The 222,118-nt window shown below is 64.9% G+C and carries 219 protein-coding genes, 1 pseudogene and 1 riboswitch (2 of these 221 running past the window's edge); of the genes and pseudogenes, 122 read left to right on the top strand and 98 right to left on the bottom strand.

Annotation, left to right across the window (positions count from 1 at the left end):
- The 3 genes in view from EI171_RS18105 to EI171_RS18115 are tightly spaced (at most 1 nt apart) and all read left to right on the top strand, a layout consistent with a single transcriptional unit that may run on beyond the window.
- Positions 1–941, top strand: partial view of a hypothetical protein gene (locus EI171_RS18105; protein WP_161534324.1) — the 3' portion only. 703 nt of this gene lie to the left of the window's left edge; the window shows 941 of its 1,644 coding nt (coding positions 704–1,644); its start codon lies beyond the left edge, outside the window; it ends in the stop codon at positions 939–941.
- Between the two features lies 1 nt (position 942).
- On the top strand, positions 943–2,196 hold the full coding sequence (locus EI171_RS18110) for a RimK family alpha-L-glutamate ligase (RefSeq protein ID WP_028173277.1): 1,254 nt from the start codon (positions 943–945) through the stop codon (positions 2,194–2,196).
- Positions 2,193–3,692, top strand: coding sequence for an aspartate aminotransferase family protein (locus EI171_RS18115; protein WP_161534325.1), 1,500 nt, complete (start codon positions 2,193–2,195; stop codon positions 3,690–3,692). The genes EI171_RS18110 and EI171_RS18115 overlap by 4 nt, the downstream gene beginning before the upstream one ends.
- A gap of 103 nt (positions 3,693–3,795) precedes the next feature.
- Here EI171_RS18115 and flbT read toward each other — a convergent pair whose 3' ends face one another.
- A complete protein-coding gene (gene flbT, locus EI171_RS18120) occupies positions 3,796–4,236 on the bottom strand; it encodes a flagellar biosynthesis repressor FlbT (RefSeq protein WP_011088588.1) in 441 nt (146 codons plus the stop codon).
- A 321-nt stretch (positions 4,237–4,557) separates the two neighbouring features.
- On the opposite strand from flbT, the gene EI171_RS18125 reads away from it, so the two are divergent.
- The 5 genes from EI171_RS18125 to flaF all read left to right on the top strand — a co-directional run bounded on the left by EI171_RS18125 (position 4,558) and on the right by flaF (position 15,232).
- Entirely contained in the window at positions 4,558–6,831 is a 2,274-nt protein-coding gene (locus tag EI171_RS18125) for a DUF1522 domain-containing protein (protein ID WP_011088587.1), read from the top strand.
- Between the two features lie 357 nt (positions 6,832–7,188).
- A complete protein-coding gene (locus EI171_RS18130) occupies positions 7,189–9,462 on the top strand; it encodes a DUF1522 domain-containing protein (RefSeq protein ID WP_161534326.1) in 2,274 nt (757 codons plus the stop codon).
- Between the two features lie 324 nt (positions 9,463–9,786).
- Complete coding sequence (locus EI171_RS18135; RefSeq protein ID WP_161534327.1) at positions 9,787–12,060, top strand: DUF1522 domain-containing protein; 2,274 nt, start codon at positions 9,787–9,789, stop codon at positions 12,058–12,060.
- Between the two features lie 217 nt (positions 12,061–12,277).
- Positions 12,278–14,569, top strand: a complete 2,292-nt coding sequence (locus EI171_RS18140; protein ID WP_011088584.1) for a DUF1522 domain-containing protein — start codon at positions 12,278–12,280, stop codon at positions 14,567–14,569.
- A gap of 294 nt (positions 14,570–14,863) precedes the next feature.
- Positions 14,864–15,232: a flagellar biosynthesis regulator FlaF gene (gene flaF / locus EI171_RS18145; RefSeq protein ID WP_008554779.1), complete on the top strand. Its 369-nt coding sequence runs from the start codon at positions 14,864–14,866 to the stop codon at positions 15,230–15,232.
- Between the two features lie 205 nt (positions 15,233–15,437).
- Here the strand turns inward: flaF and EI171_RS18150 are convergent, their stop codons facing one another.
- The 4 genes and pseudogenes from EI171_RS18150 to EI171_RS18165 all read right to left on the bottom strand — a co-directional run bounded on the left by EI171_RS18150 (position 15,438) and on the right by EI171_RS18165 (position 17,956).
- Positions 15,438–15,797 carry a hypothetical protein gene (locus EI171_RS18150; protein WP_011088583.1) on the bottom strand — a complete coding sequence of 120 codons (360 nt, stop codon included), beginning with the start codon at positions 15,795–15,797 and terminating at the stop codon, positions 15,438–15,440.
- A 158-nt stretch (positions 15,798–15,955) separates the two neighbouring features.
- Positions 15,956–16,453 (bottom strand): hypothetical protein, encoded by a 498-nt coding sequence (locus EI171_RS18155; protein ID WP_011088582.1) that lies wholly within the window; start codon positions 16,451–16,453, stop codon positions 15,956–15,958.
- 16 nt (positions 16,454–16,469) lie between these two features.
- Positions 16,470–16,832, bottom strand: a pseudogene (flgJ, locus tag EI171_RS18160) (flagellar assembly peptidoglycan hydrolase FlgJ); the annotation flags it as partial.
- Complete coding sequence (locus tag EI171_RS18165; RefSeq protein WP_028173283.1) at positions 16,832–17,956, bottom strand: flagellar basal body P-ring protein FlgI; 1,125 nt, start codon at positions 17,954–17,956, stop codon at positions 16,832–16,834. The gene EI171_RS18165 and the pseudogene flgJ, both read right to left, overlap by 1 nt.
- Before the next feature lie 269 nt (positions 17,957–18,225).
- Here EI171_RS18165 and EI171_RS18170 point away from each other — a divergent pair, with 269 nt between their 5' ends.
- Positions 18,226–18,639: a flagellar assembly protein FliX gene (locus tag EI171_RS18170; RefSeq protein WP_092191940.1), complete on the top strand. Its 414-nt coding sequence runs from the start codon at positions 18,226–18,228 to the stop codon at positions 18,637–18,639.
- 157 nt (positions 18,640–18,796) lie between these two features.
- On the opposite strand, the gene EI171_RS18175 is transcribed toward EI171_RS18170, so the two are convergent.
- A complete protein-coding gene (locus EI171_RS18175; RefSeq protein WP_028173285.1) occupies positions 18,797–19,168 on the bottom strand; it encodes a helix-turn-helix domain-containing protein in 372 nt (123 codons plus the stop codon).
- 149 nt (positions 19,169–19,317) lie between these two features.
- On the opposite strand from EI171_RS18175, the gene EI171_RS18180 reads away from it, so the two are divergent.
- Both EI171_RS18180 and dksA read left to right on the top strand, forming a co-directional pair.
- Complete coding sequence (locus EI171_RS18180) at positions 19,318–19,929, top strand: NAD(P)-dependent oxidoreductase (RefSeq protein WP_161534328.1); 612 nt, start codon at positions 19,318–19,320, stop codon at positions 19,927–19,929.
- A 215-nt stretch (positions 19,930–20,144) separates the two neighbouring features.
- Entirely contained in the window at positions 20,145–20,510 is a 366-nt protein-coding gene (gene dksA, locus EI171_RS18185) for an RNA polymerase-binding protein DksA (RefSeq protein ID WP_008554760.1), read from the top strand.
- A gap of 280 nt (positions 20,511–20,790) precedes the next feature.
- Here dksA and EI171_RS18190 read toward each other — a convergent pair whose 3' ends face one another.
- A complete protein-coding gene (locus EI171_RS18190) occupies positions 20,791–21,189 on the bottom strand; it encodes a helix-turn-helix domain-containing protein (protein ID WP_202633157.1) in 399 nt (132 codons plus the stop codon).
- Positions 21,190–21,285: 96 nt separating this feature from the next.
- Between EI171_RS18190 and EI171_RS18195 the strand changes: the two genes are divergently transcribed.
- Both EI171_RS18195 and EI171_RS18200 read left to right on the top strand, forming a co-directional pair.
- Positions 21,286–22,314, top strand: a complete 1,029-nt coding sequence (locus EI171_RS18195) for an aldehyde reductase (protein WP_161534329.1) — start codon at positions 21,286–21,288, stop codon at positions 22,312–22,314.
- 108 nt (positions 22,315–22,422) lie between these two features.
- Entirely contained in the window at positions 22,423–23,202 is a 780-nt protein-coding gene (locus EI171_RS18200; protein WP_161534330.1) for a 2-keto-4-pentenoate hydratase, read from the top strand.
- Between the two features lie 275 nt (positions 23,203–23,477).
- Here the strand turns inward: EI171_RS18200 and flgH are convergent, their stop codons facing one another.
- Genes flgH through flgF form a run of 4 tightly spaced genes read right to left on the bottom strand, consistent with a single transcriptional unit; the run spans position 23,478 to position 26,965 of the window.
- Entirely contained in the window at positions 23,478–24,242 is a 765-nt protein-coding gene (gene flgH / locus EI171_RS18205; protein ID WP_011088573.1) for a flagellar basal body L-ring protein FlgH, read from the bottom strand.
- A gap of 3 nt (positions 24,243–24,245) precedes the next feature.
- On the bottom strand, positions 24,246–25,388 hold the full coding sequence (gene flgA / locus EI171_RS18210) for a flagellar basal body P-ring formation chaperone FlgA (protein ID WP_028173290.1): 1,143 nt from the start codon (positions 25,386–25,388) through the stop codon (positions 24,246–24,248).
- Positions 25,389–25,398: 10 nt separating this feature from the next.
- Positions 25,399–26,187: a flagellar basal-body rod protein FlgG gene (gene flgG / locus EI171_RS18215; RefSeq protein WP_011088571.1), complete on the bottom strand. Its 789-nt coding sequence runs from the start codon at positions 26,185–26,187 to the stop codon at positions 25,399–25,401.
- A gap of 16 nt (positions 26,188–26,203) precedes the next feature.
- Entirely contained in the window at positions 26,204–26,965 is a 762-nt protein-coding gene (flgF, locus tag EI171_RS18220) for a flagellar basal-body rod protein FlgF (RefSeq protein ID WP_011088570.1), read from the bottom strand.
- Positions 26,966–27,350: 385 nt separating this feature from the next.
- Between flgF and fliL the strand changes: the two genes are divergently transcribed.
- The 5 genes from fliL to EI171_RS18245 all read left to right on the top strand — a co-directional run bounded on the left by fliL (position 27,351) and on the right by EI171_RS18245 (position 31,161).
- Positions 27,351–27,851: a flagellar basal body-associated protein FliL gene (fliL, locus tag EI171_RS18225; protein WP_027548517.1), complete on the top strand. Its 501-nt coding sequence runs from the start codon at positions 27,351–27,353 to the stop codon at positions 27,849–27,851.
- Positions 27,852–27,880: 29 nt separating this feature from the next.
- Complete coding sequence (gene fliM / locus EI171_RS18230) at positions 27,881–29,083, top strand: flagellar motor switch protein FliM (RefSeq protein ID WP_011088568.1); 1,203 nt, start codon at positions 27,881–27,883, stop codon at positions 29,081–29,083.
- A complete protein-coding gene (locus tag EI171_RS18235; RefSeq protein WP_060908203.1) occupies positions 29,080–29,526 on the top strand; it encodes a DUF6468 domain-containing protein in 447 nt (148 codons plus the stop codon). Before fliM ends, EI171_RS18235 begins: the two co-directional genes overlap by 4 nt.
- 10 nt (positions 29,527–29,536) lie before the next feature.
- A complete protein-coding gene (locus EI171_RS18240) occupies positions 29,537–30,298 on the top strand; it encodes a MotE family protein (RefSeq protein ID WP_011088566.1) in 762 nt (253 codons plus the stop codon).
- 662 nt (positions 30,299–30,960) lie between these two features.
- Positions 30,961–31,161, top strand: coding sequence for a hypothetical protein (locus EI171_RS18245; RefSeq protein ID WP_039185590.1), 201 nt, complete (start codon positions 30,961–30,963; stop codon positions 31,159–31,161).
- A gap of 22 nt (positions 31,162–31,183) precedes the next feature.
- Here EI171_RS18245 and EI171_RS18250 read toward each other — a convergent pair whose 3' ends face one another.
- Positions 31,184–36,388 carry a DUF5801 repeats-in-toxin domain-containing protein gene (locus tag EI171_RS18250; RefSeq protein ID WP_161534331.1) on the bottom strand — a complete coding sequence of 1,735 codons (5,205 nt, stop codon included), beginning with the start codon at positions 36,386–36,388 and terminating at the stop codon, positions 31,184–31,186.
- 447 nt (positions 36,389–36,835) lie between these two features.
- Between EI171_RS18250 and EI171_RS18255 the strand changes: the two genes are divergently transcribed.
- From EI171_RS18255 to EI171_RS18265, 3 genes are all read left to right on the top strand, one after another.
- Positions 36,836–37,492, top strand: a complete 657-nt coding sequence (locus EI171_RS18255) for a FecR domain-containing protein (protein ID WP_161534332.1) — start codon at positions 36,836–36,838, stop codon at positions 37,490–37,492.
- 85 nt (positions 37,493–37,577) lie between these two features.
- The gene (locus tag EI171_RS18260; RefSeq protein WP_246740582.1) at positions 37,578–38,408 is read left to right on the top strand and encodes a tetratricopeptide repeat protein; all 831 of its coding nucleotides are present in this window, start codon (positions 37,578–37,580) and stop codon (positions 38,406–38,408) included.
- 301 nt (positions 38,409–38,709) lie between these two features.
- Positions 38,710–42,474, top strand: coding sequence for a tetratricopeptide repeat protein (locus EI171_RS18265; RefSeq protein ID WP_161537030.1), 3,765 nt, complete (start codon positions 38,710–38,712; stop codon positions 42,472–42,474).
- A gap of 54 nt (positions 42,475–42,528) precedes the next feature.
- On the opposite strand, the gene fliP is transcribed toward EI171_RS18265, so the two are convergent.
- Entirely contained in the window at positions 42,529–43,281 is a 753-nt protein-coding gene (gene fliP, locus EI171_RS18270) for a flagellar type III secretion system pore protein FliP (protein WP_161534334.1), read from the bottom strand.
- Positions 43,278–44,258: a flagellar biosynthetic protein FliO gene (locus EI171_RS18275; RefSeq protein ID WP_011088558.1), complete on the bottom strand. Its 981-nt coding sequence runs from the start codon at positions 44,256–44,258 to the stop codon at positions 43,278–43,280. Before EI171_RS18275 ends, fliP begins: the two co-directional genes overlap by 4 nt.
- A 351-nt stretch (positions 44,259–44,609) precedes the next feature.
- Here EI171_RS18275 and flgB point away from each other — a divergent pair, with 351 nt between their 5' ends.
- The 9 genes from flgB (at position 44,610) to atzF (ending at position 53,824) form a co-directional block, all read left to right on the top strand.
- Positions 44,610–45,014, top strand: a complete 405-nt coding sequence (flgB, locus tag EI171_RS18280) for a flagellar basal body rod protein FlgB (RefSeq protein WP_011088557.1) — start codon at positions 44,610–44,612, stop codon at positions 45,012–45,014.
- A 39-nt stretch (positions 45,015–45,053) separates the two neighbouring features.
- Positions 45,054–45,479 carry a flagellar basal body rod protein FlgC gene (gene flgC, locus EI171_RS18285; protein WP_007602149.1) on the top strand — a complete coding sequence of 142 codons (426 nt, stop codon included), beginning with the start codon at positions 45,054–45,056 and terminating at the stop codon, positions 45,477–45,479.
- A 16-nt stretch (positions 45,480–45,495) separates the two neighbouring features.
- Positions 45,496–45,804, top strand: a complete 309-nt coding sequence (gene fliE, locus EI171_RS18290) for a flagellar hook-basal body complex protein FliE (protein ID WP_011088556.1) — start codon at positions 45,496–45,498, stop codon at positions 45,802–45,804.
- 117 nt (positions 45,805–45,921) lie between these two features.
- The gene (fliQ, locus tag EI171_RS18295) at positions 45,922–46,185 is read left to right on the top strand and encodes a flagellar biosynthesis protein FliQ (RefSeq protein WP_011088555.1); all 264 of its coding nucleotides are present in this window, start codon (positions 45,922–45,924) and stop codon (positions 46,183–46,185) included.
- A gap of 17 nt (positions 46,186–46,202) precedes the next feature.
- Positions 46,203–46,973 carry a flagellar biosynthetic protein FliR gene (gene fliR, locus EI171_RS18300; protein WP_011088554.1) on the top strand — a complete coding sequence of 257 codons (771 nt, stop codon included), beginning with the start codon at positions 46,203–46,205 and terminating at the stop codon, positions 46,971–46,973.
- 7 nt (positions 46,974–46,980) lie between these two features.
- Complete coding sequence (gene flhB, locus EI171_RS18305) at positions 46,981–48,060, top strand: flagellar biosynthesis protein FlhB (RefSeq protein WP_011088553.1); 1,080 nt, start codon at positions 46,981–46,983, stop codon at positions 48,058–48,060.
- A gap of 154 nt (positions 48,061–48,214) precedes the next feature.
- Complete coding sequence (cckA, locus tag EI171_RS18310; RefSeq protein ID WP_161534335.1) at positions 48,215–50,800, top strand: cell cycle histidine kinase CckA; 2,586 nt, start codon at positions 48,215–48,217, stop codon at positions 50,798–50,800.
- 467 nt (positions 50,801–51,267) lie between these two features.
- On the top strand, positions 51,268–52,269 hold the full coding sequence (locus tag EI171_RS18315; RefSeq protein WP_161534336.1) for a Tim44 domain-containing protein: 1,002 nt from the start codon (positions 51,268–51,270) through the stop codon (positions 52,267–52,269).
- A 169-nt stretch (positions 52,270–52,438) separates the two neighbouring features.
- A complete protein-coding gene (gene atzF, locus EI171_RS18320) occupies positions 52,439–53,824 on the top strand; it encodes an allophanate hydrolase (RefSeq protein WP_161534337.1) in 1,386 nt (461 codons plus the stop codon).
- 10 nt (positions 53,825–53,834) lie between these two features.
- Here the strand turns inward: atzF and EI171_RS18325 are convergent, their stop codons facing one another.
- From EI171_RS18325 to EI171_RS18340, 4 genes are all read right to left on the bottom strand, one after another.
- Complete coding sequence (locus tag EI171_RS18325; RefSeq protein WP_028173302.1) at positions 53,835–54,560, bottom strand: Crp/Fnr family transcriptional regulator; 726 nt, start codon at positions 54,558–54,560, stop codon at positions 53,835–53,837.
- Between the two features lie 88 nt (positions 54,561–54,648).
- The gene (locus EI171_RS18330) at positions 54,649–55,488 is read right to left on the bottom strand and encodes an ABC transporter ATP-binding protein (RefSeq protein ID WP_161537031.1); all 840 of its coding nucleotides are present in this window, start codon (positions 55,486–55,488) and stop codon (positions 54,649–54,651) included.
- A 20-nt stretch (positions 55,489–55,508) separates the two neighbouring features.
- Positions 55,509–56,213, bottom strand: a complete 705-nt coding sequence (locus EI171_RS18335; protein ID WP_231166537.1) for an ABC transporter permease — start codon at positions 56,211–56,213, stop codon at positions 55,509–55,511.
- A gap of 134 nt (positions 56,214–56,347) precedes the next feature.
- Positions 56,348–57,349, bottom strand: a complete 1,002-nt coding sequence (locus tag EI171_RS18340) for an NrtA/SsuA/CpmA family ABC transporter substrate-binding protein (protein WP_161534339.1) — start codon at positions 57,347–57,349, stop codon at positions 56,348–56,350.
- A 317-nt stretch (positions 57,350–57,666) separates the two neighbouring features.
- On the opposite strand from EI171_RS18340, the gene EI171_RS18345 reads away from it, so the two are divergent.
- Complete coding sequence (locus EI171_RS18345) at positions 57,667–58,341, top strand: hypothetical protein (RefSeq protein ID WP_028173306.1); 675 nt, start codon at positions 57,667–57,669, stop codon at positions 58,339–58,341.
- Between the two features lie 78 nt (positions 58,342–58,419).
- Complete coding sequence (locus EI171_RS18350; protein WP_110116568.1) at positions 58,420–59,127, top strand: glutathione S-transferase; 708 nt, start codon at positions 58,420–58,422, stop codon at positions 59,125–59,127.
- Between the two features lie 304 nt (positions 59,128–59,431).
- Here the strand turns inward: EI171_RS18350 and EI171_RS18355 are convergent, their stop codons facing one another.
- The 3 genes from EI171_RS18355 to EI171_RS18360 form a co-directional block, all read right to left on the bottom strand.
- Positions 59,432–60,106, bottom strand: a complete 675-nt coding sequence (locus tag EI171_RS18355; RefSeq protein ID WP_011088543.1) for an isoprenylcysteine carboxylmethyltransferase family protein — start codon at positions 60,104–60,106, stop codon at positions 59,432–59,434.
- A gap of 116 nt (positions 60,107–60,222) precedes the next feature.
- The gene (locus tag EI171_RS44775) at positions 60,223–60,396 is read right to left on the bottom strand and encodes a hypothetical protein (RefSeq protein WP_165448166.1); all 174 of its coding nucleotides are present in this window, start codon (positions 60,394–60,396) and stop codon (positions 60,223–60,225) included.
- 291 nt (positions 60,397–60,687) lie between these two features.
- The gene (locus EI171_RS18360; protein ID WP_097532186.1) at positions 60,688–61,167 is read right to left on the bottom strand and encodes a hypothetical protein; all 480 of its coding nucleotides are present in this window, start codon (positions 61,165–61,167) and stop codon (positions 60,688–60,690) included.
- Positions 61,168–61,415: 248 nt separating this feature from the next.
- Between EI171_RS18360 and EI171_RS18365 the strand changes: the two genes are divergently transcribed.
- Entirely contained in the window at positions 61,416–63,071 is a 1,656-nt protein-coding gene (locus EI171_RS18365) for a fumarate hydratase (protein WP_060908192.1), read from the top strand.
- Between the two features lie 181 nt (positions 63,072–63,252).
- Here EI171_RS18365 and EI171_RS18370 read toward each other — a convergent pair whose 3' ends face one another.
- The 6 genes from EI171_RS18370 to EI171_RS18395 all read right to left on the bottom strand — a co-directional run bounded on the left by EI171_RS18370 (position 63,253) and on the right by EI171_RS18395 (position 67,613).
- On the bottom strand, positions 63,253–64,173 hold the full coding sequence (locus tag EI171_RS18370) for an SH3 domain-containing protein (RefSeq protein ID WP_161534340.1): 921 nt from the start codon (positions 64,171–64,173) through the stop codon (positions 63,253–63,255).
- Positions 64,174–64,185: 12 nt separating this feature from the next.
- A complete protein-coding gene (locus EI171_RS18375) occupies positions 64,186–64,482 on the bottom strand; it encodes a hypothetical protein (protein WP_161534341.1) in 297 nt (98 codons plus the stop codon).
- Positions 64,483–64,588: 106 nt separating this feature from the next.
- The gene (locus EI171_RS18380) at positions 64,589–65,143 is read right to left on the bottom strand and encodes an inner membrane-spanning protein YciB (RefSeq protein WP_161534342.1); all 555 of its coding nucleotides are present in this window, start codon (positions 65,141–65,143) and stop codon (positions 64,589–64,591) included.
- Positions 65,144–65,155: 12 nt separating this feature from the next.
- On the bottom strand, positions 65,156–65,731 hold the full coding sequence (locus EI171_RS18385) for a hypothetical protein (RefSeq protein ID WP_028173311.1): 576 nt from the start codon (positions 65,729–65,731) through the stop codon (positions 65,156–65,158).
- 76 nt (positions 65,732–65,807) lie between these two features.
- Positions 65,808–66,071 carry a hypothetical protein gene (locus EI171_RS18390; RefSeq protein WP_161534343.1) on the bottom strand — a complete coding sequence of 88 codons (264 nt, stop codon included), beginning with the start codon at positions 66,069–66,071 and terminating at the stop codon, positions 65,808–65,810.
- A gap of 144 nt (positions 66,072–66,215) precedes the next feature.
- Positions 66,216–67,613, bottom strand: coding sequence for a carotenoid oxygenase family protein (locus tag EI171_RS18395; RefSeq protein ID WP_161534344.1), 1,398 nt, complete (start codon positions 67,611–67,613; stop codon positions 66,216–66,218).
- Positions 67,614–67,717: 104 nt separating this feature from the next.
- Here EI171_RS18395 and EI171_RS18400 point away from each other — a divergent pair, with 104 nt between their 5' ends.
- Complete coding sequence (locus EI171_RS18400; RefSeq protein WP_028173314.1) at positions 67,718–68,446, top strand: TetR/AcrR family transcriptional regulator; 729 nt, start codon at positions 67,718–67,720, stop codon at positions 68,444–68,446.
- A 22-nt stretch (positions 68,447–68,468) separates the two neighbouring features.
- Here EI171_RS18400 and EI171_RS18405 read toward each other — a convergent pair whose 3' ends face one another.
- Positions 68,469–69,074 carry a hypothetical protein gene (locus EI171_RS18405; protein ID WP_371740543.1) on the bottom strand — a complete coding sequence of 202 codons (606 nt, stop codon included), beginning with the start codon at positions 69,072–69,074 and terminating at the stop codon, positions 68,469–68,471.
- Between the two features lie 163 nt (positions 69,075–69,237).
- Here EI171_RS18405 and EI171_RS18410 point away from each other — a divergent pair, with 163 nt between their 5' ends.
- Positions 69,238–69,798, top strand: a complete 561-nt coding sequence (locus tag EI171_RS18410) for an SET domain-containing protein (RefSeq protein ID WP_011088531.1) — start codon at positions 69,238–69,240, stop codon at positions 69,796–69,798.
- 132 nt (positions 69,799–69,930) lie between these two features.
- Here the strand turns inward: EI171_RS18410 and EI171_RS18415 are convergent, their stop codons facing one another.
- Together EI171_RS18415 and EI171_RS18420 are read right to left on the bottom strand one after the other, a co-directional pair.
- Positions 69,931–70,329 carry a hypothetical protein gene (locus EI171_RS18415; protein WP_161534345.1) on the bottom strand — a complete coding sequence of 133 codons (399 nt, stop codon included), beginning with the start codon at positions 70,327–70,329 and terminating at the stop codon, positions 69,931–69,933.
- Positions 70,330–70,381: 52 nt separating this feature from the next.
- A complete protein-coding gene (locus tag EI171_RS18420; RefSeq protein ID WP_082757092.1) occupies positions 70,382–70,612 on the bottom strand; it encodes a hypothetical protein in 231 nt (76 codons plus the stop codon).
- A 199-nt stretch (positions 70,613–70,811) separates the two neighbouring features.
- Between EI171_RS18420 and xylB the strand changes: the two genes are divergently transcribed.
- The 6 genes from xylB to EI171_RS18450 all read left to right on the top strand — a co-directional run bounded on the left by xylB (position 70,812) and on the right by EI171_RS18450 (position 77,809).
- The gene (xylB, locus tag EI171_RS18425; protein ID WP_161537033.1) at positions 70,812–72,257 is read left to right on the top strand and encodes a xylulokinase; all 1,446 of its coding nucleotides are present in this window, start codon (positions 70,812–70,814) and stop codon (positions 72,255–72,257) included.
- 126 nt (positions 72,258–72,383) lie between these two features.
- The gene (locus EI171_RS18430; RefSeq protein WP_097532180.1) at positions 72,384–73,907 is read left to right on the top strand and encodes a sugar ABC transporter ATP-binding protein; all 1,524 of its coding nucleotides are present in this window, start codon (positions 72,384–72,386) and stop codon (positions 73,905–73,907) included.
- Complete coding sequence (locus EI171_RS18435) at positions 73,900–74,940, top strand: ABC transporter permease (protein WP_011088527.1); 1,041 nt, start codon at positions 73,900–73,902, stop codon at positions 74,938–74,940. The genes EI171_RS18430 and EI171_RS18435 overlap by 8 nt, the downstream gene beginning before the upstream one ends.
- Positions 74,941–75,061: 121 nt before the next feature.
- Positions 75,062–76,009 (top strand): ABC transporter substrate-binding protein, encoded by a 948-nt coding sequence (locus tag EI171_RS18440; RefSeq protein WP_028173320.1) that lies wholly within the window; start codon positions 75,062–75,064, stop codon positions 76,007–76,009.
- A 241-nt stretch (positions 76,010–76,250) separates the two neighbouring features.
- Positions 76,251–77,072: a helix-turn-helix domain-containing protein gene (locus EI171_RS18445; RefSeq protein WP_028173321.1), complete on the top strand. Its 822-nt coding sequence runs from the start codon at positions 76,251–76,253 to the stop codon at positions 77,070–77,072.
- A 71-nt stretch (positions 77,073–77,143) separates the two neighbouring features.
- Complete coding sequence (locus EI171_RS18450) at positions 77,144–77,809, top strand: DsbA family oxidoreductase (protein WP_110116557.1); 666 nt, start codon at positions 77,144–77,146, stop codon at positions 77,807–77,809.
- Positions 77,810–77,816: 7 nt separating this feature from the next.
- On the opposite strand, the gene EI171_RS18455 is transcribed toward EI171_RS18450, so the two are convergent.
- The 6 genes from EI171_RS18455 to EI171_RS18480 all read right to left on the bottom strand — a co-directional run bounded on the left by EI171_RS18455 (position 77,817) and on the right by EI171_RS18480 (position 83,008).
- Positions 77,817–78,986 carry a GNAT family N-acetyltransferase gene (locus EI171_RS18455; protein ID WP_161534346.1) on the bottom strand — a complete coding sequence of 390 codons (1,170 nt, stop codon included), beginning with the start codon at positions 78,984–78,986 and terminating at the stop codon, positions 77,817–77,819.
- A 163-nt stretch (positions 78,987–79,149) separates the two neighbouring features.
- Positions 79,150–80,589, bottom strand: a complete 1,440-nt coding sequence (gene ccoG / locus EI171_RS18460; protein WP_110116555.1) for a cytochrome c oxidase accessory protein CcoG — start codon at positions 80,587–80,589, stop codon at positions 79,150–79,152.
- Between the two features lie 28 nt (positions 80,590–80,617).
- Positions 80,618–81,007, bottom strand: coding sequence for a DUF302 domain-containing protein (locus EI171_RS18465; protein ID WP_011088521.1), 390 nt, complete (start codon positions 81,005–81,007; stop codon positions 80,618–80,620).
- Positions 81,008–81,049: 42 nt separating this feature from the next.
- A complete protein-coding gene (locus tag EI171_RS18470; protein WP_011088520.1) occupies positions 81,050–81,253 on the bottom strand; it encodes a DUF2892 domain-containing protein in 204 nt (67 codons plus the stop codon).
- 28 nt (positions 81,254–81,281) lie between these two features.
- Positions 81,282–81,725 carry a thioredoxin TrxC gene (trxC, locus tag EI171_RS18475; RefSeq protein ID WP_011088519.1) on the bottom strand — a complete coding sequence of 148 codons (444 nt, stop codon included), beginning with the start codon at positions 81,723–81,725 and terminating at the stop codon, positions 81,282–81,284.
- On the bottom strand, positions 81,722–83,008 hold the full coding sequence (locus tag EI171_RS18480; protein WP_161534347.1) for an NAD(P)/FAD-dependent oxidoreductase: 1,287 nt from the start codon (positions 83,006–83,008) through the stop codon (positions 81,722–81,724). The genes trxC and EI171_RS18480 overlap by 4 nt, the downstream gene beginning before the upstream one ends.
- 117 nt (positions 83,009–83,125) lie before the next feature.
- Between EI171_RS18480 and EI171_RS18485 the strand changes: the two genes are divergently transcribed.
- The 4 genes from EI171_RS18485 (at position 83,126) to EI171_RS18500 (ending at position 88,132) form a co-directional block, all read left to right on the top strand.
- A complete protein-coding gene (locus tag EI171_RS18485) occupies positions 83,126–83,425 on the top strand; it encodes a helix-turn-helix transcriptional regulator (RefSeq protein ID WP_236842090.1) in 300 nt (99 codons plus the stop codon).
- 129 nt (positions 83,426–83,554) lie between these two features.
- On the top strand, positions 83,555–84,544 hold the full coding sequence (locus EI171_RS18490; protein ID WP_038967177.1) for an efflux RND transporter periplasmic adaptor subunit: 990 nt from the start codon (positions 83,555–83,557) through the stop codon (positions 84,542–84,544).
- Positions 84,541–87,765, top strand: a complete 3,225-nt coding sequence (locus tag EI171_RS18495) for an efflux RND transporter permease subunit (RefSeq protein WP_161534348.1) — start codon at positions 84,541–84,543, stop codon at positions 87,763–87,765. Before EI171_RS18490 ends, EI171_RS18495 begins: the two co-directional genes overlap by 4 nt.
- Before the next feature lie 10 nt (positions 87,766–87,775).
- Entirely contained in the window at positions 87,776–88,132 is a 357-nt protein-coding gene (locus EI171_RS18500) for a carboxymuconolactone decarboxylase family protein (protein WP_011088514.1), read from the top strand.
- Positions 88,133–88,224: 92 nt separating this feature from the next.
- Here EI171_RS18500 and EI171_RS18505 read toward each other — a convergent pair whose 3' ends face one another.
- Positions 88,225–88,557 carry a hypothetical protein gene (locus tag EI171_RS18505; RefSeq protein ID WP_161534349.1) on the bottom strand — a complete coding sequence of 111 codons (333 nt, stop codon included), beginning with the start codon at positions 88,555–88,557 and terminating at the stop codon, positions 88,225–88,227.
- A 385-nt stretch (positions 88,558–88,942) separates the two neighbouring features.
- Positions 88,943–89,347 (bottom strand): hypothetical protein, encoded by a 405-nt coding sequence (locus EI171_RS18510; protein ID WP_038967179.1) that lies wholly within the window; start codon positions 89,345–89,347, stop codon positions 88,943–88,945.
- A gap of 153 nt (positions 89,348–89,500) precedes the next feature.
- Here EI171_RS18510 and EI171_RS18515 point away from each other — a divergent pair, with 153 nt between their 5' ends.
- Positions 89,501–89,734 carry a hypothetical protein gene (locus EI171_RS18515; protein WP_028173331.1) on the top strand — a complete coding sequence of 78 codons (234 nt, stop codon included), beginning with the start codon at positions 89,501–89,503 and terminating at the stop codon, positions 89,732–89,734.
- 170 nt (positions 89,735–89,904) lie between these two features.
- A complete protein-coding gene (locus EI171_RS44780) occupies positions 89,905–90,132 on the top strand; it encodes a hypothetical protein (RefSeq protein ID WP_202633159.1) in 228 nt (75 codons plus the stop codon).
- A gap of 57 nt (positions 90,133–90,189) precedes the next feature.
- On the opposite strand, the gene EI171_RS18520 is transcribed toward EI171_RS44780, so the two are convergent.
- Positions 90,190–90,432: a PilZ domain-containing protein gene (locus tag EI171_RS18520; RefSeq protein ID WP_161534350.1), complete on the bottom strand. Its 243-nt coding sequence runs from the start codon at positions 90,430–90,432 to the stop codon at positions 90,190–90,192.
- A 184-nt stretch (positions 90,433–90,616) separates the two neighbouring features.
- Here EI171_RS18520 and EI171_RS18525 point away from each other — a divergent pair, with 184 nt between their 5' ends.
- Positions 90,617–90,910: an HdeA family protein gene (locus EI171_RS18525; protein WP_028173333.1), complete on the top strand. Its 294-nt coding sequence runs from the start codon at positions 90,617–90,619 to the stop codon at positions 90,908–90,910.
- 120 nt (positions 90,911–91,030) lie between these two features.
- On the opposite strand, the gene EI171_RS18530 is transcribed toward EI171_RS18525, so the two are convergent.
- Positions 91,031–91,495 carry a PaaI family thioesterase gene (locus EI171_RS18530; protein ID WP_161534351.1) on the bottom strand — a complete coding sequence of 155 codons (465 nt, stop codon included), beginning with the start codon at positions 91,493–91,495 and terminating at the stop codon, positions 91,031–91,033.
- 355 nt (positions 91,496–91,850) lie between these two features.
- Here EI171_RS18530 and EI171_RS18535 point away from each other — a divergent pair, with 355 nt between their 5' ends.
- Together EI171_RS18535 and EI171_RS18540 are read left to right on the top strand one after the other, a co-directional pair.
- Complete coding sequence (locus EI171_RS18535; protein WP_028173335.1) at positions 91,851–92,150, top strand: hypothetical protein; 300 nt, start codon at positions 91,851–91,853, stop codon at positions 92,148–92,150.
- A 116-nt stretch (positions 92,151–92,266) separates the two neighbouring features.
- Positions 92,267–92,521 carry a hypothetical protein gene (locus tag EI171_RS18540; RefSeq protein WP_038967182.1) on the top strand — a complete coding sequence of 85 codons (255 nt, stop codon included), beginning with the start codon at positions 92,267–92,269 and terminating at the stop codon, positions 92,519–92,521.
- Between the two features lie 9 nt (positions 92,522–92,530).
- On the opposite strand, the gene EI171_RS18545 is transcribed toward EI171_RS18540, so the two are convergent.
- Both EI171_RS18545 and EI171_RS18550 read right to left on the bottom strand, forming a co-directional pair.
- A complete protein-coding gene (locus EI171_RS18545) occupies positions 92,531–92,764 on the bottom strand; it encodes a hypothetical protein (protein ID WP_011088507.1) in 234 nt (77 codons plus the stop codon).
- Between the two features lie 142 nt (positions 92,765–92,906).
- Positions 92,907–93,095 (bottom strand): hypothetical protein, encoded by a 189-nt coding sequence (locus EI171_RS18550; protein ID WP_060908170.1) that lies wholly within the window; start codon positions 93,093–93,095, stop codon positions 92,907–92,909.
- A 520-nt stretch (positions 93,096–93,615) separates the two neighbouring features.
- Between EI171_RS18550 and EI171_RS45740 the strand changes: the two genes are divergently transcribed.
- Together EI171_RS45740 and EI171_RS18560 are read left to right on the top strand one after the other, a co-directional pair.
- Positions 93,616–93,867 (top strand): phage terminase large subunit family protein, encoded by a 252-nt coding sequence (locus EI171_RS45740; protein ID WP_245450422.1) that lies wholly within the window; start codon positions 93,616–93,618, stop codon positions 93,865–93,867.
- A 101-nt stretch (positions 93,868–93,968) separates the two neighbouring features.
- Positions 93,969–94,208, top strand: a complete 240-nt coding sequence (locus EI171_RS18560) for a DUF2798 domain-containing protein (protein ID WP_028173338.1) — start codon at positions 93,969–93,971, stop codon at positions 94,206–94,208.
- A gap of 752 nt (positions 94,209–94,960) precedes the next feature.
- Here the strand turns inward: EI171_RS18560 and EI171_RS44785 are convergent.
- Positions 94,961–95,128, bottom strand: coding sequence for a hypothetical protein (locus EI171_RS44785; protein ID WP_171463785.1), 168 nt, complete (start codon positions 95,126–95,128; stop codon positions 94,961–94,963).
- A 329-nt stretch (positions 95,129–95,457) separates the two neighbouring features.
- Between EI171_RS44785 and istA the strand changes: the two genes are divergently transcribed.
- Entirely contained in the window at positions 95,458–97,215 is a 1,758-nt protein-coding gene (gene istA / locus EI171_RS18565) for an IS21 family transposase (RefSeq protein ID WP_161532270.1), read from the top strand.
- A gap of 4 nt (positions 97,216–97,219) precedes the next feature.
- The gene (istB, locus tag EI171_RS18570) at positions 97,220–97,987 is read left to right on the top strand and encodes an IS21-like element IS1631 family helper ATPase IstB (protein WP_038952109.1); all 768 of its coding nucleotides are present in this window, start codon (positions 97,220–97,222) and stop codon (positions 97,985–97,987) included.
- Here istB and EI171_RS18575 read toward each other — a convergent pair.
- Positions 97,984–98,304, bottom strand: a complete 321-nt coding sequence (locus tag EI171_RS18575) for a hypothetical protein (RefSeq protein ID WP_371740517.1) — start codon at positions 98,302–98,304, stop codon at positions 97,984–97,986. The genes istB and EI171_RS18575 overlap by 4 nt on opposite strands.
- A gap of 118 nt (positions 98,305–98,422) precedes the next feature.
- A complete protein-coding gene (locus tag EI171_RS18580; protein ID WP_074076772.1) occupies positions 98,423–98,620 on the bottom strand; it encodes a hypothetical protein in 198 nt (65 codons plus the stop codon).
- Between the two features lie 951 nt (positions 98,621–99,571).
- Here EI171_RS18580 and EI171_RS18585 point away from each other — a divergent pair.
- From EI171_RS18585 to EI171_RS18595, 3 genes are all read left to right on the top strand, one after another.
- On the top strand, positions 99,572–99,781 hold the full coding sequence (locus tag EI171_RS18585) for a hypothetical protein (RefSeq protein ID WP_011088501.1): 210 nt from the start codon (positions 99,572–99,574) through the stop codon (positions 99,779–99,781).
- A gap of 620 nt (positions 99,782–100,401) precedes the next feature.
- Positions 100,402–101,490 (top strand): recombinase RecA, encoded by a 1,089-nt coding sequence (recA, locus tag EI171_RS18590; RefSeq protein ID WP_011088499.1) that lies wholly within the window; start codon positions 100,402–100,404, stop codon positions 101,488–101,490.
- Between the two features lie 104 nt (positions 101,491–101,594).
- Positions 101,595–102,590, top strand: coding sequence for a hypothetical protein (locus EI171_RS18595; protein WP_171463784.1), 996 nt, complete (start codon positions 101,595–101,597; stop codon positions 102,588–102,590).
- A 115-nt stretch (positions 102,591–102,705) separates the two neighbouring features.
- Here the strand turns inward: EI171_RS18595 and gcvP are convergent, their stop codons facing one another.
- The 3 genes from gcvP to gcvT all read right to left on the bottom strand — a co-directional run bounded on the left by gcvP (position 102,706) and on the right by gcvT (position 107,258).
- On the bottom strand, positions 102,706–105,570 hold the full coding sequence (gene gcvP / locus EI171_RS18600; protein WP_161537034.1) for an aminomethyl-transferring glycine dehydrogenase: 2,865 nt from the start codon (positions 105,568–105,570) through the stop codon (positions 102,706–102,708).
- Positions 105,571–105,732: 162 nt separating this feature from the next.
- The gene (gene gcvH / locus EI171_RS18605) at positions 105,733–106,101 is read right to left on the bottom strand and encodes a glycine cleavage system protein GcvH (RefSeq protein WP_011088496.1); all 369 of its coding nucleotides are present in this window, start codon (positions 106,099–106,101) and stop codon (positions 105,733–105,735) included.
- Between the two features lie 11 nt (positions 106,102–106,112).
- Positions 106,113–107,258: a glycine cleavage system aminomethyltransferase GcvT gene (gcvT, locus tag EI171_RS18610; RefSeq protein WP_161534352.1), complete on the bottom strand. Its 1,146-nt coding sequence runs from the start codon at positions 107,256–107,258 to the stop codon at positions 106,113–106,115.
- Positions 107,259–107,403: 145 nt separating this feature from the next.
- Positions 107,404–107,494, bottom strand: a riboswitch (glycine riboswitch).
- 220 nt (positions 107,495–107,714) lie between these two features.
- Between gcvT and alaS the strand changes: the two genes are divergently transcribed.
- Positions 107,715–110,393 carry an alanine--tRNA ligase gene (gene alaS / locus EI171_RS18615; protein ID WP_161534353.1) on the top strand — a complete coding sequence of 893 codons (2,679 nt, stop codon included), beginning with the start codon at positions 107,715–107,717 and terminating at the stop codon, positions 110,391–110,393.
- Positions 110,394–110,397: 4 nt separating this feature from the next.
- Positions 110,398–111,624 (top strand): cyclic nucleotide-gated ion channel, encoded by a 1,227-nt coding sequence (locus tag EI171_RS18620; protein ID WP_161534354.1) that lies wholly within the window; start codon positions 110,398–110,400, stop codon positions 111,622–111,624.
- Positions 111,625–111,628: 4 nt separating this feature from the next.
- On the opposite strand, the gene EI171_RS18625 is transcribed toward EI171_RS18620, so the two are convergent.
- Together EI171_RS18625 and EI171_RS18630 are read right to left on the bottom strand one after the other, a co-directional pair.
- Positions 111,629–112,129 carry a DUF3455 domain-containing protein gene (locus EI171_RS18625; protein ID WP_161534355.1) on the bottom strand — a complete coding sequence of 167 codons (501 nt, stop codon included), beginning with the start codon at positions 112,127–112,129 and terminating at the stop codon, positions 111,629–111,631.
- A 97-nt stretch (positions 112,130–112,226) separates the two neighbouring features.
- Positions 112,227–113,441 carry an NADP-dependent isocitrate dehydrogenase gene (locus EI171_RS18630; RefSeq protein ID WP_011088491.1) on the bottom strand — a complete coding sequence of 405 codons (1,215 nt, stop codon included), beginning with the start codon at positions 113,439–113,441 and terminating at the stop codon, positions 112,227–112,229.
- 337 nt (positions 113,442–113,778) lie between these two features.
- Between EI171_RS18630 and EI171_RS18635 the strand changes: the two genes are divergently transcribed.
- Together EI171_RS18635 and EI171_RS18640 are read left to right on the top strand one after the other, a co-directional pair.
- Positions 113,779–114,975: a TrmJ/YjtD family RNA methyltransferase gene (locus EI171_RS18635; RefSeq protein ID WP_161534356.1), complete on the top strand. Its 1,197-nt coding sequence runs from the start codon at positions 113,779–113,781 to the stop codon at positions 114,973–114,975.
- Between the two features lie 161 nt (positions 114,976–115,136).
- Positions 115,137–117,647 carry a patatin-like phospholipase family protein gene (locus tag EI171_RS18640; RefSeq protein WP_202633160.1) on the top strand — a complete coding sequence of 837 codons (2,511 nt, stop codon included), beginning with the start codon at positions 115,137–115,139 and terminating at the stop codon, positions 117,645–117,647.
- A gap of 18 nt (positions 117,648–117,665) precedes the next feature.
- Here EI171_RS18640 and EI171_RS18645 read toward each other — a convergent pair whose 3' ends face one another.
- The 4 genes from EI171_RS18645 to mddA all read right to left on the bottom strand — a co-directional run bounded on the left by EI171_RS18645 (position 117,666) and on the right by mddA (position 121,456).
- Positions 117,666–118,586, bottom strand: a complete 921-nt coding sequence (locus EI171_RS18645; protein WP_011088488.1) for a hypothetical protein — start codon at positions 118,584–118,586, stop codon at positions 117,666–117,668.
- 331 nt (positions 118,587–118,917) lie between these two features.
- Positions 118,918–119,670: a PaaI family thioesterase gene (locus tag EI171_RS18650; RefSeq protein WP_161534357.1), complete on the bottom strand. Its 753-nt coding sequence runs from the start codon at positions 119,668–119,670 to the stop codon at positions 118,918–118,920.
- A 32-nt stretch (positions 119,671–119,702) separates the two neighbouring features.
- Entirely contained in the window at positions 119,703–120,680 is a 978-nt protein-coding gene (locus tag EI171_RS18655; protein WP_161534358.1) for an NADPH:quinone oxidoreductase family protein, read from the bottom strand.
- Positions 120,677–121,456 (bottom strand): methanethiol S-methyltransferase, encoded by a 780-nt coding sequence (gene mddA, locus EI171_RS18660; protein ID WP_161534359.1) that lies wholly within the window; start codon positions 121,454–121,456, stop codon positions 120,677–120,679. Before mddA ends, EI171_RS18655 begins: the two co-directional genes overlap by 4 nt.
- A 139-nt stretch (positions 121,457–121,595) precedes the next feature.
- Here mddA and EI171_RS18665 point away from each other — a divergent pair, with 139 nt between their 5' ends.
- Positions 121,596–123,137, top strand: coding sequence for an alpha/beta hydrolase (locus tag EI171_RS18665; protein ID WP_161534360.1), 1,542 nt, complete (start codon positions 121,596–121,598; stop codon positions 123,135–123,137).
- A 106-nt stretch (positions 123,138–123,243) separates the two neighbouring features.
- On the opposite strand, the gene EI171_RS18670 is transcribed toward EI171_RS18665, so the two are convergent.
- Positions 123,244–123,891, bottom strand: coding sequence for a TetR/AcrR family transcriptional regulator (locus EI171_RS18670; RefSeq protein ID WP_011088483.1), 648 nt, complete (start codon positions 123,889–123,891; stop codon positions 123,244–123,246).
- 247 nt (positions 123,892–124,138) lie between these two features.
- Here EI171_RS18670 and EI171_RS18675 point away from each other — a divergent pair, with 247 nt between their 5' ends.
- Genes EI171_RS18675 through EI171_RS18685 form a run of 3 tightly spaced genes read left to right on the top strand, consistent with a single transcriptional unit; the run spans position 124,139 to position 126,777 of the window.
- Entirely contained in the window at positions 124,139–124,681 is a 543-nt protein-coding gene (locus tag EI171_RS18675; RefSeq protein ID WP_011088482.1) for an OsmC family protein, read from the top strand.
- Positions 124,682–124,716: 35 nt separating this feature from the next.
- Positions 124,717–125,850, top strand: coding sequence for an acyl-CoA dehydrogenase family protein (locus EI171_RS18680; protein ID WP_063921632.1), 1,134 nt, complete (start codon positions 124,717–124,719; stop codon positions 125,848–125,850).
- A 48-nt stretch (positions 125,851–125,898) separates the two neighbouring features.
- Complete coding sequence (locus EI171_RS18685; protein ID WP_161534361.1) at positions 125,899–126,777, top strand: sulfurtransferase; 879 nt, start codon at positions 125,899–125,901, stop codon at positions 126,775–126,777.
- Positions 126,778–126,783: 6 nt separating this feature from the next.
- Here the strand turns inward: EI171_RS18685 and EI171_RS18690 are convergent, their stop codons facing one another.
- Complete coding sequence (locus EI171_RS18690; protein ID WP_161534362.1) at positions 126,784–128,712, bottom strand: sigma 54-interacting transcriptional regulator; 1,929 nt, start codon at positions 128,710–128,712, stop codon at positions 126,784–126,786.
- 159 nt (positions 128,713–128,871) lie between these two features.
- Between EI171_RS18690 and EI171_RS18695 the strand changes: the two genes are divergently transcribed.
- From EI171_RS18695 to cynS, 4 genes are all read left to right on the top strand, one after another.
- Positions 128,872–130,251, top strand: coding sequence for a CmpA/NrtA family ABC transporter substrate-binding protein (locus tag EI171_RS18695; RefSeq protein WP_110116536.1), 1,380 nt, complete (start codon positions 128,872–128,874; stop codon positions 130,249–130,251).
- Between the two features lie 163 nt (positions 130,252–130,414).
- Positions 130,415–131,254, top strand: a complete 840-nt coding sequence (gene ntrB / locus EI171_RS18700; RefSeq protein ID WP_097532156.1) for a nitrate ABC transporter permease — start codon at positions 130,415–130,417, stop codon at positions 131,252–131,254.
- A 6-nt stretch (positions 131,255–131,260) separates the two neighbouring features.
- Positions 131,261–132,184, top strand: a complete 924-nt coding sequence (locus tag EI171_RS18705) for an ABC transporter ATP-binding protein (RefSeq protein ID WP_011088476.1) — start codon at positions 131,261–131,263, stop codon at positions 132,182–132,184.
- A gap of 15 nt (positions 132,185–132,199) precedes the next feature.
- Positions 132,200–132,688, top strand: coding sequence for a cyanase (gene cynS, locus EI171_RS18710; RefSeq protein ID WP_011088475.1), 489 nt, complete (start codon positions 132,200–132,202; stop codon positions 132,686–132,688).
- A 116-nt stretch (positions 132,689–132,804) separates the two neighbouring features.
- Here the strand turns inward: cynS and EI171_RS18715 are convergent, their stop codons facing one another.
- Positions 132,805–133,128 carry a DUF1476 domain-containing protein gene (locus EI171_RS18715; protein ID WP_060908152.1) on the bottom strand — a complete coding sequence of 108 codons (324 nt, stop codon included), beginning with the start codon at positions 133,126–133,128 and terminating at the stop codon, positions 132,805–132,807.
- Between the two features lie 309 nt (positions 133,129–133,437).
- Here EI171_RS18715 and purC point away from each other — a divergent pair, with 309 nt between their 5' ends.
- Entirely contained in the window at positions 133,438–134,205 is a 768-nt protein-coding gene (purC, locus tag EI171_RS18720; protein WP_008974302.1) for a phosphoribosylaminoimidazolesuccinocarboxamide synthase, read from the top strand.
- A gap of 13 nt (positions 134,206–134,218) precedes the next feature.
- On the top strand, positions 134,219–134,458 hold the full coding sequence (purS, locus tag EI171_RS18725; protein ID WP_014494125.1) for a phosphoribosylformylglycinamidine synthase subunit PurS: 240 nt from the start codon (positions 134,219–134,221) through the stop codon (positions 134,456–134,458).
- A 151-nt stretch (positions 134,459–134,609) separates the two neighbouring features.
- Here the strand turns inward: purS and EI171_RS18730 are convergent, their stop codons facing one another.
- Positions 134,610–135,626: a magnesium and cobalt transport protein CorA gene (locus tag EI171_RS18730; protein WP_028173365.1), complete on the bottom strand. Its 1,017-nt coding sequence runs from the start codon at positions 135,624–135,626 to the stop codon at positions 134,610–134,612.
- A 167-nt stretch (positions 135,627–135,793) separates the two neighbouring features.
- Here EI171_RS18730 and purQ point away from each other — a divergent pair, with 167 nt between their 5' ends.
- Entirely contained in the window at positions 135,794–136,495 is a 702-nt protein-coding gene (gene purQ, locus EI171_RS18735) for a phosphoribosylformylglycinamidine synthase subunit PurQ (RefSeq protein ID WP_028173366.1), read from the top strand.
- Positions 136,492–137,466: a tripartite tricarboxylate transporter substrate binding protein BugD gene (locus EI171_RS18740; RefSeq protein WP_028173367.1), complete on the top strand. Its 975-nt coding sequence runs from the start codon at positions 136,492–136,494 to the stop codon at positions 137,464–137,466. The genes purQ and EI171_RS18740 overlap by 4 nt, the downstream gene beginning before the upstream one ends.
- A gap of 9 nt (positions 137,467–137,475) precedes the next feature.
- On the opposite strand, the gene EI171_RS18745 is transcribed toward EI171_RS18740, so the two are convergent.
- Positions 137,476–138,441: a DMT family transporter gene (locus EI171_RS18745; protein WP_161534363.1), complete on the bottom strand. Its 966-nt coding sequence runs from the start codon at positions 138,439–138,441 to the stop codon at positions 137,476–137,478.
- Between the two features lie 75 nt (positions 138,442–138,516).
- Entirely contained in the window at positions 138,517–138,996 is a 480-nt protein-coding gene (locus tag EI171_RS18750) for a PaaI family thioesterase (RefSeq protein WP_060908146.1), read from the bottom strand.
- Between the two features lie 183 nt (positions 138,997–139,179).
- On the opposite strand from EI171_RS18750, the gene purL reads away from it, so the two are divergent.
- Complete coding sequence (gene purL, locus EI171_RS18755) at positions 139,180–141,390, top strand: phosphoribosylformylglycinamidine synthase subunit PurL (protein WP_161534364.1); 2,211 nt, start codon at positions 139,180–139,182, stop codon at positions 141,388–141,390.
- A 120-nt stretch (positions 141,391–141,510) separates the two neighbouring features.
- Here the strand turns inward: purL and EI171_RS18760 are convergent, their stop codons facing one another.
- Positions 141,511–142,701, bottom strand: a complete 1,191-nt coding sequence (locus EI171_RS18760) for an acyltransferase (RefSeq protein WP_060908144.1) — start codon at positions 142,699–142,701, stop codon at positions 141,511–141,513.
- Positions 142,702–142,877: 176 nt separating this feature from the next.
- On the opposite strand from EI171_RS18760, the gene EI171_RS18765 reads away from it, so the two are divergent.
- Positions 142,878–143,051 carry a DUF1328 domain-containing protein gene (locus EI171_RS18765; RefSeq protein WP_007612121.1) on the top strand — a complete coding sequence of 58 codons (174 nt, stop codon included), beginning with the start codon at positions 142,878–142,880 and terminating at the stop codon, positions 143,049–143,051.
- Positions 143,052–143,147: 96 nt separating this feature from the next.
- Here the strand turns inward: EI171_RS18765 and EI171_RS18770 are convergent, their stop codons facing one another.
- The gene (locus EI171_RS18770) at positions 143,148–143,507 is read right to left on the bottom strand and encodes a DUF427 domain-containing protein (protein WP_028173372.1); all 360 of its coding nucleotides are present in this window, start codon (positions 143,505–143,507) and stop codon (positions 143,148–143,150) included.
- A gap of 195 nt (positions 143,508–143,702) precedes the next feature.
- Between EI171_RS18770 and EI171_RS18775 the strand changes: the two genes are divergently transcribed.
- Together EI171_RS18775 and EI171_RS18780 are read left to right on the top strand one after the other, a co-directional pair.
- A complete protein-coding gene (locus EI171_RS18775; protein WP_011088461.1) occupies positions 143,703–143,939 on the top strand; it encodes a BolA family protein in 237 nt (78 codons plus the stop codon).
- A gap of 23 nt (positions 143,940–143,962) precedes the next feature.
- Positions 143,963–145,156, top strand: a complete 1,194-nt coding sequence (locus tag EI171_RS18780) for a low temperature requirement protein A (RefSeq protein WP_161534365.1) — start codon at positions 143,963–143,965, stop codon at positions 145,154–145,156.
- 261 nt (positions 145,157–145,417) lie between these two features.
- Here the strand turns inward: EI171_RS18780 and egtD are convergent, their stop codons facing one another.
- Together egtD and egtB are read right to left on the bottom strand one after the other, a co-directional pair.
- On the bottom strand, positions 145,418–146,389 hold the full coding sequence (egtD, locus tag EI171_RS18785; protein ID WP_161534366.1) for an L-histidine N(alpha)-methyltransferase: 972 nt from the start codon (positions 146,387–146,389) through the stop codon (positions 145,418–145,420).
- Positions 146,390–146,439: 50 nt separating this feature from the next.
- Positions 146,440–147,738, bottom strand: coding sequence for an ergothioneine biosynthesis protein EgtB (egtB, locus tag EI171_RS18790; protein WP_161537036.1), 1,299 nt, complete (start codon positions 147,736–147,738; stop codon positions 146,440–146,442).
- A 239-nt stretch (positions 147,739–147,977) separates the two neighbouring features.
- On the opposite strand from egtB, the gene grxD reads away from it, so the two are divergent.
- The 4 genes from grxD (at position 147,978) to EI171_RS18810 (ending at position 151,456) form a co-directional block, all read left to right on the top strand.
- The gene (gene grxD, locus EI171_RS18795) at positions 147,978–148,304 is read left to right on the top strand and encodes a Grx4 family monothiol glutaredoxin (RefSeq protein WP_027548651.1); all 327 of its coding nucleotides are present in this window, start codon (positions 147,978–147,980) and stop codon (positions 148,302–148,304) included.
- A gap of 3 nt (positions 148,305–148,307) precedes the next feature.
- The gene (locus EI171_RS18800) at positions 148,308–148,838 is read left to right on the top strand and encodes an O-acetyl-ADP-ribose deacetylase (protein WP_161534367.1); all 531 of its coding nucleotides are present in this window, start codon (positions 148,308–148,310) and stop codon (positions 148,836–148,838) included.
- Positions 148,839–148,905: 67 nt separating this feature from the next.
- Entirely contained in the window at positions 148,906–150,192 is a 1,287-nt protein-coding gene (locus EI171_RS18805; protein WP_161534368.1) for a serine hydrolase, read from the top strand.
- 1 nt (position 150,193) lies between these two features.
- Positions 150,194–151,456: a serine hydrolase gene (locus EI171_RS18810; RefSeq protein ID WP_161534369.1), complete on the top strand. Its 1,263-nt coding sequence runs from the start codon at positions 150,194–150,196 to the stop codon at positions 151,454–151,456.
- 16 nt (positions 151,457–151,472) lie between these two features.
- Here EI171_RS18810 and EI171_RS18815 read toward each other — a convergent pair whose 3' ends face one another.
- The 6 genes from EI171_RS18815 to murI all read right to left on the bottom strand — a co-directional run bounded on the left by EI171_RS18815 (position 151,473) and on the right by murI (position 156,738).
- Positions 151,473–152,540, bottom strand: coding sequence for a low specificity L-threonine aldolase (locus EI171_RS18815; RefSeq protein ID WP_161534370.1), 1,068 nt, complete (start codon positions 152,538–152,540; stop codon positions 151,473–151,475).
- Positions 152,541–152,882: 342 nt separating this feature from the next.
- A complete protein-coding gene (rpsD, locus tag EI171_RS18820) occupies positions 152,883–153,500 on the bottom strand; it encodes a 30S ribosomal protein S4 (RefSeq protein WP_011088452.1) in 618 nt (205 codons plus the stop codon).
- Between the two features lie 281 nt (positions 153,501–153,781).
- Positions 153,782–154,549, bottom strand: coding sequence for an acyltransferase (locus EI171_RS18825; RefSeq protein WP_097532148.1), 768 nt, complete (start codon positions 154,547–154,549; stop codon positions 153,782–153,784).
- 105 nt (positions 154,550–154,654) lie between these two features.
- Positions 154,655–155,038: a cupin domain-containing protein gene (locus tag EI171_RS18830; protein WP_011088450.1), complete on the bottom strand. Its 384-nt coding sequence runs from the start codon at positions 155,036–155,038 to the stop codon at positions 154,655–154,657.
- 67 nt (positions 155,039–155,105) lie between these two features.
- The gene (locus EI171_RS18835; RefSeq protein WP_161534371.1) at positions 155,106–155,879 is read right to left on the bottom strand and encodes an HpcH/HpaI aldolase/citrate lyase family protein; all 774 of its coding nucleotides are present in this window, start codon (positions 155,877–155,879) and stop codon (positions 155,106–155,108) included.
- Positions 155,880–155,940: 61 nt separating this feature from the next.
- Complete coding sequence (gene murI / locus EI171_RS18840; protein WP_097532147.1) at positions 155,941–156,738, bottom strand: glutamate racemase; 798 nt, start codon at positions 156,736–156,738, stop codon at positions 155,941–155,943.
- 173 nt (positions 156,739–156,911) lie between these two features.
- Here murI and EI171_RS18845 point away from each other — a divergent pair, with 173 nt between their 5' ends.
- Complete coding sequence (locus EI171_RS18845) at positions 156,912–157,463, top strand: cytochrome b (RefSeq protein ID WP_161534372.1); 552 nt, start codon at positions 156,912–156,914, stop codon at positions 157,461–157,463.
- Positions 157,464–157,635: 172 nt separating this feature from the next.
- Positions 157,636–158,277 (top strand): glutathione S-transferase family protein, encoded by a 642-nt coding sequence (locus EI171_RS18850; protein ID WP_161534373.1) that lies wholly within the window; start codon positions 157,636–157,638, stop codon positions 158,275–158,277.
- 7 nt (positions 158,278–158,284) lie between these two features.
- On the opposite strand, the gene EI171_RS18855 is transcribed toward EI171_RS18850, so the two are convergent.
- Both EI171_RS18855 and EI171_RS18860 read right to left on the bottom strand, forming a co-directional pair.
- Positions 158,285–159,091, bottom strand: coding sequence for a Crp/Fnr family transcriptional regulator (locus EI171_RS18855; RefSeq protein WP_028173384.1), 807 nt, complete (start codon positions 159,089–159,091; stop codon positions 158,285–158,287).
- 254 nt (positions 159,092–159,345) lie between these two features.
- Positions 159,346–160,428: a preprotein translocase subunit SecD gene (locus tag EI171_RS18860; protein WP_161534374.1), complete on the bottom strand. Its 1,083-nt coding sequence runs from the start codon at positions 160,426–160,428 to the stop codon at positions 159,346–159,348.
- A gap of 247 nt (positions 160,429–160,675) precedes the next feature.
- On the opposite strand from EI171_RS18860, the gene EI171_RS18865 reads away from it, so the two are divergent.
- From EI171_RS18865 to EI171_RS18880, 4 genes are all read left to right on the top strand, one after another.
- Positions 160,676–162,583 (top strand): acyl-CoA synthetase, encoded by a 1,908-nt coding sequence (locus tag EI171_RS18865; RefSeq protein ID WP_161534375.1) that lies wholly within the window; start codon positions 160,676–160,678, stop codon positions 162,581–162,583.
- Between the two features lie 209 nt (positions 162,584–162,792).
- Positions 162,793–164,595, top strand: coding sequence for a caspase family protein (locus EI171_RS18870; protein ID WP_161534376.1), 1,803 nt, complete (start codon positions 162,793–162,795; stop codon positions 164,593–164,595).
- Positions 164,595–166,448, top strand: a complete 1,854-nt coding sequence (locus EI171_RS18875; RefSeq protein ID WP_371740518.1) for a caspase domain-containing protein — start codon at positions 164,595–164,597, stop codon at positions 166,446–166,448. The genes EI171_RS18870 and EI171_RS18875 overlap by 1 nt, the downstream gene beginning before the upstream one ends.
- A gap of 341 nt (positions 166,449–166,789) precedes the next feature.
- Positions 166,790–168,115, top strand: a complete 1,326-nt coding sequence (locus EI171_RS18880) for an LVIVD repeat-containing protein (RefSeq protein ID WP_161534378.1) — start codon at positions 166,790–166,792, stop codon at positions 168,113–168,115.
- Between the two features lie 5 nt (positions 168,116–168,120).
- Here the strand turns inward: EI171_RS18880 and EI171_RS18885 are convergent, their stop codons facing one another.
- Positions 168,121–169,482 (bottom strand): ABC transporter substrate-binding protein, encoded by a 1,362-nt coding sequence (locus EI171_RS18885; protein ID WP_161534379.1) that lies wholly within the window; start codon positions 169,480–169,482, stop codon positions 168,121–168,123.
- Positions 169,483–169,624: 142 nt separating this feature from the next.
- On the opposite strand from EI171_RS18885, the gene EI171_RS46745 reads away from it, so the two are divergent.
- Entirely contained in the window at positions 169,625–171,538 is a 1,914-nt protein-coding gene (locus tag EI171_RS46745; protein ID WP_371740519.1) for an ATP-binding protein, read from the top strand.
- Between the two features lie 55 nt (positions 171,539–171,593).
- Here EI171_RS46745 and EI171_RS18895 read toward each other — a convergent pair whose 3' ends face one another.
- Positions 171,594–172,766, bottom strand: coding sequence for a M20 aminoacylase family protein (locus tag EI171_RS18895; RefSeq protein ID WP_161534380.1), 1,173 nt, complete (start codon positions 172,764–172,766; stop codon positions 171,594–171,596).
- Positions 172,767–172,895: 129 nt separating this feature from the next.
- Positions 172,896–174,203 (bottom strand): adenylosuccinate lyase, encoded by a 1,308-nt coding sequence (gene purB / locus EI171_RS18900; RefSeq protein ID WP_097532139.1) that lies wholly within the window; start codon positions 174,201–174,203, stop codon positions 172,896–172,898.
- 544 nt (positions 174,204–174,747) lie between these two features.
- Between purB and EI171_RS18905 the strand changes: the two genes are divergently transcribed.
- On the top strand, positions 174,748–175,335 hold the full coding sequence (locus EI171_RS18905) for a TetR family transcriptional regulator (protein ID WP_028173393.1): 588 nt from the start codon (positions 174,748–174,750) through the stop codon (positions 175,333–175,335).
- A 15-nt stretch (positions 175,336–175,350) separates the two neighbouring features.
- Here the strand turns inward: EI171_RS18905 and EI171_RS18910 are convergent, their stop codons facing one another.
- The 3 genes from EI171_RS18910 to EI171_RS18920 all read right to left on the bottom strand — a co-directional run bounded on the left by EI171_RS18910 (position 175,351) and on the right by EI171_RS18920 (position 177,793).
- Positions 175,351–175,656, bottom strand: coding sequence for a hypothetical protein (locus tag EI171_RS18910; RefSeq protein ID WP_038967604.1), 306 nt, complete (start codon positions 175,654–175,656; stop codon positions 175,351–175,353).
- A gap of 105 nt (positions 175,657–175,761) precedes the next feature.
- On the bottom strand, positions 175,762–176,415 hold the full coding sequence (locus tag EI171_RS18915; protein ID WP_161534381.1) for a response regulator transcription factor: 654 nt from the start codon (positions 176,413–176,415) through the stop codon (positions 175,762–175,764).
- A gap of 7 nt (positions 176,416–176,422) precedes the next feature.
- Complete coding sequence (locus EI171_RS18920; protein ID WP_110116513.1) at positions 176,423–177,793, bottom strand: sensor histidine kinase; 1,371 nt, start codon at positions 177,791–177,793, stop codon at positions 176,423–176,425.
- A gap of 199 nt (positions 177,794–177,992) precedes the next feature.
- Here EI171_RS18920 and EI171_RS18925 point away from each other — a divergent pair, with 199 nt between their 5' ends.
- The 5 genes from EI171_RS18925 (at position 177,993) to EI171_RS18945 (ending at position 182,327) form a co-directional block, all read left to right on the top strand.
- The gene (locus EI171_RS18925; RefSeq protein ID WP_011088432.1) at positions 177,993–178,763 is read left to right on the top strand and encodes a MotA/TolQ/ExbB proton channel family protein; all 771 of its coding nucleotides are present in this window, start codon (positions 177,993–177,995) and stop codon (positions 178,761–178,763) included.
- Positions 178,760–179,431, top strand: a complete 672-nt coding sequence (locus tag EI171_RS18930; protein ID WP_011088431.1) for a hypothetical protein — start codon at positions 178,760–178,762, stop codon at positions 179,429–179,431. The genes EI171_RS18925 and EI171_RS18930 overlap by 4 nt, the downstream gene beginning before the upstream one ends.
- Positions 179,424–180,029, top strand: coding sequence for a hypothetical protein (locus EI171_RS18935; protein WP_028173396.1), 606 nt, complete (start codon positions 179,424–179,426; stop codon positions 180,027–180,029). Before EI171_RS18930 ends, EI171_RS18935 begins: the two co-directional genes overlap by 8 nt.
- 117 nt (positions 180,030–180,146) lie before the next feature.
- On the top strand, positions 180,147–180,887 hold the full coding sequence (locus tag EI171_RS18940; RefSeq protein WP_011088429.1) for a metallophosphoesterase: 741 nt from the start codon (positions 180,147–180,149) through the stop codon (positions 180,885–180,887).
- A 6-nt stretch (positions 180,888–180,893) separates the two neighbouring features.
- On the top strand, positions 180,894–182,327 hold the full coding sequence (locus EI171_RS18945) for a bifunctional serine/threonine-protein kinase/universal stress protein (RefSeq protein WP_011088428.1): 1,434 nt from the start codon (positions 180,894–180,896) through the stop codon (positions 182,325–182,327).
- Between the two features lie 26 nt (positions 182,328–182,353).
- Here EI171_RS18945 and EI171_RS18950 read toward each other — a convergent pair whose 3' ends face one another.
- From EI171_RS18950 to rpe, 4 genes are all read right to left on the bottom strand, one after another.
- Complete coding sequence (locus tag EI171_RS18950; protein ID WP_028173398.1) at positions 182,354–182,545, bottom strand: hypothetical protein; 192 nt, start codon at positions 182,543–182,545, stop codon at positions 182,354–182,356.
- A gap of 24 nt (positions 182,546–182,569) precedes the next feature.
- Positions 182,570–182,749, bottom strand: coding sequence for a hypothetical protein (locus EI171_RS18955; RefSeq protein WP_028173399.1), 180 nt, complete (start codon positions 182,747–182,749; stop codon positions 182,570–182,572).
- Positions 182,750–182,754: 5 nt separating this feature from the next.
- Complete coding sequence (locus EI171_RS44790; protein WP_202633161.1) at positions 182,755–182,892, bottom strand: hypothetical protein; 138 nt, start codon at positions 182,890–182,892, stop codon at positions 182,755–182,757.
- 161 nt (positions 182,893–183,053) lie between these two features.
- Positions 183,054–183,755 carry a ribulose-phosphate 3-epimerase gene (gene rpe / locus EI171_RS18960; protein ID WP_161534382.1) on the bottom strand — a complete coding sequence of 234 codons (702 nt, stop codon included), beginning with the start codon at positions 183,753–183,755 and terminating at the stop codon, positions 183,054–183,056.
- Positions 183,756–184,009: 254 nt separating this feature from the next.
- Here rpe and EI171_RS18965 point away from each other — a divergent pair, with 254 nt between their 5' ends.
- Positions 184,010–184,792 carry an EF-hand domain-containing protein gene (locus EI171_RS18965; RefSeq protein WP_161534383.1) on the top strand — a complete coding sequence of 261 codons (783 nt, stop codon included), beginning with the start codon at positions 184,010–184,012 and terminating at the stop codon, positions 184,790–184,792.
- Between the two features lie 155 nt (positions 184,793–184,947).
- Here EI171_RS18965 and EI171_RS18970 read toward each other — a convergent pair whose 3' ends face one another.
- On the bottom strand, positions 184,948–185,946 hold the full coding sequence (locus EI171_RS18970) for a P1 family peptidase (protein ID WP_011088424.1): 999 nt from the start codon (positions 185,944–185,946) through the stop codon (positions 184,948–184,950).
- 59 nt (positions 185,947–186,005) lie between these two features.
- Positions 186,006–188,831 carry a PAS domain S-box protein gene (locus tag EI171_RS18975; protein ID WP_011088423.1) on the bottom strand — a complete coding sequence of 942 codons (2,826 nt, stop codon included), beginning with the start codon at positions 188,829–188,831 and terminating at the stop codon, positions 186,006–186,008.
- Positions 188,832–189,056: 225 nt separating this feature from the next.
- Here EI171_RS18975 and EI171_RS18980 point away from each other — a divergent pair, with 225 nt between their 5' ends.
- Positions 189,057–189,443 carry a response regulator gene (locus EI171_RS18980; protein WP_161534384.1) on the top strand — a complete coding sequence of 129 codons (387 nt, stop codon included), beginning with the start codon at positions 189,057–189,059 and terminating at the stop codon, positions 189,441–189,443.
- A 92-nt stretch (positions 189,444–189,535) separates the two neighbouring features.
- Here the strand turns inward: EI171_RS18980 and EI171_RS18985 are convergent, their stop codons facing one another.
- From EI171_RS18985 to EI171_RS19005, 5 genes are all read right to left on the bottom strand, one after another.
- On the bottom strand, positions 189,536–190,654 hold the full coding sequence (locus EI171_RS18985) for a branched-chain amino acid ABC transporter substrate-binding protein (protein WP_011088421.1): 1,119 nt from the start codon (positions 190,652–190,654) through the stop codon (positions 189,536–189,538).
- A 150-nt stretch (positions 190,655–190,804) separates the two neighbouring features.
- Complete coding sequence (locus EI171_RS18990) at positions 190,805–191,545, bottom strand: ABC transporter ATP-binding protein (RefSeq protein WP_011088420.1); 741 nt, start codon at positions 191,543–191,545, stop codon at positions 190,805–190,807.
- On the bottom strand, positions 191,542–192,375 hold the full coding sequence (locus EI171_RS18995) for an ABC transporter ATP-binding protein (protein WP_011088419.1): 834 nt from the start codon (positions 192,373–192,375) through the stop codon (positions 191,542–191,544). The genes EI171_RS18990 and EI171_RS18995 overlap by 4 nt, the downstream gene beginning before the upstream one ends.
- Positions 192,372–193,649, bottom strand: coding sequence for a high-affinity branched-chain amino acid ABC transporter permease LivM (livM, locus tag EI171_RS19000; protein ID WP_370141135.1), 1,278 nt, complete (start codon positions 193,647–193,649; stop codon positions 192,372–192,374). Before livM ends, EI171_RS18995 begins: the two co-directional genes overlap by 4 nt.
- A 59-nt stretch (positions 193,650–193,708) precedes the next feature.
- Positions 193,709–194,626 (bottom strand): branched-chain amino acid ABC transporter permease, encoded by a 918-nt coding sequence (locus tag EI171_RS19005; RefSeq protein ID WP_011088417.1) that lies wholly within the window; start codon positions 194,624–194,626, stop codon positions 193,709–193,711.
- 277 nt (positions 194,627–194,903) lie between these two features.
- On the opposite strand from EI171_RS19005, the gene EI171_RS19010 reads away from it, so the two are divergent.
- Complete coding sequence (locus EI171_RS19010) at positions 194,904–195,089, top strand: hypothetical protein (protein WP_028173403.1); 186 nt, start codon at positions 194,904–194,906, stop codon at positions 195,087–195,089.
- Between the two features lie 275 nt (positions 195,090–195,364).
- Complete coding sequence (locus EI171_RS19015; protein ID WP_060908117.1) at positions 195,365–195,889, top strand: hypothetical protein; 525 nt, start codon at positions 195,365–195,367, stop codon at positions 195,887–195,889.
- On the opposite strand, the gene EI171_RS19020 is transcribed toward EI171_RS19015, so the two are convergent.
- The 3 genes from EI171_RS19020 to EI171_RS19030 all read right to left on the bottom strand — a co-directional run bounded on the left by EI171_RS19020 (position 195,851) and on the right by EI171_RS19030 (position 198,582).
- Entirely contained in the window at positions 195,851–196,243 is a 393-nt protein-coding gene (locus EI171_RS19020) for a carboxymuconolactone decarboxylase family protein (protein WP_011088415.1), read from the bottom strand. The genes EI171_RS19015 and EI171_RS19020 overlap by 39 nt on opposite strands.
- A gap of 128 nt (positions 196,244–196,371) precedes the next feature.
- Positions 196,372–197,154 (bottom strand): 3-oxoadipate enol-lactonase, encoded by a 783-nt coding sequence (gene pcaD / locus EI171_RS19025; protein ID WP_028173405.1) that lies wholly within the window; start codon positions 197,152–197,154, stop codon positions 196,372–196,374.
- A 72-nt stretch (positions 197,155–197,226) separates the two neighbouring features.
- Positions 197,227–198,582 carry a 3-carboxy-cis,cis-muconate cycloisomerase gene (locus EI171_RS19030; RefSeq protein ID WP_161534385.1) on the bottom strand — a complete coding sequence of 452 codons (1,356 nt, stop codon included), beginning with the start codon at positions 198,580–198,582 and terminating at the stop codon, positions 197,227–197,229.
- Between the two features lie 172 nt (positions 198,583–198,754).
- Between EI171_RS19030 and EI171_RS19035 the strand changes: the two genes are divergently transcribed.
- The 8 genes from EI171_RS19035 (at position 198,755) to EI171_RS19070 (ending at position 205,623) form a co-directional block, all read left to right on the top strand.
- Positions 198,755–199,201 carry a carbon monoxide dehydrogenase subunit G gene (locus EI171_RS19035; protein ID WP_011088412.1) on the top strand — a complete coding sequence of 149 codons (447 nt, stop codon included), beginning with the start codon at positions 198,755–198,757 and terminating at the stop codon, positions 199,199–199,201.
- A gap of 135 nt (positions 199,202–199,336) precedes the next feature.
- Complete coding sequence (locus EI171_RS19040; protein ID WP_027560187.1) at positions 199,337–199,822, top strand: (2Fe-2S)-binding protein; 486 nt, start codon at positions 199,337–199,339, stop codon at positions 199,820–199,822.
- A gap of 36 nt (positions 199,823–199,858) precedes the next feature.
- On the top strand, positions 199,859–200,665 hold the full coding sequence (locus EI171_RS19045; protein WP_028173408.1) for a xanthine dehydrogenase family protein subunit M: 807 nt from the start codon (positions 199,859–199,861) through the stop codon (positions 200,663–200,665).
- 62 nt (positions 200,666–200,727) lie between these two features.
- Positions 200,728–201,636, top strand: a complete 909-nt coding sequence (locus tag EI171_RS19050) for a MoxR family ATPase (protein ID WP_011088409.1) — start codon at positions 200,728–200,730, stop codon at positions 201,634–201,636.
- 144 nt (positions 201,637–201,780) lie between these two features.
- Entirely contained in the window at positions 201,781–202,983 is a 1,203-nt protein-coding gene (locus EI171_RS19055; protein WP_161534386.1) for a VWA domain-containing protein, read from the top strand.
- An 11-nt stretch (positions 202,984–202,994) separates the two neighbouring features.
- On the top strand, positions 202,995–203,318 hold the full coding sequence (locus EI171_RS19060) for an XdhC family protein (RefSeq protein WP_011088407.1): 324 nt from the start codon (positions 202,995–202,997) through the stop codon (positions 203,316–203,318).
- Between the two features lie 2 nt (positions 203,319–203,320).
- Positions 203,321–204,022 (top strand): XdhC family protein, encoded by a 702-nt coding sequence (locus tag EI171_RS19065; RefSeq protein WP_028173410.1) that lies wholly within the window; start codon positions 203,321–203,323, stop codon positions 204,020–204,022.
- Entirely contained in the window at positions 204,019–205,623 is a 1,605-nt protein-coding gene (locus tag EI171_RS19070; RefSeq protein WP_161534387.1) for an NTP transferase domain-containing protein, read from the top strand. Before EI171_RS19065 ends, EI171_RS19070 begins: the two co-directional genes overlap by 4 nt.
- A 160-nt stretch (positions 205,624–205,783) precedes the next feature.
- Here EI171_RS19070 and EI171_RS19075 read toward each other — a convergent pair whose 3' ends face one another.
- Entirely contained in the window at positions 205,784–206,275 is a 492-nt protein-coding gene (locus tag EI171_RS19075; RefSeq protein WP_011088404.1) for an avidin/streptavidin family protein, read from the bottom strand.
- A gap of 186 nt (positions 206,276–206,461) precedes the next feature.
- On the opposite strand from EI171_RS19075, the gene EI171_RS19080 reads away from it, so the two are divergent.
- The 3 genes from EI171_RS19080 to adhP all read left to right on the top strand — a co-directional run bounded on the left by EI171_RS19080 (position 206,462) and on the right by adhP (position 208,552).
- Positions 206,462–206,851 (top strand): DUF4189 domain-containing protein, encoded by a 390-nt coding sequence (locus EI171_RS19080; RefSeq protein WP_011088403.1) that lies wholly within the window; start codon positions 206,462–206,464, stop codon positions 206,849–206,851.
- 121 nt (positions 206,852–206,972) lie between these two features.
- Positions 206,973–207,383, top strand: a complete 411-nt coding sequence (locus EI171_RS19085; RefSeq protein ID WP_161534388.1) for a DUF2000 family protein — start codon at positions 206,973–206,975, stop codon at positions 207,381–207,383.
- Positions 207,384–207,526: 143 nt separating this feature from the next.
- Entirely contained in the window at positions 207,527–208,552 is a 1,026-nt protein-coding gene (adhP, locus tag EI171_RS19090) for an alcohol dehydrogenase AdhP (RefSeq protein WP_011088401.1), read from the top strand.
- 119 nt (positions 208,553–208,671) lie between these two features.
- On the opposite strand, the gene EI171_RS19095 is transcribed toward adhP, so the two are convergent.
- From EI171_RS19095 to EI171_RS19105, 3 genes are read right to left on the bottom strand one after another with little or no spacing between them, the layout of a single operon-like run.
- The gene (locus tag EI171_RS19095) at positions 208,672–209,085 is read right to left on the bottom strand and encodes a GFA family protein (protein ID WP_161534389.1); all 414 of its coding nucleotides are present in this window, start codon (positions 209,083–209,085) and stop codon (positions 208,672–208,674) included.
- A 12-nt stretch (positions 209,086–209,097) separates the two neighbouring features.
- Positions 209,098–209,556: an SRPBCC domain-containing protein gene (locus EI171_RS19100; RefSeq protein WP_060908108.1), complete on the bottom strand. Its 459-nt coding sequence runs from the start codon at positions 209,554–209,556 to the stop codon at positions 209,098–209,100.
- Positions 209,553–209,888, bottom strand: a complete 336-nt coding sequence (locus tag EI171_RS19105; RefSeq protein ID WP_011088398.1) for a helix-turn-helix transcriptional regulator — start codon at positions 209,886–209,888, stop codon at positions 209,553–209,555. The genes EI171_RS19100 and EI171_RS19105 overlap by 4 nt, the downstream gene beginning before the upstream one ends.
- A gap of 108 nt (positions 209,889–209,996) precedes the next feature.
- Here EI171_RS19105 and EI171_RS19110 point away from each other — a divergent pair, with 108 nt between their 5' ends.
- The 10 genes from EI171_RS19110 to EI171_RS19155 all read left to right on the top strand — a co-directional run bounded on the left by EI171_RS19110 (position 209,997) and on the right by EI171_RS19155 (position 219,521).
- A complete protein-coding gene (locus tag EI171_RS19110) occupies positions 209,997–210,677 on the top strand; it encodes a TetR/AcrR family transcriptional regulator (protein ID WP_202633162.1) in 681 nt (226 codons plus the stop codon).
- On the top strand, positions 210,674–211,597 hold the full coding sequence (locus EI171_RS19115; RefSeq protein ID WP_246740583.1) for an HlyD family secretion protein: 924 nt from the start codon (positions 210,674–210,676) through the stop codon (positions 211,595–211,597). Before EI171_RS19110 ends, EI171_RS19115 begins: the two co-directional genes overlap by 4 nt.
- Positions 211,594–212,526 carry an ABC transporter ATP-binding protein gene (locus EI171_RS19120; protein ID WP_161534390.1) on the top strand — a complete coding sequence of 311 codons (933 nt, stop codon included), beginning with the start codon at positions 211,594–211,596 and terminating at the stop codon, positions 212,524–212,526. The genes EI171_RS19115 and EI171_RS19120 overlap by 4 nt, the downstream gene beginning before the upstream one ends.
- Positions 212,523–213,686 carry an ABC transporter permease gene (locus tag EI171_RS19125; protein ID WP_161534391.1) on the top strand — a complete coding sequence of 388 codons (1,164 nt, stop codon included), beginning with the start codon at positions 212,523–212,525 and terminating at the stop codon, positions 213,684–213,686. Before EI171_RS19120 ends, EI171_RS19125 begins: the two co-directional genes overlap by 4 nt.
- Positions 213,687–213,791: 105 nt before the next feature.
- A complete protein-coding gene (locus EI171_RS19130; RefSeq protein WP_011088393.1) occupies positions 213,792–215,099 on the top strand; it encodes an adenylate/guanylate cyclase domain-containing protein in 1,308 nt (435 codons plus the stop codon).
- A gap of 28 nt (positions 215,100–215,127) precedes the next feature.
- A complete protein-coding gene (locus tag EI171_RS19135) occupies positions 215,128–215,412 on the top strand; it encodes a hypothetical protein (protein WP_231166533.1) in 285 nt (94 codons plus the stop codon).
- Positions 215,413–215,542: 130 nt separating this feature from the next.
- Positions 215,543–216,274 (top strand): GntR family transcriptional regulator, encoded by a 732-nt coding sequence (locus tag EI171_RS19140; RefSeq protein WP_011088392.1) that lies wholly within the window; start codon positions 215,543–215,545, stop codon positions 216,272–216,274.
- 50 nt (positions 216,275–216,324) lie between these two features.
- Entirely contained in the window at positions 216,325–217,566 is a 1,242-nt protein-coding gene (locus EI171_RS19145; protein ID WP_161534392.1) for an MFS transporter, read from the top strand.
- Positions 217,567–217,588: 22 nt separating this feature from the next.
- Complete coding sequence (locus EI171_RS19150) at positions 217,589–218,482, top strand: amidohydrolase (RefSeq protein ID WP_161534393.1); 894 nt, start codon at positions 217,589–217,591, stop codon at positions 218,480–218,482.
- Between the two features lie 124 nt (positions 218,483–218,606).
- Positions 218,607–219,521, top strand: a complete 915-nt coding sequence (locus tag EI171_RS19155) for a PhzF family phenazine biosynthesis protein (protein ID WP_161534394.1) — start codon at positions 218,607–218,609, stop codon at positions 219,519–219,521.
- Positions 219,522–219,643: 122 nt separating this feature from the next.
- On the opposite strand, the gene EI171_RS19160 is transcribed toward EI171_RS19155, so the two are convergent.
- Together EI171_RS19160 and EI171_RS19165 are read right to left on the bottom strand one after the other, a co-directional pair.
- Positions 219,644–220,105 (bottom strand): DUF488 family protein, encoded by a 462-nt coding sequence (locus tag EI171_RS19160; RefSeq protein WP_028173427.1) that lies wholly within the window; start codon positions 220,103–220,105, stop codon positions 219,644–219,646.
- 9 nt (positions 220,106–220,114) lie between these two features.
- Positions 220,115–220,951, bottom strand: a complete 837-nt coding sequence (locus EI171_RS19165; protein WP_202633164.1) for a DUF72 domain-containing protein — start codon at positions 220,949–220,951, stop codon at positions 220,115–220,117.
- Positions 220,952–221,057: 106 nt separating this feature from the next.
- On the opposite strand from EI171_RS19165, the gene EI171_RS19170 reads away from it, so the two are divergent.
- From EI171_RS19170 to EI171_RS19180, 3 genes are all read left to right on the top strand, one after another.
- Positions 221,058–221,438: a hypothetical protein gene (locus tag EI171_RS19170; protein ID WP_011088386.1), complete on the top strand. Its 381-nt coding sequence runs from the start codon at positions 221,058–221,060 to the stop codon at positions 221,436–221,438.
- Between the two features lie 88 nt (positions 221,439–221,526).
- Entirely contained in the window at positions 221,527–221,730 is a 204-nt protein-coding gene (locus tag EI171_RS19175) for a hypothetical protein (RefSeq protein ID WP_110116501.1), read from the top strand.
- Between the two features lie 247 nt (positions 221,731–221,977).
- On the top strand, positions 221,978–222,118 hold the beginning of the coding sequence (locus tag EI171_RS19180) for a glycosyltransferase family 2 protein (RefSeq protein ID WP_028175447.1). The gene runs 993 nt beyond the window's last position; only the first 141 of its 1,134 coding nucleotides appear in the window; it begins with the start codon at positions 221,978–221,980; its stop codon lies beyond the right edge, outside the window.

The raw sequence follows: 222,118 nt of genomic DNA on the forward strand, positions 1-222,118 counted from the left end.
AAGGTCGGCGCGTTCTGTTGCAGATCATGGATTCTTCAAAACTCGGCTGGCGCGCGCCGAGCGTGGCCTGCCTCGACGAGATTGCGCGACGCTGGCCCGGCAAGGTCCAAATCGTCGTCGATGCCTGTCAGGCGCGGCTCGGCCGCCGCCGGCTGCGCTCCTATCTCGACCGCGGCTACATGGTGCTGATGACGGGCTCGAAATTCTTCGGCGGCCCCGCCTTCAGCGGCGCGCTGCTGGTGCCGAAAGGCCTGTCGCGCTCGCTCGGCCGGATCGGCGAGATCGCGCCGGGCTTCTTCGATTATGCCGGCCGCAGCGACTGGCCGAAGGCCTGGACGGGGCTGCGCTCGCGCTTCGAGCGCCGGCCGAATTTCGGTCAATGGCTGCGCTGGGAGGCGGCGCTCAGCGAGATCGGCAGCTACTATGCCGTGCCCGGCGCATTCCGCGCCAAGGCGCTGGCCGAGCTCGCGGCCGGCATCGACAGCATGATTGCGCTGTCCCCGTCGCTTCGGGCCGTTCCGGCCGCGATCGGGATGTCCGGGACGGACGACGAGGAATTCGCGCAAGCCACGATCTTTCCGTTCACGCTGCTGCGCGACGGCAAGCCGGTCTCCATCGCCGAGACCGGCGCCGTGCATCGCGCCCTGGCGCGTGACATGAACGGCGACATCGACGGCAGTGCGGCGGATCGGCAGGTTGCCGCGCAACGCTTCCTCGTCGGCCAGCCAGTACGGTTTGACCAGCCGGACGGCAAGCCGCAGGCCGCGCTGCGGCTGTGCGTCGGCGCGCGGCTCGTCACCGAAGCCTGGTCCGCGGACGCCGCGCAAGCGCAACGCAATTTGCAGCATATCCTCGATCGCATCGCCCACGTTGTGGTGAAGATCGAGCTGCTGCTTGACAGTGCCGCGGCTGCGCCGGGAAAGCCTGTGTTCGAGGTCTAAGATGTTGCATCCTGTTTCAGCGCCGAACGGCGCGACGGCGCCGGACTATTCCGACCGCATCGGCTTTGCGCAGTTGACGCGCCGGGCCTTCGAGGGCGGCGATCTGCATCCGTTGCGCGAGCGGCTTCTGGCGCGGATCGCGGAAGGGACGGCGGAGGCGGGCGAAGGCCTGGATCTGTCGTTGATCGCCCAGCTCCTCGGCGAGAAGGAGGCCGGGCTCGTGATCCAGACCGAGGTGCTCGCCTTCCACCAATTGTTTCGTACGCCTTGCGCGGTTGCGAAGCCCCGCCTGCGCGTGCTCGCGCTGGCGGCCGATATCGACATGGGTGGCAACACGCCGATCGAGTTTCTGCTCGAAGGCTCCGATATCGAGTTGTTGACGCTCTACGTGGTCAAAGGCGTCGGCCTGCCGGAGACATTGCCTGATCACGACGTCGCCATCGTGGTCGCATCCGATTCCGAGGAATGCCGGGAGGCGCTCGCCGTCATCGAACGGGCCGCGCCGCACTGGCCGCGGCCGTTGCTCAATCGCCCCGAGCTCATCGGCAATCTCGATCGCGACAAGCTGTACCGGCTGTTGGCGGGCATCCCCCGTCTCGACATTCCCGCGACCGTCCATGTGACGCGCGCGCAATTGTCGGATATTTCGGAAGGGAAGATCGCCTGCAAGGACATCGTGAGCGAACTGCACTTTCCGATGATCGTGCGGCCGCGCGGCACGCATGCCGGTGTCGGGCTCGCGAAGATCGACGATGCTGCGGCGCTCGCGGCCTATCTCTCTGATCGGCAGGAGCAGGACTTCTTCGTCGCGCGCTTCGTCAACTACGCGAGCCCCGACGGGCTTTACCGCAAATACCGTCTTACCATGGTCGACGGCAAACCCTACGCCTGCCACATGGCGATCGCCGACCGCTGGGACATCTGGTATCTCAACGCCTACATGGCGTTCAGTGAAGAGAAGCGAGCTGAAGAAGCCGCCTTCATGCTCGAGTTCGATCATGCATTTGCCGCGCGTCATCGCAACGCGCTCGACGAGATGAGCCGGCGCGTCGGCCTCGACTATTTCATCGTCGATTGCGCCGAGAATCAGGACGGCGAGCTGCTGGTGTTCGAGGCCGACAACACCGCCGTCGTGCACAACATGGATCCGCCGGCCGTGTTTCCATACAAGCCGCCGCAGATGCGCAAGATCTTTGCCGCGTTCACAGCAATGCTGTCGCGGCACGCAGGGGCCGGCGAGGAGAGTGCAGCATGAACGAGATCGTCCGCAAGACGCAAGCCCCCGCCACTGACACCTCGCTCGATCCGCAGGACTGGAGCGCGTTTCGTGCGCTCGCTCATCGCATGCTGGACGAGACGATCGACGGCATCGCCAACATTCGTGCGCGTCCGGTGTGGCAGCCGATCCCCGATGACGCCCGCGCGGCATTCAAGGCCGACGTGCCACGCGAGGCAAGCGATCTCGCCGATGTCTATCGCGAATTCGTCGAGCATGTCGCGCCCTATGCGACCGGCAACGTCCACCCCGGCTTCATGGGCTGGGTGCATGGCGGGGGCACTGCGGTCGGCATGCTCGCGGAAATGCTCGCCGCTGGCCTCAACGCCAATCTCGGCGGCCGCGACCACATGCCCATCGAGGTCGAGCGCCAGATCGTCGACTGGATGCGCCGCCTGTTCGCCTTCCCGGAGAGTGCGAGCGGCATCTTCGTCACGGGCACGTCGATGGCCAATCTGATGGCGGTGCTGGTGGCGCGTACCAGCGCACTCGGCACGCTGGTGCGGCAGTACGGCATCGGCAATGACGGCGCGCTGCTCACCGCCTACACGTCGCGTGCCGCGCATGGCTGTATTTCGCGGGCGATGGACATTGCCGGTCTCGGCACCGATGCGCTGCGCAAGATCGACGTCGATGCCGATCATCGCATCGATGTCGCCGCGCTGCGTGCGCAGATCGCCGTCGATCGCGAGGTTGGCTTCAAGCCGTTCCTCGTCGTCGCCTCCGCAGGCACGGTCGATATCGGCGCGATCGACGACCTCAAGGCCGTCGCGGAGCTGTGCCGCGAGGAAGGAATCTGGTTTCACGTCGACGGCGCGTTCGGTGCGCTCGCGATCCTGGCGCCCGAGCTCGCGCCGCTGCTCGGCGGCATCGAGCTTGCGGATTCCATTGCGCTCGATTTCCACAAATGGGGACAGGTGCCCTACGACGCCGGCTTCCTGCTGGTGCGCGACGGCGAGCAGCACCGGCAGGCCTTTGCGCAGCCGGCGGCCTATCTGAGCCGCGAGGCGAGGGGGCTTGCGGCGGGCACGGTCTGGCCCTGCGATCTCGGCCCCGATCTGTCGCGCGGCTTCCGCGCGCTGAAGACCTGGTTCACGCTGAAGACGTTCGGCACCGACCGGCTGGGCACGGTGATCGCGCGAAGCTGCGCACTGGCAAAATATCTGGAAGCGCGCGTGCTGGCCGAGCCGCGGCTGGAGTTGCTGGCGCCGGTGAACCTCAACATCGTCTGCTTCCGTTACCGCGCCAATGATACGGTCAATCGCGAGATCGTCGCTGATGTCCAGGAAGCCGGCATCGCTGCGCCATCGAGCACCACGCTGGACGGCAAGTTCGCGATCCGCGCCGCGATCGTCAATCACCGCACCGACGAGACGGACATCGATGCGCTGATTGCGGCGGTGCTGGATTTCGGCGCACGGCGGGTTGGCGAGGGAGTGATCGAGGTCGAGGCGCCGCCGCTCGCGGCGCAGTAGCATCGATGCATGGCCGAAACGACAACGGCCCCGGAGGCGATCCGGGGCCGTTGTCGTTGGGCAGCGTTGTCGTTCGCGCGGCTCGGCCGCGTGAACGCCGTGATCAGGCGGCGGTGCTGACGTCGTCCTTGTCCGCTTCCGCCTTGGGATGCGTGGCCTCGTACTGGCCTCGCAGCTTCTCCTCATAGGCGATCAGCTTGCGGGCATCCTTCAGCGCCCGGTAGAGGTCGCCGTTCAGGATGTTGTTGTTGATGGCTTCGATGATCGGCCAGGAACTCGGCACCGCGGTGACGATGTCCCGCACGAGGTTGAAATAGGTGCCGTGCTGGGTCTGCGGATCCGGCGAGATATACATGAGCTGGACGGCCAGATAGACAAGCTTGGCGGGCGTGTTTGCAGTTTCCGGGGTGAGGATGTCGCGCTCGCGCAGGATCGGCACGTTCTCGCCGTCGATCAGGAGGCGGGCGCGCTGGTCCGTATTAGTGATCACCGAGTTGCCGACGATGATGCGTTCGTGCGGTTTGAGCTCGACCTTGAGAGCCATGCCTGTTCTCCATCAACGCTTTCGTAACCGAGCGCTCGTTGCGGCTTATCAGGGCGTGATTCTCGCTCGGAATTAGTTAACGAGCTGTAAATCTCCCGCATCTGCGCGAAAAAACTCAATCTTCCCAACGCCATGTCCGTGCGGCGGCGCGGCGACGTGCGGGGCTTCCCCCGGCCGAATCACGCGGCGTTCGGCAAAAGCACGGGTTTCATTTCATGTTTCGTTAGAGGTCTCGACGCCAGGGTCCGCCGGTCGCTGGGTCAATCTCGATCCAAGCAGACGCGTAACAGTAGCGTCGTTTACCAGAAGGGTAACAGAGTCATGTCAGGCATCGTCCTCTCCGCGTCGGTTCGTCAGAACCTCCTCTCCCTCCAGTCCACCGCCGACCTCCTCGCCACCACGCAGAACCGTCTGTCGACCGGCAAGAGCGTCAACTCGGCCCTGGACAATCCCACCAACTTCTTCACCGCCCAGTCGCTCGACAACCGCGCCAGCGACATCAACAATCTGCTCGATGGCATCGCCAACGGCGTGCAGGTGCTGCAGGCTGCCAACACTGGTATCACCTCGCTGCAGAAGCTGATCGACTCCGCGAAGTCGATCGCCAACCAGGCGCTGCAGACCACGGTCGGCTACTCCACCAAGTCCAACGTCTCCGCCACCATCTCGGGTGCGACCGCGGCCGACCTGCGCGGCACGACGAGCTTCGCCAGCGCGACCGCGAGCAGCAACGTGGTGTTCAGCGGCGCGGCCGGCGGCACCACCGCGGCGAGCGGCACGACGACGCTCGGCGCCACCATCGGCTCCTTTGCAAGCACCGGCGCAACGGCCGGTGACGGCACCACGGCGCTGACCGGCGCCATCACCCTGATCGCCACCAACGGCACGACCGCAACCGGCCTGGCCGGCAACGCCCAGCCTGCCGACGGCGACACGCTGACCGTGAACGGCAAGACCATCACGTTCCGCAGCGGCGCGGCTCCGGCGTCGACCGCCGTTCCGTCCGGTTCGGGCGTCAGCGGCAACCTCGTCACCGATGGCAACGGCAACACCACCGTCTATCTCGCCTCCGCGACGGTCAACGATCTCTTGTCCGCGATCGATCTGGCCAGCGGCGTGAAGACGGTATCCATCAGCTCCGGCGCTGCGACGATCGCCGTGAGCGCCAGCCAGCCAGGTGCTGCGGTCTCGACCGCCGCCGCCGGCGCCGTCACGCTGAAGAGCTCGACGGGTGCGGATCTGAGCGTCACCGGCAAGGCTGACCTGCTCAAGGCTCTCGGCCTGACCACGGCCGTGGGCGGCGGCAACGCCACCGTGAACGTCAACCGGACCACGAGCGCGGCCTCGCTGGGCGCGACCATCGCGGACGGTTCGACGCTGAACGTCGACGGTCACGTCATCACCTTCAAGAACGCGCCGATCCCGGGCTCGACCGGTGCGCCGAGCGTTCCGACCGGTTATGGTGCGAGCGGCAACGTCCTCACCGACGGCAACGGCAACTCGACGGTCTATCTGCAGGCCGGCACGGTCAACGATGTGCTGAAGGCGATCGACCTTGCCACCGGCGTGCAGACCGCGACGATCAACGCCAACGGCACCGCGACGCTTGCGACCGCCACCGGCCAGACCAACTCGTCGATCAACGCCTCGGGCCAGCTCAAGCTTTCGACCGGCGTCAATGCCGACCTGTCGGTCACCGGCACCGGCAACGCGCTGAACGTGCTTGGTCTCGCCGGCAACACCGGCACCTCGACCGCCTTCACCGCGGCGCGCACCTCCGGCGTCGGCGGCATCACCGGCAAGACCTTGACCTTCGCCTCCTTCAACGGCGGCACGGCGGTCAACGTCACCTTCGGCGATGGCACCAACGGCACGGTCAAGACGCTCGATCAGCTCAACACCAAGCTTCAGGCCAACAACCTGACGGCGACGATCGACGCCAACGGCCTGCTGACGGTCTCGACCACCAACGACTACGCGTCCTCGACCATCGGATCGAGCGCCGCGGGTGGTGCGATCGGCGGCACGCTGACCACGTCGCTGACGTTCTCGACGGCTTCCAGCCCCGTCCAGGACACGGTTGCCCAGACCTCGCGTGCCAACCTGGTGTCTCAGTACAACAACATCCTGAACCAGATCGACACCACCTCGCAGGACTCCTCGTTCAACGGCGTCAACCTGTTGAACGGCGACCAGCTCAAGCTGGTGTTCGACGAGACCGGCAAGTCGAACCTGAGCATCACCGGCGTGACCTACAACTCCAAGGGTCTGGGTCTCGCCGCGCTGACCAGCGGTGTCGACTTCATCGACAACGCCGCGACCAACAAGGTGCTGTCGAATCTGAACGCCGCGTCGAGCACGCTGCGCTCGGAAGCCTCGAGCCTCGGCTCGAACCTCTCGGTGGTGCAGGTTCGTCAGGACTTCAACAAGAGCCTGATCAACGTGCTGCAGACCGGTTCGTCCAACCTGACGCTGGCCGACACCAACACGGAAGCGGCCAACAGCCAGGCGCTGTCGACTCGCCAGTCGATCGCGGTCTCCGCGCTGTCGCTGGCCAACCAGTCGCAGCAGAGCGTGCTGCAGCTGCTCCGCTAACAGGCGGCAGACATCGCAAGCAAGATCCGGCGGCGGGGCTTCGGCCCCGCCGCTTTCTTTTGTGCCGGCATCAGACTGCCGCTCGGCTGATGAAGGCGATGCATTCCGGTACAGCGAATTGCTCACTCTGAGTTATGGTTGACAAGTGGCAAACGCTTCATCGGTGTATCAAAAAGCATCATCCGATCATGACGATACGGCGAAGCCAGATGCTGCGTCGATCGCTCATATGGTGAATCCAGGGAAGGACTCCCGCGACACGCTTCATGCTTTGTTAGCCCTGGACGTTCACCTTCCCGGACATCGATTAATCCTAATCGAAGTTTGTTGCGTTGCGTACCAGAAGGGTAACACTCAATGTCCGGTATCGTTCTCTCTTCCTCGGTTCGTCAGAACCTTCTTTCTCTCCAGTCCACCGCCGACCTCCTCGCCACCACGCAGAGCCGTCTGTCGACCGGCAAGAGCGTCAACTCGGCCCTGGACAATCCCACCAACTTCTTCACCGCCCAGTCGCTCGACAACCGCGCCAGCGACATCAACAATTTGCTCGACGGCATCGCCAACGGCGTGCAGGTGCTGCAGGCCGCCAACACCGGCATCACCTCGCTGCAGAAGCTGATCGACAGCGCGAAGTCGATCGCCAACCAGGCGCTGCAGACCACGGTCGGCTACTCCACCAAGTCCAACGTCTCCACCACCATCTCGGGTGCGACCGCCGCTGATCTGCGCGGCACGACGAGCTTCGCCAGCGCGACCGCGAGCAGCAACGTGGTGTATAGCGGCGCGGCCGGCGGCACCACGGCGGCGAGCGGCACCACGACGCTCGGCGCGTCCATCGGCTCCTTTGCAAGCACTGGCGCAACGGCCGGTGACGGCACCACGGCGCTGACCGGCGCCATCACCCTGATCGCCACCAACGGCACGACCGCAACCGGCCTGGCCGGCAACGCCCAGCCTGCCGACGGCGACACGCTGACCGTGAACGGCAAGACCATCACGTTCCGCAGCGGCGCGGCTCCGGCGTCGACCGCCGTTCCGTCCGGTTCGGGCGTCAGCGGCAACCTCGTCACCGACGGCAACGGCAACACCACCGTCTATCTCGCCTCCGCGACGGTCAACGATCTCTTGTCCGCGATCGATCTGGCCAGCGGCGTGAAGACGGTATCCATCAGCTCCGGCGCTGCGACGATCGCCGTGAGCGCCAGCCAGCCAGGTGCTGCGGTCTCGACCGCCGCCGCCGGCGCCGTCACGCTGAAGAGCTCGACGGGTGCGGATCTGAGCGTCACCGGCAAGGCTGACCTGCTCAAGGCTCTCGGCCTGACCACGGCCGTGGGCGGCGGCAACGCCACCGTGAACGTCAACCGGACCACGAGCGCGGCCTCGCTGGGCGCGACCATCGCGGACGGTTCGACGCTGAACGTCGACGGTCACGTCATCACCTTCAAGAACGCGCCGATCCCGGGCTCGACCGGTGCGCCGAGCGTTCCGACCGGTTATGGTGCGAGCGGCAACGTCCTCACCGACGGCAACGGCAACTCGACGGTCTATCTGCAGGCCGGCACGGTCAACGATGTGCTGAAGGCGATCGACCTTGCCACCGGCGTGCAGACCGCGACGATCAACGCCAACGGCACCGCGACGCTTGCGACCGCCACCGGCCAGACCAACTCGTCGATCAACGCCTCGGGCCAGCTCAAGCTTTCGACCGGCGTCAATGCCGACCTGTCGGTCACCGGCACCGGCAACGCGCTGAACGTGCTTGGTCTCGCCGGCAACACCGGCACCTCGACCGCCTTCACCGCGGCGCGCACCTCCGGCGTCGGCGGCATCACCGGCAAGACCTTGACCTTCGCCTCCTTCAACGGCGGCACGGCGGTCAACGTCACCTTCGGCGATGGCACCAACGGCACGGTCAAGACGCTCGATCAGCTCAACACCAAGCTTCAGGCCAACAACCTGACGGCGACGATCGACGCCAACGGCCTGCTGACGGTCTCGACCACCAACGACTACGCGTCCTCGACCATCGGATCGAGCGCCGCGGGTGGTGCGATCGGCGGCACGCTGACCACGGCTCTGACCTTCTCGACGGCTTCCAGCCCCGTTCAGGACTCGGTTGCGCAGACCTCGCGTGCGAGTCTCGTCAACCAGTACAACAACATCCTGAACCAGATCGACTCGACCTCGCAGGACTCCTCGTTCAACGGCGTCAACCTGTTGAACGGCGACCAGCTCAAGCTGGTGTTCGACGAGACCGGCAAGTCGAACCTGAGCATCACCGGCGTGACCTACAACTCCAAGGGTCTGGGCCTCGCCGCGCTGACCGGCGGTGTCGACTTCATCGACAACGCCGCCACCAACAAGGTGCTGACCAACCTGAACGCCGCATCGAGCACGCTGCGCTCGGAAGCCTCGAGCCTTGGTTCGAACCTGACGATTGTGCAGGTTCGTCAGGACTTCAACAAGAACCTGATCAACGTGCTGCAGACCGGCTCGTCCAACCTGACGCTGGCCGACACCAACGTCGAGGCGGCCAACAGCCAGGCGCTGTCGACCCGCCAGTCGATCGCGGTCTCCGCGCTGTCGCTGGCCAACCAGTCGCAGCAGAGCGTGCTCCAGCTGCTCCGCTAACAGGCGGCAGACATCGCAAGCAAGATCCGGCGGCGGGGCTTCGGCCCCGCCGTTTTTTCGTTTATCGCTCGAGGTTTTGAGAGGGCAGGCGACACTCTGAAAAGTAACCAGCGGTTATGGTTAATGGAGCGTAAGCGCAAAGAATTGCCAATGATTTCAGGCTGATTGCCATCTCACTCCGCGCTTCCCACCCGCTTATGGTGAACCGGCGCTTATGCGGGCGATGTTCGTTTCACCCTTTGTTAGCCATGTCGCGGCACGCTGGCCCCGTCACTCGATCCGAAGCGATCGAACGAAGACGCGTAAGCCAGAAGGGTAAGAGTCATGTCAGGTATTGTTCTCTCTGCGTCGGTTCGTCAGAACCTGCTCTCTCTCCAGTCCACCGCCGACCTCCTCGCCACCACACAGAACCGTCTGTCGACCGGCAAGAGCGTCAACTCGGCCCTGGACAATCCCACCAACTTCTTCACCGCCCAGTCGCTCGACAACCGCGCCAGCGACATCAACAACCTGCTCGATAGCATCGCCAACGGCGTGCAGGTGCTGCAGGCCGCCAACACCGGTCTGACTTCGCTGCAGAAGCTGATCGACTCCGCGAAGTCGATTGCCAACCAGGCGCTGCAGACCACGGTCGGCTACTCCACCAAGTCCAACGTCTCCACCACCATCTCGGGTGCGACCGCCGCTGATCTGCGCGGCACGACGAGCTTCGCCAGCGCAACGGCGAGCAGCAACGTGCTGTATAACGGCACGGCCGGCGGCACGACCGCGGCGAGCGGCACTACGACGCTCGGCGCGTCCATCGGCTCCTTTGCAAGCACTGGCGCAACGGCCGGTGACGGCACCACGGCGCTGACCGGCGCCATCACCCTGATCGCCACCAACGGCACGACCGCAACCGGCCTGGCCGGCAACGCCCAGCCTGCCGACGGCGATACGCTGACCGTGAACGGCAAGACCATCACGTTCCGCAGCGGCGCGGCTCCGGCGTCGACCGCCGTTCCGTCCGGTTCGGGCGTCAGCGGCAACCTCGTCACCGATGGCAACGGCAACACCACCGTCTATCTCGCCTCCGCGACGGTCAACGATCTCTTGTCCGCGATCGATCTGGCCAGCGGCGTGAAGACGGTATCCATCAGCTCCGGCGCTGCGACGATCGCCGTGAGCGCCAGCCAGCCAGGTGCTGCGGTCTCGACCGCCGCCGCCGGCGCCGTCACGCTGAAGAGCTCGACGGGTGCGGATCTGAGCGTCACCGGTAAGGCTGACCTGCTCAAGGCTCTCGGCCTGACGACGTCCACAGGTGCTGGAAATGCCACCGTCAACGTCAACCGGACCACGAGCGCGGCCTCGCTGGGCGCGACCATCGCGGACGGCTCGACGCTGAACGTCGACGGTCACGTCATCACCTTCAAGAACGCGCCGATCCCGGGCTCGACCGGTGCGCCGAGCGTTCCGAGCGGTTACGGTGCCACCGGTAACATCCTCACCGACGGCAACGGCAACTCGACGGTCTATCTGCAGGCCGGCACGGTCAACGACGTGCTGAAGGCGATCGACCTTGCCACCGGCGTGCAGACCGCGACGATCAACGCCAATGGCACCGCGACGCTTGCGACCGCCACCGGCCAGTCGAACTCGTCGATCAACACCTCCGGTCAGCTCAAGCTCTCGACCGGTATCAACGCCGACCTGTCCATCACCGGCACCGGCAATGCGTTGAACGTGTTCGGCTTGGCCGGCAACACCGGCAGCGCAACCGCGTTCACCGCGGCACGCACCTCGGGCATCGGCGGCATTGCCGGCAAGACCTTGACCTTCACCTCCTTCAACGGCGGCACGGCGGTCAACGTCACCTTCGGCGACGGCACCAACGGCACGGTCAAGACGCTCGATCAGCTCAACACGAAGCTTCAGGCCAACAACCTGTCTGCAACGATCGACGCCAACGGTTTGCTGACGATCACCGCGTCCAACGACTATGCGTCATCGACGCTCGGTTCGACGTCGGCAGGCGGAGCGATCGGCGGCACGCTCACATCGGCGCTCACGTTCTCGACGGCTTCCAACCCCGTCCAGGATGGCGTTGCGCAGACGGCCCGTGCGAACCTGGTGTCTCAGTACAACAACATCCTGAACCAGATCGACACGACCTCGCAGGACTCCTCGTTCAACGGCGTCAACCTGCTCAATGGTGATCAGCTCAAGCTGGTGTTCGACGAGACCGGCAAGTCGAGCCTGAACATCACCGGCGTGACCTACAACTCCAAGGGTCTGGGCCTTGCTGCGCTGACCGTCGGCGTCGACTTCATCGACAACGCCGCGGCCAACAGGGTGCTGACCAACCTCAACGCCGCGTCGAGCACGCTGCGCTCGGAAGCCTCGAGCCTCGGCTCGAACCTCTCGGTGGTGCAGATCCGTCAGGACTTCAACAAGAACCTGATCAACGTGCTGCAGACCGGCTCGTCCAACCTGACGCTGGCCGACACCAACGTCGAGGCGGCCAACAGCCAGGCGCTGTCGACCCGCCAGTCGATCGCGGTCTCCGCGCTGTCGCTGGCCAACCAGTCGCAGCAGAGCGTGCTCCAGCTGCTCCGCTAGTAAGTAGCGGAAATAACTTGGTAAAATAGAGCGGCGGGGTTTTGTGCCCCGCCGCTTTTTTGCGTCCGGAGGCGGGCAGGGGCGTTCATTCGCCATTAACCCTATCGCTTAAACCGGCGTTAACCATACTTTAAAGGACACCTCCTAAAACTGGACCAAAGCCCGCTTTCGAGACCGCGCGGCCGATTCGTATCCGGTTCAAGAGGAAGACTCGCCAATGTCCAACATCGTTCTCTCGGCGTCAGTTCGCCAGAACCTGTTGTCGCTGCAGTCGACGGCCGACTTGCTGGCCACGACGCAGGAGCGGCTGTCAACCGGCAAGAAGGTCAACACGGCGCTCGACAATCCCACCAACTTCTTCACCGCGCAGGGGTTGGACAACCGGGCGAGCGACATCAGCAACCTGCTCGACGGCATCAACAACGGTGTGCAGGTGCTCCAGGCCGCCAACACCGGCATCACCTCGCTGCAAAAGCTGATCGACAGCGCGAAATCGATCGCCAATCAGGCGCTGCAGACCACGGTCGGTTACTCCACCAAGTCGAACGTCTCCACCACGATTCCCGGTGCGACACCGGCCGATCTGCGCGGAACGACCTCCTACGCGAGCGCAACCGCCAACAGCAACGTGCTGTATACCGGTGCAGCCGGTGGCGTGACCCCGGTGACGGGGACTGCCGCGCTCGGCGCCTCACTGGGTTCGAACGCGGGCTCGGCGGTCGGTTTTGCCGCGACGGCCGCCGACGGCACCACCGTACTGTCAGGTACCGCCACGCTGCTCGGCACCACGGCATCCACCACCTTCGGCGCGCCACCCGCGGACGGCGACACCATCACGGTGAACGGCAAGACCATCACCTTCCGCACCGGTATCCCGCCGACGACGCAGCCGACCGGCTGGGGTCTCGACGCCAGTGGACACATCGCCACCGACGGCAATGGCAACTCGATCGTCTATGAGGGAACCGCGGTTGCGCCCAGGGCGACCGTCAACGACGTCCTCAGCGCGATTGACCTCGCCAGCGGCGTCAAGACCGCAACGATCAGCGCAGGCGCGGCGGCCATCGCTGTCAGCGGTTCGACCGGTCCCATCGGTACGCTTCAGGTGGCATCGTCCATCTCGGGCGGCGGCCAGGTCACGCTGAAGAGCTCGACCGGCGCCGATCTGAGCGTGACCGGCAAGGCTGACTTCCTCAACAAGCTCGGTCTGACGACGGCGACCGGTGCAGGCAATGCGAACGTGACCGCGAACCGGTCGACGACCGCGGGCTCGCTCGGCACCCTGGTCCAGGACGGCTCGACGCTGAACATCGATGGTCACACCATCACCTTCAAGAACGCCCAGACGCCACAGTCGGCGGCCAGCGTGACCTCGGGTGGCGTCAACGGCAACATCGTCACGGACGGCAACGGCAACTCGACCGTCTATATCCAGAGCGCGACGCTCACCGACCTGCTCAACTCGATCGACCTTGCCACCGGCGTCAAGACCGCCAGCATCTTCAACGGCGCGGCGTCGCTGACGACCACTGCGGGCCAGATCCCGTCGTCCGTCAACAGCAGCGGCCAACTTGCGCTCTCCACCGGCATCAACGCCGACTTGTCGATCACCGGCACCGGCAACGCGCTCCACGCGTTCGGCCTCAGCGGCAACACGGGAACGGCGACCGCCTTCACCGCGGCGCGCACCTCCGGTGTTGGCGGTGTCAGCGGCAAGACGCTGACCTTCACTTCCTTCAACGGCGGCACGCCGGTGAACGTCACCTTCGGCGACGGCACCAACGGCACCGTCAAGACGCTCGACCAGCTCAACGCGCAGCTTCAGGCGAACCATTTGACGGCGACGATCGACGCCAATGGCTTGCTGACGGTGACCACCGTCAATGAATATGCTTCCTCGACGCTCGGTTCGACAACTGCGGGCGGCACGGTCGGCGGCACGATCACCGGCATTCTGGCCTTCACCACCGCGCAGCCGCCGGTCCAGGATCCCGTCGCGCAGACGGCGCGCTCGAACCTGGTCAACCAGTTCAACAACATTCTGGCGCAGATCGACACGACGTCGCAGGACTCCTCCTTCAACGGCGTCAACCTGCTCAACGGCGACACGCTGAAGCTCGTCTTCAACGAGACCGGCAGCTCCACGCTCGGCATCAACGGCGTGGTGTTCAACGCGGCAGGTCTCGGCCTCAGCAACCTCGTCAACGGCGTCGACTTCATCGACAACGGCGCCACCAACAAGGTGCTGACCAGCCTGAACGCGGCCTCGAGCACGCTGCGCTCGGAAGGTTCGGCGCTCGGTTCGAACCTCTCGATCGTGCAGGTGCGTCAGGACTTCTCCAAGAACCTGATCAACGTGCTGCAGACCGGCTCATCGAACCTGACGCTCGCCGACACCAATGAGGAAGCGGCCAACAGCCAGGCGCTGTCGACCCGCCAGTCGATCGCGGTCTCCGCGCTGTCGCTCGCCAACCAGTCGCAGCAGAGCGTGCTGCAGCTGCTCCGCTAATTTCGCAGCGCAAGACCGCTACTCGAGATATCGCGGCGGGGCTAACGCTCCGCCGTTCTTTTTACGGAGATCGCTAAGGCAGGATTAGCTGAGATTGATGCCCATCACGCGAAGCAAGTTTACAGCGTGTGTGCGTGCATCTAGCTTTGCGCTGACGAAGAAACTCCGCGACCCGTAATTATCCGGAGTGCTTCCAAGCGCACACGTAAGCAAATCTTAAGCGGTGCTGCCTAGGGTTGGGAAAGAAATCCTTAAGCGCGTTCAACGGGCTAGGTAACCTCCAGGGTGTGATTGATGTCGAATTCCGCTGCCTCGGCTTACGCGCGTGTTGCAACGACCACCGCATCTCCTCGCGACATCGAGGCGCAGACCCTGCTCAAGGCCGCCAACAAGCTCCAGGATGCGGTGAACAACGCCGATCCGCTCAGCGAGCAGACCATGCAGGCGCTGATGTTCAACCGCAAGCTCTGGACGATCTTCCTGAGCGAGGCGATGCGCGACAACAATCCGCAGCCGATTGACGTTCGCCAGAAGATCGCCAACATCAGCGTGTTCGTGCTGAGCCAGACCGCGGCGCTGCAGATGAGCCCGCAGTTCGATCACTTCCGCCCGCTGATCGAGATCAATCGCAATATCGCTGCCGGTCTGTCCGGACGGCCGTGATGGAGGCCCGTCGTGGCCGACATCATGAGCATTTTGTCGACCGCGTATAAGCCGAACGTTCTTTCCAGACGGCTCGTTCCGTTTCGGGAATAGCAAATTCACGCTGACTGACGCGCGCAAGGCCCAGATCAAGAACGTCGTCACTGATCCTGCGACGGACTCGACTTATCTCGAGACCGCGGTTGCCACGCTCGATACCTGAGCGTCAGGCGCTGACATCCGTATTGAGCGGACGCGAGGGTTTGGACTTCAGATCCTCTGCATGGAAATAAGCTCGCCGGCGCAGCATCGCTTCGTCGGGGAACTGATTGACCACGGCGTCGGTCCTGTCGTTGACGACCTGGAAGACGAAGGATGCGGCGGCCTGGTCGAACACCACCTGCCGCGAGATGTTCTCGCTGTTCGGCAAATCATTGCGCACGGGCGCGCTCGTATCGCTCGCGGCGACCGTCTGGCTCACCGGCAAATCGGTTTGCACGGCCTCGTTCGCCGCCGCATTCGACGTCGTTATGATCTGCGCGGGGGCCGGTATCCCCACCGGCCTGATGCTGAAATCTGTACTCATGGCAGCCTCCTGGTTGCCTCGTCCGAGTCAAATCCCAACCCCTCTCAATGCGCAACCATGGAACACCAGGATTGAAGACCCGGTAAGGAAACGTGACTAACCGCGCGACGATATCGCCGCGCGGTTTTTCGTAAAATTGTCGCTTGTTTTCTGCGCGTTCAGAGCGAGCGGCTGACGGTGAGCGGGGTGATGTGGCGCGGGCCCGGAGTGGCGCGGCGTCCCGCGGCCGTATAGGTGTTCGGCACGTTGCGCTTCTGGATCTCGGCATTGACGCCGCGCACGACGCTCTCGGAGACCGCGTGCGCGGTCGCGAGCACGGTGAGATTGACCTGGAGCATCGCGCGGAACGCATCGTGATGCCGATGCAGCGTCGAAAGCAGCTCGGGCGCCGATTTCGCGAGCTGGGCCTGGTTGGCCTTCAACTGGCTGACGGCGCCGACATAGTTTCGCGACAGCTCCTGTTTCCTGCTCTCGAGCATCATCGCTTCGCGGACGTTGCCGGCGCGAACGAGTTCGGTCTCACGCTCGATCAGTCCGAGCAGGGCGCTCATCGCATCCATCAGGTCTTCGGCGAGCTTGCGCGCCTGGGCGTTGCCGGGCGCGGTGTTCGGGCGCTGCGCTTGCATCGGCTGACGTGAGGCGGTGAACTGGTTCATCTCGTTTGACCTTATGCGTGCGGACGGTTTTCGCCTGCTGCATGATGAGAGTGCGGTAGACCTCGGTGGCGACGCCGACGCCGCCGGCCTTGGCGAAGTTCTTGGAATACTGCTCGGTCAGCATCGAGCGCCATACGCCGGTGCCCGTTGTGTCGCCGAACGGGCCTTCGCCCTTCAGGCCCGAGGTCATCTGCGAGAACATGCTGTTGAGGAACATCGCCTCGAAATCAGTGGCGGTCTTCTGCGCCTTGGCCTGCTGCTGCGGCGAGACCTTTTGCAGCGCGGCGGCGAGCTCGAAGTCGGGCCGGCCGTTGCGGCTTTCCACCGAGAAGGCCGAGGAGGCGGCGGCGCGCGGGGTGTTGATCATGCTCGTCTGCATCACATCACCTCGATATCGGCTTCGATCGCGCCGGCGGCCTTGATCGCCTGGAGGATACTGATCATGTCGCGGGGGCCGATGCCGAGGCCGTTGAGGCCGTCGACGAGCTGCTGGAGCGAGACGCCATCCTTGACGAGTGCCAACTTCCTGCCGTCCTCGGTGACGCTGACGCTGCTGCGCGGCGCGACCACGGTCCGCCCTCGGGACAGCGGATTGGGCTGGCTCACCTGCGGGCTTTCGGAGATCGTGACGGTGAGGTTGCCTTGTGCCACCGCGACGGTGGCGACGCGAACGTCGCGGCCCATCACGATGATGCCGCTGCGCTCGTCGATGACAATCTTGGCGGCGAGATCGGGGTCGACCTGGAGCTGCTCGATCTCGGTGAGGAAGGCGACGACGTTGCCCTTGAACTCCGGCGGAATCGAAAGCTGCACCGTCGATGGATCGATCGGCTCGGCGGTCTTGACGCCGAGATAGTCGTTGACAGCCGCCGCGATGCGCTTTGCGGTGGTGAAGTCGGCATTGCGGAGCGCCAGGCGCACGTTCGGCAGCCGGTTGAGCGCGAACTCGATCTCGCGCTCGATGATGGCGCCGTTGGCGATGCGCCCCACGGTCGGAACGCCGCGCACGATCTTCGCCGCTTCGCCCTCGGCCTGGAAGCCGGAGATCGCGAGCGAACCCTGCGCGACCGCATAGACGTTGCCGTCGGCGCCGAGGAGGGGCGTGACGAGCAGGGTGCCGCCCTGGAGGTTCTTGGCATCGCCGAGCGCGGAAACGGTGACGTCCATGCGCGTGCCTTGGGTGGCGAAGGCCGGCAGATTGCCTGTCACCATCACGGCGGCGACGTTGCCGGTGCGGATGGTGGCGCCGCGGATGTTGACGCCCATGCGCTCGAGCATCGCTTGCAGCGACTGCTTGGTGAAGGGGATGTTGTTGAGCGTGTCGCCGGTGCCGTTGAGGCCGACGACGAGGCCGTAGCCGATCAGCTGGTTCTGCCGCACGCCCTCGATATTGGCGAGGTCCTTGATGCGCGAGGTCGCGCTTGCGGACGTGACCGACAGCGCCAGCGCTGACAGCGCGGCGCAGGCCACCCCAACAATCCTCACCCAACGAACGCCTGGCATCCTCTGCTCCCCGAGGCTCCTCAAATCTCGGACCATCCTCGACACTCCCATGACGAGCTGGTCCGACGCTTTCCTTGCGAGTGCTGTGCCAACGCGGGGCAGTGGGGGTAGGTCGCTGAATAGGTTGAATAAATCTGTTTCGACCGGTGTCAGCGGGCGTTGTCCCTGAGGAGCGAAACTGCCGCCCGTCGGCAGATTTTGCCGGGCTGTTTACGCGCCGTTAACCATAAAACAGCGAAGGTGAGGCATCGATCACCCGGATTGCTGCGATGCGCATCTACGGACCGAACGGCACCACGCTTGGAACGCCGGCCAGCCAGGCCAGGCGGACGGGCTCCGGCACCTTCGTCTTGCCCGACACCTCGTCGGCGCAGGAGACGCGAGCGGCTGCGGCGCCGAAAGCAGCGGCCAACATCGATGCCCTGCTCGCGTTGCAAGGCATCGAGGAGGATCCGGTCGAGCGCCGCAAGCGCTCGGTCGCGCGCGGCAAGACCGCGCTCGACGTGCTCGACGATCTCAAGATGGGCCTCTTGTCCGGCAATCTCGACGCGTCCACCGTGATGCGGCTGCGCGACGCTGCGGCGAACCTGAAATCGTCCTCGGGCGATCCCGGTCTCGATTCCGTGCTGTCCGAGATCGAGCTGCGCGTCGAGGTCGAGCTGGCGAAGGCGGGACAGGCGTAGTCGGGCAGGCTGTCGTCGCCCGGCTTGACCGGGCGACCCAGTATTCCAGAGACAGTAGTTTTGAATCGAGACGCCGCGGCGTACTGGATGCCCCGGTCAAGCCGGGGCATGACAGCGAAATTTCGTGTGAGCGCGTCGCGTACGTTTGAGAAAGGGCTTACGCCGCCTCCTCCTCCTTCTGCGCGTCGTAGCGGCGCTGGGCGGCGAGCACGTCCTTCAGATTCTGCTCGGCCCAATCGCGTAACGGATCGACGGCCGCGGCGAGTGTCAGCCCGAGCTGCGTGATCGAATATTCCACCGTCACCGGTACGGTCGCGATGGCGCGGCGCTTGATCAGGCCGTCGCGTTCGAGCGATTTGAGAACCTGGCTCAGCATCTTCTGCGAAATGCCTTCAATCGTGCGACGCAACTGATTGAAGCGCATCGGCTCCTCGCGCAGCAGCAGGAGGATCAGCACCGCCCATTTGTCGCCGACGCGATCGAGAATCTGGCGCGTGGGGCAGTTCGCTGCATAGACGTCGGGCTTCATCTTCGGGTCCTCGATCCATTGAAGTCGCTTGCCGGCTCGCTTGCCGGTTACTCCTGCGTAATCAGGTGAGCACAAAGTGCTCTCTTAACACCAGCTTTCTTTGAGATATCTAGTCGCTGCTAGTTACCACAGAAGCAAAGGAGCCTTCCATGAAAATCGCAGTCGCCGGCGCCTCGGGCCGGGCCGGGTCGGAGATCACCAAGGAACTGTCCCGCCGCGGCCATAGCGTCACGGCCATCGCCCGGAACCCCGAGAAGATCGCGGCCCTGCCGAACGTCACACCCACCAAGGGGGATGTGCTCGACCAGGCGGGTCTCGCCGGGCTGTGGGCCGGGCACGACGTCGCCGTGAGTTCCGTGCACTTCTTGGCCAGCGACGCGCTCAAGCTGATCGGGGCAGCCAAGGACTCCAAGGTCGGCCGCTACCTCGTCGTTGGCGGGGCTGGCAGCCTGGAGGTTGCACCAGGCGTGAAGCTGGTCACAACTCCCGGTTTTCCGGCCCAATACAAGGCCGAGGCGGAGGCTGGCTCCGCCTTTCTCGACCTGCTGCGGCAGGAAAAGGAACTGAACTGGACCTTCATCTCGCCATCGGCGCTGTTCGTCGAGGGCGAGCGCACGGCCAAGTTCCGGCTCGGGACCGATCAGCTTCTCGCAGATGCGAACGGCAAGAGCTGGATCTGCTTCGCCGACTACGCCATTGCGCTTGCCGACGAGGTCGAGCGGCCGGCCCATTTGAGGCAGCGTTTCACGGTCGGATACTAGGCCTTCGGCCGCTCCCGGGCCCTTGCGGATAAACCTTCCTGTGCAAGGGCTTGGGGGCGCCGGCTGGGCGATCAGGGAAATATTGTCTGTCACAGGAGGCCGCTATATAACGCCCCGCTCAACGGACCCCGTTCCGTTTGCGAGTCGTTGCTTAGACAGATAGGCCGCCCTTGGAAAAGTTGAAAAACTACCGACCGACCGAAAAAGAGCCTTTCATGAACGACCGGCAGAAGGAGTACTTCCGGTTGAAGCTCCTTGCCTGGAAGGATGAGATCCTCAAAGAGTCCAAGCTCACCCTGCAAGCCCTGCAGGAGGAGAACGTGAACCACCCCGATCTCGCCGATCGGGCATCGTCCGAAACCGACCGCGCCATCGAACTCCGCGCCCGCGACCGCCAGCGCAAGTTGATCGCCAAGATCGACGCCGCGCTTCAGCGTATCGAGGACAACACCTACGGTTATTGCGAGGACACCGGCGAGCCGATCTCGTTGAAACGGCTCGAGGCCCGGCCCATCGCAACACTCTCGGTGGAAGCGCAGGAGCGCCACGAGAAACGCGAGAAGGTCTATCGCGACGAATAGAGTCAGAGCCGCAGCGATGCGGCTCTTTGTTTTTGGACGCAAGGCGCCATTTCGCGCCGCGGTCAGGATATTGCCCGTCGCTTGCCGTCGCGCTTCAACGCGCGACCGCAATCGCGAAAAATGAATCGCGATCAATGAGCTAGAGTCACATCCTCCGAGCTCACGTGAGTTCGGATGAGAAACAGCCTTCACTTCAGGTGCGGGAGATTTTGCGAGTCGCATCAACGGGATCGACTCGAACGCTGAGACACCGATCCAGCTGCATCAAGCATCGCTGCAATCAGGCCTGGTGCGACGCCACGAGGCGCGCGGCCCCATAAAGCCTGGACCAGCTCAATATTTCCTTAAACGCCGGCAACAGGCCGTAGGCCGCATCCGTCAGCTCGTACTCGACCCTCAAGGGCTTCTCCGCGAAGACGGTTCGCGACACCAGTCCGTCCTGCTCGAGCTCGCGCAGCTGCGTGGTCAGCATGTGCTGGGTGATGCCGCCGATCGATCGCCGTAATGCGCCGAAACGGACCGCGCCGTTCATCAGCGCGAACAGGATCTCCAGCTTCCACTTGCCGCCGAGCGCGTGGATGGCCCGCTTGAAGTCGGCGAGCAGGGCAGGGTCGGGGCTGCAATCGCAGTCGCCGTCGCAGGCACTGGTCAGGTTTTCCATACTGGTCTCGAAATCCATTCTACTTGTTCGCAAGCACATAGTGACCAGATGCCGCCTTGAGCAGGGCCTTGATGGAACCAATTCGCCGGCCCGTGCAACGAGGGGAATTTGGCAATGAGCATTGTTCTGGTCACGGGCGGGTCGGGTTTCGTCGGCATCCACGTCGTCCTGCAACTTCTGGCCGCCGGCCACACGGTGCGGACAACGGTGCGCCGGCCGGAGCGGCAGGCCGACGTGCTGGCCATGCTGCGCGAGGGCGGGGCGGTATCGCCCGAGAGCCTGTCCTTCTTCACCGCCGACCTCGTCCGGGACGAGGGGTGGCGTGAGGCCGTCGCGGGCTGCGACTACGTTCTCCATGTTGCCTCGCCGCTCTCGACCAGTGTTCCCAAGGATGAGGACGAGATGATCATCCCGGCGCGCGACGGCACGCTGCGGGTGCTGCGGGCCGCGCGCGAGGCCGGCGTCAGGCGCGTGGTGATCACCTCGTCGCTGGGTGCGATCGGGTATGGCCACAAGCCGCGGGAAAAACCGTTCGACGAGACCGACTGGACCAATCTCGGAGGTGCCGACGTGCAGGCTTACATCAAATCCAAGACGCTGGCCGAGCGGGCGGCCTGGGATTTCGTGGCGCGCGAAGGCGGCGGGCTCGAGCTCTCGGTCGTGAACCCCGCCGGCATTTTCGGTCCCGTGCTGGGGCCGGATTTCTCCGGCTCGATCGAGATCGTCAAATCGCTGCTCGACGGTGCCATGCCGGCGGTGCCGCGGGTCTATTTCGGCGTGGTCGACGTGCGCGATGTGGCCGACCTTCATCTGCGGGCGATGATCGCGCCTGAGGCGAAAGGCGAGCGCTTCATCGCGGTCTCCGGCGAGGCGATGTCGATCCTCGATATCGCCAGGGTGCTGCGGCGGGAACTCGGACCGAGGGCACGCCGGGTTCCACGGCTCCAGGCGCCGGACTGGCTGGTGCGCCTGGCCGCCAACCGGATTCCGCTGCTGCGTGCGGTCGTGCCGATGCTCGGAAGGGTGCGGCATTCCACCAGCGCCAAGGCTCGGTCGCTGCTCGGCTGGCAGCCGCGCTCCAACGATGAGGCGATCCTCGCGACGGCCGAGAGCCTGATCCGGCTTGGCCTGGTCAGGGCGTGAAGCCGCTGTTTGGCCGACCTTAGGACCGTTCTTTGGGCCGCGCTTGTCAGGCCGCAGCAGGGATGCTGAAGTGCCGCCCTCGAATGCGTAGCGTGGGAGGCGGCGCCGATGGACAACATTCTCGAAGCCGCAAAGGCGATCGCGCTGGCGCGCCGCAACCATGCGCCGCTTGCGGCGCTCGAGTTTCCGCCAGCCGACGAGGCCGAGGGCTACCAGGTCCAGCGTGCGCTGCACGATCTCCTGCTGCCGCATGCCGGGCCGCTCGTCGGCTACAAGATCGGCTGCACCAGCCAGGTGATGCAGGACTATATCGGCATCCCGCATCCCTGCGCCGGCGGCGTGTTCCAGAAGGGCGTGCACGACAGCGGGGTGAAGCTCGCGGCTTCCAAATATGTCCGGGTCGGCGTCGAATGCGAGATCGCGGTGCGGCTGCAGCGTGACCTTGCCGCCGGCGAGGCGCCGTTCACGGCCGAATGGGTCGGCGAGGCCGTCGATGCCTATCATCCCGCGATCGAGATCGTCGACGACCGCTATGTGAAGTGGGAGACGATGGGCGCGCCGACGCTGATCGCCGACGATTTCTTCGCCGCCGGGTGCGTGCTGGGGCCGTCGGTTCCGCGCTCGTCGGTGCCGGACCTGAAGGCGGTCAAAGGCCGCGCCATCGTCAACGGCGAGGAGGTCGGCAACGGCACCGGCGCCGACGTGCTCGGCCACCCCCACAACGCGCTCGCCTGGCTCGCCAACCATCTCGCCGCCGAGGGCAAGGGTCTTCACGCGGGGCAGCTCGTGCTCACCGGCAGCCTGGTGAAGACGCTGTGGCTGAAGGCCGGCGACAAGGTACGGATGGAGCTGGACGGGCTGGGCGTGGTGGAGGCGGAGTTCAAGTGAGGGGCGCAACCGCGCTTCTCCGTCATTGCGAGGAGCTCTTGCGACGAAGCAATCCAGAATCCTTCCGCGGGCGCATTTCTGGATTGCTTCGCTACGCTCGCAATGACGGAGTTTGGGGCAACTGCGTCGCTATCATTGTACGACCGGCCTGGTTGAGCGTGGCGCACCATCGCAAAATACATGCGGCCCTCGCCAGGGGAGCTAGCGAGGGCCGCGTAGTACATCGTCGTTCGCGCCTAGGTTCGCGAACACGATGTGGGAGCTCTTAAAGAGGCTTAGAAGGGCAGCAGCACGTCCATGACCTGCTGGCCGTAGCGCGGCTGCTGCACGTCCATGATCTGGCCGCGGCCGCCATAGGCGATGCGGGCCTGCGCGATCTTGCTGGAGTCGATGGTGTTGTCGCTCTGGATGTCTTCGGGGCGGACGATGCCGGCGACCACGAGCTCGCGGATCTCGTAGTTGACCCGGATCTCCTGCTTGCCTTCGACCACGAGGTTGCCGTTCGGCAGCACCTGCGTGACCACCGCGGCGACGTTGGTCTGCAACGCTTCCTGGCGATTGACCGAACCCTTGCCGTCGGCGGAGGATGTCGAGTCGGTGGTGAGAAGGCGGCCGGGCAGGACCTTGAGCGGCTGCGTGACCGTCTGGCTGCCGATAAAGTCGGTAATTCCCGAATCTTCCTTGGCGGTGCGGCTGCGCTGGGTTTCGTTGGCGATGTTGGCCTTGTCGGTGATGTTCACGGTCACGGTGAGCAGGTCGCCGATCTGGTGGGCGCGCTGGTCCTTGAAGAAGGCGCGGCTGCCGCTGCGCCACAGCGAGTTCGGATTGTAGGAGGCGACTTCCGGCTTCGGCATCGGCATCTGCACCGGCTTGTAACCGGGCTGCGCCGTCGGATTGTCGATCGCGGACAGTTTCGGTTGCTCGCCGATCTGCGACAGGCGGTCGATCGAGGAGCAGCCGCTTGCCAGCGCGCCAATGGCCAGCAGCAGGGCAGAGATCGCGATGCGACGAGGACGGAAAGCCGAACTGAACGGGGACATGACTTACTCTGACTTGGCTGGAGCTTGCGAGACGCGGGCTTGCGGGATCTGGGCTTGTGCGATCTGGGCCGGAGACGTGGGCGCCTGGATCAGGCTTTGGGCGAGCGCTGCGGCCGCAGCCGCAGGGGCAGGCGTTTCGTCACGCTTGAGCGAGGAGGTCTGCTCGACTGCAGGCGCCATCGGCGGCGACTGGCTCGCGCCCTGGACCGTGATCTGGCCGCGGCCGGTGACGACGCCGGTTAGCGTGCGCTTGGATTGCAGGTTGAGCACGCTGACGGTGTCACCCTCGGCGCCGCTCTCGATCGCCTTGCCGCGCGTGGTGAGGTAGAGCCCGGGCACCTGGTAGATGATGGTGACGTTCTGGTCGCGCTGCACGAAGTCGGGCTTGACGATGTCCGCGACGCGGATCGGCGTGCCCGCCCGCATCGGCCGGCGCAGCTGCATGCCGATGGTGCGGTCGCGCGAGGCGGCCTCGCCGGTGACCTCGGCCTTGGGCCGGCGCTCCAGCGTGACGTCGGAGGATTTCAGGAGGTCGGCGCGGTCGATGTCGCGCGTCAGCACGGCCACTTCCACGGTCTCGATCGCGGTGCCGGTGAAGCGCAGCTTGGTCGGCGCCGGATTGTTGTCGTTGTTGATCTCGAAGGCGATGTCGAAACGGCCGCCGCGGGCGTCGTAACGCGTCGCGACCGGCTGGAGCGCGCCGGTGTTGGAGGCGTCCAGCCGCATGTCGGCGACGCCGCGGTCGAAGGTGACGGTGATGTTGGCGGCATCGCCAAGGCCGAAGCGGCGCTCGAGCGCGGAAGCCACCGCGTTTTCGAGGTCCTTGTTGGCGAGGGTGCGGGCGAGGCGGGTGACCTGGACTTCCCTGATGTCGCCGGTCATCACGCCGATCACCTGCTTTGCGCGCAACACCGACAGCACATGCGCGACCGGCAGCGCGCCGGTGGTGCCGAGATCGGGCGAGCGGTAGACCGGGATCAGCGCGGCCGAGCCGGCATTGTCGATGAGATCGCCGACCCGCACCACGTCGGAGGTCACGGTGACGCTCGCGCGCAGCGTCGGCGCCGCGATGACGTCGTCGGCGGCCTGCGCCGGCAGCGCCAGCAGCAGGAGAGCGGAGATCGTGGCGAGGGTGGTGCGGATCATCGTCATTGCCTCAGCGGAACAGCGCCGTGGTCGATTGCATCATCTGGTCGGCGGCGCTGATGACCTTGGCGTTCATCTCGTAGGCGCGCTGCGCGGCGATCAGGTCGCTCATCTCCGAGACGACGTCGACATTGGCCTGCTCCAGGCTGCCCTGCGTGATCTTGCCGTAGCCTTCGGTGTTCGCGGTGCCGTCCTGCGGCGGGCCGGAAGAGGGCGTCTCGGTGAACTGATTGTTGCCGACGGGCTGGAGGCCCGCCTTGTTGATGAAGCGGGTCAGGCCGAGCTGGCCCTGAACGGCCGACGTCGAGGAACCCGGCAGCGTCACCGAGACCTGGCCCTGCTCGTTGACGGTGAGGCCGGAGGCGTTGTTCGGGATGGTGATGGTCGGTTGCACCGGGTTGCCCTGCGCGGTGACGACGCGGCCCTGGTTGTCCATCTGGAAGGTGCCGTCGCGGGTGTACTGGAAGGTGCCGTCCGGCATCAGGATCTTGAAGAAGCCTTCGCCCGAGATCGCGAGGTCGAGGTCGTTACCGGTCTGCGACAGCGTGCCCTGCGTCATGCTGCGCGGCGTGCCGACGGTCTTGACGCCGCCGCCGATGTCGACGCCGACAGGCACGATGGTGCCCTGGTCCGAGGCCTGCGCGCCGACGCGGCGGACGTGCTCGTAGATCAGGTCCTGGAACGCCGCGGTCTGCTTCTTGAAGCCGGTGGTGCGCAGGTTCGCGATGTTGTTGGAGATGACCTGGACGTTGAGTTCCTGGGCCGCCATTCCGGTCGCAGCGGTGTGGAGCGCTTGCATGTCAATGATCCCCTAATCAGGCCGGAACGTCGGCGAGCTTCTCGATCGCCGATTTGTGGAGGTCGCTCTGCTGCTGGAGCAGATTGGCGATGGCGGTGTAGCTGCGCATGACTTCGACCATGCGGCTCATCTCGCCGACCGAGTTGACGTTCGACTTCTCGATGTAGCCCTGTTGCACGGTGGACTTGGTGTCGACCTGCTGGTTGGCCGAGCCGGCGCTGTAGAGGTTGGCGCCCAGCTTGGTGAGCTTGGCCGGATCGTCGAAGGTCACCATGCGGATCTTGCCGCGGATCGAGTCGGTCTTGGCCGTGCCCTCGAGCACCGTGACGGTGCCGTCGGGGGCGATATTGATGTCGTGGTCGGTCGGCTGGAAGGTGATCGGGCCGGCGGTGCCGAGCACGAGGTTGCCGTCGGAGGTGACGAGCTGGCCGGTGCTGCTGAGCGTGAACTTGCCGTCGCGGGTGTAACGCTCGGCGCCATTGGCCTGCACGGCGAAAAAGGCGTTGCCGTTGATCGCCATGTCGAGCGGGTTGTTGGTCGCCTCCATCGGCCCCTGGCCGACGTCGCGGAAGGTGCCGCGGTCCTGCACATAGGAGACCCGGCGGTCGGAACCGACGAAATTGTCCTCACGCGCGTTCGAGTTGAGAAACTCCTCGAACAGCGAATGGTCGGCCTTGAAGCCGTTGGTGTTGGCATTGGCGACGTTGTTGGCGATGACATCCATCTGCCGTTCCAACGTCATCTGCCGTGACAAGCCGATCAGAAGCGCGTTCTGCATCGGAAGATCTCCCCTGAGTGAGATCTGCCTCCTCGCTCTCCCAAGCGCGTTGGCGGACCCCGTGAACGAGACCGTCAGGTTCTCCCAAACCCCCGGGCCTCGGTCCCTTCTCAGCGAAAGCCGTGCCAACGTAGAAAATTGTTAAATATCAATGTCTTGTTGATTTTTCGAGGGTGCGGGAGGGCGGCAGAAAGGTTCTGTTAGCCATGTTTGCCCGGCAGATTTTTCCTAGTGGCGGCCCAATCGAAAGGTTCCGTTAACCATTATTACCGTAGCGTTTGCGTGCAAGAGGAGCGCATTGCGCTGGGGCATTTGTATCGCGTCATTGTCTGCCAGGGGGCTTCGCTCTTTCGATTCCTATAAGAGATGAGCGAGCCGGGCGACCATGGCAGAGAATGAAGCGGAAGGCGGCGCAGCCGCCGAAGGCGCGGAAGCCGCTCCCCCGAAGAACAAGCTCAAGCTCATCATCATGGCCGTCGGCCTGCTCGCCGTCCTCGGCGGCGGCGCGGCGACCTGGTTCTTCTTCTTCCGCCACGGCGACGACGAGCACCATGCCGAGGCGGCGCCCCCGCCGAAGCCGCCGGCCTTCGTCGAGGTGCCCGACATGATGGTCAACCTCGCCGGCGCTCCGGGCGAGCGCGTGCAATATCTGAAGCTGAAGATCGTGCTGGAGCTGAAGGAAGAGAAGCAGATCGAGGCGATCAAGCCGGCGATGCCGCGCGTCACCGACATCTTCCAGACCTATGTGCGCGAGCTGCGCTCCTCCGACCTCAACGGCTCCGCCGGCATCTTCCGCCTCAAGGAAGAGCTGACCAAGCGTGTCAACGCGGCGGTCGCGCCGGTCCAGGTCAGCGCGGTGCTGTTCAAGGAAGTCGTGATCCAGTGACGGCTCAGGGAAGGTAATGGGCTAGCGTCATGGCCGGCAACGAGCAGATGGACCAGGATGCGATTGCCGCCCAATGGGAGGCTTCGCTCGATTCCGAGGATCCCGCGGAGGCCGCGAAGGCCGCTGCCGAAAACGAACTCTCCGAGACCATGGCCCTGCAATGGGCGGCCATGGTCGAGGACGGCAGCCGCGACCTCGGCTCCGGCAAGAACTCCGGCGAGCGGGTGCTGTCGCAGGAGGAGATCGACAACCTCCTCGGCTTCACCGTCGGCGACGTCACGCTCGACGACCATTCCGGCATTCGCGCGATCATCGATTCGGCGATGGTCTCCTACGAGCGTCTGCCGATGCTCGAAATCGTCTTCGACCGCCTGGTGCGGCTGTTGACGACGTCTTTGCGCAATTTCACCTCGGACAACGTCGAAGTCTCGCTCGACCGCATCACCTCGGTGCGCTTCGGCGACTACATGAACTCGATCCCGCTGCCGGCCGTGCTCTCGGTGTTCAAGGCCGAGGAGTGGGACAATTTCGGCATGGCGACGGTCGATTCCAACCTGATCTACTCGATGATCGACGTGCTGCTCGGCGGCCGCCGCGGCACCAGCCAGCTCCGCATCGAGGGCCGGCCCTACACCACGATCGAGACCGAGCTGGTCAAGCGGCTTGTCGAGGTGGTGCTGGCCGACGCCGAGCAGGCGTTCCGGCCGCTGTCGCCGGTGACCTTCACGATCGACCGGCTCGAGACCAACCCGCGCTTCGCCGCGATCAGCCGTCCCGCCAACGCCGCGATCCTGGTGCGCCTGCGCATCGACATGGAAGACCGCGGCGGCAATATCGAGCTCTTGCTGCCTTACGCGACCATCGAACCGATCCGGGGCGTCCTGCTCCAGATGTTCATGGGCGAAAAGTTCGGCCGCGACCCGGTCTGGGAAGGCCATTTCGCCACCGAGATCGGCCAGGCCGAGATCTCCGTCGATGCAGTGCTCTACGAGGCCGACATCCCGCTCAAGCAGCTGATGCGGCTGAAGGTCGGCGACACGCTGCCGCTGGACATGCGCGCGGATGCCAATGTCACCGTGCGCTGCGGCGACGTCACAATCACCGAAGGACGCATGGGCCGGGTCGGCGACCGCGTCGCGATCAGGGTGACGAAACCCCTGCGCAAGCCAAGTACGACACTTGCGATGTTCGAGAAGGTGGACGAGCAGAACAAGATGATGGAGGCCCCATGAACCACTCCCTTGGAATGGCGATCGAGACGCTGGTGGCTATCTTGCTGATGCTCACGATCGGCTACTGCATCCTGCTGAACAAGCGGCTGACGCGGCTGAAGGCGGACGAGCATTCGCTGAAGGCGGTCATCGCCGAGCTGATCACCGCGACCGAGATCGCCGAGCGCGCGATCGGCGGGCTGAAGCTCGCCGTGCGCGACGTCAACGAGAACCTCGGCAGCCAGCTCGCGGCGGCGACCCAGATGTCGGACCAGCTCTACAAGCAGCTGGGCGAAGCCGACAACGTGGTGCGGCGCCTGTCCAAGATCGCGATCGCCGCGCGCCCCGTGACCAGTCCGGAGCCGGTTGCCGTGCCGGTGGCCAAGCCCTCGTCGGCGAAGGCGGTGGCGGCTGCGGCCGAAGCCTTCTCCGAGCGCCGACGATCCAACGGCCTTGCCGCATGAAGTCAGGGGTATGAAGTCCTTTCGTAACATCCGCGTCATACCGGTCGTCCTGGTTGCCGTCGCAGGTCTCGCCACGCTCAAGGTCGCGGGCCTCGTGATCAATGGCGGCTATGTCTTCGACTACCAGCCAAACCAGGCCAAGAAGTCCTGGGCGCAGGAGAATCTGAACTTTCCGACGGGACGGGAAGACCCCGACATCACCGGCTCGACCCATGGCGCGCCGAAGGAGGCGCCGAAGCCGGCCGCGCCCGAGACCAAGGCCGAAGGCACCGTGGTCAAGGTGGAGGAAGCCCAGCCGCAGGTCTCGGCCTCGGAGCGCGCGATCCTGGAGCGGTTGCAGTCGCGCCGCCAGGAGATCGAGGCCCGCCAGCGCGAGATCGACATCCGCGAGAGCCTGTTGAAATCGGCCGAGAAGCGCATCGAGAACAAGGTCGAGGAGATGAAGGCGGTGGAATCCCGCATCTCCGCGACCCAGGCCGAGCAGAAGGCCGCCGAAGCCCAGCGCATGAAGGGCCTCGTCACCATGTATGAGGGCATGAAGCCGAAGGACGCCGCGCGGGTGTTCGACCGCCTCGAGATGGGCGTGCTGATCGAGATCGCCTCGGCCATCGCGCCGCGAAAGATGTCGGACATCCTGGGGCTGATGTCACCGGAGGCCGCCGAGCGGCTGACCGTCGAAATGGCCCGCCGGGCTAATGGCGGCGGCGATCAATCCGCCTCGGCCGGCGACCTGCCCAAGATCGACGGCAAGCCGACGCAAAAGCCGAATTGAGGGCTCGAGAGCCGCGGCGCGTTACGGCAACCTGCGCGCAATCGCGCGGTCGTTCGGCCTGCACGCGGCTAGACGCCTTGCGTGTCTAGCTCGCGAACCGCTGCTGAACCCTGCGACCTGCCGAGCTCAGCGGTTTCTCGACGGGAAGGAGGGTCTCGCAGTGCTGCTTGATCAGCGCAGCCTTCGTCATTCGAGTCACGAGATGAAGGGTGCTGTGGCAGCAGGAGCACTCGTATACCTTCAGTGCATAACCCCGCGCGATTGGAAAGACGGCTACGACCGCTCTTGCCTGGCTACATACAATGCAGTTGGCTTCTTCGCTCATTGATTGCTCCCCCAAAAAGTTGACCAATCGAATTCGCATCGCAATGATCACATCTGATTCAGAGTCGTTGATGGACCGCAACACCCCTGAGGTTGTGCGCGCCTGTTCGGCAACCGAGCACGCAGATCAAACGCGCCGGGGAGTGGGGTGATCGCCGCGAGTTTGACGTCCTTGCCGCACGAGGCACGTCGACTCGCGTTGCGGATGCAGCCGAAGCAAGAGGCATCTTCTGAGGCTGCGATGAGTTGACGCGTACAAATGTGAAGTGGAGTACAGTGGCGCCGCAGAGTTCGTCCTAGGCTCCCGCCATTCGCAATCCGCAGCGCGGGAGGAAGCTATGAACTACTCGTCCGTAGCAGAACGCGCAATCGAAGCCGTCAATCGGCTGCTCATCGCGGCGATGACGTTCGCCTGGACATCCGCGCTAGACCATCAGCATGCATGGCCGCCGCAGGGGGAAGATGGCGACGCTGAAGATGACGCTGGTCTCGAGCGAGAGAACTCCTCCGCGCCGGATTGCGCGGGACCGCAACACTGAAGAGACGGTCGCCTTGTGTGCGTCACACGATCAGATCGTGCAGCACGTGAGCGCCAGTTGTGCCTGCCCCGTGAGCCGGATCAATATGCGACGGGGACAGTTCGTGCATTGACGCCGCCTCGGATTCGTGGGCTTTCCCGGCGTGCTCGTGATGACCGGACGGGTCTGAGGGATCATCCAATTGGACGCCGTGCTCCGGACCCTGGCCATGCGAAGCGCCATCCTTGAAGTCAAAGGAGTCGCCGACCTGGTGCGAACCGGCAGGCGCAGAGCCGTGCGCTGCATGACCGGCAGAGGGCGGATCGACATCCACCGGGCCGTGCTTCGGCGCATCGTGCTGTCCGGCTGCCTCGCTTGGAAGGGAATGACTGGCGCCGCCGTGGGCATGAGCAGCATTGTGGGCGCTGTCTGGAGCCGATGCACCGTGGTCCTCGTTGCCCTTCTCCAGCGTACGCCCGTGCCGGGCGAGCTGTTCGGCCGCATCTTGGAGCGCCGCGAAAGCAATCTCAGGCATGGGGGCACTTCCGGCGATCGAGTCATTGTTTCCGATCGTCGTATCGGTGCTGTCGGGCAGCGTTAGCTGATCGAAGACAAAGCTGGTCGCCGTCGGTGCGGCCTCGTCGTGCAAGATCGTGGACAGCCCGCTCGGTGCGGGCGTTACCGCGTCACTGCTGGTAATCTCTGCAGCGTGCGGCTGCACCCCGTCTGAGCTGGCGAAGCTGGGATGTTCGGTCCATGCAAACTGGTCCGAACTGGCAAAGACGCTGTGGGCCTGGTCGGTTGATCTGTCCGTCGCGTTCCAGTCAGCGAGGAGCGTGCCGTCGCTGAGTGTGGTCTCGGACGAACTGGTCGTCGTCACGGCGGTGGCGTCGCTTTGTGTCGTTGCGCTGAGATCGAGCGGGTCGCTGCCGGCCGCCAGCACGGCTGCCGCCGCCGGCGTCAGGGTGAAATCCGACGCGTCGATGGTCGCAATGCCCTGCAGATGGATTTCGATCAGGCCGGAATCGCCAATGTGCAGGGTCTGGTCGCTCGGATTGACATACACGATCGTTTCATTGGCCGCGCTGTCGTAGAGCCAGGCGATCGTGTGCGCCGGCACGGACGTGCTTGCCGAGCTCAAGGCCAGGAGAACGAAGCCAAGCCCGCCGAGAGCCGTCAAGTCGATCTTGTCGGATCCCGGGTTGAGATCGGTGATGGTGCCGAACTGGCCGGCCTTGGAATCCGCCGCGGACAAATGGACGAAACGGTCGTTCCCGGTGCCGCCGGTCAATTGGTCGGCGCCAAATCCGCCGATGATCGTTTCATTGCCCTTGTTGCCGTTGACCGCATCGATTCCCGCGCCACCGTGCGTCGTGTCATCGCCGTCATTGCCTTTGATCGTGTCGTTGCCGGAGCCGCCATGAAGAATGTCAGCCTGGCCAGTGCCGTTGACGGTATCTTTGCCGGCGCCCGTGGAGATGATCTGGCCCACATCGCCACCGGCCGCGATGGTTTCGCTTCCGTGAGTCACAGGGGCGAAGGGAGGATCGCTCGTCACGGCTGGTCCCGCGGCCAGGTTATCGAAACTGTTGGGGGCGTCGCCGGCGCCATGGGCGGCGATGGTCACGACCTGCGTCGTCCCGTCGATGCTGGTCACGGTGAACGTGTCGGTCGGCGTGTCGCCAACATCGAGCGCCTGCACCACACTATTGTTGTTGTCCAGCGTGTAGGTCCACAGGCCCGCCGCGGTCATCGTGAACATACCGTAGCCGCCGTCGCTCGCCGTTGGCGAGCGCACCGCTGTGAAAGTGTTGGGCAGATTGACGTCGGTGTTGGTGAGCGCACCGGAAGCGGTCGGCGTGCCAGGCGCGCCGCCCGCAGCCTCGATCATGGAGCCGGTCGCGGTCCCGGAGAGAGTGGCCCCATCGTTGGTGCCGTTGACGGCAGTCGTCACCGGCTGTGGGGGATCGCTCAAGGTGACACCACTCGCAACGTTAGTGCTGCCCAGAAGGTCTACTTGCAGGCCGGTCGTTGACGCATCGCCGTCACGGTCGACGGCCGTCACGTCAAACAGCAGATCGGTGCTGGGGATCCTGGATCCCTCGCTGTATGTGATGTTGTTGACGGTAAACGTAGCGTTGCCGGCTACCGCGTGATCGTACGACACCTCTATTCGGTTGAATTCCGATCCAACGTAGAGCGTATAGGTCGAAGTTGCGCCATCAAACGAGTAAGTGTTTACAAGCGCGAGATTCGAAGTCTCTTTCACCACGACGTGGGCGTCACCCGATGGCTTTGGAATGTTTATGCTGAAGTCGTGGATGTCGTTGGTGCCATCAAAGACCTTGAAGACGACGTCCGCAGCTCCGTTTCCTTGCCACTGCGTCAGCGCGAAACTGACGTCCGTTTGCACCGGCGTGAAGGCCAGATTCAAGGTTTCGTGTTGATCCATTTGCAGTCCGGTGTCGCCGACCGCGATGCCGTTGCTCGACGCTTTGACGTCAGCAGGGGCACCATTGAAATCGCCGGTGATGACGAGCAGACCGTCCGGAGCGGTGAGTGACGGCTGGCCACTGCCGGATGCTCCGAAATCGGAGCCGGTCACCGTCGTCTGCTGCAAGAAGCCGACGGTCTCGATGTCAAACGTGTAGGTTCCGTCTGGATTGATCAGCAGCCTAAAGTATGGATCGCTCAGCGTCCCGCTTGTATCGGTGAAGAACGCATCCAGCTCCACGCCGCCGCTCACCGCCTTGGTCGTATAATAGAAGGTGTAGTCATCACCATTCCCGGTCACGTGTACCGACGTGATGCCGCCGCCCAGATCCGTTGTCGCCAGATCGTACCCATTAACAGTGCCATTGTGGACGGCCACGCGCATCGCGCCCTCGCCATCCGCACCGAAGCTCACGTTGTAGGTGCCGTTCGCAACTTGATCGTCCTTGGCGACGATGGTTGCGATGCCAAAACCTCCAATCGTCGGGCCGTCGTCGGTGATGGTCAGCCGGCTGCCGAGATCAAGGCTCGCCGTCTGGAAGTCACCGTCCTTGTCAGTGATTGTCGCCGTCAGGTTCACAATCCCGGCGGTCAGCGAGACGCCTTCCCCGGCGTCGGGGTTGGTACCGAAAGGCTGCGTCACCGCACGGTACTCGGTGAAGGTCACGATTCCTGTCGCGGGATCGAGCGTGATGGTGAACGCCAGCGTGCCGCCGACGGTGCCAACATGGCCTTCAATGGTATTGCCTTTTTGCACCAGCACATCGGCCTGGCCAGTGTGCGAGTCGAGCAGACCCGACGCCATGCCGTTGCCGCCGGTGACAGACAGCGCATAGCCGATCGTCGCACCGTCCGCCCCCTGGATCGACGTGAACGCTGTCGAGAAGTTGCCTGACGTCGTCGTCAGCGTCGCGTCCGGCGTCGCGCCGGCGATGCTGTCGTCCAGCGCCGTAGCTGTCAGATGCGTCTCGCTCAGCGTCAACGACGGAGCCGTCCCCGTCGCCGCAATCGTCGGGCCGTCGTCGGTGATGATCAGCCGGCTGCCGAGATCACGGCTCGCGGTCTGGAAGTTGCCGTCCTTTTCGGTGATCGTCGCCGACAGGGTCACAGTCCCTTCGGTCAGCGAGACGCCTTCCCCGCCGTCCGGGTTGGTGCCGGAAGGCTCCGTCACTGCACGGTACTCGGTGAAGGTCACGATTCCTGTCGCCGGATCGAGCGTGATGGTGAATGCCAGCGCCCCGCCGGTAGTGCCGACATGGCCTTCGATGGTGTTGCCGTTCAGGATCAGCACGTCGGCCTGGCCGGTGTGCGAGTCGATCAGGCCCGATGCCGTGCCGTTGCCACCCGTGATCGAAAGCGCGTAGCTGATCGTCGTACCGTTCGCCCCCTGAACCGATGTGAACGCCGTCGAGAAGTCGCCTGACGTCGTCGTCCGCGCCGCGTCCGGCGCCGAGCCAGCGATGTTGTCGTCAAGGGACGTCGCGGGCAGATGCGTCTCGCTGAGCGTCAGCGAGGGCGCCGTGTCCGTCACCTCAACCAACGGGCCGTGGATGGTGATCGTGACCACCTGCGCGGTGCCGTCGATGCTGGTCACCGTGAAGCTGTCGGTCAGACTGTCGCCTACATGGAGCGCTTGCACCTGACTGTTGGCCTTGTCGAGCGTATAGGTCCACACGCCGGCCGTTGTCATCGTGAAGGTGCCGTACTTGCTCGCGGCCGGCGAGCCGGTCGCCGTAAAGGTATTGGGCGGGTCGTCGGGATCGGTATCAGTGAGCGTTCCGGTCGCGATCAGCGTGCCGGGCGAGGCATTGACCACGCCACCGGCCGCTATCGCTGAGCCGGTCGTCGTACCGGAAATGAGGGCTGCATCTTCGACGCCGTTGAGGGTGATCGGGAAGGGCTGACTGACCAAGAGCGAGCCATCCGCCACCGTGATAATGAAGCTTGTGGTCGTTGGCGCCTTCAGCGCATTGATCGCATCACTGTTTGGGACGAAGGTGTAGGCGCCGCTCCCGCTGTTGAGGTAAAGGGTGCCATAGGGGCCGGTTTGCGATACATCATACGTCACCCCGCCCAACACCGTGTTGCCGTTGGTGCCGCCGCTGATACCGAAGGTCAGTGTGGCATCACTGTTGCTGCTGCTTGCGGTGAACGTCCCGCTCGTCGCCGTGAATGTGTCAAACACCACGGTATCGAGTTCGGCCGGGCCGGCTCCGGTGTTCAGCGTCGGCGGCGGATGTATGATCAGAGGCGGAGGGAGGAAAAACGGTGAGACAGGCGCCAGCAAATCTTGCGCCGCGGGAGCCTCGGGCGGAATGAAATTGATCGGCTGTAGCGGCTGGGATTTGACGAAAGGAGGTGTGCCCGACCCGTGGGGGTCTCGCCCTTCCAGATTGGCAAGCGCGTCCTGCTGTGCCGCCCGCAACTCCTCCATGCGAGCAGCCGTGTTCGTGACCTGGTTCACGCTGACCGAGGAGCCGACCTTTTTGACGACGATCGTTTCGCCGGGATCCTCGACGATGATGTGCCGCGGGATCGGCTCCTTGGTCACAAGCTCGTATGCACCGTGCGCAAGGTCCTTGTAAGTGATGGCGTCGTCATCCAGGAACGTTACGTTCGGGTCTGCGGCCTTGACCTGTTTGATCATCGAGAAGAGCATTGCCGTGAGCGACAGCATCCCGAAGCCGCCGGCAGAGGCCCGCTCGCGAATCTGCGCAACGGGTCCATCAAGAGGGCCGCTCTTGGCCGCGTTCACTCGGTGACGCCTGATCGCAGCGGCTTCGCGCTCGTCCCCGGGCCTTCCAGCGGGCGTGACGGACATTGTTCGACCTCGATTGCCCAGCGTCGACCTCAGACATCGCCGTAGCTTTGCTGGCTTGCCGCGTCACGCGATCGGGAGCAATTTTGCGCCGGCAACCTTGGCCAGGCCCGCTGAAGGTCGTTGTTTCCGAGAATTCCGCCCAGGCCAGTCACGGCAGAATTGCTGTCGCTTCGCCTGACGGCACGGGGGAAAAGCTCGTTGAAATTGCCCGGCACGGATAGTGGCTCTTTCGGGCACGGCGATCAGCCGTTCGGATTAATCCGGAATAACCAGTTTGCCTGTCGTGGTTTGTCGCCGCTGGTCTGCCATGATGCCCGGTGGTGCCGACACCGTCGGAGCCGTTCGGATGCTCAAAACAACATCTTAAAAAAGGGGTGAGCCATGCGCACTCACGCAGCGACTGTTCTCGTGACAGGTATCGCCCTTGCGCTGGCCGCCTCGTCACCCCACCCAGTCCAGGCGCAGAGCGATTCTCCGCGGCGGGCCGTCCTGGATTCGTCGTCAAAGCCAATCGGGAAAGTTGTGGCAGCCGAGGGCTCGGTCATCATCGAGCATGTGGGAGCTGTCATTGTCCAGGCAAAAGTCCCGGGCGAATCCATCCAGACCAAGATTGGCGATCCGGTCTATTTGGGCGATGTGGTTCGAACCGATGCCGACAGTCGGGTCGGCATCAACTTCGTGGACGGAACCTCGTTCAACTTGTCGAGCAACGCCCGCATGAAATTGGACGAATATGTCTACGAGCCGGCTGGAAAGTCCAATTCGACGAGCTTCAACCTGACCAAGGGGACGTTCGTCTTTGTTGCCGGCCAGGTTGCGAAGACCGGCGACATGAGGATCGAAACGCCGGTCGCCACGATGGGCGTTCGAGGCACGACACCTCATGTCGAAATCTCAGATGACGGAACCACCAGGTTTTCCACTCTTATCGAAGAGGGCAAGAACAAATATCTGAAGAAGTCCGGCGGCACGGGGTCGCCGCGACCCGAGCAAAGGGCCGAGCACAAGCTCAATCTGAACATCTGCCGCGGGTGCTGACGCTGGTTCTAGCCTCCGCGCAATCGCCAGATCTCAGGGGACGGGGCCTGACATGGAACCAAGATCGTCCGTCGCAAAAAGCGGAGTGGCGCTTGGCGTCCTGCTGTTGATTGGCTTGCCAGTCGCGGCCCAGAATTCCAAGGTGAAGACCAACTATCTCAGTCATATTGAACCGTGCAACGGGGTGGGTGCCACCCCGCTCGATGTCCGGATCGATGCCTGCACGGCTTTCATAGAGGCGAGTCAGGGTACGACGGCAGCTCTGGCTATCGCCTATAACAATCGCGGCAATGCCTACACCGCAAAGGGCGACTACGACAAAGCCATCCGCGATTTCGATCAGTCGATCGCGCTCAAGCCGACATACGCAAAGGCCTTCAACAACCGCGGTGTGGCTTACTTGAGGAAAGGCGAGTATGAGCTCGCGATCGAAGCCTTTGATGATGCGATCAAGCTCGATCCCGACTATGTCGCTGCCTTCGTCAACCGCGCCGGAGCCTATCTGAAGAAGAATGACCACCAGCGCGCGGCGCATGACTACGACGAGGCCATTCGTCTCCAGCCGGATTCGCAGGCCGCACGGAGCGGACGATGCTGGACCCGGGCGGTGCTTGGTGCCTGGCAGGCCGCGCTGGAGGACTGCGACAGAGCGCTTCAATCCGGATCGACCAGCGCCGCCGTGTACGACTCGCGCGGGCTGATTCACCTGAAGATGGGTGAGTTCGGTGCGGCGATCACTGACTACAATTCTGCCTTGCGAGCCGCCCCGGAATTGGCGAGCGCGCTTTTTGGCCGCGGGCTTGCCAAGCTGAAGCAGGGCGACGCGATTGGCGGAGATTCCGACATTTCGGCTGCAAAGACGATTCAGGCCAACATCGGCGACGAGTTCGCGCATTATGGCGTCGGTCGCGACTGAGCTCACGACTGGATCTGGCTCGTCGATCATCGTGGAGGATTTTGTCGAGACGGCAGGCTGCGGCCCGCGCCGGTTCCGCCCGGCGCCGGTGACGACGGGGTGTTAACGTCTCCTTAACCACTTGCTCTCCAGATTTGGAGCGCGAACGCCTAAGCCCACACGCGAGGCGTCGCGACGCGCTGCGCCGGATCAAGTCGCCATTACAGCATTAACAAGTCCTTAATTGGCAAAACCTACATTCGACGACATGGGCCGGCGCCATGTGCCGGTATGGGTCGTCGAACCGGAAGAAATGCCGCCAATGGCGCAGAAGGCTGCCGCTGGATTTGTGTCGCGAGCCCGCGCCCTGGCGTGGGGGGTGTCGCGTCATGTCCGCAACGCACCTGCGCTGGCAACCATCCTCCTGGTCGGCCTGATCGCCGCAAGCCCGGCGCGGGCGGACCCGATCCGGGGCGAGGCCAGTTTTTCGGCCGCCGGCGGCTTCGCGCGTCTCGTGATCAGGCTCGGCGAGGATGTTCCCTCCGAGGTCACGACGGCCGGCTCCATTCTCATTATCCGTTTCGACCGGCCGGTCGACGTGCCCGTCGACCGGGTTCCGGAGGGCGCGCCCGACTACGTCAACTCCGCCCGCCGCGATCCCGACGGCGGCGCCATCCGCCTGTCGCTGGCGCGGCGCGTCACGGTCAACACCATGAATGCCGGCGAGCGCACTTTCATCGACCTCTTGCCCGAGGGCTGGAAGGGGCCGCCGCCGAGCCTGCCCATGGACGTGGTCAAGGAACTCGCCGAGCGTGCGCGCGTCGCCGAACGGGCGCTGCGTGTGCAGCGCGCCGCAGCCGAGACCAGGAAGCGTCCGCAGATCCGTGTGCGCGCTTCGGTGCAGCCGACCTTCGTGCGCTTCGTGTTCGAGATGCCCGACGGTGTCGGCGTGTCTTCCGTGCTCAACGAGCAGAAGCTCACGCTCGCCTTCAACGCCAACCTCAGTTTCGACCTCGCCGACGCAGTCGTCGCCGCGCCGCCGAACGTCGCCTCGATCAAGCAGAAGGCCGACATCGACCAGACCAATGTCGAGATCGCGCTGATCGGCGATTCCGACGTGCACTCCTTCCGTGACGAGAAGAACTACGTCGTTGACGTCTCCTTCCAGCCGGACAAGGGCAAGACGGCTGCGACGCCGGAGGCCGCGATTGCGCAGGCCAAGCCTGCCAGCCAAGGCCATGGACCGGCACCGGCCGCGGAAAAGCCGGCGGCCGAGAAGAAGGACGCCCATCGCGAGATCGCACCGCCGACCTCCGAGACGATCGCGCGCGAAGCCAAGATCGATATCAAGCCCGAGGTGAAGCCGGAAGCGCCTGCCGCGATGCCCGCCGCCGAAGCGCCGAAACCGGCGGCGGCTCCCGCGGCCGAAGCTGCGCACGCTGCGGAAGCGCCCAAGGAAGCGGCGAAGGAAGCGACGAAGGAAGCCGCGAAGCCGACCCCGCCTGTTGCCGAAGCTCCGGCCGCGGCTGCCAAGCCGGCAATCGTCGAGGCGCCCAAGGAGGTCGTGAAGGAAGCGGCGAAGGAGCCGGTCAAGGAAGCAGCCAAAGCTGCGCCCGCCGAGGCGCCGGCCGCGCCGCAGCCGGCCGCACCAAGCGTCGATGCGCGCCGCGACAGCGACGGCTTGCGCGTGACGTTCCCGCTTCAGGTCACAACGCCTGCGGCGGCGTTCCGCCGCGGCGATACCGTCTGGCTGGTGTTCGACACGCCGAAGCCGATCGACGTCGAGGCGATCCGGACCAAGGGCGGGGCGATGATCGGCGAGGTCGGCCGCATCCCCCTCGACAAGGGGCAGGCGGTACGCATCCGTCTCACCCGGCCGCTGGTCTACTCGCTGACGAGCGAGGAGGTCGACAAGGAGACCAACTGGCTGCTGACGCTCGCCGACAAGATCCAGGCGACGCCGCTGCCGCTGATGATGTCGCGCAACATCACCGATCCCGCGCTCGCCAACATCGCGATTCCCTTCGCCAATCCGGGCCTGCTGCACAAGCTCACCGATCCCGACGCCGGCGACATGCTCTATGTCGTCACCGCGCAGCGGCCGGTGCGCGGCTTCATCAAGCGTCAGGACCTCGTCGATCTCTCGCTGCTGGAATCCGCCCATGGCATCGCGATCCGGCCGAACTCCGACGAGGTCGGCGTCGAGGTCGGATCCGACAAGGTCATTCTCGGCAAGAAGGGCGGACTGACGTTGTCGCCGGTCGACATCTCCGCCGAGCGCGCCCCGACCGCGGTGCGCCCGATCTTCAGCCCCGAAGCCTGGCGCAAGGGGCAGTCGGAAAACTTCATAACGCGCCAGAGCGATCTGTTCATGGCGATCTCGGCCGTCGAGCCTGCGCTGCGCTCGCTGCCGCGGCTCGACCTCGCGCAGTTCTACATGTCACGCGCGATGTATCACGAGGCCAAGGCCGTGACCGAATTGATGCTGAGCGATCCGCTCAACAAGGAGGAGAGCGGCGCGCTGATCATGCACGCGATCGCGAGCATCCTGATCGGCCGGCCGGCGCAGGGCCTGAAGGACCTCGCCAATCCCGTGATCGGCAACAGCCACGACTCCCAGCTCTGGAAGGCGCTCGCCTATGCGCGCCAGGGCAAATGGGCGGACGCGCGCGAGAAGTTCAAGAACGTCGAATTCGCGATCGCCTCGCTGCCGCTCGACATCCAGCGCATCGTGACGATGGACGCGATGCGCGCCTCGCTCGAGGTGAAGGACTATGCCGGCGCCTCCAAGCGGCGCAGCGAGCTCGAGATCGTCGGCGTATCGCCCGAGGCTGCGCCCGGCTTCGCCGTTTTGCGCGGCAGGCTCGCCGAGGCGCTTGGCCACGACAAGGATGCGCTCGACGACTACAAGTTCGCGGTCGCCTCGAGCGACCGGCCGGCTGCGGCCGAGGCCAAGCAGCTCGAGGTCGCGTTGCGGCAGAAGCGCGACGAGATCAGCAAGGAAGACGCGCTGCGCGAGCTCGAGACGCTGTCGATGACCTGGCGCGGCGACGCGATCGAGGTCAAGACGCTCCAGATGCTGTCGCAGATGTATGCCGAGAACGGGCGCTACCGGGACGCGCTCACGGCGGCGCGCACCGCGACGAAGCTGCAGCCGAATGCGGAAGCCTCGCGCCAGGCGCAGGATCTCGCCTCCGACCTGTTCACGCAGATCTTCCTGGGGCCCAAGGGTGACGAGCTGCCGCCGGTCGAGGCGCTCGGGATGTTCTACGAGTTCCGCGAGCTGACGCCGATCGGCCGCCGCGGCGACGAGCTGATCCGCCGTCTCGCCGACCGTCTCGCCTCGATCGATCTGCTCGATCAGGCCGCCGAGCTCTTGCAATACCAGGTCGACCACCGCCTCGAAGGCGCCGCGCGTGCCCAGGTCGCCGCGCGTCTTTCCATGATCTATCTCGCCAACCGCAGGCCGGACATGGCGATCTCGGCGCTGCGCGCGAGCCGCATCAGCGATCTCTCCGGCGAGCTCAGGCAGCAGCGTCTGCTGCTGGAGGCGCGGGCGCAGAGCGACGTCGGCCGGCACGATCTCGCGCTCGACATCGTCTCCAACGTCTCCGGACGCGAGGTGCTCCGCCTGCGCTCCGACATCTTCTGGGCGGCGCGGCGCTGGCGCGAGTCCGCCGAGCAGATCGAGCTCTATTACGGCGAGCGCTTCCGCGACTTCAAGCCGCTCAATGCGGTGGAGAAGAGCGACATCATCCGCGCCGCCGTCGGCTACGCGCTCGCCGACGATTCGATCGGCCTGTCGCGCTTTCGCGAGAAATACGCGCCGCTGATGAGCGAGAGCGCCGACCGTGTCGCCTTCGACATCGCCAGCAAGCCGGCCGCGGCCTCCAGCGCCGAATTCGCCGAGATCGCCAAGCTGGCTGCGAGCGTCGACACGCTCGACGGCTTCCTGCGCGAGATGAAGCAGCGCTTCCCCGACGCCACCGCCCGCGCGCCAGCCGGGCCGCAGGCCAAGGAAGAGACCGACCACACCGGCTCGCTGCCGAAGATCCCCGCGCTGCGGCAGATCAAGATGACGCGGTAGCAATCTCGCGACGCGAGACAGGTCCGGCTTCGTCGCCTGAGGGTGGCTTTTGCCTCATCCCCCGTAGCTCTGCACCAAGCTCCCAGCCACCAGCGACCAGCCGTCGACCAGGACGAAGAAGATCAGCTTGAACGGCAGCGATATCGTTGCCGGCGGCAGCATCATCATGCCCATCGACATCAGCACGGAGGCGACGACGAGGTCGATGATCAGGAAGGGCAGGAACAGCAGGAAGCCGATCTCGAAGGCGCGCTTCAGCTCGGAGATCATGAAGGCGGGGATGAGGATGCGGAGCGCGAGTTCGTCGGGGGTGGCCGGCGGCGGCTCGCCGGAGAGGTCGAGGAACAGCTTGAGATCCTTCTCGCGCACGTTCTTCTGCATGAAGCCGCGCAACGGGACCGAGGCGCGCTGGAGCGCATCCTCGACGCCGATCTGGTTGGCGACGAGCGGACGGATGCCTTCGTCGTAGGATTTTTGCAGGACCGGCCCCATCACGAAGAAGGTGAGGAACATCGCGAGCGCGATGATCACCGAGTTCGGCGGCGCGGTCGCCGTGCCCATCGCGGTGCGCAGGAGCGACAGCACGACCACGATGCGCGTGAACGACGTCATCATGATCAGGATCGACGGCGCGATCGACAGCACCGTGAGCAGCGCGATGAGCTGAATCGCGCGCTCGGTGACGCCGCCGCCCTGGCCGTCGAGATTGATGCTGATGTCCTGCGCATGCGCCAGGCTTGCGAGCGAAGCCGCGCCGATCAGGACAGAAAGAAAAAGAACTCTACGCGGGAGGGCCGGCAGCCTCACGAAGACGGCTTCGGACGGCCGAGCAGGGAGGCCATCTCGTCTTCGAGATTCTCAAAGCTGGTCTTTTCCGGGGCAGGCTTCGGCGGCGGGGCCGGGGGTGCCGGCGGCTCGCTGCGTGCTGCGCGCGGGGGAGCGGCCGGCGGCTCCGGCGCAACCGGGGGCGCGACCGTCTCGCCGGCCGGGCGGCGCAGCGCAGCCTCTAACCGCTGCGCCATTTCGGCCAGATTCTGTTCGGCGCTTGAGGGCGCAGCAGGAGCGGGGGGCGGCGGCGGAACGGGCGGAGCCTGCGGCACGGGCGGAGGCGGCGGCGCAACCGCGCGCTCGGCGCGCACGGGCGGCACCTTCGCCGGCTCGCTTTGGCGCGGCGGACGCGGCATCAGCGGCGGCTCGCTGCGGGCAACGCGCGGTGGTAGCGGCAGCGGCTCAGGCCGCGGCTCGCGCTCGGGACGCGGCGCGATCGGCTCGGGCGGAAAGCCCGCCAGCGGCGGCTCGCTGCGGCGTTCGGCCAGTGCGGGCGCGGGCCGGCGGACTTCGTCGGCGAAGGACGGGCGCGCGGGCCGCGGCGGCGGCTCGGGCATTTGCGGCTCGGGATGATCGAGCATCTCGGGCCGCGGCACTTCGTCGGCCCAGCTGCCGGCATCGGGCATCGGGGCAAGGCGCGGCGGTTCGGCGGCGTTGGGACGCTGCGGAAGCTGGTCGCGGCCGGGCGCGGCGCGCACGATGTTGGGCTCGACGACGATGTCGGTCGGGCCGCCGATCATCAGGAGGTGTTCGACATTGTCGCGCCGGACCAGCACCAGGCGGCGCCGGCCGTCGACGGCGGCAGCATCGATCACGGCGAGCCGGGGCATCCGGCCGCGCTGGGTGTTGGCGCCGAGCCGGCTGCTGGCGAATCGGCGAACCAGCCATGCAGCGACGCCGATCAACGCCAGAACGACGATGAACGCGACGATGAAGGTGATAGGGCTGCCTTGCATACTTGTCCCCGAGAAATGGCGCTCTTCTCGTGCCAATGGTCAGACGCGCCAACCACCGGCCTACGATGCCCCAAACTGCGATCTCTTAACGTCCCACGGCAAGTTTTGCCGTCCCCAACTCTTAATAACCTATGAATCGCCCGATCCAAAACGACTTCTTGGCCTGTGCATGCGCCGCCAAGCGGTTGGGTTAATGCCACTTTTGGAGGCGTAGAATCACGGGGGAACGAATCCGTGTCCCGGCCCGGGACATGCATCTGTGACATCCTTAACCACCTGTTAACCATACAGGCGGCAAATTCTGCCTAGCTTCGGACCCTGGGTCCGGAAGAGGCGGAAGGAGCCGCGACGATGTCCATCAACGACCTCCCGGTGCTGTCGGCGCTTCGCACCAAGATGCAGTGGCATCAGGAACGCCAGCGCGTCCTGTCCGAGAACGTCTCCAATTCCGACACGCCCAAATTCCGGCCGCGCGACCTGGTCGAGCCGAAGCTCGACAGGGCTGGCGCGGTCACGGGGTCGATGGGCCCGCTGGCAATGACCGTCACCAGCGCGTCTCACATGACGCCATCGGGCGCGGCCTCGGGTTTCGACCAGAACAGGAATGCCGGCTTCGAGACCCGCCCTGCGGGCAACGCCGTCAATCTCGAAGAGGAGATGATGAAGGCCGCCAGCAACCAGATGGATTACGCGGCGGCGACCTCGCTCTATTCGAAAAGCCTGCGTCTGCTCAAGACCGCGATCGGCAAGGGCTAGAGCATGATCCCGGAACAGAAGAGCTAGAGGAGGCGCATCATGGCCAATGACAGCAGCGACTTTGCCCGCTCGATGGCGATCGCGACCTCCGGCCTGCGCGCGCAGGCCGGGCGCATGCGGGTGATCTCGGAGAACATCGCGAACGCGGATTCGACGTCGCAGACCGCAGGCGGCGATCCCTACCGGCGCAAGGTGCCGACCTTCTCCTCCGCGCTCGACCGCACGCTCGACGCGCAGGTCGTCACCCTCGGCAGGATCAAGCCGGACCAGTCGAACTTCCGCACCAAATACGAACCGAACAATCCGGCCGCCGATGCGACCGGCAACGTCAAATATCCCAACGTGAACTCGGTGGTCGAGATGACCGACATGCGCGACGCGCAGCGGTCCTACGAGGCCAATCTCAACATCATCAGTGCGACGCGCCGGATGATCCAGCGCACGCTCGACATCCTCAAGAGCTGAACAGGACATTTGAGCCATGGCATCACCGACAATCGCCGCCAACGCCTATGCCAACCTTGCCCGCGTGCTGGAGAACAGCGGCGCCGGCAAGGGCAGCGAAGCAAGCGGGCAGTCCTTCGCCTCGCTCCTGAAGGACGCCGTCGGCAGCGTCATGGAGTCCGGGCGCAAATCCGACGCGCAGACCGTGGCGATGGCCGCCGGCAAGGCCAACGTGATGGACGTGGTGACGGCGGTCGCTGACACCGACGTTGCCGTCTCCACGCTGGTCTCGGTCCGCGACCGCGTGATCTCGGCGTATGAAGACATCATGAAGATGCCGATCTGATTTTTGGCGCGTCATTCCGGGGCGGTGCGAAGCACCGAACCCGGAATCCCGAGATTCCGGGTTCTCGCTTCGCGAGCCCCGGAATGACGACAAACAACTCAAAGTGAGAAATCGAAAATGACCGGACCCGAGACCCTCGACGTCGCGCGCGATGCGATCTGGACGATCGTGATCGTGTCGTCGCCCCTGATGGTGGTCGGCCTCGTGGTCGGCGTGATCGTGTCGCTGTTCCAGGCGCTGACGCAGATCCAGGAGCAGACGCTGATCTACGTGCCGAAGATTCTGGCCATCTTCGCCACAATGCTGTTGGCGCTGCCGTTCATGGCCGACTCGCTCCACGCCCACATGCTGCGGATATCGTCGCGAATCATCGGCGGCTGAGGCAAGATGCGTAGATTATGCGCATCGACGTCTCGCTGCTGCCGGCGCTTGCGGCGGCCTTCATGCTCGTCTTCGCCCGGGTCGGCGCGATGGTGATGCTGTTGCCGGGCCTGGGCGAGACCAACATCCCGACTCGGGTGAAGCTGTCGATCGCGCTCCTGCTCACGCTGATCATCCTGCCGCTGCATCGCAGCGCCTATCACGTCGACATGGGCTCGCTGGCGCCGCTTCTGGTGCTGATGTTGCATGAGATCGCGATCGGCATCGTGCTGGGGGCAACCGCGCGCGTGACGCTGTCGGCGCTCCAGGTTGCGGGTTCCGTGATCGCGCAGCAGATGGGGCTCGGCTTCGTCACCTCGGTCGATCCGACGCAGGGACAGCAGGGCGTGCTGGTCGGCAACTTCCTGACCATGCTCGGGGTGACGCTGCTGTTCGCCACCGACAGCCATCACCTGGTGATCGCGGCGCTGAACGACAGCTATGCGATCTTCTCGCCGGGCGAGACCGTGTCTAGCGGCGATGTCGCCTCGCTTGCAACGCGCGCCTTCGCCGCCGCGTTCCGCCTCGGCCTGCAGCTCTCCGGACCGTTCCTGGTGTTCGGCCTCGTCTTCAACATTGGGCTCGGGGTGCTGGCGCGGCTGATGCCGCAGATGCAGGTCTATTTCGTCGGCGTGCCGCTGTCGATCTTCGCCGGCTTCCTGGTGCTGGCCGTGGTGCTCACCGCGATGATGGGCACCTTTCTGGACTATTTCATCGGTGTCATGCACCAGATGATGCCGCTCAAGTAGGTGATCGATGGCGGAAGACAACGATCCAGAGAGCCAAACAGAAGACCCGACGCAAAAACGCCTCGACGAGGCGCTCGAACGCGGCGACGTCGCCAAGAGCCAGGAGATCAACACCTGGTTCATGATCGCTGGCGGCACGCTCGTGGTCTCGACCTTCTCGGGCTCGGTGGGCAGCGGGCTGGTGACGCCGATGCGCAACCTGCTCGCCAATTCCTGGATGATCAAGACCGACGGCCGGGCCCTGCTTGCGCTGCTGCAGCAGATCGAATTCGCGGTGCTTGCGGCGATCGGCGTGCCCCTGCTGATGCTGGTGCTGGCGGCCGTCGCCGGCAACATGCTCCAGCACCGCTTGGTCTGGTCGGCCGAATCCCTCAAGCCCAAATTCAGCAAGCTCTCGCCCGCGGCCGGTTTCAAGCGCATCTTCGGCAAGCAGGCGGCCGCGAACTTCCTGAAAGGCCTCGGCAAGCTGATCGTGCTCGGCGTGGTCATGGGCACGATCCTGTGGCCGGAGCGGCATCGCATGGAGGCGATGGTCAGGCTCGATCCGGCCGCCATGCTCGGCGCCACCACCAGCTTGACCATTCACCTGCTCGGCGCGGTGGTCGCGGCGCTCGCGATCATCGCCATAGGCGACTACTTCTTCCAGTACCGAAGCTGGTTCCAGCGGCAGAAGATGTCGCTCCAGGAGATCAAGGAAGAGTTCAAGCAGTCCGAAGGCGACCCGCATATCAAGGGCAAGATCAGGCAGCTGCGGCAGCAGCGCGCCAAGAAGCGCATGATGGCGGCGGTTCCCAAGGCCTCCGTGATCATCACCAACCCGACCCACTTTTCGGTGGCGCTGTCCTACGAGCGCGGCATGCAGGCACCGATCTGCGTCGCCAAGGGCGTCGACAATCTCGCCTTCAAGATCCGGGAGATCGCGCGCGAGCACGACATCCCCATCGTCGAGAACGTACCGCTGGCCCGTGCGCTCTACGCCACCGTCGAGATCGACCAGGAAATCCCGACCGAGCACTACCATGCGGTCGCCGAGGTCATCGGCTACGTCATGCGGCTGAAGCGCGGATTCGGCGCCGGGCGGGGATAAAATACCCGAAAAGTACCGGAAATGGCCGTAATCTGGGAATCAGCGTACCTTTCGCCCTTGCTGCCCTTGCGCCTGCGGGTCCGATTCAGGCAGGGAGGACCCCACGCGCGCCGCAGCGCGTTGATTCTCTGCCGACAGGCTGCGCCAGCTCGATATGACTGCTGAGACCGACCACGACCTCACACGCGAGCCCGTTGCGGCGCACGAGCCTTCGCCGCGCTCGGGCAGCATTGCGCTGGTGCTGTTGGTGGCCGCCGGCCTGGTCGCGGTCGCCGTCGGGCTGATGACGCTCGGCCGCGCGCAGGCGCAGCCCTATATCCTAGGTATCCTCGCCGTGCTGGCGATGGTCGGCCTGTTCAACCTGTTCGCCTTCGCCGCCGGCATCATCCGCTTCGCCGACCGCAGTCTCGACGATCCAGTCGTGGGTCGTATCGCCGATCATGGCTTCGACGGGCTGGCCGTGACCGATCCGCGCGGCCACGTGGTCTATTCCAACGCGGCCTATCTGACGCTGACCGGTGCCACGGGCCCGCAGGACGTGCGCCCCGTCGAGCGCGTCTTCATCGGCAATCCCGACGTCTCCGAAGCCGTGTTCCGTCTGCTGAAGGCCGCCCGGGAAGGCAAGCGGCAGCAGGAAGAGGTGCGCATCTCCGGCCACGACGGCAGCCAGGGCCGCTGGCTGCGCATGCGGGTGCGCCCGCTCGGCACCGGAAAGCGCGAGGCGAAATACGCGGTGTGGTCGATCGCCGACATCACCCGCGACCGCGAGCGCCAGGAGGACGTGTTCCAGGAGCTCCAGCATGCGATCGAATATCTCGATCACGCGCCTTGCGGCTTCTTCTCGGTCAATCCGGCCGGCGAGCTCGCTTACGTCAACGCGACGCTGGCGAACTGGCTCGATTACGACCTCGCCGAGATCGGCTCGGGCGGGCTGAAGCTCTCCGACATCGTCTCCGGCGATGGCGCTTCGCTGCTCAGCTCGATCGTGGCGGTGCCGGGCGAGGTGAAGACCGAGGTCTTCGATATCGACCTGCGCATGCGCACCGGCAAGACCATGCCGGTGCGGCTCTATCACAAGCTCGCCTTCGGGGCCGACGGCGCGCCGGGGCCGTCGCGCACGCTCGTGATCAGCCGCGCCCGCGACGAGCGCAGCGATCCGGACCGCGCCGCCGAAGTGCGTTTCATGCGCTTCTTCGACCACACGCCGATGGCGATCGCCACCGTCGACCGCGGCGGCAACGTCGTGCGCGCGAACGCGCGCTACGCCAAGCTCGCGCAGGGCCTCGGCCTCGACAGCGCCAGCAAGTCGATCTTCCGCGCCATCAATTCACGTGACCGCCACCTGGTGATCACGGCCATCAACCAGGCCGCCGAAGGCAAGGCCGACATCGCGCCGGTCGAGGTGGCGCTGGAAGGAACCAAGGAGCGCTGGGGCCAGTTCTTCGTCACGCCGGTCGACGCTGCCGAGAACGACGCTGAAGCCGCCATCGTGCACATGCTCGAGACCACCGAGCGGCGCGCGCTGGAGAACCAGATCAACCAGTCGCAGAAGATGGAGACGGTCGGCCAGCTCGCCGGCGGTATCGCCCACGACTTCAACAACGTGCTGTCCGCCATCATGATGGCGAACGACTTCCTGCTGAACGCGCACAAGCCGACCGATCCGTCGTTCCAGGACATCATGCAGATCAAGCAGAACGCGACGCGCGCCGCGACACTGGTGCGGCAGTTGCTCGCGTTCTCGCGGCGGCAGACGCTGCGCCCGCAGGTGCTGGATCTCGGCGATGCGCTTTCCGACCTCACCATGCTGCTGCGCCGGCTGATCGGCGAGAAGGTCAAGCTCGACCTGATCCACGGCCGCGACCTCTGGCCGGTGAAGGTCGACGTCTCCCAGTTCGAGCAGGTGATCGTCAATCTCGCGGTGAACGCCCGCGACGCCATGCCCGACGGCGGCAAGCTGATCATCCGCACCGCCAACGTCGCCACCGAGGATGCGGGCAAGCTCGCCTACAAGGGCATGCCGGCGGCGGACTATGTGCGGATCGAGGTCGCCGACACCGGCACCGGCATCCCCGCCGACATCCGCGACAAGATCTTCGAGCCGTTCTTCTCGACCAAGGAAGTCGGCAAGGGCACCGGCCTCGGCCTCTCCACCGTCTACGGCATCGTCAAGCAGACCGGCGGCTTCATCTATGTCGACTCCGAGCCGGGGCAGGGTACCTCGTTCCACATCTTCCTGCCGCGCCACCATGCCGAGCCGGAAGTGCAGGTCGAGCAGCCCGCGGCAGTGGTCAGCACGGCCAATGGCGCCGCGAAGGAAGCCGTTCCCGCCACGGCCGAAGCGAAGCCGCGCACCGATCTGACCGGACAAGGCACGATCCTTCTCGTCGAGGATGAAGAAGGCCTGCGCGCCCTCAACGCACGCGGCCTGCGCTCGCGCGGCTACACCGTGGTCGAGGCCGAGAACGGCGTCGAGGCCATGGAGATGCTGGAGGAGCAGAGCGGTGCGATCGATCTCGTCGTCTCCGACGTGGTGATGCCGGAGATGGACGGCCCGACGCTGCTGAAGGCGATGCGCGAGAAGAACCCTGATATCAAGTTCATCTTCGTCTCCGGCTACGCCGAGGACGCGTTCGAGAAGAGCTTGCCCGAGGGCCAGCAGTTCGACTTCCTGCCAAAGCCGTTCACGCTCAGCCAGCTCGTGGCGGCGGTGAAGGAGACGATGACGAAGCAGGGGTGAGCGCTGCGCGTGGGATGACACACCGCGCGGCAATCTCTGCCGTCGTCCTGGCGAACGCCAGGACTTATACGCGTGATCCGTCGATTGCGCGCTGCCAATCCCGAACGACCAGTCTTCGCCAAACCGCCTCTTGGGATAATGGGTCCTGGCGTTCGCCAGGACGACATCGAGGAGACAGCGCGCAATTGTCCCAACACCGTCATTGCGAACGTGGCGAAGCAATCCAGACTGTCTCCGCGGAACCAGACTGGATTGCCTTGTCGCAAGGGCTCAATGACGAGGAAAAAGCGGAATTTTAGCCCTAAAGGCCGCCGGTAACGGGCGACCATGGCCCTTCGCGCGCGGCCCGGCCAAACCCCCGCCGAATATGGGCTTTTGCCACATCCCCGCGACTGAGGGCCGCAGCTACAAGTTCCGAAACCGGCTTCACTTTTCGCTCCGGCTGCCCATCTTAGGGGCACGTCCCCATGCCGGGGATTTGGGAAACGAACATGAATTTCTCGCAACGCTCCCGCAGTCTCTTCAAGACGATCGCCGTCGTGCTGGCGCTTGCGCTGCCGACAGCGCTGGCGATCTCGTCCGCCGACGCGCGCGTCGGTGGCGGCATGTCGTCGGGTTCGCGCGGCTCGCGGACCTATTCGGCGCCGCCGTCAACCACGACCGCTCCGGGCTCGACCTCGCAGTTCAACCGCACCTACACCCAGCCGGGCGCAGGCATGAATTCGGCCGCGACCGCGCCCGCGCGCGGCGGCCTGTTCGGCCGCGGCGGCGGTTTCCTGGGTGGCCTTGCGGCCGGCTTCCTCGGCGCAGGCCTCTTGGGCATGCTGTTCGGCGGCGGCCTGTTCGGCGGCCTCGGCGGCCTGTCGTCGATCCTGGGCCTGATCATCCAGATCGTGCTCGTGGTGTTCGTGGTGCGGCTGGCGATGTCGTGGTGGCAGCGCCGCCACACGCCGCAGGCGGCCTATGCCAACGCTGATGCAGGTGGCGGTCCGGGACCGCAGACGAGCTATCGCAGCGGCCTCGGTGGCGGTCTCGGCGGCTTCGGTTTCGGCGCCAACAACGCGCCGCTCGAGATCAAGCCGGTCGACTATGAGGCGTTCGAGCGCCTGCTCGGCGATGTCCAGACCGCATGGTCGAACGAGGACGTGGCCAAGCTGCACACGCTCGCGACGCCGGAAATGGTCTCCTATTTCGAGCAGGACCTCGGCCAGAACCGCGCGCGCAACGTCGTCAACAAGGTCACGAACGTGAAGCTGTTGCAGGGCGACCTCGCGGAAGCCTGGCGCGAGGGTGAGACCGACTACGCCACGGTGGCGCTGCGCTTCGCGCTCACCGACAAGACGCTCGACCGCAACACCGGCGCTGTGGTTGCCGGCAGCGAGCAGCCGGGTGAGGTCACCGAAGTCTGGACCTTCGCCCGACGCCCGGGCGGCACCTGGGAATTGTCGGCGATCCAGCAGACCAACTGATCGCGAGCGAATTGAACAATCAGGGCGTCGTGCTTCGGTACGGCGCCTTTTTCTTTGAGCCGCATATATCCCCGATCCGGCCGACCATTTGGGCGAAGCACTTAATTGCTTGTTGCCCGCGCGCAGCTCCCGCAATTTCGCGCCTGCCGGTCAGCGAAGGAGATATTCGGTGAGTCAGTCTGTCGCGCGCTCCAGGACAAATCACGAAACCATCGCCAGGAATTCGTCATCGGCGCTGGAGGCGATCGAAACGGCGTATGACCGGATCGAGGCCGAGCGCGACCGCAATTGCTGGATCTATCTCCGCCCGCGGAAGGAGGCACTGGAAGAATGCCGCAAGCTGGTGGCGCGCGCGCGGACGGGCGAAAATCTTCCGCTGCTCGGCATTCCCTTCGGTGTGAAGGACAATATCGACGTCGAGGGAATGCCGACCACCGCCGCATGCCCGGCGTTCAGCTACACGCCCTGGCATTCCGCTCACAGCGTCGAACGCCTCACCGCGGCCGGCGCAATTTGTCTCGGAAAGACCAATCTCGACCAGTTCGCCACAGGCCTGTCCGGCGCGCGTTCGCCCTATGGCCCCTGCGCGTCGGTTGCCGACGCGCGCTATGTTTCGGGCGGCTCCAGTTCCGGGTCCGCGGTCGCCGTGGCGGCCGGGCACGTCGCGTTCGCGCTCGGCACCGATACCGGCGGATCCGGCCGCATACCTGCCGGCTTCAACAACATCGTCGGAATCAAGCCGACCGTTGGGCTGGTGTCATCACGCGGGCTGGTGCCGAATTGCCCGACGATCGATTGCGTCTCGGTGTTCTGCAATACCGTCAGCGACGGCGAGGCGATCATCGAAATTATCGAGGGGTTCGATTTCGAAGATCCCTACAGTCGCTTGCCCAGGGTCGTTTCCTTCGCCACAGGGACGGTGCCATCGTTCCGGTTCGGCCGCATCGCGTCCGCCGATCTCGAATGCTTCGGCATGCCGGAATGCGGCGAGCTCTATGAGCGCGCCTGCGAGCGTTTCACGCAGATCGGAGGAACGGCGATCGAGGTGGACTTCGCCCCGTTCCGCCAGGCCGGGGAGTTGATGTTCAGCGGGCCCTGGGTCGCGGAGCGGCACTCGGCCATCGCTTCGCTGATGGACATCGATTCCGGCTCCCTGCTTGACGTCACGAGGACCGTGCTGGGCTCAGCCGCCGGCTATTCAGCGATCGACACGTTTGGTGCCATTCACCGGTTGCACCGACTTCGCCGCGACGCCGAGGCGATCTTTGCGGGTATCGATGCGCTGCTGGTCCCGACCGCACCGCGGCCGTTCACGCTGGAGGAGATGGATCGCGATCCGATCACGCTCAACAATCGCCTCGGCTACTACTCGTACTTCGCCAATCTGCTCGATCTCTGCGGCGTGGCGGTTCCGAACGCGACATTGCCGAACGGCATGCCCATGGGCGTGACCCTGCTGGCGCCGGCCTGGCATGATCGCGCGCTGATCGGACTGGCGCGGCGGTTCGAGGCCAGTGCAGGCCGAGCGGCTTTCGAATTGAAGTCTGGCGGCTGAAGGGCGGATATTATTCCATCCCTTGCCCGAGCGTCGAAAGATCCAGGATCGAAATCACGGATCTGTCGTACCTGATCACGCCTTCCTCCTGGAGCCGCGCGAGTTGCACTGTCACCCATTGGCGGGTGGAGCCGATGAGATTGGCGAGATCGCCGTGGGTAAACGGCATCCCGACGACGATCTCGCCGCCGCGCTTCACGCCGTAGACGTGCGACAGGAAGATCAACAGGCTGTGCAGCCGCTCGGTCACCGAGCGCGTCCCGAGCATCTGGGCCATCGCCGAATAGCATCGCGCCTTGAATGCCAGGGCATCCAGCAAGGCGACGGCGATCGTCGGCGATTCCAGCGCAAGCCGCCGCAGCGCCGGTCCGGGCATGAACGTCAACCGGCTGCGTTCGGCCGCAACCGATGTCCACATGTGCGGGCCCGTTCCGAATATATCGGGGCCGCCGACGAAGTTGCCGGGAAACCAGTAGGCGAGCGTGACCTCGCGCCCCGACGGCGCCGCATAGTAGCTGCGGATGCGTCCCTCGCTGATCAGGTAGATCCCGGCCTGTGTGTCGCCCTGAGACCAAACGAGTTGGCCGGCTTCCAGGGCCTTCTCGCGTCCGATCGCACGCAGCCGATTGCAATCGGCCCGGCTGAGACCGTCCAGCAAGCCGGGCAGCGGCCTGACGAGATTGTCCGACTCGGCCAGCATCACGCCTGCCGCTATCGCGCTATTCGCCCTGTGCATCGCCGGCTCCACTGTGAGACCCGGCATCGATTATTCAAGAACCATGCCAGCGCTGCCGGCTGCAGCTCGATTTCCGAGTTCTGGGCGATCAGCTCGCGTCCGACTGATTGAACGCCCGCAGCCCTTCTGCGCGGATGTCGTCGAGACAATCCTTCTTGAGGGAGAGATAGGTTGGCTCGACCATGACGGCACTCGACCGCGGGCGCGGCAGCTTGACCGCGACTTCGCGCAGGATGCGGCCGGGTCCCGCGCTCATGATGAGGACGCGGTCGGCCAGCACGATGGCTTCATCGATGTCATGGGTGACGAACACGATCGTCGCCTTGATCCGGTCGCGCAGCTCCAGCAGATTGTCTTGCATCACCGCCCGGGTCTGGGCGTCGAGGGCTCCGAAGGGCTCGTCCATCAGCAACACGCGGGGCTGATTGGCCAACGCTCGCGCGATCGCCACGCGCTGTTGCATGCCGCCGGACAGCGTGTTCGGATAGGCGTCGGCGAAACGCTTGAGACCGATCATCGCGATCAGATCGTCGGCGATGGCATTCGCTTCCGTCCTGGACTTCCCAAGCATCCTGGGGCCGTGGGCGATGTTCTTGCGGACAGACTTCCAGGGGAAAAGATGCGGCTGCTGGAACACCATGCCGACATCGGGCCGCGGGCTGTAGACACGCGAGCCCTCGACCAGGATGTCGCCTTCAAACGGCACTTCCAGTCCGGCGATCGTATTGAGCACCGTCGACTTGCCGCAGCCGGAGGGCCCGACGATGCAAACGAACTCGCCTGGCGCCACGTCAAAGGAAACGCGATCCACCGCGATGGTCTGCCCGCGATTGGTGTCAAATACGATGCTCAGGCTTGAGACTTGAATGGCCGGTTGTTTCCGCGCCGATTCGACGGAGGCCGGCGAACTTGCCAGAGCCAGTTTCATGATCGATCGAGGTCCCGACATCAGCGCCACCAGACAGTACGTTCTGCAAGCGCCGAAAACAGCCGGTCGGCAATGAACGAAATCAGCCCGAGCGCTGCGAGCCCGCCCATGACCTGGCCCGTTTGCAAATTCTGCTGCGCAATCTCGATCCTGTAGACAATGCCGGCGAAAGCGCCGGCAAGTTCGGCCGCGACAAGCGTGTAGAAGGAGATGCTGACGGCGGTGCGCAACCCGACCACGATGTAGGGAAGCGCGCCCAGCAGCACGATCTCCTGCAGCATCTGCCGCCGGGGCGTGCCGAGCATCAACGCCGCCCGAATGAGACCGCGGTCGACCTTCTGCACGCCGATGTGGGTCGAGAGCCAAACCGTGAAGAACACGCCCCATACGACGAGGAACAGTTTTCCCGCTTCCGACAGGCCGAACCAGAGGATGACGATCGGCACGAAGGCAATCGGCGGAATTGGCCGCAGGATATGGAATAGCGGGGACAGCAAGCTCGAGATGACAGGGAATTGGCCGGTGAGGATGCCGAGCAGGATGCCGAGCGCGCCGCCCACGATGAACCCCGTGGTGACGCGAAAGAGGCTGGCCAGCAGATCGCCAAGGAACTGTCCGCTTCGTATCCACTCGAGGACCGCCGCAGCAACCACCGTCGGCGGCGGAAACAGCACCATGTTGACGGCCCCGGAACGGGAGACCAGTTCCCAGAGACCGACGAACAAGGGAAGCGAAAGCGCCCCGACCAGAATGTTGAGACGGCGAAGACGGGCTGAATTCGGCCGCCGACCGTGACCGTCGGTGCGGAGAGCAATTTCCTGTCGTGCTGAAGTGCCGTCCTGCATGGCTGTGCGGGTGCCTATTTCCACGAGAGGGTGACGCGTGCGGGGTCGACCTTCTTCAGTGGCTCGGCGACGACGACCTTGCTGAAGTCGGGCATCGCCGCTCCCGGAGGATGGTTGCCGCTCTCGAGGCGCCATGCGGAGTGAGTCTTGAGGATCTCGATCAGCCGATCGTCGAGACGCACCCGGTAGACATAGTCGGCCCAGATGGGAGCGAGGTCGTCTCGCTTCATGCCGACCGCGTCCGCCACCACCGTGATCGCTTGGTCCTGATGTGCCTTCACCCAGACCTCGGCATCGATCAGTGCGGCGATGAACTTCTCGACCACCGCAGGGTTGGCATCCAGATAGGTCCTCATGACGACGATGTTGAACGTCTCGGAGTAGGTGCCCGTTGTATCGAGCTCAGCGACGGCTTCGCCCAGGGCCTTCTTCGCGTTTGCGATGTGGGGTTCCCAAGTGTCGATCGCGTCGATGCTTCCGGCTGCAAGTGCCGGCAGCATTTCCTGCGGCCGCAGGTTGACGAGGGTGACATCCTTGGCAGTCAATCCCGCCGACTTCAGCAACGTCGCCGTGTAGACCTCGCTGCCGGTGCCGGCCGTGAATCCGATTCGCTTGCCGCGAAGCTCTGCCTTGGTCTTGACGCCGGCCTTGGCCGCGACGACCGTCTTGAGGTCGGAATATTCCATGCCGGCGACGAAGGCGATGGGTTGGTTTGCCATCGCCGAAGCGGTGACCGGCGCCTCCGCCGTCGTCGCGATGTCGGCGCCGCCCCCGATCACGGTGTCCAGGCACTGCTTGCCGGACGTGAAGTTCGAGACCGTGATGTCCAGTCCGTTCTTTTCGAAAATCCCCTTCGATTTGGCGACGATCGCAAGGCCGGAGATCGGTCCAAGGTTTTGCGCCAGCCGGGCTTTGAGCAATTCCGCGGCCGAGGCGCAGCCCGGACCGATGGCAACGCAGCAAAGCGCGGCATAGCCGGCAATTGCCGCGATTGGGCGGACGGTGTTCCAGTGCATGACGATCTCCCCTCGCGCCGCGCCCGGCGGCAGCCCCGATGTGCTCGCGGATGCCGCCCTGAACGGCCCCGCAACGGACTCCCGCGTCCTCCCCTGGGCGATCGCTTGAGGATCGGCCCGTGCTGGGCATGCTCACCCGGCGCTACGGTCGCGGGAAGCAATTAATCGACACGGCCTTCGGGGGCGGCCGGTCCCGCGCCTCCGCTCGAGGTGACGCGCGGTGGGCGGCCGGAATAATGTCCGTCGTGACGGGTTCGTGTCAGAGGGTCAAAGACGGGCCAGCCAAGAGCAATCGCAGGACCAAACGGGAGGATAGGATGAACTTTATTGCCAGAGTCATCGTACCAGCAGGCGCTGCGCTCGCGGTCTTCGCAAGTCCATCGGTGCTGGCGCAGTCAGCCGATATGACCTTCTTCGTGACCTCGAGCGGGCCGGGCAAGGGTGCCGATCTCGGCGGCCTGGAAGGGGCCGATGCGCACTGCCAGAAGCTCGCTCAGGCCGTCGGCGCCGGCGCCAAAACCTGGCGCGCCTATCTCTCGACCCAGGCCGCCGACGGCAAGCCGGCCGTCAACGCGCGCGACCGCATCGGCAAGGGGCCGTGGCAGAATGCGAAGGGCGCGGTCATCGCCAAGGATGTTGCCGAGCTTCATGGCCCCGCCAACAACCTGACCAAGCAGACGGCGCTCAGCGAGAAGGGTGAGGTCTCCAACGGAGTCGGCGATACGCCGAACCGCCACGACATTCTCACGGGGACGCAACCCGACGGCACTGCATTTGCCGCCGGCGACGACAAGACCTGCAAGAACTGGTCGTCCAGCACGCAAGGTACTGCGGTCGTCGGCCATGCCGACCGGCGGGGCCTGCGTGACGACGAGCCGTCGAAATCGTGGAACAGCTCGCACCCCTCGCGCGGTCCCGATGGCGGCTGCTCGCAGGCCGATTTGAAGAGCACGGGTGGCGACGGGCTGCTGTATTGCTTCGCGGCGAATTGAGGCGCGGAACACCGTCCACCGTTATCGAGTTCGTGGTTGCGTGCTACACTTGCCGCAACGCAATCACGGACTGTTTCCATGAAATACGAGCTCTACTACTGGCCCGAGATTCAGGGCCGCGGCGAATATGTGCGGCTGGCGCTGGAGGAGGCGGGTGCGGCCTACGTCGACGTTGCGCGCGGCGCGCGCGGAACGGCCGCGATGATGAAGATGATGGACGCGCATGAGGGCACGCCGCCCTTCGCGCCGCCATTCCTCAAAGCCGGCAAGCTCGTCATCGGCCAGACCGCCAACATCCTGCTCTATCTCGGCGCCCGCCATGCCCTCGCGCCGAAGACGGAAGCAGGCAAACTCTGGGTGCACCAGCTCCAGCTCACCATCACCGACCTCGTGCTGGAGGTTCACGACACCCATCATCCACTTGGGCCCTCGCTCTATTACGAGGACGCGCGGCCTGCGGCGAAGAAGCGCACGGCCGAGTTCTGGAGCGAGCGCGTGCCGAAATATCTCGGCTATTTCGAACAGCTGCTCGCCGGCAATGGCGGCACTTACGTCACCGGCCGCCGGCTGACCTATGTCGACCTCTCGCTGTTCCAGATCGTCGCCGGGCTGCGCTATGCCTTCCCCAGGCGCATGAAGGCGTTCGAGGCAGACATCCCGGGCCTCGTCGGCCTGCACGACCGCGTCGCCGCGCGACCGAACATCAAGGCCTACCTTGCGAGCGAGCGTCGCATTGCCTTCAACGAGCAGGGCATCTTCCGGCGCTACAAGGAGCTCGATAGTTAGCCGGTCCGGAGGGAGGCTGGCGGCAGCCCCCGTTCCGGACCGGCCGTTTCGGGCGCGATCAATCGCCCGAACGCGTCGTGGCTCCCGAGCGCCCGTGAGCGCTCCGGACCAGATCGATCGTTTGCATCGTCGGGGACGGGAGCGAGGTCATGCTCGTCAGGGCAGGGGGGCTTGCAGAACATCGTCGCGTCTCCCGTTCACGTGGGTGCGGGCTCCCTCTAGCGGGCTTCGGTTGCGGCGACGTCAGTCGATCGGAGGAGGGCAGGCGCTTTTCCCTGGAGTTGCACGGGACAGAGATGCGCGCTCACCACACGCCGGGTAGCAGACGGTAGCGCACCCGCATCGCATAGTCGGCATAGCCCGGCAGGCCCTCGCGCAGCGTGCGCTCCTCGATGCGGATTCGGACTGCTAGCAGCGCGAGGAAGAGCGGCTCCATCGCAAGACCCCACCACGAGCCCAGCAGCAGCGGGACGCCGGCGAAGAACAGGATCATGCCGCTGTACATGGGATGGCGCACATGCGCGTAGGGCCCCGTCGAGATCACGTGCTGCGCGCGTTCGGCTTGCAGCTTCACCACCGGCGCGGCGAACGAGTTTTCGCGGAACACCCACATCGTGAACAGCGTCGAGGCGAGGAACAGCACGAGGCCGAGGACCTGCAAAGCGAGCGGCATGCCGGAGGCAAGCTGGCGCCGGTCGAGGCCCATCGCGACCAGCCAGGCCAGTATCGCGAGCACGAACACGGCGATGAACGCCTTGTCGGCGGGCGGCTGGTCTTTCTGGATGACCGGACGGAGACGCTCGGCGAGCAGCGCCGGATCAAGCCGGTAGAGCCACCAGCCGCAGAGCGGGCCGAGTAGCGCGGAGGCGATCAGCATCACCCAGGCGCCGGGCCACTGCAGCGTGCCGGCGGACGCGAACAGCAGCGCGCCCGTCGCGACGACGAAGACCGTGTTCTGCAACAAGAGCCGTGCGATCATGCGCAGGTCCCGGGGCAATCCCGCGCCATATTGACCCGGCTATCCGGCAAAGATGCGGCCGGACACGCGAAAAGCCCGATCGACCGGATCGGGCGCTTCAACTTCGGCAGGCCGGATCAGGCGAGCTGATCGATCCGCGTGCCCTGACCCGGCGGCAGCGGCACGGGCGGCTGCGGCTTGTAGGTCGGGTCGGTGTCCTTGGTCTTGGCCTGATCGTCCTGCTGCTTGGTCGTGTCGTAGCTCGGGACCACGATCGCGATCGGCGGCGGCGCAACGGTAGAAACGCTCATCCACAAATCCTCACACATGGAAACAATTGAGTCTGTCCTGCGAGGAGCGAAATTTCCCTCAAGCCAATCGTTAAAATGCGAGGGATCTGGTGCGGTGGGAGGCGTCTTCGCGCCTGTCATTGTGCAATTTCAACGGGCGCCAACTCTCTCATCCGTCATTGCGAGCGCAGCGAAGCAATCCAGTCTGTCTCCGCGGAGGGACTCGCAATGACGGAGTATGCAGCGGGCGACGTTACGACACACGCGAGTCGCGCCTGCGGAAAGCGCGAGGCCTGCGGCAGACGCGCCGGCCTACTCGTCCTTCGGACGCGTGATCGCGATCGAGGCTTCCGTCTTGGTGCGCGAGCAATCCATGTTGAGGCGCTTGAAGCGCATCGACACCTTGTCGCCACGGAGCAGGCCCATGCGCTTCAGGCAGCGCGTCGCGCCTTTCGCGGTGTCGTCCTTCGGCACCGTGAAGATGATCGCGGCCGCGGACGCGACGAGGTCATAGAACTGCGGCGTCGGCTTGCGGTCGCCCTTGGCATAGAGCTCGTTGGAATAGTTTTGCCCCTGCGCGCGGCAGCCGAGCGAGAGCTCCTTCGCCGCCGGGTGGGTGAGGTAGATGATGTTGGCGGCCTTGAAGTTGACCTTCAGCCTGTCGATGCCGCTCGCAAGCTGCTTTGCGATGTCATCGCACTGGTCCGCGCGGGCAGGCGAGGCGAGGGTCACAAGGCCGGTGATGGCGGCGGCGACCAGGATCGCGCCGCGGACGTTCGGTTCGAAAATCATGATGAAAAGCCCCTTAGGGCGCGCATTCAACCTTCGTCGCGCGCCGAGCGCAAGGGGTGGACGCAAGGCCTGCCGGGCACGATCATCACCGCCTGCGGGCGGCCGACGGTGACCGAAAAAGGGCCGTCATGACGTCGAATCGGGATGCCCCGACCGCGCCGGAACGCCTTCCCTTTACGGCAAAAAAGCTTAGAACGCTTCTATGCCAGGGGCCCGCGCGAGGGCTCCAAAACCCCGAGATTCGCTCCATGAACGCTCCCACCGCCTTCCCCGACCCCGCAAAGCCCGTTCCGCCCTACAAGCACACCCCGCTGTTCCCGTTGGGCAAGGACGAGACGCCCTACAAGAAGATTTCGTCCGAGGGTATCCGGGTCGAGAAGGTCCTGGGCAAGGACATGCTGGTGGTGTCGCGCGAGGCGCTGCGGGCGCTGTCGGAGGCGGCTTTCGGCGACATCAACCATTACCTGCGCCCCGGCCATTTGAAGCAGCTCCGCGCGATCCTGGAGGACGGCGAGGCGAGCCCGAACGACAAGTTCGTCGCGCTCGACTTCTTGAAGAACGCCAACATCGCGGCCGGCGGCGTGCTGCCGATGTGCCAGGACACCGGCACCGCGATCATCATGGGCAAGAAGGGCTGCAACGTCATCACCGACGGTGACGACGAGGCCGCGCTGTCGGAAGGCGCGCGCGATGCGTACCTGCGCCGCAATCTGCGCTACTCGCAGGTCGCGCCGCTCTCGATGTACGAGGAGAAGAACACCGCCAACAACATGCCGGCGCAGTGCGAGATCTACGCCGAGGGCGACGACGCCTACAAGTTCATGTTCATGGCGAAGGGCGGCGGCAGCGCCAACAAGAGCTTCCTGTTCCAGGCGACGCCTTCCGTCCTGACCAAGGACCGCCTGCTCGCGTTCCTGAAGGAAAAGATCCTCACGCTCGGCACTGCGGCGTGCCCGCCCTATCACCTCGCCATCGTGATCGGCGGCACCTCGGCCGAGCTGTGCATGAAGACGGTGAAGCTTGCGTCGGCCCGCTATCTCGACGCGCTGCCGACCCACGGCTCGCCCGACGGCAACGCCTTCCGCGACGTCGAGATGGAGAAAGAGATCCACAAGATGACGCAGTCGCTCGGCGTCGGCGCTCAGTTCGGAGGCAAGTATTTCTGCCACGACGTCCGCGTGATCCGCATGCCGCGCCATGGCGCCTCGCTCCCGATCGGGCTCGGCGTGTCCTGCTCGGCCGATCGCCAGGTGCTCGGCAAGATCACCAGGGACGGCGTCTATCTCGAGGAGCTCGAGCACAACCCGGCGCAATATCTGCCGCAGGTCGAAGAGGCGCTCGGCGGCGAGGTCGTCAAGATCGACCTCAACCAGCCGATGAAGGACATCCTGGCGACGTTCTCGAAATACCCGATCAAGACGCGGGTCTCGATGACCGGCACCATGATCGTGGCGCGCGATTCCGCCCATGCCAAGCTGCGCGAGCGGCTGGAGAAGGGCGAGCCGCTGCCGGACTATTTCAAGAACCATCCGGTCTACTATGCCGGTCCCGCCAAGACGCCCGAGGGCTACGCCTCCGGAGCGTTCGGTCCGACCACCGCGGGCCGCATGGATTCCTTCGTGGACCAGTTCCAGGCCGCGGGCGGCTCCATGGTGATGGTGGCCAAGGGCAACCGCGCGCCGGCCGTGCGCGAGGCCTGCAAGAAATATGGCGGCTTCTATCTCGGCTCGATCGGCGGCGCCGCGGCGAACCTCGCCGAGCATTGCATCAAGAAGGTCGAGGTGCTCGAATATCCCGAGCTCGGCATGGAAGCGATCTGGCGCATCGAAGTCGTGGATTTCCCGGCGTTCATCATCATCGATGACAAGGGGAACGACTTCTTCAAGGAGTTGAATCTGGGCTAGCTCTTCACCTCTCCCCGCTTGCGGGGAGAGGTCGGACTTTGCGCGTCGCGCAAAGTCCGGGTGAGGGGGACTCTCCACGAGTCCAACTGTCACCGTCCTCGCGGAGACTCCCCCTTACTCCAACCCTCTCAGCGCGAGCGAAGCTCGTCGCGTCCCCGCAAGCGGAGCGAGGGGGAAGAGTTCAACTGCAATTCGTGACCTGGTTGGAGCACAGCGAGCGCCACCAGCCGCGGACGCCGTCGTGGCTCTCGACGAGGCCCCAGAGACCGCTGCAAGCGAGCAGGCGCTTGGGGCCGCCGTCGGTATCGATCGCGCCGCCGAGCTCGCGCTGGGCGGGCATCCATTTGGCATCGACGAAGGGCGCCTGGAACAGTCCGCCCATGCGCGTGGCGCCGTTGGCATAGGCGGCGCCGACCTTGTTGGAGGCTACCCAGCCGCGCCCGGCATAGGGCTTTGGCGCGCTGCGCGGATATCTCTTGTCGTCCTCGTAGTCCTTGCCCGGCGGCTTGGCGCCTTCGATCAGAAACCAGCCGTCCTTGAATCCGATGATGCGGAATTCGGTCAGCCAGCCGCCGTCGGGCGTGTTCTCGCTGCCACCGAGCTTGAGCCGGTAGGGCGGCGGCAGCGTGCCGAGCACGCGCGTCTTCACTGACGGCTCGGCGCGCACGTTGAGACCGCTCGGGTCCTTGTCGATCGACCAGGCGCCGAGATCGCAGGGCTCGGTGCCGTCGAGCAGCGACGAACGCTTGGCGGCGAGATCGGCGTGCAGTTTTGCGAAATCGGTGTCGTCGTTGTCCGGGTCCGGCCCGGTGCGCGGCTTCAGCTCGGCTGAGACGGCGCGCGTCGCATCCGGCGTCAGTGTGACCACTAGCGCCTGGCGTGCGGCGAACACGCTTGCGGGCGTCTTCGGATCATTCGATGTCGCGGGATAAACGGCGAGGTAACCGGTCGAGCCGTCGGTCCGATAGGCGGTGCCGGCCACAAAGCCCGCCGGCACCATGGCGAGCGCGCTTGCGCGCCACGCCGGTTCGGTGTCATCCGCGCGCGCTGCTTGTGTGACGACGCACAGAATCGCCGCCGCGATGAAACGGAGCACGCGCATGGCTGCGTGGCCTTACGCCCGCGCGCCCGTGAACGGGAAGCTGCCCATCGGGCCGATTCCCATCTCGCCGCTGATGCTGTCGCCGGAGACGGTGCCGTTGAATTCGAGCGTGAGCGGCATCGGTTTGTCGATCGAGACTTTCCAGGAGACGTTGTCGCCAGAGACGGTGCCGTCGAAGATCTCGGCGGAGTTACCTTCCGCAATCTGCGCGCCCGTGAGCGTGCCGCCCGCGGCCTTCAGGCTGAGCGTCGAGTTGCGCTCGCCCATCGGCGTCGTCATGGTCAGATTCCAGTTGCCGTCTACGGCCATTCCCGTCTCCCGAACAAATCCCGGCGGGCCGCGACGATCCGCGGCCAGTCCTGAGCGAGCCTATAACCCAACTCGGCGCGCCTGCCTAACGCTGCATTGGAGGCATTTAGGCGCGGGCCGCGGCGCGCCGGCGGCTGGTGACGATGAGCCGGAGCACGACATACTGCACGGCAAAGGCGAGGATCTTGGCGCCGCCCGCGACCACCGTGATGTAGAACGCCCACAGCTTCAGATCGCCCGTAGCGGCGACCGCGATCATGCCGGCGCCGATCACGAACATCAGCGCCGCCCAGGCATAGCCCGCAGCGGTGACATATTCCGGAACGGTCTCAGCGACGATCGGCGGCATGTAGCGCAGCATCCAGCCGCGCTTGAGCATGATGGCGCCGATCGCGAAATGCGCGATCGAGGGCTTTGCCAGCATGAAGCGGGGATCATTGGTCAGTAGCGTGACCGTGCCCAGCACGACGACGAGCGCGAGGCTTGCATAGGTCATGTAGTTGAGCTGCTGCCCCTTGACGCGGGCGTAGATCACCTGCGCGATCGCACCGGCAATCGCCACCGACGTTGCCAGGACGACGTTGTCGGTGATGAGGTAGACGATAAGGAAGACGATGGCGGAGAGGAAGTCGGAGGCGAGGCGGGCGAATACGTCCTTCATCGTCGATCCTGTTCAGCGGGCGTTGGGCAGCGCGGCGGCCGGCGTACCGTACTTGATCTGGCGATACTCGGGATACCATTTTGTGAAGTAGATCGCGCTGTTGCGGGCGGCGAAGGCGACCGCAAGGCTCGACCAGAGCGGCAGGCCGGGGACGTAGAGCAGCACGAGATTGGCGGCCGCCATCAGCAGCGCCGCCGCGGTCCAAGCGCCGGTGATGACGTAATTGGCATAGAGAAAGCCGGGCATCGCCGCGGTCTCGGCCGGGACCGATTCAATCGCATATTGCAGGGTGAAGGGACGGCGAACCAGCATCGAGCCGAGCGAGATGACGAAGATGCCAACATCGACCGACAGCTTGATGCCGAGCGTGCCGAGCGCGGGGTCGATCAGCGCGAGGTAGAGGCCGATCGCGGCGAACTCGATCGCCGAGCCCGCAGCCAGGATCTTCACCGAGCGGCCCTGCGCCACGTCGATGGCCACGGTGGCGAGGCAGATCGCGGAGGCCGCGAAGACGCTGACCGTGGCCGACGTCACCAGCATCAGGAAGGTGTAGGCGCCGTAGGGCGCGAGGATCAGGAAAATCGTCATGGGCCGCCTCGGTCGAGCCGATCTTTACAATGGAAAGATTACTACTTCAGGGGCGCGCGTGGGTCAAGCAATATCTTTACAGTGTCAAAATCACGTAGGCGACCTCCAAAAGATGAAGGCCTGCAACGACTTGGTCCGATGCCTCCGCGGCCAATTCCGCCCAGGGCAGGCGCGACAGGAGCGGCAGCGCGCACCCGGTCATGAAGCCGGCGGAGAGCAAGATGCCGCCGTTGAAGGTGCCATGGCTGCCCCGCCACAGCCAGGTCATCCAGAGTGCGAGCGCGGCGCAGGCCAGGGCGAGGACGGCGAGACAGTCGGCGGTGATCGAGGGCATGTGCATGGGAAACTCCTCTTTCCGTCATTCCGGGGCACGCGAAGCGTCGAGCTACGATGCGCAATTGCGTGTTTGAGGATCCGTCGAGCCGCAGAGCACGCGGTGAAATGGATTCCGGGTTCGCGACTTCGTCGCACCCCGGAATGACGGCTACGCCGCTCCCACCCAATTGCCGTGAAAGCCGTCGGGTACGCGGTGACCGAGCTGCACCAATGCGGCGGGGCCGGCCTCGATGTCGGTGGCGTTGAACACGGCGAGGTCGCTGCGGTTCTCCCGCGCGCGCCACACCACGGCGAGCAGCCAGCCGTCGCCTTCGGCTGCATCGCTCGACCGTTCGACGAACACCGGCTCGGAGATGGTGTCGCCGGCCGGCAGCAGATAATGGCCGAGCCGTTTGCCGTTGCCGTCGACATGGACGATGCCGGACAGCGCGCCGAACATCGGCAGTTTCGGATTGGCGCAGGCGTACCAGCCGTGACGGCTCTTCAGCCCGGCGCGGCGATCGTCGATGCGCGGGAATTCGCCGGTGAGGTCGTCCAGATACGTCTGCTGGAAGCGATCGGTATTCCCCGAGAGATCGAAGGTCCAGCGGCAATGGCGGGCGCGCGATTTTTCCGGATCCGTCGGCCGGCCGTCGGGATGCGGAAACAGCGGCGCTTCCTCGAACTGCATGACGTCGGCGACGATGCGGTTGCCTTCCTCCCAGGCATTCATGATGTGGAAGACGTAGCAGGCTTCACCGCGGAACCAGACGATGTCCTTGGCCGTGCCGTTGCGCTTCATCACGCCGACATAGGCGCCCTTGTCCGGCTCCCAGGCATAGGGCGGCCGTCCGCTCATCGCGCGCTCCATGCTGCCGACGATGGGAAGGATCGGAAACAGCACATGGTTCGCGGTGACGATGAAGTCGTGCACCATGCTGGCATAGGGCGCCTCGAACCGCTCGAAGCGCGTCGCCTTGCCGCACGCATCGATCGATCCGAAGGAGAGGGCAGGCGTCAGCGGTCCCGCGGCGTTGTAGCCGAAGAACAGCATCTCGCCGGTGACCAGATCGATCTTCGGATGCGCCGTAAAACTGCCGGCGATGCGGCCCTGATAATTGTGATAGCCGCGCGTGGCCAGCGTGCCCGGCTCGATCTCGGTCGGCAGATGCGCTTCTTCCAGCGCCAGCAGCTTGCCGGCGTGGAAGATGATGTTGGTGTTGGCGACGCCGCCGTCGGTGAGATCAGCCGGGGCATCCGGCAGCTTGCGGCCGAAGCCGCCGAACAAAGCGCGGCCCGCGTCGTGCTCGGCGAGCCATTTCGGCGTGCGGACCCAGCGGTTGCGGTAGCTGGCGCGGCCATTCTCGAGGTGGAAGGCGTGCAGCATGCCGTCGCCGACGAACCAGTGCGCGCCGGGCGCGTCGAATTGCGGATTGGGGCCGTTGCGAAAGAGCGTGCCGTTCAGCTCGCGCGGCAATTCGCCGATGATCTTGAGGAAGGGCGCGTCGGCCTCGAATGGAATCGGCGCGATATTGTTGCGGCGCTCGGCGATGGCGTCGTGCTGCACGGCGTGCCCCCTTATCTTTACATCGTAAAGATCAATTAGCCGCGTCGGCAGTTCTGGTCAAGTGAAATCTTTACACTGTCAATATTGCGTCATATAGCTTGCAAATGGCCAAGACCGACACCAAAGGCGAAACGGCGCGAAGCTCGCGTGCCCCCAGAAGAACGACGTCGACCGCGGCATCGCGCCCGGTGCGCCGTGCGGCGAGTGCGAAGACGGAGGCGCCGTATCATCACGGCGCGCTGCGCGAGGCGCTGCTCCAGGCCGCCGAACGGGTGCTGGAGCGCGACGGGCTTGCGGGCCTGACGTTGCGCGCGGTGGCGCGCGAGGCGGGTGTATCGCATGCTGCGCCGACCCATCATTTCGGCGATCTCACCGGCCTTCTCAGCGAGCTCGCGGCCGTCGGCTTCCGCCAGTTCAACGCGGCGATGGCGTCAGCCTGCGACACCGCGACCACGCCGCTCGCGCGCGCGCTGGCGCGGCCGAAAGCCTATGTCGCCTATGCGCAGGCCCATCCCGGCATGTACGGCATCATGTTCCGCACCGAGCGGCTCGACTATTCCAGGCCCTCGCTGCACGAGGCTGCCGAAGCCTCCTTCGCCGGACTTGCCAACGCCATCGGCGCGATGCGGCAGGAGCAGATCAGCGGCGACGCGCTGACGCTCGACCAGGGCGCCGCGATCGCGCGCGCCTGGTCGATGGTGCACGGCTTCACCACGCTGCTGCTCGACGGGCGGCTCAAGGATATTTTGGAGCGGCTGCCCGAGGGGACGACGGCCGAACGGCTGCTTGAGGTGATGCTGACGGCGCCGATTACAGCGAAGTTGCCGACATAGCGCCTTCGATCGGGCGCAGCCCCTACCGCATCGTCGCGAGCTCGACGGCGCGGCCGCGCGTGCCGATGACCTTCACCTCGTCCTTGCCGCAGGTGAAGCCGCGGGCGAAATCGTCCGCGGCCTTGCGCGCGAGCTCATTGGCGTTCGGGTTGGCGATCGCATCGACATAGGCGACATGGCAGACCGGGCCCGGCGGCAGCCGTGTCACGACCAGCATGGCCTTGGTGTTCGGCCGTCCCTGCTTGTCGGGATCGCTGCCGTCGGCGATGTGCCAGCGCTGGATGATCGCAAACGGCTTTTGGCCGGCGGCGCGCCACTCGACGGTGGTCTCGGATGAATTGAACGGGGCGAACCAGGTCTTGGCCGCCGGCTCCTCGGCCGCTTCCTTGCGATTGCGCCCGACCGAGACGATCTCGCGAAGATCGTCCTCGGCGATCAGCACCATCAGGCCATCTTTGCCGGGACACATACGCGTCGTGCTGCCGTCGAGCTCGCTGGGCTTTCCGAGCTGGCGGCAGTCCTTGGGCGCCGTCGAAGTGTACGTGCTGCCCACGGATTGGGCGTTTGCGCCACCAAGGACGGTGCACATCAGCAACACGGCCAGGCACGTTGTGGTGATGCGGGTCATCATGAGGCTTTGATGCATCGGGAACTCCGTACCATCAGACGTCTTGATTGTGGGCAAGGTTCAAACAGGCCTACCTGAGACCTGACAACGGCGCGGAATCGTTCTAGAAGAGCGGCTTCGCTTGGGCCCGTCCGGCCTTGTTCGCGTCCTCGTTCTCCAGATCATGCCAGCCATTTCGTCGAACAAACCTTATCGCGTCGGCCGCTCCAAGACCGGGCTCGGCCTCTTCGCCACCAAACCGATCAAGAAGGGGACCCGGATCATCCGTTATTTCGGACCGATCCTGGACTCGCGGATTCCTGCGCACGACGAGATCGAGAACAAATATCTGTTCGAGCTCAACGGCCGCTGGACCATCGACGGCTCGGTGCGCAAGAACCTCGCCCGCTACATCAACCATTCCTGCCGGCCCAACGCCGAGTCCGACGTTCGCCCGCGCGAGCGCAAGGTCTTCATCCGTGCCATCAAGAACATCGAGCCGGGCGACGAGATCAACTACGATTACGGCACCGACTACTTCAAAGCCTATCTGAAGCCGATCGGCTGCAAATGCGCCTCCTGCGAGACCAAGCGCAAGAAGCTGCGCGCCGAGGAGCGGGCCGAACGCGCCAAGGTGAAGGCGCGCACGGAAGCCAAGGCCAAGAAGGCAGGCGCCAAGGCCGTCAAAAAGAAGAAGCTCAACGGCCACGCCGTCGGCAAGGCCAACGGGAGCGCGCGGGCGTAGCCGTTCATCGCGGTGTCATGCCCCGCGAAAGCGGGGGCATCCAGTACGCCGCGGCTTCTCCGTATCCCTCAGGCGGCTCTGGAATACTGGGTCGCCCGGCTAAACCGGGCGACGACAGCAGCGGATGCGGCCTCACGCCGCCACGACGCGTCCGCTCTTCCGCAATCCCACATATTGCAGCTCGGCGAACACACCGGTGGCGATCGCCTGGGCCACGACCATGAGCTCGCCCGCGATGTTCGGCGAGACCGCGCCCGAGAGCAGCAGCGCGATGCTGCCGACCGTCCAGGCCGCGTTGCCGACCACAACGAGCAGGACGAGCGGCTTCGGCACCGCGGCGCGCGCGGCAAGCCAGCCGACCAGCGCGGTGTAGGCGATCAGGAACAGGCCGGTCTCGCGCAGCAGCGCTTCGGGCAGGTTGAACAACGTTGCGAAGGCGCCTGCGCCGAAAGTGAAGCCGAGGGCGGTCGCGCCGCTGAAGATCGCGTCGGCGAGCAGGGCGCGACGCAGGAAGGTGGATGCGTCAATCATCGTAGGTCTCCTTGCTTGGGTTGGGCTTGGGGGTGGAATCTTGGGGTGGAATTCAGCGCAGTCCGCGCCACCAGGCGCTGAGCAGGCGGGCGATGCGGAACGGGCAGAGGCTCCTGCCGACGCCGTGCTCGAAGGCGAGCACCTGTGCGACCACATAGTCGCCGGTCGAATGCACCAGCGGCTCGGGCATGTTGAGGCTGCGCGCCAGCATGCGGGTGGCGAGCGCCATGGCCCAGGGAACGAGGTGGTCTGCAACGGTCCGGTAGAGCAGCAGCGCGATCATGGTCATCTCCTGTGCTAGGGAAGATGCGCCGCAGCGACGCCGAATTCGATTACCTCGCAGGTAAGCGGGGCGGCTCTGCGGCTCTTTCGGCCTGGAGATCGACGAATGGCGGAGCCTGCCTTGACGCGATCAGGCTTCTTGGATTGATTGGGCCATCCGACCGCCGTCGTCCATCCGGCGTCGGCAATTGTACGCATCCATGTATCTCGGCATCGATCTCGGCACCTCGGCGGTCAAGACCGTTCTCGTCGACTCCGCGCAGCGCGTGATTGCCAGCGAAAGCCGGCCGCTCGCGACCGCTTCGCCGCGGCCCGGCTACTCCGAGCAGGATCCCGCGCAGTGGGTCGAGGCGACCTTCGCCACGCTGGATGCCTTGAAGGCGACGCATGCCGGCGCGTTGGCCGTGGTCGAAGGCATCGGACTGTCGGGCCAGATGCATGGCGCCACGCTGCTCGACGCGAGCGCAAGACCGCTGCGGCCTTGCATCCTCTGGAACGACGGGCGGTCCGTCGCCGAGTGCCGCATCCTGGAGCAACGCTGGCCCGCCTTGCGCGCGACGACGGGCAACAAGGCGATGCCCGGATTCACCGCGCCGAAGCTGCTCTGGATTGCGACGCACGAGCCCGAGGTTTTTGCAGCGACGAAACGCGTCCTGCTTCCGAAGGCCTATTTGCGCCTGGTCCTGACGGGCGAAGCCGTCGAGGATGTCTCGGACGCATCGGGCTCGCTGTGGCTCGACGCCGCGCGCAGGGACTGGTCGGATGCAGCACTGGCCGCGACCGGCCTGTCGCGCGATCACATGCCGCGTCTGGTCGAGGGCTGCGCGCCCGCGGCAACATTGCGCAGCGAACTCGCGCAACGCTGGGGCATGGTCAGACGGCCGAGCTTCGCGGGCGGTGCCGGTGACAATCCGGCGGGTGCCGTCGGCATTGGCGCGATCAGGGCGGGAACCGCGTTCATCTCGCTGGGAACCTCGGGCGCCTTGCTGGCGCCGACGAGCAGGATCGCTGCCAACCCGGATCGCGGGGTGCATACGTTCTGCCACGCCATCCCCGGAATGTGGATTCAGGGCGGCGCGATTCTCTCCGCGGCCTCCTGTCTTGCCTGGATCTCGCGCTTGTTCGGCATTGCCGAGGCGGAATTGCTGGCACCGCTTGGGTCGCGCCCGCAGATGCCCTCGCCGGTGAGCTTCTTGCCCTATCTGGCGGGTGAGCGGACGCCGCACGACGACCCCGTCGCGCGCGGCATGCTCGATGGCTTGAGCCACGGCACCGATCGCGAGGCGATCGTGCAGGCCGTGCTCGAGGGCGTTGCCTTTGCGCTCGTGGATTGCCGGGACGTGCTCGCGGATGCCGGCATTACGGTCGCGGAAGCCGATGCCATCGGAGGCGGTTCGCGGTCCCGGTTCTGGTTGTCGGTGCTGGCAAGCGTTCTGAATGTTCCGATCCATCGCTTTGCCGAAGGTGAAACCGGAGCGGCGTTCGGTGCGGCAAGATTAGGGCGTCTTGCTGTCACGGGTGAGGCAATCGACGCCGTCTGTACGCCGCCGCGACGCATCGAGACGTTCGAGCCTGAACGCGTGCTCGTCGATGCCTATGCCGATCGGCTTCCCGCCTGGCGCGAACTTTATCGGCCACGCCGCTAGCGCCGTTTCGATTTCGCTTTCCCGTCGGTTCGGTATTGCCCTGTGCCGCGGCGTTTTGTTTAATGCGCGAACCGCGCTGAGAAAACGAGACGCGGGTGGGAAACGCATTGTGCGTCGGGAGGCACGATGAACGATCCGATCCTCGAGATGCGCGGGGTCTCGAAAAGCTTCTTCGGCATCAAGGCGCTGCGTGCCGTCGATCTCACCGTCTATCCCGGCGAAATCCATGCCCTGATGGGCGAGAATGGCGCCGGCAAATCGACTCTGATGAAGATATTGTCAGGCGCCTACCGGCCCGATCCGGGTGGAGAGATCCGCATCGAAGGCAGGCCGGTGCGGATCGAAGGCCCGCTCGGCGGCCGCGCCGCGGGCATCTCCATCATCTATCAGGAGCTGTCTTTGGCTCCCAATCTCAGCGTCGCGGAGAATATTTATCTCGGCCGCGAGATCTCGCGCTCGGGCCTGCTGGCGCGCGGCGCCATGCGCCAGGGCGTCGGCCCCATCCTGGAACGGCTGGGCGCGGACTTCCAGCCATCGACATTGGTGGCGCATCTGTCGATGGGCCAGCGCCAGCTCGTCGAGATCGCGCGTGCGCTGCACGCGAGGTCGAAAATCCTGATCATGGATGAGCCGACCACCGCGCTGTCGGCCGGCGAGAGCGAACGGCTGTTCGCGCTGATCCGTCAGCTCCGCGCCGAGGGGCTCGCCATCATCTACATCTCGCATCGCATGGACGAGGTCTACGCGCTCGGCGACCGCGTCACCGTCTTGCGCGATGGCCGTCTCGTGGGCTCGCTCGACAAGCCGGAGATCCGCGCCGATACCATCGTGCGGCTGATGGTGGGGCGCGACGTCTCCTCTTTCTACAAGAAGGACCATGACCCGGAGGCGGGGCGGGGACACCCCGTGCTCAGTGCGATCGACATGTCTGACGGCCAGCGCGTCAAGGGCTGCTCGCTCACCGTGCATGCCGGCGAGGTGGTGGGGCTTGCCGGCCTGATCGGTGCCGGACGCACGGAGCTTGCGCATCTCATCATCGGCGCGGCGGCAAAAACGTCGGGCCGTCTCGAACTCGAAGGCCGCCCGATCGACATCCGCACGCCCGGCGAGGCGCTCGAGGCCGGCATCGCCTATCTGACGGAGGACAGGAAGGCGCTCGGCCTGTTTCTCGACATGTCTTGCCTTGACAACATCAATCTCGCGGTGCTCGGGCGCGATGCGAAACTTGGCTGGTTCCTGGATGGTGACAAGGCGCGCGAGCGCGCCGACAGGGCCTTCGCGGGGCTCAGCATCCGCGCGGCCAATGTCGGCGTCCCGGCCGGGGGCCTGTCCGGCGGCAACCAGCAGAAGGTGCTCTTGTCGCGGCTTCTCGCCATCGCGCCAAAGATCCTGATCCTCGACGAGCCGACGCGCGGCGTCGATGTCGGCGCCAAGTCGGAAATCTATTCGATCATCGACAATCTCGCCAAGGCCGGTACCGCGATCCTCGTGATCTCGTCCGACCTGCCTGAGATCATTGGCATCTGCGACCGCGTCATCGTGATGCGGTCGGGACATATCGCAGGCGAGGTCAGCCGAACCGAGACGGCGCCGCTCAATCAGGAGGATATCATGGCACTTGCTACGGGGATGGAGCATCTCGATGCCTGATAACGGATCGACGCAGGCGAAGGCCGCCACGGCAAACGGCCTGGCCGCCGCCCAGGAGACCAGGCGTCAGCGCATCAGGCTTCTGATCCGCGCGGCCGGCATGCTGCCGGTGCTGCTGCTGCTATGCGCCGGCTTTCACTACCTGTCGGATGGCCGTTTCTTCACCGGACAGAATCTCGGCATCGTCTTGCAGCAGGCCGCCGTCAACACCGTGCTTGCCGCGGGCATGACCTTCGTCATCCTGACCGGCGGCATCGATCTCTCGGTCGGCTCGATCCTGGCGGCGTCCGCGATGGCCGGCCTGACGATCTCGAAACTGCCGGAGCTCGGGGCGCTGTGGCTGCCGGCCGCCGTTCTCACCGGCCTCGGCTTCGGTGTCGTCAATGGCGCGCTGATCGCGCTGTTGCGCCTGCCGCCGTTCATCGTGACGCTGGGCTCGCTCACCGCCGTGCGCGGTCTGGCGCGGCTGCTCGGCGCCGACACCACGGTGTTCAATCCTTCCATTCCCTACGCTTTCATCGGCAACGGCTCGCTGACGCTCGTTCCCGGCGTCGCTTCGATCCCGTGGCTCTCGGTGATCGCTTTGCTCGTCATCCTCGTCTCGTGGCTGGTGCTGCGCCGGACCGTGCTCGGCGTGCACATCTACGCGGTGGGCGGCAACGAGAGCGCGGCGCGGCTTGCCGGCATCAAGGTCTGGGCCGTGCTGATCTTCGTCTACGGCGCATCGGGGCTGCTGGCCGGACTTGGCGGCGCCATGCAGGCGGCGCGGCTCTATGCGGCCAACGGCCTTCAACTCGGCCAGTCCTATGAACTCGACGCCATCACCGCCGTGATCCTCGGCGGCACCTCGTTCGTTGGCGGTATCGGCTCGATCTGGGGCACGCTGGTCGGCGCGCTGATCATCGCGGTGCTTTCGAACGGCCTGATCCTCACCGGCGTCTCGGACATCTGGCAATATGTGATCAAGGGCCTGGTGATCATCGGCGCCGTGGCGCTGGACCGCTATCGGTTGCAAGGCTCGGCCAGAACCTAAGGGGCTCGGCCAGAACCTGAAAGGTGCGGCGCGCAGCTGAGCGCGGGTGGTTCGATGTGAGATTCCGGTACGGCAACTGGTCAGCCGTGCCGGAGATGAAGACAGACCAGGGAGGAAGCCAATGTTGAAGACGATCACGCTTGCCGGCGCCGCGACGGTGCTAGCCCTAAGCACCGCGCCGTCCTTCGCCAAGGAGCTCAAGTCGATCGGCGTTTCGCTCGGCTCGCTGGGCAACCCGTTCTTCGTCGCGCTGTCGAAGGGCGCCGAGTTCGAGGCCAAGAAGGCCAATCCCAATGTGAAGGTCACCACGGTCGGCTTCGAATACGACCTCGGCAAGCAGGTCACCCAGATCGACAATTTCATCGCCGCCGGCGTCGACCTGATCCTGTTGAACCCCGGCGACCCCAAGGCGATCGGACCGGCAATCAAGAAGGCGCAGGCGGCGGGTATCGTCGTCGTCGCGGTCGACACCGCGGCCGAAGGCGCCGATGCCACCGTGACCACGAACAACGTCCAGGCCGGCGAAATTTCCTGCCAGTACATCGTCGACAAGCTGGGAGGCAAGGGCGACGTCATCATCGAGAACGGGCCGCAGGTTTCCGCCGTGATCGACCGCGTTGTCGGCTGCAAGAACGTCTTCTCGAAGAATCCCGGCATCAAGGTGTTGTCCAACGACCAGGACGGCAAGGGCTCGCGCGAGGGCGGCCTCACCGTTGCGCAGGGTTACCTGACCCGCTTCCCCAAGATCGACGCCATCTTCGCCATCAACGATCCGCAGGCGATCGGCACCGACCTCGCAGCGCGCCAGCAAAACCGCACCGGCATCGTCATCACCGCGGTGGACGGCGCGCCCGACATCGAGGCCGCGCTGAAGGATCCCGCATCGCTACAGATCCAGGCTTCCGCGTCACAGGATCCGTTCTTCATGGCGCGGCGCGCCGTGCAGGTCGGTGTCGGTATTCTCAATGGCCAGAAGCCGGCATCGACCGTCGAACTTCTGCCGTCGAAGCTTGTGACCCGGGACAATGTCGCCGAGTACAAGGGGTGGACGTCGGATCGGTCGCAGTAGCCATTCTGCATCTGTCGCGGGACTTATCGGCTGGTGGCGCTCGGACGGTGCAGGCTGCGCGTTCGAGGCCACTGTGGGCGCGCCGGAAGACGGCCCAGGAAATGCCCGGCAATGGTCTTGCATGACCATTGCGCGGACATCGACGCTCGTCGGCAATCCCGCGATTTCAGGAACTCAAGCGCCAATTCGATTACCTCGCGGGTAATGGAAGGGCTGAAATCCGCGTGCTAGGTTTTCGACCATGAACGCACATGCATCCACGGCGCACGCCGAACGCAGCCAGCCTATCCATATCGGTGACCATTTGCGGGAATGGCGTCAGCGTCGCCGCATGAGCCAGCTCGATCTGGCGGGCGAGGCGGAGATTTCCGCGCGGCATCTGAGCTTCGTCGAGACCGGCCGCGCCGCGCCCTCGCGCGATATGGTGCTGCGGCTCGCCGAACGTCTCGACGTGCCCTTGCGCGAACGCAACGTGCTGCTGGTCGCCGCCGGCTTTGCGCCGGCGTTTCCGCAGCGCGCGCTGGAGGATCCCGCCTTGAAATCAGCCCGCCAGGCGATCGACCTCGTCCTCAAGGCACACGAGCCCAATCCGGCGCTCGCGGTGGACCGGCACTGGAACCTGGTCTCCGCAAACCGCATGGTGGCGCCGTTGCTCGACGGCATTCCGCAGCGGCTGCTCGGCCAACCGTTCAACGTGCTGCGGCTCGCGTTTCATCCCGAGGCGCTGGCGCCGCGCACGGTCAATCTCGCGGAGTGGTGCGGGCATCTGCTGGAGCGGCTGCACCGGCAATGCGAGGCAACGGCCGATCCGGAGCTGATCAAGCTCTACAACGACCTGAAGAGCTACCCGATCCCGGCACGCTCGGCGCCGCTGTCGAGCGACAATGTCGCCATCCCCTTCAAGCTGCGCCACAACGGCGAGATACTAAGTTTCTTCTCCACCACCATGGTGTTCGGCACGCCCGTGGACATCACCCTGTCGGAGCTTGCGCTGGAGACGTTCTTTCCGGCCGACGAGCGTACCGCGGAGCGGCTGAAGCAGATGGCAGCAGCTATGACATAGCGCTCTTGCCTCGGGCCGGGTTCGGCCTATCTTTGGGCGAACCCTTAAAGTGCCCGAAGGAGGCGCCTGACATGAGCACGCTGAAACCGCTCCAGATCGACGTCGTCTCCGACGTGGTGTGCCCGTGGTGCTATATCGGCAAGCATCGCATCGAAAGCGCGCTGGCGCTCGTGCCCGACGTTCCGGTCAAGCTGAATTTCCGCCCCTTTTTCCTCAATCCGTGGGTGCCGCGCGAGGGCATCAGCCGCGAGGCCTATCTCACCCAGAAGTTCGGCTCGGTCGAGGCCTATAAGGGCATTGCGGGGCGCGTCGTCGCGGCCGCGAGCGAAGAGGGCCTCGTCTACAAGCCGGAGCTGGTCGCACGTCAGCCCAACACGACCGACTGTCACCGCCTGATCCTCTGGGCGGAAGCGATCGGCAAGGCGCCCGAGATGAAGCAGCGCCTGATGGAGCTCTACTTCCGCGATGGCGGCGACCTCACCGACGTCAACGTGCTGGTGCAGGCGGCCGCCGATGTCGGCCTCGATGCCGACGACGTGCGCAAGCGCCTTGCCACCGACGAGGACGTCGCGCGCGTCTCGGCCGACGCGCAGGAAGCCTCCGAGAAGGGCATCTCCGGCGTGCCGACCTATGTCTTCGCGCAGAAATACGCCGTCTCCGGCGCGCAGGACCCGAACCTGCTCGCCCGCGCCATCCGCCAGGTCTCGGCGGAGATCAACGCGCAGGCGGCGGAGTAGGTTTCGCTTATTTGCGGAGGCGGCGGACCACGCGTCGCGTGGCCTCGTGCGCGGCGTTGAGGCCGACCAGTGCTGCGTGAACGAGCGGCACGACCGGATCGTTCCGCCGCAGCGGAATCAGCACGTCACCGATCGCAAAGCGCCCGCGCCAGATCGGGTTGATCATGGGGTGGTCGGCGCTCGCGGTGGAATCCGCGCTGGCGATGGCGGGGTCGGCGCAGAGGCGACGGGTGAGGTCGAGCGTGAGCTGCACGCCCGGCGAATATCTTGCAAAGCGTTCGTCGATGCCGAGCTTGAAGAAGAAGGCGCGGTCCTGATGGCGCAGCACGATGCCGGCGGCGACCGGAATCGTGCCGGCGCGCAGCGTGACGATCTCGCACTGCGCGGACTCTGCCAGCGCCGGCACCGCGCGGCGGATGAAGGTCGCATCGCCCGCATGCTGGATCAGCGCGGTGCCGCGCTTGCCCTTCCAGCCGCTGGCTTCGAGCTGCAAGAATGTTTCGAGTGCGGGCCCGATCTCGTCAGGCCGGCGCGCGACCTCGAACACGACGGGGCCGTGCTCTTCGAGACGATGGCGCTGGCGACGCAGCTCCTTGAGCTTCCTGGCGCCGAGCGCTTCGCGCAGCAGCGTCTCGCCGTCCTGCGTAGCATCGAGGCTGGCGCGGATGTAGGAGCTGAGAACACGCGGCTTCAGGCCGTCGCGATTGAGAGCCTGTTTGAGCGACGCCATGGCCGCGCCGTCGAGCGCGACGTCGTTCAGCACGAGCGCATGCGCGCCGGTCTCTCGCGCCTGCTGCAGCAGACGCGTCGCCGCCTCGATCGGAGCGCCGCGGTCGATCAGCGGGCTGCACAGCGTGCCATAGGGATGCGCGCTCACCAACGCGGGCAGGGGAATCTTCCATGCCCGCCACAGCGAGATCACCGGCATCAGCCCGATCAGTCGCGTCGAAGATCCGTCCAATGCGGGCAGTGCCGAGGCCCCCGTGCGGCCGCGCGCGGTCGCGCTGACGGCGAGCTCCCATGCGGGCAGGTAATATCCGTTCGGCTCGACCGCCCGCTGCGCGAGCGCGCGCCATTGGCCGGCTTCAATTGCATCAAGCGGGACGAGCGCGCGCGTCGTCGTGGCATGCTTTGCCGATGCCGGATTGATCGCTGCCTGGTGCGCGATGTCGACCACGTCCCGTCGTCCCCGTTCACGCGGGCTGAGCCCGGGTTACGCGGTCATCCTTAGCGCAAAGATTGGAAAATCCCGTTGGGATACCGCTTCAATTCGAGCGGTAGTGTTAACGTCTCGTTCAGCATCCGGCGGCAGCCGCCGGATGCGCCATGGCATGTGGGAGCTACTGCTCGCCCGGCACGAAATGATCGCGGGCGCTTGCGCGTCCGCCACCGGCGGTGTCGGTGATGGCGATGCCGACGTCGCGGGAGGTCTTCGGCAGGTCGCCGGGACCGACCTGCACCGACAGCCTGACCTCGCGGGTCTGATCCTGCCCGACCTCGATGACGGGCTTGCCGTCGGAGCCGGCTTCGATGCCGGCGACGCGAACGGTGGCGCCGGGCAGGCCGGAGACCTCGAGCGCAAACGATCGCTGCGCGCCCTTGTTGAGGATACGGACGGTGTAGTCGTTGCGCACCCCGCCATCCGAGAGCTGGACGAAGAGGGGATTGCGCTCATGCAGCACGTTGACGTCCATCGTCGTACGCGTCGCGAGGGCATAGAGCATGATGCCGCCGACGATGGCGATAGCCGCGGCATAGGTCAGCGTGCGCGGACGGATGATGCGGTAGAGCGGCGCCTTGCCCTCGCGCCGGCGCTGCATGTTGATGTCGGTATCGTAGCCGATCAGGCCGGCGGGCCGGCCGATCTCGCGCATCACGTTGTCGCAGGCGTCGATGCACAGGCCGCACTGGATGCAGCCGAGCTGGATTCCGTTGCGGATGTCGACGCCGGTCGGGCAGACATTTATGCACTGATGGCAATCGACGCAGTCACCGGCGCGATCGCCGTGCGCGCGGGCCGCGTCCGCCTTCTTCACCGACATGCGCGGCTCGCCGCGGTCGCGGCGATAGGTGACGTTGAGCGCCCATTCGTCGGTCAGCGCCGCCTGGATGCGCGGCCACGGACACATGTAGATGCACATCTGCTCGCGGGCGTGACCGGCAAAGACATAGGTCGTGGCGGTGAGGATGCCGATCCAGAGATAGGCGATGAACGGGGCCTGGAAGGTGGCGAGCTCCTTCACCAGCGTCGGCGCGTCGGAAAAATACAGCACCCAGGCGCCGCCGGTCCACCAGGCGATCATGATCCAGAGAAAGTGCTTCAGCACGACCTTCCGGATGTGATCGAACGTCCAGTAGCGCTTGTCGCCCTGCATGCGCTCGCGCCGGTCGCCCTCGACCCAGCGCTCGACCGCGTAGAACAGGTCGGTCCACACCGTCTGCGGGCACATGTAGCCGCACCACAGCCGGCCGGCGACCGCGTTCATCAAAAACAGCGTCATCGCCGCGATGATCAAGAGCCCGGTGAAATAGTAGACCTCCTGCGGCCACAGCTCGATGAAGAAGAAGTAGAAGCGCCGATGCGGAAGATCGATCAGCACCGCCTGGTCCGGCAGGCCGGGTCCGCGATTCCAGCGCACGAAGGGCAGGAGATAGTAGGTCCCGAGCGTGACGCAGAGGATCGCCCATTTGATGCGGCGGAAAGGGCCCTGGACGGATTGCGGATAGACCTTCTTCCGCTTCTCGTAGAGAGGTCCCTCGATGAAGGTGTCGTCGCTCATGGTCGGCCTCTGCAATCTGCGAATGGTCTCACGCAATCTCGGCGACGACTTGCTTCAGCAACTCGCGAACCTGTCCGGCGACGGCGCCGAGCTTCGGATTCTCGATCGCCGCCATCGAGGCGACGGGATCCACTGCCGAAATCTCGACCTTGCCGCCCTCCCGCTGCTGAACTACGACGTTGCAGGGAAGCATCGTACCGATCTTGTCCTCGAGGGTCAGCGCCTCATAGGCGAGCTTGGGATTGCATGCTCCGAGGATGAGGTAGGGTCGAAACTCGGCCCCGAGTTTCTTGTTCAGGGTATCCTTGACGTCGATCTGGGTGAGCACGCCGAAGCCATGGTGCTTCAGCGCTGCGGTCGTGGCCGCAACCGCCGCGTCGAACGGCAGGTCGACCGTTTTCGAGAAGTGATAGGTCATGGACTGTCTCCGTGGAATTGGGCTGTCTTCGCCGCGTCGCGCTCAGGAGAACGCGCAGCCGCTGCTCAGGCCGAGCTTCTTGAACACGATCGCAGCGGGGCAGAAGCCCGTGAACGAGGCCTGCAGCATGTTCAGCCCGGCGAACGCCGTCAGCAGATACCAGTACGCATTCACGTAGGTGCCCAGTGCGAGTCCAAGCAGGACGACGAAACCTGCGAAGGCGAGAACGGCTTTGTCGACATTCATGGCATGCTCCTCTTTGACTATGTTGGCGTTACGAACGGGTCAGGCTGGCTTGGGTCCAAGCCACAATGCTGCGTGCATCCATCGCGCCGGCGTGGCGGGCGATCTCGCGGCCGCCGCGCATCAGCAGCAAGGTCGGGATGCCGGTGATGTTGAGGCGCGACGACAACGCAGGAGCGTTGTCCGAATTGAGCTTCAACAGCCGGATCTGCGGCTCCAGTTGCTGCGCGGCGCGTTCGAACATCGGCGCCATGGCGCGGCATGGCCCGCACCAGGGCGCCCAGACGTCGACCAGAACGGGAATGTCGCTGTTGACGACATGACGTCCAAAGGCTTCCTCGTCCACCTCGATGGGATGGCCGGTAAACATCGGCTGGTGGCAGGCGCCGCAGCGCGCGCCTTCCGGCGTACGCTCGGCTGGCAGGCGGTTGGTCCGCCCGCAATGCCCACAGACGATCTGGCGTGTCTCGCTCATGTGCCCGTCCGGACCTCCTTGATCTTGGCGATGTTCAGCTTGTCGAGCAGGAAGCGTTCATAGAACGGTTCGCTCTCGCCGCGTCGCATCTTGCGGAGGAAATACTTCTCGAAGGCGACCTTGGCGTAGTGCACCCACTCGCCCTTGGACGACCAGTTGACATTACGCGGCGGAATCTGCGGTTGCGCCAGGAAGGCGACGCCGGAATCGCCGAAATCGGCAAGGCAGATCGCATTCCAGGTCGGCTGTGCGCTCGGCTCCTTGCCCCGGAGCAGGGCGCCGATATTCAGCGCGGTCGCGGTCACCATGGATTCGATCATGAAGCCGGTTTTCGGCACGCCTACCGACACCGGCGTTGCACCGACCGGCGCGATTGCCACGCAGACGCCGACGGCAAAGACATTTGGGAAGGCGGGGTTGCGCTGGTGCTTGTCGACTATTACGAAGCCGCGCGGGTTGGTCAGCTTGTCGATGCCGCGAACCGCCTCGACGCCGCGGAACGCGGGCAGCATCATGGAATATGCAAAGGGCAGCTCGTGTGTCTTGTGCACCGCGCCGCCCTCGCCGAGCTCTTCGACGACCATCTTGCCCGCCTCGACGCCCTTGACGCGTGCGTTGGTAATCCACTTGACGTGCTTCTCGCGCATCTCGCTTTCGAGAAGGCCCTTGGTGTCGCCGACGCCGTCCAGGCCGAGGTGGCCGACATAGGGCTCCGAGGTGACGAACGTCATGGGGACTTGATCGCGTAGCTTGCGCCGGCGCAACTCGGTTTCCAGGATGAACAGGAATTCGTACGCCGGGCCGAAGCAGGAGGCCCCTTGGACCGCGCCGATCACGACCGGGCCGGGACGGGCTGCGAGCTTTTCGAATGCGTCCTTGGCGTGCGAGGCGTGATCGACGTGGCAGATTGATTGCGTGTGGCCTTGCGGGCCCAGGCCGGGAATCTCGTCGAAGGCAAGCTCGGGCCCCGTCGCGACGACCAGATAGTCGTAGTTGATCGACGTGCCATCGCCGAGTTCGACGCGGTTCTCGGTCGGGTGCAGGCGCTTGGCGCCCTGCGTCAGCAACCGCACGCCCTTGCGCTTCATGATGTCAAGGAGATCGATCTCGATCTCATCGCGCTTTCGCCAGCCGACCGCAACCCAGGGGTTCGATGGGACGAAGTGATAGATAGCGCCCTGAGAGATCACGCTCAGACGATCGTCCTTTCCGAGCTGGGGCAGCAATTCATAGGCCATCAGCGTCCCGCTAAGACCGGCTCCAATTACGACAACTTCCGCCATGGGTTACCTCCGCTGGATAAGCGGCTCCGCCAGTTGGGTCTGGCTGTTCTGCCGCGATGCTTGACAAGATATTCATAAATTCGTATATACGCAAGTATGAAAATAGATAGCGAAACCATGGAGCGGGCGGCCGACCAGGCGAGCGACCTGTTGAAGGCGCTTTCCAACCGCCACCGGCTTCTCATCATCTGCCAGCTCATCGAGGGTGAGCGCTCGGTCGGCGAACTCGCCGAGTTCCTGAACCTGCGAGACTCCACGGTCTCTCAGCATCTTGCGCTCCTCCGCAAGGATGGCCTTGTGTCATCACGTCGCGACGCGCAGACGATTTTCTATTCGATCGCGAGCGAGCCGGCCCGCGAGATCCTGAAGACGCTCTATCAGGTGTTTTGTGCACCCAAGTCCGCAAGGTCGAAGTGAAATCTACGAGCGCTCAAGTTGCGGCGCGTTGAGCAAGATCAACGCGCGACCCCGATAAAGCTGAACGAAATCACACACAAGGACACCGCGACGCGGTGTAATGGTTCCATGATTGCCCGGACACGCCCCATGCGACTCCTAGGATTGTTGGCGGTTCTTGCGGCCACCGCCCTGCAGACCGGTCTCGCCGCTGCGGAAGCGTTCACCGTGACACAGCACCCCGTCGCAGACGAAAAGGCTGTGTTTGCGACGGTGGAGAGTGTCAGCGTGGTGCCCGCGCGCGGACGTATCGGCGGAATTGTGGTCCAGCTCAATGTCAGGGAAGGGGATCCTGTTACGGCCGGCCAGGCGATCGCGATCATTGGTGACGAGAAGCTGGCCCTTCAGATGAAGGCCCTCGATGCGCAGATCGAGGCGCTCCAGGCTCAAGCCAATCAGGCGCAGATCGATTTCTCGCGGATCGAAGGCCTTGTCGAACGCGGCACCCTCCCGCGCGTCAAGCTTGACGAGGCGAGGACCGCGCTGAACGTCGCCGAGAACGGGCTGCGCGCGAAGACCGCCGAGCGCGCCGTGATCGCGCAGCAGCTCAGCGAGGGTCAGGTGCTGGCGCCTTCCGGTGGCCGGGTGTTGAGAAAGCTCGTGACTGTCGGCTCTGTGGTGATGTCCGGCGACGCGATCGTCACCGTCGCGCAGCAGCACTTCAAGTTGCGGTTGCGGGTGCCGGAGCGGCACGCGCGTCTGCTCAAGGCCGGCGACAGGATTCGGGTCGACGGCGCCGAGCTTGGCGAGGATGCGTCCAAATGGGGCGTCATCGATCTCGTCTATCCGCAGATCGAGGAAGGTCGTGTCATTGCAGACGCCAGCGTCCAGGGTCTCGGCGAATACTTCGTCGGGGATCGGCTGCGGGTGTGGATCTCCGGCGGCCTGCGGCAGGCATTCGTCATTCCGGCAGGCTATGTGACGACCCGGTTCGGCATCGACTACGTGCGGCTTCAGAAGGCGGGCGGGGTTGTCGACGTGCCGGTGCAGCGCGGTCGCGAGCTGCCGACGCCCGCGCTTCCCGATGGGCTTGAGATCCTGTCCGGCATCCGTGCCGGCGACCAATTGGTGCGGCCGTGAATCTCGGACTCTCGGGCCGGCTTACCAAGGCGACGATCGCCTCGCCGTTGACACCGTTGTTCCTGCTCGCGGCGCTCGTGGTCGGCATCATCGCCGTCGTGGTGATCCCGCGTGAGGAAGAGCCGCAGATCAGCGTGCCAATGGTCGATATCCGCGTCAATGCCGATGGCTTGCGCGGTCCCGACGCAGTTGAACTCGTCACGAAGCCGCTGGAAGCGATCGTCAAGGGCATCGACGGCGTCGAGCATGTCTACAGCCAGACCGAGGACGACCGCGTGATGGTCACCGCGCGGTTCCTGGTCGGAACGAAGTCGGAGGATGCGATCCTCCGCGTCCATGAGAAGATCCGCGCCAATATCGATCGCATCCCAGTCGGCATCCCCGAACCGCTGATCGTCGGTCGTGGCATCAATGATGTCGCGGTGACGGTATTGACACTGGCGCCGAAGCCAGAGGCGGCCGGGCGCTGGACGGACAAGGACCTGTTCGAGCTCGCCGACAAGCTGCGCTCGGAGCTCATAAAGATCGACAGCATCGGACTGACCTACATCTCTGGCGGCGCGGCGCAGCAGATCAGGGTCGAGCCAGATCCGGAAAAATTGTCGCTGTTCGGCGTCACGCTGCAGCAGCTCGTGGCCAAGGTGAAGGACGCCAATCGCTCGTTCCTGGCTGGCCAGGTCCGCGATGCCGGCGTCGTGCGCAATGTCGCGGCCGGCCAGACGCTCGCGGGCATTCCCGACATTGGATTGCTCTTGATCTCGACGCGCGACGGTCGGCCGGTCTATGTCAAGGACGTCGCTTCCGTCATCATCGGACCAAATACGGCCGAGCATCGGGTCTGGAACGACGCGCGCGACGAGAAGGGACAGTGGACGCGTGTACCCGCGGTCAGCCTGGCGCTCGCCAAGCGCGCCGGCGCCAATGCAGTCGTGGTCTCGGCCGACATCGGCCGGCGCCTCGAGGGATTGAAGGGGCGCCTCATTCCCGACGACGTTCAGGTAACGGTGACGCGCGACTATGGCGAGACTGCCAACGAGAAGGCCAACGAACTCCTATTCCACCTTGGGCTCGCCACGGTCTCGATCGTGGTGCTGATTGCGATCGCGATCGGATGGCGCGAGGCGGTTGTGACCTTCGTCGTCATTCCGACGACCATCCTGCTCACGATGTTCGCGGCCAATCTGATGGGTTACACCATCAACCGGGTCAGTCTGTTCGCGCTGATCTTCTCGATCGGCATCCTGGTCGATGACGCCATCGTCGTGGTTGAGAATATCGCGAGGCATTGGGGCATGCGCGACGGCCGGCCGAGATTGCAGGCGACGATCGAGGCGGTGGCGGAGGTCGGCAACCCGACTATCGTTGCCACGCTCACGGTGGTCGCTGCGCTGTTGCCGATGCTGTTCGTCTCTGGATTGATGGGCCCCTACATGGCGCCGATCCCGGCGAATGCCTCGGCGGCGATGCTGTTCTCCTTCTTTGTAGCGATGGTCGTAGCACCCTGGCTCATGCTCAAGCTGGCGCCGAAAACTGAGGCTGCAGGGATCGAGGCCGGCCACCAGGAAGGGCGGCTGGGGCGGCTCTATCGGCGCTTTGCCACTCCCATCGTTCGGAGTAAGCGCGCCGCGTGGATCTTCCTGCTCGGCGTCGGCATCGCGACTCTGCTGTCAATGATGCTGTTCGCGACCAAGTCGGTCACGGTGAAGCTGCTGCCGTTCGACAACAAGTCGGAAATCGCCGTTGTGGTCGACCTTCCGGAAGGGGCGAGCCTGGAGGCGACCGAGCGCACGCTGTTCGGCGCGGCGGAGATCGCGCGGCAATTGCCGGAGGCAACCTCGCTACAATCCTATGCCGGCACGCCGGCGCCGTTCAATTTCAACGGCCTGGTGCGGCACTATTATCTGCGCGAAAAGCCAGAGATGGGCGAGCTGCAGGTCAACCTGGCTGCCCGCGGCGAGCGCCATCGGGCAAGCCATGACATCGCTCTGGAGCTGCGGCAAAGGCTGAAGGCGCTTGACATCCCGAAGGGCACCAGCATCAAGGTGGTCGAAGTGCCGCCCGGGCCGCCGGTGCTGGCGACGCTGTTGGCCGAAATCTACGGTCCCGACGCCGCGACGCGCCGCGCTGTGACGGCCGAGCTGAAGAAGGTCTTTGCCGAGGTCCCCTTCATCGTCGATGTGGACGATTCCATCGGCGAGAAGCGGCCGCGGCTGCGGCTGTCGATCGACCAGGACCGGCTCGAGTTTTTCGGCGTCGAGCAGCGCGATGTCTATGACACGATCCAGGCATTGTTCGGCGGCATCTCGATCGGCTACTCGCATCGTGGCGAGGATCGCAACCCGATCGAGATCGCGGTGCATCTCGGCAAGCGCCACCTGGTCTGGGACGAGGCACTGGCCTCGACACCGGTGCCCGCCAACACGCTGCCCGGCAGCAAGACGGTCGTCGAGCTTGGCCAGGTCGTGAAGGCGACCATGGAGGAGGGCTCGCCGACGATCTTCCGCCGCGACGGGCGCTTCGCCGACATGGTGATGGCTGAGCTTGCCGGGCGTTTTGAAGCGCCACTCTACGGCATGCTGGCTGTTGCGGATCGCGTGGATGCGCATGATTGGGGCAATCTGCCGAAGCCTGCGATCAGCCTGCACGGTCAGCCGACCGATGAATCCCGTCCCACTTTGCTGTGGGACGGCGAATGGGAGATCACATGGGTGACGTTCCGCGATATGGGTGCCGCCTTCGGTGCAGCCATTCTCGGCATTTACGTGCTGGTCGTCGCTCAGTTCAAGAGCTTCCGCCTGCCGCTCGTGATCCTGACGCCGATCCCGCTGACGCTGATCGGCATCCTGGTGGGACATTGGCTGCTGGGCGCGCCGTTCACGGCCACCTCGATGATCGGCTTCATCGCGCTTGCCGGCATCATCGTGCGGAACTCGATTCTGCTTGTCGATTTCATCCGGCACAGTGGCGGGGAAGGCAAGTCGCTTCGTGAGGTCGTGCTTGAAGCCGGCGCCGTTCGTTTCAAGCCGATCTTGCTGACCGCACTTGCCGCCATGATCGGCGCCGCGACCATCCTGCTCGATCCGATCTTCCAGGGATTGGCGATCTCGCTTCTCTTCGGGCTCGCGTCCTCGACGCTGCTCACCGTGCTCGTCATCCCTGCGATCTACGTCGCCCTGCGCACGCCGCGCGAGGCGGCTTCCACGACGACTAAATCCAGCTAGCGAGGATTTGATGGACAAGAACTACGTTGATATCACCCGGAATATCTCCGCCAATCTGCGCAAGCTGCGGAGTGACATTCCCGACACCATGAAGGGATTTGCCGCGCTGGCCCAGGCCGCGACGCGTGACGGCGCGCTGGACAAGAAGACCAAAGAGCTGATGGCGCTGGCGCTCGGCGTCGCCGCGCATTGCGACGGCTGCATCGGCTTTCACACCGAGGCCCTCGTCAAGCTCGGTGCAACGCGCGAGGAGATCGAGGAGACGCTCGGCATGGCGGTCTATATGGGCGGCGGGCCGTCGCTGATGTACGCCGCCGATGCGATCGCAGCCTACGAGCAATTTCAGCAGCAATCGGTTGCCGCCTGACGCCTGTGACCGGATGCAATCACATGTGCAATCACATGTGATGGGACCGGGCGAGTTGCCTCGTCCGGTCCCATCCGTCTTGGTTCTACTGATTACCAGCGGTCGCCGCCGACGCCGACGCCCACGCTGACGCCGGGCGCGCGAATGCCGACGCCGCCTCGCGGGCCGTCGTCCCAGTCGCGATAGGTGCGGCGCTCATAATAGCGCTCGCGCGGCATGGTGTTGTAGGAGTCGCGCACGATCACGCGCGCCCCGCCGCGGGTACGATAGCAATTGCCGGCGTCATCGCAGACGAGCCGGACTTCCTGGATGAGATCGGGGTTGACGTATTCGCTGGTCGTGTAGATGTCGGCAGCCTTCGCGCCGCTCGCCGCAGCGAGGGCCGCGACGCCCGCCAGCAGTGCAATCGAAAATGTCCGCATCATATCCTCCTCCGAAACTGCCCACTGCGGTAACAAGAATGGGAGGCGGCGATCGTTCCGGCCCAAATGCAGGATTTTCCCGGAACTGGATTTGGGACGTCGGCAATGTTCCCGGGGGCGAAACCCATCAATCCGGCGAATCATCATGATTGCTTCGAGCCGTTTGCCGATTTCCTTTCTGGGGGAGGCTGAAGCGCTACTGGATGCCGACGGCCGCCATGATCGTCCAAGCCGGCCTTAACGGCGCACGTCCAAATGACATTCACCCTCAACTGCCGGTATCGCGATTGCTTTTCATGATGCAGTTTGAGCGAGCGGAAACGCCGATCTGGTCTCGGATGCCCTCAAGATATTCCACCTTACACAGAGCTGACGGCGCCGCTTGTTCCTAGATCGGCTCGTAGGTCTCGGTCCCGCAGATGTCGTCGGCTTCCGCGCGCCGGCGATCGACGACCTTTCCGCCGCTGATGGTCACGATGTAGGTCTGGGCACCGAGCGCGGAGCCGGTTGCGGAGGTGAGCTGCGCGCGGACGCAGGCCGTCCAGCCGGGTCCTCGCACCTCACGATGCGGCGGGGCGACGTGCACTTCGCGCGGATAGGACGTGTTGACGAAGACGACATCGATCTGCTCGCGCACCACGCGCTTGACGTCGGGGGGCGGCTCGGGCGGTGGCTGCTCGGTTTCCTTCATGCGCATGAACTCGGGCACCGGCGCGCGGCTGTCGGCAAAGCCGCAGGCACCGAGCGCGAGCGCGCCGGCCAGCAGCGCTGCATGAGCAATGATCCGCAACATCCGTGAAGGTCCCCCTGCGGGCCAACAGATAGGCACGAATGCGATCTGGCAAAATCCCGGCCGATCAAGATTTGCTGAAGGCCTGGAACCCCCGGCATTTGCTATTACGGGATTGCGGGCTAGTTTGTATCCCAGACGAGGGGGATTGCACCGATGAGGATTTTGGTCATAGCGGCGGCGGTGCTGGCGCTGACGGTTGCCTCGGCGCAGGCGCAGATGGGTGGCGGCAGACGCCAGCCGAACGAAGGCGCCCAGAAGACGGACAACAAGCCCAAGGTCGACGAGAAGGCCTACAAGGCCGCGCTTGAGCGCATTCCGGAGCCCAAGGAGAAGTACGATCCGTGGAGCGGAGCCCGTCCGCCTGAACCTGCCAAGAAGCCCAAATGAGCGCGATGGGCACTGGCGACACGCCTGTGCCGTTTGACCGCTCGCATCGCGCTGTTCTTGTCGTCGTCGCGGCCGGGCAACGCGTGAGAAGCGTCGGGGTGGCGATGGGGCGACAAGCGCCCGAACGATAGCGGGCACGCCTCGATACTGGCGACAGTCGGCGCGACGCCGTGATCCGGCCGACCAGGCAGGGTCTTGTCGTCGTGCTCGACCCGGACACCGGCGAGCCGATCTGGCCGGTCGAGAGCGAGATGGTCGCAGTCGATCTGACGGCCGGCAGGATTCTCCGGCGCTCGGCGCCGCCGATGATCTCGAACGTCCCAGTGCAAGAGTTTGCGGCATCGTCGGCGATCGCACGCGCGATGGCGGGCCTGCGCCTTTCGTCGCTGCCATCGTAGCAGGCACTCATAACCGCATTGTGGATGCGATACGAACAGCCGTTCACATCGTGCGCGCTATTGCACGAAAGCGAGACCGACGCGCCTGTCGCTGCGCCACACGGGGCGGCAAGTCCGCACGAAATTGTCGCGCGCGATCGAGAGTGTGAACGATTGCGGCAATGTGCCGGGGCCATCGAGGTCGATCGCCACGCCGCCCGCGGACATGTTTCGCACTGTGCACGCGATGCCGTTGTTTTCAAAGGTGATCGTTCCACCCTTGAAAACACGGTAACGTTGGGCTGCACGTTTCTCGGTCATCTGCGTTAATCCACAATGATGATTGTGAAGTAGTGCATAGAAATTACGTTGAACTAAACTCAATACTGGCGCTATTTGCACAGCGCTTCAGACTTCGTTTACGACGTTGAAGCGGTCAGTCACGTCCCGCCAACTTTCCTCACAAGCCTTTCCTTTGTGGCCTTACGCGCCGATGGAGATTCCGATGAAGACCATGCTTTCGATCCTGTTCGCCGCAGCGCTCTCGCTGTCGTCGATGCCCGCCCACGCCGTCAAGTGGGACCTCTCGACCATGACCTGCAAGCAGTTCCTCGAGAGCGGCGAAGACAACATCGCGGTCGTGCTGACCTGGATGGACGGCTGGTACAAGGGCGACGAGGACAACGCGATCATCGACACCGAGGTGTTCATCGAGAACGCCAAGAAGTTCGGTGCCTATTGCGGAAAGAATCCGACCGTCAGCGTCGTCACCGCGGCCGACGAGATCCTCGGCAAGTAACTCTTGAAGCGGACTGAAGTGCGGACGCAATCGCGCTTCGGCCTCTCGCTTCGATGCGAACGTGATGGAGAGCCGCGATGCGCCTTGCGTTCACGCGGCTCTCTTCATTTTTCGTGGGGCTCATCCCGGCAACATCGCGAACGCGCTCGACACCATCGCCACCGGCTTGTTGTCGGCGGCCGAGAGCAGCGTGACGCGGCCAAAGCTCATGGTGCGCCCGAGCCGCACCACGCGGGCGTCTGCGAGCACGTCCGACGCGGTCGCGGCGCGCATGAAATGCGTGGTCTGGTCGACCGTCGTCATCGGACGGTAGCCGCGATTGGCGGCGAGGATTGCGATCACCATCGCGGTGTCGGCGAGGGCCATCAGCGCCTGGCCACAGACCACGCCGCCGTTCCGGCACAGCCGCTCCGAAAACGCCATCCGGAGCAGCGCGCCCGGCTGCCAGTCCGTCACATCCGCGGGCTGCGCGTGCTCGATACGCTCGACCGAGAGGTTGAGATCCTGGACCCAGGGTGCAAAGACCTCGCCGAGGATGCGTCTGGCCTCGGTGATGCCGAACTCGGCTTCTGGCTGCGATGGCATTGCTGTCGTGTCCTCCATTGTTGCCGGATGTTTCGGCCATTCTGCGCGGATCGGCGCGGCAAAGTCACCCGGTCTGATGCCGGTCCGGTCGGCTTGAAAATGCCCGACTTCGCCCGATATGATGCCTTGGTTGGGTAAGGGTGGGTTATGTTGCGTCGGTATGTCCTCGTCTTTTGTCTGATTGCGCTTGGTCTGGCGCTGAACGGGTGCACCAGGTGCGGCCCGATCTGGGACGACTGGCTGCACGCGCCGAAGTCGTGCCGATCGTAGCGGTTCCTGCGGCCCCTCAGCGGCCGCACTGGGATGACAAGGCACGGGCGATCCGCGCCTCCATGAATGGTCTAAGGAGTCAAAGATGAAGCTTTTCCGTATGGCGGCGGTGCTGCTGGCCGTGCTGGCGGGACCGGCCTACGCGCAAATGCCCAATCTCAATTTGTTGCAGGAGGGCCCGGGCAAGACCCCGGAGGAGAAGGCCGCGGAAGCCGAGCGTGACAAGGCCTACAAGGAAACGCTGAAGAAGATTCCGGACGCCAAGGCGTCCAACGACCCCTGGGGCGGCATGCGCTCCGATCCGCCGAAGCAGGCTGCGCCGAAGGCGTCCGCCGCAACCACCGGCGCGCCGAAGAAGACCAAGACCGGCACGGCCGCCAACTGAAGCTGGCGGCCGGAGGCGGCATGCGCCTTTCGGCCGGGACTCCTCATCGTCCGGCCCGCTCCCTACATTATTGGCAGGTGTTGCGTAGACAGGTGTTGCGTAGAGGAGGACAGGTCATGGCCGATCGTCCGCGAGATCTCGCCGAGCGGATGGCGCGCCGGCGCAGGATCGGCGGCAAGCCGGGCGAGCGCACCGGCGACGGCTATCTGCGCGAGACCTTTACGCTGCCGCGCGCGGCGGCGCGGGCGAGGGCGCAGGCCTTCTTCGCCCGCTACCCCAAGGCCGGCTATATGAGCGCGGTCGAGACCTGGCGCGAGCTGCCCGGCGGCGACATCGAATTCACCATGCGGCGGCTGCCCAGCGCAGATTGAGGTCCGCGTCTAGTCGAGCGTCTCGGCGACGATGCGGATGCGGAACACCGGCTCCTTGGCCTCGTCCAGGAGCTCCATGTGCCATTCGGAGTTTTCCTGGAGCTTGCGGGCGATGCCAGCGGCCATGTCGGCGCAGGCGCTGGTCATCTCCTTCCAGGCCAAATCGCGATCGGCAAATTCCGACGCCTGGTCCGCACAGCCGGAATAGCGGCCGTTTCGGATTCGAAAGAAATAGAGCGGCATGGCTGGCCCGATCGCGTGACGGCCCCGCCCCCAAGGCCGTGGCGCGCAGTGCAATCCCAAACCACAGGCAGATCAATTCCGGGCGGCTACGGGATGCGCCGGGGCGCCGCCGATCTGGTGCGTCCGGTTCAGGCCGTGTTGTTCAGGCCGTCTTGCGCCCGATGGCCTTCAGTTCCCGATCGATCCGCAGCTGCACCCGCCGGATCGCCAGCTGGTCGATCTTGGTCTCGGTCTTGCCGGTCTTGACCTGCTCGCCGATTCGGAACTGCCATTGCCAGATTCCAGGAATGGCCGTCTTGGCGACGGTGAACTCGATGCCCCTGTGATTCATGGTTACCTCCCCACGATTCACCTTCGATCACTCTAACATGGTGAGCGTGATTATATTCCCGGGACAAGCAAAATCCGCTGTTAAGCCTTGGACAGTTCACGGAAATTTCGAAAGCGCGCGCGCTCCGAAGCAAACGAAATCGCATTCCGAAAGATGCCAGCCCGCCAAGCGGTGCAAGTCCATCGCCCGCTGCGCTGATGCAGCTGTGCGCGGCTCAGGAACTCTGTTCATGGTCGGAGAACCACGGGGCCATTCGATGGTCATCGGTTAACGATCGGTTGCTCCAGGACTCAGCGCCGGGAATCTTCGCGTCGATGGCCGCAGGCGACATGCCAGGTTGAACGCGGGAGTGGCGAGACATCCTGCGCTCCATCGCAGATGTGAGGAACCGCAACTGTGCGGGCGCGGCTATTCGAAGCGAGCATGTGCGCTTGAAGCATTTCCACTTTTGCGTGCCGGGCACCTATGCTGTGCTGACATCGAAGCACGGCACGAGCACGCCGTCAGCGAAGAGGACCGCGTGAACTGGCTGAGGCGTCTTGCGTTACGTTGGGGTGTACGGAAGTTCTCGCTGGTCTGTCCGCATTGCCGGCATCCGGCGTCGTCCCCGACATTCAGGCGCGGCCGCTTCATGCTCGGTGACGAGACGCTCGTCTGCGAAGAGTGCGGCGAGGCCAGCCTCGTCACCTTCTGGCGCTTCGAAGGATTGTCGTGCTGCTCCGATCGCACCGAGCCGATGCGGGGCGCGCCGCTGTCCAACGTGCGGCACTGACTGACGATCCCGATCGAACGGGAAGAGTCCAGGCCCGCCGCGATGCGGGCCCCGGCATGTGCCTTGCTTGGCCTCGTGACGGCAAGCAACATGGGCGCGTCATGCTCGGCATTCCCCGCCGCTACAGTCATTTCGTCTTCGGTGTCCTCCAGTCCGGACTGACCTCGCTGATCGCGGCGGGGATCGCCAGCCTGCCCGCTGACGGCGCGATGCTGTTCGCCCGGCACTGGATGGTGTCATGGCTGATCGCATGGGCCGCGATGCTACCCGTGGTGCTGCTGGCGGCGCCCGCGATCCGCGCCTTCTCGCTGCGGCTGACGCGGGAGGAGAGGGGTTCGTGAACCGGCCGGCATGAAAAAAACCCGCCCGGGGAGAGCCAGGCGGGTCAGAGGTTATTGGAGGCTGAGGTGCTGGGCTGCAACACCATAAGCCGGACGACCCTAGCGGGCTGAGCTTACGACAGCCTGACAAGTCCGCGAATCGAATCCTGGCCGGCGCCCACCCATGCCCGCAAACAGAAAACCCCGCTCGGGGGTGAGCGGGGTCGTCGGTTGGGTATGGAGGCCCGGTGTTGGTCCACCGGGCGGGACGACACTAGGCGATCAGGCTTACGGGTGCCTGACGGCCGCATCGAGGCCCGCGCGGGAGAGAGCCGCAGACTGGCCCCGCACCGGTCCCAATTTGGTCACCCGATCGCAACACTCGAGCCACAGCCGCAAGCGAGATTCCGCAAGGTCCGGTGCTGCCATGGGGGAAACGTGGCACGCCGGCAACGGGGTGGCATCATGGATAACGTAGAGCGGTCGTTCGCCGCCGCGACGGCGATTGGCTTCGTCGTGCTGGTGATCGGCATCGGGCTGCTGGCGCTGATGTAGGTCCGGCCGGCATGCGCGGGTGGGGAGATGGCAGCGGGGCCAGGCCGGCATGCGCCGGCGGCTGGCACTGTCTTTCAAGAAATTGGAAAACAACCCCATGCACAGTAGGCGGGCTGGGGATTTCGCTGTTCGATCAATGATTTAGAAGTAGTACCTAGGTACCTTTCGCGCGCAGTCGGCCGTGAGGCGGGCATGGCCGACGCGTGATGCCGGGCTCGCTAATGAACCTTGATCACGTCCAGGGGCAGGTGGAGCTCGGCGGCACGCTCCTGGCGGTCCTTCTTGCGGAACTCGTTTTCCTTCCGCTCGAACTTGACCATCTCCTCATGCGCCGCCTCCAGCAGGCGATTGCGCCTGGTTGCATCCTGGTGCGTGTTTTCCGTCATGACCGAGATCCCCACTGTTGCGGTCCAATCCAGAGAAGCCGCAGACCGCGAAAAGGTTCGATGCCGCAAGATTGCGGAAGCATGACGGCGCCCTGCTCATGCGTCTTTGATGCATGTCAGCTTCAGTCGAAGGAGGTTGCTGCGAGATCGGAATCAGAGGCGTTGACGCGCAAGTTCTGAGAGCCTCACCGAGAGGCCTCCAACCGAAGCGGTCTCACTGCCCCCCGTGGGTCGGTCAAAATCCCCCGGGTATGGTCACTTGAAACTCCCCCACCTGATGATCGCCGTCAGCGCCGCTGAACAGCAGTAGCCGGTCAGGCAGGACGTTTATGTTCGACCCCTTTAGCCAGCAAGGGGCCGGGGAGTTGAACGTCTTGAAGCGACATCTGCAAAGCACGGTATTTACATTACTTGATCGCAACGCCAGCCAGCGCGAGATCCACAGGCTGACGGGGGTCGATCGCAAGACGATCCGGCGTTACCGGGCGCTGCGGGCTGGTGCGGAGGCAAATTCCCCCGGGGAAGTGACCACCGGCACGGTGAGCGCGGACGACCAAATTCCCCCACCCCGACCACCGGCTTTTGGGGTGTCGGAAGCGACAGCCGCCTGCAGCCTGGCCCGCTCGGCCTGCGAACCGCATCGGGCATGGATCGAAGAACAGGTCCGCCTGAAGCGGAATGCGCAGGCGATTTACCAGGACCTGGTCGATCGATTTGGCTTTCCGTCCAGCTATCAGAGCGTCAAGCGGTTTGTGCGCACGTTGCGACACAGCGATCCCGAGCAGTTTGATCGACTTGAGTTCCTGCCTGGCGAGGAGGCCCAGGTCGACTATGGCGAGGGCGCTCTGACGATTGATCCCAGGAGCGGCCGGTACCGCCGTCCCCGCCTGTTTGTGATGACGCTGCGCTACTCGCGGCGCAGCTTCCGGCGGGTGGTCTGGAAGTCCAGCCAACACGTCTGGGCGCAGCTCCACGAAGAGGCGTTCCGGTATTTTGGCGGGGTCCCCAGCTATGTCGTGCTCGACAATCTGAAGGAAGGCGTCCTCAAGCCGGATTTGTACGAGCCCGAGCTCAACCCGATTTACAGCGCGATGCTGGCTCATTACGCCGTGGTCGCCGATCCCGCGCGGGTGGCCGATCCCAATCGGAAAGGCTGCGTCGAGAGTGCGATTCAACATACCCAGGGCACCGCGCTGGCCGGACGGCGCTTCGAGACACTGGAAGCCCAGAACGAGTTCCTGAGGCACTGGGAGGAGAATTGGGCCTCCAAGCGCATCCACGGCAGCACGCGCCGTCAGGTCGAGGCGATGTTCCAGGAAGAGAAGCCGCACCTGCGGCCGCTGCCTGTCGCTCCCTTCCGCATCTTCACCGAAGTCGTCCGGACTGTCTGCGACGACACCACCGTACGCGTCGACAACAGCTATTACGCCGCGCGGCCCGCGCCGATCGGCAGTCAGGTCGTGGTGCGGATCTACGCCTCCACGATCGAGATCCGTGATCGCCACACCCGTGCGCTGCTGCGTGTTCATTCCCGGATGACGCACCCCGGTTCTGTTGTCCTGCCGACCAGCGAACGGCCGTTCAATCCGTCGCGGCAAACCGCCGTGCTGCTGGCGAGCGCCGAGCGCATCGGGCCGCAGACCAGGGCGCTATGCCAGCAAGTGTTCGACACCGAGGGGCGCCCCGGACAGCGCGCGATGTGGGGCATTGTCGGGCTGGGCCGGAAGTATCCGGCGCGGCTGGTCGAGCAGGCCTGCGCGCACGCCATCGACAACCGCATCTACCGCTACAAGCACGTGCGTGCGACCGTCGAGCGGTTGTTCGAACAGGCGATTGAGCAGGTTGGAGTGACGCCACAGCCGGCATCGCCGCTCACCCAGGATCATCCGCTGATCCGTACCCCCGCGGAATACGGCGACCTCTTCAGCCGCGCTGTGCGGCGCGACGCCGACGATAATGGTCGGCAGGCCGAGGCTCACGACGATCACGCCACGGCAATCCGCGCTCGTGTCGCCTGCGCAACCCCGGCCAGCTCCGGCGCCACGAGCGCTCCCGCTGCACCTTCTCACCTTAAACTGGAGACCTAGCCACATGATGACCATGCCGGAAATTGAGCGTTGCCTACGACAGCTGCGCCTGTCGGGTGTCCGCGACACGCTGCAGACGCGCGTGCTCCAGGCGCAGGGCGCCAACCAGCCCTTCCTCGAGACCTTCTCCCTTATCCTGCAGGATGAACTGGACCGTCGTCAGTCCCGTCTTATCGAGCGGCGATACCAGCAATCCGGGCTCGACGAAAAGCTGACGCTCGCCGAGTTCGACTGGTCCTTCAATCCCAAACTGCCACGTCAGACCTGCTTCCAGCTCCACACCCTGGCGTTCATTGCCGCTGGCGAGAACGCTCTGCTTGTCGGCAAACCTGGCACCGGGAAGTCGCACATCGCCAAGGCGATTGCCTATCAGGCGATCCTGCAAAGCCACAAGGTCCAGTATCTTGAGACCGACGACTTCTTCCACCGCTACGCCCTGAACTCTCCGGCACAACGCGAGGTCCGGCTGCGAACCATCATCGACTGCGATCTCCTCGTGCTGGACGATCTATTCCTCGCACGCGCCATCCCCGACGACGCCGGCACTTTGCTGCAGACCCTGATCCATCAGCGCTACAAACTGCGCCGCAGCGTCATCGTCACCTCCAATCGCGTCGTGCAGGATTGGGGGGCATACCTTGGGGACAACACTATGAGCACGACGATCCTCGATCGCCTTATGCATCATTGCCATCTGCTTGAGTTCGACGGACGCAGCTATCGGCTCAAAGAAGCCGCTGAAGCTCTTGCCCGGGAAACAAACTCAAACTAACAGTCCCTTGTCCTGCCTCGCGGGTGGAGGAATTTGACTGACCACACCCGGAGGAATTTGAAGTGACCCGCGGGGCACTGCCGCCTGCTGATATCGAAGACGAACCTGACCTGCATCACAGGGCCATAGGTGTCCCTGACTTCAATCGACATCCTGTGACTTTGCGCGCCTTTGAAGTTTTGCACGGAGTCCCACGAGAGGCCGGCGAGCGCGCGAGCGGCTTCTTCCTGCACCGCGAGCAGGTCTCGCAATTCTACGCCTTCTTCGTCGGGAACAATCTCGTCCCCGTCGCGCAGGTCGAAGTAATAGATGGCCATCGCAGGCGCTCTCCAGAATGCAGGCGGGAGCGCGCATCTCTCTCAGTCACCGGCGCCTACGGCAGAGCCCCGGCCGGTGATGGGGGACAATGAGTTGGCTGCCAGTTGGTTGCAGCCTTCAATCCGGCGGTTGCAGTCCGGGCGATCTCAGCCACTCGCTGATGTGAGCGCCGATCTCGGCCTGCCGGGCTTTGCGGATTGTACGCTCACGCTCGATGCCTGGTGGAAGCGATCTGGCTTCCGCATGGAGTCGCTGCGCTTGTTCGGCAAGGCGCTCTTCAAGGGACGTGGTGTGCTTGACATGGCGTCGCTGCATGGCGCTGCTCCTTTCCGGAGGAGGCGGGAGCGCTGGTGGCGTTCTCATCACCGATCAAAGCCAGGGGGCGCGCGGTGACGGCACAGTCTGACATGTCCGCTGCCGGACACATGGTCAATCTTGACCACCTCGGGAAAAGTCAACGAAAGCAAATCAGCCTCCGCGATCTTCAAACCGGCCGCTGAGGCCGGCCACTGCCACGGCCTTAATTCGAGGCGAGAGGCTTGGACGGTTCCTTGCCGCTCCTGCCAGCACCAAAATCCGGGTGCTGTCCAATTGGGACACCCGCAATACCGAATTGGGACACCCGAGGGATGCCCCTTTTGAGCAGTCACGACTTCCCGCTAACGGGCATAGGCTGAATTGGCCCACCGGACGGATCCAGCCCCAGTCCGGAGAGCAGGCGGCCCCACCGCGCATCCAGCGAGGCGGGGCCGCTGCATGTGGGGCACTCGCCTGCAAATCCTGACTAAGCCGATTGCCCCATCGCCCGGGGATGGCGCCCTGGTGCATGTTGATGCGCCTGGGCCGGCGGTAGCCTTGGCTGGCCCAGTACCTTGGCCCCAGCTCCCCGTTCCCCTTGAGTTGGGGCCTTTTGCTGTCCGCAAATAAAAACGCCGCCCGCTCAAATATGGCGCGGGCGGCGGCTTTCCAGCCCCAGGGGGGATGATGCAAAACCCCGGTAATCCTTCGTCTGCACACCCTATGCCAAGGTTCATTGTGCCGGAGCAGGACACCCGCGGAGGGGTATCAGGACCCAATTCGGTTTAATGCCGATCGAACTCCAGAAGGACCCCAACGTCATTCAGCCTGGAACACTGGGAATCAGCGAAGGAGCCGCCGACAAACAGGACTACTGGCCGCCAACTGAGGCGGCCTTTATTTATTTATTTCCAGGGATCTGAGCAAAACCGAACATGCAGGATCGCCGAAGCGGTTCATGCTGAGGTCATGACCGCAAAAGCGAAAAAGCTCACCCATGAAGAGTTCGCCTCTTTGCTCGCGGTCGGTCATGCGGCTGCAAATAGCGCTGCGCCTGCGATCCCTGCCAAACATCGCGCCCGATTGATCGCGCTAGGCTACATGGTCTTTCTTCAGGGCAGGCTGCGAATGACCACGCCGGGACGAATCCGGATCTATGCCGGGCAACTCGATACCTGAGGCGTGCCTTGCGCCTACGCTGGCTTTGGCGGTTGAAGCCCCGGCGATGTGAGCCACTCGCTCATGTGCGAGCCGATCTCGGCTTGGCGGGCTTTGCGCAGGAGGTCCTCTCGTTGAGGACCATGGGGGAGGGCTTTGGCCCGTTCGCGGAGACGTTTCGCTTCTTCGGAAAGTCGCTCCTCAAGAGGGACGGTTTGCGTGAAACGACGGCGCTGCCTCATGACACAACCTCGTCTTGGTCTTTACGGGTCCTAACCGCAGGGTTTGAGTTCTTGCGAGCTTAATATGCAGTCAGCCTGCCTTCTGTTCCAAAGTGAACGTTTCAGGGTGTTCTTCTGGTGGTCAGGGTGTTCTTCTGGCGGAACGCCCCGGCCCTTATACGCTACACCCATAACGAGTTAATCCAATACGCGCATGAACAGGTTGTGTCCGATCAAGAACAAATTAGGACATTTCCGAATTCAGCTTAGGACACTGGGGGTTAAATACGGACAGTACCGAAATCCGCAAAAGAACATATTGCGAACCAGGAACAAATGGGGTACATTGCTTTTATCGCCGGCCCGCCTCGCCAATCGTTTGTCCCCCTAGCGAATCCTCGCCATAAGGAGCACGACCCAATGTCCGCAACTGCCCTGCGTATCGTCGAAGGATCTTCCATGGACAAGAGTAAAGCTCTGGCCGCCGCGCTCTCCCAGATCGAGCGCCAGTTCGGCAAGGGCTCGGTGATGAAGCTCGGCAAGAACGATCGGTCGATGGACGTCGAGGCGGTGTCCTCCGGTTCCCTCGGGCTCGACATTGCGCTCGGCATCGGCGGCCTGCCGAAGGGGCGCGTCGTGGAAATCTACGGGCCGGAATCCTCGGGCAAGACCACGCTGGCGCTGCACACGGTGGCGGAAGCGCAGAAGAAGGGCGGCATCTGTGCCTTCATCGACGCCGAGCACGCGCTCGACCCGGTCTATGCGCGCAAGCTGGGCGTCAACATCGACGAGCTGCTGATTTCGCAGCCGGACACCGGCGAGCAGGCGCTGGAAATCTGCGACACGCTGGTGCGCTCGGGTGCGGTGGACGTTCTGGTGGTCGATTCGGTCGCGGCGCTGGTGCCGAAGGCCGAGCTCGAGGGCGAGATGGGCGATGCGCTGCCGGGACTTCAAGCGCGGTTGATGAGCCAGGCGCTGCGCAAGCTGACGGCCTCCATCAACAAGTCCCACACCATGGTGATCTTCATCAACCAGATCCGCATGAAGATCGGTGTGATGTATGGCTCACCGGAGACCACCACCGGCGGCAACGCGCTGAAGTTCTACGCCTCCGTCCGCCTCGACATCCGCCGCATCGGCGCGATCAAGGAGCGCGACGAAGTGGTCGGCAACACCACGCGCGTCAAGGTGGTGAAGAACAAGCTGGCGCCGCCCTTCAAGCAGGTCGAGTTCGACATCATGTACGGCGAGGGCGTTTCCAAGATGGGCGAGATCCTCGATCTCGGCGTCAAGGCCGGCATCGTCGAAAAGTCCGGCGCCTGGTTCTCCTATGACAGCCAGCGCCTCGGCCAGGGCCGCGAGAACTCGAAAGCGTTCCTGAAGGCCAACCCCGACATCACCGCCAAGATCGAGACCGCGATCCGCCAGAACTCCGGCCTGATCGCCGAGCAGATTCTGGCCGGCACCCCTGAGCGCGACGCCGACGGCGAGGAGCCGGCGGACGAGTAAGTCTTAACGCGGAGAGTTTTTCGCGAGGAGCGGGCACTGAGGACGTTGAGTTGCCGACGTCTTCGGGGCCCGTTTCGTTTTGCGTGGGGGCGGGCGCATCGACGATGAAGCGTATGATCCTGACCAGTTCGTCCGGCGTCGGTCTCACCTACGCGGACCGCGCCGACATGGTTGTTCCGCTCATCTTTCGGTTCGTGTCGGGGCCGCTGCCGACGTCGCATCACCTCCAGACCTATCTCACGGGAGGCTCTTTCAGAGGCGATCCGGAGGTGCGTTGGTCCGATCTTGTTGCCCGGTCTCCCGACACTGGTCTCGCGCACAAGGAGCTCCCGCTGGTTTGGTTCTGCGAGACCTATGGCGTCGAGCTCATCGAGCTGTGGTTTGATCCCAGCCCGAACAATCAATTGCAGTTGGTCTGGATCCTCGATTATCTCCGCGCCGAACCCTACATGGCCGAGCGCCTGAAATTGCGACTGGTCGATTTCGATTTGCTCGGAGCAGACGTCGCGGGGCTTCGCGAGCGTACCGTGCGGGCGCTCGATGTGACGGAGCGCGACTTCGAGGTCGCCCGCATGGCTTGGGAGGCCTACCGGGCGCCAACGCCGGAGTTCTGTTCCGGATTGCTCGGCAGGGATTTCCCCAGGCTACCCTTCCTGAAGCCGGCGATGGAAGAATTGCTGGCAGAACTGCCGTCACCAATCACCGGACTGGGTGCGACGGAAGCGCGGCTTCTCGAATTGATTGCGAGGGGACACAACCGTACCAAGGAGCTGTTTCAGCCGGGCGGGCTGCTCGAAACGCGCGTGTTCGACCAGTGGGAGCTCGGCCCTTTGCTCGAAGGGCTCGCGTCCGGTCCGATGCCGGCGGTCGCGGGTCTCGATTCGAAACTCGCAACCCTCGCCCCGCACGATGCGCGAGGTCGCAACGCCGCCTATCGGCGGAGCCGGCCGCTGCTGACGGAGTTCGGCAAGGCGGTGCTTGCAGGCCGGGAAGATTTCCGCAGCCACAATCCGATCCGGCGCTGGTGGGGCGGCACGCTCCTGACCAACGAGCGGCTCTGGCGCTGGGATGCGCAAAGCCGTTCGCTCGTGGCGCCTTGAGCTAGGTTGCAGGATGGGTAGAGGGCAGCGAAACCCATCGCTTTCCTATCGCCGGAAGGAGAACGTAGTGATGGGTTTCGCTGCGCTCTACCCATCCCACGAAGCTACGAATCCCTTACTCCGCCGCTTCCGCGTAGTCGCTCACCGGCGGGCACGAGCACACCAGGTTGCGGTCGCCATAGACGTTGTCGACGCGTCCGACCGGGCTCCAGTATTTGTCGGTGCGCGAGACGCCGTCGGGGAAGCAGCCCTCGGCACGGCTATAGGCGCGGGCCCACGCATCGTCGGCGATGTCGTGCACGGTGTGCGGGGCGTGGCGCAAGGGCGAGGCCTCGATCTTGAAGCGGCCGGCCTCGACCTCGGCGATCTCCTTCCGGATCGCGATCATGGCGTCGCAGAAGCGGTCCAGCTCCGCCTTCGATTCCGATTCGGTCGGCTCGATCATCAGCGTGCCCGGCACCGGGAAGCTCATGGTCGGCGCGTGGAAGCCGTAATCGATCAGCCGTTTGGCGATGTCGTCAACGGTGACGCCGCTGGTCGTCTTCAGCGCACGCGGATCGACGATGCACTCATGCGCGACGCGGCCCTTCGCGTTCTTGTAGAGCACCGGGAAATGCGCATCGAGCCGTGCGGCGATGTAGTTGGCGTTGAGGATCGCGATCTCGGTGGCGCGCTTCAGGCCTTCGCCGCCCATCATCAGGATGTAGATGTAGGAGATGGTCAGGATCGAGGCCGAGCCGAACGGCGCGGCCGAGACCGGCCCGACCGGTGCGTCGCCTCGCGTCGCCGGATGGCCCGGCAGGAACGGGGCGAGATGCGCCTTCACGCCGATCGGGCCCATGCCCGGGCCGCCGCCGCCATGCGGGATGCAGAAGGTCTTGTGCAGATTGAGGTGGCTGACGTCGGCGCCGTAATCGCCGGGCCGGGACAGGCCGACCTGCGCGTTGAGGTTGGCGCCGTCCAGATAGACCTGGCCGCCATGGCCGTGGACGATGTCGCAGATCTCGCGGATATGCTCCTCGAACACGCCGTGGGTCGAGGGATAGGTGATCATGACCGCGGCGAGGTCATTCGCGTGCTTGTCGGCCTTGGCGCGGAGATCGTTGACGTCGACGTCGCCGTTCTTCTCGCAGGCAACCACCACCACGTCCATGCCGACCATCGCGGCCGAGGCCGGGTTGGTGCCGTGGGCGGAGGAGGGGATCAGGCAGATCTTGCGATGCGCCTCGCCGCGCGCAGCATGATAGCCGCGGATCGCGAGCAGCCCGGCATATTCGCCTTGCGCGCCGGAATTCGGCTGCAGCGAGATCGCGTCATAGCCGGTGATGTCGCACAGCCACTTCTCCAGCCGCGCGAACAGCGCGTGATAGCCCTTGGCCTGCTCGCGCGGGGCGAACGGGTGCAGGCTGCCGAATTCCGGCCAGGTCAGCGGCATCATCTCGGTGGTCGCGTTCAGCTTCATCGTGCAGGAGCCGAGCGGGATCATGGCGCGGTCGAGCGCGAGGTCGCGGTCCGAGAGCTTGCGCATGTAGCGCAGCATCTCGGTCTCCGAGCGATGCGCGTGGAACACCGGGTGGGTGAGGAACGCGGTCGTGCGCTTCAGCGCCTCCGGCAGCGCCTCGCGCGTGGTCGCATCCAACTCGGCATAGGAAAGCTGGCCGCCGAAAGCGCGCCAGACCGCTTCGACCGTCGCAGGCGTCGTGGTCTCGTCGAGCGCGATGCGCAGGGCAGCGTCACCGACGCCGAGATTGATCTTCTCGCCAGCGGCGCGCGCGACGATCCCGGCGCGCCCAGCACCGGCATCGACGCTGACCGTGTCGAAGAAGCTGTCAGACTGCGGCGCAAAGCCGAGCTTGCGCAGGCCCGCGGCGAGCACGGCGGCGCGGCGATGCACCTGGCGTGCGATCTGCGAAAGCCCCTCGGGGCCGTGATAGACCGCATACATCGCGGCGATCACGGCGAGCAGCACCTGCGCGGTGCAGATGTTGGAGGTCGCCTTCTCGCGGCGGATGTGCTGCTCGCGGGTCTGCAGCGCGAGGCGGTAGGCCGGCATCCCGCGCGAATCCACGGAGAGGCCGACGATGCGGCCGGGCAGCGAGCGCTTCAGCGCATCGCGCACCGCCATGTAGGCCGCGTGCGGTCCGCCATAGCCCATCGGCACGCCGAAGCGCTGCGCCGAACCGATGGCGATGTCGGCGCCGAGCTCGCCGGGCGAGGCGAGCAGTGTCAGGGCCAGCAGGTCGGCGGCAACGATCGCAAGTGCGCCCTTGGCCTTCAACGCCGCGATCGCGGGCCTGAGGTCGCGCAACGCGCCCGATGAGCCCGGATATTGCAGCAGCGCGCCGAGCACGTCGGCCTTGTCGAGATCGGTGAGGGGATCGCCGACGATCAAATTCCAACCCAGCGGCTCGGCGCGGGTGCGCATCACCGCCAGCGTCTGCGGATGCACGTCCTTGTCGACGAAGAAGGCCTTTGCTTCGACCCGCGAGTGCCGCTCCGCCAGCGCCATCGCCTCGGCGGCCGCGGTGGCCTCGTCGAGCAGCGAGGCGTTGGCGACGTCGAGCCCGGTGAGGTCGCAGATCATGGTCTGGAAGTTGAACAGCGCCTCCAGCCGGCCCTGGCTGATCTCGGGCTGGTAGGGCGTGTAGGCCGTGTACCAGGCCGGATTCTCCAGGATGTTGCGCTGGATCACCGCAGGCAGGATCGTGCCGGAATAGCCTTGGCCGATCAGCGAGGTGAAGACCTGGTTTTGGGCAGCGAGCTCGCCCATATGCGCGATCGCCTCGGTCTCGCTGAGCGGCTTGCCGAGATCGAGCGGGGCGGCCTGTCGGATCGAGGCCGGCAGCGTCTCCGCCATCAGCGCGTCGACGCTCTTGGCGCCGACGGTCTCCAGCATCGCGGCGACGTCGCGCGCCGACGGGCCGATGTGGCGGCGAGCGAAATTGGTGGTGTCGCCGTTGGATTTGCGGTGCGCGGTCATCATGGGTCCTCGCTTTAGATTTCGCTGTCGCCGTCATGCCCCGCGAAGGCGGGGCATCCAGTAAACGCAGCCATCACGGCTAGAACCGAGAAGCCGCGGCGTACTGGATCGTCCGCCGTCGCGGACGATGACACCGAATGTGAGGTCAGAGTTCGCTTCATCTCACGCCGTGTGGGCCTTGTAGGCGGCTTCATCCATGAGGCCGCCGAGTTCGCTCTTGTCGGCAATCTTGATCTTGAAGAACCAGGCCTTGCCTTGCGCATCCGAGTTCACCAGCGCCGGCTCGGCGGCGAGCGCATCGTTGGTCTCGAGCACCTCGCCCGTCACAGGCGCGTAGACGTCGGAGGCGGCCTTCACGGACTCCACCACGGCGGCGGCTTCCGCCTTCTTCAGCGCGCGGCCGAGCTTGGGCAGCTCGATGAACACGACGTCGCCGAGCTGCGACTGCGCGTAGTCGGTGATCCCGACGGTGGCGACATCGCCCTCGATGGCGAGCCATTCATGGTCGGAGGTGTACAGCGTCGTGGTCATTTCTGAAGTCCTCAGCGTTTGTAGGTGTTTTTCACGAAGGGCATGGCGGCGACCGTCATTGGCAGCCGCTGGCCGCGCACCTCGGCGAACAGGCTCGTGCCGAGCGCGCTCGATGCGGTGGGCACGTAACCCATCGCGACCGGCACGTTCAGGCTCGGGCCGAAGCCGCCCGATGTGACTTGTCCGATCGGCTCGGCGGATGCGCTATCAGCAAACAGCAGCGCGCCCTCGCGCACCGGCGCGCGGCCTTGCGCGCGCAGGCCGACGCGGCGGCGGGCCGCACCCTGGTCGAAATGAGCGAGAATCTTCTCGGCGCCGGGGAAACCACCCGCGCGCGCGCCGCCGCTGCGGCGGCTCTTCTGCACCGACCATTCCAGCGCGGCCTCGACCGGCGTGGTGGCGGTGTCGATGTCGTGGCCGTAGAGGCAGAGCCCGCCTTCCAGCCGCAGGCTGTCGCGGGCGCCGAGGCCGATCGGCATCACGTCGGGGTTTTCCAGCAGCGTTTTGGCCAGACGCTCGGCGTCCGCGGCGGGAACCGAAATCTCGAACCCGTCCTCGCCGGTGTAGCCGGAGCGCGAGACGAAGCACTTGATGCCGGCGACCTCATGCGGACCGGCGTCCATGAACTTCATGGACGGCGCCTCTGCACAGAATTTCGCCAGCACCGCTTCCGCCTTCGGACCCTGCAGCGCGATCAGGGCGCGGTCGGCGAGCGAATCAATGACGCAGTCGTCCGAGAGATGCGCGCGCAGATGCGCCTCGTCCTCTGCCTTGCAGGCGGCGTTGACGACCAGGAACAGGTGGTCGCCGAAATTGGCGACCATCAGGTCGTCGAGAATGCCGCCATCGGCATTGGTGAACTGGGCGTAGCGCTGCCGCCCCGGCGCAATCGCGACGATATCCTGCGGCACCAGCCGTTCCAGCGCGCGGGCGGCGTCCTCGACCTTGCCGGATTTCGGCAGCAAGCGGAGCTGGCCCATGTGGGAGACGTCGAACAGGCCGGCCTGGCTGCGGGTATGGAGGTGTTCCTTCAGCACACCAGCGGGGTACTGCACGGGCATGTCATAGCCCGCGAACGGCACCATCTTGCCCCCGAGGGACACATGAAGGTCGTAGAGGGGCGTACGTTTCAGGGAGTCTTGGTCGTGAGCTAGCATCACAGGGGCCCTCGGCGGTTCCCCGGGGACGATTCCCCGAGCCAACCAGTCGAAGCCCCATCTGTCGCTGTGCCTGAGAGTATTATCCCGTCGGCGGACGCTGTCCGAGCCTCAAGCTCGTCGGCGCCTCTTTCCAGATGCTGTCAAAGCCACGCGGTCCTTTTGCCTGAGAGTTTCCGGGGCGGTTGCTCCTTCGGCGCCGGCTGCCTAAAGCCGGTCTCTCCCGACGTGGCCGTACGATACAGATGGGTACAGACCACAGGCCAGCCAAGCCTGTCAACGCGCACCTGGCGTCTTTCAACGGGATTGAGCGCCTGCGGCAACCCTCTGATCTCTCTGCACAGTTTCTGGACAGCGAAGCTGGCCTTGTCTAAAAGCGCTTTGGCCCGCAGATATCAGCCTTAATTTCCGGTTTGGACGGCGGTCGCGGGTCCGAACACACCCGATTGGATGAACATGAGCGGCGTCAACGAGATCAGGTCGACCTTTCTGAACTTCTTTGCCGAGAACGGCCACGAGATCGTGCCGTCCTCGCCATTGGTGCCGCGCAACGACCCGACGTTGATGTTCACCAATGCCGGCATGGTGCAGTTCAAGAACGTCTTCACCGGCGTCGAGAAGCGGCCCTATCAGCGCGCCACCACCTCGCAGAAATGCGTGCGCGCCGGCGGCAAGCACAACGACCTCGACAATGTCGGCTACACCGCGCGCCATCTCACCTTCTTCGAGATGCTCGGCAACTTCTCGTTCGGCGACTATTTCAAGGAGCGCGCGATCGAGCTCGCCTGGAAGCTGATCACGAAGGACTTTGGGCTCAACAAGGACAAGCTGCTCGTCACCGTCTACCACACCGACGACGAGGCGCATGGGCTGTGGAAGAAGATCGCGGGCTTCTCCGACGACCGCATCATCCGCATCCCGACCTCGGACAATTTCTGGGCGATGGGCGACACCGGGCCGTGCGGCCCGTGCTCGGAGATCTTCATCGATCGCGGCGAGCACATCTGGGGCGGACCTCCGGGCTCGCCGGAAGAGGACGGCGACCGCTTCCTCGAATTCTGGAATCTCGTGTTCATGCAGTACGAGCAGGTGACGAAGGAGGAGCGCGTGGATCTGCCGCGTCCCTCGATCGACACCGGCATGGGCCTCGAGCGCATGGCCTGCATCATGCAGGGCGTCGACAGCGTGTTCGAGACCGACCTGTTCCGTCACTTGATCGACGCGACGGCCTCCGCGCTCGGCAGCGGGCCGAACGAGCAGACCGTGGCCTCGTTCCGCGTCATCGCCGACCACTTACGCTCCTCGGCCTTCCTCGTCTCCGACGGCGTGCTGCCCTCCAATGAAGGCCGCGGCTACGTGCTGCGCCGGATCATGCGCCGCGCGATGCGCCATGCGCAGCTGCTGGGTGCGAAAGAGCCGCTGATGCATCGGCTGGTCTGGGCGCTGGTCCGCGAGATGGGCCAGGCCTATCCGGAGCTGATGCGCGCGGAGAAGCTGATCGAGGAAACGCTGCGGCTGGAAGAGACCCGTTTCCGCAAGACGCTGACGCGCGGCCTCGCCATCCTCGACGAGAAGAGCGCTTCGTTGAAGAAGGGCGACATGTTCGACGGCGACGTCGCCTTCACGCTCTACGACACCTACGGCTTCCCGCTCGACCTGACGCAGGACGCGCTGAAGTCGCGCGGCATCGGCGTGGACCAGTCCGCCTTCACCGATGCGATGGAGCGCCAGAAAGCCAAGGCGCGCGAGTCCTGGAAGGGCTCGGGCGAGGCGGCTTCCGAAGCGATCTGGTTCCCGCTGCGCGAGAAGCTCGGCGCCACCGAATTCCTCGGCTACGAGACCGAGAGCGCCGAAGGCGTGGTCTCCGCGCTGGTGAAGGACGGCCAGGAAGCCGCCAGCCTCAAGGCCGGCGAGACCGGCGCACTGGTGCTGAACCAGACACCGTTCTACGCGGAGTCCGGCGGCCAGGTCGGCGACACCGGCGTGCTGCTAGGCGAAGGCGGCGTCAAGTTCCGCGTCACCGACACGCAGAAGAAGCTCGGCGATCTCTTCGTCCACGTCGGCACGGTCGAGAGCGGCGAGCTGAAGCTCGGCACCGCGCTCCAGCTCGAGGTCGATCATTCGCGCCGCTCCTCGATCCGCGCCCATCACTCGGCGACGCATCTCATCCACGAGGCGCTGCGCCAGGTGCTCGGCGACCACATCGCCCAGCGCGGTTCGATGGTCGCGCCCGACCGGCTGCGCTTCGACTTCGTGCATCCGAAGCCGATCACGGCGGAGGAGCTTGCCCGCGTCGAGGACATCGCCAACGACGTGGTGCTGGAGAACGACGAGGTCACGACCCGCGTCATGGGCGTCGATGAAGCTCGTGAGGCCGGGGCGCGCGCGCTGTTCGGCGAGAAATACGGCGACGAGGTCCGCGTCGTCTCGATGGGCAGGACCGCGCGCGAGCGCGGCGCCAACGCGCTCGGCTGGTCGGTCGAGCTCTGCGGCGGCACGCATGTGCGGCGCACCGGCGATATCGGCCTGATCACGCTGACCGGCGAGAGCGCGGTCGCCTCGGGCGTGCGCCGCATCGAGGCGCTGACGGGCAACTACGCGCGCAAGCACGCCAACGACACCATGGCGCTGGCGAAGACCGCGGCGAACGAGCTGCGCACCTCGATCGACGACGTGCCGGCGCGCATCACCGCGCTGATGGAGGAGCGCAAGAAGCTCGAGCGCGAGCTCTCCGACGCCCGCAAGAAGCTCGCGATGGGCGGCGGTGCTGCCGCCAGCAATGGCGCAGCCTCCGGCGTGCGCGAGGTCGGCGACGTCAAGCTGATGGCGCGTGCGGTCGAGGGCATCGAGATGAAGGATCTCAAGAGCCTCGCCGACGACGGCAAGAAGCAGATCGGCTCCGGCGTGGTCGCCATCGTCGGCGTCACCGGGGACGGCAAGGCCGGCATCGTGGTCGGTGTCACCGCCGATCTCACCGCGCGCTTCAACGCCGTGAACCTCGTGCGTGTCGCCTCCGAAGCGCTCGGCGGCAAGGGCGGCGGCGGCCGCCCCGACATGGCGCAGGCCGGTGGCCCCGACGGTGCCAAGGCGCCCGAGGCGCTTGCGGCGATCGAAAAAGCCATGGCGGGCGCGTGAGGCCGTGGGCCTCGTTCCGCGAGGACGTGGGCTTCGCGACCCCAATTTAAGGGATCGCCTCTACGAATTGCTGGAGCACGATCCGCTGGCCTATTCGGTCGGGTCGCGCTTCATCCAGCTGATCATCGGCGTCATCGTGCTCGACGTGGTCGCGATGGTCCTCGCCTCGGTGCCGGATCTGGACGCGCAGTTCGGCACGCTGTTCTCGGCGATTAAGGTCTTCGCCGTGATCGTGTTCGCGCTGGAATATGCCGCGCGGCTGTGGACGGTCGCCGGACACACCCAGCGCAAGGCGTCCGCGCTGTCCGACCGGCTCTCTTATGCCTTCTCCGCGCTCGGCATCATCGACCTCATGGCGTTCCTGCCCGCGGCAATCGTGCTCGCCACGGGCCGGCATGCGACGCTGGCGGCGCTCGGCGTGCTGCCGTTCTTCAAGCTGATCCGCTATTCGCCGGCAATGCGCTCGCTGCTCGCCGCCGTGCACGCCGAGCGGCGGGCGCTGATCGGCTGCATCGTCATCCTGATCGGCGTGGTCCTGACCTTCGCCTCGCTGCTCTACGCCATCGAGCGCGACGTGCAGCCGGACAAGCTCGGCACCATCCCGCAGGCGATGTGGTGGGCGATCGTGACGCTCGGCACCGTCGGCTATGGCGACGTCGTGCCGGTGACGGCGCTCGGCAAGTTCGTCTCGGTGTTCGCGATCATCTCAGGCTTTGCCATGATCGCGCTGCCGGTCGCGATCATCTCCACCGCCTTCGCGGAAGAGGTGAAGCGGCGCGACTTCGTCGTCACCTGGGGCATGCTGGCGCGGGTGCCGCTGTTCTCGCATTTGTCGGCCTCGGAGATCGCCGACATCATGCGGCTCTTGCGGGCGCGCACCATCGAGCAGGGCGAGATCCTGGTGCGGCGGGGCGATGCCGCCACGTCGATGTATTTCATCACCGCCGGCGAGGTCGAGATCGCGCTGCCGACCCAGAATGTGCGGCTCACCGACGGCACCTTCTTCGGCGAGATCGCACTGCTGCACAAGACCAAGCGCAGCGGCACGGTGACGGCGACGCGCAAGACCCGGCTGCTGGTGCTCGACGCCCAGGATTTCCACGCCCTGATCGAGCGCATGCCGACGCTCGCCGCCCACGTCCACAAGACCGCAAAGGCGCGGCTGGAAGAGACCGGCGATCTCGCTGCGGCGGAACTGGCGCAGGCGCAGCGTGAGGGCACCGACCGCTGAGCGGTCAGCCCTTCTTCAGGAAAACATAGTCGGCCGAGTACGGCGCGCTCTTGAACTCGCCGGCCTTGTCGCAGGCACCGTCGAGCTTGCCGCCATGGGTGTTGATGCGCTGGACGGTGGTGACCGGCGTCAGGACGCCGCTGCCGCGGCGGGAGGCGACCTCCAGCTTCAGCCAGGGGATATCGGCGGCGGTGGCGCCTGGCGCGTTGCCGATGGCCTTGCCGACCACGGCGCTGCTGTCGGCAAGCTCCCAGTTCGGCCCGGCATAGTGGCGGCCGACGGTCTTGCCTTCGGACAGCAGCGTCGCGACCGGTTCGCGGAAGGCCCAGGCGAGCTTGCCCTCAGCGCCGGCCTTGCACTCATAGACCTGCGCGCCCTCGGCGTGGACGCTGAGCACGACGGTCTCGCCCGGTGCGGCGATGGCCTCGGGAAGCGGCTCCGCAGCTCCCGCCGGTCCGATCAGGGCCGCGAGCATCAGGGTGGGGGCGGCAAGCTTGCTGAACATGGCGGTCTCCGCAAAGGGTTTCAAAAAACAAACGGGCCGCGCTCAAAGGCGCGGCCCGTGATGATGTCCGGCCCAGTCGGGCGAAATTGCGGTCGGCTTACGCCGCCATCGCCTTGGTGAGGTTCTCCGCGACTTTGTCGAGGAAGCCGGTGGTCGAGAGCCAGCGCTGGTCGGCGCCGACCAGCAGCGCGAGGTCCTTGGTCATGTAGCCGGCCTCGACGGTGTCGACGCAGACCTTCTCGAGGGTGTTCGCGAACTTGGCGAGCTCGGCGTTGTTGTCGAGCTTGGCGCGGTGGGCGAGGCCACGGGTCCAGGCGAAGATCGACGCGATCGAGTTGGTCGAGGTCTCCTTGCCCTTCTGGTGCTCGCGGTAGTGGCGGGTCACCGTGCCGTGGGCGGCTTCCGCTTCCACGGTCTTGCCGTCGGGGGTGAGCAGCACCGAGGTCATCAGGCCGAGCGAGCCGTAGCCCTGCGCGACCGTGTCGGACTGCACGTCGCCGTCGTAGTTCTTGCAGGCCCAGACATAGCCGCCGGACCATTTCAGCGCCGAGGCCACCATGTCGTCGATCAGGCGGTGCTCGTAGGTCAGGCCCTTGGCCTCGAATTCCTTCTTGAACTCGCGGTCGTAGATGTCCTGGAAGATGTCCTTGAAGCGGCCGTCATAGACCTTGAGAATCGTGTTCTTGGTCGACAGATAGACCGGGTAGTTGCGCAGCAGGCCGTAGTTCAGCGAGGCGCGGGCGAAGTCGATGATGGAGTCGTCGAGATTGTACATCTCCATGGCGACGCCGGCGCCGGGGGCCTTGAACACTTCCTTCTCGATCACGGTGCCGTCCTCGCCGACGAACTTCATCGACAGGGTGCCCTTGCCCGGGAACTTGAAATCGGTGGCGCGGTACTGGTCGCCATAGGCGTGGCGGCCGATGATGATCGGCTTGGTCCAGCCGGGAACCAGGCGCGGCACGTTCTTGCAGATGATCGGCTCGCGGAAGATCACGCCGCCGAGGATGTTGCGGATGGTGCCGTTCGGCGACTTCCACATCTGCTTGAGGTTGAACTCCTTCACCCGGGCCTCGTCAGGGGTGATGGTGGCGCACTTGACGCCGACGCCGACCTTCTTGATGGCCTCGGCGGCGTCGATGGTCACCTGATCGTTGGTGTGGTCGCGGTATTCCATCCCCAGGTCGAAATACATCAGCTCGACATCCAGGAACGGGGTGATCAGCTTGTCCTTGATGTACTGCCAGATGATCCGGGTCATCTCGTCGCCATCGAGTTCGACGACGGGATTGGATACCTTGATTTTTGCCATGATCGGGGAAGCCTCTTGGGAACGGCGCTATTGGCGCGCCACGGGAATATCCGCCGCCTCTTAGCACCGCCGCGCGGCGGGCGAAAGCCAAGGGATTATGCACTTTTAGCTCATCCAGCTTCCCCAGATGGGGGGCGGGGAGCGGCCCGCCGGCGGGGGCCGGCCTGAGGCTTCAGAAGAGATTCAAAAGTCGAATCCAAGTCGTTATTTCCCTTGAGAATTTCGTCAGGACAGGCAAACGACAGGCAGCAGGGCGCGTCGGCTGGCGGTGGGCCTTGAATCAATTCCTGAGAGCGCCTTGCCAAGGCCTTGAGACGAAGAGTGAAAGCGAAACGAAATGTCGGGGACTGACAAGAGCAAGGCGGGTCTTTCCCTCGACGGTCCGATCGTGATCCTGGTCGAGCCGCAGCTTGGCGAAAACATCGGCATGGCCGCGCGCGCCATGGGCAACTTCGCCCTGAGCCGCTTGCGCATCGTCAACCCCCGCGACGGCTGGCCCAACATCGCCGCCCAGCGCGCCGCCGCCGGCGCCGACTATATTCTGGAAAAGGTCGAATTGTTCGACACGGTCGGTGAGGCCGTCGCCGATCTCGACCTGCTGTTCGCCACCACCGCGCGCCCCCATGACCAGGCCAAGCCGGTGGTGGGTCCGGAAGCCGCAGCGGCCGAGATCTCCGGGCACGTCGCGACCGGGGGCAAGGCCGGTATCCTGTTCGGCCGCGAGCGCTGGGGGCTGACCAACGAGGAGGTCGGCCTCGCCAACCGCATCATCACCTTCCCGGTCAATCCGGGCTTTGCCTCGCTCAACCTCGCCCAGGCCGTGCTGCTGATCGGCTATGAATGGTTCAAGCTGGCGACATCCGGCGAGTTGCCACACGCCATGCCGGAGCGCTCCGAGCGCGCCTCGCAGCACCAGATGCAGGCCTTCTTCGACAATCTCATCCGCGAGCTCGACAAGGTCGAGTTCCTGCGGCCGGCCGAGAAGCGCGACACCATGCTGGTCAACCTGCGCAACATCTTCAGCCGGATGGAGCCGACCAAGCAGGATATGCACACCCTGCACGGGGTGGTGATGGCGATTGCTGAGGGTCGCAAGGGTCCGGCCAAGGGCGGCGTGCTCGACGGCGAGCAGGCAACGCGCCTGCGCGCGCTCTTGGCCGAGCACGGCCAGGGCGGCGGTGTCCCCGACAGCGGCTCGACCGTGCGCGGGCTCGCCCGCCTGCTCCGCCGCAACCCGACCGACGCCGAGCGCCTGCTCTGGCAGTCGCTGACCCGCGACCGCCGCTTCGCAGGCCAGTTCAAGCGCCAGACCCCGGTCGGCCGCCACATCCCGGACTTCGTCTCGTTCCCGCACCGGATCGCGATCGAGCTGGTGAACCCCGGCGAGGGCGAGACGATCGCGGCGGATCGCGCGGGCCGGCGGACATGGCTCGAGGCGCGCGACTATCGCGTGCTGGAGATCCGGGCGGCGGATGTGGAGCGGGATCTGGAGAGTGGCCTTACGGTTCTCCAGTCCATGATGTCCAAGACCTGAAGTACCCAAGACTTATCCACCACGGCCCATGCCTCAGCGGGCTGAACTGTTCCGAAATCCAGCTTTTGTCTTTCCGTCCACGGACAAGCGGCTAAGATTGTCGGGCTTGTTCACCTCATTCGCTGGTTGTGGGGGCGCCTGTGCTTTTTCGAAAAAGGAGCTTGACGCAGGCGGGGGCCACAGCGATCGCGCGGCAGCACGAAGCCGCCGTTTTGCAGGATGAACGCGCTGCTGTGGCCGTGGGCCGGAAGAGAGCTGTAACCGGCCCCTGGATTGGGCTCGCGCTGTCAGGGGGAGGCATTCGCTCGGCGACGTTCTGTCTCGGTGCATTGCAAAGATTTGCCAACAGCGGCTTGCTCAAGCATTTCGACTACATATCGAGCGTGTCCGGCGGCGGATATGCCGCATCGGCGGTGCAGTGGAAATGGCATGACGATCCCAACACCGACGCGGGCGCAAACTTTCCCTATGGCAGCGAGCAAACGCAATCTCTTGCAAGTGAAAATGAGAGCCTGAAATATTTGCGCTGGCACGCCAGCTTTCTCGCGCCAGGCGGCGGCATCTCGATCTGGTCGGGAATCGCGGTTCTGCTTCGCACGTTTCTGATCAGCGTTTTCTTCTGGCTGCCACTGGCGATCGCGTTCATGCTGGTCGTACTCGTGGCCACCGGCTTTCACGCCTTCTACGAATCGTACGGGACCATGGGAGAGCTAACCGTCCCAAAACTGGAAGCCATGACCCTGTCGTTGCCATGGATCGGCATCTGCGTTTCGGCGTTTGCCGGTGTCTTCATTTTCGCCATTGTGTTGCTTCTGGCGATTGCGCTGATCGGGACGATATTCCTTGCGATCATCTCGATCCTCATTCCTCCCGAGACCACGGAAAACCGCGGTGACCGCATCGCCCGGGCCGGGCGTTGTGCCGCCGTCGGCATCGCCGGGCTGCTGGTCTCCTACTTCACGTTCGGTCACTTCGGAGCACGTTTCGATCTGGCTACTGTCGATCCCGTCACTTCGGCGCTGTTGATTGCGACCGCCGGATTCGGTCTGTTCGGCGCGTGCGCGATTATTGTCGGCATTCTGCAGCTTTCAGGGATACTGGAGTTCGGCGTCAACTATGCGGTGCGGCGCAAATACGAGTTGGCCGCGACGGTGTGGTTTCCCACCCTGATCGCGTGCCTCACGTTCGGATCTCTTCCCTTTGTGTTCGAGGCAATCGCGGATTCCACCAAGAGCTATCCAACCGGGGGAAAGGCGCTGATCGGAATCTTCACCGTCGCCAGCGGATTTCTTTCCGGTCTTTATGGTCACTTCGTGCAGGCGCAGCGGCTCGCGCCCTCTCTTGCCACCCGCGTCGCGGCCACTTTGGCGGCCGGTGCCTTTCTCTATCTCATACTCGTGATCGCTTATGCTGGAGCGAGATTTCTAATCCAGCCGCAACATCTCACCGCAGACCAGGCACAATATTGCCGCGAGTTTTTCGCTGCGCTCCTGGTGTTTTCAGTTGCCTTTGGATGGTGGAGCAACGTCAACTACCTCGGTCTGCATCGCTTCTATCGCGACCGCCTGATGGAAGCCTTCATGCCGACGATTGAGCAAAAGGCGGCGGATGCGCCAAATTATAGCGATGCGGACCGGTTGCCATTGGCGGCGATATGGCCACCCAAACAGACCAGTCCGCTTCCTTATCCACTGATCAACACCAACGTCATTCTGGTCAACGACCTCGATCAGACGGTTGCGCTTCGCGGCGGAGCCAGTTTTCTGTTGAGCCCGTGTTATGTCGGGAGTTCTACAACGGGATGGCTTTCGACATCGGACCACGGCAAGCGGCATGGTCCAATGACGCTCGCCTCTGCCATGGCAGCCTCGGGCGCCGCTGCCAACGCGAATGCCGGTTTTATCGGGACCGGCATCACGCGTGATCGGTTGATCTCGACCGTCATGATGCTCTTCAATCTCCGCCTCGGCCTTTGGATTGGCGCTCCCGGCGCATCTCGGGGAACGCCGAACTATTTCTCGCCGGGCCTCAAGTACGGGGTGTTTCGGTCCGGCTATCAGCGCGACAGCGATTTTCTCGAGCTGAGCGACGGAGGGCACTTCGACAATCTGGGAGCCTACGAGCTCATCCGGAGGCGCTGCGATGTGGTGATCGTGCTCGACTCGGAGGAGGACCCGTCAACGGCAATGTCGGCCCTCGCCTCGGTATGTCAGCGAGTGCGCGAAGATTTTGGTGTCATCATCAAGATCGAGGCAGAGGCAGATACCATCGCGCCCGCAGGGGACATGGGCTATCCGGCCGGCGCGAAGTTCGCGAAGAAATCCTACTTCGTGGCCTCGATCGATTATCCTGCCGAGCACCGTGCCGGGATTGCGGACCAAGCGAAGACCGGAACATTCGTTTACCTGAAATCGGGAATGATCAAGCAGCTCAGCTTTTCCACCAAAGGGTACAAGGCCAAATATCCTGATTTCCCGAATCAATCTACTGTCGATCAGTTTTTCGACTCGGCCCAGTTCGAGGCATATCGAGACCTGGGCTGGTCCAGCGTCGAAATGATGGCAAATGCATTTGGGTTGGATGCCGCTGCCACAGCAGACGACTTCGTTCGGCGGTTGACGGGGGCCCCGCCTTTTGCTGCTCCGGCTCCGAGCGCGCCCGCTGGTCGATGAGTCGCGCAGCCGGCGCTTCTAAGGCTCCCCTCCGGTTGTCGGACCTAGCCGGATTTCCTTCACTCTGCCGAAGTCGAACCCAACCTGTTTCCTGCGATCGAGATCGTTAACTCGGATCACCTGCGCGGTGCCTCGTGGGCTGATCCGGAAGGGTACGCAAGCGATGCCGGCAACTGTCTGATAGGGCTTGATCTCAACCCGACGCTCCCGCAAATTTTCTCTGTTGGCAGAAGCTGGAGGAACAATCAGGGACGCGACCCACCGAAAGCCCCCCGAGGCCGCTTGCGAAGCCGCGCCGCTGATGCCGTGGTCGACGATATCTGTCACAAACGAAAATTGTGAGCGGTTACTGCGCGCTTCGTAGCTTCCATCGTAACGCTTTTTGTCATCCGTTCGCCTGCATTTCTGGTCACGAGAAGCATAGTCCGTTGCGTCGTAGCCAGTATGGAAGTGTTGCAAGGTAGTGAGGCCAGTGTCGCTCCCGTCCGGGCGCTCCAGGATCTCGCCGCGATCGTAACCCAGGTCGTGATAGGCCTCGTATGCGAGCGTTGAAACGCTGTTCAAATATGAACGCTGGCTTCCACAATTCGAGCCGACGCCGGATCGTCGCAACAAGACGCGGCCATAGTCCGGCCGGTCGGAGGTCAGTTGCGGTCCAAGCCTCGCCGTCTTTATCACGATCGCACCGGCCCGGTCATCGCCGGCCGTCTTGACGACGAAATAGAGAGTTGTCCACTTTCGCTGGGGGGCCTCGAACTCACTCGCGGAAATGACCGGGGTCATCGTTCGACCGTCGAATGCGTACAGCGTGTCATCTTCAAGCGCGGCGGATGCCATGGGACAGACGTAGGTTGGGTTCGCCGGCGCCGAACTGTCGCACAGTAGGAAAAATCCAAACAGGCTGGTCGAAAAGAGCAGAGAGGCTGGGGCAAGACGCATCAGGCACTCCTATCGCATAAGCACTATATTTTTTGCAGGCGGCGCATTTCGAAACTGCAGCCGCGAGCGCACCAAAGTGATTTTCGAAGCAATCGCACCGCGCGGCGGAAGCCGCCGTCCGAAGCCCGGACGGCCGGCAGAGTAACACAGGTTGCGGTAGTTAAAAATGCCCGATTGAGGTGTGAACAGCCTTGGAAGAGCCGCTTACACCCACCACGGGCCGTTCGGTTTGGTCGCATTGCGTTTGGTTGGCCGAAGTCAGCTCATCGCCGCGGCGCTCTTGCACTTGAAAAGGTATGGGGCGGGGGCTTCTGCCGTCGCCCGCCGAGCATCACCCGCACCCCAGCTGCACCTCGCGCTCCACCGCAATCCATGTTGCCCGCGCCACGGCCAGCAACCTCCCGGTTTCATCATGCACTGCGGCCTCGGCCGTGCGCTTGCGGCCGTCGCGGCCGGTCGGCCAGGCCGTGATGACGCAGCGGTTCCCGGGGCGCGGCCGGGCCTCGATCCGCGCCGACATCCGTCCCAGCAGGAGCGGGGCCTGGTCGAAGCTGTCGCTCTCCTGATTGTAGTTGCAGGCATAGCCGGTGGGACAATCGAGCGCCGACCAGAGAAATTCGCTCGCGACAAGGCCATCCTCGGCGGCCAGATTCGGATCCGGTATCCAGCTCGCCGCGAGAACGGCATTCCGCGCATCACGCCCGAGCGGTCCGGCGAAAATGCGAAGGCCGTCACCCTTCGCCCTGGCGGGTCCGCACACGAAGCAGGTCGGCAACGGGTGCTCGTGCGGCTTGACCGGCGTCCGCAGCTCGGCGGCGCGGGCCTCCTCGAAGCTGGCTTTCTCCAGCCGCGCCAGTTCGACATTTGTCGGCCGCCCGGTCGCGACGAGCTTGGCGCCATCGCGGAGCTCCCATGTGCCGTCGTCGGTCGCGACCGCATCGAGCGGCCGGTCCAGCGGCGGCGGTGCGCGCAGCGTCACCTCCGCAGCCCCGGGAATGTGCCGTGCCAGCCGGCCGCAGACATAGCCGCCATTGCCGGAGTTCGGAGGACCGCAATAGCGCTTGTCGATGATGATCCAGGTCATCTGTCTTGTTCTCTCTTCATCGTCGGCACAGTTTATCTGATCTTGAGGACAATTCGTCCCTGAACCGTGCGATTGGCCATGGCGCGCATGCCGTCCCCGGCCTCCTCCAAAGGGAGGACACGGTCGATATGCGGGCGGATCTGTCCGTCGGCCAGCAATTGCATCAGCGTGTCGTTCATCTGCGCGGCCTCCGCGGAAAACCTCTCCGCCCAGGCGCCGACGAAGACGCCGATGATGGAATAGTTTTTCAGGAGCGGCAGGTTCATCGGGACCTGTGGAATCTCGCCGCTGGTGAATCCGATCGGCAGCAGCCGTCCGCCCCATTTCATCAGCCGCGCCATCTGCTCGAAGACCGCGCCGCCGACATTGTCGAAGCCGACGTCGATGCCTTGTCCCGATGTGATCGACTTGATCCGGTCGCGCAGGTCCTCGCTGCGGTAGTTGACGATTTCGCTGGCGCCGTAGTCGCGCACCAGGGTGGCCTTGTCATCGGAGCCGACACCGGCGACGACGCGCAGGCCGAAATGGCGGCCGAGGTCCACGGCGGCTAGTCCAACGCCGCCGGCAGCGCCGGTGATGAACACGGTCTCGCCGGCTTGCGCCCGTGCGCGCTCGACCAGCGCATAATAGGCCGTGCCGTAATTGTGCAGCACCGTCGCTGCCGCTTCGAACGCGACGCCGTCGGGCAGGCGCACGCTCTTCGATTCCTTCGCGGTCATCCGTTCGGCGTAGCCGCCGGTCCAGCTGCTGCACGCCACCCGATCGCCCGGGGCGAATGCCGTGACCTTGTCGCCGACCGCGACGACGATGCCGGATGCTTCCGTGCCGGGCACGAAGGGGGTCGGCGGCCGCATCTGGTAAAGGCCCGAGACCATTAACTGATCCATGAAGCTCACGGACGCCGCGTGGACGTCGATGAGAATCTCGTCGCCGGCAGGCCTCGGCTCGTCGATCTCGCTGAGGCGCAAGTCCGCAGGGCCGGTGAACGAGCTGCACAGAACCGCTTTCATCGGGGTGCTCCAACGGGACGAGGCGATTTCCGATCGTCCGTCCGGCGGCGGGCGAAAAGGCGCGGCACCAGCATGGGAACGCGGCGGCGATAGTCCTGGTAGGTCGCGCCGAACTCCGCGATCAGATCCCGCTCCTCGAACTGCAACGCGACCAGGATGTAGGCCGTGTTCGCGAGCGCGAACAGCAAGTGGCCGGCGGTCATCGCGGGCGTCGCCCAGAACGCGAGCAGGAAGCCGAGCATGAGCGGATGCCGCACGATCTTGTAGAGCAGCGGCGTCCTGAAGGATTGACCTGATATCTCGGTCCCGCGGAAGGCGACGAAAGCCTGACGCAGACCGAACAGATCGAAATGGTCGATCATGTGGGTCGAGGCAAACGCGATCAGCCAGCCGAGCCAATGCACGCCGATCAGCAACCAGGCCGCTATTCCGCTCGTTTGCCAGACCGGCGTCGGGATCGGACGCCACTGCCAGAACAGCAGCAGGAGGATCAGGCTGGAGAGCAGCACGTAGGTGCTGCGCTGGCAAGCCGGGGGAAGGAATTTGGCCCACCATCGTTTGAAGGCCGGGCGCGCCATGACGCTGTGCTGGATGGCAAACAGGCTCATCAGCAGCAGGTTGACGAGGATGGCCTCGCCCAAGTTCGTGGGGCTGCCGACGTCGATCGACTTCGCCACGACATAATTGCCGACGAAACCGAGGGCGTAGAGAAATGAGACCGTGAAGACGGCATAGCTCACGATGGCGTAGAGCAGGATTGCGAGGCGCGCGAACATGTTTTTTCCTATTGTGCGGACGGCGGCAGTGCCGCATGCAGGAGCCTCAATCGCTCACCGGCGAGCGGGCTCGATCTGACCCGACTGTTATCGCTGGACCGTCCCCTGAGCGTCCCCCGGCCGGGGAGGGAGGATTTCCATGACGGCCTTCTCGCTGGGAACATTTGGCTTCCCCGAGGTCCATGCCGACGACCGCCCGATCAAGCTGGCCTTACGCAAGGGTCTTGCGCTGCTGGTCTATGTCGCGGAGGCCAAGGGTGCTGTGGCGCGGGACGTCGTGGCCACGCTGCTGTGGCCCGAGAGCCCCGGCGAGACCGGACGTGCGCGATTGCGGCGGCTGCTTCACCGCATCGAGCACACGCTCGGCCAGCCGGTTTTCGAGACTGATCGCGCCAGCGTGCGATGGTCACCCGCGATCGCGCTGAAAGTCGATACGCATCTGTTCGAGAGCGCCTGCGACCGCGGCGACTTTGAGCAGGCCTGCCGGATCTACCGGAGTGACTTCCTGGCCGGCTTCGCGCTGGACGACTGTCCCGAATTCGACGATTGGGCGTTCTTTCGCCGGGAGGCGCTGCGGGGGCGGCTCATGAACGCGCTGGAGCGGCTGGTGCAGGACAAGAACGCCGCGGGCGAGCATTTTGCCGCCACAGTGCACGCGGGACGTCTGGTCGAGCTCGATCCGCTCAGCGAAGTCTATGGCCGCCATCTGATCCGCAGCCTGCTGCTGGCCGGCGACCGAAGCGCGGCTGAGCGGCACCACGCGGCACTGACGCAGCGGCTGCGCGACGAGCTCGGGGTTGCGCCGGAAGCCGAGACCGAAGCGCTGATGAGTCCCGCGGCGACAGCGCTTGCCGTTCCGACGACACGCTATGTGAAGGGCGCCGGCGTGCATCTGGCGTATCAGACCTATGGCAGCGGCCCGCTCGATATCCTGGTCATGCCCGGCTTCGTGTCGCATGTGGAGCGCGCCTGGGAGCATCCCGCGAGCCGGACGTTTCTGGCGTCGTTGATGAAGCTCGGGCGGCTGATCGTGTTCGATCGTCGCGGCATCGGGCTGTCCGACCGGGTCGGATCGGCCCCTGGCATCGACGTCACCGCGGAGGATATCGGCACGGTCCTGCGCGCGACGAATGCGCGCCGCGTCGTGCTGTTCGGCGCCTCCGAGTGCGGGCCGGCCTGCATCAAATTTGCGGTCGATGAGCCGCGCCTCGTGGCCGGGCTCATCCTGTTCGGCGCCCTGGCCAAGGGCTGCTGGTCGCAGGACTATCCGCATGCGCTGCGCGCCAGCCAGTATGACGCCTGGCGCCAGCAGCTCGTCGCGCAATGGGGCGGTCCGGTCGGGATCGAAACTTTTGCGCCGAGCCTGGCTCGTGATGCCCAGGCGCGCGCCTGGTGGGCGGGGCTGCTGCGCGCGGCCTCCAGTCCCGGCGGCATCTCCGCCGTGCTGGAGGCGTTTCGCGACGCCGACGTGCGGCATCTCCTGGCGCAGATCGCCGTGCCGACGCTCGTGTTGCACCGGCGGGGCGACCGGGCGGTGCGGATCGCGGCCGGCCGCGACATCGCGAGCCGGATCAACGGCGCGGAGTTCGTCGAGCTCGACGGCAACGATCACTGGTTCTTTGCCGGCGATCAGCAGCCGGTGCTGGCGGCGATCGGGGGATTTATGAAACGGACATTGTAGGGTGGGCAAAGCGAAGCGTGCCCACCATCTCGATCAACCAGGCCGAGAAGATCTGGTGGGCACGGCGCTTTGCGCCTCTTGCGCACCCTACGGGATCATGGCGAGCTTACACCGCCTCTAACTGATCCGCGGCGCGCTTCTTCTTCGTCCTGGACTGGCCGAGCAGGGGGCCGGCCGTGAGCGCGGCCGTATCCGCCACGCCCGGGTCGCGCGAGATCATCGCTGCGACGATCGCGCCGTCGATGATGAGGCCGAGCTGGTGCGCGAGCACTGCCGGCTCGCTCGAGCCGAGCTCGCCGGCGAGCTTCTCGATGTGGCCGAGCACGATCTTCTTGTGCTTCAGCGCGATGTTGCGGAATTGTTTTGCGTCCTTGTCGTGCTCGCCGACGGCGTTGATGAAGGGGCAGCCGTAGAAGCGTTCCTCGGCGAACCAGCTCTTCAGCGCGGGGAAGATGCGCGTGAGTTTTGCCTGCGCGTCGCCGCCGCCTTGCTCCATGGCGCCGATGAACCATTCGCGCCACTGCTTGCCTTCGCTCTCCAGCACCGCGTTGACGAGGTTGGTCTTGGAGCCGAACAATTTATAGAGCGTGGTCTTGGCCGTGCCGGCTTCCTCGATGATCGCGTCGATGCCGGTGGCGTTGATGCCGTTCTTGCAGAACAGATGCGTCGCGGCGCTCAAGAGGCGCCCGCGCGCGGATTCGTCTTCGCCGGCACCGGCGTGGGGCGAGATCTTCTTCGATGACGTCTTTGCCATGAGTCCAAACTTACCCGCAGCGACGCCGCATCAGCAAGCCGCATCTGTTCCGCGCTGAAAAGATTCGCAAAGCGCAACCCATCTGCATCGCCTTTGGGCATGGGGCGGCTGATCAATCCGCAGGCAGCGCCGGCTAAGCGGCTCCAATGCTTCGCCTTTTGTTTTTGGCCGCCTCTGGCACGCTCCATGCAAGGAAACAGACCGTTCGGTATCCTGCCGATTTCCTCGGCTGCCAGGGAGAAAACTGATGACTGCCGTCGTTCAAAAGACCGTGCTGACGGGTTGCCTCGCGCCCATCGACAAGAATGGCCTCGAGCAACTGATCGCGAGCGGCAAGGCCAATCCGAAGGTCGTCAAGACCTTGAAATGCAAGACGGTCGCGGAAGGAAAATTCCGCCACGCCAACTACATCCGCAATCTGCAGCCCTACATCGTCGACGAGCCGCCGGGCCTTCTGGGTGACGATACCGCGCCCAATCCGTCGGAAGCCTCGCTCGCCGCGCTCGGCTCCTGCCTTGCGGTCGGCCTGCACGCCAACGCCGTGCATCGCGGCTGGATCGTCAACAAGCTCGAGCTCGAGCTCGAGGGCGACCTCAACATCACGGCCGTGTGGGGCACCGGCGATGTCTCCGACAAGCCCGTTGGCTTCACCGACGTGCGCGTCAAGGTCGACATGGAGTGCGAGGGCATCTCGCAGGACGAGATCAACGCGCTGGTCGCCCATGTGAAGAAATGGTCGCCGGTCGCCAACACCTTCACCCGCCCGGTCAATCTCGAGGTCGGCATCTAGGCTGACGGCAACAGGACAAGGTGCGGGAGGCGATCATGGGTTCACTGGCTTTATCGCGGGTCGACGTTTTGGATCAGCCCGCACCGTCCATTGCAGGCGAGGTGGCGCGGATCGCGCGCGAGCAGCTCGCGCCGCTCGCCGCCGGCATCGACGACGGCTCGGTCTATCCGGCCGAGGTGTTGCGCGAATTCGGCGCGGTCGGCGCGTGGGGCAGTCACATGCCGCACGAAGGTCCCGCGGATTTGCGCTGCGCCATCCAGGCGATGGCAGCGATCGGCGAGGTCTGCGGCGCGACGGCGTTCATGGCCTGGTGCCAGAACACGCTGGTCTGGTACGCCGCCAACTCCACCAATATGAAGCTCGCGAGGCGCTTCGGCGATGCCTTCTCGACCGGCCGGGTGCTCGGCGGCACCGGGCTCTCCAATCCGATGAAGAGCTTCTTCGGCATCGAGAAGCTCAAGCTGAAAGGGCGGAAGGTCGAGGGCGGCTACATCGTGCGCGGCGCGCTGCCCTGGGTCTCCAATCTCGGCCCCGATCATTATTTCGGCACCATCTTCCAGTGCGAGGACGATCAGGGCATCGCAAGTGGCGAGCCCGGGACTGTGATGTTCCTGGCCGACTGCTCCGATCCCGCCATCACGCTCACGCCCTGCAAGCCGTTCCTCGCCATGGACGGCACCGGCACCTATGGCGTGCAGTTCCGCGACGTCTTCGTGCCGGATGAGCTGATCCTCGCCGATCCCGCAGGTCCCTTCGTCAAGAAGATCCGCGCCGGCTTCATCCTGCTCCAGGCCGGCATGGCGCTCGGCGTTATCAGGGATTGCATCAACATCATGGACGAGGTCGGCAGTCCCCTCGGGCACATCAACCGTTATTTGCCGCAGCAGCCGGTGCACTTCCGCGACCTCGCCGCCGAGCTCGAGGCCGAGACCATGGCGCTGGCGCGCGATCCCTACAACGAGGAGGAGACCTATTGGCGCAAGGTGATCGCGCTCCGCCTGCGCGCCGGCGAAGCCAGCGTCGCGGCGGCGCATGCGGCGATGCTGCATTGTGGCGCGCGCGGCTATCTCAAGAGCCACCGCGCGCAGCGACGCCTGCGGGAGGCCTATTTCGTCGCGATCGTCACACCTGCCACCAAGCAGTTGCGCAAGATGCTCGCCGATTCCTGATCTTTGCGAGTCCACCCGAAGACCCCCAACCTCAACGGAGAGGCTGCCATGACTGACGTCCTGATCACTGCCGTCGAACTCGCCGATCTCTTGAAGACTGAGCCGTGTGTCGTCATCGACACCCGCAACCCCGACGCCTATGCCGCCGGGCACCTTCCGGGCGCCGTGAACGTGCACGAGATCTTCACGTTCCTCGCGACCTCGACGCCTGAGGGCATGGCGGAGCTGAAGACAAAATTCGCCGACGCGTTCGGCGGCGCCGGTCTCTCCGGCAAGGAGACGGCCGTGATCTACGAGCAGTCGATGAACTCGGGCTTCGGCCAGTCCTGCCGCGGCTATTACCTGCTCACCATGCTCGGCTATCCCAAGGTGAAGGTGCTGCATGGCGGCTTCGATGCGTGGTCGGCCGCGGGCTTCCCGATGACGAAGGACGTGCCGACGCCGGCGAAGGCGTCGTTCGCGATCGTGCCTGAGGCGGGCGAGATCCTGATCGATGCGAAGACGATGCTTGGCGCCGTCGGCAAGCCCGGCATCGCCATCCTCGACGTGCGCGATGTCGACGAGTGGATCGGCGACAGCTCGTCTCCTTATGGAAAGGATTTCTGCCCGCGCAAGGGCCGCATCCCCGGCGCGGTGTGGCTGGAATGGTACCGCATGATGAAGCCGACTGCCGAAGGCCCGCGCTTCAAGTCCAAGGACGAGATCTTGGCGGAATGCGCCACCGTCGGCATCTCGCAGTCCACACCGGTCTATCTCTACTGCTTCAAGGGGGCGCGGGCCTCGAACACGTTTCTGGCGCTGAAGAACGCCGGCGTGAAGGACGTGCGGATGTATTTCGGCTCCTGGAACGAATGGTCGCGTGATCCCTCGCTGCCGATCGAGCAGGGGCTGCCGATCGCATCCGAGGTGACGACCAAGGCGGCGTGAGCGTCGCTAACCGAAGGCCCGCGGACGGGGCGCGATCCCGAGCGCCTTGATCCGCGAGGCCAGCGTGGTCGGCTTGATATCCAGCATTTCCGCCGCGCCGCCGGGGCCGAACACCTTTCCCGCGCAGGCCTCGAGCGCGGCGAGAATATTGGCGCGCTCGTGGTCGCGCATCTCCGCTGACGTCATCACCGCCGGACGCGCATCGGCCTTCTGGCGCGCGGTGCCGGCCGGAGCTGGCGTGCCGGAGGTATCAGGCAGGTCGATGCGCAGGCGGCCGTTCTGCGACAGGATCGCGGCGCGCTCGATCACGTTCTGCAATTCGCGGACATTGCCGGGCCAGTCGTAGCGCGTGAGCCGCCGCGCATCGCCTTCCGACAGGCGCAAATTCGATTTCAGCGCCTTGCCCTCGCGCGTCAGAAAATGCTGGGCGAGCAGGGGAATGTCCTCGCGCCGCTCGCGCAAGGGCACCGTCTCGATCGGAAACACGTTGAGGCGGAAATAGAGGTCCTCGCGAAAACGTCCGCGCTGGACCCCCTGCTTGAGGTCGCGGTTGGTCGCGGCGATGACGCGGACGTCGACCGCGCGGGTGCGCTCCTGGCCGACGCGCTCGAAATTGCCTTCCTGCAACACGCGCAGCAGCTTGCCTTGCAATTCGAGCGGGATCTCGCCGACCTCGTCGAGGAACAGCGTGCCGCCGTCGGCGAGCTCGAACCGGCCGATGCGGTCGCGCGTCGCGCCGGTGAAGGCGCCGCGGACATGGCCGAAGAACTCGCTCTCGAACAATTCGCGCGGGATCGCGGCGCAGTTGACGCGGATCAGCGGCCGGTCGCTGCGGGTGGAATCCTCGTGGATGGCGCGGGCGATCAGCTCCTTGCCGGTGCCGGACTCGCCGGTGATCATCACCGCCGCGGTGGTCGGCGCCACCAGCTTGACCTGGCGCAGCGTCTTCTGGATCGCCTCGCTCTGGCCGATGATGCCGCGCGGGTTGGTCTCGATGCGGATTTCTTCCTGGAGATAGGCGTTCTCGAGCTCGAGCCGCTCACGCAGGCGGTCGACCTCGGTGAGCGCGGCGTGCAGCTTCTCGTCGGCCTCGCGGCGCTGGCTGACGTCGCGAAACACCACGACGGCGCCGACCACGACGCCGCGGTCGCGGATCGGGGTGGAGGTGTATTCGACCCAGGCCGGCGAGCCGTCCTTGCGCCAAAACACCTCGCCGTCGACCTGATGCACGGCGCCGTCGCGGAACGCCGCGTAGATCGGACAGTCATGGTTGTGATAGTGCCGGCCATCGTGATGGGTGTGGTGCACGATGGGGTGGATCTCCTTGCCGACCAGCTCCTCGGCGGTCCAGCCCAGCATGCGTTCGGCCGCGGGATTGACGAAGGTGGTCTTGCCTTCCGCGTTCACGCCATAGATGCCCTCGCCGGCGGCGCGCAGGATCAGCTGGTTCTCGCGCTCGATGTCCTGGAACACCCGCTCGACCCGCTGCCAGGTCGAGATGCCGCTGCGCATGTGGTCTTCGGCGGCGGCATCGACATTGCGGCGCCGGCGCGCGTCGAGATCGGTCAGGGTGAGCTGCACCAGCGTGCGGCCGTCATGGGGCAGCACGCAGCCGGCATATTCCAGTCGGAGATTTTGTCCGGTGGCATGGCGAGGGGTGAGCGCCGTGGTCCAGTAGGCGCCCTTGTGCAGCACGGCCTGGGTGAACACGGTCAGGGCCGGAAGCTCGCCGGCGTGCAGGGTGCTCGCCCTGGTCTGCCGCAGCAGCGCGCGATCGTAGCCGAGCAGGGCGCAGGCGGCCGGATTGGCATCGATGATCTGGTCGGCATAGGGGTCGACCAGCAGCGTGGCCTCGACCGAGGACTCGAACGCGGCGACGCGCGGATCGATCGCCTCGGCGGTATCATCGGAAACGAGCATTGGCGTCGTTGCCATCACGAAATCTCGTAATTGAACTACGAATTATCGTGTATCACGAATTCTCGTAGCAGCAAAGCGTGACCAAAAGTGCTGCGTCATCAAGGCACTGGACGGCCGAAAGGTGGTGGCATGCTCCTTGCGTAATTGCTCCTGCAATGACGCGCAGGAGGTCCGATGTCCACGTTCGACAATCCGTTTGATCCCGATCGCAACCTTCGAGCCGGCTGTGCCTGTGGCCAGCATCAATCCGCGGCGGAGCACGAGCAGGCCACGGCGATGCGCTGCGCGCAGATCGAGAGCGAGGAGAAGCGCTACGAGGGCGTCGTCGCCTCCGCCGTGATGCGCGCGATGTTTCCGCAGGATGTGGCGCGGCGCGCCTTCCTGAAATCGGTCGGTGCGTCCACGGCACTGGCGGCGCTGTCGCAGTTCTTCCCGCTTCAGACCGCGACCGAGGTCTTCGCGCAGGCCGGCACGCCGGAGAAGAAGGACCTCAAGGTCGGCTTCATTCCGATCACCTGCGCCACGCCGATCATCATGGCGGCGCCGATGGGCTTCTATGCCAAGCACGGCCTCAACGTCGAAGTGGTCAAGACCGCCGGCTGGGCCGTGATCCGCGACAAGACCATCAACAAGGAATACGACGCCGCTCACATGCTGGCGCCGATGCCGATCGCGATCTCGCTGGGGCTCGGCGCCAATGCGATTCCATTTGCTGTCCCCGCGATCGAGAACATCAACGGGCAGGGCATCGTGCTGGCGACCAAGCACAAGGACAAGCGCGATCCGAAGGACTGGAAGGGCCTGAAATTCGCGATCCCCTTCGATTACTCCATGCACAATTATCTGCTGCGCTACTATCTCGCCGAGCACGGGCTCGACCCCGATACCGACGTGCAGCTGCGCTCGGTGCCGCCGCCGGAGATGGTCGCGAACCTCCGCGCCGACAACATCGACGGCTTCCTCGCGCCCGACAACATTTGCCAGCGCGCGATCTATGACGGCGTCGGCTTCATGCACCTGCTCTCGAAGGAGATCTGGGACGGCCATCCCTGCTGCAGCTTTGCCGCCAGCCGCGAATTCATCGCCACGGCGCCGAACAGCTTTGCCGCGCTGACGCGCGCCATCGTCGATGCCACCGCCTACGCGTCGAAGGCGGAGAACCGCAAGCAGATCGCGGAGGCCATCGCGCCCGCCAACTACATCAACGCGCCGGTCACGGTGCTGGAGCAGGTCCTGACCGGCACCTATGCCGACGGCCTCGGCGGCGTGAAGACCGACGCCAAGCGCGTCGATTTCGATCCGTTCCCCTGGCAGTCGTTTGCGGTGTGGATGCTGACGCAGATGAAGCGCTGGGGCCAGATCAAGGGCGACGTCGACTACAAGGCGGTGGCCGAGCAGGTGTATCTGGCGACGGATACCAAGAAGCTGATGACCGAGATGGGCCTGTCGCCGCCGGCAACCGCCTACAAGTCGTTCGCGGTGATGGGCAAGACTTTCGATCCGGCAAAGCCCGAGGATTACCTCGCGAGCTTCAAGATCAGGAAGGCGTCGTGATGGGGGGCGCTCTCTCGTCGTCCCGGCGAAGGCCGGGACCCATAACCCCAGGGAGAAGTTTGGCGAAGACTAGTCGTTCGGTACTTCTACCGGACGCGATCGATAGATTCCGCGGTATGGGTCCCGGCCTTCGCCGGGACGACGCGTGGAGAGGTCTTGCGCGATGAGCACCAACCTCCGCCTCCGCGCTGGCCTCGTCTCGATCGTGCTGCTGGCCGCGTTCCTCGGCATCTGGCATCTCGCCACGCGCTCGACTGCGCCGGTCGCGACGATGAGTCCGGAATATGCCAAGCTGATGGGCCTGACCGCGACGCAGGGCAAATCCGCCATGCCTGGGCCGCTCGATGTCGGCGCGAAGCTGTGGGAGCACGTGAGGCGGCCGTTCTACGACAACGGGCCCAACGACAAGGGGCTCGGCATCCAGCTTGCCTATTCGATCGCGCGGGTCGGCACCGGTTATCTGCTCGCCGTGCTCGTCGCCATTCCACTCGGCTTTTTGATCGGCATGTCGCCGTTGCTGAGCAAGGCGCTCGACCCCTTCATCCAGGTCTTGAAGCCGATCTCGCCGCTCGCCTGGATGCCGCTGGCGCTCTACACCATCAAGGATTCCTCGATCTCGGCGATCTTCGTGATCTTCATCTGCTCGATCTGGCCGATGCTGCTCAATACCGTGTTTGGCGTTGCCAGCGTGCGCAAGGAATGGATCAACGTCGCGCGCACGCTCGAGGTCGGCACCATCAGGCGCGCCTTCACGGTGATCCTCCCCGCAGCGGCGCCGACGATCCTGACCGGCATGCGCATTTCCATCGGCATCGCCTGGCTCGTGATCGTCGCGGCCGAAATGCTCGTCGGCGGCACCGGCATCGGCTATTTCGTCTGGAACGAGTGGAACAACCTCTCGATCACCAACGTCATCATCGCGATCCTCTTGATCGGGATTGTCGGCATGCTGCTCGACCAGATCCTCGCGCGCTTCACGCGCATGGTCACGTTTCCGGAGTAGGGGCCGATGACCGACAAATTCATCTCCATCGAAGGCATCGCAAAACGCTATCCGGGTGCGGGCGGTGCCACGACCACCGTGTTCGAGAATCTCTGGCTGTCGATGCCGCGGGGCGAGTTCTGCTGCGTGATCGGCCATTCCGGCTGCGGCAAGACCACCGTGCTCAACATTCTCGCCGGCCTCGATGCGCCGAGCGAGGGTGCGGTTATCGTGGACGGGCAGGCGATCTCGGGCACCAGCCTCGACCGCGCCGTGATCTTCCAGAGCCACGCGCTGCTGCCCTGGCGCACCGTGCTCGGCAACGTCGCCTATGCCGTGAGCTCGAAATGGCGGAGCTGGGATCGGGCGAAGGTCAAGGCGCATGCGCAAACCTTCATCGATCTCGTGGGCCTGACGGGTTCGGAGCACAAGCGTCCCTCGGAACTCTCCGGCGGCATGAAGCAGCGCGTCGGTATTGCCCGTGCGCTCTCGATCACGCCGAAAATGATGCTGATGGACGAGCCGTTCTCGGCGCTGGACGCGCTGACGCGCGGCACGCTTCAGGACGAGGTGCGGCGCATCTGTCTGGAGACCGGGCAGACCGCGTTCATGATCACCCACGACGTGGACGAGGCGATCTATCTCGCCGACAAGATCTTCCTGATGACCAATGGGCCCGGCGCGGTGCTGGCCGAGGTCGTTGAAAATCCGCTGCCGAAGGATCGCGGCCGCACCGATCTGCATCGCCATCCTCTGTACTATGCGCTGCGCAACCACATCATCGATTTCCTGGTGACGCGCAGCAAGACATTCGCGGCCGAGAAGCCCGATCACGATCCGCGCAACGTGCCCGTGGTGCATATCGGCAAGCCCGGACTGACGGTCGCAACTGGCGGCGAAGAGCAACGACAGACTTGGACACCCGGGACCAGTCCCGGACTCACTGCCTAAAAAGGAGATCCTGACATGAAACGCGAAGACCTCACCGAGAAGCTGCTCGACATCAAGCGCGAGAAGGGCTGGAGCTGGAAATACATTTGCGAGCAGATCGGCGGCTATGCGGAGGTGCTGATCGTCGGCGCGATCCTCGGCCAGATGAAACTGACGAAACCCCAGGCCGCCAACGCCGGCGAGCTGTTCGGCCTGTCGAAGGCCGAGACCGCGATGCTCAACGAGGTGCCGATGCGCGGCACTGGCACGCCGATGCCGCCGACCGATCCCTTGATCTACCGCTTCTACGAGATGGTGATGGTGAACGGCCCGGCCTGGAAGGCGCTGATCGAGGAGGAATTCGGCGACGGCATCATGTCGGCGATCGACTTCGACATGGGGATCGAGCGCGTCGCCAACCCCAAGGGCGACCGCGTCAAGATCACCATGAGCGGCAAGTTCCTGCCGTACAAATATTACGGCGCCAGCGGCAACGTGCCGGAGTACGGCTTCAAGGAGGGGTGATCTCCCGCTCCGTCATCCCGGGACGATGCGAAGCATCGGACCCGGAATCTCGAGATTCCGGGTTCGGTCCTCACGGACCGCCCCGGAATGACTATGAGCGTGGGACGCGCGCGGCGCTACTTCCCCGCTTTCACCTCGGCCGCGGCCACAGCGAGCAACTCGCTCATCTTGGCGCGAATCGCCTGCTCGGTGACGACGACGCTCTTGGTGGCGAAATCGGCCATGAGCTTGCGCAGGACGTCGGCGTCGCCAGCTTCCTCGAAATCGGCCGCGACCACCTCCTTGGCGTAGGCCGTGGCGGCTTCCCCTGATATGCCGAGCTTTTCCGCGGCCCACAGCCCGAGCAGCCGGTTGCGGCGGGCCTCCGCCTTGAACTTCTGCTCCTCGTCGAGGGCAAACTTCTTCTCAAAGCCTTCCTCGCGCTTGTTGATCTCGCTCATGCCTTTTCCAATTCCCTGCTGACTGGACCCGGCGGCCCTCGTTGCGAGAGCCCCGGCGCATGCCTAGATAAGGAGCACGAATCGGCAAAACAACGAGCCGTTAAGCCGCAGGCAAAACGGTATAAGTTGGTGCCGGACGGCCGGATCGATTGTGCTCGGACAGCCAATCGGATAGGTTGCCTAAAGGCTTGGTTCCCGTTCTGTTTCTACGGGTTCCCGGCTGTTCACGGCAGCTCCGCTGTGGGTCGTAATCCTAGTCAACCGGAGCACACCAAATTCATGGATTTCAACAAAACACGGTACATCCCAATGAGCCGTCGGCGTCGCATTTATGAAGGCAAGGCAAAGGTTCTTTACGAAGGCCCGGAGCCCGGTACCCTGATCCAGCACTTCAAGGATGACGCCACCGCGTTCAATGCGAAAAAGCATCAGGTGATCGAGGGCAAGGGTGTCCTCAACAACCGGATCTCGGAGTACCTGTTTCAGCACCTCAACGACATCGGGGTGCCGACCCACTTCATCCGCCGCCTCAACATGCGCGAGCAGTTGATTCGCGAGGTCGAGATCGTGCCGCTGGAAGTGGTGGTGCGGAACGTTGCCGCCGGCTCGCTGTCGCAGCGCCTCGGCATCGAGGAGGGCACGCAGCTGCCCCGTTCGATTATCGAATTCTACTACAAGAACGACCAGCTCAACGACCCCATGGTGTCGGAAGAGCACATCACCGCCTTCGGCTGGGCGACGCCCCAGGAGATCGACGACATCATGGCGCTCGCCATCCGCGTCAACGACTTCCTCACCGGCCTCTTCCTCGGCATCGGCATCCGCCTCGTCGACTTCAAGATGGAGTGCGGGCGGCTGTTCGAGAACGAGATGATGCGGATCATCGTCGCCGACGAGATCTCGCCGGATTCCTGCCGCCTGTGGGACATCAAGTCGAACGAGAAGCTCGACAAGGATCGTTTCCGCCGGGATCTCGGCGGGCTGCTGGAGGCCTATACCGAAGTTGCAAAGCGCCTCGGCATCCTCATGGAGAACGAGCGTCCGGCGGGCTCCGGCCCGGTGCTGGTGAAGAGCTAAAGGGGTTTTCGACGTGAAGGCACGTGTCACCGTTACCTTGAAAACGGGCATCCTCGATCCGCAAGGCAAGGCCATCGAAGGCGCGCTGAAGTCGCTCGGCGTCGACGGCGTCGCCAGCGTCCGCCAGGGCAAGGTGTTCGACATCGAGCTCGCCGGCGCCGACAAGGCAAAGGCGGAGGCGGCGCTGAAGGAAGCCGCCGACAAGCTGCTGGCGAATACCGTGATCGAGAACTATCGGGTCGAGATCGTTTAGCCCGGTTGCAAACCCCATGGTGAGGGGGCGCGCAAGCGCCGTCTCGAACCATGCAGGCCCGGCTCTCGCACCTCGGCCTCCATCCTTCGAGACGCGCGCAGGGGGCGCGCTCCTCAGGATGAGGAGCTACATTGGTCGTGTACGTTCGCGCTCACAGCCACCCGACGCGGCGGAAGCGCCAGTACAACCCGAGGCAGGCGAGCGCCATTAATCCCAGCACGATGAAGTAGCCGTATTCCAGCTGTAGCTCCGGGATGTACTTGAAGTTCATCCCGTAGATGCCGGCGACTGCGGTCGGGACGGCCAGGATCGCGAGCCACGAGGCGAGCTTCTTGGAGACCGCCGTCTCCTGCGCCTGGCCCACCAGCAGGCTCGCTTCGAAGGCGAAGGCCAGCACCTCGCGCATGGAATCGATGCGCTCCTGGATGTTCCTGACGTGGTCGGTGACGTCGCGGAACAGCGGTTGCATTGTCGCGCGCACCATCGCCAGCTCGTCATGCTCCAGACGGCGGCAGACCTCCACCAGCGGGCCGATCGCATTCCTGAGCCGCAGCAGGTCGCGGCGCAGCATGTAGAGCCGCTCGATCTGCGCCTTGCTGATCGGCTTGGAGAGCACGTCGTCCTCGATGCCCTCGACCTCATCGTGGATGCTCTCGAGCACCGGCGAGTAGTTGTCGACGATGAAGTCGAGGATGGCGTAGAGGATGTAGTCCTCGCCGCGCGCGAGCGCCCGCGGGCAGCTTTCGCAGCGCTCGCGTACCGGCGTGTAGGAGGTCGAGGCGCCGTGGCGCACCGAGACCAGATAGCCTTCGCCGACGAAAATGTGCGTCTCGCCGAAGGCGATCCGGCCCTCGATCAGCTGCGCCGTCCGCGCCACGATGAACAGGGCCTCGCCGTATTGCTCGATCTTGGGCCGCTGGTGGGCGTGGGCGGCGTCCTCGATCGCGAGATCGTGCAGGTCGAACTGCTTCTGCACGGCGCCGAGCAGGGCCGTGTCAGGCTCGTGCAGCCCGATCCAGACCACGTGGCCGGGCTTGGCCCGCCAGCTCGAGGCCTCGCTGATGGCGATGTTGGCGACGCGCCGGCCGTCGACATAGGCACCCGCGGCGACGACGCCCTCAGTGGACACCGGCTGGGAGGAGGATGCAGGCAGCGACGGGACGTTCATGGCTGCAATCCCGGGCAAAATCGTCAGGCAAAAGCGCCGTGGCTATGGCCTGTGTACAAGGCCGTCCGGCGAGGCTAGCACTGGTAAAATCCCCGTCAAATGGCTATGTCTCTGCACGAATTGGCCCTTTGGCCAGCCCGATTCCCGTCACCGTCGGAACCCCTGCCATGAAAGCCGCCATCCTCGTCTTTCCCGGAATCAACCGCGAGCGTGACATGGCGCGCGCGCTGAGGCTGATCTCGGGCAGCGAGCCCGCGATGGTCTGGCACGCCGAGACGTCGCTGCCTGCGGGCACCGATCTCGTGGTCGTGCCGGGTGGGTTCTCCTATGGCGATTACCTGCGCTGTGGCGCAATCGCCGCGCGTGCGCCGGTGATGGACGCGGTGCGCGATTATGCGGCGAAGGGCGGCCTCGTGCTCGGCGTCTGCAACGGCTTTCAGATCCTCTGTGAATCCGGCCTCTTGCCGGGCGTGCTGATGCGCAATGCGCGGCTGAAATTCATCTGCCGCGACGTGCATCTGCGCGTCGAGCGTTCCGACACGCCGTTCACCCGTGGCTACAATGCCGGCCAGGTGATCCGCGTGCCCGTCGCCCATGGCGAGGGCAATTACGAGGCGGACGAAGAGACCATCAAGCGCATCGAAGGCGAGGGGCGGGTGCTCTATCGCTACTGCTCGGCCGAGGGCGTGGTCGACGAGGCCGCCAACATCAACGGCGCGGCGCATTCGATCGCCGGCATCGTCAACGACAAGGGCAACGTGCTCGGCATGATGCCGCATCCGGAAAACCACGTCGAAGACATCATGGGCTGCACTGACGGCCGCGGCCTGTTCGCCGGTCTCGCCCAGCATCTGGAAAAGGCCGCGTGATTTCACCCGTGTTGAAGCGGCTGTCGGTCGCTGCCGCCGTCGCTGCGTTCGCTACGGCCGCGTTCGCCCAGGATTTCCCCAAGCGTCCGATCACCATGATCGTGCCGTTCGCGGCCGGCGGCACCTCGGACGTGATCGCGCGCACCGTCGCCGAGCAGATGAGCGTTGCGCTCGGCCAGACCATCGTGATCGAGAACGTTGCGGGTGCCGGCGGTTCGACCGCGCTGGCACGTGCCTCCCGCGCCGAGCCCGACGGCTACACGATTGCGATCGGCAATGCCGGCACCAATGCCGCGACCTACACGATCTATCCGAAGCTGCCGTTTACGCCGGACTCCTTCGTGCCGATCGCGATGGTGGCGAAGACGTTCGGCATCATCGCCGTGCGCAAGGATTTTCCGGCGAAGGACCTCAAGGAGTTCATCGCCTACGCCAGGGCCAATCCGGCCAAGATCAATCTCGGCCATGCCGGCGTCGGCTCCTCGAACTATTTGATCTGCAAGAGCTTCGTCACCGCCGCCGGGATCGACGCGACGCTGGTCGGCTATCGCGGCGCAGCCCCTGCGCTGACCGATGCGATCGGCAGCCAGATCGACGGCGTCTGCGACGCGGCGGCCTCGGTCTCGCAGTCGATCAACGAGAAGCTGGTGAGGGGACTCGTGGTCGGCTCGACCGTACGGCTCGCGACGTTGCCGGACCTGCCGACGTCGTCTGAAGCCGGGCTGCCGGAGTTCGAGGCGCAGGGCTGGAACGGCCTGTTCGCGCCCAAGGGCACGCCGCCGGCCGTTATCGCCAGGCTGAATGCGGCGGCGCGCACCGCGGTCGAGACCGATGCGGTGAAGAAGCGCTTTGCCGACCTGTCGACCGTCGCGCCCGACGACAACGAGCATACGCCGGAGCTGCTTCAGCAACTGGTGACGCGCGACGTCGAGAAATACCGGAAGATGCTGGCGGACGACGCCAAGCAATAGCGCCTCGCGCTAGCGCAGCTTCAGCCGCTCCGCCGGCACCGTCATCGCGGCGACGCCGGCCATGACCAGCAGCAGGCCCAGCGCCAGGTTCGAGGGCACGCTTTCGCCGAGCAGCAGCACGGAAAGGCCGACGCCGATCGGGATGCGCAAATAGCCTTGCGCGTTCGTGGTAAGCGTGCCGAGCCGGCCGAGGCAGACGTAGAACAGCATCAACCCCAACGCGCTGGAGACGATGCCCATGACGATGGTGGCGACGATCGCCTGAAACGTCGGGTGCAGCGTCCAGGGCTGGTCGATGATCAGCGAGGGCGGGAGCAGGATGAGGCCGCCGAACAGCAGCGAGCCGGCCGCCACCACCATCGGGTCGTAGTCGGATAGCCGGAGGCCGAAGATCGTCGCGCAGGCAAAGGAGATGGTGGCGAGCAGGATCGCGATCTCCGCGACGATCTCGCGGCCGAAGCCGCCGAGCGCATCGAGGCCGACGATGGCGACGGTGCCGGCGAGGCCGAGGATCGCGCCCGCGAGCTTCAACAGCGTGGCCGGCTCGTGCCGCGTGATCAGCGAGGTGATCAGGAAGGCGAAGATCGGCGTAGTCGAGGCCAGCACCACCGTGTTGGACGCCGGCACATATTGCTGCGACCAGGTGATGACCAGGAACGGGAAGGTCGAGTTGATCAGCTGCTGGGTTGCGAACAGCTTCCAGGCCTTCGCATCGGTCGGGATCCTGACGCCTCGTATCCACAGGATCGCGAACAGGAAGGCGGCCGCGATCAGCGAACGCGCCGAGATGAAGGTGATGGGCGGAATGGTGTCCAGCGCGAGCTTGGCCAGCGGATAAGTGGAGCTCCAGCAGCAGGCGAGCGCGAACAGCAGCGCATAGTCGCGCCAGCTGCGTGCGCCGGTGGCGGCCATGGACGACAGCGGCGTTGATGCGGACGCCGTCGTGCGACCCGCCCCCGATGTGCTCTGCGGCACCTTGTTCTTGCTCCCCGGCGCGACCGCGCTTCTCGCAAGTCTGGGCGAGGGGGCGCCAAAAGGGAAGGCGTCGAGCTATGCGTTTGGCTGAGGGAGCGACTTCCGCTTGGCCCGCTTGATCGTCCCGGAAAAGGTGAACAGCAGGCGCTCGCCGGAGGCCATCTGCCCGCGCAGGAAGATCAGCGAACCACCGGCGCGGGTGACCTCGCCGGTGCACTCGATCAGCTCGCCCTCATGCCCGGCATCCAGGAACTCGCAGGCGAAATTGACCGTCACGCCGCGGCCGTTCAGCGCGTTCCGGCCGATCGCGAACAGGCAGTAGTCGGCGAAGGCCATGAAGCAGCCGCCATGGACGTTGCCGGAGCCGTTCAGGTGCTTCTTTTCGACCCGGAAGGCGCAGCGGACGCTGCCGTCCGCTTCCAGGCGGTGCCAGAAGGGGCCGATATGGTTCTCAAAGCTGTCCCTGATCCAGGTCTGCCAGCCCTTGAACTCACCCTCGGTCGCGACATGCAGCTCGGGGCGGGGCGGGGCAGCCATTTTGGTCAATTCGTGCAAGGAAATGGGCCTTCAATTGCGGGTCTTCAGCCCTTAAATCCGATCCGTCCGCGCCGTGCAATTCCCGTTCCCGCACCCCTCGGCCGCAAAACGTGGGACAGTGGGAAAATGCGCCATAAAGGGCTTTTCGCGAGGCCCCGATCTTCCTAAGAACGGCAAAACGCCGTCGAAAGCCCCGAATCCATGAAGAACGAACCCAAGATCACCCCCGAACTGGTTGCCGCCCACGGGCTCAAGCCCGACGAGTACGAGCGCATCCTGAAGCTGATCGGGCGGGAGCCTACCTTCACCGAGCTCGGCATCTTCTCGGCGATGTGGAACGAGCACTGCTCGTACAAATCCTCGCGCATCCATCTCCGCGGCCTGCCGACCAAGGCGCCCTGGGTGATCCAGGGCCCCGGCGAGAATGCCGGCGTGATCGACATCGGCGACGGCCAGGCCGTGGTCTTCAAGATGGAGAGCCACAACCACCCGAGCTACATCGAGCCCTACCAGGGCGCAACCACCGGCGTCGGCGGCATTTTGCGCGACGTCTTCACGATGGGCGCACGGCCGATCGCCTGCCTCAATGCGCTGAGCTTCGGCGCGCCCGAGCATGCCAAGACCCGGCACCTCGTCTCCGGCGTCGTCGCCGGCGTCGGCGGCTACGGCAATTCCTTCGGCGTGCCGACGGTCGGCGGCCAGGTCCGTTTCCACACCCGTTATGACGGCAACATCCTCGTCAACGCGATGGCCGTGGGCCTCGCCGATGCCGACAAGATCTTCTATGCGGCCGCCTCCGGCGTGAACATGCCGATCGTCTATCTGGGCTCCAAGACCGGCCGCGACGGCATCCACGGCGCCTCGATGGCCTCGGCCGAGTTTGACGACAAGTCCGAGGAGAAGCGCCCCACCGTGCAGGTCGGCGATCCCTTCGCCGAGAAGCTTTTGCTCGAGGCGTGCCTCGAGATCATGGAGAAGGGCTGCGTCATCGCGATCCAGGACATGGGCGCGGCGGGCCTGACCTGTTCGGCTGTCGAGATGGGCGCCAAGGGCGACCTCGGCGTCGATCTCGATCTCGACGCGGTGCCGACCCGCGAGGCCGGCATGAGCGCCTACGAGATGATGCTCTCGGAGAGCCAGGAGCGCATGCTCATGGTGCTCAAGCCCGAGAAGGAGAAGGAAGCCGAGGCCATCTTCAAGAAATGGGGCCTCGACTTCGCCGTGGTCGGCTACACCACGCCGAGCAAGCGTTTCGTGGTCAAGCATGGCGGCGACGTCATGGCCGACCTGCCGATCAAGGAGCTCGGCGACGAGGCGCCGCTCTATGACCGGCCGCATGTCCCCTCCGCCGCGCTGCCGGTCGTGCACGCGCGCGAGGTGACGGCACCGATGGGCGTAGGTAGCGCGCTGGAGAAGCTGATCGGCACGCCCGACATGTGCTCTAAGCGCTGGGTCTGGGAGCAGTACGACCACGTCATCCTCGGCAACACCATGCAGCGCCCCGGCGGCGATGCCGCCGTGGTGCGCGTGCAGGACGGCCCGAAGGGCCTGGCGCTGACCGTCGACGTCACGCCGCGCTATTGCGAGGCCGATCCGTTCGAGGGCGGCAAGCAGGCGGTGGCGGAGGCCTGGCGCAACATCACCGCGGTCGGCGGCAAGCCGCTCGCGATCACCGACAATCTCAATTTCGGCAATCCTGAACGGCCCGAGATCATGGGCCAGTTCGTCGGCTGCCTGAAGGGCATCTCGGAAGCCTGCCGCACGCTGGACTTCCCGGTCGTCTCCGGCAACGTCTCGCTCTACAACGAGACCAACGGCCGCGCGATCCTGCCGACGCCCTCGATCGGCGGCGTCGGTCTGCTCGACGATTTCACCAAGTCCGCTTCGCTCGCCTTCAAGGCCGAGGGCGAGGCGATCCTCTTGATCGGCGAGACCCATGGCTGGCTCGGCCAGTCGGTGTACCTGCGCGACATCTGCGGTCGCGAGGAGGGCGCGCCGCCGCCGGTCGACCTCGCTGCCGAGAAGCGCAACGGCGACTGCGTGCGCGGCATGATCCATGCGGGCACCGCGACCGCCGTGCACGACCTCTCGGACGGCGGCCTCCTGATCGCGCTCGCCGAGATGGCGATGGCGAGCGGCATCGGCGCAAAGCTGCTGGCGGCACCGACGGCGCTCGTGTCGCAGGCCTATTGGTTCGGCGAGGACCAGGCGCGCTATCTCGTCACCGTGCCGGAAACGGAGGCCGGCCGCGTGCTCGCCAAGATGCGCGGCTGCGAGGTGCCCTGCGTGCGGATCGGCACCACCGGGGGCGATGCGATCGCGATCGCCGGCGAAGCGCCGGTAATGATCGATACGCTGCGCACCTCGTTCGAGCGCTGGCTGCCGGAGTATATGGGCGGGAAGGCGGCGTAGCGACGCCATCTCCCCGTCATTGCGAGGAGCGAAGCGACGAAGCAATCCACACTGCTGCCTGCGGTGAGATGGATTGCTTCGCTGCGCTCGGAATGACGATAGGAGGCCGGTGCCGTTTCCTCAAAGCACCTTCGTCGCGCCCGGGATCTGCCGCAATGCTCGCGTCAGCGCCCAGCTCGCCGCGACTGTCAGTACAAACCCGAGCGTGGCCTTGACGATCGCCGGCAGGTCATAGTCGAACAGCCAGTATTGCAGCCACAGTGCGATCGGATAGTGCACCAGGAACATGCCGTACGCGTCGCTCTGCATTGGATCGAGCAGCTTGGCTGAGCCTGATTGCTTGAACCTCTGGAAAAAGGCCAGGATCAGAAACATGATGGCGACGCTGAAGACAGTGAAGCAGATGGCATAGAGCGCTTCATACCAGTCCGGCAACGGCGACGGGTTGCCCAGGATTTCGCGCTTGATGAAGATCAGCACCCACAAGAGGCAATAGGGAACGATCGCCAGTACCATCCAGTCCCAGCTGACCCTCGCCATCCGGCCGTCTGCAGCGAGCAGCCCGCGATCCATTTGCGCAACGCCGATGCCGGCACCGAAAAAGAAATAGGTCGCGTAGAGCATCACGCGCCCGTGCTGGACCGAGAACGGCCCGAACTCGAACCAACTGCCTGCTCCGAAGTGAACCCGCCCGGGAATGTAGAACGCCGCGGTGACGGCAAGCATAACCGCGAAGAACACGGCGGGCCGACGGCGACCATATAGCGAGAGGCGATTGATCGGATCGAGCAGATTGGGCGACAGCCGGTGCAACAGGCAGGCAACCAGGTCGAAGGCGAACAAGACCCAAAGGAACCAGATCGGCCCGCTCGGCCACGGGCCCTTCGTGACCATATTCCACCAGAACTCCGAAAAGCCGATCTCGGGATGGTGCCGCAGGGAGATCGCGTAATAGGCGAGCGGAATGACCGTAAGGGCGCAGATCGCGAAGGGTAAGCCCAGCCGAAGCAGGCGATCTGCCAAATAGCTCCGCGCTCCCTTCCGGGCGATACCAGACCAGGCGAACAGTCCCGACAGGAAGAAGAACATCGCCATGAAGAAACTGTCGGTGGCGAGCACGATCATGTCGAAGCCGAAGAAGTACTTCGGATCGGTATGACCGAAATAAGTATAGGGGATCACCGCGTGATGCAGCAGCACCACCAGTGTCAGGAAGGTGCGGGCGCGATCGAGCGACACATTGCGCGTCTTGCTCTTCGGCGCGGCGTGAGCCTCTGCACCGATCGTCGCTGAATGTGACATCGTCATCATGGCCGCCCCGGTCTTGCTCCTGTCCCGGCCAGACTGTGCCGCCGGGAACCCGATTCAGCAAGGGCAGTCTGTGCTGCGCCTTGACCCTGCTGTGCCGTTAGGAACCAGTTCCGTGCAGCGAAGTTAGCATCCGCGCATTGGAGGGCCGCGGTGCGGCACCCAAGTCGGAGTTGGCGATGACGATCCTGAAATGGGCGCTGATCTTTCTCTTGGTCTCGATCGTGGCTGGCGTGCTCGGCTTCACCGGCATCTCGGCCGCCTCCGCCGACATCGCCCGCTTCCTGTTCTACGTCTTCGTCGTGATCTTCCTGGTGCTGCTGATATTGGGGCTCACGATCTTCAGGGCGTAGCTATGTCATTCCGGGGCGGTCCGCAGGACCGAACCCGGAATCTCGAGATTCCGGGTTCGCGTCTGCGACGCGCCCCGGAATGACGCCGCCTCCAGACTACCCCACTTCCTCGATCTTCACCTTGTCCGGATAGAAGGCGAGGTGGCCGGAAATCTCCGTCATCGCGGGGAAGGGCGTTTCATAGGTCCAGATCGCGTTGTCGAGCGTCTTGCCGTCGGCCTTGATGCTGTAATAGCTCGCGTCGCCCTTGTAGGGGCAATGGGTGACACGGTCGGTGCGCTCCAGCAGCGTCATGTTGGCATCCTGTCGCGGTACATATTGCACCGCCGGATATTTGGCCTCCTTCAGCGTCAGCGCCTTGCTGGTCTCGGCGATCACGATGTCGCCCGCCGTGACGCGGACGCGCTTCGGGTTTGGGGTGATGGTGATGGGGTGGTCGGGCCCTGGAAGCTTCATGATTTCACGCCTTTTCGATCAATCTGCCGCGCGCGGCACTTTGTCGTGCCTTTATCCTGATGGGATCAGGGATATAGTGCCTGAGTGCGTGACGTAGAAGGCCGTTCACGCTAAGTTTGGCCCTGCCGGTCCGGGGACCCCGGCAGCGATTCGACGACGAGGCTGATCTCAGCCGAGATAAGGAGCAAGACCCGAATGCCCATGGACGCCCACGATATCGAGGCGATGATCAAGGCAGCGATCCCCGATGCCGAGGTGACGATCCGTGACCTCGCCGGCGATGGCGACCACTATGCCGCGACCGTGATCTCGGAATCCTTCCGCGGCAAGTCCCGCGTCCAGCAGCACCAGATCGTCTATCAGTCCCTGCGCGGCCAGATGGGCGGCGTGCTGCATGCGCTGGCGCTGCAAACCGGGGTACCCGGCACCTGACCTGATCGCAGCGGGGACCGATGATGGCTGCGGACAATCCGCGCGGCGCGATGTTTCGCGTCATCCTGCCGAACCAGCCCAGCCGCGTCACCAATGCCGAGCTGTTCTTCGATCTCGTCTTCGTCTTTGCTGTCACGCAGGTGTCGCACACGCTGCTGCACCATTTCACGCCGCTCGGCGCGGTCGAGGTCACGCTGCTGTTCCTGGCGGTGTGGTGGGTGTGGGTCTACACCGCCTGGGTCACCAACTGGCTCAATCCCGATCTGACGCCGGTCCGAATCCTGATCTTCCTGATGATGCTGGGCGGCCTCGTGCTGTCGACGACGATCCCGACCGCCTTCGATGGCCGTGGTCTCTGGTTCGCGATCGCCTACGCAACCATGCAGGTCGGACGCACCGCGTTCTGGCTGTTCGCAACCCCGCGCCACCGCACGGAAGTGCGGCACAACGCGATCCGCATCCTGGTCTGGCTCTCCGGCTCCGCGATCTTCTGGATTCTCGGCGGCCTCGCGCACGGGGAGGAGAGGCTGTGGTTCTGGATCGTGGCACTGGCGATCGAATACGTCTCGCCCGCCGTGCGATTCTGGGTGCCGAAGCTGGGGTTCTCCTCGGTCGAAGCCTGGGCCGTCGAGGGCGGCCACATGGCCGAGCGCTGCGCCGGCTTCATCATCATCGCGCTCGGCGAGGCCGTCGTCGTCAACGGCGCGACCTTTGCTGAGTTGGAGTGGACCGCGGACAACATCCTGGCCTTCGTCTCGGCGCTCACCGGCGCCATCGCGATGTGGTGGATCTATTTCCACAAGGGCGCCGAGGCCGGCTCCGAGCGCATCTCGAAATCCGCAGAATCCGGCCGGCTGGCGCGGCTCGCCTACACCTATCTGCACATGCCGATCGTCGCCGGCATCATCCTGACCGCGGTGTCGGACGAACTGGTGCTGAAGCATCCGACCGGCCATTCCGACGTCCGCACCATCGTGAGCACGATCGGCGGCCCGCTGGTGTTCCTGGTCGGCACCATCCTGTTCAAGCACGCGATCCGCGGCTTCCTCCAGCTCTCGCACGGCATCGGCATCATCCTGCTCGCGGCGCTGTGGTGGTTCGCGGCGGAGCTCTCGCCGCTGTGGCTGTCGGTCGCGACCACGGTGATCATGATTGTGGTCGCGGTGTGGGAATCGGTGTCGCTAGGATCGAAGCCCGAAGAGGCCGAGGAGCACTGAAGCACGGCAGGCCGGAGGGCGTCGTACGTGGCCTCGCGGAGCGGTCCGAGCGCGCGCCTCGTCCTTCGAGACGACCGCTCCGCGATCTCCTCAGGATGAGGCTAATCGGCCTCGGTGCTCCTCGAAACTGCTGCCGCGCACTCCGTCCTCATCCTGAGGAGCCCGCCCGAAGGCGGGCGTCTCGAAGGATGCGCCGCAGGGAAACCGCTTATATTGCAATAGGCCCTCAGGCCGGCCGTCTGGGGGAAGCGGTGAGAGCGTTTACTCCGCAACCTGCAGCGCATGCACCGAGAACATCTTCGCCGCATCCGTCCAGCTCTCGCGCACCCGCCAGCCGGCGCCGTGGGCCAGCGCGGCGAAGCGCTCGAGGCTGTATTTGTAGCTGTTTTCGGTGTGGATGCTCTCACCGGGGCGGAACGAGAAGCTGGTGCCGAGCAGGCGCACGGTCTGGTTCTTCTTGCTGATCAGGTGCATCTCGATGCGGTGCCGCTCGCGATTGTAGATGGCGCGATGGGTGAAGGCGGAGAGGTCGAAATTGCCGCCGAGCTCGCGGTTGATCCGCACCAGCACATTGAGGTTGAAGCGCGCGGTGACGCCGGCCGCATCGTTGTAGGCGTCGTGGAGCACGCGCTCGTCCTTCTCGAGGTCGGCGCCGATGATCATCTGCGCGCCCTTGCCCAGGATCTGGCGCGCGCTCTTCAGAAAAGCCTGCGCCTCATGCGGCTCGAAATTGCCGATGGTCGAGCCCGGGAAGAAGCCGACCTTGGGCATCGATGCGACCGCCTTTGGCAGCTCGAACGGCGTGGTGAAGTCGGCCGCCACCGGATAGATGCCGAGCGAGGGGAAGTCCCGCTTCAGGCCGTTCGCCTGCTCCTTCAGGAAGTCGCCGGAGATATCCACGGGGACATAGGCGGCGAATTGGCAGTGGTTCAGCAGCAGGCGGACCTTCGTGGTCGCGCCGGCGCCGAACTCGACCAGCGCCGCATGCTCCGGAATGATCTTTGCGATCTCGCTGCCGCGCTCCTTCAGGATCGATAGCTCGGTGCGCGTCGGATAATATTCCGGCAGACGCGTGATCGCCTCGAACAGCTCCGAGCCGGTCGCGTCGTAGAAGTATTTCGGCGACAGCTTTTTCGGCTGCTGCGAGAGGTCCTCGATGGCCTCGCGGGCGAAAGCGGTGGTCTGCTCGTCGGGAAGATGGGCTTCGGCCAAAGCGCTGGCGTGCACATTCATGATACTCTCCTGAACGCGCTGTCCGGCGCGCATTGATCGTCGGATGAGAACTAGTTGTAATCGGCGAGCCGCAGTCCCGTGAATTGCCAGCGGTGGTGCGGATAGAAGAAGTTGCGATAAGTAATACGGCTATGCCCCTCCGGGGTTGCAAGCGAGGAGCCGCGCAGCACCAGCTGGTTGACCATGAACTTGCCGTTGTATTCGCCGAGCGCGCCTTCGATGGCGCGGTAGCCGGGGTAGGGCGAGTAGGACGACCGTGTCCACTGCCAGACGATGCCGAAGGCATCGTTGAGTTGGCCGGCGCGCGCAGCGACCTCCCACTCCATCTCGGTCGGCAGATGTTTTCCGGCCCAGCGAGCGAACGCGTCGGCCTCGTAGTAGCTGACGTGGCAGACCGGCGCGTCGGGATCGACCGGCTTGAGGCCGGCGAGCGTCATCACCTGCCAGGCGCCATCGACCTCGCGCCAATGGCCCGGCGCCTGCCAGTCTTCCTTGCTGACCACAGCAAAGCCGTCCATCAGCCACAGCGTTGCGTTCGCGTAGCCACCGTCGCGCATGAAGGCGAGCCATTCGCCATTGGTGACGAGATTGCGTGCGATCTTGACCGGGCCGACGAGGGCGCGATGCGCCGGCTTCTCATTGTCGAAATGAAAACTGTCGTCGACATGGCCGACGGTGTGGATGCCTTCGTTGAGGATCAACCAGTCATCGCCGGTGCGCGTCGCGGATGGAAAGCGCCAGTCCGGATCGTAGGCCGGATAGACCGGATTCTGCGCAAAGGCGTGCAGGATGTCGGTGAACATCAATTCCTGATGCTGCTGCTCGTGATTGAGCCCGACCTCGACCAGTGGCGCGATGGCACGGAGCTTGTCCTCACCGGCCTCGCGGAAGAATTTGACGACCGCCGCATCAACGTATCTGCGATAGGCGCCGACCTCGCTGGCACCGGGCCGGGTGATGTCTCCGCGGTGATTCCGGGCATGACGGGGGCCGGCGCTGACGTAATAGGAATTGAACAGGAAGGCGAAATCCGGGTGGAAGGGCTGATAGCCCGGGCGATGCTCGCCGAGCAAAAACTGCTCCCAGAACCAGGTGGTGTGGGCCCGGTGCCATTTCGCGGGGCTCGCATCCGGCATGGACTGGATCTGCTGGTCCTCGGGCGACAGCGGCGCGGCCCGGCGCTCGGTCTCGTTGCGGACGGCGAGAAAGGCGTCCTGAAGCCGCTGGGCGAGCTTGCCTGGGGCGGAGGACGGTGACGAAAGCGGGGCGGGGGCCGTAGCGGAAGCTTGTTTCGTCACGTTTTTCTCCAGACAGGACAAGAGAACGTTGTTGGCGTTGCCCGGTTCCAAAACCAAGGTTCGTCCTAGATAGGGGCTCCGTTACGGTATGAAAGTCCTCCCCGGTGATGATATTCGTGTCATCATGCAATGGCTTCGGGCCTGCCCAGGCCGCTCGCCCAGGGCCTTTTCCCCCCATTTTACTTTGGATGCACAACGGTTTGGGCTACATATATAGGAAGGTATCGGGTTAAATCGGCTGAGCCGGCCCGGAGTGGTTGTTGAGGGCTCCGCCCCAGAAGGACATGGATATGAGCATCGAGGAATTCATCGCCAACGAAGTGAAGTCGAACGACGTGGTTCTGTTCATGAAGGGCACGCCGCAATTTCCGCAGTGCGGTTTCTCCGGCCAGGTCGTGCAGATCCTCGACCACCTCGGCGTTGGCTATAAGGGCCTCAACGTCCTCGAATCCGCAGAACTGCGCAACGGCATCAAGACCTTCTCGAACTGGCCGACCATTCCACAGCTCTATGTGAAGGGCGAATTCGTCGGCGGCTGCGACATTGTCCGCGAGATGTTCCAGGCCGGCGAATTGCAGCAGCTCCTCTCCGAGAAGGGCGTCGCGGTTGCGGCCTAATACGTGACCCAGCTGACGCGCCGGATTGGTGGCGCGGAGTTCGAGGTCATTGTCGCTGACATCACCACACTGAGCGTTGACGCCATCGTCAACGCCGCCAACACGTCGCTCCTTGGCGGGGGCGGCGTCGATGGGGCGATCCATCGGGCCGCCGGGCCCGATCTGGTCGCCGAATGCCGGATGCTCCACGGCTGCAAGACGGGCAACGCCAAGATCACCATGGGCTATCGGCTCAAGGCCGCGCACGTGATCCATACCGTTGGTCCGGTTTGGAATGGCGGCACGCTGGACGAAGACGGTCTGCTCGCCTCCTGCTATCGCCGTTCGATGGAGCTGTGCGGGAAGCACAAGCTGACCTCGGTGGCATTTCCCGCGATTTCGACCGGCATTTTCCGCTTTCCCGCCGACCGGGCGGCGGAGATCGCCGTGCGCACGACGATCGAGGCGCTCCCTGCCGCGCCATCCGTTGCGCGCGTGGTGTTCTGCTGCTTCGCCGAGCCGAGCGCCAGGCTCCATGCCGAGGCGCTAGCATGACACAGCAGCCCTTGTGCCTGACGACGCCGTCAGTACACTCCGTCCAGCCATGTTCCGGGGAGGGGATATGATTTCACAGTCTGGACTGCGTGCGCTCGCCTGCGGCGCGCTGATGTCGCTTGGCGCGATGTCGTTCGCACGGGCAGAAGGCACCTACGAGATTCCGGCCGGCGCGCATTTCAATCAGGACAAGCTCGCCAAGGTCGGCGAGTTCTTCAAGAACGAGGTCGCGACCGGCAAGATCGCCGGCGCAACCGTGCTGATCCAGCAGCACGGCAAGCCGGTCTATCACGAAGCCTTCGGCGTGCAGGACGTGGTCAGCAAGGCGCCGATCACCGACAAGACGATTTTCCGCCTGTTCTCGATGAGCAAGGCGATCACGTCCGTCGTCGCGGTGCGACTGATCGAGGACGGCAAGATCAAGCTCGACGATCCTGTCTCGAAATACATCCCGTCCTTCGCCAATGTGAAGGTCGGCGTCGAGAAGAAGGCCGACGACGGCACCAAGTCGCTCGAACTGGTGCCGCCCACGCGGCCGATCACGGTGCTCGATTTGATGCGCCATACCTCCGGCATCACCTATGGCTTCTATGGCGACAGCCTGGTCCGCAAGGCCTATCGCGACGCCAACATCTATGCCGGCGATTTCGACCTCGCCGAATTCGCCGAGCGCATCGCGAAACTGCCGCTGCACAACCAGCCGGGCGCGCTGTGGCAATATGGCCATTCCACCGACATCCTGGGGCGGGTGATGGAGATCGCGGCGGGCAAACCGCTGACAGACATCATGCGGGAGAAACTGCTCGATCCGCTCGGCATGGTCGATACCGGCTTCTTCGTCACGGCCCCCGAGAAGCAGAAGCTTCTGGCGCAGCCGGTGCCGAACGATGCCGATTTCCGGGTCGGCCGCATCAACGATCCGACGGTGGTCAAGAAGATCCAGTTCGCCAGCGGCGGCATGGTGACGACCATGGCCGATTACGAGCGCTTTGCGCAGATGCTGCTCAATGGCGGCAGCCTCGACGGCAAGACCATTCTCAAGCCCGAGACGTTCAAGCTGATGGTGACCGATCAGGTCGGCCCGGGCTCCGGCGTGGACCGCGACTATTTCTACTTCCCCGGCGACGGTTTTGGCTTCGGCCTCGGCCTTGCGGTCCGCACCGACCCCGGCAATGCCAAGCCGCCGCCGCCCGGCGATCTCGGGGAGTTGAAGTGGGACGGCGCCTCGGGCTGCTATTTCGTGGTCGACCCCAAGCAGGACATGTTCTTCGTGCTGCTGGAGCAGACCCCGACCGAGCGCCAGCGCGTGCAGCGGACACTGAAGCAGTTGGTTTATGAAGCCATGGAGAAGTGACATGACCGGGCGCCGCGCGCTGATCGCGGCGCTCGTCGTTCTGGTCGGTGTGGTCGGCGCGAGAGCAGGCTACGAGGGGCGCCCCGCGCACAGCCTTTCGCCTGAAGGCTTGGCAAAAGTCTCCGACTACATCCGCAACGAGGTCGCGACCGGCAAGATACCCGGCGCGATCCTGCTGCTCCAGCAGCACGGCAAGCCGGTCTATTACGAGAATTTTGGCGTCCGCGACGTCGCGACCGAGATCTCGATGAGCGCGGACACGATCTTCCGCCTCTATTCGATGTCGAAGCCGATCACCTCCGTGATGGCGATGATGCTGGTCGAGGAGGGCAAGCTCGCGCTCGACGATCCCGTTTCAAAATACATTCCGGCCTTTGCCGGCATGAAGGTCGGCGTCGAAAAGAAAGCCGAGGACGGCAAGGTCGGGCTGGCGCTGGAGCCGCTCGAACATCCGGTCACGATCAAGGATCTGATGCGACACACCTCCGGACTGCCTTATGGCTATTACGGCGGCGGCGCGGTGCGCGAACTCTATGCCGAGGCGAAGCTCTTCAACCGCAATCTCAGCAATGCCGACTTCGCCGCGAAGATCGCCACGCTGCCGCTGGTCGAGCAGCCGGGCACGGTGTGGGATTACGGCTTTTCCACCGACGTGCTCGGACGCGTCGTCGAGGTGATCTCGGGAAAGACGCTGCTCAAGTTCGAGAGGGAGCGGCTGCTGGGTCCGCTCGGCATGACCGAGACGGCATTCTTCGTCGCCGATCCCGCCAAGTTTCTCCGCATTGCCGAGCCGATGCCGGAGGACCGCAACATCAATCCGACGACGCAGGTCCGCGATATCAGGCGGCCGGCGATCTGGGAGTCGGGCGGTGGCGGGATGGTCGGGACGGTCGGCGACTACGCCCGTTTCGCGCAGATGCTGCTGAATGGCGGCACCTATGACGGCCGGCGCTATCTCAAGCCCGAGACCATTGCGCTGATGGCGTCGGACCATATCGGACCGGAGACCAGAATCGCGCGCGACCAGAACTATTATCCGGGCTCGTCCTCCGGCTACGGCCTCGGCTTTGCGGTGCGCACGTCGGTGCCGGCGGGTACGTCATGGCCACTCGGCGAATATCGCTGGGACGGCGTCGGCGGCACCTTCTTCTTCATCGATCCCGAAGACGATCTGTTCGGGATATTCATGGTGCAGACCCCGTCGCAGCGCGGCCGGATCCAGCTGGCGCTGAAGACGCTGATCTATCAGGCGATGGGGCGCTGATCGCGGGCTACGGGACTTACGCCCCGCGCACGATCTCGCGCACGTATCCGATCGTTTCCTCGATCTGGCTCGCATTGACGTCGAGATGCGTGCAGGCGCGGATGCGGCCGTCCATCATCGCGAGCGTCACGCCGCGCTGGCGCAGTGCGGCGACCATCTTGTCGCCGGGGACGCCGGCGCCATCGGGCTTGAAGAACACGAGGTTGGTCTCGGGCTCCTGCACCTCGATGCCTGCGATCTGCGACAGTCCGCGGGCGAGTGCGCGCGCATTGGCATGATCGTCGGCAAGGCGATCGACGTGGTGGTCGAGGGCGTAGATGCAGGCGGCGGCACAGATTCCGGCCTGCCGCATCGAGCCGCCGAGGCGCTGCTTCCACTGCCAGACCGCGTCGATGAAGGCGCGCGAGCCGGCGAGCACACCGCCGATCGGCGCGCCCAGGCCCTTGGAGAAGTCGATCCAGGCCGAATCCCAGCCAGCGGTCATGTCGCGCGGAGAAATGCCGCTCGCCACCGTGGCGTTGAGCAGCCGCGCGCCGTCCATGTGGGTGACGAGGCCGTGCTGCCTGGCGATCTCGACGATCTCGTCGAGTGCGGCCTTCTTCCAGATCGTGCCGCCGCCGATATTGGCGGTCTGCTCGACGCTGACGACGGTCTGCGGCGGCTGGTAGCGCGTGCGCGGGTGCAGAGCTTTCCGGAACGTCTCCGGCGTGAACTGCCCGTCGGGGCCCTTGAGCTGCGTAACCTGGAAGCCGCCGATCGCGGCATGCGCGCCACCCTCACGGGCGATGATGTGCGCGGTCTCGTGCGCGAGAATCTCGTCGCCGGGCCGGCAATGCACCAGCGTCGCGGTGACGTTGCACATCGTGCCCGAGGGCATGTACACGGCGGCCTCCTTGCCGAGCAGATCCGCAACGCGCTCGCACAGCGCGTTCACGGTCGGATCGTCGCCGACCTGCTCGTCGCCGACCTCGGCGCGCGCCATAGCCTCGCGCATCGCAGCCGTCGGCTTGGTCTGGGTGTCCGACAGCAGATTGATGCGCACCGGCGGCGCCTTGGGATCGATCGGGGGCGGGGTGTAGAGCATGGCTGGTCTCGTCATTTCATCTAGTCGAACAATTGCGACGTACTGCGTGCATCGTTTCTCAGCCACGGGAACGTTGAGCGACGCGGTGTCGCGCGGCAAGAAGGATGTCGTCTGGCGTGTCCGCTGTGAACATATTGCAATCGGGATGAGCGAACAGCCCCCGATATCGGCAGACCTGCTGGTCGCGGGAGAGGGCCGCCCACGCTCGAATCGCCGCTTCAGTCAGCATTGCCGAAGGCAGAGTGTTGGCGAACTGGCCGGCCATCCGAGACATCGATGGCATGCTACCAAACAAAAAGGCCCCGGAAAACCGGGGCCTTTGAACGTTGGTGTGCCGAGTTATCAGCGCGAATAGAATTCGACGACCAGATGCGGCTCCATCTGCACCGGGAACGGCACGTCGGAGAGGCCGGGGATGCGAATGTACTTCGCGGTCATCTTGCCGTGGTCGACGTCGAGATAGTCGGGGGTGTCGCGCTCGGGGAGCTGGCTGGCTTCGAGCACGTGGGCGAGCTGCTTGGAGGCTTCCTTGACCTCGACCACGTCGCCGACCTTGAGCTGGTAGCTCGAGATGTTGACCTTGCGGCCGTTCACCTTGATGTGGCCGTGGTTGATGAACTGGCGCGCGGCGAAGATCGTCGAGACGAACTTGGCGCGGTACACGACCGCGTCGAGACGACGCTCCAGGAGGCCGATCAGGTTCTCGCCGGTGTCACCCTTGAGGCGGCTCGCCTCGACATAGATGCCGTGGAACTGGCGCTCGGAAATGTTGGCGTAATAGCCCTTCAGCTTCTGCTTGGCGCGCAGCTGCACGCCGAAGTCGGAGAGCTTGCCCTTGCGGCGCTGGCCGTGCTGGCCGGGGCCGTACTCGCGGCGGTTCACGGGGCTCTTCGGGCGGCCCCAGATATTCTGGCCCATACGGCGATCGATCTTGTACTTCGCCTCACTGCGCTTAGTCATCGCGTCCTCTTCGGTTGCATGGTTTGAGGAAACGCGCCCTCCTGTGTGACAGGCCAAAGCCCGGCACCGACAGGTCCGATCCCCAAAGCTTAAGGGAGAGGACCACGGGTCGCGAAACGCTTCGCGGGCCGAAATCGGCCCGCGAGCAGGCGGCTTTTAGGGGAGTTTGGGGTTCGCTGTCAATTCTTTAGCCGTCATTCCGGGGCGCTCAAAGAGCGAACCGGAATCTCATGATCCCGGGCTCGGTGCTATCGCACCGCCCCGGGATGACCGCTGCGCGGTCACGTCCCGACCACCCGGATCGGCTTCGGGCCGGCCGCCCGCAATTCGGCAGCGATTTCAGTGTTAAGGACCTGTTCCAGCCGGGTCAGGACCCGGGCGATGGGGGCGGCGTCGGTGACCCGGTGGTCCCAGCGGATCACGACATGGATGGTCTGGTCGGGCTCGACCACCCCATAGCTGACGATGAAGGGGCCGGGCGTGACGGGGTGCAGCTCGCCGCCGCCATAGGCGGCCACCGAGCTCACCGCGAAGCTGCCGAACCAGTTGCCCCGCTGCCGGCCGAAATTGAGTCCGATGGCCCAGGACAGCCGCCGCAGCGGCAGCGGCAGGCGGGTCGCCCGCATGATCTTGCGGAACATGGGAACGTCGTTAATCGGCGCCGTCTTGCCGCGCCGGATCTCGGCATCGACCGCGGCCAGGGAAAGAGCCTCCGGGGCTGCGATTCGCTGCGGCAGCACGCATTCCTCGCCGTCCTCGACCCGCGCGATAGCCACCAGCGCGACGCTCTTCGGCAGCTCGTAGAGCATCGGCCAGGGCCATTTGGCGTAGACGGTGCGCAGGATTGGCTCGTCCCTGGCTACCAGGGCGAAAGCTTTGACGAACATCGCCGCCCAGCCGGCGGGCGCAATCGCGCCCGAGCGCGCCTCCAGCAGGGGGCGGATATTGAGGGAACGGGACAGCGAGACGAAGGGCACGTCCATCGACGCGCGCATCAGGTCGCAGATCAGGCGGCGCGGCAGCGAAATGGTCTTGGGCGTCCCGCGCATCGGTCTTTCGGTTCCTGCGGCTAAAATATGTGCAGCGAGCGGGTCGCCCGCTCGCCGCGTGCTCTAGCACGAACCAACCCGCTTGGGGTCGGTCGGTTCGCCGCATCAGGGGGCTGGCGTCGCCAGCGGCTTGGTCTTGTCGTAGACGTAAATACCAATGATTTTCAATGATTTATCGCCGTGGGTCTTGGCGTCGTGGACGACGCCGGCCGGGATCAGATAGGAATCGCCGGCCTTCAGGTGCTTGTCAGGCTGGCCTTCGACGAGGAGATCGGCCTCGCCTTCCAGCACATAGCCGGTCTCGATCCCGGGATGGGTGTGACGGCCAGCGGCGCCGCCGGGCGGCACTTCGGCGATGGCGGTCAGGGTCGTGTAGCCGTCCGGGAAATCGGTCTTCTGGAGTGGGGTGCGCTTGATGGCGGGCTGCTGGGCGAAGGCCGCAAAGGCAAGGCCTGCGAAGGACAGAGCGAGCAAAGTCTTTTTGAGCATTATTTCCTCCCTGGAAGGGCCGACCCTAGCAGCGCGGCAGTTCCCGGCAAGGTGGCAATCGGCCTGTTCAGCGCCTGATGCCCTCGAACGCCGCCATGATGCCGCGCTGGAACAGCGACCAGTCGAAGCCGAGCGCGATGGCGCGGTAGCCACGGTCGACCAGGGCGTTGGCCTGGTCGGCGGTGCGGGCGACGCCGCCGATCGGCACGCCGCTTCTGAGGATGCCGGCCTCGGCGCGCGCGACCAGCTCCAAGAGCTCCGGATCGTCCATCTGGCCGCGCTTGTTGATGGAGGTGGCGAGGTCGCCGGGGCCGATCACCGCGACGTCGATGCCGGGGGTGGCCATGATCTCGTCGATGCGGTCGACGGCGTCGACATGCTCGATGGTGATCATGCAGATCATCTCGTCGTCGGCGCCGGCCATGTAGTCCGGCATCGACTGGCCCCAGCGGAATGGCGCGTGGAAGGGACCCCAGAGACGATCGCCGCGCGGCGGATAGCGCACGCTGCGCACCGCTTTCTCCGCCTCGCTGCGGTTCGTGATCATCGGAAAATTGATGCCGAAGGCGCCGATGTCCATCGGCGCTTTCGCAAGCCACGGTTCGTTCGCCGCGATCCGCACCAGCGGCGTGCACGGCGTGCCGGTCGTGGCGGCGATCATCGCATGCGCTTCGGTGAGGCCGATCGGCCCGTGCTCGAGATCGACGATGATCCAGTCGAGCGAGCGCGCCATGATCTGCACGGTCTGCACGCTCGGGATGGTCGCGATGGCGCCGAAGGCGGGGCGGCCCTCGCGCCACAATTGGCGGAGACGGTTGAGCGGCGTGGTCTGCACCGACATGAGAAAACCTGCGCGGAGATGACGACGGCGAAGCCTAGCAGCGCGTCGTTGGCGCGGAAAGTCAGGCCAGCGCGCGGCCGCCGAAGAACGGCGTCAGCGTGGCCGAAAGGTCATGCACACGGTTCGAGGTGAAGATCATCTCGGCGCCGGACTGCATGATGCCGCCGATAGCCGGGCCGAGCAGATCCGATACGCGGCGGGCGATGGCGGGTGCCGGGTCGATCCAGTCCACCGGCCAGGGCGCGAGCCTGGTCAGCCGGTCGAGCAGGAGCGGATAATGCGTGCAGGCCAGCACCACCGTGTCGGTACGCGCGCCTGCGTCGGCGGCATCGCCGACGAAGCAGGGGGTGAGCTCGGCGAGGATGTCGTCGTCGCTGATCGGATGGCCCCCGAGTGCGCGCTCGGCGAGCGAGGCGAGTTCGGGCGAGCCGACCAGCGTCACCTCGCATCCCTGCGCGAAGTCGCGGATCAGCGCCTTGGTGTATTCGCGCTTCACCGTGCCCTTGGTGCCGAGCACCGAGACCCGCCGGCTCTTCGACTGCGCACAGGCCGGCTTGATCGCCGGCACCGTGCCGACGAAGGGCAGGGAATAAGCGGCGCGCAGGTGCGATAGGACCAGGGTGGACGCCGTGTTGCAGGCGATGACGACGAGGTCCGGATCATGGGTGCCGATCAGCTCCCCCATCAGCGGCACGACGCGGGCGATGATCTCGTCCTCGCTGTGGTGGCCGTAGGGGAAGAAGGCGTCGTCGGCGACGTAGACGTAATGCGCGTCCGGGCGCGCGGCCACGACCTCACGGAGCACCGTGAGCCCGCCAAGGCCGGAATCGAACACCAGGATCGTCGGGGAATTGGTCACGTCGTTACCTTAAAGCGTCTTGGTTACCATTCGGTTTTTGGGGCGGTTTTGCGGCGGTGGCACCTGGGGCCAATTTTGAACGATTCAATTTCGCGATTGCCGCATGTTCCCGCTATCAGCACGGGTGTTGCACTGCGGACGGGGACATATCCGCAGAATTCCGGGGAGCCGACATGATCAGAAACACCAGTAACGGCTGGGGCAGCGTTTCCCGCTGGCTGCACTGGATTTTGGCGCTGACGATCATCGGTATGATCGGCTTCGGCTGGTGGATGAACCACATCCCGGCGCGGCCCGACCGTTTCTTCTACCGCTCGATCCATGCCGATATCGGCTATGTGATCCTGCTGCTCACGGTGCTGCGCCTGGTCTGGCGCGTCATCAACCCGACGCCGGCGTTGCCGGCCGACAGCCAGCCCTGGCAGAGGCTGGCCGCCCGCATCAGCCATGGCGCGCTGTATCTCGCCGTGATCGTGGTCATCATGCTTGGCTGGGCGCATTCCGGCGCGCACGCGCCCGATTATTCGGACTTCTTCGGCCTGTTTCACGTGCCGCAATTCACTTCTCCCGACCGTGCGGCGGCGAACGCCTATGAGGACCGCCACATCCTCTTTGCCTATGTGCTGCTCGCCCTGATCGCGGTTCACGTCGTCGCCGCTCTCTGGCACCACTTCATCCGCGGCGACCGTGTCGTGACGCGGATGGTGGCGGACGAGGCGGGGTAGGGCTTTCCCAAACGCGTTGCTCGCAATCCCGTCATCCCCGCGCAACCGCGAAGCGGTTGTCGCTGGAGGCGCGAGGCTTGCGATGCGCACGCATCGCAAAGCGGAGCCTCGAAGGGTGACGGCGATGCTATGATGCGGCATCACGATCCATCCCACGGCCGCAGGAGGCGCCATGCTCACCGTCCATCATCTCGGCAAGTCGCAGTCCGAGCGCATCGTCTGGCTGTGCGAGGAGCTCGAAATCCCCTATGAGCTCAAGCGCTACGCTCGCGATTCCGTCACCATGCTGGCGCCTCCCGACTACAAGGCGCTGCACCCGATCGGAGCGGCGCCCGTCATCACCGACGGCGATCTCGTGCTCGCCGAATCCGGTGCGATCGTCGATTACATCATGGCCAGATACGGCAATGGGCGCCTCGTGCTCCGCCCGGACGACCCTGATTTTGCGCAGTTTTTGTACTGGTTTCACTTCGCCAACGGCACGCTGCAAGCCGGCATGGGCCGCTTGATGATCCTGAACCGGCTCAAGCCCGCCGAGGACAATCCGATGCTGGTCGCGACCAGAGGGCGCGTCGACCGCGCCTTCGATCTGGTCGATGCGCGCGTTCGCGATGCCGAGTATCTCGCCGGCGCAACCTTCACCACCGCCGACATCATGATGGGCTTTTCGCTGACCACGATGCGTTACTTCCAGCCCTATGATCTCCAGCGTTGTCCGAACGTGGTGAAATATCTCGGCCGCATCGGTGCGCGGCCGGCCTACCGGCGCGCGATGGAGAAGGGCGATCCCGGCATGGCGCTGCTGCTGAGCTGAGCGGCGGTCACGCGATCCTGTTCGTCGTCGCCGCCCGTTCCGTGGCGAGCTGCTTCTGCAAGCGATCGATGTTTTGCAGCAGGCGCTGGCTGGTCAGCACCAGGAAGTAGTAGCCGAACTGCGGATCCTGGAAGTAGATCTCGAGCAGCCGGTCATAGGTGATCGTCAACACCTGGCCGTCTTCGACGCATTCGATCGTTCCGGTGCGCCGGTTGTCCGGCGTCAGGAAGCCGAGCTCTCCCATGAGAGCTCCGGGCCCGATCTCGACATTGATCTCCTTGACCAGGAATTTTCCGGTGACCGTAAGGAGCATCTCCTTGGCTGGATCGCCCAGTTTGAACAGCGTGTCGCCGCGGCGATATTTGCGCTCGGTCATGAACGGCTTGAGCCACTCGATCGACATGTCGCCTTCGGCCGCATGTCGCGCCTTCTTGACCAGCTTGAGCATCTGCCGCAGGCGAAGAGCGTTGATCGGAAGCAGCAGCAGATAGAGCAGGAAGGTCGAGACGTTGGCGGAGAGCGCGCCGAACACGGCGAAGAATGCACAGCCGACCATGTTGGCGACGCGCAGGGGCACCATGGTCCGCATCAGGAGGGTGGCGACGAAGAAGCCGGCGCCGACCGCGGCGAACAGATTGGCCAGGGTGATGTTTTGGACAAAGATCTCCAGCATCCGATTGAAGATCGCGTCGTAGGTGACGTTGTTGGGATCGAGGCCCATCTGGACCAGGATCTTCGCGATCCTGAGGTTGTCCGTCGCCGCATCGAGAATGCGGTCGAGGATCGACGAAATGTCTGCGCTGCCGGACGGCATGGTACTAACCCCGCGTAAGGCCTTCAGTCCTGGTCGGTATTCGTATAGCCGAAATCGAATGACGACCGCTTGAATGGAGCCTTCGGCCGTCATGCCGCAAGAGGCAAATTTTAGCCTGATCGTGCGTTTCGGCAATTGCCCGTTGGTTGCGCGTATCGCCGTGGCGGGCCTGTGATTCGGCCCCGGGGTGCGGACTTCCGCGCCGTTGACCGACCTGAGGCCCCCGACGAGGGGGGCGTGAGGCGATCTTCGCCTTACGGCTTGCTGGCGGGCTGGATCACCTGCTGCTCGACCAGGCCGAGGTGCCCCGGCAGCGAGCCGGCGCGCAGCATCATGGCGACGCTGCTTGCTTCCTCCAGGGTGAAATTGCCGGAGATCTGGCCCGAGCCGCCGGTGATGGGCTCGCGGATCACGGGAGCGGAGATCACCTTGTCGTCGAGCACGATAGCGAAGGGTCTTCCGACGTTCTCTGAGGTGATGTGGGCGAAGCGCCGCGTGCCGCGGCCGTTGAAGCGGAACGAGGCGATCGGGTCCTTCGTGCCGCTCGCAAAGCCGGGACCGGCATAGCTGATGTCGTCGCCGTCGAGCGCGCTCTCCTTGGCAACCAGATAGGGCTGCTTGTCCTTGAAACCGAGCAGGACTTCCGTGCCCGCGGGCGGCGCACCGGATTGGGCCTGCTCCGCCGGCATCGAGAGGTCGACCAGGCGGAGGCTGACCTTGACCTTGGTGGCGAAGATTCTGGTCACCTGCTCGGGCTCCATCATGCCGGGCAGGAAGATCCGGATGCGGTCCGTGCCGTCAGGCTGGACGCTGGCGAGCCTGATGCCGGCATCCTTGAGGCGCTGCTCGATCATGGCGATGGCGTCTTCGACGAGATCGCGCAGCCGCGCGGCGGATGCTGCATCGGCGGGCGCGAGCCGGACCAGTCCGTCGCCGCCGTCGGTCATGGCGAGCGCATGCGATGGCAATCCCTCCGCGGCTGAGGCGAGCTTGCGCTTCAGCTCTTCGCGGCCCTTGGCGTCCACGATCTTCAATTCGACGCCGCCGTCGCGGATCGCAAGACCGGAGAAGGCGATCTTGCCCTCGCGCAACGTCTTGTAGACGTCGTCGCGCAAATCCGTGACGACGCTCTCGCGCAAGCCGTCGGTGTCCACCTTGTAGATGATGCGCGAGCCGCCCAGCTTCTCCATCTTGTCCGCGATGAAGGCCGTGATCTTGGCGCGCATCTTGTCGAGCTGGCTGTCCTCGGCGAGCCCCGCGCGGGGCAGCGCGATCGCCGCTGCGATGGCGAGCGCAATAGTAAGCCGTCCGATGCGATCCCGCAGGGGCATAGTCATGATGACCTCAAGTCTTGCGGCAGGACGCTGGCAGGCGAATCCTGTGCATGTTCTTGGTCCCCGGATCGGGCGCGGAGGTTCAAATTCCGTCCGGATGAGCCCTGTCGCTGCAGCCGTTAGGCAATGGACGAACGGCAAATCATCCCTCATTGTGTTGGCGTTCGACCGGCCATCGGTCGAGGCCTCGCCGACCAAAATGTCAAAAGACAGGAGGCGGGGAAATGCACCTGAGGGAGGACGGAATTCCATGGCGGGCATCCACGCGCTCGATCGGCTGATTGGCAACGACTATCCGGACCTGGCGACTGACGAAGAGGTCCGGGCCTTCGAGCAGGTCCCCTACGCGGATCGCGTCGCGGCCGAGAGCACCTATGACGCGATCAAGTTAGGTGCTGCGCGCAACCCGGACGGCGCAGCGATCCAGTTCCTGCAAAACGCCGATCCGGCCGATACGCCGGTTGTGGTCACGTACCGCGACTTCGTGGCGCGCGTCACGCAGGCCGCCAACATGTTTCACGCGCTCGGCGCGGAGAAGGGCGACGTCATCAGCTTCATGCTGCCGCTGGTGCCCGACGCCTTCGTGACGCTGTTCGGCGCGGAAGCTGCCGGCATCGCCAATCCCGTCAATCCGCTGCTCGAGCCGCACCAGATCGCGGAAATCCTGGAGGCCGCGAACACGAAGATCCTGGTGGCGCTCGGGCCGATGCCCGGCACCGACATCTGGCAGAAGGTCGAGCAGATCCGCCCGCAGCTCAAGCATCTCAAGGCGATCGTACAGGTGTTCGGTGGCGGCGACCCGGCGAACGGCGTGTTTGCTTTCAACGATTTGATCAAGCAGCAGCCGTCCGATCGGCCGATCAGCGGACGCAAGATTCTCGGCAGCGATATCGCCGCTTATTTCCATACCGGCGGCACCACCGGTACGCCGAAGCTGGTGCGGCACACCCATGCCAACCAGGTCTACCAGGCCTGGGCGCTCAATCTGCTGCTGAAACCCAAGCCCGGCGCCAACCTGTTGTTCGGCATGCCGTTGTTTCACGTCGGCGGATCGCTGACGCAGGTGCTGCTGACGCTGTCGAGCGGCGGCTCGCTGGTCGTGCTGTCGCCGAGCGGCTGGCGCAATCCGAATGCGGTGAAGAACATCTGGGGGCTCGTCGAGCGCTTCAAGCCCGAGGCGCTGTCGAGCGTGCCGACGGTGCTCGCCGCAACGCTGGCGGTGCCGCCGGGCAATGCCGACATCTCCAGCCTGAAATATGCTGCCGGCGGCGGCTCGGCGATCCCCGTCGCCGTCGGCTCGGCGATCCAGGACAAACTGAAGCTGCCGGTGGTCGAAGTCTACGGCATGACTGAGACCTCGAGCGTGCACACGCTCGCTTATCCGTCACGGCCGATCCGGCTCGGCTCGGTCGGCCTGCCCATGCCCTATGCGCGCGTGCGCATCGTGCAGCTCGATGCCGACGGCCGCCTGATCCGCGACTGCGCGCCGGACGAGATCGGTGTCGTGATCATGGCGGGGCCCGGCGTGTTCGGCGGCTATCTCAACGACGAGCACAACAAGGGCGCCTTCGTCGACGAGGTCTGGGTCAATTCCGGGGATCTCGGCCGGCTGGACGCCGACGGCTATCTCTGGATCACCGGTCGCGCCAAGGATCTCGTCATCCGCGGCGGCCACAACATCGATCCGGCGCCGATCGAGGAGATCATGTTCCGCCATCCCGCCGTTGGCTTCGCCGCGGTGGTCGGCCAGCCCGACGCCTATGCCGGCGAACTGCCGGTCGGTTACGTGCAGTTGAAACCGGGTGCCAAGGTCGAGCCGGGCGAGCTTGAGGCGTGGGTGCGCGAGCGCACGCCGGAGCGCGCCGCCGTGCCGGTGCAGGTCATCCCGATCGATCCGATGCCGGTCACGGGGGTCGGCAAGGTGTTCAAGCCGCAGCTGCGCTGGGACGCGGCCGAGCGCGTGTTCACGAAGGTGCTGGCGCCGCTCGCCGAGCGCGGCATCGACTGCAAGGTCAGGGTCGGCGCTCATGGCAGCCACGGCTCGATCGCCACCGTGACGCTGGCGGGCCTGCCGGCCGACCAGCGCGAGGCGGTCGCGGGCGAGGTGCACACCCTGCTCGCGCCGTTCGTGATGCGGCACGAGGTGGTGCAGGTGTAGCAGGCCCAAATGCAGCCCGGCGTCGGTCTGACCGCGCCGGAAGGGCGACGCTCCCCCGCTCGATTATGAAGGTCGTTCGAGCCCCTGTGTGACTAATGTCACATATGGAAGAATTGGCATTCGGCCATACTCCGAATAGTCTCATGGAATTGCATCCGGGGGGACGCAAAGTGATTCCGCTTCGGCTATTTGCTTTGTTGATATTTGCGATGGGCCTAGCCTGCGGACCGGCGCATGCCGACCGGCGGGTCGCGCTCATCATTGGTAATTCCGCCTACAAGAGCGCGCCGAAGCTCGGCAATCCCGTGAACGATGCCACCTTGGTTGGCGGCATGTTCAAGAAAGCCGGCTTCGATTCTGTGGACGTCAGGCTTGATCTCAGCGCCAGCGAGATGCGGCGCATGCTGCGAGAGTTCGCCGGCAGGGCGCGCGATGCGGACATGGCGGTGATCTACTATGCCGGCCACGGCATCGAGCTCGACGGCAACAACTATCTCATTCCGACGGATGCGACACTGGAGACCGATGGCGACGTTCTCGACGAGACTATCCCGGTCGAGCGTGCGCTGTTCGCGGTCGAGCCGGCCAAGCAGCTCCGTCTCATCATCCTCGACGCCTGCCGCGACAACCCCTTCTCAAAGACCATGAAGCGCACGCTGGCCTCGCGCGCGATCGGACGCGGCCTGGCCAAGGTCGAGCCGACCAGTCCCAACACCATGATTGCCTTCGCGGCCAAGGCCGGCTCGACCGCGTCCGACGGCGACTCCCGAAACAGCCCGTTCGCCACCGCGTTGGTCGAGCACCTGCCGAAGCCGGGCCTTGATCTGCGCAAGGCCTTCGGCTTCGTGCGCGATGACGTGCTCAAGGCTACCAGCTACAAGCAGGAGCCTTATGTCTACGGCTCGCTCGGCGGCGACGACGTGCCGCTGGTCCCGACGCGCCCGATTGCGACCGGTCCACAGGCCAATCCGCAGGATGCCGTGCGCAGGGACTACGAGCTCGCGCTCCAGCTCGCCACGCGTGATGGCTGGGAAGCGTTTCTGGCGCAATATCCCGACGGATTCTATTCCAACCTTGCCAAGGGCCAGTTGAACAAGATCGCCGCCGAAGAGACGCGCGCGGCGGCCGAGCAAAAGGCCAAGGCGGCGGAGCAGGAGAAGACAAGGCTCATTGCCGAGCGCGCCCAGAAGGCCGAGCAGGAGAAGGCGGTCGCGGCGGCCAGGGCCGCCGAAGAGGCGCGGGTTGCCGCAGAGAAGCAGAAGCAGATCGAGCAGGCGCGGGCCGAGGCCGCCGAGCAGCAGCGCAAGGTCGCCGAGGCAGCAGCCGCGAAAGCACTGGCCGAGAAGCAGGCCGCGGAGAAGGCGAAGGCCGAGCTCGCCGCCAAACAGGCCGCCGAGAAGGCGGAGCAGCCCGCTAAGCCGACGGCTGATCGTCAGATACCAGAGGCGGAGCAAAAAGTTGCCGCCCTTTCGCCCGCGCCAGCATCCACATTGTCGGCGGCCGATCTGGCAAAATCCGTGCAAAGCGAGTTGCGCCGCGTAGGCTGCCTGTCCGCCGCTGCCGATGGCGACTGGAGCGCCACCTCGCAGCGCTCGCTGACGCTGTTCAACAAATATGCCGGTACCCAGTTCGACGTGAAGCTCGTCAGCGTCGACGCACTCGATGCGCTCAAGGCGAAGCCGGGACGAGTTTGTCCGCTGGTGTGCAATTTCGGCTTCAAGGCCGACGGCGATCAATGCGTGAAGATCACCTGCCGCGCCGGCTATCGCGTCGGTGACGACAACGAATGCGAGAAGATCCCGGAGAAGAAGCCGGTCGCGACGCGGGACGATTCGAGGAGGCGGGACGCGGATCGAAAGCAAACGGAGGCCGCCCCGTCGGCGCCGCAGGCTTCAGGACAGATGATCTGCAATAACGCCGGATGCAGGCCGATTGCGAAGGGATGCCGGCTCGGAACGACCAATCATCCAGCCACTCCTACGATCAAGATACCCGCCGAAATATGCAACTGATGATGAAGCATACTCTTCGGGCCTGCTCCCTCGTGCTCGGAGCTCTTGCTTATTTTGCTTTCTGCTGCAGCCCGGCGCTGGCCGAGAAACGCGTCGCGCTCGTGATGGGCAATTCCGCGTACAAGAACACGCTGCGGCTCACCAATCCGGTGAACGATGCTGCCCTGATCGGCGACATGTTCAAGAAGGCCGGCTTCGATGCGGTCGACGTCAAAACAGACCTGAACGCCTCCGAGATGCGGCGGGCGCTCCGTGAGTTTGCCGGAAGGGTCCGCGACGCCGACATGGCGGTGATCTATTACGCCGGCCACGGCATCGAGCTCGACGGCACCAACTACCTGATCCCGACCGATGCCGCTCTTGAGACCGACGCCGACGTCTACGACGAGGCTTTGCCGATCGATCGCGTGCTGGTGAGCATCGAGCCTGCCAAACAGCTTCGGCTCGTCATCCTCGATGCGTGTCGCGACAACCCCTTCGCCAAGACGATGAAGCGGACGGTCGCCTCTCGGGCGATTGGCCGCGGGCTCGCCAAGGTCGAGCCGACCAGCCCCAACACCATGATCGCCTTCGCGGCCAAGGCCGGATCGACGGCGTCCGACGGAGATTCCAGAAACAGCCCGTTCGCCACGGCGCTTGCAGACCACCTTCCAAAGCCCGGCCTGGACCTGCGCAAGGCGTTCGGCTTCGTGCGCGATGATGTGCTGAGGAGCACCGCGAACAAGCAGGAACCCTTCGTGTATGGCTCGCTGGGCGGCGATGACGTGCCGCTGGTTCCTGCCAAGCCGGCCGCAACCGGTCCGCAGGCAAATCCGCAGTCTGAGCTCAGGCGCGACTATGAACTCGCGCTTCAGCTCGGCACGCGGGATGGCTGGGAAGCATTCCTGGCGCAATATCCGGAGGGCTTCTACGCGAATCTGGCCAAGGGCCAGCTGAACAAGATCGGCGCCGAAGAGACGCGCGCGGCAGCTGAACAAAAGGCCAGAACGGCCGAGCAGGAAAAGGCGCGGCTGATTGCCGAGCGCGCCCAGAAGGCCGAGCAGGAGAAGGCGGCCGCGGCGGCCAAGGCCGCCGAAGAGGCGCGGATCGCGGCGGAAAAGAAAAAGGAGATCGAGCAGGCGAGGGCTGAAGCGGCCGAACGCGAGCGCAAGGTGGCCGAGGCGGCGGCCGCGAAAGCGCTGGCCGAGAAGCAGGCCGCGGAGAAGGTCAAGGCCGAGCTCGCCGCGAAGCAGGCCGCCGAGAAGGCGGAGCAGGCCGCAAGGCCGGCGGCCGATCGTCAGATACCAGAGGCGGAGCAAAAAGTTGCCGCCCTTTCGCCCGCGCCAGCATCCACATTGTCGGCGGCCGATCTGGCAAAATCCGTGCAAAGCGAATTGCGCCGCGTCGGCTGCCTGTCCGGCGCCGCGGAGGGCGACTGGAGCGCGGCATCGCAGCGCTCGCTGGCACTGTTCAACAAATACGCCGGCACCCAGTTCGACGCGAAACTTGCGAGCGTCGACGCACTCGATGCGCTCAAGGCGAAGCCGGGACGAGTTTGTCCGCTGGTGTGCAATTTCGGCTTCAAGGCCGACGGCGATCAATGCGTGAAGATCACCTGCCGCGCCGGCTATCGCGTCGGCGACGACAACGAGTGCGAGAAGATCCCGGAGAAGAAGCCGGTCGCGACGCGCGAGGATTCGAGGAAGCGCGACCAAGGCCGGAAGGAAGCGGAATCTGCTACCCCAAAGTCGCAAGCCTCGGGACAGATGATCTGCACTTCTACTGGATGCAGGCCGGTTTCCAAGGGGTGTCGCATTGAGCGAGATCCAAGGCCGGGTAGCGCCGGCATGTCACAAGTGGAGGTGTGCCATTGAACGGTAACAGGAGGGTAGGCTAACGACACTCTTTTCGTTCTGTGCGTCTGACTGGTTCTATTCCGCGCATCACGGTCCGCGGGTGATTGCGTGAATATCATTCGATCTGTTTGTGCATTGATGTTTGCAGCTTTCTTCGCCTGCGCGCCCGCGCAGGCCGAGAAGCGCGTTGCGCTCGTCATCGGCAATTCCGCCTATAAGAGCGCGCCGGCACCGCTGATGCGAGCTCAGTGATGGCTGGCCGGACCAGAGAAGTCCGCGATTGAGGTGAGGCGGACCGCGAGGCTTGCATGCCTCGCCGCAAGCGCGCATCATCCCCCAAAAAACTGGGGGGGAAATCGATGCGCCAGTTCTCTCGCCGCCGCCACCTTCAGCAATTGTCGGGCGTGTTCGGATCCGCCGCGCTGTCCGGGTGGTCGAGGTCCGCATGGGCTTCAGAGGCGGAGATTCCGCTCGAAGGTATCGGCAAGGGCATCCAGCACATCTCCTACAGCGACATCGGCGGCCGGCCTGACAGCGTGCAGGTGATGTTCAACCGGCAACACGTCTATGTCGGGCATATGTTCAGCGACGGCGTGACGATCCTGGATGCGACGGATCCGCGCGCGCTGAAGCCGGTCAGTTTCTTCACCGCGGGGCAATACACCCGCACCCACCATTTGCAGGCGGCAGAGGACCTGCTGCTGGTTGCGAACGGCGCCAACATCGTCGCGATGCAGTCCTACGACAACATGCGCGGCTATTTCGAGAACACGCTGGTCGACAGCATCACCAAGGCCAAGAAATTCCGCTGCGGCCTCTCGATCCACGACATCTCGAAGCCGAACGAGATGCGCGAGATCGCGTTCCTCGAAATGCCCGGCTTCGGCATCAACCGGCTGTGGTGGCCGGGTGGCCGCTATGCCTATGTGTCGGCGCATTTCGACGGGTTCACCGACCACATCCTGTGCGTGGTCGATCTCAAGACCATCACGAAGCCGGAGATCGTCGCGAAATGGTGGCTGCCGGGCATGAACCGCGCGGCCGGCGAGCCGGCGACGCCCAAGGGCAAGCGCTTTGCGCTGCATCACATGATCACGGCGGGTGATCGCGGCTATGCCGCCTGGCGCGATGGCGGCTTCACCATCCACGACATCAGCGATCCCGCAAATCCAAAGCTGTTGTCCCACATCAACTGGTCGCCTCCCTTCGCCGGCGGCACGCATACGCCGCTGCCGCTGCCCAAGAGACAGCTCGCGATCGTCGCGGACGAAGCCAATGCGGAGAAATGCGCCAAGGGCCTGTTCCACACATTCGTTCTCGACGTGCGCGCGCCGGAGAATCCGGTGCCGATCGCAACCCTGCCGACCCCGCGCGACCGTGATTTCTGCACGAACGGCACCTTCGGCCCGCATAATCTGCACGAGAACCGTCCGGGCTCGTTCCAGAGCGAGGAGACGATTTTCGCGACCTACAACAATGCCGGCGTCAGGGTGTTCGACGTCAAGGACGCCTTCGCACCGAAGGAGGTCGCGTACTGGGTGCCGCCGACGCCGAAGAAGCTCGTCGACCCGCGCCCGAACATCGGGCTCGCAGCCAAGACCTGCGACGCCTATGTCCGGCCCGACGGGCTGATGTTCGTCTCCGACTGGAACGCCGGCATGCACGTGCTGCAATATCAGGGATGAGGTGGCTACCCGCGGATCGCCGCGTTGGCCCTTTCGGCAGCGCCCGTCATCGCATCCTTCGCCGATTTCGCGCCGTTGACCACTTCATTCACGCCGATCATGAAGGCGTCCAGGATCAGTCTCGATTGCGGATGGAAAAGAACTGCCTTGGCGCGGTCGACGTCGGCATTCTGCAAGTTTGTCAGCGCCGCCTCGGCTGCCTGCGGGCCGAACGCCTTCTTGAAGCCCTCGCTCGACCAAGCCGACACGCGTGTCGTCGCCAGCCCCGCTGCGGCGGTCCGCAGCGAGGTCGCCTTGCTCGTCGCCCAGAGCAGGAACAGGAAAGCCGCCCGCTTGTTTCGAGATCTGGAATTGATGCACGCCTGCCAGTGCGACATGAAGGGGACGGGTCCGCGACCGGCGAGATGCGGAAAAGTTGCAAACCCGGCCTGGTTGGCGACGCGGCTTTTCGCGGGATTGGAGATGTCGGTCGCGAAGTTGCTGCTGTCGATCGCCATGGCCGTCCGCCCCTGCAGGAAGTCGTCCAGCACGTGGTACCATTCGTAGCTGCCGACGCCGGCGGGCCCGGCCTGACCGAGCAGCTGTCCGTACATCTCGACGGCCGCGATCCCCTCCGGGCTCGCGAAAGCGACCCTGTTGTGCTCGACCATGGCCCCGCCGTAGGAGAACAGGAAGCCCATGGCTGGCGGAGAGGAATTGCCGCTGGCCTGGGCGCGCATCGCGATCCCCGACATCCCGTTGGTCTTGACCGCCTTGGCGGTGACGAGCAGCTCCTCAAAAGTCTGGGGAACCGGCAGGTCCTTGGCCGCCAGCGCATCGCTGTTGATGAACAGGGTCATTGCCTCCGAGGTAATCGGGACGGCGTACCGTTCGCCGTCCGACCACAGCGGGAAGGCTCGGGCCGTCTTGAGCAGGTCGCTCTCGTCATACCAGGCGGGGTCGGTCAGCGACCTCTGGGAATAATAGCCGTTCAGTGGCTCCACCCATCCGTTCGAGATGCCCTGGCCATAGGTCGTGAACATGAAGACGTCGGGCGTGCTACTGCCGCGAGCGAGCCTGATCGGCAGCGCGCCGAGGTAGCTGGTCTCCAGCTGGAAATCGATGGTGACGTTGATGCCGGTGAGTATGGTGAACTCCGGCAACAGCGGCGTGATCGCATTCGACCACGGATGGATCGCGCCCGAAAGCGCGATCGTCTGTCCCGTAAATTGCTTCCAGTCGATCGCGGCGTTGGCGTAAGCCGCAGCGGTATCCTCGGCAAAGCTCCAGCGCGGCAGCGCGGTCAGGCTCGCGCCAGCCGCCCCCAGTCCCTTGATGAAACTGCGCCGGCTCGCCGGATGGCTCAGTGAGTTTTCACCCTGTGCCATGATGATGCTCCTTGAATCAACCAAGGGCATTCATCCATAGCACACGCACGGGGCCGCAGCCCTGCGACATCACGGCCTTCACGCCTGGGGTACCCGATGAATGTCGGGTTCCCGACCTCCCTATCCGTGCTATTGTCCTATCATGCTCTGGCGTCGGCACCAGAACACGCGCGGTCACACGAGCATCGAAGACCCACGGCCAATGTCCGTTCCTGTTCGGGCCCTGCCTCTGCGATGGTTTGCTCGTCCGCTGATCCTTGCGGTCGCAGTGCTTGTGACCCTGTTTGCCGCGACCAGCTTCCTCGGCCTGCAATATTGGCAGGAGCGGCAAGCAGCTCATCACTTCATCGAGCATAGCCGCCAGGTCCTCGAAACGCTCGATCGGCTGCGGGCGATCGTCGCGGAACTGGAGACTGAAAGGCGCGGGTATCTCATGACCCTCGACCCCGCCTATCTCAAGGCCTACGGCGTCTCCGACGAAAGCGTACGGCGGGAGGCTCAGGCGCTGCAGATGTTGGTCGCGGACGATCCATTGCAGGGCCTTCGGGCCGGACATCTGGCGCTGACCGTTACAGCCACGCTGCGCGAGATCGACGAGCTGCTGAAGACGGCCAGCACCTCCGGGCTCGCCGCGCTGGCAATGATCCGCAGCATGGACGAAATCCGCTCGCAAATCGACCAGATGGTGGATCACGAGCGCTTTCGGCTCGCTGGTCGGGAGGCGCGCGCCGAAGCATTCGAGCAACGCTGGACCTGGCTGATCGCCGGCGCCGTTGTCCTCGTCGTCGCGCTGGCCGCAGCGGCGCTTGCGCTCGCGCGGCTCGAAGCGAAACGGCGGAGAGAGGCGACCGAGGAGAACATCCAGCTCCAGAGTGATCTTGCAGCACGGGATATCAAGATCAGACGCCTGTTCGATGCCAACATCATCGGCATCATCATCTGGGAAGTCGAGGGGCGCATTCTCGAGGCCAACGATGCATTCCTGCGCATCGTGGGATACGACCGGGAAGATCTCAACGCAGGGCGCCTGCATCGGACCGACCTCACGCCGCCGGAATGGCGTGGCCGCGACCTGCAAACCGTGGCGGAGCTGAAGCGGGTCGGGACGGCCCAGCCCTTCGAGAAGGAGTATGTGCGGAAGGACGGAAGCCGTGTGCCGGTGCTGATCGGCGGGACCATGTTCGGAGCAGGTACGGAGAATGGCGTCGGCTTTGTCCTCGATCTGACGCCTCTCAAGCGGGCGGAAGCTGAAGGCCGCGAACACGAGCGGCGCTACCGTGAAGCGCTGATGGAGCTCGCGCACGCCAATCGCGTCACCACGATGGGGCAACTCACCGCGTCGATCGCCCACGAAGTCAACCAGCCGATCGCCGCGATCGTGGCGAACGCCGAGGCCGGGTCGAATTGGCTGGAGGCGCAACCGCCAAATCTGGAGCGGGTTCGACAGACGCTCGACTGGATCACAAAGGACGGCATGCGAGCCGGCGATATCATCGGCCGGATCCGGGCGCTGATCAGGAACGCGCCCCCGCAAAAGGAGAATCTGGAGATCAACCAGGCGGTGCTTGAGGTCATCGCGCTGACACGCAGCGAAGCGTTCAAGAACGGCGTGTCGGTGCGAACGCAATTTGCCGAGGGCTTGCCGCCGGTTCAGGCCGATCGGGTTCAACTTCAGCAAGTGGTGCTCAACCTGATCGTCAACGCGATCGAGGCGATGGCCGCGGTCGGCGAGGGGGGACGGGAGTTGGTGATCAGCACCGGTCGGGATGCATCGCACGGCGTCCACGTCACCTTGCGGGATTCCGGTCCGGGGCTGGATCCGAAGAACGTGGACCGCCTGTTCGAAGCGTTCTACACCACCAAGCCCACGGGCATGGGGATGGGTCTCGCGATCTGCCGCTCGATCATCGAGGCGCATGGCGGGCGGATGTGGGCCGGTGCAAACGAGCCGCGGGGCGCCTTCTTTCAGTTCACCCTGCCTCTCGCGTCAGACGAGATCGCATCTCGCCTGCTGGAGGCGGATGAGCCGACGGGGCAACGCTCCGCGGCCCGATGACGGGCTCCGCGCAGCCCGGTCCTTTGCGCGAATGTTGCCTGCCGCGAAGCCGGCCTTAACCCGCCGGCATCCTCGTCTCGATCAAGCGCACCCAGAACGAGGCGCCGTGGCCGAGGATGTTGTCGTTGAAGACATAGGACGGGTGGTGGCATTCGTTGCCGTCGCCCATGCCGACCAGCACCATGGCGCCGGGACGCGCCTCCAGCATGAAGGAGAAGTCTTCGGCGCCCATCATCGGGATGAACTTGTCGTTGACGCGCTCGGCGCCGACGATGTCGCGGGCGACGTCGGCGGCAATCCCGGCCTCGCGCGCATGGTTCATCGTCACCGGGTACATCCGTGTGTATTTCGTCTCTGCCGAGCCGCCATAGGCGCGCGCGACGCTCTCTGCGACCTCGCCGATGCGGCGCTCGACCAGATCACGCACTTCAGGATCGAGCGTGCGCACGGTGCCGCCGAGCTCGGCGACCTCCGGGATGATGTTGAAGGCGGTGCCGGAGTGGAATTGCGTGATCGAGATGACGGCGGATTTGAGCGGATCGATGTTGCGCGCGACGATCGATTGCAGCGCATTGACGATCTGCGAGCCGATCAGCACGCTGTCGACCGATTTGTGCGGACCCGCGCCGGCGTGACCGCCCTTGCCATGGACCGTGATCTGGATGTTGTCGGAGGAGGCGAGCATCGCGCCGGGCGTGGTGGCGAAATGGCCTTCGGGCAGGCCCGGCATGTTGTGCATGCCGTAGACCTCCTGGATGTTCCAGCGCGTCATCAGGCCGTCCTCGACCATGGCCTTGCCGCCGCCGCCGCCTTCCTCGGCGGGCTGGAAGATCACGATCGCGGTGCCGTCGAAATTGCGGGTCTCGGCGAGATATTTTGCGGCGCCCAGCAGCATCGCGGTGTGACCGTCATGGCCGCAGGCGTGCATCTTGCCGGGGACCTTGGAGGCATAGGGCACGCCCGAGGTTTCCATGATCGGCAGCGCGTCCATGTCGGCGCGCAGGCCGATGGTCTTGCCGGAGGCCGATTTGCGGCCGCGGATCACGCCGACGACGCCGGTGCGGCCGATGCCCGTCACCACCTCGTCGCAGCCGAACTCGCGCAAGCGATCGGCGACGATGCCGGCTGTACGGTGGACCTCGTAGAGCAGCTCCGGGTTCTCGTGGAAGTCATGGCGCCAGGCGGCCATTTCGTCGGAGAGGGCGGCGATGCGGTTGACGATGGGCATGAGGGGGATCCGTTTCTTTTGGGTTCTCTCGTCATCCCGGGGCGATGCGTCGCATCGAACCCGGAATCTGGATGTCGTCGCGCGAGATTCCGGGTTCACGCTTCGCGTGCCCCGGAATGACGAGAATAATCAGCTCTCGCCGAACACGCGCTTGAAGATCGTGTCGACGTGCTTGAGGTGGTAGCCGAGGTCGAACTGCTCCTCGATCTCGGCGTCGGTGAGATATTTCTTCACCTCGGCGTCCTGCTTCAGGAGCTGGAGGAAGTCGCCTTCGCCGCGCCAGACCGGCATGGCGTTGCGCTGCACCAGCTTGTAGGCGTCCTCGCGGCTCGCGCCCTTCTGCGTTAGCGCCAGGAGCACGCGCTGCGAATGCACGAGGCCGCCGAGGCGGTCGAGATTCTTCTGCATGTTGGCGGGATAGACCAGCAGCTTGTCGATCAGGCCGGCAAGGCGCACCAGCGCGAAGTCGAGCGTCACGGTCGCGTCTGGGCCCATCATGCGCTCGGCGGAGGAGTGCGAGATGTCGCGCTCGTGCCAGAGCACGACGTTCTCCAAGGCCGGCGTCACATAGGCGCGCACCATGCGGGAGAGGCCGGTGAGGTTTTCGGACAGCACCGGGTTGCGCTTGTGCGGCATGGCGGAAGAGCCCTTCTGTCCCTCGGAGAAGAACTCTTCGGCCTCCAGCACCTCGGTGCGCTGCATGTGGCGGATCTCGACCGCGATGCGCTCGACCGAGGAGGCGATCACGCCAAGGGTCGAGAAATACATCGCGTGGCGGTCGCGCGGGATCACCTGGGTCGAGATCGGCTCGGGCACGAGCCCCATGGCTTTTGCAACGTGCTCTTCGACCCGCGGATCGATCTGCGCGAAAGTGCCGACGGCACCGGAGATAGCGCAGGTCGCGACCTCCTTCCGCGCCGCGATCAGGCGTTCCTTGGCGCGCGAGAATTCGGCATAGGCATAGGCGAGCTTGAGGCCGAAGGTCACGGGCTCGGCGTGGATGCCATGGCTGCGGCCGATGGTCGGCGTCATCTTGTGCTCGAAGGCGCGCTTCTTCAGCGCCGCCAGCACCTTGTCGAGATCGGCGAGCAGCAGGTCGGCGGCGCGGGTGAGCTGGACGTTGAGGCAGGTGTCGAGCACGTCGGAAGAGGTCATGCCCTGGTGCACGAAGCGCGCCTCGGGGCCGACGATCTCGGCGAGGTGGGTGAGGAAGGCGATGACGTCGTGCTTGGTCTCGCGCTCAATCTCGTCGATGCGGGCGACGTCGAAGGTGGCGTTCTCAGCCTTCGCCCAGACCGTCCTGGCGGCCTCCTTGGGGATGGTGCCGAGCTCGGCCAGGGCGTCCGCCGCATGCGCCTCGATCTCGAACCAGATCTTGAACCGGGTCTGCGGCTCCCAGATCGAGGCCATTTCCGGACGGGTATAGCGGGGGATCATCTGACGGCTCCAGCAAAGGTGGGCGGGCGGCCCTGAGGGGCGGCACCGGCCAAAATGTTTTTTACGCCGTGATTTAACAGAGCGGGGAGGGCGAAACAAACGGCGGAGTCAAGGTAACGGGGGATGACCACCGGACCCGCCCGCGGGGCCGGGCTGCAAAAAAAGTAACTGTCAATCACGGATCATTGACTGACAGATATTGAAATCTGTCAGCGAGACGTGTATATCCGTTTCCGGACGCTCCGATTGGGCGTCCCGCGGCTACCCCCGGAGGCCCCGAGGTCCGAAACAAATACGGATCGAGGGACGAAATTGAAGAGAGGGGACCGTGGACGAATGGAGACTTACGACAATGACGACCGAAATCATCAATTTGACCGGGACGATTGGGCATTGGCTCAATTTACTGGTGGCGCGCCAGATCGCGGCGCAGGCTGCAAAACTGCCTCATTGAGGCGAGAGCATTCCGAACGACCGGCAAGGGCGCTTCGGAAGCAGCGCCATCGCCGGATAAATGAACCCCGGGCGGGAACATGGTGCTGGCATGAATGAAGCCGTTGTCTTGACGCCGGAGCGGATCCTCGAAGTCACCGAGGACGTGCTCAGGCGCTACGGGCTTGCCAAGGCCACCGTGGTCGACGTTGCCCGTGCGCTCGATGTGAGCCACGGCAGCGTCTATCGCCATTTTCCGAGCAAGGCCTCGCTACGCGAGGCCGTTGCCAAACGCTGGCTTGACCGTATCGACGCGCCGTTGCTCCAGATCGCCAGGGAGGAAGGGCCCGCGCCGGTGCGGCTCGACCGCTGGCTGCGCACGCTGTTCGCCGCCAAGCGTTCGCGTGTGCTCGACGATCCCGAGATGTTCGAGACCTATCTCACGCTGGCGCGCGAGGCCTGCGCAGCCGTCAAATGTCACAAGGACACCATGATCGACCAGATCGCGGCGATCCTGACCGACGGCGTGAAGCAGGGCGTATTCGCTGTGGACGACGTCAAGGCCACCGCGCGCGCGATCTTCGATGCCACCGTCCGCTTCCACCATCCGGCCCATGCCGACGAGTGGAAGGACGCCGATCTGCCCGCGCGCGTCGATGCAACGCTCGCGCTGCTGCTGCGCGGGTTGAAGGCGGCATAGACCGCGACGCCTAACTCACCCTCTTGCCTTGTGAAGAAGCGCGCCCTCGCGAACGGAGGGCGAGGCAGTTGCGTGCCTGCGCGGGTGAAGCGCGCCGTTGGCTGCTGGAACGACCGGCGGGCTCTCCGGATACGCATTGACCGCGATTTCGACGACATCCTTTGACCGCTTTCGCAGGCGGTAGAATGTCAGTTCCTGTTCGAGCATGGGGCAGTGGAAGTGGACGACGGCCGTATCGGGCAAGCGGCAGAGTTCGTCGATAAGCTCGCCTACGGTGATGATCGGGGGATGGTCGATTGCCTTGTGATGAGCCTTACTCATGGCGATTCCTCCACTACTACTAACCGAAGCTGGATGGCCTCCGTTCCATCCCGCTCAGCAGATTCAAGAACAACACGTCGCTTGAGGAATCCGGCAGCCCCGCTGCTAGATCTTCGTCAGCCCGCAACTCGCCGCCAGCCGCACGAGCTGTGCATCGGTGCGCGCGCCGGTCTTGGTCTTGATCAGATAGTGATAATTCTGCACCGTCTTGACGCTGAGATTGAGATGCGTCGCGATCTGCTCGGTGGTGGCGCCGCCGGCGAACTGGCGCAGGATCTCGATCTCGCGTTCGCCCAGTTGATCCAGCACTGAGCCGGTCGGCGACAGGCTGTCGTCGGCCAGGATATGCGCGATGTCGTCACTCATGGCGCGCTCGCCGCGGGCGACGCTGCGGATTGCATTCACGACCGCGGACGGCTCGCTGCTCTTGGTGACGAAGCCGGAGGCGCCGGCGCCGAAGGCGGCCTTCACCAGCACGGCCTCGTTGTGCATGGTGAAGACGAGGATCCGCGCCCGCGGGCTGCGGGCGCGGATGTTGCGGATCGCCTCCAGCCCGCTGGCGCCGGGCATCGAGATATCGAGCACGACGACATCAGGATCGTGCGCCTTGAAGGCGCCGTAGGCATCCGCGGCGTTGTCGGCTTCCGCCACGACATGGAGGTCACCCTGGCTTTCCAGCACCCGCCGGTAGCCCTGCCGGACGATGGGGTGGTCGTCGACAAGCAGCACGGAGATGCCTGTTGCCGCAACCTCGCTCATCTCGGCCTCACGCGGCGAGCGGGATGGTGGCGGCGACGCTGAGGCCGCCTCTGGCCGGCAGGATCGACAGCGACCCGCCGGCGGCTGCGACGCGCTCGCGGATGCCGGTGAGGCCGAAGCCCGCCGACCGCGCCACGCGTTCCGCATCGCCGCCGCCGTCGTCCTCGACCCGGATCAGCAGCGCGTCGTCCTCGCCGGCGCGCCGCTCGACGCGCAACGAGATCTCGCGTGCCGCGCCGTGGCGCAGCGCATTGGTCAGGCATTCCTGGGCGACGCGATAGGCGGTGGTGGCGGCCGGGCCGCTGATGTCGGTGAGATCGCCCCTGAGATCGAGCTGGATGGTCGGCCGCGCCGCGCTCTGCGAGCGCCAGCTGTCGACGAGATTGACGAGGCTCGCCTCCAGCCCGAGCTCCTCGGGCAGGGGATTGCGCAGCCGCTTCAGCGCATCGCGCAGTGAAGCCATCAGATGATGGGTCGCCTGCGAGATCATCCTTGCGTCCTGCGCGATGCCGTCTTCCCTGTTCTGCTTCGCGCTCGCCGTCTCGATGGTGTCGGCGAAAGCGAGGATGGCCGCGAGGTTTTGCCCGAATTCGTCGTGCAGCTCGCGGGCGAGGGCGCGGCGTTCGTCGTCGCGGATCTCGATCAGCCGCCGCGTCAGTGCCGCGCGCTGTTCGGTGGCTTCTTCCAGCCGGGTGCCGAGCTCGCCGACGGCGCCCCCGATCATAGCAAGCTCCATGGAGCGGAAGCGCGGCAGTTTGGTGCGATAATGGCCGCGCGCCATGCGCTGGAGCGCGGTGACGATCGCGCGTGCCGGCGCCAGCGTATGCGCGATCGCAAGCGACGCCAGCAGCGCAATTGCCGCCGCCATCAGCAGCGCGACGTCGATGACGTTGAGGATGTATTCCCAGGCGAGCGAGATCGCGGCCGCGGCATCGGGCGTCGCAACCACCGTGCCGGCGGCTGCGGCGCGCGGACTGACGGGCCGCACCACCTCGGTGTGGCTGCCGAGGAAGGTCGGGACGATCGATGCGAACCAGCGCGGCGGCATCTTGCCTAGCCCCTCGCTCTGGCCGCATAGCGGCTTTTCGAATGCGACGGCGGGCTGGAACTCGACGCAGACGCCGGGCGAGATCAGTTTCATCGTGTCCAGCGTGCGCCACTCCGGAACCGGCAGCAGATGTTCGCGCGCCCTGCTGCTGCGCAGCAACAGCTCGTGCCAGTACAGCGCCTGAAGTGCCTGCGCGACCCGCTGCGCCGAGGCCGCAGTCGACCGGTCGACGCTGCGATAGGCCTCGAACGTGGCCCATACGGTCGCCGCGCCCAGGCAGAGCGCCACAATGAGAAGCAGACGGGCGACAAGCTGAAGCACGAGGCGCATGCGATCACCCCAAAGTTTGGTAAGGTCAGCCTAACAACGCCGCCGCGCCTTGCCAATCGCAGGGTTTGGGCCGGATTGCAGCTCGGGCAAATTTCCCAAGCCGGATTGGGCATGGGTCTTTGGACCGGGCGTGGCGGCTTTGATCTAATCGGGGTGGAATCGTTGCAGGACAATCCCTGCAAGCCAGGAGCGGTGCAGCATGAGTTCGATGACGATTGGACCGATCGCAGGGTCTGCTGCCGACCCATCCGAGCGCAGCGCGCTCCTGTTCTGGATGATCTTTACCGGGCTGTCGATCTTCGCCGTCGTGCTGTTGTGGCGCTTCGGCCTGATCCACCTGATGCTGACCTCGGACCGGACCTACATTTCCAGCGTGATCGCGCTGCTCTATGTCCTCACCTGCGGCCATTGCTTCCTGCGCACGCGGGCGATCGCGCGGGAGGGGGCGGCGGCGCGGCGCTGCAGGGCGGCGCTCGCGGCGCCCGGCGGCAGCAAGCTGCTCGATGCGAGCGCGACGGCTCTGCCGCGCGGACTGGTGCGCGATCATATCGACAGCCTGGTCACCAAGGCCGCCGCGCAGGATTACCGGCCGGTTGACCAGACGCTGCTGCTGCGGACGCTGGCCGACCGCCTGCGCGGCTCCAACGGCTTCGGCGCCTTCGTCTCGGACACGCTGATGAAGCTCGGCCTGCTCGGTACCATCATCGGCTTCATCATCATGCTGGCGCCGATCGCCGGGCTGGATGCCGCCGACAAGGTCGCGATGCGGTCCTCGATGGGGCTGATGAGCGACGGCATGGCGGTTGCAATGTACACGACGCTGGCGGGCCTCGTCGGCTCGATCCTGGTCCGCATCCAGTACTACATGCTGGACGCCGCGACCCAGCGGGTGTTCTCGGATGCGGTGGTGCTGACCGAGACGTACGTGACGCCGGTGCTGGAACGCAAGGGCGCCGGAATCCCGTCATGATGGATGATTTCGGTCTCTATCCGCGCGAGGAGCCGTTCGATCCCCTGGGCGTGATGCTGTTCAAGGCGCTCCAGGTGATCGCGTTCCTGTTCTTCCTGGCGCTGCTTGCGGTCTCGCCGGATGCGAAGGACGGCAAGATCGACTCCAAGGCCGAGTTCATGATCACGCTGGACTGGCCGGACAATCACCCTGACGATCTCGACCTGTTCGTGCAGGATCCGGCCGGCAACATCGCCTGGTATCGCCATCGCGAGGCCGGCTTCCTCACGCTCGACCGCGACGATCGCGGCGGGGCCAACGATTTCATCATCGTCAACGGCAAGAAGATCGCTTCGCCCATCCGCGAGGAGATCGTCACCGTGCGCGGCATCGTTGCCGGCGAATACACCGTCAACGTCTCCCACTTCGTGGCCACGACCGGCGAGCCTGTGACGGCCAATGTGAAGGTGCAGAAGCTCAATCCGACCGCGCAGGTCATCTTCGACAACAAGTTCACGCTCGACCACACCGGCGACGAGAAGACCGCGGTGCGGTTCCGGCTCGATGCGGAAGGCAAGGTCGTCAATGTGGACCAGCGGCCGAAATCGCTGCTGGAGACGTTCCGCAGCAGTTGGCGCAACGGCGCCGACGTCGATGCGAAGACCGGTGTGAGGATACGCCGTGAGTAACCTGCAGACGGTCATCCTCACGCTGTCGGTCGCCTATGCCGTCATCGGCGCGCTGCTGCTGGTCGTGCTGGTCTATGCGCGGCTGCACTGGGCGCTGAAGGCGGTCGCGGTGGTCGTGACCAGCGCTTTCTACGTCGTCAGCTTCACCGAAATGCGCGGGCTGCTCGGCTGGGCCAGCGCCGACCGGCTGCCTGCTGCCTTCAAGCTGCTCCAGGCCCGCATCGTCGAGCCGCATTCGCTGGAGGGCGATCCAGGCTCGATCTATCTCTGGGTCGAGCAGCTCGACGAGGACAATCGTCCGAGCGGCATCCCCCGGGCCTTCCGCGTGCCCTATGACGACCGGCTGGCCAACAAGACCCACGCGGCGCAGAACGAGATCGCGGCCGGGCATCCGCAGGGCGGGCGCGCCGCGGATTTCGGCGGTGGCGAGGGCAGCTTGATCGACATGGTCCGGGAGTATGTGACGCCCAAGACCATCCTCGAGACCAGCGGGGGCGATTCCTCGACCGGCGAGTTCAACGCCCCGCCGGCCGGTGCGCAGGGCGCGGTATTCACCCCGCTGCCGCCGCCCCGGATGCCGCCGAAGGACGAGCAATAGACCCTTGACCATCGCGGCGGGGGCACGCTGGAAAACGGCCCCGCGCTGGCGCATCTTCTTGACGTCCCTCAATTTGGCCTTATCGGCTTTCGATAAGAACCTGAGGGTGGAGGGTGCGTGCTTCTCGCTGTCTTTTCGGATATCCACGGCAACCGACAGGCGTTCGAGGCTTGCCTGAAGGTTGCCCGTGCGAAGGGCGCAGAGCGGTTCATCCTGCTCGGCGACTTCGTCGGCTATGGCGCCGATCCGGAATGGGTCGTGGATACCGCGATGGAGCTCGTCGCCGGGGGCGCCGTGGCCGTGCGCGGCAATCACGACCAGGCGGTCAATTCCTCGGCCGAGACCATGAATGCCGAGGCGCAGATCGCGATCGAATGGACCCGCGGCCGGCTTGATGCCGCGCAGCGCCGGTTCCTGGCCGAATTGCCAATGCTGGTGGCGGACAGCGACCGGCTGTTCGTGCATTCGGAAGCCTCCAGTCCCCAGCGCTGGCACTACGTCCGCTCGACGGCGGATGCCGCCAAGAGCCTGATCGCGACGCCCGCCCATGTCACGTTCTGTGGTCACATTCATCGTCCGGCGCTCTATTCGATGTCGGTGACGGCGAAGATGACGAGCTTCGTGCCGAAGACCGACGTCCCGGTGCAGCTTTTGCGCGGACGGCAATGGCTCGCCGTGCTCGGCTCGGTCGGCCAGCCCCGCGACAGCGATCCATCCGCATCCTTCGTGCTGTTCGACACGGTCTCGTGCCAGATCACCTATTGCCGCGTGCCCTATGACATCGCGAGCGCGGCGAACAAGATCCGCGAGAACGGCCTGCCGCCCTGGCTCGCCGACCGGCTGTCGCAGGGACGCTAGAGGCCGATGCCGAAACCCCTGGTCAAATCAGGCGCGGAGATCGACGGCTACACCATCGGCGAATGCGTCCATGCCGGCGGCATGGCGACGCTGTGGACCGTCACCCATCCCGGCATCGACGTCCCGCTGCTGATGAAAATTCCGCGGGTGTCGGAGGGTGAGGACCCCGCCGCGATCGTCTCCTTCGAGATGGAGATGATGATCCTGCCGCGGCTCGCGGGCCCGCACGTCCCCTCGTGTTTCGGCACCGGCGATTTCGCCCACCAGGCCTATGTCGTGATCGAACGCATCCCCGGGACCACGCTCTACAAGCGGCTGGCCGACCTGCCGCTGCCATACGAGGAGGCGCGGCTGCTGGTCGCGAAGATCGCGACCGCGCTCGCCGATCTGCATCGGCAGAACGTGATCCATCACGACATCAAGCCAAGCAGCATCATGTTCCGCGAGAGCGGCGAGGCGGTGCTGATCGACTACGGCCTGTCGCACCACAACCATCTGCCCGATCTCCTGCAGGAGGAGTTCCGCCTGCCTTACGGCACCGCGCCCTACATGGCGCCGGAGCGGCTCCTGGGCGTGCGCGACGATCCGCGCAGCGACCTGTTCTCGCTCGGCGTGCTGCTCTATTTCTTCACGACCGGCGAGCGGCCGTTCGGCGAGGGCGAGACGCTGCGCGCGATGCGGCGCCGGCTGTGGCGCGATCCGCATCCTCCGCGCGCACTGCGCGCCGACTACCCGCCCTGGCTCCAGGAGGTGGTGTTGCGCTGTCTCGAGATCGAGCCGGTGCGGCGCTATCCGACGGCGTCCCAGCTCGCCTTCGATCTGACCCATCCGGACCAGGTCAGGCTCACGACACGCTCGGAACGGATGAAGCGCGACCCCCTCGGCGTCGCCTGGCGGCGCCGCTTCAACCAGGGCGTCATGCAGCCGCGCGCGAAATCGGATGTCGCAGCCCAGATCGCATCGAGCCCGATCCTCGCGGTCGCGCTCGACACGGCGGAAGGCGCGCCCGAGCTGAACGAGGCGCTGCGCGTCACCACCGAGCGCATTCTCGCCACGCTGCCCTCGGCGCGGCTTGCCTGCCTCAACGTCCTGAAGCTCAACCGTATCGCGATCGACCGGACGCTGGACGAGCAGGGCTCCAACAAGCATATCGACCGGCTGGTGGCGCTCCGGCATTGGGCCACGCCGCTGAAGCTGGACGAGAGCCGGCTGTCGGCTCATGTGCTGGAGGCGGTCGATCCGGCCGCTGCGATCCTGGAATTCGCCGAGGTCAACCACGTCGACCACGTCATCATCGGGGCGCGGCAGGGCTCATTCAGGCGCACGCTGCTCGGCAGCGTCTCGGCCAAGGTGGCCGCGGAAGCGGCCTGCACCGTCACCGTGGTGCGGCCGCCGCGAATGGCGGGTGATGAGGCCGATGCCGGCGAGGCGGCGGGATAGGCGCGCCCGGCGTCGCCGAGAAGAGATCAGGCCGCGTGGGCGGTATGGCCGGTGCGCCTGCGGCGGATGGGCCAGGAGAATTGCGGACCGGGCTCGCCGTGATCCGCGCTGCCGCCGAAATACTGGATGATCTCGCGGCAGGGCTCGCAATTGAACAGGTTACGCGACGCGGATGCCTTGGTCATTTCCTTCAGGCAGTTCGGGCAATGCGGTTTCATGGATTTGATCCGGAAAGGAGGTTCTCAGTGTCGGCGCTGCGAGGGCAACGAATGGTCGAGCTCCGAATTGTCGAGCTCGGCATCGTCATCCATGGCGCCGTCGGCGCGCTCGAGGCGGCCGAAGAAATAATCGAGGCTCGGATGCGGGCGACGCGGAATCCGGCACCTGCGCTTCGGCTGACATTTTACGACCGCGATCTGCATGGACGTCAGCCCCGGCGATGAAGGCGATGGATGCGCGCGGAACGGGCCGCAACCTTCTCCGGTCCGACCGTTGGGCCAAACACCACAAATGCACTGAAACCAATCCACAACGCCACGCCAGTCCAAACCAGGGTCGTCGTCATGATGTGCTCCCGTCAAAAGCAGGCAGGAGCCAATAGCGGTGATTTGCGCGAATCAGTGAAGCCCGGATGAGTACGGGTCGCAGTTGCAATTTTAGGCATCGCGCGCTGCGGCACCCGTAAGAGCCGCAGGTTTTCGCCGCTCGTGCAGAGTCCGATGCGGCTCAGATGGCTTCGCCGCGGGCGCCTGCGGCGGCATTGCGGATCGCGGCAATATTGGTCCTGTAGGCGTCCTGCGTGCCGCCCCTGAACACGGAGGTGCCGGCGACGAAGGCGTTGGCGCCGGCCGCGGCGAGCGCGCCCGCGACGTCGGGACCGACCCCGCCGTCGACCTCGATGTCGATCGGACGGCCCGCCGTCATCGCGCGGATGTCGCGGATCTTGCCGATCGCGGAGGGAATGAAGGCCTGGCCGCCGAAGCCGGGATTGACCGACATCACCAGCACGAGATCGACCAGGTCGATGACGTATTCCAGTACGCCGATGGGCGTGCCCGGATTGAGCGAGACGCCCGCCTTCTTGCCGAGCGCGCGGATCGCCTGGAGCGAGCTGTGCAGATGGGGACCTGCTTCCGCATGGACCGTGATGTGGTCGCAGCCGGCTTTGGCGAAGGCCTCGAGATAGGGATCGCAGGGCGAGATCATCAGGTGCGCGTCGAAGACCTTCTTGGTATGCGGGCGCATCGCCTTGATGACGTCGGGGCCATAGGAAATGTTCGGGACGAAGTGCCCGTCCATCACGTCGAGATGGATCCAGTCGGCACCGGCGGCGTCCACCGCGCGCACCTCTTCGCCGAGCCTGGAGAAATCCGAGGCCAGGATCGAGGGGGCGATTGCCAGGGGGCGGGGGGTGAAGGCTTGGGTCATGGCGCTGTTTCCCGTGGCGGCCGGAAGAGGAATGGGTCTCGCCTAACATGGGCCTCCGTGGCGGGCAATGCAGGACAGGCGCGCTGCCTGTGGGCGGAAATTTCTGCCGTCACCGGCACGAATTGCCGATATCGCCGGGCCGCGCCAGGTGCGCTGGAAGCGGAATTCATTGAGCTTTTCGCGCTGGCACGGCGCTTGCTGACTTCCTCCCCGGAACATTGACCGCGGCATGCCGCATCGGTTGGAGTTGTGCAATGCTGTTTGCTCTTGGCGCCGTCTCGACGGCGCTCGACGCGATCCAGTCGCTGACAAACCCGAAATCGTCGTCCTCGACACAGAAGGCGGGATCATCGCAAAGCGCGCCGACCAATCCGTTCGCGATCGACAGCGGCAGCAACAGCACGAGCAGCGGCGCGACCTCGTCGGCCAACTCGGGCAATTGCTCGCAGATCGCGCCGGAGACGATGAGCGCGCTGATCGCCGCGCAAAGCCAATCGTCGGACGGCACCAGCAGCGCGACGACCTCGACCTCGTCGAACTCGTCGTCCTCGACCCGCCGGGACGCTGCGCTGAAGGACCTGTTCTCGCAGATCGATGCGGACGGCGACGGCAAGATCACCAAGTCCGAATTCGAGAAAGCGCTGGGAGCCGGCGGCACCAATCTGGCGCAGGCCGATGACGTGTTCTCGAAGCTGGATTCGAATTCCGACGGCAACGTCAGCCTCGACGAGATGTCGAAGGCGCTGAAGAGCGGCCATCGCGGCCATGCCCACGGTGCCAGCGGCTCCGGCGAGGGATCGGATTCCTCCTCGAAGCCGAGCGGCGGATCGACCTCGACCACGACGACCGCCGCCGACGGCTCGACCACCACCACCGTCACCTATGCCGACGGCTTCAAGATGTCGACGACGGTCCCGGGCGCCTCCAGCTCCCCTAATTCGGCTTACGATCTGTTCGCGCAGTTGATGCAGCGGCAAGGCGGGCTGGGGCAAGGCGCTTCAGCGACCGCCGGCTCGTCGATGTCGATGAGCGTGTGAGCTAAGAGCGCTCTCTCGCCAAATTGCGTTGTCATGCCCCGCGAAAGCGGGGCATCCAGTACGCCGCGGCCTTCCGGTTCAATCACAACCGTCTCTGGAATACTGGATCGCCCGGTCTTCGCCGGGCGATGACACCTGATGTGACGGGCGTTCAACTACCCACCAAACCGGTCCCGCCATGCCGGCTGCGCGCCGCCGAACGGCAGCGCGGTTGCGCAATACACGCCGCGTGCGATTGCGCGCGCGACCACGTTGGCGGCGACGGTGCCGAGCTCGGTGAGGCCGACCAGCGGCTCGATCGGCTTTTCGCAGGTCGCAGCCGCGTACAGCACGTCGCCGTCGGTCGGTGCATGCACCGGATAGATGGCGCGGGCGAAGCCGGTGTGGGCGATCATCGCCAGCCGCTTGGCCTGGGGCTTGGTCAGCACCGCGTCGGTGACGACGGCCCCGATCGTGGTATTTTCGCGCGCGCTCGCGGCGGGACCGCCCTTGATGCGCATGCGCAGCATGTCGTCGGTGAACTTGTCAGGCAGGCCGCGTCCGCCGTATTCGCCGTCCACCTCGAACGGCGCCGCCCAGAACCACGGCCCGTTGCCGACGGTGACGCTGCCCACTGCATTGACGGCGACGATCGCCGCGACCTTGACGCCATCAGGCGTCACCGCCGAGGCTGAGCCGAGCCCGCCCTTGAACGTCGCGGTGGTGGCACCTAAGCCCGCGCCGACGCTGCCGATTGCAAAGTCCGTGCCGGCGGCGGCTGCCGCGGCGTAGCCGAGGTCGCGATAGGGCGAGAAGCGTCCCCAGGCCTTGTCGCCGCCGTTGAGGAGATCGAACAGGATCGCGCCCGGCACGATCGGGATCAGCGCTTCGCGAACCCGGTGGCCGCGGCCCTGCTCGGCGAGCCAAGCCTGCACGCCGCCGCCGGTATCGAGGCCGAAGGCGGAGCCGCCCGACAGCGCGATCGCGTCGACGCGTTCGACGGTATTGGCGAGATCGAGCAGTGCGTCCTCGCGCGTGCCGGGGCCGCCACCGCGGACGTCGATCGCCGCGACCGCGGGGGAATCGAAAATGATCGCGGTCGTGCCGGAGGCGACTTTGGCATCCTCGGCATGGCCGACGCGGACGCCGGCGATGTCGGTCAGCAGATTTTTCAAGGTGGCCTCGCGCGCTGATGAGGAGTTCGCTTCTGCGATAGCGCAGAGATGCCGCAGGCTCAACTGGCGAGCGCCGTTCTGAGCATCTTGGCCAGCTCGGACTTGCGGTAGGGCTTGGCCAGCAGCAGCACGCCGGAGTCGAGCCGGCCGTGATGGACGATGGCGTTCTCGGTGTAGCCCGAGGTGAACAGCGTCTTCAGATCGGGGCGGCGGCGGGCCGCTTCATCGGCGAGCTGGCGGCCGTTCATGGCGCCCGGCATGATGACGTCGGTGAAGAGCAGGTCGATGTCCTTGTCGGCGTCGATGATGGTGAGGGCGTCGGCTGCGTTGGCGGCTTCGAGCGCGGCGTAGCCGAGGCTCTTGATCTGGGTCACGACGTATTGCCGTACCAGAGCGTCGTCCTCGACGATCAGGATCTTCTCGCTGCCGCCGGCGACGGGCGCGTTCTGAAGCGCCTCGAACTCGGTCTCCTGCACGCCGGTGGAGCGGGGCAGGTAGATCTTCACGCTCGTGCCGTGGCCTTCCTCGCTGTAGATCTTGATGTGGCCGCCGGACTGCTTGACGAAGCCGAACACCATGCTGAGCCCGAGGCCGGTGCCCTTGCCGACCTCCTTGGTCGTGAAAAACGGATCGAACACCCGCTCGATCAGATCGGCCGGAATTCCAGTGCCGGTGTCGCTGACCGCGATCATCACGTAATTGCCGGCAACGATGTCGGGATTCATGCTGGCATAGCCGTCGTCGAGGAAGACGTTGCGGGTCTCGAGCACCAGGGTGCCGCCGTCGGGCATGGCATCGCGCGCGTTCAGCGCGAGGTTGAGGATCGCGGTGGAGAGCTGGCCGGGATCGACCAGTGTCGGCCAGGCATCCTCGGTGAGCTGGGGCATGATGGTGATCTGCTCGCCCAGTGTCGGATGCAGCAGCTTGGCGGCCTCGAGCGTCAGCGCATTGACGTCGATCTCGCGCGGCTGGAGCGGCTGCTTGCGGGCGAAGGCGAGCAGGTGCTTGGTCAGCTGCGCGCCGCGCTCGGCGGCGTCGTCGATCAGCTTGGTGATGGCGGCGAGTTCGGGACGATCGGCGACCGCATCCGCAAGAATACCGATCGTGCCGGTGATGACGGTCAGCACGTTGTTGAAGTCGTGGGCGACGCCGCCGGTCAACTGGCCGATCGAATCCATCTTCTGGACCTGCCGGAGCTGAGCTTCGGCGGCCTGCTTCTCGGTGAGGTCGCGGCCGATGAAGAAATGGCGCCGCACCGGCTCGGACCAGGTGCCCATCCAGTTCAGCGTGACCTCGTGACCATCGTAGTGATAGTAGCGCGCCTCGAAGCTGCGCTTGACCGCGCCGCGCCGGGCCGCGCGCATCTCACTGCGCGTCTTCTCGAGGTCATCAGGGTGGATGAACTCGATCGCACTGTGCCCGACCATGTCGTCCGGGCTGAAGCCGAGGATGTCCTTCACACTGGGGCTGACCTGGATGAAATTGCCGAAACCATCGGTGACCAGGATCAGATCCTGCGAGGTCTCGAAAATGCGCTGGCGCTCCTCGATCTCCCGATTGAGCGCCATCTCCGCTCGCTTCCGCTCGGTGACGTCGCGGGCCACCTTGGACGCGCCGATGATCTTGCCCTCGGTCGATCGCAGCGGGACCTGGCTCAGCACCACGTCGATGGGTTGACCGCTCTTGTGCAGCCGTACGGTCTCCTGCTGGTCGATGACCTCGCCGTTGCGGGTGCGGGCCAGATTCTCGGCGACATCGTCACGCTGATCGTCCGGCATGATGATGTCGATGGAACGGCCGACCGCCTCATCGGCGGAGTAGCCGAAGACGCGCTCGGCCGCGCTGTTCCAGGTCGTGATGGTGCCGTCGAGCGACTTGGTGATGATGGCGTCGTTGGAGGATTCGACGACGGCGGTGAACAGCCGCTCGCGCTCGGCGTGATAGTCGCGCTCGGCGTCCGATCGGCGCTTCAGCGCGCCGACCATGCTCGCGGTCTGCGCCTGGAGGCGGACATTCTCGACCAGGAGCACCGCGAGCACAAAGGTCGCCGCGCAGAGGCCGTAGAGGCGGCCGACGTAGAAGCCGAGATCGAAGCGCGCGACGTTCACGATCGCCGAGAGCGCGATATCGAACAGCCAGGCGCACATCACGACCATGAGCCAGACGTCGATCACCGAATGCGGCCTGCGGAACCAGAGCGAGACGAGGGCGGCAAAGCTGAGCGACCACACGAAGGATACGACGCCGATCATGGCCGGCATGTAGTGGCCGTCGCGCAGCAGGACCGGGAGCAGATCGTGCCAGGCGGTGACGATCCAGGCGAAGACGGCCATGGCGGCGGCGACGCCGAACACGATGGCGCAGATCGCCCTGATTGTCGTGCCGCGGATCCTGGCGCCGCCGTCGGCCTCCTTCAGCCAGGCATAGCCCAGCACGAACACCGGGAAGCCGCCGTGCCAGATCATGTAGAGCCAGACCGTGGTTTGCCCGCCCGCGCCGAAAAGTCCGGTCGGGGTGAACAGTCCGGGGAAGGTGAGGGCATGAACCAGCGCCGCGGCGGCGGTGAACAGATAGCCGCTCGCGAGCCACAGCAGCGCGCGGGTCCGCAAGACCGAAAACTGCGACAGCAGCAGCACCGCGGTGACGATGTCGCTTACGGCGAGGGCCGATTGATAGCTCGCGACAAAGGCCGGGACGGGCAGGAGCGGGGTACCCGCGAAAGGGACGGCCAATGCGAACAGGATTGCGGATATGCCGACGATCGCCAATGCGGCGGTGCGGTCGGTCGAGGTGGCCGGCAGGGTCGAAAGGAATGTGCTTCGGTCGATCGTCGCGGGCACGTCCACCTCTCGCAGACCGGTCTTCGCCATTTTCATCGACGTCATTCGGATCCCCGCAGGCCGGCGCTATGGTAGCGGGTTACGGGCGCACATCTTGAACTGTTGCGGCCGCGACTCAACCGAAGGTTACAGATTACTTAATTCTGGTGGGACCACGGAATAGGGGTCGGGTAAGATGCGCTTTACTGGACGGTGCCATAATGCCCTCCCGCCGGAGTGGGTTCCAGGTTTGAATCATCGATTTTGATCGATATCCGGGAGTTCTTCCCTATGCCCCGTGTTCTCATCATCGACGACCAGAAGGACGTCCGTGCGATGGTCGCGATCGTGCTTCGGGTCCATCGCTTCGAGGTCGCGGAGGCCGAAAGCGGTGCGGCCGGGCTGAAAGCCTTCGCGGAAAGCCCGTTTGACGTGGCGATCGTCGATATCTTCCTTGGCGACACCAGCGGCGTCGACGTCATCGCGAGCCTGCGGGAGCGTGCGCCGGGCCTCCCCATCATTGCGGTGTCCGGGATGACGGCGCTGGATTTCATGGAACAATCGCCTCACCTTGCCAACGTGGTCTGCCTGCAAAAGCCGTTTCGGCCGAACGATCTCCTGCAAGCGCTGCGGAAGGCCCAGGCCGCGGCGGGCGGCGAACTGCCCGCAGCCGTCTGACCCTTGTCCAGGACGCTTGCCCAAGAAGAACGCCCCGGGCAAGCCGGGGCGTGATGATGCTTGGATAACGGCCTTGGGGCCCGGCAAGCGCGTTAGGTGCCGTTGCCTTTGATCTCGGCGTAGCCGCCCTTGGCATCCCATTTGTAGACGACGTAGTCGATCTGCTTGATGTCGCCCTTGGCGTCATACTCGATCGGGCCGATCACGGTGTCCCACTTGCCGGCCTTCATCGCCTCCATGACCTTCTTGGCGTCGGTGGTGCCGGCCTTCTTGGCCGCCTGCGACCAGACCTGCATCGCCGCATAGGTGTAGAGCGTGTAGCCTTCGGGGTCGATGTTCTTGGCCTTGAAGGCATCGACGATCTTCTTGGCGGTCGGCTTGTTGCGCGGATCGGGGCCGAAGGTGAACAGCGTGCCTTCGCCGGCCGGGCCGGTGATGGAGGCGTACTCCTTGTCGGCGAGCGCGTCGCCGGCCATCAGCACTGTCTTGAGACCCTGGTCGCGCATCTGGCGCAGGATCAGGCCGCTCTCCTGATGGTAGCCGCCGACATAGACGAGATCGATGTTGTCGCGCTTCAGGCGCGAGACGATCGCGTTGAAGTCCTTGTCGCCCTTGTTGTAGGACTCGTACATCTTCTCGGTGATGCCGGCCTTGTTGAGCGCCTTCTTGGTCTCGTCCGCAAGACCCTTGCCGTAGGTGGTCTTGTCGTTGAGGATCGCAATGTTCTTGCCCTTGTAGTTCTTGGCGATGTACTGCGCCGCGATCAGGCCCTGCTGATCGTCGCGGCCGCAGACGCGCGCCACGTTCCACAGCTTGCGCTCGGTGAAGAGCGGGTTGGTGGAGGCTGGGGTGATCTGGAGGACGTTGCCGTCTGCATAGGCCTCCGAGGCCGGGATCGACGACGACGAGCAGTAGTGTCCGGCGACGAAGGGGATCTTGGCGCCGGCGATCTTTTCCGCAATCGAGCGCGCCTGCTTGGGATCGCAGGCATCGTCCTCGACGTTGAGCGCGAGCTTCTTGCCGTTGATGCCGCCGGCGGTGTTGATATCAGCCACGGCCATCTCGGCGCCGTTCTTCATCTGGCGGCCGAAGGCGGACTCTGTGCCTGTCATCGGGCCTGCGACTGCGATGGTGACATCCTGCGCGAATGCCGCGCTCGACAGCGCGATCGACGCGCCGAATGCCAGACCGATGAGCTTCAGTGATTTCATGAGATACCTCGCGGGTGGTCGCCTGTGGAAGTTGCCGGGCATGCCCGGTCCAAACCGGCGCCATTCTTGAATGAATTCGAGGAGAAGTCACCGGCAAAATACGGGCATTGGCGGAGATATCTCGCCACATTCGGCCGCACATGGCCCGCCTCAGCCGTGCCGGCCGCCTTCCAGATAGGCGGCCCGAATCTCGGGGCGCTGCAACAACTCGGCGCCGGTCCCGGCCAGCGTGATCAGGCCATTGACCATGACATAGCCGCGATGGGCGAGCTTGAGCGCATGGTTGGCGTTCTGCTCGACGATCAGGACGGTTAGGCCGTCCTGCCGGTTCAGGGTGCGGATCGCATCGAAAATCTGGCGCGCGATCAGCGGCGCGAGCCCGAGCGAGGGCTCGTCGAGCAGGAGCAGGCGGGGACGGCTCATCAAGGCGCGGCCGATCGCCAGCATCTGCTGCTCGCCGCCGGACAGGGTTCCGCCGCGCTGGGCGTAGCGTTCCTTCAGCCGTGGAAACAGATTGAAGACGCGTTCCAGCGTCGCGTCGCGCTCGGAATCGGTGCATCCGGTGGCATCGGCACCCATCTGGAGGTTTTCCGCCACGCTCATGCGCGGGAAGATGCGCCGTCCCTCCGGCGATTGCGCGATGCGCAAATGCGCGATCTCGTGGGTGGGCACGTCGGTGATGTCGCGGCCTTCGTACAGGATCTGGCCGGCACGGGCCCGCGGCTTGCCGAAGATGGTCATCATCAGCGTCGACTTGCCGGCGCCGTTGGCGCCGATCAGCGCCACGATCTCGCCGGCATTGATCTCGACGTCGACGCCCTTCAGCGCCTCGATCTTGCCGTAGGCGGCGCGAAGGCTGCGGATCGCGAGCAGGGGAGTGGGTGAAGTCACGACCCGCTCTCCATCACGGCCACGGCTTCTTCCTCGTCGGCGCCGAGATAGGCGGCGATCACCTTGGGGTCGTCGCGGACCGCGCGCGGCGAACCTTCGGCGATCTTCACGCCGTGGTCCATCACCACGATATGGTCGGAGATTTCCATCACCACCGACATGTCGTGCTCGATCAGCAGGATCGAGGTGCCGAGCTCGTTGCGGATCGAGAGCAGGAGCTCGCTCAAGGCGGCGCTCTCGCGCGCGTTGAGGCCGGCGGCGGGCTCGTCCAGGCACAGCAGCGCGGGCTCGGTGCACATCGCGCGCGCGATCTCGAGCCGGCGCTGGTCGCCATAGGCAAAATTGCCGGCGGCATCGTCGGCGCGGTCGAGCAGGTTGACCCGCCTGAGCCAGTCGGTGGCCAGATCGATCGCGCGCTTCTCGGCATCGCGATAGCCGGGCGCACCGATCAGGCCGAGAAAGGTGAGGCCGGAGGCCCGCATCAAGGCGTTGTGCTGCGCCACCATCAGGTTTTCCAGCGCGGTCATGCCGGGAAACAGGCGGATGTTCTGGAAGGTGCGCGCCACCTTGGCCAGCTTGGCGATGCGGAAATCGTTCAGCCGCTCCAGGGCGATCGTCCGGCCATCGTCATGGGTGAGGCGAATGGTGCCGCCGCTCGGCTTGTAGAAGCCGGTGATGCAGTTGAAGACCGTGGTCTTGCCGGCGCCGTTCGGCCCGATCAGCGCGGTGATCTTCTTGCGCTCGGCCGAGAGCGACAGGTCCTGCACGGCAACGATGCCGCCGAAGCGCATGGTCAGCCGGTCGACGTTGAGAATCTTGTCGCCGCTCATCCGTGCCCTTCCTTGACGAGGTCGGAGGAGATCGCCTGCGCCTTGGTCAGATACACGGTCGGCGCGCGATGGCCGACCAGGCCGCGCGGCCGCCAGATCATGATCAGCACCATGGCCATGCCGAACACCAGCATGCGGTAGGTCTCGAGGCTGCGGAACAGCTCGAAGCCCCCGATCATGGCCAGCGCGGCGAGCGCCACGCCGAGTTGCGAGCCCATGCCGCCAAGCACGACGATGGCCAGCACCAATGCCGATTCCTGGAAGGTGAAGGATTCCGGGCTGATGAAGCCCTGGCGGGTGGCAAAGAACGCACCGGCAAAGCCGCCGAACATCGCGCCGGTCGCGAACGCGGTAAGCTTGGTGGTCGTGGTGTTGATGCCGAGCGCGCGGCAGGCGACCTCGTCCTCGCGCAAGGCCTCCCAGGCGCGGCCGATCGGCAGGCGGCGCAGACGGATCGTCACCCAGTTGGTGAGCAGCGCGAGCGCCAGGATCAAATAGAATAGGAAGACGATGCGGTGGGTCGCTGAGTACTCGATGCCGAGCTTGGCGGCGAGCCCGTCGTCGCTGTTGTCGAGCGGGATGCCGAAGAAGGTGGGGCGGGGAATGCCGGAGACGCCGTTGGGGCCTCCGGTCAGGCTCTGCCAGTTGATGATGACGAGGCGGATGATCTCGCCGAAGGCCAGCGTCACGATGGCGAGATAGTCGCCGCGCAGCCGCAGCACGGGAAAGCCGAGCAGCACGCCCCAGAACGCGGCGAGGATGCCGGCGAGCGGCAGGCAGATCCAGAACGACCAGCCGAAATTGGTGGCGAGCAGGCCGTAGGAATAGGCGCCGACCGCATAGAAGGCGACGTAGCCGAGGTCGAGCAGGCCGGCGAGGCCGACCACGACGTTCAATCCCCAGCCCAGCATGACATAGGTGAGCACGAGGATCGCGAGGTCGAGGATGTAGCGCTGGTTATAGAAGATGACGGGCACCAGCAGCGTGAAGATCAAAAGCGCGGGCGCGAGGTAGCGGCCGACGAACGACATCCCGCGATGCACTGCAGGCGGCACCAGCTTCTCGGCGCCGGTCGGGCCGAGCCATTGCCGGAGCAGCTCGATCACGATCGAGCCGCCGAACACGGCGGCGACAAGCGCTGCGACCTCGCCGAAGCGCGTCCAATAAGTGAGCTGGCCGTCGGAACCGGCCTCGGTCCGGACGCCGACCATCAGTGAGAACAGCACCAGCGCGACCAGTGCACTGAGCAGGGATTTTTTCAGGATATAGGTGATGCCGGCGGTGCGGCTTGCGTGCTTGGTCTCGTGCGGAATGGCTGTCACGCGGCGGTCCGTCAGACTTTTTCGACTTCGGGACGGCCGAGCAGGCCGGTCGGCATGAAGATCAGCACGACGATCAGGATCGAGAATGCCGCGACGTCCTTGTATTCGACCGAGAAATAGGCCGACCAGAACGTCTCGATCAGGCCGATCGCAAGACCGCCGAGCATGGCGCCCGGCAGCGAGCCGATTCCGCCGAGCACGGCCGCCGTGAAGGCCTTGATGCCGGCGACGAAGCCCATGAAGAAATCGACCAGACCGTAATAGAGCAGGTACATGAAACCCGCGACCGCGGCGAGCGCGGCGCCGATCACGAAGGTCATGGAGATGGTGCGGTCGACGTCGACGCCCAGCAGGGCCGCCATGGTCTGGTCCTGCTCGCAGGCGCGCATGTCGCGCCCGAGCCGCGTGTGCGACACCAGCCAGGTAAAGATCGCCAGCAGCACGATGGTGGTGATGACCACCATGATCTGGATGTTGGAGAGCTGGATGACGAAGCCGTCCGCGCTCTCATGCAGCGTGTAGCCGCCGGTGATGAAGGGCGGGATCGGCTTGACGCGGGCGCCTTGCGCCACCTGCGAATAGTTGGTCAGCACGAACGACATGCCGATCGCCGACAGCATCGGGGCGAGACGGAAGGAATGCCGCAGCGGCCGGTAGGCGATGCGCTCGATGGTCCAGCCATAGAGCGCCGTGATCGCCATCGCGACCAGCAGCACGACGAGCAGGATCACCGGGATCGCGGTCAGGCCGAGCGAGATCAGGATCAGGAAGGTGATCAGGGCGATGAAGCCGCCGATCATGAAGACGTCGCCATGGGCGAAGTTGATCATGCCGACGATGCCGTAGACCATCGTGTAGCCGATCGCGATCAGGCCGTAGATGGAGCCGAGCACGAGGCCGTTGATGAGCTGTTGGGCGAAATAATCCATAGGCTGCCGTTACCCAAACTTGACGCGGGCTCAAAGGGAGCTCTTCGAGAGAGTTCTTGGGCCCCGGCAGCCCTTGAGCATTCTTCTCGTTTTGTAACAGGAGGGAACTGGCGGCCGCAACTGGGCAGGCCTCGGCATAAGGGCTTGTACAGAACTCATTTGGTTACGGATGTCGTCTCCGGGTTCCGCAGCTGCGAGGAACCCGGTTCCGTGTGGCAACCAAATCCGAGGGCGGTTGTTAGCTTCCCTCTGACGTCCAACAAGGGAGTTCCCCCCGATGACGAAGCAGCAGAACCAGAATCCGGGTCAGCAGACTCAGAACCCCGGCCAGCAGCGCCCAGGTCAGCAGCCAGGGCAGCAGCAGGGCGGTGGGCAGAAACCCGGACAGCAGCAGCAGGATCCGATGCGCCAGGGTGACAAGCCCGGCCAGCAGCATGGTGGCCAGCGCGGTCAGGACAACTAGTTTGGGAGCCCAGTGAGTGAGGAGTGAAGAAGGGCCCCGCTGCAAGGTGGGGCCTTTTTTTCGTTGCTTGGCGTCATTCCGGGGCGGCTCGAAGAGCCGAGCCCGGAATCTCGAGATTCCGGGTCTGGTGCTGACGCACCATCCCGGAATGACGACGTGTGCGGGTGCCCGTTAAGGTAAACAAAGGGTTTAAATTGCCGCCACGGACTGATGCGAGTTAGCTCCCGGCAAAGCCTTCCCATCGAAGGCGCGTGGCAGGCGAAGCGGGAAGCGGCATGTTCAGGAATTGGCGGATCGACTCGGTCAACGGCGCGCTGCTGGCGGCCTATTTCATCCCCGCCTGGACGCTGGTCGCCTTCAACATCATGGTGGCGCCGGTGCACGGCCTCTACGAACGGCCGAGCGTCGCGGTCGCGCTGTTCCTCAGCGACAATCTCCAGATGGCGGGGATGGACACGGTGCGCGCGGCCTGGCTGCTGGCGCTGGGACGGTTGACCGTGGTGGCGTTCTTCGCGATCTACCTCGCGCTGCTGTGCATTCCCCGCGTCCGCAGGAATGGCGGCAGTGACGAGGCGCTCGGCATTGCGCTGGCGATCGGCAGCGTGATCTCGTTTGCGAGCATGGTCATGGCCTCGAAGGTCGGCGAGATGGACGCGCTCCGGCTGCACGCGACCGAGCTCTTGCTGCTGCTGGGGGCTGCGATCGTGATGGTGATCGAGCGCCCTGTGGCGGCACCCAAGAGCGCCGAGGCCGCCGCGCCGCTAGGTCTTGAGCAGGCCGAGCTCCTGCACAATCGCTGAGGCCTCCTTGACGGCGTGGTTCGCCGCCGGCACGCCGCAATAGATCGCCTGCTGGAGCAGGATTTCCTTGATGTCGTCGGGCGTGAAGCCGCCCTCGGCGAGCGCCGCGCGCACATGCAGGCGGAATTCGTCCCATTGTCCGAGCGCGACCATGGTGCCGATGACCAGCACCCGCCTTGTGCGCTCGTCGAAATGCGGCCGCGTCCAAATCTCGCCCCAGGCGTAGCGCGTGATCAGATCCTGGAAATCGGTGTTGAAGGCATTGCGATTGGCGACTGATTTGTCGACCCAGGCATTGCCCAGCACCTTGCGGCGCACGTTCATGCCGGCATCGCGGCGCTTCTGGTCGTCCATGTTTGTTTCTCCGGATCAGTCATTCCGGGGCGCCTCGAAGAGGCGAACCCGGAATCTCGAGGTTGTGAATGCCGATCGAGATTCCGGGTTCGATGCTTTGCATCGCCCCGGAATGACGACAGGCGCAATCAGCGTTGCGTCAGGAACCCCACCACCGCATCGGTGAACGCGTGCGGCTGCTCGACATTGGAAATATGGGCGGCGTCGATGATGGTCATGTTGGCGCCGGGAATTTTCGAGCGGATCAGCTCGCCCGCCGAGATCGGCGTCGCCATGTCGTGGCGGCCGGCGATCACCAATGTCGGGCTCTTGATCTTTGGCAGCAGCTCGCGTTGGTCGAGCGTCGACAGCGCCTCGCAGCAGGCGAGATAGCCCTCCACGGGTGAGGCGAGCAGCATCGCTTTCATCCGGGCGGTGATGTCAGGCTCGCGCTCGCGGAAATCCTGGGTGAGCCAACCCGCGATCACGGCATCGGCCACCGCCGCGATGCCGCCCTTCTTCACGGCATCGATGCGTTCCAGCCATTTGGTCGGCTCGGCATAGTAGCAGGAGGTGTTGGCGAGGATGAGCTTGCCGAAGCGCTCCGGCGCGTTCGCGCCCAGCCATTGCCCGACCATGCCGCCCATCGACAGGCCGCACCAATGCACCTTCTCGATGTTGAGATCGTCGAGGATCGCCAGCACGTCGCGGCCGAAGCGCTCCATCGTATAGGGGCCGGGGGGAACGTTCGACTTGCCGTGGCCGCGGCGGTCATAGCGGATGACGCGGAACACCTGCGTCAGCGCCTTCATCTGCGGCTCCCACATCTGAAGCGTGCAGCCGAGCGAATTGGACAGCATCAAGGTCGGCCCGCCGTCGCGGCCTTCGACGGAGACGTTGATCAGGCAACCGTCGGCATCGATCATGGGCATGCGGCGTCTCCGTTCTGGAGCATGATCCGGGAAAGTGTGGAGCGGTTTTCCGAAGAGATCATGCTCAAACAATCAATCTCGCTCGAGGCTGTCGAGCAGCCGGTCGATCATGGCTTGGGAAGCCCCTTGATAGGCCATCGGCTCGAACAATGCCGCAATTTTTTCCGGCGAAAGATGCGCTGTGACCTGCGAATCGGCCGCGAGAACCTCGCGCAGATGCTTCTTCTCGGCGACCGCGCGCTTGCTCGCGGCCTCGATGAGATGATGCGCATCGCTCTTGCCGATCCTCTCGGCCAGCGCAAAGGTGACCGCCTCGGCCATGATCAGCCCGTGCGTCGCATCGAGATTGCTGCGCATGCGCGCGGCATCGACGTCCAGGCCCTCGGCGATGTCGACGATGGCGGCGAGCGCGCCCGAAGTGACCAGCATCAGTTGAGGCAGCGTCGGCCATTCCGCATGCCAGGGGCCGGCGCTGCGCTCGTGGTCCTGTACCTGCGCGGCAAAAATCGTCGCGGCGAGCTGCGGGGCCATGGTGGCACATCCCAGCGCGCTTGCGGCTGCGACAGGGTTGCGCTTGTGCGGCATGGTCGAGGAGCCGCCGCGGCCTTCGCCGGCCGGCTCGAACGCCTCGGCGACATCGGTCTGCATCATCAGCGAGACGTCGCGCGCGATCTTGCCGCAGCTTCCGGCGAGAATCGCAAGGGCCGATGCGGCTTCCGCGATGCGGTCGCGATGGGTGTGCCAGGGTGCTTCCGGCAGCGGCAGGTTGAGCTCTTGCGCCAGTCGCTCCGCGACGACGAGCCCCTTGTCGCCGAGGGCCGCGAGCGTGCCGGCCGCGCCGCCGAATTGCAGCGCGAGGCCGTCGCGGGAGAGCCGCCTGAGGCGGCAGCGGGCGCGGGCAAGACTTGCGGCATATTCGGCGGCCTTGAGCCCGAACGGCATCGGCAGCGCGTGCTGGAGCCAGGTCCGCGCCACCATTGCGGTGTTGCGATGATTGCGCGCCAGTGCGGCAAAACCCTTGATGGCGCGGCTGAGGTCGGCATCCAGCGCGTCGATGGCGGCGCGCAGCGTGAGCATGGTCGCGGTGTCGATGACGTCCTGGCTGGTCGCGCCCCAATGCACGTAGCGTGCGGCCTCCGCATCGGCCTTCGCGACGTTGGCGGTCAGCGCCTTGACCAGGGGAATCGCGAGATTGCCGGACCGTGTCGCGGCCTCGGCCAGCGCGGCGATGTCAAAGGTATCCGCCTTGCAGGCGGTTTCGATCGGGCCCACGGCGGCCGCGGGAATCACGCCGGTGGCGGCTTCGGCGCGCGCCAAGGCTGCCTCAAAATCGAGCATGTTCTGGAGCGTTGACCGGTCGTCGCAGACGGCGCGCATGGCGGCGCTCGACAGCATCGGCGCAAGCAGGGGGGAGAGGGCTGTGCTCATGTTGCGCGGGACCTAACCATCATGGCCCGCCTGTGCCAATCCAAAACCGACCGCGCAAGATTTTTTGCAGTTGCGAATATGCATTGCACGTGGCCGGAGGCCGCCCTTTCCTTTGCGGCCTACGTGCGTTACTTGAACAGCATTATAATTGCACGATCCCGGGAGGCACCCCATGGCCATGACGATGAACGGCGAAGTCCAGCTTGCGGCGCCGCGCGAGGCTGTGTGGGCCAAGCTCAACGATCCCGAGGTGCTGAAGGCCTGCATCCCCGGCTGCGAGGAGCTGGAGAAGACCGACGACGGCGGCTTTCGCGCCACAGCGAAAATGAAGGTCGGCCCGGTGTCGGCGCGCTTCAAGGGCAAGGTGACGCTCTCCGATCTCGATCCGCCGAACGGCTACAAGATCTCCGGCGAAGGCGAGGGTGGGGTGGCGGGCTTTGCCAAGGGCGGCGCCGTGGTCAAGCTGGCGGAGAAGGACGGCGGCACGCTGCTCTCCTACGACGTCGAGGCGCAGATCGGCGGCAAGTTGGCGCAGCTCGGACAACGCCTCATCAACGGCGCCGCCAAGAAGCTGGCCGACGAGTTTTTCGCGAACTTCGCCAAGGCGGTACAGGGCTGAAGGCTATCGCCTTTCGGCATGGCGCCTTGCGTCCGGGGTGATGTTGCCCCGGGGCATAATGGCCCATATGATGGGTTGGAATAATTATAAGAACCGCTTCGACGGGACCCGTCGGGGCGCTGATAGAGAGTGCTTATGGCGAAAATCTCCCTCATCGTGAACGGCAATCCTGTGACGGCCAACGTCGATCCCCGCACGCTTCTGGTGCAGTTCCTGCGCGAGAATCTGCGGCTGACCGGCACCCATGTCGGCTGCGACACCTCGCAGTGCGGCGCCTGCGTCGTGCATCTCGACGGCAAGGCCGTGAAGTCCTGCACCACGCTTGCCGTGATGGCTGACGGCCACGAGGTCAAGACGATCGAGGGGCTGGCTGCCGACGGCGCGCCGCTGCATCCGATGCAGGAAGCCTTCCGCGAACACCATGGCCTGCAGTGCGGCTTCTGCACGCCCGGCATGATCATGACCGCGATCGACATCGTCCATCGCAAGGGGCACGAGGTCGACGACCACACCATCCGCGAGGAGCTGGAAGGCAATCTCTGCCGCTGCACCGGCTACCAGAACATCGTCGCCTCGATCTCCGCCGGCGCCAAGGCGATGGCGAAATCCGACCTCGCCTAAATCGACACGCGCGCATCCCGCGATCAGGACATTCAGATGTACGAATTCAAATATCATCGCCCCGGGACCGTTCGGCAGGCCGCCAACCTCCTGGTGAAGAACGAAGACGCCAAGGTGATCGCCGGCGGCCACACGCTGATTCCGGTCATGAAGCAGCGCCTCGCGAGCCCTCCGCATCTGGTCGACCTCTCCCACATCGAGGGGCTCAACGCGATCGAGATGAAGGGCCGCTCGCTGGTGATCGGCGCCACCGCCAAGCACGCCGAGGTCGCGACCTCCGCCGTCGTCGGCGAAGCGATCCCGGCGCTCGCGAGCCTTGCCGGCGGAATCGGCGATCCCGCCGTGCGCCACAAGGGCACGATCGGCGGCTCGCTCGCCAACAACGATCCGACCGCGGACTATCCGGCCGCGGTGCTTGCGCTCGGGGCGACCATCGTCACCAACAAGCGCCGCCTCAAGGCCGAGGAGTATTTCCAGGGCCTGTTCACGACGGCGCTCGAGGCCGACGAGATCATCACCAAGGTGATGTTCCCGCTGCCGAAGAAGGCCGCCTACATCAAGTTCCGCAACCAGGCCTCGCGCTACGCGCTGGTCGGCGTGTTCGTGGCGCGGCGTCCGTCGGACGTGCGCGTTGCCGTCACCGGCGCCGGCTCCGAAGGCGTGTTCCGCGTCACCGCGTTCGAGGAAGCCCTGAAGAAGCGCTTCTCGGCGAAAGCCCTTGATGGCATCGAGGTGCCGGCCGAGGGTCTCAACAGCGACATCCACGGCAGTGCCGAATACCGCGCGCACCTCATCGGGGTGCTGACGCGGCGGGCCGTCGACGCCGCCAATGCCAAGGAATGATGGGCCTCACCAACTGGCCCAACGACTTGCCCCGGTGAGGGCGTAACCAAGACTGGCCTTTCATGACTTCAGCCGCCCTGCCGGCATCGGTTGATGCGATGCTCGAACTCCTGACGTCGCGCGGCTATCTCGCCGAGCGGTCGCTCGCGACGGTGACGTATCTGTCGCTGCGCATGGGCCGGCCGCTGTTTCTCGAAGGCGAGGCCGGCGTCGGCAAGACCGAGATCGCAAAAGTGCTGTCGGCGGCGCTGGGGCGGAAGCTGATCCGCCTGCAGTGCTACGAAGGCCTCGACGTCTCCTCGGCCGTGTACGAGTGGAATAGCGCCGCGCAGATGATCGCGATCCGGATGGCGGAAGCTGCCGGCGACACCGATCGCGATCAACTGTCGAGCGACATCTTCGCCGACCGCTACATGATCAAGCGGCCGCTGCTCCAGGCGCTGGAGCCTGACGTCGCCGGTCCGCCGGTGCTCCTGATCGACGAGCTCGACCGCGCCGACGAGGCGTTCGAAGCCTATCTCCTGGAAATCCTCAGTGACTTCCAGGTGACCATCCCCGAATTCGGCACCGTGAAGGCGCCGTATCCGCCGATCGTCATCATCACCTCCAACCGCACCCGCGAGATCCACGACGCGCTGAAGCGGCGCTGCCTCTATCACTGGGTGGATTATCCCGCCGCCGAGCGCGAACTCGCGATCGTCAAGACGCGCGTGCCCGGCATCTCCACAAAGCTGTCGCAGCAGGTGGTGCGCTTCGTCCAGGCGCTGCGCAACCAGGACTTCTACAAGTCGCCGGGCGTCGCCGAGACCATCGACTGGGCCACCGCGCTGTCCGAGCTCGACGCCCGCTCGCTGACCCCGCAGGTGGTCGGTGACACGCTGGGCGCGCTGCTCAAGTACCAGGACGACATCACCCGCATGCAGGGCGACACCCTGCAGAAGGTGCTGAAGGAAGCGACGAGCGAGGATTGATCTCGCGTCAAATTGCGCCCGTCATTCCGGGGCGCGCGTAGCGCGAACCCGGAATCCATCGGGCCGCAGAGTTCGTGGATGAATGGATTCCGGGCTCGCGCCAAAGAGACGCGCCCCGGAATGACGAGGGGATGGATACGACCCATGGCCATCAACCACCTGGCGCCCGAGCAGACCGAGCAGTTCGCCGACAACATCGTCGGCTTCGCCCGCGCGCTGCGCTCTGCCGGCATGCCGGTGGGCCCAGGCGCCGTCATCGATGCCATGAGCGCGCTCCAGGTGATCGACATCGGCAACCGCGCCGATGTCTTTGCCACGCTGGAGGCGATCTTCGTCAAGCGCCACGAGCATGCGCTGATCTTCAAGCAGGCCTTCAACCTGTTCTTCCGCGCCTCGGAGGAGTGGAAGCACATGCTGGATTCGGTGCCGCTGCCGGACCAGGCCAAGAAGAAGCCGCAGGCCGGTGCGCGCCGCGTGCAGGAAGCGATGTCGCAGCCGCGCATGACGGAGACGCCGCAGCACCAGGAGCAGGATCTGCGCCTGTCGGTCTCCGACAAGGAAATCCTTCAGAAGAAGGATTTTGCCCAGATGAGCGCGGCGGAGATCAGCGAAGCCCTGCGCGCCGTCGAGCGGATGCGGCTGCCGCAGGCCGAGCTCCTGACGCGCCGGCACCGGCCCGATTCCCGTGGCCTGCGCCTCGATCTGCGCCGCACGCTGCGTGCGTCATTGCGCACCGGTGGCGACATCATCGACATTCATCGCCTGGGGCGGATCGAGAAACCGGCGCCGATCGTCGCGCTGCTCGACATCTCGGGTTCGATGAACGAGTACACGCGCCTGTTCCTGCATTTCCTCCATGCCATCGGCGATGCGCGCAAGCGCGTCTCGGTGTTCCTGTTCGGCACCCGCCTCACCAACGTCACCCGCGCGCTGCGCCAGCGCGATCCCGACGAGGCGCTGGCGAGCTGCTCGGCCTCGGTCGAGGATTGGGCCGGCGGTACGCGGATCTCGGCCTCGCTGCACAACTTCAACAAATTGTGGGCGCGCCGGGTCCTGAGCCAGGGCGCAATCGTGCTCCTGATCTCCGACGGGCTGGAGCGGGAGGCCGATTCCAGGCTCGCCTTCGAGATGGACCGGCTGCACCGCTCCTGCCGGCGGCTGATCTGGCTCAACCCGCTGTTGCGCTTCGGCGGCTTCGAGGCCAAGGCGCAGGGCATCAAAATGATGCTTCCGCACGTTGACGAATTCCGCCCGGTACATAATTTGAGTTCGATCCAGGAGCTGATCACGACGCTCTCCCGGCCGCTGCCGCCGCATCACCGCAGCCTGATCCGCTCCGCAGCTTGAGAGGTTACCCCATGCTCGATCGCGACGAGGACATTCTGAGGGCGGCGGAGGACTGGCAGAAGGCCGGCCGTGGCGTCGCGCTCGCCACCGTCGTCGAGACCTGGGGCTCGGCGCCGCGCCCGGCGGGCTCGAGCCTCGTCATCAACGACGAGGGCACGTTCTTAGGCTCGGTCTCCGGCGGCTGCGTCGAGGGCGCCGTGGTCACCGAGGCCATGGACGTGATCGAGAGCGGCAAGCCCAAGATGCTGGAGTTCGGCGTCGCCGACGAGACCGCCTGGAATGTCGGGCTGTCCTGCGGCGGCACCATCCGTGTCTTCGTCGAGAAGGTCGGCTAGCCGTGAAGCTCGCGATTTTGCACGAACTCAATGCCGAGCGCGCCGCGCGCCGCCCGGCGATCTTGGTGACGGACACCGAGAGCGGCGAGCAGCGCCTGGTCAAGGCGCAGGATTTTGCGAAAGACCCGCTGCGCGTCGAGCTCGAAAAACAGCTTCGCATGGGCAAGAGCGCCAATGTCGAGGTCGGCGGCAAGAAGCTGTTCCTCAACGTCTACGCGCCGACCGCAAAGCTCGTCATCGTCGGCGCGGTCCATATCAGTCAGGCGCTGGCGCCGCTGGCGCGCTCGCTCGGTTACGACGTCACGGTCGTCGATCCGCGCACGGCCTTTGCGAGCGCAGAGCGCTTCCCAGACATTCCGCTGGTGGCCGAATGGCCCGACACCGCGCTGCCGCCGCTCAACGTCGATGCCTACACGGCTTTCGTCGCGGTGACGCACGATCCCAAGATCGATGATCCTGCGCTGCTGCACGCCTTCGAGCGCGGCTGCTTCTATATCGGCGCGCTGGGCTCGCGGAAGACCCATGCCAAGCGCGGCGACCGGCTGCGGGCGCAGGGCGCCAAGGACAGCGACATCGCGCGCATCCACGCGCCCATTGGCCTTGCGATCGGCGCCGTCTCGCCGTCGGAGATCGCGGTGTCGATCATGGCCGAGATCACGGCGGTGCTTCGGCTGCCACCCAAAGAAAAAGAAGAAGCGGCATGAAATTCGGCCCGGCGAGCCCCAAGGATGCGATCGGCGGGGTGACCGTCCACACCCTGCGCCAGGGACCGCTGGTGCTGAAGAAGGGCACGACGATCGGGCCCGCCGAGGTCGAGGCGCTGGAGCGCGCCGGCATCAAGGACGTCGTCGTGGTGGGGATGGAGGAGGGCGACGTCTCCGAGGATATCGCCGCCGCCAGTATCGCGCTTGCGGTCGGCGGCGAGGGCATCCATGTCGAGCGCGCCTTCACCGGCCGCGCCAATCTGTTCGCGGCATGCCCGGGCGTGCTGGTGATCGACCGCGCCGCGGTCGATCGCATCAACAATATCGACGAGGCCATCACCTTTGCGACGCTCACCGCCTACAAGCCGGTGGTCGAGGGCGAGATGGTCGGCACGGTCAAGATCATCCCGTTCGGCGTCGAGGGCGCTTTGCGCGACGCCGCGGTGAAGGCGGCCGGCCGGGACGTCCTGAAGATCGCGCCCTACGTGATCAAGCGCGTCGGCGTGGTCTCGACGCTGCTGCCGGGCCTGTCCTCCAAGGTGATCGACAAGACGCTGCGCGTCACCGCCGAGCGGCTGGCGCCGGCCGGCGCCGGCATCATCGCGGAGCGGCGGGTCCAGCACGACGAACACGCGCTGTCGGCCGCGATCAAGGAGCTGCTCGCGCTTGGCGCGGAACTCGTCATCGTGTTCGGGGCGTCCGCGATCGCGGATCGCCGCGACGTGATCCCGGCGGCCGTCACCGGGATCGGCGGCGAGATCGAGCATTTCGGCATGCCGGTCGATCCCGGCAATCTGCTGCTGATCGCCCGCGCCGACGGCGTGCCGGTGCTGGGCGCGCCGGGCTGCGCGCGCTCGCCGGTCGAGAACGGGTTTGACTGGGTGCTGATGCGGCTGCTTGCCGGCATCAAGGTGACCCGCGCCGAGCTGATGGGCATGGGCGTCGGTGGGCTCCTGATGGAGATCGTCACGCGTCCGCAGCCGCGCGCGAGGCCCGAGATCGAGGGCAACAGCCAGGTCGCTGCCATCGTGCTCGCGGCAGGGCGCTCGACCCGCATGGGTGGGCCGAACAAGCTGCTCGCCGAGCTCGACGGCAAGAAGCTGGTGCGGATCGCGACCGAGCAGGCGCTGGCCTCCAAGGCATCCGAGGTGATCGTCGTCACCGGCCATCAGACCGAACTGGTCGAGCAGGCGCTGCAAGGCTTGAAGGTGAAATTCGTCCGCAATCCGGATTTCGCCGGCGGCATCGCGAGCTCGGTCAAGGCCGGCATCGCGGCCGTGCCCGAAGCTTGCGACGGCGCCGTGGTTTGCCTCGGCGACATGCCGCTGATCGATGCCGGCCTGATCGACCGTCTCATCGACAGCTTCGCACCGGACCGCGGCAATCTCATCGTCGTGCCCGTCAGCGAGGGCCGCCGTGGCAATCCCGTGCTGTGGTCGCGCCGCTTCTTCGGGGAGCTGATGACGCTCGATGGCGACGTCGGCGCGCGCCACCTGATCGCCAAGCACACCGAGGCGGTTGCGGAAGTGCCCGTCGACGGCGAGGGCGCGTTCCTCGATATCGACACGCCGCAAGCGCTGGAAGCGGCAAGACGGGGATAGTGTGTAGGGTGGGTTAGCCTTGCGGCTGCGCGCAAGCGCAGTCCGCCAGACGTAACCCACCAACGTCGCCCGCATGCATTGAAGCATGTTGGGTTACGCCGAGCGACTGCGCTTCGCGCAGCGCTAACGCACCCTACGATACCGGATTGCTTTCGTCCGCCTACTTCTTGGTGTTCGACAGCTTCTCGCTGCCGGCCTTCAGATCGACGCCGCTCTTGGTCAGGAGGGCCTTGTCGCCGCTGCTGAACGTGAACGTGTCGGCGCCCGCGCTGATGCCGTTCCACGCCACGGCTTCGGCGAGGGACAGATACCACAATCCCTGGAATCCCGTCGCATTGTTCAATTGCCCCGTCCAGACGGTGGTCGATCCGCAGCCGAGGAAGTTCACCGAGAAACTGATCGCTGTGCCGGTGTTGCCGTAGGCCAGCCAACCCGTCACACCTTGCGGCTTGCCCTCGTCGCAACTGTTCGCGGCGTTGTTGGTGTAGGTGCCCGTGATCGCGCCGGTGTTCGAGTTGAAGCTGGTGATGGCCAGGGTCGAGCCATACTGGTTGGTCCAGGTCCAGTTCACCGACTGCGCATATGCGGGCAGGGGTCCGATCAGGGACGTCGACGCAATCATCGCCAAGAGCATTCCGTTGAAGTGACGCATGGTTGTTTCCTCCGGCTCTCTGCTTGGAGCGTCAACTACTTTAAATGATGTGCTTCACAAATACAACTAAAAGATGTATGAGGTCGCTCGTGCGTCCGTCAGGCTTTTCAACCACTCGTTCACCATCTGGAAACGGTCCCGCGCTTAGAGTTCCTTCCACCTGCCTTGGGGGGAGGGGTTTTTTCCATGGCTTCGAATGTCGTCGCGCGCCGTTGCGCGATGTTTTTCTTTGCGTTGTCTGTTTGTGTCGCGGGCGCTCGCCACATCACGGATGCACGCGCCGCCGGCGCGTTTGCGGTCGGCAAGTGCGGTGCCTATGGCCAGGCTTTCGATTACGGCGCCGAGCACGAAGCCCGCGCCGCGGCGCAGAAGCAGTGCAAGGGCGACTGCACGACGGTGACGATGAAGCGCGCCTGCGCGGCGATGTCCGTCGATCTGTCCAATCCTTGCGGTGCCTATGGCTATGCCGTCAAGCCGAAGATCTCCGCCTCGCTCAACGCCGCCACGCGCGAATGCTACAAATACGGCGGCAAGGAATGCGTGATCCGCGCCTGGGCCTGCGACGCGAAGGGTTGAATTCTCCTCCGTCATTCCGGGGCGTCGCGCAGCGACGAACCCGGAATCTCGTGCGATAATCTCCAGATTCCGGGTCTGCGCCTGACGGCGCATCCCGGAATGACGATTTGTGGAGACATGTATGCAGTTCGATACCAAGATCGCCGTGGTGATCCGCAGCGATCTCCATGCCTGGCAGAAGCTCAACGTCGCGGCTTTCCTCACCAGCGGCATCGCCGCCGCCTTTCCGGAATGCATCGGTGAACCCTATGAGGACGCCTCGGGCACGACATATCACGCGCTGATCGGCCAGCCGATCCTGATCTACGGCGCCGAAGGTCCGGCACTGTCGCGCGCGCTCGACCGTGCGCTCACCCGCAACGTGGTGTCGGCGGTCTACACCGAGGACATGTTCAAGACCACGCATGATGCCGCCAATCGCGAAGCGGTAAAGGCGGTGGCACGCGCGGACCTCAATCTCGTCGGGATCGCAATGCGCGCCGAGCGCAAGGTGATCGACAAGATCGTCGACGGGCTGAAGTTCCATAGCTGACGCGATCCGCACGTTGCGCCGCGTCGTCATCGTGATGTCACGATCGCGCGAGCCTTGCGTAAACTTTGTGCGGTTTGACTCCAATCAAGGGGGCGCCGCCCGGTGCCGCTAGTTTGCCTCCGTCATTCAAACGGAGCAGACAGATGCCGACCATGAAAGCCGCAATCGTCAGACAATTCGGCAAGCCGCTCGTGATCGAGGACGTGCCGGTGCCGCAGCCCGGACCCGGCGAGGTTCTGGTCAAGGTCAAGGCGTGCGGCGTCTGCCATACCGATTTGCACGCAGCCTCCGGCGACTGGCCGGTGAAGCCGGTTCCGCCTTTCATCCCGGGCCATGAGGTTGCCGGCATCGTCGCCGCGCTCGGATCCGGCGTGAAAAATCTGAAGGTGGGCGATGCCGTCGGCGTCGCCTGGCTGCACGATGCCTGCATGTCCTGTGAATATTGCGAGACCGGCTGGGAGACGCTGTGCGAGCACCAGCACAACACCGGCTACAGCGTGAACGGCGGCTTCGCCGAATATGTCATCGCCTCGGCTGCCTTCGCCGCCAAACTGCCGGCGACGATCGATTTTGCGGGCATCGCGCCGATCCTGTGCGCGGGCGTCACCACCTACAAGGGCTTGAAGGAGACGGAGGCAAAGCCCGGCGAGTGGGTCGTGATCTCGGGCGTCGGCGGGCTCGGCCATGTCGCGATCCAGTATGCCAAGGCGATGGGCCTCAAGGTCGCGGCCGTCGATATCGCCGACGACAAGCTCGAGCTCGCGCGCGAGACCGGCGCCGACCTCGCCGTCAACGCGCTCGCAGCCGATGCCGTGGACAAGGTGTTGGCGGTAACCGGGGGAGGGGCGCACGGCGTGCTGGTGACGGCGGTCTCGACCGCCGCGTTCGCCCAGGCGCTGAAGATGGTGCGCCGGAAGGGCACCGTCAGCCTCGTCGGCCTGCCGCCGGGCGAATTCCCGACGCCGATCTTCGACGTCGTGCTCAAGCGCATCACCGTGCGCGGCTCCATCGTCGGCACCCGCCGCGACCTCGACGAAGCCATCGCATTCGCCGCCGACGGCAAGGTCAAGGCCGAGGTGACAAAGGTGCCGCTCGCTGAGATCAACGACGTCTTCGACCGGATGAAGGCCGGCAAGATCGAAGGCCGCATGGTGCTGGATTTTGGCTAGTGCGTTGTGAAACGAGCCGTTGCCGCGAAGGAGGTGCGCTCCCTCTCCCGCAAGCGGGAGAGGTGCACCGAGTTTGCGGCGATGCTTTTCGTATCAAAGGGACGTCGCTCTCTCGCTGCCTACCCCGGCGGCATGCCTTCGAACTTCGGCAGGTCCGGATCGAGACGGTCCCATTGATGGCCGCGCGCGGCGTAAGTCACCACCTGCGGCTTGTAGCGGGCGGGCTCGTCGAGGCTTGCGGCGCGGATGGTGAAGATGTCAGGCATTGCCGCAAAGGTCAGGTAAACCGGCAAGCCGCACCGGGCGCAGAAGCCGCGCGTCTTCACGTTGCCGCTGTCGCCGACCATGTCCCAGTGCTTCGCCTCGCCGGTTACGGTGACGCCGGCGCGCGCGAAGGTCGCGTAGGAGCCGTGGCCGCTTCCGCTTTCCCGCTGGCAGTCCCGGCACTGACAATGATTGCTGAATATGGGCTCACCGACAATCGAATAGCGGATCGCGCCGCAGGCGCAGCCGCCTGTATAGGGCTTGTCCATCGCGATAACTCCTTACTCGCCACTGATCTCGTCAAGCTGGCGGACGACCTTCTTCCAGCCGCCACTCATCACCGTGTAGGCCGACTCGTTTATGGGCAGGACGAAGCCGGCATGAACCAGGCGGATCCGCGTGCCGGCTTCGACCGGGGTGAGGGACCACGTCACGACAGTGTCGAGCGGCGCGCCGTAGCCGGTGTTGCGCTCATCGCCGCCCTTCCAGGCGTAGACGAGGCGCCGGTTCGGCACGACCTCCAGAACCCGGCAATGGATCACACCGTCCCAGTTGCCGCCCGGAGTGGTCTGGAACGTGAAGGCCTTGCCTTCGACGGCTTCAAAACCGGTCGGCGGCATCAGCCAGCGCGCGATCAGCTGGGCGCTGGTCAACGCCTTCCAGATCGTCTCCGGCACGTGAGGGAACACCTCGTCGATGACGATGTCTTTGGTCTCGGCTTTCAACTCGGCAGCACTCACGGATCGATCTCCTTCAAGAGGTCACGCAGATTCTGGAAGCGCTCGCGCCAGAAGACGCCGTAATGATCCATCCAGGTCACCAGCGGCTCGAGTCCTTGCGGCGCGGCGCGGTAGTAGACGTTGCGGCCCTCCGCGCGCTCGGCAACGAGGCCGGCCTGCTTCAGCGACTTCAGGTGTTGCGAGATCGCGCCTTGCGTCACGCCACTGCCGCGCGTCAGCTCGGCGACGCTGATCTCCTTGCTCTCGAAGACGCGTTCGAACACGGCGCGGCGGGTCGGATCGGCGAGGGCGCGCATCACGGTGGTGACGGGGTTTGGGGCGGCTTCGATCATGGCAATAAATTAGTGAGGGCTAATTCATTAGTCAATGCTAATTTAATTCGGTCGCTCTGGCTGGCGTCAATAATTGACTATGACTGACTAGTCAGTCATAAATTGACCATGACGAAGAAGCCCACCAAAGCCGCCGCGGCATCTGCAGCCCAGGCTGGGAGCCAAATGCTCGAAGCCGCGCCCGCCTCGAACCGTGCCACCCGCGCGGCGGAGCGGCGTGCGGCGATCGTGGCGGCGGCGATGGAGGAGTTCATTGCGCGCGGCTTTGCCGCGACGCGGCTCGACGACATCGCCAGACGTGCCGGCGTCGCCAAGGGCACGATCTACCTGCACTTCAAGGACAAGGAATCGATGTTCGAGGAGCTGGTGCGCGTCGTGATCGTGCCTGTGGTGGCGCGGCTGACGACGTTGCCGCCGCCGGTGGGCTCGGTGCGCGACCTCATCGAAGCCTTCGCCGGCAACTTCCTCAAGGAGGTGATCGGCACCAGGCGCGGCGATCTCGTGCGCCTGATCGTGGCGGAGGGGCCGCGCTTTCCCTCGGTCGCCGATTTCTACTACCGCGAGGTGGTCTCGCGCGGCGTTGCCGCCATGCGCGCGCTGATCGAGCTCGGCATCGCCCGCGGCGAGATCCGCGAGAAGGAGCTTGCGCGCTATCCGCAGATCCTGATCGCGCCTGCGATGATCGCGGTGATCTGGCAAAGCCTGTTTGAGCGCCACGCGCCGCTCGATGCGCGGGACATGCTGCGCGTCCATCTCGATTTGATTTTTGGCGAACGGAGGACGACATGAGGTCGTCGCAAACCATCTCTCACCTCATCCTGAGGAGCGCGGAACGCGCGTCTCGAAGGATGCAGGCCCGGCTGTGGCCCTTCGCCCTTCGAGACGCTGCTTCGCAGCTCCTCAGGGTGAGGGATCGACAGCTTTGGTCGCTGCAAGCAATTTTCAGATTTGCATTGGCCGTCCTGCTCGCAACCGCGCTGGCGGCTTGCAAGGAGAAGCGCGATCCCGGCTTCCAGGGCTGGGTCGAGGCCGACATGATCTTCGTCAGCCCGGACGAAGCCGGCCGCGTGACGAAGCTGAACATCCGCGAGGGTGACGAGGTCAAGGTCGGCGACGCCCTCTATTCCGTCGACGACGATCTACAGCTTGCCGATCTCAACCAGAACAAGGCGACGCTGGCCAACGCGCAGCAGACCTATGACCGTGCGGCCTCGCTGAACAAGACCGGTTCGGGCACGCAGGCCAATCTCGATTCCGCCGTCTCCGCCCTGCGCGTGGCGGAAGCGCGGGTGGCGACGTCGGAGACGCGGATGGCGCGGCGCAGGGGCTTTGCGCCGGTCGCCGGCACCATCCAGCAGATCTATTTCCGCGAGGGCGAGATGGTGGCGGCGCAGCGGCCGGTGCTCTCGATCATGCCGCCCGGCAACATGAAGCTGCGCTTCTTCGTGCCGGAGACCGAGCTGCCCAAGCTGGCGATCGGCGACACGGTCCGGATCGGCTGCGACAATTGCGCGGCCGACCTGACCGCAAAGATCTATTTCATCGCGACCTCGGCCGAATACACCCCGCCGGTGATCTACAGCCTCGATGAGCGCAACAAGCTCGTCTACCTGATCCAGGCGCGGCCCTCGCGCCCCGATGCCTTGCGCGTCGGGCAGCCGATCGACGTCTATCTCAATCCAAAAACTCCGGTGGCGGACAAGCGATGAACGGCGGCAACGGCATCGCAATCGACGTCAAGGGCCTGACGAAGTCGTTCGGCGGCCGCGAGGTCGTGCACGATCTGTCGATGCAGGTGAAGCGCGGCTCGATCTACGGCTTCCTCGGTCCCAACGGCTCGGGCAAGACCACCACCATCCGCATCCTCTGCGGCCTGCTCACGCCCGACAGCGGCGAGGGGACGTGCCTCGGCTACGACATCCGGCGCGATGCCGAAAAGATCAAGCGCCAGGTCGGCTACATGACCCAGCGCTTCAGCCTGTACCAGGACCTCTCGGTGCGCGAGAACCTCGAATTCGTGGCACGGCTCTATGGCCTTGCCGATCCACGCGACGCGGCGCGCGACATGATCAAGCGGATCGGGCTTTCGGGGCGCGAGGAGCAGCTCGCCGGCGAGCTCTCCGGCGGCTGGAAGCAGCGGCTGGCGTTAGGTGCCTGCACGCTGCCCAATCCGCAATTGCTGCTGCTGGACGAGCCGACCGCCGGCGTCGACCCCAAGGCGCGGCGCGATTTCTGGAACGAGATCCACGCGCTCGCCGCCGACGGCCTCACCGTGCTGGTCTCGACCCACTACATGGACGAAGCCGAGCGCTGCCACGAGATCGCCTATATCGCCTACGGCCATCTGCTCGCGCACGGCACGGTGGAGGAGGTGATCGCGAAATCCGCGCTGACGACCTACACCGTGACGGGTGAGGATTTGAACGGGCTCACCGCCGAGCTCACCGGCAAGCCCGGAATCGACATGGTGGCACCGTTCGGCACCTCGCTGCACGTCTCGGGGCGCGACGTCGCCGCGCTCGAAGCCAGCATCGCGCCGTGGCGCGAGATGAGCGGCCTGCACTGGCAGAGCTCGCATCCTTCGCTCGAAGACGTGTTCATCGAATTGATGAGCCGCTCCAAGGACAATTTCCAATGAGCACCGTCGAACATCCGGCTCCCGCACGCGAAATCCGCGAGCGCTTCGGCTTCCTGCGACGCTCCTATGCGATGCTGATCAAGGAGTTCATCCAGCTGAGGCGCGATCGCGTCTCGTTCGCGATGATCGTGATGCTGCCGGTGATGCAGCTCATGCTGTTCGGCTATGCCATCAACACCACGCCGCACCATCTGCCGAGCGCCGTGCTGCTCCAGGAGGACTCCGATCTCACCCGCTCGATCCTGAAGGCGCTGGAGAACACCGCCTATTTCCGTTTCATCTACGAGGTGCACGACGTCGACGATTTCGACAATCTGCTGAAATCGGGCAAGGTCCTGTTCGGCGTCGAGATCCCGCGCGGATTCGAACGGGCGGTGCGGCGCGGCGACAAGCCGGCGCTGCTGGTCGCGGCCGACGCCACCGATCCGGTCGCGGCGAGCTCGGCGATCGGCTCGCTCGGCATGGTCGTGCAGACCGCGCTCAAGCACGATCTCTATATCGGCAATCCCCCGGAGATGCCGTTCGAGATCCGGGCGCATGCGCGCTACAATCCGGCCGCAGCGTCGAGCCTCAACATCGTGCCGGGTCTCGTCGGCACCATCCTCACCATGACCATGCTGATCTTCACCGCGCTCTCGGTCACGCGCGAGGTCGAGCGCGGCACCATGGAGAGTCTGCTGTCGATGCCGATCAAGCCGGTCGAGGTGATGTTCGGCAAGATCATCCCTTACGTACTGGTCGGCTTCGTCCAGGCCTTCCTGATCATCAGCATCGGCGTCGGCCTGTTCGGCGTGCCCGTGCTTGGCAATCTGTTCCTGCTCGCGCTGCTCTCGACGCTGTTCATCACCACCAACCTGTCGATCGGCTACACGATCTCGACCGTCGTGCAGAACCAGCTCCAGGCCATGCAGATGTCGATGATGTTCTTCCTGCCGAGCATTCTGCTGTCCGGCTTCATGTTCCCGTTCGCCGGCATGCCGGCCTGGGCGCAATATGTCGGCGAGGCCTTGCCGCTGACCCATTATTTGCGCATCGTCCGCGCCATCATGCTGAAGGGGGCGAGCATGCAGAATCTGCGGTTCGACACGCTGGCGCTGGCGGCCCTGATGCTGATCGCTATGACCATCGCCGTGACGCGCTTCCGCCGTACGCTAGATTGAGGCAAACTAGTCCTTGAGAGTCATTCCGGGGCGTACGACGTGCGAACCCGGAATCTCGAGATTCCGGGTTCACGCTAGCGTGCCCCGGAATGACTGGGGGATGGAATGGTCAAGTTTGCGAGCAGGAAAGCGCGGCAACACGCCGCCTTGTCGGAGGACTTCGAGCGCGAGCTGACGCGGGAAGTGCTGCGCACCGAGCTGTTGCGGGTGCGGACACTGATCATCACCGGCTGCGTCATGATCTTGTTCCTCACCTCAACCTTCCTGATCGACCCCGCTCTGGTGAACCGGGTCTGGCGCGGGACGGAGGGCCTCGTCCGCGAATACATCCTCTTGGGAGGTTTCATCCTCTTCGAAGTCTGGATCCACAGCCAGATCAGGCGAAACCTCAAGCTCGATCGCGACCTGCCGGTGATCAGGCGCTACGTCGGCGCCTTTATCGAAACGTCGCTGCCGACGATCATCCTGATCCTGCAGATCCGCAGCATGGGTGCGAGCCAGGCGCTCGGTTTCGTGCTGCCGCTGGTCTATTTCATCTTCATCATTCTTTCGACGCTGCGGCTCGACTTCTGGCTGTCAACCTTCACGGGATTTGTGGCCGCAGCCGAACTCCTGGCCGTCGCGCTATATTACAACTCGGCGAGCGAGGCCGGTGAACCCCTGATCTACTTCCACGCCGTGCGCAGCACGGTCATTCTTGTCTGCGGCGTGCTCGCCGGCTCCGTCGGTGCGCAGCTGCGGCGGCAATTCGCCGCGAGCATTGCGGCTGCCACCGCGCGCGACCGGGTCACCAATCTGTTCGGCCAGCACGTCTCGCCGCAGGTGGTGGAGCGGCTGATGGCGGAGGGGACGAGCGCGGCCGGCGACCTCCGCCGCGTCGCGGTGATGTTCGTCGATTTCCGCGGCTTCACCGCCGGGGCGCAGTCGCGCACCCCGCAGGAGGTGGTCGACCGGCTCGATGGCGCCTTCGCGGTGCTGGTCGACATCCTCGACCGCCAGGGCGGCATCGTGAACAAGTTTCTCGGCGACGGCTTCCTCGCGCTGTTCGGCGCGCCGCTGGAGGCCTCCGACGCCGCGCACCGCGCGGTCGCCGCGGGCCGCGAGATGCTGGCCGCGATGGACCGCATCAATGCGGAGACGAGCTGGCCGCTGCGGATCGGCATCGGCATCCATTTCGGCGAGGTCGTCGCCGGCAATATCGGTTCGCCCCGGCGCAAGGAGTACACGGTGATCGGCGACACCGTGAACTTTGCCTCGCGGCTGGAGGCGCTGAACAAGGAGTTCGGATCGCAGCTCCTGATCTCGGCGTCCGTGCGCGAGGCGCTCGGCGATGACGGCGAGGATGCTGTCGCGCTCGGCGAAGTCGAGGTGCGCGGCTACGAGCAGAAGGTGGCGGTGTTTCAGCTCGGGTAGACCGCTCGCGTTTCGTTGAAGGCGCGTGATGAAATATCGCGCCGCGTTCTCCGTTCCTGCACTCTGGAAGCCGAAACATCGGTTTCCGTTTGTCATGCGGAGAAAACCAATGACCAGATTGTCCGTTGTTGCGGCCGTCCTGATCGCCGCCGCCGTCTACCAAACCCAGGCCGCTGCCGCCCGCGACGCCGCTTCTCGGCGCGCCGCAACCCACGTGACGACGGACTGCGTCAGGGCTCCGGCGGTGGGCGCCTATGCCTCTGCGCCCTACAAGCAACCGCCTTGCCTGCCCAATACGACGACGATGAACTGACGATCACAGCAGACGAAGCCGGGCTGGTGAAGTCCGCCAGCCCGGCTTCGCGTCATCCGCGACGCCCCTCCCGTATGCGGTATTTTCGTAGTGCTTGACTCCTTCGTCATATAGTCATCTATATGACTATATGAATTCAGCGCCGCTCGACGACCGCCTGCCACGCTACCAGCGCCTGCGCGACGACCTCGCCGCGCGGATCAACCGCAATGAATGGCGGCCGGGCGAGCCGATCCCGTCGGAAGCCGAGTTGGCTGCGCATTACGGCGTTGCCATCGGCACCGTGCGCAAGGCGATCGACCAGCTCGTCGCGGATGCCGTGCTGGAGCGCCAGCAGGGCCGCGGCACCTTCGTGCGCCGCGCGCGCTTCAACTCCTCGCTGTTCCGCTTCTTTCGCTTCCAGTCGGAGAGCGGCGAGCGGCGCGTGCCGAAGAGCCGCATCATCCGGCGCAAGAGCGTGCCGGCGACATCGGCGGTCGCATCCGCACTCCGCATCCCGGTCGGCGAGCCCGTGATCAGCCTGTCGCGCCTGCGCCTGATCGACGACGTCCCGCTGCTCGCCGAAGAGATCTGGCTGCAGCAATCGCGCTTCGCGCCGATCCTCGACATCGACACCGCCGAGTTCGGCGACCTCCTGTATCCGCTCTACGAGGAGCGCTGCGGCGAGGTCGTGGTCTCCGCCGAGGAAATCCTGACGGTCGAGACCGCCAACGAGATGCAGGCACGCCTGCTGCGGCTCGAGGCGCATGCGCCTCTGATTGTCATCGAGCGCCTCGCGCTCGACCTCGAACGGCGGCCGATCGAATGGCGCCGTTCGCGCGGGCCGGCCAACCGCTTCCGCTACCACGCCGAGATCAGGTGAAGCGGCTCTTCAACGACACCAAGCAATAAACGAGTACAGGGGTAGGAAAAATGTCGAACTGGTACAGCGAAAGCTCGCCGCTGGAGCGGCGCACGTTCTGGGCAAGCTTTGGCGGCTGGGCGCTGGATGCGCTCGACGTCCAGATGTTCGGCCTTGCCATCCCCGCGCTGATCGCGGCGTTCGGCATCAGCAAGGCCGATGCCGGCCTGCTCGGCTCGGTCACGCTGTTCTTCGGCGCGTTCGGCGGCTGGCTCGGCGGTGCGCTCGGCGACCGCTTCGGCCGCGTCAAGGCGCTTCAGATCACGGTTGCGACCTTCGCGCTCGCGACCTTCGCTTGCGCCTTCGCGATGACCTACACCCAGCTCCTGATCCTGAAAGCGGTCCAGGGGCTCGGCTTCGGCGCCGAATGGGCCTGCGGCGCGGTGCTGATGGCCGAGATCATCCGCGCCGAGCATCGCGGCAAGGCGCTCGGCTCGGTGCAGAGCGCCTGGGCCGTGGGCTGGGGCGCAGCCGTGCTGCTGTCGGCGCTGGTCTTCACCTATGCGCCGGCCGAGATCGCCTGGCGGCTGCTGTTCGCGCTCGGGCTGTTGCCCGCGCTCCTCATCATCTTCATCCGCCGTGGATTGAAGGAGCCGCCGCGCGCCATCGCCAGCGAAAAGACGCCGTTCCTCGCGACGCTCTCGGGCATCTTCCATCGCGACGTGTTGCGCGCGACGCTGATCGGCGGCCTGTTCGGCATCGGCGCCCATGGCGGCTACGCGGCGCTCACCACCTTCCTGCCGACTTACCTGCGCGAAGTGCGGCATCTGTCGGTGCTGGGCTCGAGCGGCTATCTCGCCGTCATCATCGTCGCCTTCTTCTGCGGCTGCGTGGCGAGCGGCATCATCAGCGACCGCATCGGTCGCCGGGTCAACGTCGCCTTCTTCGCCAGCGCCTGCATCATCACCGTGCTGATCTACATCTTCGCGCCGCTGACCGATGGGCAGATGCTGGTGCTCGGCTTCCCGCTCGGCTTCTTCTCCGCCGGCATCCCCGCCAGCATGGCGGCGCTGTTCAGCGAGCTCTATCCGGCCGGCGTGCGCGGTACCGGCGTCGGCTTCTGCTACAATTTCGGCCGGATCGTCTCCGCCGCGTTCCCGTTCCTGGTCGGCTTCCTCAGCGATCATATCGGGCTTGGACCTGCGATCGGCATCGATGCGGCCTTCGCCTATTCGCTGGTGCTGATCGCGGTGCTGCTGCTGCCCGAAACCCGCGGCAAGGTCTTTGAACAGACCGCCGCGACGCGTGCCTGACGCGGGATGGGGAGGAGCCACCATGACATTGTCCCAGCGCGGCCTGACGCGCCGCCAGTTTGGCGCGGGCCTCGCATCGCTCGTGACGCTGGCCGCGACCACAGCCAGCAGTGAGGCGGCCTTGCCGACGATCGATACCCACGCCCATGTCTTTCACCGCGGCCTCAAGCTGGCGCCGGGCCGGCGCTATGCGCCGGACTACGACGCGCCGCTGTCGCTCTATCTGGAGCAGCTCGACCGCAACGGCATGTCCAATGGCGTGCTGGTGCAGCCGAGCTTTCTCGGCACCGACAATTCCTATCTGGTTGCATGCCTGAAAGAGGCGGGCGGCCGCCTGCGCGGCATCGCCGTCGTCGATCCCGCTGTTAGCGCGGACGAGCTGCGCATGCTCGATCGCGCCGGCATCGTCGGCATTCGCCTCAATCTCGTCGGCCAGCCCTTGCCCGATCTCGCTGCCGGCGAATGGAAGGCGTTGCTCGCGAGCGTGAAAGTGATGGGCTGGCAGGTCGAAATCCAGCGCAACGCGGCCGATCTCGCCGCGCTTGCACCGCAGCTTCTGGATCTCGGCGTTGCAGTCGTGCTCGATCATTACGCGCTGCCCGATCCAAAGCTCGGTGTCGCCGATCCCGGCTTCCAGTCTGTGCTGAAGCTCGGCGCGACGCGGAACGTCTGGGTCAAGATCTCGGCGCCGTATCGCAATGGCGCGGCCGGCGAGAGCTTTGCGAAGCAAGCCTATCCGCTGCTGCGCAAAGCTTACGGCCTCGATCGCCTGTTGTGGGGCAGCGACTGGCCGCACACGCAGTTCGAGGCGTCGCAGGCTTACGAAAAGAACCGGCAGTTTCTCGATACGCTGATCACTGATCAGAGCGAGCGTGCGCAAGTGCTGGCATCGCCGTATCAGCTCTTCCGCTTCTGACACGTCCGGTCGCGATTGCTCCGATTGCTCCGAATTTTGGGGCATGACGGACGATGTCGCCGGCTTGTAGACTGCTGCACGATGCAGCCGACCCGCGGCTGCGATTTGCATGAGGAAAGCAAAGATGCAGCGCCGCTACATCACCGTCGACGTGTTCACCGACCGCGCCTTCGGCGGCAACCAGCTCGCCGTGGTGCTCGATGCCGGCGGCTTGTCGACGACGCAGATGCAGGCGATCGCGACCGAGTTCAACTATTCCGAGACGACCTTCGTGCTGCCGCCGCGCGACAAGGCGAACGATGCGGAGGTGCGCATCTTCACGCCGGTGCGGGAGCTGCCCTTTGCCGGTCACCCCAATGTCGGCACCGCCTTCGTGCTGGCGACGATCGCAAGGGAGCCCAAGCCGCGCCTGCTGTTCGAGGAGAAGGCGGGGCTCGTGCCGGTCGAGATCGTACGGGAGCAGGGAAGGGTTGTCAGCACCGAGCTGACCGCGCCGCAGCCGCTGGCCCGCCTCGCGACATGTTCCGCCGAAGAGGTCGCGGCCTGCATCTCCCTGACCGCGGAGGATATCAAGATCGATCGCCATGCCCCGCAGGTCGTCGGCGTTGGAACGCCCTTCGTGGTGGCGGAAGTGGGGTCGCGTGAGGCTGTGCGGCGGGCCAAGCCTGATGCTGCGGCGTTCAGCCGGATGTTGCCGCGCGATGGCGCCTTCTCGGTCTATTTCTACACGCGCGACGTGCCGGCGGCGGAAGCACCATGCGAGCGGCAGGCGCGGATGTTCTTCCCCGGCGCCAGCGGCCTGATCGAGGACCCCGCCACCGGCAGCGCCACGGTCGCCGCCGCCGCGCTGTTCGCCGATCTCGATCCCGCGCGCGATGGCGAGTTGAAGCTCACCATCGGCCAGGGTTTCGACATGGGCCGTCCGAGCCTGCTCCTGACGCGCGTGCGCAAGCAGGATGGCAAGATCGTCTCCGCCCATGTCGGCGGCAGCTGCGTGCAGATGATGGAGGGGACGTTTAGGCTGGTGGGGGAGGGGTAGGTCCATCAACCCGTCATTCCGGGGCGCGCGCAGCGCGAACCCGGAATCCATTCCTCCACTAGCTCTGCGGCCCGATGGATTCCGGGCTCGCGACTTTTTCGCGCCCCGGAATGACAGCGCAGCTAAATCTGCCGCCCCGCCAAATTCCTCACCGTCACCCCATCGCGCTCCTCGATGATCTCCGCGATCATCTGGCGGTGACAGTGGGTGTGGTCGCGCTCGTAGCAGAGCAGGCACACCGGGCCTGCCTTCTTCACCAGGGCCGAGAGCTCGTCCATCTCTTCCTTCGCCTGCGGCGTCTTCAGGTGCCTTGAATAAATCCTCTCCAGCGCGTCGTACTGGCCGCTGCGAGCGGCAAGGCGCCCCTCCTTCGGCGTGCCGAGCGCGGCGAGATGGACATAGGCGATGCCGCGCTCGTCGAGCCCGGCGGACAACTGCTTCTTGGAAAAACCCGGCCGGCGCGACGACGTCACCGCGCGCACGTCGACCACGAGCTTGACGCCGGCGTGCTCCAGCTCGTCGAGCACGGCCTTGGGCGGCGTCTGCTCATAGCCGATGGTGAAGAGCTTCTTCGCCTTTGCCATGAACAATCCTCAACTCACCCGCGCGATCAGTTCCATGGCGCCGTGCGGTGCGCGCACCTTGCCCTCGTGGATGACATAGGCAAACACGTCGCGCGGCTCCTTCTTCGGCTTTGCCTTGTCGACCTTCGGCAGATCGTCCGGTTCGCTTCCTTCGGCCCAGTCCTGAAAGCGCTTGGCCCAGGCGTCGAGCTGCTTCGGCGGATAGCAGGTCTTGATCTCGTCATTGCCCTTCTGCAGCCGCGCGTAGACGAAATCGCCGGCAACGTCGGCGATGGCGGGATATTTGCCGTGCTCGGCGAACACCACCGGCGTCTCGAATTCGCGGATCAGCGCGACGAAGTCGGGCGTGCAGAAACTGTCGTGGCGGACCTCGACCACGTGGCGCAGCGCGCGCCCGTCGAGCTTGCGCGGCAGCAGCTCCAGGAACTTGCCGAAATCGGCGCCGTCGAACTTCTTGGTCGGCGCGAACTGCCACAGCACCGGCCCGAGATGGTCGCCGAGTTCCAGCACGCCGGAATCATAGAAGCGCTTGATGGAATCGCCGGCTTCGGCCAGCACGCGGCGATTGGTGGCGAAGCGTGGCCCCTTCACCGAGAACACGAAACCCTCAGGCACTTCGCTGGCCCATTTGCGAAAGCTCTCCGGCTTCTGCGAGCCGTAATAGGTGCCGTTGATCTCGATCGAGGTCAGCTTCGAGGCCGCGTAGGACAGCTCCTTCGCCTGCGTCAGCTTCTCCGGATAGAACACGCCGCGCCAGGGCTCGAAGGTCCAGCCGCCGACGCCGATGAAGATGTTGCCGGATTTTTTGGACACGGTTTTTGCTTTGGCCACGGAAGGATCTCGCATCGACGTGGAGGGGAGGCCGGCATCCTAGTCAAACGAGTTGTGATTGGCCAGTTGCCGCGGCCCGTCTAAGCTTCCGACAAGATCATCTGCGAAGAAGGAGAACAAGATGCGGATGCTGATGCTGGGGGCGGCGCTCATGATGATGACATCTGCTGCCATCACATATTCTGCCATGGCGGATGACGACGACGCCAAGGGCGCGCAGAAGCTCGCCATGCAGGGCCGCGACGATTACTGGCATTGCCTGGCGCGGGAATATTCGCGCGACAGCAATCAGGGCCTGTCGGAACAGGATTTTGGCCGCTCGGTTGCGGGCGCCTGTCCGTCGGAGCGGCAATATTACCGGGTGGCATTGCTCGACTATCTCACCACGCAATATCCGAACATCGATTCCGGCGCCCATCTCGCGACCGCGAACAGGGCGGTGGAGTCGGCGCAGAAGGACATCGTGACGGCTTTCATCAAGCATAGGCCGCCGCAGAAATAGGTCGACAGCGGTCGCGGTCCCGTGGCCCTTCCGGCTCCGCGTTCATCCGTGGTATCAATGATCGCATCTGGAACAGGGATGGGCTTCCATGTCGTCTGAGTCGGTGGGTGGCATTTTGGGCGCGATCGTCGCGGCGGTCGTGCTTGCGGTCGCCGTCGTCCTCGGGCCGATCGGCCAGTACGGCAAGCCGCCCAAGCCGGCAAAGGTCGATCCGGGCCCGGCGGCCATGGCGCCGGCAGCCCCCGCTGCGCCCGCGCCGCGCGGCCCGGTGATCAAGGAAGTCCCGAACTAGTCGTCGGCCTGAAGAAAAAGGGTGCTTTTGCCCCTTGAAAAGCGGCTTTGCCGTCCCCACTTAGTTGTCAACGGCAACGTTGAGTCACGATCTCCGTTGCTGGGACGACCTTGGAATAGCTCAGGCTGCGCCGGATGTACGCGCGCCCGCCGTTCCGGGGTCGTTGGCATTTTAGGGCCCATTTGGGCCCTTCCCCTTGGAAACCCCGGCTTGGCAGCGCAGGACGCGGCGGATATACGCTGCCGTCATGAATGAAGCGATCAGACCGGGCCCCGACAATCCGCCCCAGGCTCAAGAGGGGCCGGAACTGTCGGTCATCGTCCCGACCTTCAACGAGCGCGACAACGTCACGGTGCTCTACCGGCGCCTGGAGGCGACGCTCGCCAGC

Source organism: Bradyrhizobium sp. LCT2, assembly GCF_009931255.1.
GTDB classification, from domain to species: Bacteria; Pseudomonadota; Alphaproteobacteria; order Rhizobiales; family Xanthobacteraceae; genus Bradyrhizobium; species Bradyrhizobium diazoefficiens.

What these genes read in the sequence shown, in the direction of transcription:
- EI171_RS19110 (WP_202633162.1), top strand. Translation starts at nt 209,997, where the DNA reads ATGACGAAGAAGCCCACCAAAGCCGCCGCGGCATCTGCAGCCCAGGCT.
- istA (WP_161532270.1), top strand. Translation starts at nt 95,458, where the DNA reads ATGTTCGACCCCTTTAGCCAGCAAGGGGCCGGGGAGTTGAACGTCTTG.
- EI171_RS18195 (WP_161534329.1), top strand. Translation starts at nt 21,286, where the DNA reads ATGAGCATTGTTCTGGTCACGGGCGGGTCGGGTTTCGTCGGCATCCAC.
- EI171_RS18435 (WP_011088527.1), top strand. Translation starts at nt 73,900, where the DNA reads ATGCCTGATAACGGATCGACGCAGGCGAAGGCCGCCACGGCAAACGGC.
- fliL (WP_027548517.1), top strand. Translation starts at nt 27,351, where the DNA reads ATGGCAGAGAATGAAGCGGAAGGCGGCGCAGCCGCCGAAGGCGCGGAA.
- EI171_RS18255 (WP_161534332.1), top strand. Translation starts at nt 36,836, where the DNA reads ATGCGCACTCACGCAGCGACTGTTCTCGTGACAGGTATCGCCCTTGCG.
- EI171_RS18815 (WP_161534370.1), bottom strand. Translation starts at nt 152,540, where the DNA reads ATGCTCTACACCCCGCCCCCGATCGATCCCAAGGCGCCGCCGGTGCGC.
- EI171_RS18730 (WP_028173365.1), bottom strand. Translation starts at nt 135,626, where the DNA reads ATGAACGTCCCGTCGCTGCCTGCATCCTCCTCCCAGCCGGTGTCCACT.
- rpsD (WP_011088452.1), bottom strand. Translation starts at nt 153,500, where the DNA reads ATGACTAAGCGCAGTGAGGCGAAGTACAAGATCGATCGCCGTATGGGC.
- mddA (WP_161534359.1), bottom strand. Translation starts at nt 121,456, where the DNA reads ATGTTCGCGCGCCTCGCAATCCTGCTCTACGCCATCGTGAGCTATGCC.
- EI171_RS18680 (WP_063921632.1), top strand. Translation starts at nt 124,717, where the DNA reads ATGGGTTCACTGGCTTTATCGCGGGTCGACGTTTTGGATCAGCCCGCA.
- ntrB (WP_097532156.1), top strand. Translation starts at nt 130,415, where the DNA reads ATGAGCACCAACCTCCGCCTCCGCGCTGGCCTCGTCTCGATCGTGCTG.
- EI171_RS19095 (WP_161534389.1), bottom strand. Translation starts at nt 209,085, where the DNA reads ATGGACAAGCCCTATACAGGCGGCTGCGCCTGCGGCGCGATCCGCTAT.
- EI171_RS18550 (WP_060908170.1), bottom strand. Translation starts at nt 93,095, where the DNA reads ATGAATCACAGGGGCATCGAGTTCACCGTCGCCAAGACGGCCATTCCT.
- EI171_RS18175 (WP_028173285.1), bottom strand. Translation starts at nt 19,168, where the DNA reads ATGAAGCCCGACGTCTATGCAGCGAACTGCCCCACGCGCCAGATTCTC.
- EI171_RS19115 (WP_246740583.1), top strand. Translation starts at nt 210,674, where the DNA reads ATGAGGTCGTCGCAAACCATCTCTCACCTCATCCTGAGGAGCGCGGAA.
- EI171_RS18575 (WP_371740517.1), bottom strand. Translation starts at nt 98,304, where the DNA reads ATGGCCATCTATTACTTCGACCTGCGCGACGGGGACGAGATTGTTCCC.
- EI171_RS18375 (WP_161534341.1), bottom strand. Translation starts at nt 64,482, where the DNA reads ATGGCCGTAGACGGCAACTGGAATCTGACCATGACGACGCCGATGGGC.
- EI171_RS19085 (WP_161534388.1), top strand. Translation starts at nt 206,973, where the DNA reads ATGCAGTTCGATACCAAGATCGCCGTGGTGATCCGCAGCGATCTCCAT.
- purL (WP_161534364.1), top strand. Translation starts at nt 139,180, where the DNA reads ATGAAGAACGAACCCAAGATCACCCCCGAACTGGTTGCCGCCCACGGG.
- EI171_RS18965 (WP_161534383.1), top strand. Translation starts at nt 184,010, where the DNA reads ATGCTGTTTGCTCTTGGCGCCGTCTCGACGGCGCTCGACGCGATCCAG.
- EI171_RS19070 (WP_161534387.1), top strand. Translation starts at nt 204,019, where the DNA reads ATGAAATTCGGCCCGGCGAGCCCCAAGGATGCGATCGGCGGGGTGACC.
- flgC (WP_007602149.1), top strand. Translation starts at nt 45,054, where the DNA reads ATGGCCAATGACAGCAGCGACTTTGCCCGCTCGATGGCGATCGCGACC.
- EI171_RS19075 (WP_011088404.1), bottom strand. Translation starts at nt 206,275, where the DNA reads ATGCGTCACTTCAACGGAATGCTCTTGGCGATGATTGCGTCGACGTCC.
- EI171_RS19120 (WP_161534390.1), top strand. Translation starts at nt 211,594, where the DNA reads ATGAACGGCGGCAACGGCATCGCAATCGACGTCAAGGGCCTGACGAAG.
- EI171_RS18155 (WP_011088582.1), bottom strand. Translation starts at nt 16,453, where the DNA reads ATGAACCAGTTCACCGCCTCACGTCAGCCGATGCAAGCGCAGCGCCCG.
- fliE (WP_011088556.1), top strand. Translation starts at nt 45,496, where the DNA reads ATGGCATCACCGACAATCGCCGCCAACGCCTATGCCAACCTTGCCCGC.
- EI171_RS18905 (WP_028173393.1), top strand. Translation starts at nt 174,748, where the DNA reads ATGAATGAAGCCGTTGTCTTGACGCCGGAGCGGATCCTCGAAGTCACC.
- EI171_RS18430 (WP_097532180.1), top strand. Translation starts at nt 72,384, where the DNA reads ATGAACGATCCGATCCTCGAGATGCGCGGGGTCTCGAAAAGCTTCTTC.
- EI171_RS19055 (WP_161534386.1), top strand. Translation starts at nt 201,781, where the DNA reads ATGGCCATCAACCACCTGGCGCCCGAGCAGACCGAGCAGTTCGCCGAC.
- EI171_RS18385 (WP_028173311.1), bottom strand. Translation starts at nt 65,731, where the DNA reads ATGACGATTTTCCTGATCCTCGCGCCCTACGGCGCCTACACCTTCCTG.
- EI171_RS18535 (WP_028173335.1), top strand. Translation starts at nt 91,851, where the DNA reads ATGAAGCTTTTCCGTATGGCGGCGGTGCTGCTGGCCGTGCTGGCGGGA.
- EI171_RS18920 (WP_110116513.1), bottom strand. Translation starts at nt 177,793, where the DNA reads ATGCGCCTCGTGCTTCAGCTTGTCGCCCGTCTGCTTCTCATTGTGGCG.
- EI171_RS18510 (WP_038967179.1), bottom strand. Translation starts at nt 89,347, where the DNA reads ATGTTGCGGATCATTGCTCATGCAGCGCTGCTGGCCGGCGCGCTCGCG.
- EI171_RS18445 (WP_028173321.1), top strand. Translation starts at nt 76,251, where the DNA reads ATGAACGCACATGCATCCACGGCGCACGCCGAACGCAGCCAGCCTATC.
- EI171_RS18410 (WP_011088531.1), top strand. Translation starts at nt 69,238, where the DNA reads ATGCCAGCCATTTCGTCGAACAAACCTTATCGCGTCGGCCGCTCCAAG.
- EI171_RS18910 (WP_038967604.1), bottom strand. Translation starts at nt 175,656, where the DNA reads ATGAGTAAGGCTCATCACAAGGCAATCGACCATCCCCCGATCATCACC.
- EI171_RS18760 (WP_060908144.1), bottom strand. Translation starts at nt 142,701, where the DNA reads ATGATGACGATGTCACATTCAGCGACGATCGGTGCAGAGGCTCACGCC.
- EI171_RS18500 (WP_011088514.1), top strand. Translation starts at nt 87,776, where the DNA reads ATGGACAAGAACTACGTTGATATCACCCGGAATATCTCCGCCAATCTG.
- EI171_RS18670 (WP_011088483.1), bottom strand. Translation starts at nt 123,891, where the DNA reads ATGGCAAAGACGTCATCGAAGAAGATCTCGCCCCACGCCGGTGCCGGC.
- EI171_RS18315 (WP_161534336.1), top strand. Translation starts at nt 51,268, where the DNA reads ATGCCGGGGATTTGGGAAACGAACATGAATTTCTCGCAACGCTCCCGC.
- EI171_RS18835 (WP_161534371.1), bottom strand. Translation starts at nt 155,879, where the DNA reads ATGTCGGTGCAGACCACGCCGCTCAACCGTCTCCGCCAATTGTGGCGC.
- fliR (WP_011088554.1), top strand. Translation starts at nt 46,203, where the DNA reads ATGCGCATCGACGTCTCGCTGCTGCCGGCGCTTGCGGCGGCCTTCATG.
- EI171_RS19105 (WP_011088398.1), bottom strand. Translation starts at nt 209,888, where the DNA reads ATGATCGAAGCCGCCCCAAACCCCGTCACCACCGTGATGCGCGCCCTC.
- EI171_RS19005 (WP_011088417.1), bottom strand. Translation starts at nt 194,626, where the DNA reads ATGGATTATTTCGCCCAACAGCTCATCAACGGCCTCGTGCTCGGCTCC.
- gcvH (WP_011088496.1), bottom strand. Translation starts at nt 106,101, where the DNA reads ATGACCACGACGCTGTACACCTCCGACCATGAATGGCTCGCCATCGAG.
- purB (WP_097532139.1), bottom strand. Translation starts at nt 174,203, where the DNA reads ATGATCCCCCGCTATACCCGTCCGGAAATGGCCTCGATCTGGGAGCCG.
- EI171_RS18465 (WP_011088521.1), bottom strand. Translation starts at nt 81,007, where the DNA reads ATGACCTATCACTTCTCGAAAACGGTCGACCTGCCGTTCGACGCGGCG.
- purQ (WP_028173366.1), top strand. Translation starts at nt 135,794, where the DNA reads ATGAAAGCCGCCATCCTCGTCTTTCCCGGAATCAACCGCGAGCGTGAC.
- EI171_RS18830 (WP_011088450.1), bottom strand. Translation starts at nt 155,038, where the DNA reads ATGCTCAAAAAGACTTTGCTCGCTCTGTCCTTCGCAGGCCTTGCCTTT.
- EI171_RS18650 (WP_161534357.1), bottom strand. Translation starts at nt 119,670, where the DNA reads ATGACCTGGATCATCATCGACAAGCGCTATTGCGGTCCTCCGAACTCC.
- egtD (WP_161534366.1), bottom strand. Translation starts at nt 146,389, where the DNA reads ATGAATGTGCACGCCAGCGCTTTGGCCGAAGCCCATCTTCCCGACGAG.
- EI171_RS18695 (WP_110116536.1), top strand. Translation starts at nt 128,872, where the DNA reads ATGTCCACGTTCGACAATCCGTTTGATCCCGATCGCAACCTTCGAGCC.
- EI171_RS18245 (WP_039185590.1), top strand. Translation starts at nt 30,961, where the DNA reads ATGAACTACTCGTCCGTAGCAGAACGCGCAATCGAAGCCGTCAATCGG.
- flgH (WP_011088573.1), bottom strand. Translation starts at nt 24,242, where the DNA reads ATGTCCCCGTTCAGTTCGGCTTTCCGTCCTCGTCGCATCGCGATCTCT.
- EI171_RS18595 (WP_171463784.1), top strand. Translation starts at nt 101,595, where the DNA reads ATGAAGCGTATGATCCTGACCAGTTCGTCCGGCGTCGGTCTCACCTAC.
- EI171_RS18140 (WP_011088584.1), top strand. Translation starts at nt 12,278, where the DNA reads ATGTCCAACATCGTTCTCTCGGCGTCAGTTCGCCAGAACCTGTTGTCG.
- EI171_RS18390 (WP_161534343.1), bottom strand. Translation starts at nt 66,071, where the DNA reads ATGCACATGCCCTCGATCACCGCCGACTGTCTCGCCGTCCTCGCCCTG.
- EI171_RS18805 (WP_161534368.1), top strand. Translation starts at nt 148,906, where the DNA reads ATGATTTCACAGTCTGGACTGCGTGCGCTCGCCTGCGGCGCGCTGATG.
- EI171_RS18995 (WP_011088419.1), bottom strand. Translation starts at nt 192,375, where the DNA reads ATGAGCGGCGACAAGATTCTCAACGTCGACCGGCTGACCATGCGCTTC.
- EI171_RS18585 (WP_011088501.1), top strand. Translation starts at nt 99,572, where the DNA reads ATGACCGCAAAAGCGAAAAAGCTCACCCATGAAGAGTTCGCCTCTTTG.
- EI171_RS19060 (WP_011088407.1), top strand. Translation starts at nt 202,995, where the DNA reads ATGCTCGATCGCGACGAGGACATTCTGAGGGCGGCGGAGGACTGGCAG.
- flgF (WP_011088570.1), bottom strand. Translation starts at nt 26,965, where the DNA reads ATGCAGAACGCGCTTCTGATCGGCTTGTCACGGCAGATGACGTTGGAA.
- EI171_RS18470 (WP_011088520.1), bottom strand. Translation starts at nt 81,253, where the DNA reads ATGAATGTCGACAAAGCCGTTCTCGCCTTCGCAGGTTTCGTCGTCCTG.
- EI171_RS18855 (WP_028173384.1), bottom strand. Translation starts at nt 159,091, where the DNA reads ATGCCGTCCGGCAGCGCAGACATTTCGTCGATCCTCGACCGCATTCTC.
- EI171_RS18950 (WP_028173398.1), bottom strand. Translation starts at nt 182,545, where the DNA reads ATGAAACCGCATTGCCCGAACTGCCTGAAGGAAATGACCAAGGCATCC.
- EI171_RS44775 (WP_165448166.1), bottom strand. Translation starts at nt 60,396, where the DNA reads ATGAGCGTTTCTACCGTTGCGCCGCCGCCGATCGCGATCGTGGTCCCG.
- EI171_RS19140 (WP_011088392.1), top strand. Translation starts at nt 215,543, where the DNA reads ATGAATTCAGCGCCGCTCGACGACCGCCTGCCACGCTACCAGCGCCTG.
- EI171_RS18810 (WP_161534369.1), top strand. Translation starts at nt 150,194, where the DNA reads ATGACCGGGCGCCGCGCGCTGATCGCGGCGCTCGTCGTTCTGGTCGGT.
- EI171_RS18400 (WP_028173314.1), top strand. Translation starts at nt 67,718, where the DNA reads ATGGCCAAGACCGACACCAAAGGCGAAACGGCGCGAAGCTCGCGTGCC.
- EI171_RS18200 (WP_161534330.1), top strand. Translation starts at nt 22,423, where the DNA reads ATGGACAACATTCTCGAAGCCGCAAAGGCGATCGCGCTGGCGCGCCGC.
- EI171_RS19030 (WP_161534385.1), bottom strand. Translation starts at nt 198,582, where the DNA reads ATGAGCACAGCCCTCTCCCCCCTGCTTGCGCCGATGCTGTCGAGCGCC.
- EI171_RS18135 (WP_161534327.1), top strand. Translation starts at nt 9,787, where the DNA reads ATGTCAGGTATTGTTCTCTCTGCGTCGGTTCGTCAGAACCTGCTCTCT.
- EI171_RS18765 (WP_007612121.1), top strand. Translation starts at nt 142,878, where the DNA reads ATGACGATCCTGAAATGGGCGCTGATCTTTCTCTTGGTCTCGATCGTG.
- istB (WP_038952109.1), top strand. Translation starts at nt 97,220, where the DNA reads ATGATGACCATGCCGGAAATTGAGCGTTGCCTACGACAGCTGCGCCTG.
- adhP (WP_011088401.1), top strand. Translation starts at nt 207,527, where the DNA reads ATGCCGACCATGAAAGCCGCAATCGTCAGACAATTCGGCAAGCCGCTC.
- recA (WP_011088499.1), top strand. Translation starts at nt 100,402, where the DNA reads ATGTCCGCAACTGCCCTGCGTATCGTCGAAGGATCTTCCATGGACAAG.
- ccoG (WP_110116555.1), bottom strand. Translation starts at nt 80,589, where the DNA reads ATGAGCGACGACACCTTCATCGAGGGACCTCTCTACGAGAAGCGGAAG.
- EI171_RS18480 (WP_161534347.1), bottom strand. Translation starts at nt 83,008, where the DNA reads ATGGCGGAAGTTGTCGTAATTGGAGCCGGTCTTAGCGGGACGCTGATG.
- EI171_RS19175 (WP_110116501.1), top strand. Translation starts at nt 221,527, where the DNA reads ATGTCGTCTGAGTCGGTGGGTGGCATTTTGGGCGCGATCGTCGCGGCG.
- EI171_RS18825 (WP_097532148.1), bottom strand. Translation starts at nt 154,549, where the DNA reads ATGCGCGGGACGCCCAAGACCATTTCGCTGCCGCGCCGCCTGATCTGC.
- EI171_RS18625 (WP_161534355.1), bottom strand. Translation starts at nt 112,129, where the DNA reads ATGTTCAGCAAGCTTGCCGCCCCCACCCTGATGCTCGCGGCCCTGATC.
- flaF (WP_008554779.1), top strand. Translation starts at nt 14,864, where the DNA reads ATGTCGAATTCCGCTGCCTCGGCTTACGCGCGTGTTGCAACGACCACC.
- EI171_RS18325 (WP_028173302.1), bottom strand. Translation starts at nt 54,560, where the DNA reads ATGCACAGGGCGAATAGCGCGATAGCGGCAGGCGTGATGCTGGCCGAG.
- EI171_RS18370 (WP_161534340.1), bottom strand. Translation starts at nt 64,173, where the DNA reads ATGCGCGTGCTCCGTTTCATCGCGGCGGCGATTCTGTGCGTCGTCACA.
- EI171_RS18440 (WP_028173320.1), top strand. Translation starts at nt 75,062, where the DNA reads ATGTTGAAGACGATCACGCTTGCCGGCGCCGCGACGGTGCTAGCCCTA.
- EI171_RS19150 (WP_161534393.1), top strand. Translation starts at nt 217,589, where the DNA reads ATGACATTGTCCCAGCGCGGCCTGACGCGCCGCCAGTTTGGCGCGGGC.
- EI171_RS18265 (WP_161537030.1), top strand. Translation starts at nt 38,710, where the DNA reads ATGGCGCAGAAGGCTGCCGCTGGATTTGTGTCGCGAGCCCGCGCCCTG.
- flhB (WP_011088553.1), top strand. Translation starts at nt 46,981, where the DNA reads ATGGCGGAAGACAACGATCCAGAGAGCCAAACAGAAGACCCGACGCAA.
- EI171_RS18955 (WP_028173399.1), bottom strand. Translation starts at nt 182,749, where the DNA reads ATGCAGATCGCGGTCGTAAAATGTCAGCCGAAGCGCAGGTGCCGGATT.
- dksA (WP_008554760.1), top strand. Translation starts at nt 20,145, where the DNA reads ATGAACGACCGGCAGAAGGAGTACTTCCGGTTGAAGCTCCTTGCCTGG.
- flbT (WP_011088588.1), bottom strand. Translation starts at nt 4,236, where the DNA reads ATGGCTCTCAAGGTCGAGCTCAAACCGCACGAACGCATCATCGTCGGC.
- EI171_RS18850 (WP_161534373.1), top strand. Translation starts at nt 157,636, where the DNA reads ATGCTCACCGTCCATCATCTCGGCAAGTCGCAGTCCGAGCGCATCGTC.
- EI171_RS18340 (WP_161534339.1), bottom strand. Translation starts at nt 57,349, where the DNA reads ATGCACTGGAACACCGTCCGCCCAATCGCGGCAATTGCCGGCTATGCC.
- EI171_RS18505 (WP_161534349.1), bottom strand. Translation starts at nt 88,557, where the DNA reads ATGATGCGGACATTTTCGATTGCACTGCTGGCGGGCGTCGCGGCCCTC.
- EI171_RS44785 (WP_171463785.1), bottom strand. Translation starts at nt 95,128, where the DNA reads ATGACGGAAAACACGCACCAGGATGCAACCAGGCGCAATCGCCTGCTG.
- EI171_RS18895 (WP_161534380.1), bottom strand. Translation starts at nt 172,766, where the DNA reads ATGCCCATCGTCAACCGCATCGCCGCCCTCTCCGACGAAATGGCCGCC.
- EI171_RS18845 (WP_161534372.1), top strand. Translation starts at nt 156,912, where the DNA reads ATGATCAGAAACACCAGTAACGGCTGGGGCAGCGTTTCCCGCTGGCTG.
- EI171_RS18350 (WP_110116568.1), top strand. Translation starts at nt 58,420, where the DNA reads ATGAAATACGAGCTCTACTACTGGCCCGAGATTCAGGGCCGCGGCGAA.
- EI171_RS19020 (WP_011088415.1), bottom strand. Translation starts at nt 196,243, where the DNA reads ATGGACGACCAGAAGCGCCGCGATGCCGGCATGAACGTGCGCCGCAAG.
- EI171_RS18275 (WP_011088558.1), bottom strand. Translation starts at nt 44,258, where the DNA reads ATGCAAGGCAGCCCTATCACCTTCATCGTCGCGTTCATCGTCGTTCTG.
- EI171_RS18945 (WP_011088428.1), top strand. Translation starts at nt 180,894, where the DNA reads ATGCCGAAACCCCTGGTCAAATCAGGCGCGGAGATCGACGGCTACACC.
- EI171_RS18635 (WP_161534356.1), top strand. Translation starts at nt 113,779, where the DNA reads ATGTCGGGGACTGACAAGAGCAAGGCGGGTCTTTCCCTCGACGGTCCG.
- EI171_RS18675 (WP_011088482.1), top strand. Translation starts at nt 124,139, where the DNA reads ATGACTGCCGTCGTTCAAAAGACCGTGCTGACGGGTTGCCTCGCGCCC.
- EI171_RS18345 (WP_028173306.1), top strand. Translation starts at nt 57,667, where the DNA reads ATGAACTTTATTGCCAGAGTCATCGTACCAGCAGGCGCTGCGCTCGCG.
- EI171_RS18415 (WP_161534345.1), bottom strand. Translation starts at nt 70,329, where the DNA reads ATGATTGACGCATCCACCTTCCTGCGTCGCGCCCTGCTCGCCGACGCG.
- EI171_RS19040 (WP_027560187.1), top strand. Translation starts at nt 199,337, where the DNA reads ATGGCGAAAATCTCCCTCATCGTGAACGGCAATCCTGTGACGGCCAAC.
- EI171_RS18655 (WP_161534358.1), bottom strand. Translation starts at nt 120,680, where the DNA reads ATGAAAGCGGTTCTGTGCAGCTCGTTCACCGGCCCTGCGGACTTGCGC.
- EI171_RS18485 (WP_236842090.1), top strand. Translation starts at nt 83,126, where the DNA reads ATGGAGCGGGCGGCCGACCAGGCGAGCGACCTGTTGAAGGCGCTTTCC.
- EI171_RS19135 (WP_231166533.1), top strand. Translation starts at nt 215,128, where the DNA reads ATGAAATATCGCGCCGCGTTCTCCGTTCCTGCACTCTGGAAGCCGAAA.
- EI171_RS18775 (WP_011088461.1), top strand. Translation starts at nt 143,703, where the DNA reads ATGCCCATGGACGCCCACGATATCGAGGCGATGATCAAGGCAGCGATC.
- EI171_RS18875 (WP_371740518.1), top strand. Translation starts at nt 164,595, where the DNA reads ATGATGAAGCATACTCTTCGGGCCTGCTCCCTCGTGCTCGGAGCTCTT.
- gcvT (WP_161534352.1), bottom strand. Translation starts at nt 107,258, where the DNA reads ATGCTAGCTCACGACCAAGACTCCCTGAAACGTACGCCCCTCTACGAC.
- EI171_RS19170 (WP_011088386.1), top strand. Translation starts at nt 221,058, where the DNA reads ATGCGGATGCTGATGCTGGGGGCGGCGCTCATGATGATGACATCTGCT.
- EI171_RS18530 (WP_161534351.1), bottom strand. Translation starts at nt 91,495, where the DNA reads ATGCCATCGCAGCCAGAAGCCGAGTTCGGCATCACCGAGGCCAGACGC.
- EI171_RS19080 (WP_011088403.1), top strand. Translation starts at nt 206,462, where the DNA reads ATGGCTTCGAATGTCGTCGCGCGCCGTTGCGCGATGTTTTTCTTTGCG.
- flgB (WP_011088557.1), top strand. Translation starts at nt 44,610, where the DNA reads ATGTCCATCAACGACCTCCCGGTGCTGTCGGCGCTTCGCACCAAGATG.
- fliM (WP_011088568.1), top strand. Translation starts at nt 27,881, where the DNA reads ATGGCCGGCAACGAGCAGATGGACCAGGATGCGATTGCCGCCCAATGG.
- EI171_RS18930 (WP_011088431.1), top strand. Translation starts at nt 178,760, where the DNA reads ATGATGGATGATTTCGGTCTCTATCCGCGCGAGGAGCCGTTCGATCCC.
- flgA (WP_028173290.1), bottom strand. Translation starts at nt 25,388, where the DNA reads ATGATCCGCACCACCCTCGCCACGATCTCCGCTCTCCTGCTGCTGGCG.
- EI171_RS18180 (WP_161534328.1), top strand. Translation starts at nt 19,318, where the DNA reads ATGAAAATCGCAGTCGCCGGCGCCTCGGGCCGGGCCGGGTCGGAGATC.
- EI171_RS18165 (WP_028173283.1), bottom strand. Translation starts at nt 17,956, where the DNA reads ATGCCAGGCGTTCGTTGGGTGAGGATTGTTGGGGTGGCCTGCGCCGCG.
- EI171_RS19155 (WP_161534394.1), top strand. Translation starts at nt 218,607, where the DNA reads ATGCAGCGCCGCTACATCACCGTCGACGTGTTCACCGACCGCGCCTTC.
- EI171_RS19130 (WP_011088393.1), top strand. Translation starts at nt 213,792, where the DNA reads ATGGTCAAGTTTGCGAGCAGGAAAGCGCGGCAACACGCCGCCTTGTCG.
- EI171_RS18975 (WP_011088423.1), bottom strand. Translation starts at nt 188,831, where the DNA reads ATGACGTCGATGAAAATGGCGAAGACCGGTCTGCGAGAGGTGGACGTG.
- alaS (WP_161534353.1), top strand. Translation starts at nt 107,715, where the DNA reads ATGAGCGGCGTCAACGAGATCAGGTCGACCTTTCTGAACTTCTTTGCC.
- EI171_RS18235 (WP_060908203.1), top strand. Translation starts at nt 29,080, where the DNA reads ATGAACCACTCCCTTGGAATGGCGATCGAGACGCTGGTGGCTATCTTG.
- EI171_RS18685 (WP_161534361.1), top strand. Translation starts at nt 125,899, where the DNA reads ATGACTGACGTCCTGATCACTGCCGTCGAACTCGCCGATCTCTTGAAG.
- EI171_RS18525 (WP_028173333.1), top strand. Translation starts at nt 90,617, where the DNA reads ATGAAGACCATGCTTTCGATCCTGTTCGCCGCAGCGCTCTCGCTGTCG.
- EI171_RS18880 (WP_161534378.1), top strand. Translation starts at nt 166,790, where the DNA reads ATGCGCCAGTTCTCTCGCCGCCGCCACCTTCAGCAATTGTCGGGCGTG.
- EI171_RS19160 (WP_028173427.1), bottom strand. Translation starts at nt 220,105, where the DNA reads ATGGCAAAGGCGAAGAAGCTCTTCACCATCGGCTATGAGCAGACGCCG.
- EI171_RS18110 (WP_028173277.1), top strand. Translation starts at nt 943, where the DNA reads ATGTTGCATCCTGTTTCAGCGCCGAACGGCGCGACGGCGCCGGACTAT.
- EI171_RS18520 (WP_161534350.1), bottom strand. Translation starts at nt 90,432, where the DNA reads ATGACCGAGAAACGTGCAGCCCAACGTTACCGTGTTTTCAAGGGTGGA.
- pcaD (WP_028173405.1), bottom strand. Translation starts at nt 197,154, where the DNA reads ATGCCCATGATCGATGCCGACGGTTGCCTGATCAACGTCTCCGTCGAA.
- EI171_RS18490 (WP_038967177.1), top strand. Translation starts at nt 83,555, where the DNA reads ATGCGACTCCTAGGATTGTTGGCGGTTCTTGCGGCCACCGCCCTGCAG.
- EI171_RS18540 (WP_038967182.1), top strand. Translation starts at nt 92,267, where the DNA reads ATGGCCGATCGTCCGCGAGATCTCGCCGAGCGGATGGCGCGCCGGCGC.
- EI171_RS46745 (WP_371740519.1), top strand. Translation starts at nt 169,625, where the DNA reads ATGCTCTGGCGTCGGCACCAGAACACGCGCGGTCACACGAGCATCGAA.
- EI171_RS18150 (WP_011088583.1), bottom strand. Translation starts at nt 15,797, where the DNA reads ATGAGTACAGATTTCAGCATCAGGCCGGTGGGGATACCGGCCCCCGCG.
- EI171_RS19015 (WP_060908117.1), top strand. Translation starts at nt 195,365, where the DNA reads ATGTTCAGGAATTGGCGGATCGACTCGGTCAACGGCGCGCTGCTGGCG.
- EI171_RS19145 (WP_161534392.1), top strand. Translation starts at nt 216,325, where the DNA reads ATGTCGAACTGGTACAGCGAAAGCTCGCCGCTGGAGCGGCGCACGTTC.
- EI171_RS18545 (WP_011088507.1), bottom strand. Translation starts at nt 92,764, where the DNA reads ATGCCGCTCTATTTCTTTCGAATCCGAAACGGCCGCTATTCCGGCTGT.
- EI171_RS44790 (WP_202633161.1), bottom strand. Translation starts at nt 182,892, where the DNA reads ATGACGACGACCCTGGTTTGGACTGGCGTGGCGTTGTGGATTGGTTTC.
- EI171_RS18355 (WP_011088543.1), bottom strand. Translation starts at nt 60,106, where the DNA reads ATGATCGCACGGCTCTTGTTGCAGAACACGGTCTTCGTCGTCGCGACG.
- EI171_RS18860 (WP_161534374.1), bottom strand. Translation starts at nt 160,428, where the DNA reads ATGACTATGCCCCTGCGGGATCGCATCGGACGGCTTACTATTGCGCTC.
- EI171_RS18985 (WP_011088421.1), bottom strand. Translation starts at nt 190,654, where the DNA reads ATGAAATCACTGAAGCTCATCGGTCTGGCATTCGGCGCGTCGATCGCG.
- EI171_RS18515 (WP_028173331.1), top strand. Translation starts at nt 89,501, where the DNA reads ATGAGGATTTTGGTCATAGCGGCGGCGGTGCTGGCGCTGACGGTTGCC.
- EI171_RS19045 (WP_028173408.1), top strand. Translation starts at nt 199,859, where the DNA reads ATGTACGAATTCAAATATCATCGCCCCGGGACCGTTCGGCAGGCCGCC.
- EI171_RS18630 (WP_011088491.1), bottom strand. Translation starts at nt 113,441, where the DNA reads ATGGCAAAAATCAAGGTATCCAATCCCGTCGTCGAACTCGATGGCGAC.
- EI171_RS18645 (WP_011088488.1), bottom strand. Translation starts at nt 118,586, where the DNA reads ATGCGTCTTGCCCCAGCCTCTCTGCTCTTTTCGACCAGCCTGTTTGGA.
- EI171_RS18360 (WP_097532186.1), bottom strand. Translation starts at nt 61,167, where the DNA reads ATGATTTTCGAACCGAACGTCCGCGGCGCGATCCTGGTCGCCGCCGCC.
- EI171_RS18170 (WP_092191940.1), top strand. Translation starts at nt 18,226, where the DNA reads ATGCGCATCTACGGACCGAACGGCACCACGCTTGGAACGCCGGCCAGC.
- rpe (WP_161534382.1), bottom strand. Translation starts at nt 183,755, where the DNA reads ATGACCCAAGCCTTCACCCCCCGCCCCCTGGCAATCGCCCCCTCGATC.
- EI171_RS18380 (WP_161534342.1), bottom strand. Translation starts at nt 65,143, where the DNA reads ATGAAGGACGTATTCGCCCGCCTCGCCTCCGACTTCCTCTCCGCCATC.
- EI171_RS19035 (WP_011088412.1), top strand. Translation starts at nt 198,755, where the DNA reads ATGGCCATGACGATGAACGGCGAAGTCCAGCTTGCGGCGCCGCGCGAG.
- EI171_RS18115 (WP_161534325.1), top strand. Translation starts at nt 2,193, where the DNA reads ATGAACGAGATCGTCCGCAAGACGCAAGCCCCCGCCACTGACACCTCG.
- cynS (WP_011088475.1), top strand. Translation starts at nt 132,200, where the DNA reads ATGAAACGCGAAGACCTCACCGAGAAGCTGCTCGACATCAAGCGCGAG.
- EI171_RS18365 (WP_060908192.1), top strand. Translation starts at nt 61,416, where the DNA reads ATGAACGCTCCCACCGCCTTCCCCGACCCCGCAAAGCCCGTTCCGCCC.
- cckA (WP_161534335.1), top strand. Translation starts at nt 48,215, where the DNA reads ATGACTGCTGAGACCGACCACGACCTCACACGCGAGCCCGTTGCGGCG.
- trxC (WP_011088519.1), bottom strand. Translation starts at nt 81,725, where the DNA reads ATGAGCGAGACACGCCAGATCGTCTGTGGGCATTGCGGGCGGACCAAC.
- flgG (WP_011088571.1), bottom strand. Translation starts at nt 26,187, where the DNA reads ATGCAAGCGCTCCACACCGCTGCGACCGGAATGGCGGCCCAGGAACTC.
- EI171_RS18560 (WP_028173338.1), top strand. Translation starts at nt 93,969, where the DNA reads ATGCTCGGCATTCCCCGCCGCTACAGTCATTTCGTCTTCGGTGTCCTC.
- EI171_RS18865 (WP_161534375.1), top strand. Translation starts at nt 160,676, where the DNA reads ATGGCGGGCATCCACGCGCTCGATCGGCTGATTGGCAACGACTATCCG.
- EI171_RS18665 (WP_161534360.1), top strand. Translation starts at nt 121,596, where the DNA reads ATGACGGCCTTCTCGCTGGGAACATTTGGCTTCCCCGAGGTCCATGCC.
- EI171_RS18705 (WP_011088476.1), top strand. Translation starts at nt 131,261, where the DNA reads ATGACCGACAAATTCATCTCCATCGAAGGCATCGCAAAACGCTATCCG.
- EI171_RS18580 (WP_074076772.1), bottom strand. Translation starts at nt 98,620, where the DNA reads ATGCAGCGACGCCATGTCAAGCACACCACGTCCCTTGAAGAGCGCCTT.
- EI171_RS19125 (WP_161534391.1), top strand. Translation starts at nt 212,523, where the DNA reads ATGAGCACCGTCGAACATCCGGCTCCCGCACGCGAAATCCGCGAGCGC.
- EI171_RS18240 (WP_011088566.1), top strand. Translation starts at nt 29,537, where the DNA reads ATGAAGTCCTTTCGTAACATCCGCGTCATACCGGTCGTCCTGGTTGCC.
- EI171_RS19010 (WP_028173403.1), top strand. Translation starts at nt 194,904, where the DNA reads ATGACGAAGCAGCAGAACCAGAATCCGGGTCAGCAGACTCAGAACCCC.
- purC (WP_008974302.1), top strand. Translation starts at nt 133,438, where the DNA reads ATGAGCCGTCGGCGTCGCATTTATGAAGGCAAGGCAAAGGTTCTTTAC.
- EI171_RS18450 (WP_110116557.1), top strand. Translation starts at nt 77,144, where the DNA reads ATGAGCACGCTGAAACCGCTCCAGATCGACGTCGTCTCCGACGTGGTG.
- EI171_RS18870 (WP_161534376.1), top strand. Translation starts at nt 162,793, where the DNA reads ATGGGCCTAGCCTGCGGACCGGCGCATGCCGACCGGCGGGTCGCGCTC.
- EI171_RS18190 (WP_202633157.1), bottom strand. Translation starts at nt 21,189, where the DNA reads ATGGATTTCGAGACCAGTATGGAAAACCTGACCAGTGCCTGCGACGGC.
- EI171_RS18715 (WP_060908152.1), bottom strand. Translation starts at nt 133,128, where the DNA reads ATGAGCGAGATCAACAAGCGCGAGGAAGGCTTTGAGAAGAAGTTTGCC.
- EI171_RS18330 (WP_161537031.1), bottom strand. Translation starts at nt 55,488, where the DNA reads ATGAAACTGGCTCTGGCAAGTTCGCCGGCCTCCGTCGAATCGGCGCGG.
- xylB (WP_161537033.1), top strand. Translation starts at nt 70,812, where the DNA reads ATGTATCTCGGCATCGATCTCGGCACCTCGGCGGTCAAGACCGTTCTC.
- EI171_RS19050 (WP_011088409.1), top strand. Translation starts at nt 200,728, where the DNA reads ATGACTTCAGCCGCCCTGCCGGCATCGGTTGATGCGATGCTCGAACTC.
- EI171_RS18885 (WP_161534379.1), bottom strand. Translation starts at nt 169,482, where the DNA reads ATGGCACAGGGTGAAAACTCACTGAGCCATCCGGCGAGCCGGCGCAGT.
- EI171_RS18405 (WP_371740543.1), bottom strand. Translation starts at nt 69,074, where the DNA reads ATGACCCGCATCACCACAACGTGCCTGGCCGTGTTGCTGATGTGCACC.
- EI171_RS18125 (WP_011088587.1), top strand. Translation starts at nt 4,558, where the DNA reads ATGTCAGGCATCGTCCTCTCCGCGTCGGTTCGTCAGAACCTCCTCTCC.
- fliQ (WP_011088555.1), top strand. Translation starts at nt 45,922, where the DNA reads ATGACCGGACCCGAGACCCTCGACGTCGCGCGCGATGCGATCTGGACG.
- EI171_RS18770 (WP_028173372.1), bottom strand. Translation starts at nt 143,507, where the DNA reads ATGAAGCTTCCAGGGCCCGACCACCCCATCACCATCACCCCAAACCCG.
- EI171_RS18420 (WP_082757092.1), bottom strand. Translation starts at nt 70,612, where the DNA reads ATGATCGCGCTGCTGCTCTACCGGACCGTTGCAGACCACCTCGTTCCC.
- EI171_RS18980 (WP_161534384.1), top strand. Translation starts at nt 189,057, where the DNA reads ATGCCCCGTGTTCTCATCATCGACGACCAGAAGGACGTCCGTGCGATG.
- EI171_RS18130 (WP_161534326.1), top strand. Translation starts at nt 7,189, where the DNA reads ATGTCCGGTATCGTTCTCTCTTCCTCGGTTCGTCAGAACCTTCTTTCT.
- EI171_RS18915 (WP_161534381.1), bottom strand. Translation starts at nt 176,415, where the DNA reads ATGAGCGAGGTTGCGGCAACAGGCATCTCCGTGCTGCTTGTCGACGAC.
- EI171_RS18925 (WP_011088432.1), top strand. Translation starts at nt 177,993, where the DNA reads ATGAGTTCGATGACGATTGGACCGATCGCAGGGTCTGCTGCCGACCCA.
- EI171_RS18690 (WP_161534362.1), bottom strand. Translation starts at nt 128,712, where the DNA reads ATGGCAACGACGCCAATGCTCGTTTCCGATGATACCGCCGAGGCGATC.
- EI171_RS19165 (WP_202633164.1), bottom strand. Translation starts at nt 220,951, where the DNA reads ATGCGAGATCCTTCCGTGGCCAAAGCAAAAACCGTGTCCAAAAAATCC.
- EI171_RS18780 (WP_161534365.1), top strand. Translation starts at nt 143,963, where the DNA reads ATGGCTGCGGACAATCCGCGCGGCGCGATGTTTCGCGTCATCCTGCCG.
- gcvP (WP_161537034.1), bottom strand. Translation starts at nt 105,570, where the DNA reads ATGACCGCGCACCGCAAATCCAACGGCGACACCACCAATTTCGCTCGC.
- grxD (WP_027548651.1), top strand. Translation starts at nt 147,978, where the DNA reads ATGAGCATCGAGGAATTCATCGCCAACGAAGTGAAGTCGAACGACGTG.